We start from the raw sequence: 187147 nt of genomic DNA, 5'->3' as shown, positions 1-187147 counted from the left end.
TTGGAGGATTAGCTCAGCTGGGAGAGCATCTGCCTTACAAGCAGGAGGTCACAGGTTCGATCCCTGTATCCTCCATAACATATGGTCCGTTGGTCTAGTTGGTTCAGGACGCCTGCCTGTCACGCAGGAGATCACGAGTTCGAGTCTCGTACGGACCGTTTGTTGTGGGTAACCCTTGCAACATTAATTAAATAGTTTTATTATTATAAATGTCATAAAAGACAATGGCTCGGTAGCTCAGTTGGTAGAGCAACGGATTGAAGCTCCGTGTGTCGGCAGTTCGATTCTGTCCCGCGCCATTATATGGAAGGATAGCAAAGTCTGGCTAAACGCGGCGGACCGTAAATCCGCTCCTTCGGGTTCGGTGGTTCAAATCCACTTCCTTCCATTTTATTTATAGGGATATCGTACAACGGTAGTATACCGGTCTCCAAAACCGTTGATGTGGGTTCAATTCCTACTATCCCTGTTTATGATGTTATGGCGGTAGTGGTGAAGTGGTTAACACATCGGTTTGTGGTACCGACACGCGTGGGTTCGATTCCCACCTACCGCCCTTTTGATTGCTTGGTTCCAGTAGGGAAGGGCAGTTGTTAAGGCTTAGTGCCTTTATGGCGGTATAGCCAAGTGGTAAGGCAGAGGTCTGCAAAACCTTCATCACCGGTTCAAATCCGGTTACCGCCTTTGTTTTACTGCTTTAGCAATCATTAGCATGCCGGAGTGGCGGAACTGGCAGACGCGCTGGACTCAAAATCCAGTGATCATTGCGATCGTGTGGGTTCGAACCCCACCTCCGGTATAACATAGTTATATAGCTTATCTTAGCAAATCAAGAACGTTGTCATTGCAACGTTCTTTTTTTATACTCTGGTCTTACTGTGGATAGTTTATCTAATTTTTAAGTGGGCCACACCATTTAAATACGTGTTAGAAATAAAATGGCTAAAATAAAAAGCCATCGTAAAATGACTTTTTATCTTATTGTGTTTTACTGGTTAATTTGACCTAAGTTATTTTTATTAATGGCATACTTAGCTTGTTCAGGGGTGTATCCCTCAGCTTCAGAAGTTAGTTGGTCGTAAACTTGTTGAGCTGACAAATGTTGTTCTTTCGAATAGTTTTTTGCTGATTTAACCGCGTTTTCTTGATAATCTTTATCACTGAATTTATTAACGGCTGATTGAGCCGCCTCTGGTTTAAATTTGTTTCCAGATTGTGATGTTAGTTGAGTGTATAAACGCTTCTTAGACATTGGAACAGATTCCATATAGCTTTTAGCGGTGTTGTAAGCATTATCACTTTCAGTATTTGCGCTATTAGTTGTTGAAATAGCAGACGCCGTTTTAGACGAACTCTCTAGTTTTACTTTTTGAGAAGTTTGACCGCTAGATGTGGCTGAACTGTTTTTCTTTTTGTCACTGTTACTTCCAGCAACAAAGATTACCACAAGTATGATGATTGCAATTATGACCCAAACCCAGAATCGTTTATACCATTTCTTTTTTTGTTTTCCTTTTGCCATAACAAACTCCTTATATTAGCTTTTAACGTCAATCGGTTTTGGACGTATTTTATAATCATACTGATTATTTATTATTCAATGACACCTGAAACACTACCTATTTAGTATATCAAAGTAGCATAAATAAAAAAAACATCAACTTAATCTTTAGTTGCTGACACATAATTATTGATGATAAAGTAGTTTGGTCAAAATAGTTGGCGTTCCTTATTGCACCGTATACTTTGCGAAGATTGAGAGAGGTCAGGTAATTAAGCTTTCTTCTTGCTAAGTAACACTGATATGACATATACTAATGATGCAGGGATGAGTCCGGGTACATTAAGGTTCTGTTGATCCTTCATTGTTGTTAATTTATTAACTGCCCGGACTTAGACCTGTTTTTTGATGGCCAAGTTAATTATGATAATTGATGCATTAAGATGAAATAGGGATCACCAAATGGTGATCCCTATTTTCGTTTATTTCGAAGTTTTATCTTTAATTTTCTCAATTTTAATTTTTGTTTCTTAAGCTTTAACTTTTGTTTTTTTAATCGTAACTTTTCACGCTTAAGTCTTGCTTCACGTCTCCCAAGCACATTGATCAACCCCTTAATTGAACTAGTACATATGATACACTCTTCTTTTTTTATAATCCAATCATCATTCCCATAGCTAATTTAACTTTTAAATCACTTTAAGAATTACTATAATTGGTTCAATGTGAATTTTCGTTATTATTTAATTCAAGGGAGGAAAAAATGGAAAACGAAAATAAGTATGAAGTTCATCCCATTCCAATGAACGAGCGTAACATGAGCTATTGGGATATGTTTGCTAACTGGTTTGGAGCAAACGCTAATAATGGAACTTGGTTTATTGGAGGCATTATTGCCGCTTGTGGTTTATGGGGTGGGTTTAGTGCTTTGGTGGTTGCCTCAATTATTTCGTACCTTTTTCTAAGTTTAATTGGATATGAGGGGTATAAAACGGGGTTATCGACGACAACTTTGAGTCGGGCAACATTTGGAATCAGGGGAAGCATGATCCCATCAGTTGTCAATTTAGTGATGTTTATGGGTTGGACCGCGGTTAATACTTTTATTGCGGCAACTTCATTATCCTATATTTTTAATTCATTCTTTGGTTGGCCAATTTTTGGGAAGCCTGGTGGTACGTTCGGTTTAGTTGTCGGGATTCTGGTTATGAGTATTTTACATATTCTTAGTGTTATATCAGGACAACGATCCATTAGAATTATTGAAAGAGTTGGAATTATTCTGGTTATTGTCTTTGTAATATGGGAAGTCTTGGTAGTGTTTAGAGATGTTTCGTTTACCCAACTTGCTCATTATATGGTTCCCAAAAAGGATCGGATGCCATTTGGAGCAGCAATTGATAGTCTGGCTGCGTTTAACTTGGCATGGGTTACCAGTGGGGCTGACTTTACTAGATTTACTAATAAAAAGCGCGTTTCAACAAGTGCACCATTTTGGGGAGCATTACTAGGAGCAGTCAGTTTTGCATCCATCGGATTATGCACTACCATCAGTATTGCCATTACATCTGGAGTTTATGATCCCAATAATTCTGATCCAAGTACGGTGGCCAATAAATTGGGTCTAGGAATGATTGCAATGATCGTGATTGTCTTAACCAGTATGACCGCTAATGCCGTTAATTTACAGGCCGCTGGATCAGCGTTAACGAATATGTATCATAAATTGACATTAAAACAGTCGTTGTTGATTGTCACCGTGGTGGCTATGATTTTAACTTTTATCCCACTTTTAAGTGGAAGCTTTCTTTCTGCTTTTACGGCCTTCCTTGATTATATTGGGATGTTTTTAGGTCCAATCATCTCCATCATGCTGGTGGATTATTTTCTTCTTAATGATCGTGACTACCAGTTGAAATCGTTTGGCGATCCGAAAGGAGAGTTTTGGTATAGCCATGGGGTGAACTGGGTTGCGTTTGCACTCTGGATTTTGGGAATTTTGCTATACTTAATGTTGAAAAATGTTGCAATTGTTAAAAATACCATCGGAGCGACTTTTATTGTAATGGCAATTATTGCTGTTCTATACTATGTTATCGGTCGTGTGTTAGAAAGACGGGACAAATAAAATGATTATTAAACAGGGATATATTGAGAATTCGACACAAAAACAAGACATTTTAGTTAAAGATGGGAAAATTAAAGCGATTGGTGATCACATTGATGATCCTAAAGAAGAGGTGATTGATGCGAATGGTAAATTGATTATCCCACCATTTGTTGATTCACATGTCCATCTAGATTCAACTCTGACAGCCGGTGAACCCCGGTTTAATGAAAGTGGAACACTATTTGAAGGTATTTCAATTTGGTCTGAGCGAAAACAAAGTTTATCTGAAAAAGACGTTAAGGAGCGCGCCATTAAAACGCTCAAGAATCAAGCTGAACATGGAATTCAGTTCGTGAGAAGTCACGTTGATACTACTGATCCCAATCTTACTGCTCTTAAAGCACTTCTTGATGTAAGAGAACGGGTATCTAGTTTTATTGACCTTCAGTTGGTTGCTTTTCCACAGGAGGGGATCCTATCATTTCCACATGGCAAAGATTTACTAACAGAAGCTGTCAAAATGGGAGTTGACGCTGTGGGTGGAATTCCTCATTACGAATTTAATCAATATTATGGGCGTGATTCACTAAAGTTTTTGATGAACTTAGCTGAAAAATATGGCAAACTTGTTGACGTTCACTGCGATGAAATTGATGATCCCAATTCCAGAAATTTGGAAGTTCTAGCTACTTTGGCGTATGAATCGGGACTAAGTGATCGGGTTACTGCTAGTCATACAACGGCACTTGGATCATATAACGATGCATATGCCGATAAGTTGATGAGAATTCTTAAGATGGCAAAGATTAACATGGTAGCCAATCCACTGGTTAATATGCATCTGGGTGGTCGATTTGATACTTACCCTAAACGACGTGGTCTAACGAGAGTTAAGGAACTTTTAAAGCATGGAATCAACGTCTCGTTTGGAGAAGACGACGTCAAAGATCCATGGTATCCAATGGGAAACGGGAACATGTTGGATGCGCTTTATGTTGGTATTTTAGCGAGTCAACTGATGGGATACCATCAGATTATGGATTCGTATAAACTGGTCACTACCAATGCCGCTAAAACCCTACATGTTACTGATCATTATGGAATTGAGAAGGGAAAACCTGCTAGTTTCTTAATCTTTGATACGGATAATTTTTATAATGAAATTAACGAAAGAAGAACGCTTTTGTACTCAATCAGAAACGGGAAAGTTTTGGTTAAAAAGCAACCAGAAGAAGTTCAAACTCATTTTGATTAGGTTTTAGTCAGAGTACTTCACTTTCATTCCTCTTGTGATATGATGAACGTAAAGATTACACTGAGGAGGCAATTATAATGGCAGAAGAAGCTAATACCGAGATCCCTAAAACTATGAATGCTTGGGAAATTGTTAAACCCGGACCGATTAACGGAAGTAAATCTCCCTTAAAATATGTTAAAAAAGAGGTTCCAACACCAGGTGATGGTGAAGTTTTGGTTAAGGTGCTAACGTGTGGAGTTTGTCACACGGATCTACATGTTACCGAGGGTGATTTACCGGTCCATAAAAAGGATTTAACCCCTGGGCACGAAATTATTGGTAAAGTAGTTAAAAATGGACCCCATACTCGTCGATTTAAAATTGGCGATCGAATTGGAATCCCGTGGTTACGGAAAACATGTGGTGTATGTAAGTATTGTCGTTCTGGTAGAGAGAATCTATGCCCATATTCTAAATATACGGGATGGGATCATGACGGTGGTTATGAGGAATATACAACCGTTCCTGAGGGGTTTGCTTATCGAATTCCAGAGAGGTTTAACTCACTTCAAGCAGCTCCACTGCTTTGTGCTGGAATCATTGGATATCGTGCTTTTGAACGTGCTAACATCCCAGCTGGTGGTACGCTTGGAATTTATGGGTTTGGTGGTTCGGCTCACATCACCGCGCAATTAGCGATTGATCAGGGAATTGACGTACACGTCTTTACTCGAGGTGAAGATGCCAAGCAATTTGCCTTATCACTTGGGGCAAAATCAGTAAATAACACTTATGATATGTCGCCCGTTCCTCTCGATTCATCGATTATTTTTGCACCAGTTGGTGAGGCTGTTCCTAATGCGTTGAAAAGTTTAGCTTCTGGAGGGACTTTAGCATTAGCCGGAATTCATATGACTGATATTCCTCAGATGAGTTACGAAGATCATATTTTTCACGAAAAGAACTTAACGAGCGTTGAAAGTAATACGAGAAGTGATGGCGAAGAGTTTTTGACCTTAGCTGATCGGCTACACATTGAACCTGACGTTACTGAGTTTCCACTTTCAAAGGCGGATGAAGCATTGAAAAGGGTCGCAAAAGGTGATTTGAAAGGTGCGTGCGTTTTAAACGTCGGGTTAGAGAGTGATTAGTTTCTAAATAAAATGAAAGAGATTTACAAACGATAAACCTTTTCGTTTGGAAATTTTATTGACAAACAATCATATAAAATATATCATTTTAACTAAATAAATCTTTAAGTGTGTCCAGTGAGGCAACAAGATTTCGAATTTTAAAGTGATACTGTGAAACTTTATTTAATCGAAGACTGTTGTCCACTTGGACAGCAGTTCTTTTATTAAAGAAGGGGAGTCAGTATAAATGTCTCAGAAAAAGGACTATGTATTAGGAATTCATGATCGTCCATCACCGTTAAAGTGGGTCGGACTTTCCTTACAACACATGTTTTCAATGTTTGGTAGTACAGTAATTGTTCCATTGTTGGTTGGTTTAAGCCCAAGTATTGCGCTCTTTGCATCTGGAATTGGGACCTTACTCCATGTTCTAATTACTAAGGGGAAAATACCAGCATATATGGGCTCAAGTTTTGCCTTTGTGACTCCCATGATGGCGTTAATGAAAACGACCGGAATTTCAGGAGTTTCACAAGGAGTAGTTGCTGTTGGTTTAGTTTATGTGGTGGTTGCCACGATCATTTCATTTATTGGATCTGATTGGATTGATAAGATTCTACCACCAGTGGTAGTGGGACCAATCGTAATGGTAATTGGACTATCACTTGCTGGGAGCGCTGCTCAAAATGCGATGATGGATCATGGAAAATATAGTTTGGTTTTCTTTAGCATCGCGATGGCCACCTTGTTTTTAGCAATTTTTTTCAACGTTAAATTAAAGGGATTCTTGGGATTAATTCCGATTTTATTGGCAATTGTCTGCGGGTATTTAATTTCAATGGCGTGTGGATTAGTTGATATTCATGCAATTGCCACTGCCCCATGGTTTAAAATGCCTCCGTTTCACATCATTGGTACCGAGCGAGGCTTCAAGTTTGACTGGAATGCCATCTTGATTATGGCTCCCATTGCATTTGTTACGATGACCGAACACATGGGCCATTTGATGGTATTGGGCGAAATGACCCACAAGGATTTCTTCAAAAACCCGGGCTTAAATCGCACGCTTGCTGGGGATGGAGCTGCTTCGCTTGCAGCAGGAATTCTTGGGGGACCAGCGGTAACTAGTTATGGTGAGAATATTGGAGTCATGGCAATTACCAAAGTTTACAGTGTTTGGGTCATAATCGGAGCAGCTATTTTTGCCATGATCTTTGCGTTCGTGAATAAGTTAAATGTTCTAATCATGCAAATGCCGCTTCCAGTTATTGGTGGAATTAGTTTTCTCTTGTTTGGGACAATTGCTGCTAATGGTGCCAAGGTAATGATTGATAATAAATTGGATATGGATAAGAAGCGTAATTTGATGATTGCTTCGGTTATTTTGGTAATTGGAATTGGTAATGCATACATTCAAATTGGAAGTTTCCAGTTTACTGGAGTGGCTTTAGCAACTGTGATTGGAATCGTGTTGAACCTTCTCCTACCAAAAGATGAACATGATGATCCAGATCTTGAAGATCAATCTATTGACCCAGTAAAGAAATAGTAATATCATAATTTTATGTTAAAGAACACGAGAGGAGAAACTGACTATGTGTAAACCATGTTGTTGTAAAAAGGATTTGACAAAATCTGACAACATTTTTGGTATGCACTCAAAGGCTTCTCTATAAATGATATTAATTTATTATAATTATGAGAGGACTGGTGGATCCAGTCCTCTTTTTTGTGTTCTTTTGTGATTATTTAGGAGGTAGCATCATGAAAAAGTTACTTGTCTGTTTAAATTTTTAGAGTAAAATAAACATAGCGAGTTAGTTAATTTTGCACAATATATTTTAATGAATGGGGATTTTAATTATGAAGAAAAGATGGCCTTTACTTTTACTAACAGGAGTGGCCGCATTGGCTCTTACCGTTACCGCATGTGGGAAACAATCTGAGACTAAAAAGCCTGGGACTTTGACGGTTGGTATGGAAGGAACTTACGCTCCATATTCTTATAAGGATAAGAACGGTAAGTTAACCGGATTTGAAGTTGATTTGGCTAATGATGTTGCTAAAAAGATGGGGATGAAGGTTCAATACAAGTTAACTGGATGGGATTCATTAATTCAGGGACTCAATTCTAATTCTTATGATGTTATTTTTAACAATATGGCTATTAATCCATCTAGAAAAAAGCAGTATCGGTTTGCCACTCCATACATTTATTCAAAGGCAATCATGATTACTAAGAAAGACTCACCAATTAAAAATGCTCAAGACTTGAAGGGTAAGAAAGTTGCTGAAGGCACTGGGACCGATAACTGGAATAACGCCGAAAAGTTGCATGCTAAACCAGTTACTTCACCAGATTTTAATACTTCAATGCAAATGATTGATCAAGGTCGTGTTGTTGGTGCTTTAAATGCTCAGCCAGCATGGCAAAGTTGGTATGCAAGCCATAAAGATACTGACCTTCAAGCTAAACTAGTTCCAACTGATGTTATTCCTCAAAGTCAAATTGCTCCAATGATGAACAAGAAATCTGCTAAGTTAAATAAACAAATGGACAAAGCAATTAATGAACTTCGAAAAGATGGTACCTTGAAACGACTATCAATGAAGTACTTTGGAGAGAATATTACCGATAAATAATATTAGTTAGGAGCTTAAAGAATTATGTGGGACATTATCATTTCATCATTACCGAGTCTCTTAGAGGCAATGATTAAATACACCATTCCACTAACAATTATTTCATTCTTTTTTGGTTTAATTCTTGCGATTGTTACCGCACTGATAAAGTTTCTTAAACCACATGGGAATGCATTTGTTAGAGTTATATGGGGCATTTTTAGAGCCATTGCAGACGTATACGTGTGGGCTTTTCGTTCCACTCCATTGTTGGTTCAGTTGTTCATTATTTATTTTGGTTTACCGAACCTGCAAAATTTCATTCCCGGTTTTAATTTTGAAATTCCGGCCTTTACGGCAGCAATAATTGGTTTTTCGTTAAATACCGGTGCTTATGCTTCTGAAACAATTCGGTCAGCTCTGATGTCGGTTCCCCAAGATCAATGGGATGCTGCATATACTCTGGGTTTTAGCACCACTCAAACCCTGTGGTACATTGTTTTACCACAAGCAGCACGAATCGTACTTCCTCCACTATCTAACGAATTTATTGGATTAGTTAAGGATACCTCTCTTGCAAGTACGATTACCATCACAGAGATGTTTCAGGTTAGTCAACAAATTGCGGCGCACAACTATCAGCCACTACTTATGTACACAGAAGTAGCCGCTCTTTACGCTATTTTGTGCAGTATTTTAACGATCCTTCAACACTATCTCGAAAAGCGTTCTTCAAGATACTTAAAGGGGGATGAAGGCTAATGATTAAGATTGAAGACATTGTAAAAAAATATGATGGGAAAACCGTTCTGGATAAAATTAGTACGGAATTTCCTGAGGGAAAAACGACCGTAATTGTTGGTCCTTCTGGTTCTGGGAAGTCAACCTTACTACGTTCACTGGACTTGTTGGTTCATCCCGATTCAGGCGTAATTAGTTTTCCTAATTTTTCGTTAAACTACGCGGATAAGATTACCAGTAAACAGAGTAAGGAATTACGAGCACAGACTAGCATGGTCTTTCAAAATTGGAATCTTTTTCCTAATTTACGGGTGATTGATAACATTACGGCTGCACCAATCCACGTTCATAAGGTTGCGAAAAAAGATGCGGTAGCCCAAGCAGAAAAACTATTGAAACGGGTTGGGCTTGAAAAATATGCTAATTTCTATCCCGATGAATTATCTGGTGGGATGCAACAACGAATCTCGATCTGTCGGGCATTGGCAGTCAAACCTAAGTACATTTTACTAGATGAACCTACCAGTGCGCTTGATCCAGAGTTAGAGACGCAAGTTTTAGAAATGCTGGAAGAGCTAGCTGATCAGGGACAATCAATGATTATGATTACTCACAACATTAAGTTTGCTAAATTATCTGCTGATAAAATGTTATTCATTGAAAATGGTGAGAAGATTTTTGATGGATCAAAGGACGAATTTTTTAATAACCCATCTCCAAGAATCAAAGAATTTTTAGATGCAATTTCTTTACAGTAAATAAAAATGAGGACTTCATATTTTGAAGTCCTCATTTTTATATGAAAGCTGCTAATCCAATAATTATAAATGAAAGTAAACAATTTTCTGGGGTTTCTTTTTCGCTGAAGATTTGAATTCCGTATGAGATTAATACTAAAGCAATTAAAATCGCACATTTTAGTAAGGAAAAATTTGCTAGCAGAAGCGCTGCAAAGATTAAAATGAAGATAAAGTTTAATTTAGTTTCAAGTCGATGATTAAAGAACGGAACAAAAAACAAACAGTACAAGCAAAATAGAATTCCAACGTTTACGAGGACACTTGATTCCAGGTATTGGTTATCAAGGTAACAAAAAGAAATGACCGGAGCAATTGAATTTAGAAAGGAAAAACAAACTAGTCCATAGTAATTCTCGAGTTTAAATTTTGGCATCATTACAATGATATTGGTGATTCCAAGGATGATAAACAGGATGATTAATAAGATGGGAAACAAGGTGACAATCGCTAATAACACTGGGATGACGTTGAGAAATAAATTGATCCGTGGATCATAACGAATGATGAAAAGTAGAAGGGATGCCGACCAAAGAAACTCTGATAGGATCAGCACGACCAGTCTGGTATTCCAGTGAACTGATAGTAAGTCGACTTGCGAAGCAAAGAGCCATATTAGTGTATTTAAGATGATGAATATTGTAAGAACTAAGGCATGTACGGTAGTTTGATTCTTTTCAATAAAAATTTTCATAATATTGTCCTTTTTGTATTAATAAACCCATGTTAATCAATTATGTAAATTTGTTCAATGTAGATTTTGTGTGCTTTTTAATTACTTGCGAATATGTTATTATTATAAAGTTATGAGCAGATTCCCGATAGGATTCACGAAGAGTGAAGTTGCCTTGTAACCACAAACAATAGGGGGAATAAGAATGTCAGAAAAGCGTTTATTTACTTCTGAATCAGTTTCGGAAGGTCATCCGGATAAAGTTGCCGATCAAATTAGTGATGCAATCCTGGATGCAATTTTAAAAAAAGATCCAGATGCACGAGTTGCCTGTGAAACCTCAGTTACTACAGGACTTGTGTTAGTATTTGGTGAAATCTCAACTAGTGCTTATGTTAACATTCAAAAAGTTGTTAGAGATACGATTCGTGAAATTGGTTATAATGATCCTAAATATGGTTTTGATGCAGATAGTGTTGCTGTGTTAGTTTCACTTGATGAACAGTCACCAGATATTGCACAGGGAGTTGATGAGTCGGTTGAGACTCGCGGCGGAGACGTCGACCCACTTGATAAGATTGGTGCTGGAGACCAGGGAATTATGTTTGGTTATGCAGACAGTGAGACTCCTGAATTAATGCCACTTCCAATCTCATTGAGTCATCATTTAATGCAGAAGCTTTCTAAGCTTCGTAAAAATGATTCTATTCCTTATCTTAGGCCGGATGCCAAAGCGGAAGTAACGGTTGAATACGATCAAAATGATGATCCTAAGCGTGTTGATACCGTGGTTTTAAGTACCCAACATGATCCTGATGTTACTCAAGAACAGATTCGAAAAGATGTCATCGAAAAGGTCATCAAAACGACGATTCCATCTAAGTATCTTGATGAGAACACTAAGTATTTAATTAATCCAACCGGAAAGTTTGTGGTTGGTGGACCCGTTGGCGATGCCGGTTTGACTGGAAGAAAAATCATTGTTGATACATATGGTGGGGCAGCTCATCATGGTGGTGGTGCTTTTTCTGGGAAAGATGCGACTAAGGTTGATCGTTCCGCAAGTTACGCAGCGCGGTATATCGCTAAAAACATTGTTGCGGCAGGACTTGCAAAAAAGATTGAAATTCAGTTAGCATATGCCATTGGGGTTGCTGAACCAGTTTCAATTTCAGTTAATACGTTTGGAACTTCAAAAGTTTCAGACGATAAGTTAGTTGCTGCCATTAGAAAAGTATTCGACTTACGACCGGCTGGAATTATTAAGATGCTTGATTTAAAGCGGCCAATTTATAAACAAACGGCTGCTTATGGTCACTTTGGAAGAACGGATGTCGATCTTCCGTGGGAACACACCGATAAGGTAAAAGAGTTACAAAGTTATTTTAAATAGGATTTAAATGACGACCTTCAATGGTCGTTTTTTATTGTATCAAACAGAAAGATGATGAAATATGAAGGGTAAAACAAACGTTAAAGTTGTGACAATTGCATTATTTGTTGCCACATTTATGAGCGCAGTTGAAGGAACCATTGTTTCGACGGCAATGCCCACGATTGTCGGTGATCTTCATGGGGTATCGTTGATGAACTGGGTTTTCTCAATTTTTCTTTTGACAAACTCAATTGCCACTCCAATTTATGGTAAGTTAGCCGATCAATTAGGCCGCAAATCGGTTTTTATATTTGGTTTGGTGGTCTTTGTCATTGGTTCCATGTTATCAGGAATGTCCAATAGTATGGGAACATTGATTTTGTGGCGAGCAGTTCAAGGAATCGGTGCAGGAGTGATTATGCCAGTATCTTTTACCATTATTGCTGACATGTATTCTTTTGAAAAACGAGCTCAAATGGTTGGTTTAAATGGATCAGCGTGGGGAATCGCCTCGGTGGTTGCACCGTTACTAGGTGGATTTTTGGTTGACAATCTTTCTTGGCACTGGGTTTTCTTCATTAATGTTCCTATTGGAATTCTGACAATTATTTTGATTGCATTATTTTTACACGAACCAAAACGTAAGATTGAAAGTAAGATGGATTTACCTGGTGTCGTCTTAATTGCAGTCCTTTTGTTTTCGGTTATGTACATGTTCCAAGTCTTAAGTGAATCTCCAATCAATTGGATAATGGTGGTTGGATGTTTAGTGGTTGCAATCATTAGTGGATTTTTATTCTATCGGCAAGAGAAAAAAGCAACTGATCCACTAATTCCAATTCAGATGTTTAAAAGTCGAACGTTTGTCACCCAGAACTTAATTGCGGCTCTTATTAGTGGTTTTATTTTCGGATATGAGGTTTATTTGCCAGATTGGACCCAGGGAATTTTAGGATTAAAGGCCACAATGGCTGGATTTGCGATCACACCTAGTTCCGTTCTATGGCTGGTTGGTTCTTTTATTTCGGGGAAAATGATTCTGAAATATCGGCCACAACAGATTATGAACTTTAGTTTGGCATTTGTTTTGCTAGGAGCAATTTGTATGGTCCTGCTTCCGATTACTACGCCATTTTGGGTTTTCTTTGTTCTTTCAGCCGTTTTAGGAACTGGCTTTGGAATTACCATTACTACTTCCACCGTTACGGTTCAAAACGAGGTTTCACCAGAACACGTTGGGGTGGCTTCTTCATTCAATACCCTGAGTCGGACCCTCGGTCAAACAATTATGATTTCCATCTTTGGAATTGTGATGAACACCTCGATGGCAAAAGGGGTTAGTGAACATCCAGGGACTAACTTAAAAATGATGAATACACTGATTAATCCCCAGACGGCGGTTAATTTATCTAAGCAGGTTTTGCCCGTGCTGCATGAGATTCTTTACAGTGCCATTCATCATATCTTTATTTTGGCTTTATTACTAGTAATTTTATCTTATGGGGTGAACTGGTTCGACCATAAGAATATGCAAAAGAAAACGAACTAACATTACTTAGTTCGTTTTTGAATTGCCACTAGGATTGGTGGATCATTGATTTGATTGATAAATTGGTATTTTAAAACGTTGTACCTGTGTTGATTGAGACCCCTAGCAAATTTTAAAACCTGTTTCTTTTCTTCTTTCCCGCCAGCGTGACCATAGTACAGTACTAAAATGATGATTCCGTTAGGAGTTAAACATCTAAGAATATCGTTAACGGCTTTAATGGTGGTTTTGGGTTTGGTTATGATTTTTTTGTCACCAGTGGGAAGGTATCCTAAGTTGAAAATTGCGGCCGCAATTGGACTGTTCTGAATGTATTTCTTAACGTTTTCATGCCCATCAAGAATAACTTGACATTGTTTTTGCTCACCGTATTTCGTTAGGCGTTGTTTGGTGGCTAAAGCGGCATTCGGTTGAATATCGAAGCTAAAAACATGGCCGTTTTTACCAACAAGTTGAGCTAAATAAAGGGTGTCGTGGCCTAGTCCGGCCGTTCCATCGATTACGGTTTCACCTGGTTTAACAATTTGTTTTAGTAGAGTATGGCTAAAATTTAATGCTGATTGTAGTTTCATTTGAAACACCTCACTAATTATTATATCAGTTGTTTGTGGTTAACTTGTTTTTTTGGATAAAATTTGGTAGAGTTTATTTAATCATATAATATATCATTTAGGTGAAGTATTAGATTGTTTTATTTTTCAGAAACCAAGTGGGTGATGCAAACTTGGAAATAGAATGATTGAACTTATCATCGAAGTTTTAACCGAATTAAAAGTTAAACGTTTTTCCGCGTTATGGAATCAAGGGTCTCTTATGAGAAATTTAGGTGGTACCGCGGAACCTCGTCCTATAGAATTGTTTTTCTATAGGCTTTTTTTATGGTGATTTTTAACGAACTAATAAGGAGTGAATTTGATGGCTTACGATCATTCAAAAATTGAAAAGAAATGGCAAAAGTATTGGGATGATCACCAAACTTTTAAAACCAGTGATAAACAAGAGAGAGATAAATACTATGTCCTAGACATGTTTCCTTATCCGTCGGGTCAAGGGCTTCATGTCGGACATCCAGAAGGCTACACTGCTACTGACATTATGGCGCGTTTTAAGCGAATGCAGGGCAAAAATGTCCTTCATCCAATTGGATGGGATGCTTTTGGGCTGCCAGCGGAACAATATGCCTTAAAAACCGGTCACAACCCACGTGATTTTACGAAGAAAAACATTGACAATTTTAGACGTCAGATTAAATCACTTGGATTTTCCTATGATTGGGATCGTGAAGTCAATACTTCGGATCCTAATTACTATAAATGGACTCAATGGATTTTTGAACAGTTGTACAAAATGGGATTAGCCTATGAAGATGAGGTTGAGGTTAATTGGGCTCCTGATTTCATGGGTGGAACCGTTGTTTCAAACGAAGAGGTTGTTAATGGAAAAACTGAACGTGGCGGTTATGACGTTTACAGAAAACCTATGAAACAATGGGTTTTAAAAATCACCGCCTACGCTGACCGTTTGTTAGATGATCTTGACGATTTAGACTGGCCTGAAAGCATTAAACAAATGCAACGAAATTGGATTGGTCGTTCCGTTGGGGCTAGTATCTCATTTGATGTAAATGAAGAAGACGAAAAGATCGAAGTCTTTACTACTCGTCCGGATACTATTTATGGGGTCTCTTACCTGGTACTTTCACCAGAGAGTCCGATTGTAGATAAGATTATGACACCAGAACAAAAGACCGATGTTGAAAGCTACCGAGCTAAAATTGCCTCTAAATCAGATCTTGAAAGAACTGATTTAAACAAAGATAAATCGGGAGTATTTACCGGAGCTTACGCAATTAATCCAGTTAACCAGAAAAGAATTCCAATTTGGATTGGTGATTACGTTCTGCCAAGTTATGGAACCGGAGCAGTCATGGCCGTTCCCGCTCATGATCAACGAGATTTTGATTTTGCTAAGAAGTTTGATCTGCCTATCATTCCAGTGATTGAGGGTGGAGACGTTGATGAAGCACCTTACACAGGCGATGGGGTTCACATTAATTCTGGTTTTCTAGACGGGTTGAATAAAAAACAAGCTATCAATAAAATTGTCGAATGGTTAAAAGATCATCATGCTGGTAATAAAAAGGTTAATTATCGATTACGTGATTGGATCTTTAGTCGTCAACGTTACTGGGGTGAGCCTATTCCAGTAATTCACTGGGATGATGGCACAACTTCCTTAGTCCCAGAGGACAAGTTACCATTGCGGCTTCCTAAAGCGGCTGACATTCAACCATCTGGAACCGGTGAGAGTCCGTTAGCCAATCTTACTGACTGGGTGAACGTGACAGATAAAAACGGTCGTCATGGTAAGCGCGAGACTAATACGATGCCACAGTGGGCCGGTAGTTCATGGTATTACTTAAGATACGTTGATCCTCATAATGATAAAATGATTGCTGATCCGGAAAAATTGAAGTACTGGCTTCCAATTGATTTGTACGTCGGTGGTGCTGAACACGCCGTTCTCCATTTGTTGTATGCGCGTTTTTGGCATAAGGTGCTCTATGATTTAGGGGTAGTGCCGACAAAAGAACCGTTCCAAAAACTAGTTAATCAAGGTATGATTCTTGGTACTAATCATGAAAAAATGTCAAAGTCCAAGGGAAATGTAGTTAATCCCGATGATATTGTTAAACAGTACGGTGCTGATACGCTGCGCCTGTATGAGATGTTTATGGGACCACTTTCTGAATCTAAACCGTGGAATACAGATGGAATTGTTGGTGCTAATCGTTGGATTAAACGAGTTTGGCGCTTATATATGAATGATGACAATACGATAAGTAAGGCGATCGTTGATGACAATGATGGTAGTCTTGATAAAATTTATAACCAAACCGTTAAAAAGGTGACTGATGACTTTGAAAACATGCGTTTTAACGTTGCCATTTCTCAAATGATGGTTTTCATCAATGAAGCATATAAAGCACAAAAGTTACCTAAAAAGTACGCGGAAGGATTCATTAAACTTCTTTCACCAATTACTCCACATGTTGCTGAAGAATTGTGGCAACAGTTAGGTCATGATCATTCCATTGAACTTTCCAAATGGCCCGAAGCTGATGAAAGTAAATTAAAAGAAGACCAAGTTGAACTGGTGGTTCAGGTTAATGGAAAAGTGAGAGGTCACATTAAAGTTGACGTGGATGCTGGGAAGGATGAGTCTGAAAAAGTTGCTTTAGATGATGAAAATGTTAAATCATTCCTTGATGGAAAGACTGTTAGAAAGGTAATCGTCGTTCCAAAGAAAATTGTTAATATTGTTGCAAATTAAGCTTGAATAAATTTGAAATTATTTTTCGAAATGGTTAAAATTTATATTTGTAACGTGAAAGTAGGGGAAATTTGTGAACAACGATTTCGAACAAGATGAATTAGAAAAAGAAGAAATTGAAGATAGTGAAAGATCACAAGGTAAGATGGTTAAAGGATCAGCCTGGATGACCATTGGAAGCATCCTCTCACGAATTCTTGGTGCCATTTACATCATTCCTTGGCGATTGATTTTTGGAGCGTCATTGTTTCCGCTTGCCAACACGTTGTATACCATGGGTTACAACATTTATAGTGAGTTTTTGACAATTGCCATTGCAGGAATTCCGTCGGCGGTTGCAAAAGAAGTGGCCCATTATAATGCGTTAAATGAGTATGGGGTAAGTGCGCGACTTTATAAGAAAGGAATTACCCTTTCGGTTATTACCGGAGTCGTTTGTGCACTTTTAATCTATTTTTTTGCTCCAATCTTAGCTGGTAGTGGGGGTAAAAATGCGGTTCCAGTGATTCGTTCGTTAGCATGGGCTGTCCTAATTATTCCTGCGATGAGTTTAACTCGTGGATATTTTCAAGGTTTCCAACAGATGGCTCCTTCAGCGATGTCACAGTTTGTTGAACAATTAGCGCGTGTCATTTATATGTTGGCTTCGGCCTTTTTCATTATGATTGTGATCCATGGAAGTTGGGTAACCGCCGTTACCCAGTCAACTTTTGCCGCCTTCATCGGTGCTATTTTTGGTTTCTTAGCACTAGGATGGTATTACTGGCGACGACGTGATCATTTTCAGGGGCTCATTGCTTCAAGTGATAACGCTATTAACGTTAAGACTAACGATCTTTATAAAGAAATTATTAGTCAAGCGGTTCCGTTTATCATTCTTGGTTCCGGCATTACCATTTTTCAGTTGATTGACCAATATTCTTTTTTCAGTATTATGCGTTGGGCAACTAATTATACTAATACTAATTTACAGTATATTTATGCTATTTTTGCGGCTAATGCGAATAAGTTAATTATGATTGTGGTTTCGTTAGCTTCTGCCTTAGCAATTACCGTAGTTCCGTTGCTTTCTGAAGCCCGAACCAAGGGTGACATTCATTCGATTAGTAAGCAACTTAGTAATGCGTTAATTTTATTTGAATTTGTCATGCTTCCTGCAGCTTTAGGGATGGCTGCCATTGCTGGTCCGATCAACCGAACCTTTTATGGAACCGCCAATATGGATCTAGGAGCAGACATTTTAACCTTTTCTGCCATCATTTCAATTAGTCTAGGCTTGTTTACGGTGGTTACCGCATTAATGCAAGGAATCTCTGAAAATAGACGAGCAGTTAAATACTTTGTGGTTGGAATTGTAATTAAGTTAGTTGCGCAAGTTCCTTTAGTTTACTTCTTTGGGGCTTTCGGAGCCTTAATGGCAACCGCGGTTGGATTTACAGTAGCTAACTATCTGATTGTGCACTCCTTAAGACATGAGTTTGGATTGGAAATGAGTAGTATTAAATCTAATTCTGTTAAAATTTTAGCGTTTGCTTTGATCACATACTTTGTGGCGTTAATTGTAGTTTATGGAGCTAACTTCTTGTTTGGGATGGTAGTCAATTACAATAGTTCGCTAATCAGTTTGTTTGTTTCGATTCTGGCTACGTTAGCTGGTGGATTTGTGTACCTATTCTTGGTGTTGAAAAGTCGGGTAGCTGATAAGGTCTTAGGAAATAAGATGCAAAGTGTGAGAAAGTTTTTACACATTCGATAAAAAAAGAAGATCCAGTCAGGATCTTCTTTTTTTATAAATTAAATTCATGCTTCGTGTTCATGCATGAAGCGTGGAAGCTGTTTTGAGATTTGATGAGGGAGAACTACATACTGAGTGGCAGCTAGTTCATCGGCAATTGCACTGTGGGAATAAACAGCCGCTAAAACAGCATCAACTTCATCGTCAAATTGGGCAACAAATCCACCGATAATTCCGGCAAGAGTATCACCCATTCCCCCAGTTGCTTGAGCAGGCGTTCCAGTTGTATTTTGGTATACTTCATTTGGGGTATAAACCTGAGTACGATCAGATTTAAGAACGACAATCCCACCAATTTTGTCGCGGGCTTCTCGGTTACGTGCTTCAGTTTGATCGGCCATTTTAATTCCGGATAAACGTTGCCACTCCATTTGATGCGGGGTAAAAATTAATTTGGCTTGTGGTAATTTTAACCCACGTTCAGCGATCATCGTGATGGCCGAACCATCAATTAAGAGGATTTGATCGGGGGTGACATTATCAAATACGGTTTCCATAATTTCACAACTATGATCATCGGTCCCAAGCCCAGAGCCAATGGTAATGACTTTCATGGCTTTAATGAGTTGAACCATTTGATCTGTGTCGTTATAATCAGCAAACATTGCTTCGGGTAGCCAAGAGTGGAGCGCACTTTGATTCGTTGGATCCGTGATAGTAGTTGTGAGTCCAGCGCCAGAGTAAACTGCTCCAAGCGAACTCATTATGATTGCACCACCAAAGTTTTCGTTTCCACCAACCAAAGCAATTTTACCGTAAGTTCCTTTGAAACTATTTTTGGGTCGAATGCGAATGGTTTTAGTTAGAATTGATTTATCAATTTTCTTCATTTTGTTCACCTCGGTTGCATTATATCATGCGTTGGTTGAATGTTGTCCAAATGAGTTGTTACTTTCTTGATTATGTTAGAATAAGGAATAACTAAGTAGGAGGATATAACATGGCAATTGACTGGAAAGATAAAGCGCAAAATTACAAAGATGATTACTTAAATGACTTAAAAAAATTGATTTCAATTGATAGTTCAAGGGATTTGGAGCACGCAACGGACGAATATCCATTGGGACCAGGTCCAGCTCATGCATTACAACAGTTTCTCTCTTTTGGTGATCGTGATGGGTTCACCACGAAAAACATTGATAACGTAGTGGGATACATTGAGTATGGTTCAGGCGATGAAACCATGGCAATTTTGTCACACGCTGATGAGATGCCTGGTGGCGCAGGCTGGGATTCCAATCCATTCGAACTAAAGCTTGAGGGTAACAATGCAATTGGTCGGGGAGTTTCTGATGACAAAGGACCAGGACTTGCGGCCTATTATGGATTAAGAATGCTTAAAGATGCAGGGATTCAACCGAAGGTCAAAATTCGCTTGATAATTGGAACTGACGAAGAGTGTGACTGGACTGGAATGAAACGCTATTTTGAGGTTGAGCCAGATCCTTCATTTGGATTTTCGCCAGATGCAGAATTTCCCTTGATCAATGGGGAAAAGGGTAATGTGACTCTGGAAACGCATTTTGCTTCCAATAAAAGCGATGGTGAAAACACCCTGATGCGTTTTAATGCCGGATTGCGTGAAAATATGGTACCACGTGATGCGGAAGCTGACGTTGTTGCTGCGGATGTCTCCAGGATGGCCGATGAATTTGAAAAATATTTAGATAAGGTTCCCGTAACTGGAAGTTATGAAATCGAAGGGAACGATATTAAAATCAGTGTAGTCGGGAAAGCAGCACATGGAATGGAACCTAAGAACGGTATCAATGCTGGAACTTATTTAGCTGACTTTTTGGTTGATTATAGTTTTGATACTAGTGGTGCTAATATCCTGAACTTCATCGACGAAAAACTACATGATGATTCTCGTGCTCATAAATTGGGTCTTAATTTTACTGATGATGTGATGGGAGAACTAACCATGAACGTCGGTCTAATGAATTTTGATCATGAAAATGGCGGGATGGTCAACACTAACTTTAGGTATCCAAAGGGGATTACGACTGATAAAATTTTAGCTAAAGTTCAAGATGCCGCTGATCGTTTTAACGGATCAACCAAACAAATTTCGCAAATGGTGCCCCACTTTGTTGATGCAGACGATCCCATTGTAAAAACCTTGATGGGTGTTTATCGCGATCAAACTGATCAGGATGACGCTCAACCAGAAGTTGTTGGTGGTGGAACGTATGCGCGAATGATGAAACGTGGGGTTGCATTTGGAGCACTTTTCCCAGGAACAGAGGATACGATGCACCAAGCTAACGAATACACACCTGTGAATGATTTGATCTTGGCAATGTCGATTTACGGTCAGTCAATTTATGAATTGTCTAAGTAGGTACAAAAAAACTTTGAACATCATGTTCAAAGTTTTTTTATCTAATCGTTTTTAATTTTTCATCAATTTTTTCCAATACCTTAGAGACGTTTTGGGGATCTTCTAGATCGTATTTTTGAAGATTGATTTTCATCTTAGGACTGACGTTGTATTCGTCATACCATTTTTGGTAAGCTTTCCACATTTTGTAATAATATTCTTCTAGTCCTGGATCGTTGTCCCATTGTTCATAATCACGACCACGCTTTTTGATTCGATATAAAATGGTGTCGAAATCGCTGTAGGCATAGACTAAAAGGTCGGGACTTGTTTTTGGAAGCTCTTTAAGTTCATCCATCATATTATCAAGTAGCTTTAAATAAACTTCTAATTCAACGTCAGAAATATTTCCCTCAGCATTATTTTCTTTGGTGAAAAGAGCGTCTTCGTAAATAGATCGATCCAACACGTTGTTGTCTTGTTTTAACGCCCTTTTAATCATCGAAAAGCGTTTGTTTAAAAAGTATATTTGAAGTAAGAAACCATACTGTTTTGGATCTTTATAATAAAGTGGCAAAACAGGATTGTCTCCCACTGGCTCGTAGAAGGGCTCTGTTCCATAATGTGCGGCAATTTTTCCCGTTAAGGTTGTCTTACCGACACCAATCATTCCAGCTGTAATAATCACCATGCTTAGCTCCTCTTTTAGTTTAATAACGTCTTTTAGTATATCATTTCGAATCAGTTAGGTTAACGATGGATTTGAACACTAATTTTCCTTCTTTGTTTCAGACCTTATTATTATGGTATTCTATGTTAGTGGAAAAATTTGGAGATGAATTGGATTAATGAAGTGGGAAATGAGTTTAATTAAATTTTTGAAAAGAGCCGTTGTATTTATTGGACTAATTTTTTTGATTTTTGCGGTTCAAGTACCAGTTCAAATGATTGGAATTCACGATTATCATGGATTCAAGGCTTTTCTTTATGGAACCTCTTACATTGTTATTTTTCTTGTCGTAATTAGTTTAGCGCTGTGGGCCTATCGGAGTGTGTACAGACAACGAAGTCATCGACTTACTGGACATGATTTAAAGATTATTTTACTGTCAATCTTTAGCTTTTTTGTTATTGAGATTGTGCTTCAAGTTTTAAATAAATTGATTTTTAACCAACTGGGAACAAAGAATAATAATGCCATTTTAAGTCTTTTTCAAAGTAACATGACGGTGTTAGTTTTGATGAGCTTTTCGGCAGTTTTTTTATCTCCAGTGTTAGAGGAATTGGTGTTTAGAGGATTTTTTATTAATGCCTTTTTTAATCAAAATGCATTTTGGCTGCCAATTGTTTTTAGTGGATTACTTTTTTCTTGTGGTCATATGAGTTCGAACGTGATTAGTTTTATGATTTATGCTATTTTAGGAATGATTTTAGCGTATGTATACAAGAAAACAGGGAAGATTGAAGTTTCGATTGGGGTCCACTTTTTAAACAACCTAATTGCAACCGGATTTATGCTAATGGCAGTCTTATAGTGGTGGAGTGAAAAATGGACGTAGTTGAATTTAATTATTTTAATCAATTAAAGAATCAATTAGTGGCGGCCGATGAAGAGTTGGAACAGCTTAAAAAGCAGTATTTACACTGGATCATGAATCTTGATCAACTCAAAAATGATTATGACGTGGACACAATTGATGAATTAGTTAGTGTTTTAAACGATGGGGATGACGATCAAAAGTCAGCGGACTTAAAAAATGCCCTACTCAATAATGATAAGGATTATTTGTTGAATGGGATGAAAGAGTTGAATAATACTGACTTTCAGAAGTGTAACGTAATTAATCAACGAATTCATAATTTAACCCAAAAATTACGTGAAGTTGAAATATTTTATAAGAATGTCGTTATTCCGATAGTTAACGAGATGAAGAAGAGTAAAATAATAGATGTTATTGGCGTTTCAAGTTCTAGAAATAGTAGTGATGTGGTTTTAAACTTTAGATTTTTATCAAGTTTTGCCGAGTTCCAAAGAGATTTTCATAAAGAGATGTATGTTGATACTATTATAAAGGGTCATCTTAAGGATAAAAGCGTGATAACAATGATGATTACTCAAGATAATTATCCAAACGAATACGATATGACCCTGATGAAAGATATGGAGGAAGATTAACTAATGGTAGATCGAGGAGACTATAAATATCCTGACACTCAGTCGTATAATTTTGTGCTTAAGCGACTGAATGAACATGGAGTAACGATTAAAGATATTGCACAGATTGCAATTGACTTACAGAAAAAATATTCAAATGTTCCTGATTTAGACTATGTTTGTGGAATTGTTAATGATATTTTGCATAAAAGAGAAGTATTGAACAATGCGATGGTAGGGCTTGAACTAGATCGTTTAGCACAAGCTGGCGAGTTAGAAGAGCCACTTGAAAGCATTGTCTCCCATGATTTGGGGGTGTTTGGCGTTGACGAAACGTTAGCACTTGGAATTGCTTCAATCTACGGTACGATTGGAGTTACTAATTATGGTGAAATTGATACCAATAAAAATGGAATTGTAAAAGAGCTCGATACAAACGGTCAGATCGTCAATACTTTTATTGATGATATTGTTGGAGCCATTGCTGGTGCTACAGCCGCTAAAATTGCACATGATAATGCTTAAAAAAAGATCCTCACAAAAGTGAGGACCTTTTTTTAGTTCGACTTCTTTACTGCTTTGATGCATTTTGAATCAAACCTGAATTCGTCGTGAATACTGGTGGATTCACCGACATCGTGTCTAACGACTTTTAACCAATCGTCTTGGTTATCGCCTAAGCCAGTTGGGTTGACAAACGTAACTTCAACTAAATCGCCAACTTCATAGGGAAGATCTTTATCGTATTCCACTAAATTATAAGTTTCGTAAGCTTTTGTTTTCATATTAATTCCTCCATTAGTTAATTATATCAAATTATATTTTAATCGCTAAAATTATGCCGTGAATTGTTGTCAATAAAGCGTCTAATTGGTTCTATTATATAATAATAATTATTATATTATGAGACAAAAGTAAATTAATAATTAGGGTGAATGCTGATTTCAAGGTACTACAATTATGCTTTGTGAAATTTAAGACTCTATTGTCGTTGTTTTTAATAAAGTTTATAATCTAAATTGTGAAGTAAGCAGTAAGAGATTCATAATGAAATATTGAATGTTGGGATTAAAAATAACTAGACAATTTGTGAAGGCTAATGTAGGAGATAGCGTTCACTTGGTGTTTGAAGTGTGAGAAGCTTTTAACATTGTAATTAGTACTGTCATAAATGATAAGTTGGTGGAAGATAGACTTTATTGAGTACGTGAAAAATCATTTAATGATACCCTATGTCTTGTTATAAGATTCGAAATTAAAACAACTATGCGAATTTATTCGTATTTCAATATGATGAATACTCTGAAATACCATTTAGGTCATGCTACTTCGTAGTATGACCTTTTTTGATGGGAAAGGAGGTGAGTCATAATGAAGGAGTTTAAACTAGTAGTTCCAAGTACAGATCGAAGCGTTCAGCTTAGTGGTAGAACTATTTACTATTACAGTATTGGAAATAAAAACAATTACTCCGTTGTTTTTCCATATGATGCCGAATATTTGAACTTACCGAACGGAAAAATGGTTTTTCGCTCGATTACAGACGATTATTTTGGCAAGGCCACAGATGGTAGTTCTTACCACGCTACTATTCGTCTAAACGACTAGTTATTGTAGAGCCAGAAGCTAATACTTCTGGTTCTTACATAGACTCCAATGATTTTTATTGGCATGGTGATAGTTTAATCAATGTTTTTGTGGATAGATTATAACTATATAAATCCAATGATATAGATTTATAGAAACTAGAAGAGGGAATAATAACGCACATTATTATTCTCTTTTTACATAATTAGTGTCATTATCATAGTATCTTTTTCACATGATAAAGCATAAATGTTGACATGACGGCATTTGTGGCCTACCTTAGAAGTGTAAGGAAATATAAGAGAGTGGGATGATCTAATGAAAAAGGTAATTAAGGGAGCCTTAGTCGCGGGTGTGACTGTCGGTTTGTTTTTTGGCTTTCAGATGACTAGTTCAGCAAATCACACTGAAACTACATATACAGCAGCAATGGATACTAAGAAAATGACCTCACAAGCTAAGCCTAGAACTTCTAAGTTAAGATATGATCGTGGTACGTGGGGACAGGTTAATTGGAATTATAACGAGACTAATCGAACTTTAACGTTAAGCGGTAAAGATAAAACCTTGGGGACCTATGCATATTCACAACTTGGGGATTTACGTCAGGCTCTAAATGACGCCCAGGTTATTAATATTCAAGATAAGATGTATGCCCCATCAAATTCGGATTATCTTTTTTCTCAATCGGCAGATGATGATCCACTCCACCAAGGCAATCAAGGATTAAAGAACCTGCAGACTATTAATGGTCTCGATAAATTGGATACATCAAACGTATCCGGCATGGATTATATGTTTAATGGTGATACCGCACTAAAAAGTATCGATGTCACTCACTTTGACACCTCAAATGTTAATCGTATGAGACTGATGTTTGGTGCCGATATTAATCTTAAAGACATTGATGTCAGTCATTTCGACACTTCTAAAGTTGTTGATATGAGTTCGATGTTTGTTTATGACTATGCTGTTAAAAATATTGACGGTTTAACGAGTTTTAGGATTAATCCTAGTAATCGTAGTTTGAGCAATATGTTTCAGGATGACTATCAGTTACAAAACTTAGATTTGACTAGCTTCGATACTCGGGCTGCCTCTAAAGGTAGATATAATGGATTGTCCGCTTTCATGAAGGGTGATAATCAACTTCACCAAATTAAGCTCGGTGATAAGACAATCTTAAAGGCGCCTGATGGACCTGGTGCAGGTCCAATTATTCCAGAGCCAGTTGTTGGGACTCAATTCGTATTTGATGGGAAAAATTACACTGTTAAGTCACCCAATTGGATGAACACTGATAATAACAATCAATTACAAAGTAATTTGGATCTTTCTAACGGACAAGCACATCCTGGTGATTGGATTTGGGCAAGTGACTATAACGTTCCTTCGATTTCTATAACCGAACAAGTTAATTTTGTAAACAAGAGGGGGCAATACGTAAACGCAACTTCAGTTACCGGCATCCCAGGCGAGAAGCAAACTATTGCATCACCAGTTGGATATCGATTTGAGGACAATAATAGCTCTACGATTACCATCGGGAGTAAGAATAAAACGGTAAATGTTGTTGTTGTGCGAAATAGATAGGTCATAAAGCGGTCTACTTTTATAAGTGTTGCCACGCAAATTAGTGGTACTTACTTTTACAAGTAGCCAAATAGTTTCAAATATTTTTGAAGGGGATAATGTGTATGATTACGATTGCATCTACTACTGATAACAATATGGCGATACCACTGGCAGTCAACTATTCGTCAATATTGAACCATAATAAGAATTCAAGTTTCACGTTTTACGTTGTTAATGATCACTTAAGTTCCAACAGTGCTGATTTATTGAAGGCCCTAGAAAAAGTCTACGACAACTGTAAAGCAGTTAACTTTTTACAGCCCAACACTGCTGCATATAAGGATGCTAATGTAAAATCTCCCGACAGTGCAATTAAAGAAAACACTTACTATCGAATTGAGATTCCCGAAGAAGTTCATGAACCTAAAATCCTTTATTTGGATGCTGATATGGTATGTGTGGGTGATATTTCTGATCTTTTTAATACCGATCTTGATGGCAACATTGTCGGTGCTGTTGAGGATTCTGGTTACGTTGACCGGTTAAAAAAGATGCACGTTAGTGATGCACCGGGTCAGTATTTCAATGCCGGATTGTTATTAATTGATACGAAAGCTTGGAATGATAATGACACTTCTGAGAAAGTTAGAAAATTAGCAGTTGATAAGCCTGAGATGTTGAAATATCAGGACCAAGATGCGTTGAACGCTATTTTTAATGGTCACTGGAAGAAACTTGACCCTAAATATAATTTGCAGAGTCATTTAGTTAAGGGTGAAAGTGGTTTAAATCCCATCCCTGAACGTCGTGCGGCTGAAGCAGATGCGCTTAAACATCCTGTGATTATTCACTACACTAATTTTGATAAGCCATGGATCGTTAAAAATAATCATCTTCATCCGTTACGTAACTATTATTATCAGGCTAAGAATCAGTTGATTTATGATCTTGGCGATTATATTAGATAAAATTAGAAGAGAGTGGACGAGTGGTCTGCTCTTTTTGTATACATAATTTAATTACTGTTAATGAAAAAAGACGATATCAATAAACTTGATAACGTCTTGTTAGTAACGAATGCCCGAGATGAGATTCGAACTCATACTCAGTAAACTGAACAGCGACCTGAACGCTGCGCGTCTGCCAATTCCGCCACTCGGGCAATTACTACCATCTAATCATACAATAAAAATGTCGTAAAATAAACACCCAATTTTGTGGTATCCTTGTATTTGTTATTTAATTGTGTAAAATATAAGATAGTACAAGAGTTTTTAGAAAGAAGAGATTATAATGGTTGAACCACGTAAGATTGAGAGCCAGTTGTGCTTTGGAATCTATAATACAAGCAAAAAATTTAGTCGGTACTACCAGATCGTTTTATCTCCATTCAATTTAACTTATCCACAGTACATTACCATGCTGGTGTTATGGGAACATGCACCAATGACCGTTCGGGAACTTGGATCCTACTTAGATTTAGATAGTGGGACTTTGACCCCATTATTGAAACGGCTTGAAAAGCAAGGATGGGTTACAAGAACACGTAGTCATAAAGATGAACGAGTTGTCATCGTTGACACCACGGAATTTGCTAAGGAACATCGTGATAAAGTATATGAACACGTTAATCAATGTTTTTCTGTTTTGGATATGAGCCAGGAAGATATTGAAAAATGCTTAAAAATGGTGAATGCGGTCGGTGACCGATTAGATAACGTTAGTGAACAAAAACTAAAAGATGTTAAGTAAGAAAAAGACATTCTGTGTGGACTGGAATTAATCTAGTTTACGCAGAATGTTTTTTATTATATTAATTTATGCTTCCTTTTATCGGTTTTGAGTTAGTCATTATTGCTTTATTTTGGTAGAATTGTCTAAGAGTAAATTAAGAATAAAATCAAAGTCCGAATGATCTATTTGGATTTCCATTACAAAAATTAATGGGATGGAGCTGAATTTTTTTGTCACTAAGTATTCAAGAAATTAAAAATATTCTTCGTGAACATGATTTATTAAAGTCAATCAACCAGACTAATGATAGTGACTTTGACTACGTTAGTTATGATTCACGGGACATAAAACCGAAAACCTTATTTTTTGGAAAGGGGAACTTTAAGCCTGAGTTTGTTACGTTGGCTAAAAATGCCGGAGCAACGGGAATTGTGTGTGAAAATCACTTATCCGAGAGTAAGGCCATGAATGAGATTTTAGTCACTAATATTCAAAAAGCAATGTCGCTGATCGCTGCCGCGTTTTTCAATTATCCTCAAGATGATTTGTTCATTATTGCTTTTACCGGAACCAAGGGGAAAACGACCTCTTCCTATTTCACTCGGGATGCAATTAAGAGGGCAAGTGGGAATAAAACTGCTTTATTTTCAACTATTAATACTGTGGTTGGCAATGAACCAAATCAAACATTTAAGTCACACCTTACTACTCCGGAATCACTTGATATTTTTAAGAATATGAGAGCCGCCGTCGATAACGGGATGAAATATCTCATTATGGAAGTATCGTCTCAGGCATACCTTAAAAATCGGGTTTTCGGATTAAAGTATAACGTAGGTAATTTTTTAAACATTTCTCCCGATCACATTGGGGAAAACGAGCATCCGACTTTTGCAAACTACTTGCACTGTAAAGAACAACTCTTGGTTAATTCAAATAAGTGTATTTTGAATGCCGATTCAGACCACCTGATTGATATTTATTATGCTGCCAAAACCACAACTGATCCCCAAAATATTTATTTGTTTGGTAAAAAAGGGACGACCCCACAACTTGAAGTCGACCTTGATTTTACGTACGAGCCAGTTTCAGATAGCTTGACTGATAACGATATTCAATTAAGTTCTATTTCTGATAAAGCTAAAAAGTTAGGCTTAGACGGAAATTATCGCATTGGTATTCCAGGGGATTACAATGAATCAAATGCAACCGCCTCTATCATATCAGCTGGACTTACTGGTTTTAAACGTGGTGATATGTTAGATGGTCTGGCAAGCGCAAAAATTCCGGGAAGAATGGAAATCTTTAAGTCTAAAAATCATGGGAACGTTCACGTGGATTACGCCCATAATTATGCTAGTATGAATGCATTACTAGGATTTTTAAAACGACAAGACCCCAGTGGAAAAGTTATTGTAGTGGTTGGTAGCCCAGGCAATAAGGGAATCGACCGTAGAGAGGGATTTGGCAAAGCGTTGACTCAGAATGCCGATGTAGCGTTTTTAACTACTGACGACCCCGCTTATGAGGATCCCATGAAGATTGCAAAGGAAATTGATAGTCATATCGATCATGATAAGGTTGACGTTCATTTCGAAATGGACCGTGAAAAAGCCATTAAAAAGGCCATTAATTTTGGCAAACGTGGAGATATCATTGTAGTAGCGGGTAAAGGACGCGATCCTTATCAAAAGATTAATGGTGTTGATACACCTTATCCAACCGATTCGGTTATCGTTGAAGATTACTTGGAGGATTTAAATAGTAATGACAAATGAGAAAGTTCCAGATTTCACTCCGATCTTACTTGGAAGTGACTTTAATGTGTACGGAATGGCGCGTTCTTTCTACGAGTTGTATGGTAAGCGTGTCAAGGCTTATGCCCAGGAACGATTAGCCCCCACAAGATTTACCAAAATTGTGGATCTGACGTTTATTCCCGGCTTTAGTGAAGATCCAGTATGGTTTGAAGAGATGAAAAAGTTAAAAAAGAAGTACGCCAACCACAAAGAACCAGTCATTTTAATTGGATGTGGGGATGGTTATGCTGAATTAATTTCTAAACATAAGAAAGATTTAGAAGATGTCTTTGTCTGTCCATACGTTGATTATTCGTTAATAAAACAACTTAATAGTAAAGAAAATTTTTATAAAATGTGTGATAAGTATGGAATGCCATATCCTGGCACCAAGATTATTTCCAAAAGCAATTTTGAAGATAATGATTTCGATCAACCATTTGATTATCCAATTGCACTTAAACCCACCAATAGTGTGGAATGGTTGGATATCCGTTTTGAGGGAAGAAAGAAAGCTTTTACCATTAAAAGTGATGCCGAGTATCGTGACGTTGTTTCAAAAATTTATAATAATGGCTATACTTCAGACTTGATCGTCCAAGATTTCATCCCAGGTGACGACAGCAACATGCGGGTCTTAAATGCTTATGTTGACAAGAATCATCACGTTAAGATGATGTGTTTAGGCCATCCACTTTTAGAAGATCCGGCACCGTCTGCAATTGGTAACTACGTCACGATTATTCCTGACTTTGATCAGCGAATTTATGATCAGATTCAACAGTTTTTAGAGTCGATTGAATTTACTGGGTATGCTAATTTTGACATGAAGTATGATGTTAGAGACGATACGTACAAGTTGTTTGAAATCAATTTGAGACAGGGACGCAGTAGTTTCTTTGTCACCTTAAATGGGTATAACCTTGCTCAATGGGTGGTTCGTGATTACGTTCAAGATGACCTAGCGGACCAAAAGACAGTGTATGCCAATCAAGATCCTAAGAAATATTATTTGTGGTTAGGGGTTCCCAATCGTGTTTTTCGTAAGTATGCCAAAGATAATGAAGATAAAAAGAAGGCAGAAGAGCTGATCAAAAAAGGTCAGTGGGGAACGACTTTTTGGTATAAAAAAGATGAAAACTTCATGCGTTGGCTACTTATGAAATGGATGGAGCATAATTACGCAAAAAACTTCAAAAAATATTTTCATATGAATAAGGAATAAGATAATGAAAAAGTTTTTCACAATTATTGGTGGGATGGGGACCCAAGCGACTGAGAGCTATGTTCATTTACTAAATCAACGGACCCCAGCTCACTGTGATCAAGATTATTTAAATTATATATTAGTTAATCACGCGACGGTTCCGGATCGGACGGATTATATTACTGATCCAGAAAATAATCCGAGCCCACTAGTTCCACTTGAAGAAGATATTAAACAGCAGAGCAAACTGGGACCAGAATTTTTTGCGTTACCATGTAATACTGCCCATTATTTTTATGATCAGTTACAGAGTATGACGGATGTTCCAATTTTGCATATGCCTAGGCTAGCGGTAGCCGCAATTGCTAAGAAGTTTCCACACGCTAAAAGAGTGGGGCTAATTGCCACTAAGGGAACTCTGAAAGACAAGGTATATGATAAAGAAATTACTAAAGCTGGATATGAAGTTGTACACCCGACCGCTGAAATTGCGGACGAGACGATGGATCTAATTTATAAGGGTGTTAAGGAGCAAGATTATGTCGATCCAAAATTATATCATCATATTTTAAATCAAATGGTTAATGAATTGGATAGCGATGTAGTGATTTTAGGTTGTACTGAGATTTCGGTAGCAGAAGAACGAGCTGGTAATCACGACTACCCTGTGATTGATGCGCAAGCGGAGCTAGTTGATGAATCAATTCGATTAGCTGAAAAAATGCAAAAAAATAAATCATCCAAGTAATTGGATGATTTTTTAGTAGTATTTATTGAATGAAAAACAAAAGCCCAATTGAGATTAAAATTGAAATCAGTGTCAATAAAATTACGTAGGGTTTTAAATTACCTTGGATTTTTCTCTGGTAACAAATATCAATGAAAGAAATCGCGACGATTGTCATTATAAAACTTAAAGAGACCAAATATCGATGCTCGTTAAAGTGATTCAGGGTAAAAACCACTTCACTAATCAACAAAAGAATGTAAAAGGCGCGCGTATAGATGACACCCTTAATAATCTTTTTGTCTTGTTTACGCGTGATTCCGATTGTTAGTGAGATTAATAAAAGAATCCATAGTAATGTGATTATGTAGATTAACATGATGGTTAGCCTCCAATCAAATTTTATCATACGGCTCTGTAGAAGTCTTGATGACAAGGGTTATAATTCATGATATAATTATACACGTATTGCGGGTGTAGTTTAGTGGTAAAATTTAAGCTTCCCAAGCTTACGTCGCGGGTTCGATTCCCGTCACCCGCTTTGGGAAGCTACCAACGATGAGAGTGTAGTACCAATTATAATTTCAAAGCAAATCTAAGTTGATGTGAGTTAGATAAATTGTGATTGGGAAGGCGTCCTTTCTAGGTATACAAATTTAATAATGAGTGGGTATTTCCAAATAGAGTGGTACCGCGGGTAATCTCGTCTCTTGCATTGATTTAATTAATGTAAGAGGCTTTTTATTTATGAGGAGGATATTATGGATTACAGACAACAAGTTGCAGACGTAGTTGCTGATGCAACTAACAACCAAATTTCAACAAGTGATATTTACGGAAAAATTGAGAAACCAAAAACTTCAAATAACGGGGATTTAGCATTTCCAACTTTTATTTTAGCTAAGGAGTTACATAAAGCTCCCCAACAGATCGCAAAGGATATCGTCAATAATGTTGATGGAAGTCAGTTTGATAAGGTCGTTGCCGTTGGTCCTTACGTTAACTTCTTCCTAGATAAGGGAAAGGTTAGTAAGCAAGTCATGTCAGAGGTTTTGACGGATAAAGAGCACTATGGTGATAATTACGATGGCAAGGATCAGACCGTGACCATTGATATGTCTTCTCCAAATATTGCTAAGCCAATGTCAATGGGACACCTTCGTTCTACTGTGATTGGAAATTCCATTTCCGAAATTTTAAGAAAAAATGGATATAAAACAATTAAAGATAATCATTTAGGTGATTGGGGAACCCAATTTGGTAAGTTAATTACGGCTTACTTAAAGTGGGGAAATGAAGAGGACGTAAAGCGTCATCCAATTCATTACTTAGTTCAGTATTACGTTAAATTTCATAAGGAAGATCAGAAAAATCCTGAGTTAGACGAAGAGGCACGAGAATGGTTTAAAAAACTCGAAGATGGTGATCCAGAAGCTACCAAACTATGGAAGTGGTTTAGAGACGTGTCGTTAGAGGCTTTTAATAATACCTATAAAAAATTGGGCGTTAAGTTTGATACCTATAATGGTGAGTCATTTTACAATGACAAAATGGATGAAGTGGTTGACATCCTAAAAAAGGATGGCTTACTTCAAGAATCACAAGGGGCTCAAGTGGTCGATTTAAGTAACGCTAACCTAAATCCAGCGCTGATCTTAAAGAGTGATGGGGCTTCTCTTTACATTACCCGAGATATTGCAACGGCATTATATCGTGAACGGACGTATCATCCGGTCATGAATCTCTACGTGGTAGGATCTGAACAAACTAATTATTTCCATCAACTAAAAGCTGTTTTAAAAAAGATGGGCATAAAGAATGCGGATGGTGTTCATCATATCCCGTTTGGCTTAATTACGGTTAATGGTAAAAAGCTTTCAACTAGACGTGGGAATATTATCTTATTAAACAAAGTTTTAGATGATTCAATCACCATGGCAAAACAACAAATTGCTGAGAAGAATCCTGATTTACCGAATAAAGATGAAGTGGCTACGCAAGTTGGGGTTGGTGCCATTATCTTTGGTGATCTTAAGAGTGAGCGAATCAGTAGCATTGATTTCGTACTTAAAGACCAATTAAAATTTGAAGGGGAGACTGGACCGTACGTTCAATATGCCCATGCTCGTGCTGAGAGTATTTTGCGGAAGTCGGGTAAAAAAGAATTTGATGAATCAGCAAATGAATTGACTGATGCAGGTGCTTTTGAAGTCATTAAGTTACTTCAGGCCTTTCCAGAAGTTGTAAAACAAGCTCGAAATGAATTTGAGCCTTCCGATATTGCTAAGTATTCGCTAAGACTAGCTAAGTCATTCAATAAATATTATGCTCATTCTAAGATTTTAGCGGACGATGATGAGCAAGACGCCCGTCTCGACCTTGTCAAAAGTGTTGCGATTGTATTAAAAGAGTCGTTAAGATTGTTGGGAATTAAAGCGCCCGATCAAATGTAGAATAAAGTGGATGTCAGCTGACATCCACTTTATCTTTTAAAATCCATTAATGTCCATGTGTTACAATAGCATTTAATGATAAAGGGAGATTTGGACTTTTATGGATAACAACAGCAAAAGTAAGTCAATATTTAAAAGAATTTGGGGATACTTCAGAAAATTCTGGCGTAGATTTCAAATTACAAAATGGATTATTGTAGTTGTTTTATTCGTTATCTTGGTTTTAAGTAGTTATTTGACGATTGTGGCAAAGACTTCGCACGTTCGTGATCTTCAGTCTAATTTATCAAAATCGACTGTGATTTATGATTCACGTCACCAAGAAGCTGGCAAATTGTACGCACAAAAAGGTACTTACGTTCAGATGAATAAGATTTCAAAAAATATTCCTAATGCCATCCTTTCGACGGAAGATCGTAATTTCTATAAGGAACACGGTTATTCGGTTAGTGGTTACGGGAGAGCCATTTTGCTTGCGATTAAGAATAAGGTACTGGGTCGTGACTACATTAGTGGTGGAGGAAGTACGATTTCGCAGCAGTTAGCCAAGAATACTTTTCTTTCCCAGCAACAAACTTTGACCAGAAAACTTAAAGAATTATTCATTTCAATTGAGATTGAGAACGTTTATTCAAAGAACCAAATTTTGACGATGTACATGAACAACGCTTACTTTGGTAATGGTGTGTATGGAGTCGAAGATGCATCTAAGCGATACTTTGGGCAGTCTGCTGAAGATTTACCGGTCCAGGATGCAGCTGTGTTAGCAGGAATGCTATCGAATCCTAGTAATAACCCGATTGATCATCCAGAAGCGGCGCGTCAAAGGAGAAACGTGGTTCTTGATTTAATGGCAAAGAATCATAAAATCACTAATTCAGAAGCGAAAAAATACCAGGCGATGCCGTTGAACACTAAAAATTCCTATCGTTCTACTAACGGGTATAAGTATCCATACTATTTTGACGCTGTTATTAATGAAGCCATTTCGAAATATGGATTAACTGAATCTGACATCATGAATCATGGGTATAAAATTTATACGAATCTAAATCAGCAACAGCAACAAAGCTTTCAGACTGATTTTAAAAATCCTAATTTGTTTCCTAATGATGCGTCGGATGGGACCAAGGTCCAAGCTGCATCAGTTGCTTTGAATCCAAAAAATGGTGGGGTTCAAGCGGTTGTTGGTGGACGTGGTAAGACGGTTTTCCGTGGTTATAATCGTGCGACCGATATTAAACGTCAGCCTGGTTCGACGATGAAACCACTTGCGGTCTATACGCCAGCTCTTGAAAACGGGTATTATTATGATTCTGAACTTGAAAACCAGAAGAAATCGTATGGATCAAACCACTATACTCCGCATAATTACAATGATGTTTATACAGGAAAAGTTCCGATGTACCAAGCTCTGGCACAGAGTATGAACGCGCCTGCAGTTTGGTTATTAAATAAGATCGGAGTGAACAAGGGATACGATTCGGTTAAAAAGTTCAACTTACCGGTCACGGATAAGGATAAAAATCTAGCATTGGCACTTGGAGGCTTGTCCAACGGAGTTTCCCCACAACAGATGGCTGGTGCATATACTGCTTTTGCTAATAAGGGAAAGATTTCACAGCCGTTCTATATTACTAAGATCGTCGATTCGACCGGAAAGACGGTTGTTGATAATGAGCATCCAAGTTCAAAACAAATCATGTCTCCTTCAACGGCGCGACAGATGACAAGTATGATGCTTGGTGTCTTTGATAATGGAACTGGTGTTGACGCTAAACCGAACGGGTATCAAGTTGCCGGAAAAACTGGAAGTACTGAAGCCGATAATACTCCAGATTCCGATGCTACCAAAGACAAATGGATCATCGGATACACTCCTAACGTTGTGGTAGCAACTTGGGAAGGCTTTGACAATACCAACTCTACGCATCATTTAGAGAACCTGACTGGAACCGATGTTGGTCCTTTGTACAAGACACAAATGCAACAAATTCTTCCGTACACCAAGGGGACCCAGTTTGGTGTCCAAGACGCACAAACGGTGGCACGCGATGGTGATGAGGATAATGGTACCCAGAATTCTAAACTATTTAAGGGTATTACTAACGATACTGGTAAAGTCGTTAAGGGAATCGTTAAAGAAGGTGCCAGTGGAATTAAAAAGGGCGCCTCAGAAGTTATTAGCGGTGCGAAAGCTTTACTAGGACGATAGCTTCACGTATGTTAAAATGTACACTGTAACAATATTTAAGGAGGGAAAGAATTATGGCAGAAAATGATGTAATGAAAGACGCACAAACTTTACAGGATGCACTAGTAAAGACTGATGAATTTAAAGAACTCCAAGCCACATATGATGAGTTAAAGAAGGACAAGGATGCTTTTAAAACATTTAAGGACTTTCAAACTAATCAGAATGAATTAAGACAAAAGCAAATGGCTGGTCAACAAATTTCGCAAGATGACATGAAAAAAGCTCAAGATCTTGCCAATAAGATGAACAGTCTTGATATCATCAAAAAATTGATGGGTAAAGAAAAAGCAATGGGCAAAGTCATTGATGATGCTAATATGTTAATTACTAAGCCTTTACGTGATATGTATGAAGCTTAATTGATCGTTAATCGGAGCGCCCATTGGTGCTCCGATTTTTTTTGTATGGGAGAAATTATAATGAAGTTTATTCATGCGGCAGATTTACATTTGGATAGTCCATTTTTAGGTATCAGAGAAGATGATACCACGCCGAGTAAGCTGTGGGACATTTTGCACCAGGCTCCGTTTGATTCTTTAAAGAAGATTATTGATGATGCCATTTTAGATGATGTTGATTTTGTTTTGCTAGTGGGAGATTTATTTGACAGTAGTCACCAAAGTGTCAAAGCCATTAGTTTTTTGATTAAACAGCTAGAACGATTGGATGAACATGATATTCCTGTACTTCTTTCGTTTGGTAATCATGATTATCAAAGTGAGGGTGCTAAAAATTTCAATTTTCCGGCTAATGTTTACGTATTTCCTAAAGAAGTGACGACTCATATATTGACCCTTAAGGAAGGAAGAACAGTTGCTGTTACCGGTTTTAGTTATGCTACTAGGAATATTTCAGACGATATCATCTCTAGATTTCCAGAACGTTCAAACGCGGACTACCAAATTGGGATGGTTCACGGTGCTATTAAGGGTGGCAACGATTCACAGTATGCACCATTTACCATTAACGAAATGGAAAATTTGGGATATGATTATTGGGCATTAGGTCATATTCATAAACGTCAGCAGTTAAGTCATCATCCCTTAATTGAATATCCGGGGAATATCCAGGGTCGTCATAAAAATGAAATGGGTGAAAAGGGATACTTATTAGTCAGTGATGAAACTAATGGAGACTTAAACGTTCAGTTTGAGCCCTCCTGTCCGCTAATTTGGTCAAGTCTTTCAATGAATTTACGAGGGACTGACTCAGAAGAAGCGGTCGTTAATCAAATTATGGAGAAAATTGAGTCGAGTGATTTTTCCAAACTTAATTTGTTGAGTATGAAATTAAATATGAGCGAAGAAGCCAATTTTTCGTCAGAAGAATTGCTCGACCGAGTTAAGGAAAAATTACAATATGATTTTGAACGATTTAATGCTTGGGTTTATGAAATTGACGTTGTTGATAATTCTGGGATGAAATTTAATGATCTAGATCAGAAATTCTGGGATGACACTAAGCATGAAGTTTATAATGAAGAAAATCTTAAAAGTTTGGCGAAGAAACTTTTTAAGCACTCTTACATTCGTGACAACTTTTTAAGTGATGAAGCCATCTCTAAATTACTTGATGAAAGTATGAATTTAATTACTAGTAAAACGAAAGGGAACGTGAAGGATGAGGATTAAAAAAGTTGAAGTATTCGGCTTTGGAAAACTTCATAATTTAACACTGAACTTTAATGAGTTTCAGGTTATTTATGGAAGAAACGAGGCTGGAAAAACAACCCTCTTAAATTTCATTAAAGATGTTTTATTTGGCTTTCGGGACAGTCGGAGTAAGCGAGACTTCACTCCCAAAGATGACTATAAAATGGGTGGTCGTTTAACGGTTGAACAAAATGGAACTACCTACCTTGTTCAAAGAAATGAGGGTAAAAATGGTGGGGTATTAACCGTTTTTGATCAAAATAAAAATGAATTGCCTGCTGGGATTTTGGATAAAATTTTAGGTCCGATCAATCGCGAATCATATGATAATCTGTTTTATTTTGGCAATGTTGATTTAAACGATATTTCGAGATTAAATCGTGAAGAGTTGTCAAAACGAATTCAGCGTGTTGGGGTCGTAGGGATTGATAACTGGATTGAATTAGAGGACGAGAATCAGGAAAATGGTGGTAAGATCTATAAGCCGACTGGTAAAAAGCCTGAGTTAAACCGACTTTTAGTTGATCGAGAAAGATTAAACGCGAAAGTACATGAAGCCAGTAATGAATATCCTAAGTACCATGAATTGACCATTCAAGCTAAAAAGGAACAAGAAAAAAAGACTTATAATCGCAATAAAAGAAATGAACTTTCTGAGCGATTAAATCAGGTTAATCAAGATTTAGCAAACTGGGATAAATATGCTCAATTAAGACAATTACAAGACGATAAATTAGAGGTTAAGCACGGATTTTCTGAGCATGATTTTGAAACATTTCAAGATATTCAAAATAAGATGGCCAATATTCAATCAGATGTTAAGAATGATAAACAAAACATTATTGATTTTAAGAATACACATCAGGAATCCAATGCTGATTTGAAATTTTACAATGATAATGCTGATTTAATTCGTAATTTATATTTAGAACTTGACGGTCAAATCCAACAGGTCAGACGGATTGAACAGCTTGATCACGATATCAAAACATATCAGACTCGTTTGGCTAATGATGAATTTGATGCCGGTGGAAGTGAAAGTATTCCGTTTAATGATGATGAGATTGACAAAATATCGACTTTAACAGATGAGTATCAAAATGTAAAAGCACAAATAAATTATCAGGTTCATGCGATGCCCACAAAAGAGAGCGGAGATAATTCGTTATCATTAATTGCTGATGCGGTAGGTTTAATAATTATTGGAATTGGAATTTTTATGGGTGGAGTAACGCTTCCTATTTTGGTGGTCATTGGGTTATTGTGTATTGGTTTTGGCATTTATCGTTATGTGCAAAAGTCAAACCAACCAGTTAAAGAGGAGAATGATACTGACCATTTAAAGCGAAAATTGACTCAGATTGAGCAAGAGTTGGGTCAAATGGGAAACGAGCATCACATCCAGAATATTCCATTTAACCAATGGACAAGTACTTTACAAAACTCCATTAAACGACGTGACTTAGATCGTGATAATTTACAGAATTTCATTGGAAACCAAAAGACAATGAATGAGAAAGTTGAGAGTTACCTTGATCGTTGGAATTTTGCTTCTAGTAAAATTGGCTTAAGTGATTCCGATAATGAGATGGTAGCATTAAGTAAAATTAAGCAGTTCATCTCAAATGTAAATGATCAAAAGCGAAGTGCAGAACAGGTCAATCATGAGTTAAGTAGTTTAACTTCAATGTTTGATCGCCATTCTGAGCAATCGAAAGAAGCACGTGATCGGCTTGATCGTTTCTTAAGGGAACGAAACGTTGCAAGTAGTGGTGATTTTAAAAAATTATATGATGAGCAGCGGATCACCACGGATAAAAACAAGCGTAAAATGGAGTTAGAAAACTCACTTGATCAAACAATTGTTGAAAGATTACAAAAATACGATAATGTTAATCAGGTAAAAAGCGTGATTAATGACCTTCAGAAACAAATTGGTCAGTTGGACGCAGATTTTTCCGATCAATCTGATCGGTTGGCGCAACTTAACGTGCAAATTAATAACATGGAAAAAGATGGGACGCTTGATTCATTAACCCAGGAATTGGCCAGCATGGATACTAAAGTTAACGAATTAGTTCAAAAGTGGTTGGTTTACCAGTTAACTAATCAGTGGATTGAAAAAGTACTAGATGCCGCTAGTAGTGGAAGAATTCCTAAAGTTAGAAAAGATGCAGCTAAATTCTTTGAAACACTAACGGACGGTCATTATAGTAAAATTGATTATAATAAGAGAAGTATTACGGTTGTTAACTCTGATGGGGTTAAGTTTAAGGTTGAGGAACTTTCAAAAGGAACCATGCAGCAGCTATACTTATCGTTGGTTTTTGCGTTAACATTGGCGTTTAGTGATGAATATCCGATGCCAATTATGATTGATGATGGTTTTGCTGATTTTGATCACTTTAGAACCGATAAGGCAATTGAATTGATGAAAGCTTTGGCTAAAAGCACACAGGTGATTTATTTTACGGCTGATGATCGAATTAAACACGATGTAAGTGGCGACCATTTAATTGAATTAAAATAGTGGAGGTGGAGTCAAATGAGCAAAAAATTGAAAGAATATCAAATGGATGAAGAAATTGATGCGTTTGTATTGGTTAAGTCAGCTGATACTAGGATTGCTAAGAACGGGAAACAATTCATTTCGTTTGTTTTTGAAGATAATTCTGGAGAGATCGGTGGAAAACTTTGGGGTGCCAGTAATGAGGATGTAAAGACTTTTAAAGCTGGTCAGGTCGTTCACATTAATGGTAAACGGGAAGCTTACCAGGGAAGTCCACAAATTAAGATTAATCATCTTCGACAGACAGAATCCGGTGAACCCAGTGATCCATCTAAGTTTATGCAACATGCTCAAATGACTCGTTCCGAGATGGAAGAATATATTGGTCAGACAATTTTCGAAATTATTAATCCAACGTGGAATCGAATTGTTCGAGTACTTCTTAAAAAGCACCAAGATGAGTTTTTTACTTTTCCGGCAGCTAAATCGAATCATCATGCTTATGCTGGTGGGCTCGCATTTCATACTATTTCGATTTTGAAGCTGGGAAAGGAAGTCGCTAAGCTCTATCCACAAGTTAATTCTTCACTTTTGTATGCAGGTGCCATTCTTCATGATTTAGGCAAAACAACCGAGTTGTCTGGACCCGTCTCGACTTCTTATACTAGTGAAGGCGATTTGTTAGGACATATCAGTATTATTGATGGTGAAATTGTTGAAGCTGCTGACCAACTAAAAATCGATCAGCATTCCGAGGATTTATTACTTCTAAGACATATGGTGCTCTCACATCATGGGATTAAGGAGTATGGTTCTCCAGTTACTCCTGAATTGTTGGAAGCACAGATTCTGCACGATTTAGATGAACTTGATGCTTCAATTAACATGATTACTGGGGCTTTGAATGATACAGAAGCGGGATCATTTAGTAAACGAATTTTTGGAATGGATCGAAATAAGTTTTATAAACCCGATAAAAAAGAAAATGGTCAGTAACTTTTAGGTTACTGACCATTTTCTTTTTGAACAATTGATTATTTCATTGGTTTTGGAGTTGATGTGTAATCAGCCAAGATGTTTTGTAAGTCTTTGTCTTGGATCTTTACATCTCCATCTTTAAGAACTTTTGAAACGACAGCGTGTAAGACATTACTATCGCTCATACGCTCAGTTGCTAACTGGTCTTTTAGTTCAGCTTTGTGGTCCTGATATTTACCCTTAGAAGGGTGGTTGACCATTTGGATTACTTGGTATCCAGCTTTAGTTTTGACAGGTTCTTTAGTGTATTCACCATTCTTAAGTTTAAAGGCAGCATTTTTGAAATTATTGTCAAGACTTGAGTCCATGTTATCGAATGGAGCCATCTTGCCGCCGTCTTTCTTGTTAGCGTCAGTTGAGTACTTCTTAGCTAATTCAGAGAATTTTTGACCGTTTTCTAAGCCAGAAATTACTTTTTCAGCGTCACCTTGATTTTTGGTGGTAATCTCATTAACGGTTACTTTAGGTTGATATTTCTTGAATTGGTTTTGTAAATCTTTGTCAGAAAAACTTGTGTTAGCAATTACAGCTTGCTTTAACAGAAGATTATCCTTGATTTGTTCTTTTAAACTTTTCTCAGTTAAACCTTGTTGACTGAGAAGGGTTTTAAATTGAGAACCATATTGTGATTTGTATTGGTTATATTGGTCATCAACCTGAGATGATTTGACTTTATCACCATATTCTTTGTTAAGAACTTTGTTCAAAATCATAGTTTGGAGAACTGTTTTACCCTGTGGGGTCTTCTTCATACTATTGTAATATTGACTTTCTGTAATTTTACCACCACTCGTGGTAGCAACCGTCTTACTACCACAGGCAACAAGTGAAACACTCAAAAGTAGCCCTGCAACTCCAACGAGCCATTTTTTCTTCATATATTAGCACATCCATTTCTTCAAAATATTGAAGTACTCAAGGCATTCAGTACTCCATTCATTTTTAATATAACATATATTTGATGCAAATTAATGTTTGGTCGAATAATTTAATTGAAATTAAATGTTATTTATTTCGTTAGATAAAAGATCAATTCTAGGCTTTAACTGAAATTGGGCTTCCTTCACGTCGCGATTAAGACCGTCCATTACCGGTCTTGCATCATTTAAAGCTTTCGTGAATTGGTTTAAATTTTTTTTAACTGAACTAGCTGAATGAAAAATGTTTTTAAGGTCGGCAGTGGTTACGTTATCTTTTGGATCAGACTTCTTTTTTAAAAGCAATAAACCAGTAAGCGAGACGCCAACTATTATTCCGGCACCAATTAAGCAAGCGGTCTTTTTTTTCATGAGTTAATCCTCCAATTGTTTGGTAATTGAATCAGCAACTTCTTGGTATTTAGTTTCATCATATTCTTTAGAATTATCAGAAAAGTTAATTGAAAAAGTATCATCTCTACTGTAACGGGGAATTAAGTGAAAGTGAGCATGCGGAACAGATTGATAGGCAATTTTCCCATTATCATTAACGATATTCATTCCTTTGATGTTCGGGTTAGAATTTTTGACTGCACGTGCAATTTCAGGCACTTTCGCAAATACTTTTCCCGCTGTAGCGGAGTCAAAATGAAAAATATCCTGAATATGTTTTTTAGGAATCACCAGAGTGTGACCAGGAGTTGTTTGGGAAATATCTAAGAATGCAAGAATTTCGTCATCTTCATAAACTTTATAACTAGGGATTTCGCCCTTAACAATTTTACAAAAAACGCAATTTGGATCGTAATCAGTCATATAAATCTCTCCCTTCAAGTTAATCCAATTATACACTAACATTACCTGCATAATAAGTGATACCAAGCAATTATGGTATACTGATTACAATAATGAAAAGAAATGAAGGGTAATTATGAGTTTGCAAGTAGAAGACTTGACTGGTGGCTATTCTAGTGTGCCAGTCTTAAAAAATGAGACTTTTGATGTTAATGATGGCGAATTAGTTTCCTTAATTGGTTTAAATGGTGCTGGTAAGTCAACTACCATTAATCATATTATTGGGCTCATGAAACCATTTACTGGAAGCATTAAAGTCAATGGTTTGCAGATTGGTCAAAACATTGAAAAATACAAACAACAAATTGCATATATTCCGGAAATGCCAGTATTATACAAAGAGTTAACTTTAAGGGAACACATTGATACTACTATCATGGCTTATAATTTGGATAAACAGGTAGCGTGGGAGAAAGCTAATCAGTTACTTAAGACTTTTCGGTTGGATAAACGACTTGATTGGTTTCCTGCCAACTTTTCTAAGGGAATGCGGCAGAAGGTGATGATTGTTTGTGCGTTCATTACTAATGCGTCGCTTTATGTAATTGATGAACCATTTTTAGGTCTTGATCCGCTTGCGGTCGATGATCTTTTGCAGTTGATTGAAGAAAAGAAGAGTAAGGGTGCCAGCATTTTAATGTCGACTCATGTGCTCGATACCGCAGAAAAGTATTGTGATCGTTTTGTGTTAATTAACAAAGGCGAGATTCAAACGGAAGGAACGATGGAACAGATTAGAAAAGAGTATCCAAATGATGGGAAGTCACTTTCAGATATTTATCTATCTTTAGCAAGGGATGATAAAAATGAATAAGATTTTCCAAAAAAGGTTAAGCAATCATTTAATCGAAATGACTAAGTACCTTAAATATGTTTTTAATGATTTTTTTGTGATTGCGATTATGTTCTTTGTTGGTGGCCTTGGTTATGCTTACTCTGGGTTTTTAAAGCAATTATCTGGCAATTTATGGTGGGAGCGACCAATTGCGATTTTGATTTTACTAGTTGTGCTTCAACTTGGTGGACTGGCAACTTTAATCAAGTCAGCTGATAAAGTTTTTATGGCTCCTAAGGAATACCAATTTGCTGGTTACTTTAGGGGAGCATTTCTTTATAGTTTGTTTATGGCGTTGCTGATTGATTTAGTAACGTGGTTCATACTGATGCCATTTTTAAGTGTTTCGATTGGCTGGACACTGTCAGAGTTAATCGGGTTGTTAGTTGTAATTTTGCTTTTGAAAACCGGTTGGATGTCATATCAAGTGATCAAACTTTATTTTCAGTTAAATCGACATGTAGTATTAGCCGTTGTAACTGAGTGGGTTATTCCACTTATCATTCTGGTATTAGCATTATACTTTAATGTTTTTGTAGCTGCACTTTTAGCATTAGTTGTGGCTGCGTTGTTAATGTATGTCGCTATTCTAACCAAAAATAAGATCTTAAACTGGAACTATGCAATTGAACATGAAGATTCTCGTATGAATCGGATTTATCACTTTTATAGTTTATTCACCGAAGTCCCCGAACTTTCAGGTCGAATTCACCGCAGAAAATACTTGGATCCAATTTTTAAGTTGTTAAAAAAAGATCAAGGTCACGTCTATTCGAATTTGTATCTTCGATCATTATTAAGAGACAGTGGACCGGGTTCACTATACTTTCGCTTAATAATTATTGCCGTTATTTTGGTATTGATTATTCCTAATCAAATTATTGTTTCGTTAATGACAATTATTTTTGTTTATTTAGTCGGATTTCAATTAATTCCATTTTATGAGCATTTTGAAAGTAATGTGTTTACCCATATTTATCCAGTTAGTCAGAATATCCAGCTGACGGATTTTCGACAGATCATTCAAATTTTACTTTTGTTTGAATGTTTTATCCTTCTGGTTGCAATGTTGATCGCACGGATATCGGTTCCTGTAATCTTAATAACGGTGGTAATTTGGATTGTTGAGGGATATATCTTAACGATTCCCTATTTAAATAAAAAAGTTAAACAAATTAGAAACTGAGGTTAAATGATGAGAGTTAGAAATAAACCGTGGGCAAATCAATTTATTTTAGATCATCCTGAATTAATTATTGATGATCCAGAAAAATATATGGGAAAGTGGGAAACGCGTTTTTCTAGAGACGCCCCAATTTATGTCGAAATTGGTTGTGGTAAAGGGAAATTTATTACTGAGATGGCAGAAAAAAATCCCAATATTAATTTTATTGGGATTGAAATTCAAAAGTCAGTAATTGCAATGGCACTAAAAAAAGTCGTAAATAGTCGTTTGGATAACGTTCAATTGATCCACACTGATGGCGGTTTAGTGAACACCATTTTTAAGAAGGGGGAGGTTTCAAAAATTTTCCTCAACTTTTCTGATCCTTGGCCAAAGAAACGACATACCAAACGGCGACTTACCTCGCCGCGTTTTCTTAAGAGTTATCAAGACGTGCTACCTGACCAAGCTAAACTGGAGTTTAAGACTGATAATCGTGGATTATTTGAGTATTCATTGGTTAGTTTGAATAATTTTGGGATGAAGTTTGAATCCGTTAATCTTGACTTGCATGATAGCGATGCTGCTAAAGATAATGTAGAAACTGAATATGAAGAAAAATTTAAAGAAAAGGGCCCAATCTATAAGATTGTAGCCCAATTTATTGATTAACTAATCGACTTTGTGTTTAAAAGTTGAATGTTATCGAGGTTATTTGTGGTCAAATCGAATGTAAATCCATATGATTTGATGTCATGGTTATCATCGTCTAAAATATTGATTCCGCCAATAAACTGGCCATCTTCGTTCTGATTAAAATCGATCCAGTAACCATACAACTCACTATTATCAAACTTTTTGCTTAGTGTATCGGACAAGTGACGTCTAACCCGATCTTGGTCGCGTTCTTGCTTGAATTTAATAAGTGAATACAACGAAACTCCCGCAATTACGGTTCCAGTAATAAAAGCTAGTTTGTGTTTTATGATAATAAAAAGCATCCCTTCGATTGAATTTGTTGAATTTATTATATAACATTTTTAATACGAGTGGGTTATAATATTAATGTTTAGGAGGGATACTGTGGAACAATTACCAGTGATGAATCTTAACGAATTAAAGCAAAAAATTAAGCAAGGAAAGTATATCCTTTTTTTCTCTGCCACATGGTGTCCAGATTGTGCGTTTATCAAGCCTGCTATGCCAGAAATTGTAAAAGATTTTCCAAACTATGACTTTATTGCAGTTGATCGGGATGAAAATATCGATTTAACTAAGGAAATGAACATTTTTGGAATCCCAAGCTTCGTTGCCTTTGATAATGGTATTGAGACCGGTCGTTTAGTTAATAAAGATCGAAAAACCAAGGAACAAGTAGAAGATTTTATTAAATCTCTTCCACAATAAATTCAGAGGTGAGTTAAATTTGATGATCGCAAGTTATAATCCAAGCCAAATGGATGATGTTTTAGTTGTCATTCTTGGAGAGGGATCGGAACCACAGAAAATATCAAAATCGAATGATATTGTTCAGATTAAAGATAAAAAAGGACACGTAGTTGGCTATAATTTTTTCAATGCCAGTGAGATTTTAAGGAACTTAAAATCAAAGAATGGAAGAGTCGATCTTTCAAGTGGTGATGTTGAAGTTTTAAATGATGCGTTGAAAGAGGCTGGGTTTAATACTTTCTTACCCACTAGTACCGAACCAAAGTTTGTGGTTGGCTACGTTGAAAAAATGGAAGATCATCCGAAGTCTGATCATCTTCACATAACTCAAACAAAAGTCCAGAATGGGAAAACACTGCAACTTGTTAGTGGGTCTCCCAATATGAGACCGGGAATCAAAGTTGTCGTAGCTGAAGTTGGAGCCATGATGCCAAATGGACAAATTATTTGGCCAGGAGAGCTTCGTGGTGTGAAGAGTGATGGAATGATTTGTTCTGGAAGAGAATTAGAGATTCCTAATGCACCGGATAAACCAGGAGCTTTAGTTTTACCCGATTCTTATGAAGTTGGGGAACCATTTGATTTTGATAAAGCAAAAAATCTTTTTGACGAATAGTTTCTATTCGTTTTTTTATACATAATTCTTTAAGGGTGATTAAATTGGAACATTATGATGGACCAGCATTTTATCGTAAATACTTTAATGGGAAAGTTCCCTTTAAGAGTAGCGATAAAAAAGTCAATGATTTTCATGGAACAACTAAAAAGTCAAATCAGGAAATTATCCGTAGTGACGATTCTAATATTAAACAATCAGCCTATCAGTCTCGTTATCAACCAAAGTATCAGAGCGGATTTCAGTTGCGATTTAAAGATGATAAAAAGCACTATGTTGAGTCCCGAAATTCCTTAGTGGAAAGAACCAAAGAATTCACTCCGCGTTCCCGTAACCAAAATAGCAATTTCTATTCCGTTCATCAGTCAGTCGGAAAACCATATCAAGATGCGGCCGTTGAATTGGAGAAGAATGATGATGATTTTGTTCTTTATCTAAATCCTAAAGATCCAACTGCTGTTCCGGATGATGATTTAGATTTATGGGAAAACGACGTTCAACCAATTGTTAAAGAAAATGTAAATAAGAATGAAAACATTGTGGATAACTCTGAGCCTGTGGATAACTCTGAAGATGATAAAGAATCTTCAGCCAGTAAACGTGAATTAGGTCACTCGCTCGCGGATATCTTTAAAGAGGAGAGTGGCTTAGCGGCTAATCTAGCTTTGTTTAGTGATGATAGAAAAGATAATGATGATCAAAACGCATCAGTCACGGTATCAAGTAATCCCCCTTTAAGTGAATCAAATCCACAAGATAAGTTAGATAAGTCAGAAGAATCTGATGAAGTGAGTGATAACGCGAAGACGTCTTCTCCAGTTGATAGTACTGATAAACGTCAAGATGAAGAGAAAGCACCTCTTCGACCAACTAACGAACTTTCTGATTCAAAAAATGAAACCACAATGAAGCATAGGCAATTGTCAGACACTTCAAGCAATCAGGAGGGTCAGACTAATTATCAATTTCCTCGTCGTGACCTACTTAATCCACCAATTTCGACTTCTGATGATGGTTTGAGTGACTGGATTGAAAAGCAAGTTCAAACACTTGATGATACATTAAAGGCGTTTGGAGTGCATGGTCATGTAGTCGATTGGACCGATGGACCGACCGTTACTCAGTTTCAGGTTAAGTTGGAACTTGGTGTTAAAGTAAGCAAAATCACTAATCTAACTGATGATTTAAAGATGGCCCTAGCAGCCAAAGATATTAGAATCGAGGCTCCAATTCCAGGTAAGTCGACGGTTGGAATCGAGATTCCTAATCCAAAGCCTAGACCAGTGATGCTTTCAGAGATTCTAGATTCAAATTCATTTGAATCTAGTCATTCACCGTTAGAAGTAGCATTGGGGATGAGTATTGGGGGTGCTTCTAAGACCGCCGATATTCAAAAAATGCCACATGCTTTGATTGCTGGTGCAACTGGATCTGGAAAGAGTGTGTTCATAAACAGTTTGCTTGTTTCATTGTTGTATCGAAATTCGCCCCGTGATTTAAGGATGATTTTAATTGATCCTAAGGCGGTTGAATTAGCGCCATATAATGGGATTCCACATTTGTTAACTCCAGTTGTTTCAGATCCAAAAGAGGCTTCGGCTGCTTTAAAATGGGTCACTGAGGAAATGGACAACCGTTATGAGCGATTAGCTGCTGCTGGGGTCAGAAATTTAACTCAGTATAATCAAGAAGCACATAAAAATGGTCGTGATGCGGATAAATTGCCACAAATCCTAGTTGTCATTGATGAACTTGCTGATTTGATGATGGTTGCATCAACTGAAGTCCAAGATTATATTGTTAGGATTACACAAAAGGCTCGGGCAGCTGGGATTCACTTGATTGTTGCTACTCAAAGACCGAGCGTTGATATTGTAACGGGGACCATTAAGAATAATATTCCAACGCGAATTGCCTTTATGGTGTCAAGCCAGATTGATTCCAGAACAATCATTGATCAAAGTGGAGCTGAGCGATTACTTGGTAAGGGTGATATGCTTTATCTGGGTAGTGGTGCCAGTCAGCCAGTGCGACTTCAGAGTGCTTTTGTTACTAACCAAGAAGTTGAGCGAGTTTGTGATCAAGTTCGAAGTCAGGAAACACCAAAGTACGAGTTTCAGCCCAAATCATTGCTTAAAAGTGCAGAACAAGCTCAACAACATGATGACTTGTGGAAGTCAGTTTTGAGTTATATCGCAGACGAAGATGGGATTTCAACTTCAAAATTGCAACGAGTGTTTTCCATTGGATACAATCGAGCTGCTAGTATTATTGATGATTTGGAGCAAAATAATTTTATTTCAGGTGAGCATGGCTCTAAACCGCGAGATGTTTATTTGACGAAAAATGAACTTGCTAAATTGAATATTTAAATTTTTAGATTTTCATTACTTTAATTGGTATTATTAAACCAGACAATAAAAAGGGGAATTCCAACTAAATGACTAACATAAATAAAGACACTACTTATTTTTTTGTAGGAATTAAAGGTACCGGAATGAGTGCAATGGCACTTATTCTCCATGATCGCGGTTGTAAGGTCATGGGTTCTGACATTGAAAAATATACCTTTACTCAGCAAGGATTAGAAAATGCTGGGATTAAGATTGAACCATTCAATCCTGATAACATTAAAAAGGGAATGACGATTATTAAAGGGAATTCTTTCCCTGATACGCATCCGGAGATTGAAAGAGCCGAAGAGTTAGGATTAAAAATTTATAGTTATCCTGATTTCTTGGAAGAATTAATTGAGGGGTACACGAGCATCGGAGTATGTGGTGCTCACGGAAAAACCAGTACCACTGGACTACTTTCTCACGTATTAGGCGGGATCGCACCAACTGATTATCTGATTGGTGATGGGTCTGGGAAGGGCACCACTGATGCGCGTTTCTTCGTCTATGAGGCCGACGAGTATCGCCGTCATTTTCTGGCAACTTATCCAGATTATGCCATTATGACCAACATTGATTTTGATCATCCAGATTACTATACCGGAATTGAGGACGTTTTTGACGCCTTTCAAACCTTTGCAAACCAGGTTAAAAAGGCAATTTTTGCTTGGGGCGATGATCAGAATTTACGGAAGTTAAAAGCTTCAGTTCCAATTTATTACTATGGAACTAGTGATGATGACGATTTTCAGGCGGTGGATATTAAGCGAACAACCGCTGGTTCAACTTTTCACGTTAAATATAACGGAAAGGACCTAGGGGAATTCAGTATTCCTTTGTATGGAGAACACAATGTTTTAAACTCATTAGCAGTAATTGCCGTTGCGTATTTTGAAGACGTTAATTTGGACGAAATCAGACGTGAACTTCAAACTTTCAAGGGGGTTAAGCGTCGTTTTTCTCAAGTTAAGGTGGGAGATATGACAATTATTGATGATTACGCACATCATCCGTCTGAGATTAAGGCCACTTTAGATGCCGCTAGACAGGAGTATCCTAATAAGGAGATCATTGCTGTTTTTCAGCCCCATACTTTTAGTCGAACGATTGCCTATCTCGATGATTTTGCTAAAACGTTAAGTAAGGCAGATAAGGTATACGTTACTAAAATTTATAGTTCTCCAAGAGAAAAGTCGGGACACGTTAAGAGCGAGGATTTGGTTAACAAAATTACCAAAGATGGTGGCTTAATTGAGGAAGAAAACATGTCTCCACTGTTGCAATATCACGATGCCGTGGTAATATTTATGGGTGCTGGAGATATTCAAAAGTACGAAAGAGCCTATGAGGAATTGTTAAGTCATTTAAGTAAGAAGGTTAATTAAAGGAGAATAAAAATGAATAATTTTGATGGAGAAAGTGGTCGTCGGGTAGTTGGCGATAATGCTGGACTCAACGCGTTTTTTACTAAAGTATACGGGATTATGGGAATTGCGGTTTTAATTTCTGCTATTTCTGCGTATTTAAGTAGTGTTTTTATGCCAAACATCAGTAGTGGAGCCTCAGGATTAGTAATTTTAATCGTTTGGTTCATAATTTCTTTTGTGATTTCAGGATTTGCACAAAGTAATCCGACGTTAAGCTTTATCGGTTTATTGGTTTTCTCGGTTTTAACAGGGCTCTCACTTAGTTACATTTTCATTGCCTTTAATCTTGGCACCATTGGAGCAGCGTTAGTATCCAGTGCTAGTATTTTCTTGGTAATGAGTGCGATTGGGTTCACTACTCACAGAGATTTAACCAAGTTAAGCACGCAGTTGTTCGCAGCACTAATTGCTTTAATTATTGCGATGGTAATTAACTTATTCTTGAGAAATCCATGGATTGAGCTATTTATTTCAGCCGTTGGGATCATTATTTTTACCGCATTGAGTGCTACTGATACACAAAACTTAAAGAAAATGTACATGCAGTACTCTGGTAACATTAATGTAAACGGACTTGCAATTTCTGGTGCACTTCAGTTGTACCTTGATTTTCTAAACCTATTTACATTTCTTCTTGAGGTCTTTGGTATTTTTGGAAACAATCGAGATTAATAAAAAAAACATGGTCGGATGGCCATGTTTTTTTCGCAATTGAACTGATTATAAGTGTTAAAATAATAGTAATTAATTCTAAAGGAGAATTTTATGGCAGACAAGAAATTATTACTAATTGACGGAAATTCTTTAACGTATAAAGCATTCTTTGCGTTATTTACTTCCTTGGAACGTTTTACCAATGAAGACGGATTGCACACCAGTGCGATCTATGGGTTTAATCGAATGCTAGATGACATTTTAAAGGATGTTCAACCAACGTCAGCTCTTGCCGCTTTTGATGCAGGTAAAACAACCTTTAGAACCAAAATGTACGAAGATTATAAAGCCGGGCGAGCAAAGATGCCTAACGAATTACGGGAACAATTTCCGTTTGTAATGGATCTGCTTCACGATCGGGGTATTAAAGCCTATGAATTAAAAGACTATGAAGCTGACGATATTATTGGAACGCTTTCAAAGAAAGCGGCTGATGAGGGATATCAGGTTACTATCATAACGGGAGACCGTGATCTTACTCAACTTTGTTCGGATAAAGTTACCGTTGCGATCTCAAAGAAGGGTGTGAGTGAAATTGAGAAATACACGCCAGACTTTGTAAAAGAGACAATGGGAATTACTCCTAGACAAATTATTGACGTAAAAGGTCTTCAGGGAGATAACTCAGATAACTATCCGGGTGTTGAAAAAGTTGGTCCAAAGACCGCGATCAAGTTAATTCAAAAATTTGATAGTATTGATAATCTTTATAATCATATCGATGAAGTTTCTGGTAAAAAACTGAAAGAGCATTTGATTAAGGACAAAGACCAGGCTTTTTTGTCTAAAAAATTGGCTACCATTGACAGGGATGCTCCTCTCACAATTTCATTATCGGATTTAAAGTATGATGGTCCCGATAATGATAAGTTAGTTGATTTTTATAAGAAAATGAACATGAAATCCTTCTTAAGAGAAATGGAAGGATCAGAGAATCAGTCAGCTGAGGAACTTCCGGATGTTAAATATACGATTTTAAATAAAGACAACTTAGCCGAGTTAGATCACTTGTCAAAAGATGTTGTCTTTAACATTGAAATGTTGGATGAGAATTACCATACTGCTCCATTTGCTGGCTTTGTTATTGGGGATAAGGATCATTGGTTTGTAAGTAAGGATATTGATCTTCTAGATGATCCGAAAATAAAAGGCATTTTAGAAAATCACGATATTAAAAAAAATGTTTTTGATGCTAAGGCGCAAATTGTGGCCGCCGATCGCGAACATATTCAGTTAAATAACGTTGATTTTGACATGTTATTAGCTTCGTATTTGCTGAATACCCTTGATAATAGTAATGATTTGGCTAAAGTGGCTAATCGGCACGGGTATTATGGAGTTAAACCGGATAGTGAAGTTTATGGAACTGGAAAGAAAAAACAGCTGCCAGAAGATGATGAAACTTTTTTTGCACACATTGTCAGGAAAGCATTGGCAATTAATGATTTAAAAGATAAAATGATTGATGATTTGAAGAAACACAATCAATTAGATTTGTACCGTAATATGGAAGTTCCATTATCTTATGTGCTAAGTGCAATGGAGATTGAAGGGATTACGGTGGACGTAGACACCCTCGAAGCATTGAAGAGTAAATTTACCGAACATTTATCAGAAATTGAACAGTCGATTTATCAAGAGGCTGGAGAAGAATTTAACATCGGGTCACCAAAGCAGTTAGGTGAAATCCTGTTTGATAAATTGAAATTACCAGTTGTGAAAAAGACAAAAACAGGGTATTCTACGTCAGTTGATGTGTTAGAAAAAATCGCGGGTCTGAATCCGATTGTCGATAATGTTCTGGCGTACAGACAATTGTCAAAACTTATTTCAACTTATATTGATGGAATCAAAAAGGACATTTATTCTCGTGATCATAAAGTTCATACCCGTTATCTGCAGACCTTAACTCAAACTGGAAGATTGTCTTCGGTTGATCCTAATCTTCAAAATATTCCAGTTCGAACTGAAGAAGGTCGTAAAATTCGTGAAGCATTTGTTCCTCGTCATAAGGGGTGGCAACTATTTTCATCGGATTATTCTCAAGTTGAATTACGTGTCTTAGCTGCTATTTCTGGAGATAAGAACATGCAGGAAGCTTTTAAAAATGGTGAAGATATTCATGCAGCGACGGCACGACGGATATTTGAACTTCCGAGCAACGAGGATGTTACTCCCGAGTTGAGAAGACAAGCGAAAGCTGTCAATTTTGGCATTGTTTATGGAATTAGTGCTTATGGACTTGCTAAAAACACTGGCATATCACGAAAACGAGCTCAAGCATTTATTGATAAATATTTCAAGGAATATCCAGGGGTCAAAAAATACACCGAAGATAGCGTTAAGTTCGCCGAAGATCATGGGTATGCCGAAACCATCATGAAACGTCGCCGCTACCTGCCAGATATTAATTCTAAGCAATTTCAAAAGCGTTCGTTTGCCGAAAGAACGGCAATGAACTCGCCCATTCAGGGGAGTGCTGCCGATATTGTTAAAGTTGCAATGATCAGAATGCAAAAAGAACTTAAGAAACGCGGTTTAAAGGCCACGATGTTACTGCAAATTCATGATGAACTAATCTTTGAAGCACCAAAAGAAGAGATTCCAACTTTAGAAAAACTAGTTCCAAGTGTTATGGATTCTGCAGTTGATCTGGATGTACCGCTAAAAGTTGAAAGTCATTACGGACCAAATTGGTATGATATAAAAAAATAATGGGGTGTAGGAATGCCTGAGTTACCTGAAGTTGAAACGATAAGAAGAGGGTTAACCAATCTTGTACAGGGTACAAAGATTGTTTCCGTGGATGCTTTGTATCCAAAAATGTTGAATTTGCCAGTAAAAGAATTTGAAGATTTGTTAGCTGGCAAAGATATTTTACAAATTGATCGGAGGGGGAAATACCTCTTAATCCGGCTAAGTGACGACTATACTTTAGTTTCTCACTTACGAATGGAAGGTAAATATGATGTGGTACCTGAGGGTACTGAGAATCAAAAACATACTTACGTTGTTTTTCATTTAAGTGATGGTCGGGAGCTTCGTTACAATGACACAAGAAAATTTGGAAAGATGAATTTAGTTAAGGATTCTCAGGTTTATGATTTGTCAGGATTGAATAAAATTGGACCAGAGCCAACTGAGAAGGATTTAACTTTTGATTATTTAAAGAAGCAACTGCATAAGTCTCACCGAAAAATCAAGGCATTTTTGTTAGATCAATCTAACATTGCTGGGATTGGGAATATTTATGCTGATGAAAGTTTGTGGTTGTCTAAGATTCATCCTGAACAGGCTACTAACTATTTAAGTGATCAGGAAATTGAAACTTTAAGGGAAAACATCATTAAAGAAATTCAGTTAGCCATCAAGGGTCATGGAACAACGGTGTTTACTTATAAAAATGCCTTTGGTGAAGAGGGTAGTTTTCAAAATCATCTTCATGTTTATGGTAAAAAGGGACAACCGTGTGAGCGTTGTGGAACTCCCATTGAAAAAATCAAGGTTGCACAACGAGGTACTAGTTTCTGTCCCCATTGTCAAAAAGTTCATGGTGATCTAAGTGAGTAAAGTTATTGGGTTAACCGGCGGAATTGCAACCGGTAAATCGGCTGCAAGTGATTATTTAGTTACTTTAGGCGTTCCTGCATTAGACTTAGATGCCATGACACATGAGTTAGAAAAGAATAATCATGAGTTAATTCATCAAATTAGTGAGCAGTTTGGCAGTTTGGTGATTAAAAGTAACGGGCAAATTGATCGAAACGTTTTGGGTGGGATGGTTTTTTCGAATCGTGACGGTATGAAAAAGTTAGTCCAAATTGTTAATCCATACCTTTTTCGTGAAGTTAATACTCGGCTAAACAAGTTACACGATCAACGTTTAGTGATTTTAAATGCCCCCACTCTTTTTGAAAATGGATTTCAAATTTTAACTGATGCTAATCTGATGATTACGTGTGATCCAGTTGTTCAATTACAGCGGTTAGTTAGAAGAAATGATATTTCACTGAGTCGTGCTAGTAAAATGATTGGAGCCCAATGGTCACAACCAATAAAGGCACAATTATCTGATTGGTGTATTGATAACTCTGGCACTTTCGATCAGTTGAAGTCGTTGGTCAAAAATTGGTATGATTTTGTAAGTGTTATGTAATTAGTGAAGGTGAAAAAATGCAATGTCCGCGATGTCATCATATCGGTTCAAAGGTTTTGGAAAGTCGTCGGGTCAAAGATGGTGAAAGTATTCGTCGAAGACGGGAATGTGAAGAGTGTGGATTTCGGTTTACGACATTTGAAGTGATTGAATCAAGCCCCTTGTTAGTTGTAAAAAAGAACGGTGATCGAGAAGAATTTAATCGTTCTAAGATTTTGCGTGGAATTGTCAGATCATCTGAAAAGCGTCCAGTTTCGATGGAACAAATGAACCATATTGTTGATAAGGTTGAAAAAATAGCTTATGACGCTGATGATGGTAGCCATGAAGTGGCTAGTCAAACCATTGGTGAGGGTGTTATGAAGGGACTAAAAGAAGTTGACGAAATTGCTTACATTCGGTTTGCAAGTGTTTACCGCCAATTTAAGGATATGTCAGTCTTTTATAATAAACTCAAAGAATTAATGGATGATGAAGACGAAAATAATGAGGATAAGAATAAAGAATGATCAACGGAATTAATCCTAAAACTGATTTTAAAGTTTATCGATCACAGCCCATTAGTGATGTTGAACGTCATTATGTCGATTTGTTGTACATGCCAGTTATTGGTAAAAATGCATATGCCTTATACAATTATTTATGGTTAATTGATGATGAGCAGCACGTTAATTTTGAATTAATGTCTAATCTTGGCATTGATGCCAAGGAACTGGATGACTCGCTCATGAAACTTGAAGGATCGGGCTTGCTTAAGACGTATGTTGATCATTCTTTTGAAATCGACTTGTATGAGTATCAACTTGTACTGCCACTTAATCCTGACCAATTCTTTAGTGATAGTCTTTTGAGTCTGTTATTACTTGAAATGGTTGGTGAAGATCGCTATTTGCAACTTTCAGATGAACTCTTACCAGAACATTTTGATTTTAGTGGGTTAGATGATCAAACACGTAATTTCCTGCAAGTATTTTCAGTTAATAATGAGAAAGTAAATGACCAACCAAGTGTAATTAAGGTAGTTCGAGACAAGACTAATGTAAAAGAAAATTTCTTTGATGATAAACTTTCAAATGATCAGTTTGACTTTAAGTTATTGATGAATATTTTGGATAAGTCCTTTGTCGAAAATGAAAGTGTTAAAAAGTATGAGACACTCTTTAGTAACACCAACCGATTATATGGAATTGGTGAACTTGAGATGGCACAATACATTGAGAAGGCCAGTAACTTGGTTAACAATCGGTTTGACCCAAAAAAGTTCAAGATATTAATTTCTAGGCGAAATCAAATAAACGCCCCAGCAAAAGATCATTCCAATCAAAGCCAAGCTCCTGAGATGAACGAATTACAGAGTAGTCTAACGTCTAAGGAACAACAATTGGCCCAAATTGCTGATTCGTCCGCTCCAGTAGAATTTCTTGATTCTTTAAAGAGTGAAAAGGGTGGTTTTACCACTTCCGCTGAAGAAAGGATTTTATCTGAACTTATTAATCGCAATACTTTGAGTAACGGAGTGATTAATATCCTTGTTTATCACATCTTGATTGACGAGGGAAAACCTACCATCAATAAAAATTTAATTGATACCATTGCAAATGATTGGGCACAAAGAAAAATTAATAGTGCATCGAAAGCGATTGACGATATTAAGCACCGTCAGGAACAGGTTACTGAAAGTAAAAACAAGCGACAAAGAAGATATCGAAGACGTACAAATGTCAAAGAAACATTGCCTGACTGGGCTAAGGAAAATAAAAGTCGGGGTAATGAAAAAATTTCGACTACTCAGCGAAAGCGAATTGCTGAGAAATTAAATTCATTAAATAAAAAGTCTGGGGATGAGTAATCATGAAGAATGTTAGTGATGAGATGAGCCAATTGATGAAAAAGAAAAATTTGAATCATAATTACCAACAGTTAATGAATTCGGTTTATTCTGATCCAGACGTTAAACAATTTTTGAGTGACAATGAGAGTGAATTAAGTGATGATGTTGTGAAACGGTCGGCATCAAAACTGTATGAGTTTGTCAATGAAAAGAAAAAGTTGGAAGAGGGAAACGCTAACTTTGCTAAGGGATACCAACCAACCTTGGTTTTAAGTGACCATTTGATTGACGTTTCGTACGAGCCCACGCAAGCGTTATTAAACAAGCAGAAGCGAGAACAATTTGCGTCACGCATTAAGTCCATTTCAATGCCCAAAGAAATTAAATCAGCAAATTTAAGTGACTATGAACAGACGGCTGAACGAGCTCAAGCTTTGGAAGGAGCACTTGATTTTATTGGGTCATACGAAAATAATCCTCAGCAGTTTCAGAAGGGTTTATACCTATACGGTCCCTTTGGCGTAGGTAAAACTTATTTACTTGGAGCAATTGCCAATCGTTTGGCCTCTGATGGTTATAGTTCGGTCTTGATTCATTTTCCAAGTTTTGCCGTTGAAATTAAAAATGCAATTGGAAACAATCAAGTCGGAGGTAAGCTGGATGAAATTAAAACTGCTCCAATTTTGATGATTGATGATATTGGAGCAGATTCAATGTCATCTTGGATCAGAGACGACATTCTTGGGGTTATTTTAGAGTACCGAATGCAAAATGAGCTTTCCACCTTTTTTAGTTCTAACTTTTCCATGGATCAATTGGAACAAGAGCATTTAAAGGTTAATGCTCAGGGAGATGTGGAACCACTTAAAGCTAAGCGACTGATGGAACGAATTAAGTTTTTATCGAAGCCCGTTGAACTTAATGGTACAAATCGCAGGAATAAATAAGGATTATTCTTGACATGTAACAGGTCGTTGTTTAGACTGTTAGTTGTTAAGGACATGAGTGATTACGAATTTCACAGAGAGGATAGGTTTTCTGGAAACTATCTGTTTGGAGTAACTTACTTACCACCTTTATTAAATGACATTAATAAATAGGTTTTAAACGAGATGTCCATGTAAATGGACGAATTTGGGTGGAACCGCGCTAATGGCGTCCCTAGTATTGATTTACTAGGGATTTTTTTATGAAAGGAATGAGTAAAATGGCTAAATTATCATTTGAGTTTCCAGATGGTAACAAGAAAGAATTTGATTCAGGCGTTACTGCGGCAGATATTGCCAAGTCAATTTCAGTTAGTCTAGCCAAAAAGGCAGTTGCGGCTAAGATTGATGGAAAAGTTGTTGATTTGATGCAACCACTAAAAAATGGTGGCAAGATTGACATTATTACTTCCGGTTCTGATGAGAGTCTTAAAATTCTACGACAAGGTGCTGCTCAGTTACTTGAAACGGCTGTCAAAGAGAAGTATCACGATATTCGCATTGGTGAGATTGCCGCTGATGAAGATGGTTTCTTTGTTGATACTGACAAGGAAGATCGTCAAGTTAGTTCAGATGAACTTGATGAATTAGCTGATAAAATGAAAAAGATCATCAAAAATAACGCTACCGTCGAAAGGGTTTATCTAAGTAAGGATGACGCTTTAAAAGAAGTTGATGGTGATCCTTATCAAGCACAACTAATTGCCAACATTGATTCTGATAATATTCTTTTTTACAGTATCGATGGCGTTAAAACGCTAGCTCAAGGGGTAGTAGCTCCAAGTCTAAAAGATCTAAAACATTTTAAGCTCTTGTCTGTTGCTGGTGCATATTGGGAAGGCAAATCATCAAATCCAATGCTTCAAAGAATTTATGGCACGGCCTTCTTTAAAGCTGATGACCTAGATGAAGATTTGAAGAAGCGTAAAGAGGCTAAAGAGCGTGACCATCGTGTTATTGGGAATAACCTCGACTTATTCTTTGTCGATCCAAAGGTTGGAGCTGGTCTTCCTTACTGGATGCCAAAAGGTGCAACGATTCGTCGTACAATTGAGCGTTATATCACTGATAAAGAGATTGCTCATGGTTACCAACATGTTTATACCCCAGTATTAGCCAATTTGGATTTGTATAAGCAATCTGGTCACTGGGATCACTATCGAGACGACATGTTTCCACCAATGAAGATGGATGATGACGAAATGTTGGAATTACGTCCAATGAACTGCCCATCTCATATTCAGATTTACAATCATCATATTCGTTCTTATAAAGAGCTTCCTCTGCGAATTGCTGAACTAGGAATGATGCATCGTTATGAAAAGTCTGGTGCACTTAGTGGTCTTCAACGAGTTCGTGAAATGACTTTAAATGATGGTCATACGTTTGTTGCTCCTGATCAAATTCAAGAAGAATTCAAAAAAATCTTGAATTTGATGATGGAAGTTTATCATGATTTTGACATTAATAACTATACGTTCAGATTAAGTTATCGTGATCCAAAGAATACGGAAAAGTATTTTGACGATGATGAGATGTGGAACAAAGCGCAAACGATGTTAAAGGGTGCCATGGATGACTTAGGTCTTGATTACGTTGAAGCCGAAGGTGAAGCCGCATTTTACGGTCCTAAGCTTGATGTTCAAACTAAGACGGCTCTGGGAAATGAAGAGACGTTATCTACCATTCAACTGGACTTTATGTTACCGGAACGATTTGATCTTCATTATGTCGGAGAAGATGGTAAGGAACACCGTCCCGTTATGATTCATCGTGGAATTGTTTCTACCATGGAAAGGTTCACCGCTTACTTGATTGAAATGTATAAAGGTGCTTTCCCAACGTGGCTTGCACCTGACCAGATTCAAATCATCCCGGTTAGTGATGAAAAACACGGTGACTATGCTCGTAAATTAAACGAAAAGTTTCGTGCACTAAACTTACGTTCCAATGTCGATGAGCGGGGCGAAAAGATGGGTTATTTGATTCGTGATGCTCAAACCAAGAAGATTCCATATACACTAGTTGTTGGTGATGATGAGATTAAGAATCATACGGTTTCTGTTCGTAAGTATGGTGAAGACGATAGTAAAGATATGTCAATTGATGACTTTATTTCAGAAGTTCTACATGATATTGCTACTTACTCACGTAACGATGAAGAAGAGTCCAAGCCAGTTGACAAAATTAAATAAAGTTGGTATTATTATGTAGTCAAAAGCAGAAGCTTCCCGCTTCTCGCCTGAGTGATTTTGATCGCTGGGCATTCTACGAATGAAAGTCCTAATGTTTTTAGGTGTAGCGGGTGCTCTGTAGCATCCGCTATTTTTCTGCTTAAAATTACCTGGAGGTGAATTACCATAGCAAGAGATAAGATGGTTAACGAGGGTATCCATGCTCGCGAATTGAGACTAATCGGTGCTAATGGAGATCAGTTAGGGATTAAATCTACTAGAGAAGCTTTGTCAATTGCTGAAGAAGCTAACTTGGATTTAGTTGTTGTTGCTCCTAAAGCAAAACCACCCGTAGCCAAGATTATTGATTACGGGAAATATCGTTTTGATCGCCAAAAGAAAGAGCGTGAAGCTCGAAAGCGTCAAAAAACTGTTAGTGTTAAAGAAATTAGGTTAAGTCCGACAATTGATAGTAATGACTTCAATACCAAGCTTAAAAACGCCAAGAAGTTTTTGACTAAGGGCGAACGTGTTCGAGTTTCTATTAGATTTAAGGGACGTGCTATTACCCATAAAAGTATTGGAAGAGACGTCTTAAACAAAATGGCGGAAGCTACTTCTGACGTTGCTGATGTTACTCAACGAGCAAAAATGGATGGCCGAAGTATGTTCTTAATGCTTGCACCAAGTAAGAATGAAAAGAAATAACTCATTTAATTGAGTTATGAATCGATGGGGAGGAATATAATATGCCAAAATTGAAATCAAATCGTGCTGCCGCAAAGCGTTTTAGAAAAACTGCTAATGGTGGTTTAAAGAGTGGTCATGCCTACACTAGTCACCGTTTTCACGGTAAAACTAAGAAGCAACGTAGACATTTACGTGGAACACGTATGATGGCTAAGTCAAACTTGAAGACTTACAAAGAATTACTACAAAAATAAGCGAATAATATAGTTTGTATAGGGGGATTTTAATATGCCACGAGTAAAAGGTGGAACTACCACACGTAATCGTCGTAAGCGTGTTCTTAAATTAGCTAAGGGATACCGCGGTGCTAAGCATCGTCTATTCAAAACTGCTAAAGATCAAGTAATGAAGTCACAGGAATATGCCTTTCGTGACCGTCGTGCCAACAAGGGTAATTTCAGAAAGATCTGGATTGCAAGAATTAACGCAGCCACTAGAAATAATGGATTGAGTTACAGTAAATTCATGCATGGTTTGAAACTTGCTAACATCGATATGAACAGAAAAATGTTAGCTGACTTAGCAGTTAACGATGCTGATGCCTTTTCTGCATTAGCGGAAAAAGCCAAAGCAGCATTAAAATAAGCCTAAAAAACTTTCACCGCTCTTGTTTGGTGGAAGTTTTTTTATCGGATTGGGATGCTCCCAATCTATACATAAATGATTTAAAATAGAAACATCAATTCTTATTTACAGAGAGGTCTATATGCTATCATTATTCAAACCGACTTGGATGGTTAACAATATTTATCAAATTTCCCCAGAAAAACTTGAAAGTTACGGGATTAATGTAATTCTGACCGATTTAGATAATACTCTAATTCCGTGGAATAATCCTGAGGGAACCGTTGAACTACACGATTGGCTCAAAAGAGTTCGTGATCATGGAATTAGGGTGATTGTGGTTTCAAACAATAATCGGGAAAGACTAGAGAAGGCTCTTACTAGTCTTGAGTTGCCATTTATTGCCCGGGCTTTAAAACCACTTACTTTTGGGATTTTAAGGGCCCTTAAAACGTATCGCTTAAAACGAAGCCAGGTAGTAATGGTGGGAGATCAAATTTTAACGGATATATGGGCCGCCAACAATACTAGAATCAGAAGTATTTTGGTAAAGCCATTGGTTACTTCAGATGCGTGGAATACACGGATTAATCGTTTCTTTGAAACGTTTGTATATGCACAATTGATGCGAAAGTACAGTGATTTAAAGTGGAAGGATGATATTGATTAATGGATAATGATGAAAATAATGAACCCTTATATTGCATTGGTTGTGGGGCACAAATTCAAGATACCGATCCGAAACAGGCTGGTTACACGCCTAAATCAGCAATCAAGAAGGGAATTGATTCAGGGAAATTATACTGCCAGCGTTGTTTTAAGCTTCGTCATTATAATCAAATTGAACCAATTAGCATCTCAAATGACGAGTTTGTAAGGTTGTTGAGCGAAATTAGCGACACTGATTCGTTAGTAGTGTACGTCGTGGATGTATTTGATGTAGATGGAAGTATGATTCCTGGGATTCAGCGCTTTGTTGGTAACAATCCGATTATTTTAGTTGGTAACAAATCAGACTTGTTGCCATCGTCGTTCAACCAGAACAAAGTTAAAGATTGGTTACGTCAAATGGCAAATAAGAATGGAATCAGACCCATTGATATTGAGTTAGTATCTGCCAAGACGAATCAATCAGTTGATGATCTGTTAAAAGCCATTTCCAAAAATCAGAAAGGCCGAGATGTCTATGTGGTTGGAGTAACTAACGTTGGCAAATCTACCTTAATTAATCAAATTATCCAACAAAGCACTGGTGAGAAGCAGGTTATTACTACCTCTAAGTTTCCTGGTACTACCCTCGATTTGATCAAAATACCGTTGGAAGAGGGGAAAGAATTGATCGATACACCTGGTGTTGTTCATGAAGATCAGATGGCTCACTATTTAAGTTCTAAAGACTTGAAGTATGTTTCACCGCAAAAGCGGATTAAACCCAGTACTTATCAGTTGGATCCGGGACAGACCTTATTCTTAGGTGCAATTGGTCGGTTTGATTTTATTTCGGGTGAGCGTCATGGCTTTACCGTTTATGCTGACAATAATCTGATGATCCATCGAACGAAATTAACAAATGCTGATGAATTTTTTGAGAAGCATGCCGGTGAGTTATTGACCCCACCGACCGGTAAAGACAACGTCGTTGAGCTAAAACGACATGAATTTAAAATTACTGACAGAAGTGATTTAGTGATTGAAGGACTTGGATGGATTACCGTCCCGAAAGGATCCACGGTTGCTGGATATGCTCCTAAGGGTGTGTCAGTGTTAGTTAGAAAAGCAATGTTTTAGGAGTATTTAATAATGAATTTAAAGGGAAAACAAAAACGATTTTTAAGAGCAAAAGCGAATCATATGCGTCCCATTTTCTCAGTTGGAAAGAATGGACTAGATGAGACTTGGATGAATGAAGTTAAAAATGCAGTTGATCACCGTGAATTAATTAAAATTAATCTTCAACAGTCTGCCGATGTGGATGTGAGGGACGTTAAACAATTCATTGAGAATAACTCGGATATTCAAGTTGTCCAAACGATTGGTAAGACACTTTTATTGTTTAAGGAATCGAGTAAGGACAATTATCGTAAATTATCGATTGAAGTGGCAAATTTGTAGGAGATTGATTGATGCGTAAGAAGGTTGGAATTTTAGGTGGGACTTTTAACCCCATTCACTATGGTCATTTAATTATGGCTGAACAGGCTTTAACCCAATTAAACCTCGATTTAGTTCTATTTATGCCTGATTATTTGCCACCACATGTTGATCACAAGTCCGCAATTGATGCTTCTGATCGGGTTAACATGATTAATTTAGCCATTAGGGATAACACTAATTTTAAAATTGAAATGATTGAAGTAAATCGCAAGGGGAAGAGTTATAGCTATGATACGATTAAGGAATTAACTAAAATTCATCCCGATGTTGATTATTACTTTATCATTGGTGGCGACATGGTCGAATATCTGCCAAAATGGTATCGAATTGATGATCTGATTAAAATGGTTAAATTTATTGGTGTTAATCGTCCGGGTAATTCTGAGTTTTCTAAGTACCCAGTAAGTTTTGTTGACTCACCTGAGATAGCTATTTCATCGTCTTTAATTAGATCACATCTTGAAAAAGGAGAAAGCGTCAGATACTTGTTGCCGGACACGGTGTTACGATACATTAAGGAGCATGACTTATATGAATAAAGAGAAACTTAATTATCAAAAATATTCTAAGTATGATCGTGATCAAATTGTTGCCAAACTAAAGACAACGTTAAAAGAGAAAAGGTTTCAACATTGCTTGCGAGTTGAAGAGACTGCCATTAACTTAGCACGAGAGTTTAAGGTGGACGAAACTCTAGCTGGACTTAGTGGCCTAGTTCATGATTATGCCAAACAACGGCCGGATTCGGAATTTATTGACATTATTAAGTCCCATCATTTGAATCCAGAACTACTTAATTATGGGAATGCTATTTGGCATGGTTACGTGGGTTATCTGATTGTGGAATCAGAACTTGGGATTCATGATAGTCGAATTCTAAACGCGATTAAATACCATACGATCGCATCGCCTGACATGGACAAGGTTGCACAGATTACTTATATGGCTGACTACATTGAACCGGCCCGTGATTTTGATGGAGTTGAGAAAGCTCGTAAGATTACTAATCAAAATTTATGGGATGGTGTTAAATATCAAACTAAAAGTACTATTTCATATTTGGCAAGCAATGGAAAGGCAATTTATCCCGGTGCGATTACAGCTTTTAATGTAATTGTTGCTGGTAAAAAGTAGGGGATTATATGGATAATAATAAGATTTTACAAAATATTGTTGAAACTGCTGATAGTAAACGCGCCCACGATATTGTGGTTTTAGACATTGAAGAATTGTCGTTGGTTGGTCGTTATTTTGTCATTATGGATGCTCCAAGTGTTCGCCAGGTGAAGGCAATCGCAAATGATATTATTGATCGATTGAGTGAGGAACACGTTGAAGTTTTACGGGTCGAGGGGCTAAATACAGGATCTTGGGTATTAATTGACCTCGGTGATATTATTATTCACGTCTTCAAGAGTGAACAACGATCCTTTTACAACTTAGAGAAGCTTTGGTCTGACGCCCCTGATCTTGATATAACTGATTGGGTCAGTGAAGACTGATATGATTTATTCTGAGTTTGCGTCATTTTATGATAAATTATTTGACAATAATCTATATCAAAAGTGGTTTGAGTTTGTAGCTGATAACGTTCCTAAAGAAAAGCATATTTTAGATTTAGCTTGTGGAACTGGTCGCCTTTTGGTTATTTTAAAAAAAGCAGGTTATGCTGTATCTGGAGCGGATTTATCGGATGATATGCTGGCAATCGCAAATGATCATTTAAATGAAAGCCATGTGTTTGACGTGGCGTTAATTAACGCCAATATGTTAGATTTGGATGGTTTACCAAGTTATGGTGCCATTACGTGTTTTGACGATTCGATTTGTTATTTAGAAAATATTGAGCAAGTTAAAACGATGTTTGCTCAGGTTAAAGAGCATCTTTCTAACAATCGTAAATTCTTATTTGATGTGATCACCCCTTATCAGACCGATGTTGTTTATCCTGGCTATATGTTTAACACCAACGATGGTGACCATGCTTTTATGTGGAATACCTTTGTTGGTGATTTTCCTCATTCAGTGGAACACGATCTATCCTTTTTTGATTACAATCGGGATATTAACGGTTTTGATGAATATAATGAAACCCATAAAGAACGAACCTATCCTTTGCTAGAATACACGCAGGCATTGAATGAAGTCGGATTTAATAACATTAAGGTGACGAGTAACTTTGGGAAAGATAAGGTTAAAGATGATACTACCCGTTGGTTCTTTGTATGTAGTGAGGAATAATCCGAATGAAAGCTGTTGGAATAATAACCGAATATGATCCTTTCCATAATGGTCATCTTTATCAATTACAGGAAGCTAAAAGACGAACTGAAGCGGATGTAACGGTAATATTTATGAGTGGTAATTGGACTCAGAGAGGTGAGCCCGCTATCTATGATAAATGGATCCGCACTCAGATGGCTTTAGATAATGGAGTTGATTTAGTAATTGAACTTCCAATATCGGATGCGGTTCAACCTGCCAGTATTTTTGCAGCTCGGTCGATGAAACTTGTAGAAGCTTTGGGCTGTTCTTACTTATCGTTTGGTAGTGAGCACAGTGACTGGGATTTTACGAAGTTGGCATCCGTTGATGTTCATTCGTCTGATAATTTTCATGATTATAATTTTTCCTATCCAAAATTATTTCAACGAACAATTAAAGAACAGAGTGGAATTGATTTAATTAAACCAAATGATACACTTGCGTATTGGTATGCAAAGGCCAATCAGAAGTTGGGTTCGCCTTTAAAGCTAGTTCCGGTTAAGCGGTACAGTAGTGAGCATAATAGTGGAGAGTTGAGTGGAAAAATTGCGAGTGGCAAAGCTATTCGCGCTTCAATTAAATCACATGATCGTCGTTACCAAAAGTTCATTCCCAATTCTTCTGTCGTCCTAGACAACGAAAAGCCGGTTTTCTGGTCAGACTTTTGGCCTTTTTTACGTTATGAATTGACTCAGAGTTCGATAGCTGATTTAAATCAAATTTATCAGATGACTGAAGGATTAGAGAATCGTCTAAAGCAAATGGCGGTCAAAGACACAACCTATCAGGCGTTTATTAAAGATGTTAAGACAAAACGTTATACCTACACTAGGATTCAAAGACTGTTGGTCTATACGTTATTTAAAATAAAGAAAACACAAATGACCAGTTATAATCCGGTTGTCCGAGTTTTGGGAATGAACAATATTGGGAGAAGTTATCTGAATCAAGTTAAAAAAGCAATCCCGTATCCGGTCGTTGATCGAATTGGAAAAGAAGAATTTAATAATACGTTAGAATTTGAATGCCGTTCTGGAATTCTTTATGGAATGATCAATGGTCGAATGCAAGATAAATTTACTTATCCCATTGTCATTTAGAAGACCGTGCTATCAAGGATAGGACCTTGACAATGAATTTTATGGTATGTATAATTAGTCGTGTTGCATTGGAGGTTAAATTATGAAGTGGTCATTTGAAAAACTACTAGGATATAAGAAAGAACCGTTTACAACCCATGAGACAGTGGATTTAAAAGACGATTTAATGAATCGATATCCGAAAAGTATTCTTGATGCCACTTCCTTTGACGTTGATGTATCTGCTACTCCTGACAACGGAGATGTGATTATAGATGCTCACGTCAAAGGTAGTGTAACAGTTCCTTCTTCACGATCGTTAACCCCAGTTAAGTTACCCATGGATTTTAACATTAGTGAGATTTATGTGTTAACTGAAACTGCGCTAAATCGATATGATAATGAAGAAGTAGTGTTAGTTGTTGGTGATGACTTGATGATTGATTTTGATAAAGCAGTTGCCGATAACATAATTGTCAATATTCCGATGCAAGTTCTTTCACCAGAAGAGCAGAAGGGCAAAGCAATGCCTGAAGGAAATGACTGGGAAGTTATTTCTGAAGATGATTTTAATCGACAGGTGGAAGAAGATAAAAATGTTGATCCACGTCTTGCAAAATTAAAGGATTTCAAACCTTCAGACGATGACAAGACTTAAAAATTCACTAGTGGAAATCAAATTAAGAGGAGGTTGTGAATAATGGCTGTACCAAAGAGAAAAACTTCTAAAGCAAGAAGAAACATGCGTCGTTCGCATGACAGTTTATCAGTTCCTGGCATGAGCCCATGTCCTAACTGTGGCGAACTACGTAAGTCACATTTTGTATGTCCTAACTGTGGTTACTATGACGGTAAAGAAGTAATTGCTAAAAAGGGTTAATTTAAATAAAGAACTTCAAAAACACCATGGGTTTTTGAAGTTCTTTTTTTGTACTAAAAAACCGACAATTTAATTGTCGGTTTTATTTACTCGTTATGATTATGATGCTGTTGTTTGCCAGCATTACGTTTTCGGTTGTTTTCGTGTTCGATCTCAGTCTCGGATTCTCCGGATTTAGAAACTGTATTTTTGGAGCTGGTTGTTGAACTTGGTTCGGCTCCCGTCTCAATCTCTTCTTCTAATTCCTTTGGAATGACAACTTTGGGAGGGTTCTTTTTGGCTTTTTCATTAATTTGTTTTCTGATTCGTGGACGGGACAAATTGATGATAAAGGTCTGAACGCAGGCAAATAATCCACCAATAAAGAAGTAAATTCCTAATCCAGCTGGTGATGAAAGGGTAACAAATAGAATCATGATCGGACTGATTAACATCATAATTGCCATTTGTTTTTTCTGTTCTTTAGGAATCCCAACGGTTGAAAGATATCCCTGAAGTGCATAAGCCAGAAACGAAAAGACGGCTAATAGGATGCTTGACTGGCCTAGTTTAATTCCCATAAAGACAGTATGAGAAACTTCAGGTGAGTAACGAATAGCTGCATACAGAGCAGCAAACACTGGCAACTGGATCAATAATGGCAAGCATCCAATCCCACCTGTCATACTGATTCCGTTGTCTTTATAGAGTTGCATCATCTGCTGATTTAAGGCAACCTGCTGTTCTTTAGTCGTTGCTTTTTTTAGAAGTTGTTGAATCTTGGTCATTTGTGGTTTAACCAAATTCATTTTTTCCTGTTGAATAGTAGATTTTTTCATCTGACTAATCATCATTGGTAAAAGCAAGGTTCTAACAATTACGGTAATCGCAATCAAGGCCCATCCATAGCCACCAACGTATTGTGCTAGCCAATCCATCACGTGTTGCCCGGGAATGGCTAAATAATGATAAACGAATCCAAAGGGACGTCCCTTTGAATCGGTTCTTACACATCCAGTTAAAAAAATGCCAACCATGGCAATAAAACTGAATAAACCTAGTTTCTTAATTTTTTTCATTTAGTTAACTCCTAACTTTTAAGTAACATGTTACATACTAACCTAATAAGAATATTTCAGCAATTTCAAGTTAGATTTTAATTGAAAATGAATTTGGAACTTTTGGAAGTTTAATTGACTGTGTTTTAATGTTTTTGATCTTAGCAAAACTATTAGGCGAAGTTTTAATTGAATGAATAAAATCGTCTAACTCCGATTTATTCCCATTTGCGATGATTAAAACGGTTCCGTTGGGCATGTTTTGGATATTTCCAGTAATAGAATACTGATCTGCGATTTTTTTAGTACTATATCGAAATCCAACGCCTTGGACAAGTCCTGAAACGATTATTTTGACTGACTGATTGTTTGACAAAATGATTCTCCTTAAAAGCGTTTACCGTAACTGTGATATTATAAGAACAACAATATCAATTCTAATTCATTTTAAGGGGAATATAAATGGAAAGAATTAATTCTAAACAAAACCAAACCATTAAAAATATTAAAAAATTACATACCGGTAAAGGAAGAAAAAAGAGTGGGGAGTATTTAATTGAAAGTTGGCATCTGGTATCCGAAGCAATGAATTATCTTAAAGCAGATCAGTTGGTAACCATCTTAGCCACCGAAGATCAATATTTGGCTCATGGAGATGATCTTTCTGGTAAAAATATCATTGTTATATCAGATGAAGTTGCTACTGAATTAAGTGATACTTCGACAACTCAAGGAATTTTTGCTGTATGTAAGATTGAAGAACCAAAGATTGATGTTGCTAAAGTTAGCGGAGCTTGGCTTCTGCTCGATAACGTTCAAGATCCCGGTAATATCGGAACGATGGTAAGGACAGCGGATGCCGCAGGCTTTTCGGGAGTGATTTTTGGTGACGGAACTTCTAGTGAATATAACGGGAAGGTTTTACGCGCTATGCAGGGAAGTCAGTTTCATCTTCCGATTATTAAAATGAATCTAGAACATGCCATTGAGATGTTTAAGAAGCTAAAAATTAAGGTATATGGGACAGAACTTAATCCCAGTGCCATTAACTATCGAGATGTTTCTTCTAAAAATGATTTCGCTTTAATTATGGGTAATGAGGGAAATGGAATGAGCCCTGACTTACTAAAATTAACTGATGATAATTTGTATATTCCCATTGAGGGGAAAGCTGAATCTTTAAATGTAGCAATTGCGGCTGCTGTTATCATGTTTCGAATCAAAAATTAAATTGTTTCTTAAAGTGAGTCCTTATTATTGAATGGAACTTATCTAATTGGGTAGAATTAAGCTAGAGACAGATTGGAGTAATGTAGTATGGAAACAGAATCGTGGAAAGATGACCCTGAATATGTTTCAATCATTTCTGATTTGTTAGAAAGTCCGCAAATTCAAAAATTAGGTGATTACACCCAACATCACCATTCGACTAGATTGAAGCATTCAATTGCGGTGTCTTATGAGAGTTATAAAATTGCTAAGAAAATGAATTTAGATTATCGAGCGGCTGCTCGTGGCGGATTATTGCATGATCTATTCTATTATGATTGGCGAACCACTAAGTTTGATTTAGGTTCACATGCATATATTCATCCCCGTGTTGCTCTAAGAAACGCCAAGAAGATCACTGATATCACTCCTAAGGAACAGGATATTATTCTAAAACATATGTGGGGATTGACCCTTGCAAGACCCAAATACATGGAAAGTGTGATCGTTTCACTTGTTGATGATTATTCGGCAGTTGATGAATTTTTCTCACCAATGAAGAAAAAAGTTAAGGGATTATTAAAAAGATAAGTTAGGAGGATATGAAGATGGATTTAACTGATAAAGAAATCATTCATTTGTGTCCTAAATTTCAAGTAGCTTTTCAAATTCTAGGGAAAAAATGGAACGGTTTAATCATTGAATCATTTTTGTTAGCTGGACCACTTCGATTTCGCGAATTAGCCAATAAGGTTGAGGAATGTAGTGATCGTGTACTGACCGAACGCTTAAAAGAGTTGGCTAAAGTGGGAATCGTAGAAAGACAATCTGATAAAAACTCTGGAGTCGTCTATTATCAGTTGACTTCTAAGGGTGAAGAACTTCGTCCAATTATGAAAGCGGTTCATGGATGGTCTGATAAGTGGTGTGATCCTGATCATGCTTGACCAGTGATAAAAATTGCTATAATATTTATTTAAATACAATGATAAAAGAAGTAGTAGACCGACGAACACAGAGAGTTCATGTTAGCTGAAATTGGACGTTACGGTTGAATTCGCTTTTTGATGTTAGCATTGAATATTAAAATGTTCGGTCGATGTCGTTATTCATCATTATAAGTGCACACTTTAGTGTGAATTTGGGTGGTAACGCGATGCTTCGTCCCTTTTTTGGGGATGGAGCTTTTTTTTATGGAATTGGAGGTTAGTATGGCTTTAAAAGAAGATTTAGAACAAATTAAATCTAGTGGGTTGCAGGATATTGAGGCTACTAGTGATAGTAAAGCTTTAAATGATTTGAAGGTGCAACTTTTAGGGAAAAAGGGCTCAATCACTAAGGCTCTTCATGGAATATCATCACTTCCAGTCGAAGAAAGACCAAAGATTGGTAGCTTGGCTAATAAAGTTAGAGACGAACTTTCAAAAAAGATCGACGCCAAAAGATTGGAATTAGATCAAGCCGCTTTAAACCAAAAGTTAAAGGATGAAAAGATTGACGTCACCCTTCCAGGTAACTCAGTTCCAAAGGGACATCCTCACGTTATTCAACAAATTATTGATGAGATTGATGATATTTTTATTGGAATGGGGTACCAGGTTCTTTCAGGTCCGGAAGTAGAAGAAGAAGTTTATAATTTTGAAATGATGAATCTTCCGAAAAATCATCCCGCGAGAGACATGCAGGATACTTTTTATATTACCAAGGATATTTTAATGAGAACTCATACTTCACCAATGCAGGCACGAGCACTTCAAAAACATGATTTTTCTAAAGGACCCTTAAAGATGGTTTCTCCGGGTGTAGTTTATAGACGTGATACCGATGATCCAACTCATTCTCACCAATTTCATCAGGTAGAGGGAATTGTGATTGATAAGCACATTACGATGGCTGATTTAAAGGGAACCCTTGAGGTAATGACACACAAATTGTTTGGGGATAAATTTAAAGTCCGTCTCAGACCAAGCTACTTTCCGTTTACTGAACCTTCAGTTGAAGCAGATATTACCTGTTTTAATTGTAATGGAAAGGGTTGCGATGTATGTAAGAATACTGGTTGGATTGAGGTCCTTGGTGCAGGAATGGTTCATCCTAACGTTTTAAAGATGGCTGGAGTTGATAGTAGTGTATATGGCGGATTTGCCTTTGGTGTTGGTCCCGACCGGTTTGCAATGTTGAAATACGGCGTGGACGATATTCGAGACTTTTATCTTAATGATCTACGATTCTTGTCACAGTTTGATTAAGGGAGGAAATAAATTTGCTGATATCTTATGAATGGTTGAAAGACTACGTTCAAATTAAGCTTTCTCCAAAAGAACTAGCTAATAAAATTGAAAAAACGTCAGTTGAAGTTGACTCCGTTTTTAAGCGGAGTGATGGATTAAAGAAAATCGTGGTTGGGAAAATCTTGTCCATTAAGGATCACCCCGATGCAGATCACCTTCACATTACGCAGGTTGATGTCGGGGAACAGGAACCGATTCAGATTGTTTGTGGTGCACCAAACGTTCAGGTAGGTAAGAAGGTTATTGTTGCTTTATCTGGAGCGCGAATTGCTAATAACGTTAAAATTAAGAAGTCCAAAATGCGTGGAGTTGAATCAAACGGTATGCTCTGTGCCTTAGATGAGATCGGGTTTGATAAGTCATTGGTTCCTGATGAATGGAAAGACGGAATCTATTTTTTACCGGATAATGCCCGGATTGGTGACGAGGTTTATAACTATTTGGGAATGAATGAATCGTTAATTGATTTGGACGTCACTCCTAATCGTGGAGACATGTTAAGTGTTCGTGGAACCGCTTATGATTTGGGTGCGGTATTTAATGAACCAGTTGACTTTATCGAACATGCTAGCGCTCCAACTGGAACACACGACAGCAAGGAATTTGTTTCAGCAAAGGCTGATACTAATTTAGCGCCAATTTATAAGCTTAAAGTTGTTAAGGGCGTAAACGTGAAACCTAGTCCACTTTGGCTTCAAATTAAATTATGGAATTCGGGCATTAAACCAATCAATAATGTCGTTGATATTACTAATTTTGTTATGACAAAGGTCGGACAGCCAATGCATGCCTATGATCTTGACAAATTAAAAACTAATAAAGTTGAGGTTAGAAATGCCAAAGATGGTGAGTCAATTACTACTCTAGATGGCAATGACCGTAAATTAACCAACACGGATGTTGTTGTTGCGGCTGACCAGCCAATTGCTTTAGCAGGATTAATGGGTGGAAAGAATTCGGAAGTTACTTCTGACACTAAGAATATTTTATTAGAGGCAGGAGTTTTTGATCCGGTTAAAACCAGAAAGATGGCACAAAAGCAACTTTTACACACGGATGCTTCACAACGTTTTGAACGAGGGATTGACCACGGAAATGTTGAGCAAGCACTTGAGTATGCTTCAGGAATGACCCAAGATCTAGCTCTTGGTCAATCTCAGCAGGGAGTTGTTAGCGGGAGCGATGTTGAAGTTAAGCCACAGGTGATTTCAATTTCAACTCCTCACATTAATCACGTTCTTGGAACTAATCTCAGTAACGAAGAAATCATTTCAATCTTTAAACGTTTAGGATTTTCAGTTGATGCATCTGGGAACGATCTAACGGTTACAGTTCCCACTAGATGTTGGGACATTAAAATTGATGCTGACCTAATTGAAGAGGTTGCCAGAATATATGGATATGACAGTATTCCGTCAACATTACCAATCACCCAAACGACTGAAGGTGGACTGACACCAAAGCAATTAATGATCCGAAGATCAAGGGAGACACTTGAGGGACTTGGATTAACACATGCTATGTCATACTCGTTAACTACAAAAGACAAAGCAAAGATGTTTATGTTAAATGGTAGTCATGAGACTAATTTGCAGTGGCCAATGACAGAAGATCATGCCGTTTTACGCATGAATTTAATTTCAGGATTATTGGATGATGTGGCATATAACCAGGCTCGAAACGTGCTTAATGTGCCACTTTATGAGCAGGGTCGTGTCTTTTATAAGCAAACTTCTGATCAGATAAGACCGGACGAAGTGGAACATATTGCTGGAGCCATTTCTGGATCGCTAGTTGCTTCAAGTTGGGACCAGAAAGCTAAGTCAGTTGATTTTTATCAAATTAAGGGAATTCTTGAAAAATACTTAGAGAGTCTTTCCCTAAAGGGTGACGTTACTTATGTTGCGACTGATAAAATTCTCGAAATGCATCCGGGTAGAACGGCGCTTGTTAAACTAGATGATCACATCATCGGTTTTGTCGGAGAAGTTCATCCAGAAGTCGCTAAGCAATTTAAGATTAAAGAAACCTATGTTTTTGAACTGGACCTTGATTATTTAAATGCAGCTCCTAAGTCTGGGCAACAATACCAAAAGGTTGGTCAGTACCCTGCCGTTCATCGAGATATTGCTATGTTAGTGGATCGTACCATTACTAATGAGGACATATATGATGTAATTATTAGAAGAGGTGGCGCCTACTTACAAAATGCTACCGTATTTGACGTATATCAGGGGCAAAATGTGCCTGAAGGCAAAAAATCAATTGCATATTCATTGACTTTTGAAGATCCTAACGCCACTTTGAAAGACGAGACTGTTGATAAAGCGGTCGATAAAATTCAAAAACGTTTGACCGATGAATTAAGCGCTGAGATTAGATAAAGGTGGATTCATAATGAGTGAGAGAAAAGGGCATTTGAGTGGCTTTATTTCAAAAATTAAAGCCAGTTCATTTGGGAAGAAAATTATTTATTCCGTAATTGCGATTATTGTGATTTTAGTAATTGCAATTGCGTTATTTGGACATCACTATTTTAAAACTTCACTTCAACCACTGGATCCGCATGATAATGAGGTGACTCAAGTTGACATTCCAAGAGGGGCTTCTACCAAAAAGATTGGGGCAATCTTACAAAAGTCAGAGGTAGTCAAAAGTGGGATGGTATTTAATTATTATGTAAAATCACATAACATTACTAATTTTAAGTCAGGATATTATCAATTAAAGCCGTCGATGTCCTTAGATACAATTGCTAGGAGTTTACAAAAGGGTGGAAGTTTTGAACCCGTTCAAAGTACTGATGGTAAAGTTACCGTTCCAGAAGGAGCCAACATCGATCAAATTGGGAATATTGTGGCTAAAAATACTGACTTTTCTAAGGCAGAGTTTATTTCCTTGATGAAAAATCGTAATTTCTTTGATGAAATGGCCAAGGATTATCCAGAATTACTTGGATCCGCTAAAGATGCCAAGGGGACCCGTTATCTTTTTGAAGGGTACCTTTATCCAGCGACATATCCCGTCCCTAAACATTCGTCGTTGAAGATGATGGTCAGTTTAATGCTCGCTAAAAGCAATCAAATGTATGGTCCATATTATCAAAGAATGAAAGATCAAAAGCTGACGGTTCAACAAACTTTAACGTTAGCTTCTTTGATTGAACGTGAAGGTGTAGGTCAAAATGATCGTAATAAAATGGCTGGTGTGTTAAGAAATCGCATTGATAAAAATATGCCACTTCAATCGGATGTAGCCGTTTTGTATGCACTTCACCGAAACTCAAAGACACTTTCAAAACGTGATTTAATGGTTAATTCCAAATATAATCTTTATGTTAATAAAGGATTTGGTCCTGGACCATTTGATAATCCCTCGATAAGCTCAGTTCAAGCCGTGCTATATCCAACTGATATGTCTAAAGGATATTTATATTTTTTGGCCGATCCGAAAACTAAAAAGATTTATTACGCTAAAACCCTAAAAGAACAACAAAATAACATTAAAACTCACATGGATCGATAGTGGAGGATTAAAATAGTGAAAAACAAAAAAAGACCCGTAATTATTGGAGTTACTGGAGGTTCTAGTAGTGGCAAAACTACGGTAAGTAGGTCAATTTTGAATCGCTTGCTGGGACATTCAATTGCAATCTTGCAGCAAGATTCTTACTATAAGGATCAATCCAATATGACAATGGATGAAAGAAGACAGGTTAACTACGATCATCCGTTAGCTTTTGACACTGATTTAATGGTTAAGCAATTGAAGCAGCTGTTAAACTATGAATCAATTGAGAAACCGGTCTATGATTATTCTAAATTCACCAGGAGTGGTGAAGCTGTCACTCAAGAACCACGCGATGTAATTATCGTTGAGGGGATTTTAATTCTTGATGATAAAAGACTCCGGGACTTGATGGATATTAAAGTTTATGTAGATACTGATGCTGATATTCGCGTCATTAGACGGATTGAGCGAGATACTAAAGAACGTGGTCGAACGCTTGATTCGGTAATTCAACAATATTTAGCAACCGTTCGCCCCATGCATCTCCAATTTGTTGAACCCACGAAACGATATGCTGATATAATTATTCCAGAGGGTGGCAAAAATCAAGTAGCAATTGACTTACTAGTTACTAAAATTCAGTCAATTTTAAATGACGTTGGTGACGATCCGATTAGTAATGCAATTGATACGACAATATAATTAAGTTGCCAAACTTTAATTTAAATGGTATTTTAATTTTGAATAAAATAGTGAGGTGTAAGAATGGCTGAAGATGAAATGTACCCGATGACTGAAGAGGGGAAAGAAAAGCTCGAAACTGAATTAAAAGATTTAAAGGTCAATCAAAGACCAAAGATTGTTGATCGAATTAAAGTCGCTAGAAGTTACGGCGATCTATCTGAAAACTCTGAATATGAGTCTGCCAAAAACGAACAAAGTATGTTAGAGAGCAGAATTGCTACGGTAGAGCATATGTTACAATATGCTCAAGTGGTTGATAAAGAAGAGACCGACGAAGATGAAGTGACCGTTGGGAAAGAAATTCAGTTTAAGGAGTTACCTGATGAAGAACCAGAGACATTTACAATTGTCGGAGCTGCTGAAGCTGACCCGATGAGTGGGAAAATCTCAAATGATTCTCCAATTGCACAGGCTTTGCTTGGCCATAAAGTAGGAGAAAATGTTGATATTGATATTCCTGCTGGTGTAATGCATGTCAAGATATTATCAGTTAAATAATAATTTTAATTTAAAATAGGACAATCGTCTCAAGTGACGATTGTCCTATTTATTATATCTTTTTTTAAACCAACTTCTAAAAATTAAGGTGATAAGTGTCAAAGCACTAATGATTATTCCTATATTTAAGAATGGTGGCCAATATGAAAGTTGAATGTGCTTCATTCCTTTTCCAGTTTTAAGTGCAATGAAGTAATGATCCCATTTCGTGATTGGATGTTTCTTTCCGTTTATTTTGGCACTCCAGCCCTTCGAGTACGGGATGCTTGAAGCAATTACTGAATTAGAACCGTTTGTTTTTATATCAGCCTTTACCGTTCGTGCGTTTGGACTGGATATTTTTTTGGTTCCTGATTGAAGTTTTCGATCGGTTTGCTTAAATAAAGAATTATTTAGCTGGTATAAAGTAAAGTTTTCTAACCAAAGTGATGACTTTTTCAAGCTGATTTTCACTTTAATCTTTTTGTTTTTTGCGTTATTGGCAATGTTAATGACCTTAATCGAATTAGATTCAGGATTAAGTGATAGTTGGTTACCGTCAACTGACAAATCACAGTTACTGTTATTTAACGCTGTTCCCATCGTCAAATAGTAAGAGTCGTTAGTTTTTGGCTTAAACGTGAGATCAAGCGAGGCTGGCTCTAAGACGTTGACTTTGTTGAAGATGGTGCCAGTAAGTTGATTGTGTTTGGTAACGTTATTGTATTTAACGTGATCGAAGTTACTGCTCGAAAAGAGGTGACTTTGGACATGGTTGTTGCCCGTTAGATTTGACCATAACTGTGCTTGGTATTGGATGGGATCTGGACTAGCAGCATTTTTGTGGATTGATTGGCTACTGGCTCTAAACATCATTGGCAACGCATACTGGTTTTCGTATATTGAGAATCCCTCAGATGATCCCATGTTTTTGTATGAGTTTTGGTCATATCGTTCTGGGAACTCTCTAATACCTGGAACGTCAACTGAAGCAGTGTAGGGACGAGCTAGATGGTATTTCATTGAAAGCAGGGCATCTGAAACCATGGTCCCACTGGAATATTCAATTACACCATCGCCATTTGGCTGGCCAATCTTTCCAATTAGATCAGACATTTTAGGATTCATGACGGATGAAAATAGGGAAGCACCATAAAAATTAAAGTTAAATGGGTCGTTTTTAGTTCGGGAAAAGTCCTTGCTGATTCGATATGGGCCATCTAAAGAATGACGTTTCAGGTAAGTTGTGACATGATCTAATTTGTTTACGTAACCACGGTATTCTGAATTACTTAAGTATGAGATGTTGTTTAAAGAGAGAATGAGATTAATGGTAATGCCAAAGACAATTAGTGAAAAAATACCAGCATTAAACCATTTCTCTTTTCTAAAGTTGGTTAATAAAACGATGATGGCGGCTAAAATCATAAGTCCTTCAATCACAATTGTGAACCATTTGAGGTAGTTATATTGAGGCATTCTAATGGTGGTATAAGCGACCATTAGTGCAAGCAATAAAATTATGAGCCACGTTCTAATTTGCTTAAAACTAATTGCCTGAATGTGCGATAAGTTAACTAAAGCGACCATGATGAACCAAAAACATATTACAAACGAAAAACGATAGGGGTACCAGATTGGAAACTGAAATGCGTGCCAAAATAAGTCGAGTGGCTGAAAACACGTTGATAACAGTAAAAAGATGGTCATTACCAAAGTTAAAACTCGAGTTCTTTTGGGAAAGGTTTTATTAACAAAAAAGAACAAAAATAGTACTAAAATCGTTTCTGAAATAAAAAGGTTTGGTAAGCCCTTGGGCATTTGGTCAAAATTAAAAGCACCAGGAGCAAATTTAGTTACTAAGTCAAGCATTGGATATTCAAATTTAAAGTTTAATTTATCAGAAAATCCCTGTCCTTTGGAGTTAATTAGTGAGTAGATAGTAGGCAGAAGAATAAAAGCAGCTAATCCCACCGAAATTAATCCATTTACGACTAGTCGCAAAAAGCCAACAAACATATCTTTGGTATTTGAAACATGGACGGCTAAATAGTAGATAGTTAGCGCAACGATAAAAATTGTGATCATGTATGCCATGTAGTAGTTGATGATCAACATAGCTGTGTATGACGTAATGAATAGTAACTTTTGGTCGTTTTTTAAGAGTTTAACTAAGCCAAGCACGATTAAAGGAAGTAAAATCATGGCATCAAGCCAAATGATATTTAGATTATTGGCAACCATCCAACCGTTTAACGCATATGCAGTTGCAAATGATGACAGTATGAGTGAAGAATTCGTAAGGTGAAGTTCGCGAACTAGAATGGCAAAGGTTAAACCAGATAGGCCAATCTTTAAAAGCAGCAGGATGAGAACTCCTGATGGTAGGGATGCGTTATTAAAAAAGAGTAAGATGAGGTTCAACGGGCTCATTAGATAGTAAGCCCAAGTCCCGATCATTTCATTCCCTAATCCGTTAGAAAATGAATAAAGAATTGATGACGGATGGTGCAAGAGAGCTCTTCTAAAATATGCAAAAAAATCAACGTACTGTTGTCCTAAATCAACCGTTAGAATCGTATTATTTCCGAAGGGTGCCATATTGCGATATGCTGCGTATAATGCCATAATAACTAGTGGTATAAAAAAGCTTAGGATTAATGCAAAGTTTTTAGATAGGCTCTTTTTTATTTTTTGGTTAAGCATTTAATTACCTCATTAATTTATAAAGCAATGAATTATAATAAGACTAGGTTTGCCGTTTTTCTAATAAATAGAGTATCATATATAAATTAAGAAAAACGCTATAAATGATGAATTCGAGTTATTAATTAGTTAAGGAGCGTTAGCATCGTGAGAAACTTTTTTGATCGGTTATTCAGAAGAAGGAGTCGGGACTCAAGTCGACGAAACGGTAATTCTAAAATTCCATTTCGACTGAATTTTATCTTCGCAATTGTTGGAATATTATTTGCCGTTTTAGTATTTCGATTAGCATACATGCAGATTTTTCAAGGATCAGTTTATAAATCTGATGTTAATCAGAGCGACAATTCAGTTAAGTATGGTAATGTTCCGCGTGGGATGATCTATGACTCAACTGGAAAGGTTTTAGTTGGTAATAAAACCCATCGTGCCATCACCTATACTAAGGGACTAAGCGTAATGCCCCAGGAAATTTATAATGATGCGAATAAGCTTGGGAGTTACATCACTATTCCAACCAAAGGTCTTACTAAAAAACAAGTTGGTGAGTACTATTTGGCTGATAAGACTAACCTGGAAAACGCTACTAAAGAAGTTCCTAATGGAACAAAGTTAGCCCCACAAGCAGCCTACAATAAAGCCCTCGATATGATCCAGGATGGAAAAATTGTGAAGGTTACTCCTCAAATGAAGAACGCTGCTGCCATTTTTACGGAAATGAGTGGAGCTTATCAATTATCAACTACTAACATTAAAACCGATGGTGTAAGTAACAAAGAAATTGCTGAAGTTGGTGAACATGCTTCTGAAATGCCTGGAGTTCAGGTTGGAACAAGTTGGTCTCGTGATTACCCATCTGGAAATGAAATTCAAAGTATTGTTGGAAATGTTTCATCCAGTAAAACTGGTTTACCTTCTGATCGGGTTAATGAACTTTTAGCGGAAGGGTATTCAAGAAATGATTCAGTTGGACAAAGTAATTTGGAACAACAATATGAGCCTATTCTACGTGGTTCTAAGTCCCAGACCGAAGTTAAAGTTGGTGGGGATAACAAGATTGTTAAGGAAGTTAAGAAGTATCCAGGTCAACGAGGCCAGAATCTTCAGTTGTCCATTAACTCTAAATTTCAAAATAAACTCCAAGATTTAGTTAAGGGTGCAGAGTCTGGTGGCGTTGGTGATTCAACGGGAGCTTACGCCGTTGTTATGAACCCAAAGACTGGTGCGGTAATTGGAATGGCTGGTGTTAACCGTGATCCTAAGACTGGTAAAGTGACACCAAACGAGTTAGGCACCATCAACAGTGCCATTGTCATGGGATCGGTTGTTAAGGGTGCAATGGTTTCAGGCGCCTTGATGGATAAGGTTATTACACCGAATAACAGTACAATGGAAGATATGCCAATTGATATTGGTGGAGCTAAGAAGAGTTCCTGGTTTAACAAAAATGGTGAGGCCAATATGCCGGTTAACGCCCAGGGTGCTCTAGAGGTTTCTTCTAACTCTTACATGATGCAACTTGCCATGAAAGAAGGCGGCTTCAGGTATAAGGCTGGTGGATCACTCAATATGAGTCCTAACATTTTTAACATTGAACGAAATTACTTCAATCAATTTGGCTTAGGTGTTAAGACTGGGATTGATCTACCGGGTGAAACCGCTGGAATTCAAGGGCCATCAACGTTTGCTAATATTGGTAAATCTTTGGATGAATCATTTGGTAACTATGACTCGTACACTACGATTCAATTAGCCCAATATATGTCCACGATTGCTAATGGCGGATACCGTTTGAAGCCACATGTAGTTCAAAATGTAAGATCAACCAATACCAAGAATGGACAACTTGGAGCCATTCAAAATACGACCATGCCAACGGTGTTAAATGAGATTCCAATGACACAACAAGAACGAAACGTTGTCACGCAGGGATTGTATCAGGTGGTTCATGGTACCAATAAATATAAAACCGGTGGAGATTTATCAAGCTTATCTCCCGAAGTGTCTGCTAAGACCGGTACTGCTCAAACATTCTACAATGGTAAGCCAACTGTTACGTTGAGTTTGGCATCTTATGCACCATCAAAAGATCCACAGGTCGTGGTTGCTTTGGCCATTCCTAATCTTCCTGTTAATGCAGAAAGTAATAACTTGAATCTTGCTAAACAAATTTATCAAGCATACTGGGATGATGTTCAAAATAAGCCATAAAGTGCTGTTAAGTAAAATTACTTAACATTATTTAAATGAGACTGGATATATAGTGCTAAAGATGTTAATATTATGATTGTTGAATTAGTTATAAAAAACGAATATGTTTGGAGGTATTTGACATGCGTGTTCATATCACTTTGGAATGTACTGAATGCCACGAACGCAATTACTTATCAACTAAGAGTCGTAGAAATAATCCCGATCGCTTAGAATTAGAAAAGTATTGCCCACGTGATAGAAAAGTTACTTTACATCGCGAAACAAAATAAGATTTTGGGTTTTTACCCAAAATCTTTTTTATTATAAAATTAACGGGTTATGTAAATGAATAAAAATGAAGTTAGAGAATTAATTTTAAAAAGAATGAAGGATGCTAAACCATTTGATCAATTTTTTTATGGGTTGTATGGAGCGCTTTTTGACCTTCAAGAATGGCAGAACGCCAAGGTGGTCGCCACAACCATGAATACTGTCATCGAGATTCCCACAGCTCCGATTATTTTTGCGGCTTTAAGCGAGGGGAAAAAAGTGGTGGTTCCTCGGACACTTCCTAAACACCAAATGGAGTTTATTGAGATTAGTCACAATTTAACATTTCAAAAGACTAAGTTTGGGATTTGGGAGCCCGCCGATGGAAAGCGGGTCTCCGGTGATTCGATTGATTTGATGGTGGTTCCAGGAGTTGCCTTTAATCCTGATAGCAATCAGAGAATTGGTTATGGGGCGGGATTTTATGATCGTTATTTATCTCGATTTGATGGTTATAAGGTTTCATTGGCCCAAAAAGTCCAAATCGTTTCTGAGTTAGATTGGAAACCGGATCCGTTTGATGTTAGATTAGATCGGATTATTTTTTAGAGGGTTTATAATGATCAAACAAAAACTTAAAAAAGTCAATAATTATCCCTGGGTAACGTATGTACTACTGTTCATAATGATAGTTGTGTATTTGATGATGACTATAAGTGGTGGTTCAGAGAACACCGTTAATCTACTGAAATTTGGTGCGCAATATAACCCCTTAGTAAAAGATGGTCAGTGGTGGCGCCTAATTACTCCCATTTTTGTTCATATTGGTTTTCAACATATCTTAATTAATGGGATCACCTTATATTATTTGGGAAAATTAATTGAACCGATCGTTGGTCATTTAAGATATTTCGTCATTTTTATGGTCGCAGGATTTTGCGGGAATTTAATGAGTTTTGCGTTTGGAAGTGGGATTTCGGCAGGATCCAGTACCGCTATTTTTGGATTATTTGGGGCCTTTTTAATGATTGCTTTTCAATATCGTGGTGATGCATTTGTCAGAAGTACTGCAAAGACGTTTATTCTTTTTGTGGTAATTAATCTTGTATTTGATATTTTTACGCCTGGGATTGATATTTTTGGTCATATTGGCGGATTCATTGGTGGTTACCTGATTAGTTTTGTTGTAGGATTAAAGCACAATATCAATTTAAATAAAATTATGAGATTATTTTATGCAACCGCTTTAATTATTGGTATAATAATAATGTACTATTTAGGTTCTGTTCGTTGACACGTTGTACATAGTTAATTTAGGATGATGATTAAAATGACAACTCTATATGATGTTCAACAACTGTTAAAAAAATTTGGAATATATGTATATGTCGGCAAACGACTCTGGGATATTGAAGTAATGGCCTTAGAACTTGACCATCTTCATGATGCTCATGTAGTTAGTGATCGAGAGTTTACATCCGCAAAACTAGTATTAACACGTGAACACAGGATTGAAGAGAAAAACTTAAAATCTAAAAATGAGACGGGAGGTCTATAGAATGGCAAAGAATTTGATTGGAATTGACTTAGGTGGTACCACTACTAAAATGGCTTTTTTGGACGAAAATGGTGAGGTTCTTGATAAGTGGAGAGTGCTTACTGATACAAGCGACAAGGGTGCTCACATCGTTGAGAACATTGTTAAGTCAATCAACAAACATATCGAGGATTCTGACAAAACCATTAATGATTTTGTTGGAATTGGAATGGGAACACCAGGAACTGTAAACCGTGAGAAGGGGACAGTTTCTGAAGCTTTTAACCTTAACTGGAAAGATGAACAACCAGTTCGAGAATTGATTCAGAATGGGGTTGGATTACCATTTCAATTAGACAATGATGCCAATGTGGCTTCCTTAGGTGAGTACTGGAAGGGTGCAGGTAGTACTGAAGATGACGTGGTTTTTGTTACGCTAGGAACTGGTGTCGGTGGCGGAGTGATTGCCAACGGTAAACTCCTTCACGGGGTCAATGGTGGGGCCGGTGAAGTTGGACACATTGCTGTTCAACCAAATGGTTACCTTTGTACCTGTGGAAAGAAAGGTTGTTTAGAGCAGTACGCTTCAGCAACTGGAATCGTTCACGTTGCTAAGGATATGTCTAAAGATTTTAAGGGACATTCACGTCTAAAGGATCTTGAAAATACTGATGAAAAAATCACTTCAAAAATGGTTTTTTATCTGGCAGATAATGGCGATATCTTTGCTAACCAGGTTGTGGATAAGATTTGTTTTTACCTTGGACTAGCCTTATCCGATATTGGAAATACTTTGAACCCAGCAAGTATCATTATTGGTGGTGGAGTTTCGAATGCTGGAAACACTTTGCTTCAACCAACTACTAGATATTTCCAGGAAAATGCGTTTCCATCAATTAGAGATTCAACTAAAATTAAATTAGCTCAGTTGGGTAATGATGCTGGGGTAATTGGTGCAGCTTCGTTAGCATTACAATTTAGATAAAAGTATTGGAGAGATTTTAATTGAGTAGTGTGATAGTTTCAGTTCTTTATTTTTTGATCACTCTAGGAGTGGTTCTGTTAATTTGGTGGTTATACCATGAATTTACTATTTTAATGGCCAAACGTTATTGTAAGTTTTTAAATGAAGATGAATTTCAAAGTGGAATTCGTAAATCGCAAGTGATTGACTTACGTGAGAGTAAAGCTTTTAATGATGGTCACATTCTTGGTGCAAGAAACATGCCATATTCAACTTTTCGAAGTTTTTATCAGGAACTGAGACCGGATCTACCAGTTTATTTGTACGATCAGAATAAAACTTTGAGTATGAAAGCTGCCAAGTTCCTTCACAAAAAGGGTTTTAAGAATATTTCAATTCTTAACGAAGGTTACCAGCGATGGGATGGCAAAATTAAAAAGGGTTAAATAAAAAGAGAACTCGATTGAGTTCTCTTTTTATTATTAATAATTAACTTAAATGAGCTGAATGACTTTTTCTGTTTGCTCTTTTACGGTTTTCATTAATTTTGGACTCTTGTTCCTCCATTGGTTGAACCACCGTTTTTTTGAATGAAAGCCAAACTCCTGCAGCGACTCCAATACATGCTGCAACTCCCGTAGTAAATCCTTGTGTAAATTTACTCATAGTCATTGCCTCCTTTTTTATTATCTACTTGTCTATTATGCGTTATTTGCGCTAATATATCCAGTATAGAACATCATTAATTAGGTGAATTTATGAACAAATTATTAGCGATTGTCGGTCCAACAGCAGTTGGAAAAACCGACTTATCAATTAAAATTGCAAAACAGTTTAATGGGGAAATTATTTCTGGCGACTCAATGCAGGTTTACCGTCATTTGGATATTGGTACTGCTAAGATTTCTCGAATGGAGCAGCAGGGGATTCCTCATTATTTAATAAACATCATTGATGTTAACGAACAATATTCAGTGGCTGATTTTGTTAAGTCGGCGCGAAAATTGATCGATGAGATTACAAATCGTGGTCATCTTCCAATCATCGTTGGCGGGACAGGCTTTTATCTTAATTCACTATTAAAGGGGTTAAATTTAGGAAGCAAGCATGACCCGGCGGTTAGGGAAAAACTTACTCAAGAGCTTAATGATCTCGGTCAGCTCAAGATGTGGGATAAATTAAACCAAGTTGATTCCGTAACAGCATCGAAAACCCCTCCTGAAAATACCCGACGGATTCTTCGAGCTTTAGAAGTCTACTTGGTTAGTGGGAAGCCAATTTCCAAGCAGAATAATCAGGGACAGCAGTATGATGAATTGATTGTGGGACTTAATACGCGTCGTGATGTCCTATACCAGCGGATTAATCAACGAGTAGACAAGATGATGGAGGACGGGTTAATTAAAGAAAATAAGTGGCTTTTTGAAAATGGTGGGAGTAAAATTCCTGCTAGTAAGGGAATTGGGTATCGAGAATTCATCCCTTATTTCAATGGTAACGAAAGTTTGGATCGAGTAGTAGAAGATGTTAAGCAAGACTCAAGACACTACGCTAAGAGACAACTAACGTGGTTTAGAAACAAGATGGACGTTACTTGGTATGATTTAGTTCAACATCCCGAAGAAATTACTCAAATTGAACAGCAAATTAAGGAGTGGCAAAACAATAATGGATATTAACAAAATGGTTTCGGACACAATCAACTTATATCGGCAGTTAGATGCTAAGAATCAAACAATTTGGAAACCCGGAACTCATGTTTCAAGTTCTTATGTTTCTTTAGACATTCACTTTTCTGAATTGGCTAAAAATTCTGGGATGCTTAAAACGGACATCACTAGTTCTGAGAATAATCGTGACAACCAGCTCGAAAGTTACATTAGGACTTTCAGGGATTTTTTGCTAATTGCTAACCTACAAAGTTGGGTGGATGTGATTACTGTGGATGATGAGATGTTAAATAAATTATTAGGAATGAAAAAGACTGACGACCTTAATTCTTTGTATTTGTCGATGCTGAATATGTTACTAAAGAGTTATTATGAAAAAAGCAAGATTGGATATAAGCACGCTTGGACTTTATTCTTAAAGTTCGGCATTGTTGATTTAGGCTTTAGTCCAGATACAATCACCGATAAATTTAATAATCTACTGCAAGATGATTTAAAGCTGGTTTTAAATGATCATTAAATCAAGCAATGTACTAAAAACCATTGACTTATAGTTCGATATTCAATATAATTATTCTTGTTGTTTGAGTTTATGTCGCAGTAGCTCAGCTGGATAGAGCAACGGTCTTCTAAACCGTAGGTCGAGCGTTCGAATCGCTCCTGCGACATCTCGAAAAAAGGGCACACGCTTAATATCTGGCGTGTCCTTTTTTATTTGACTTATAACATTAATTTTTATATACTTATGATGTTGTAATTGTGGACTTCCACAGCTACAACCGCTCAGTTTGAGTTTTAAAGCCCAGTGGGCACTTAATACTGGCGAGTCTAAGCAAATTATAAGGAGGTGCACTACATGTACGCAATTATTGAAACAGGTGGCAAGCAATACAAAGTTTCTGAAGGTGAAGCCATCTTTGTTGAAAAACTTGATGCTAACGAAGGTGACAAGGTTACTTTTGATGATGTTGTCTTTGTTAGTGGCAAAACCCCTAAGGTTGGTTCACCATTAGTTGATGGTGCTTCAGTCGAAGGAAAAGTTGATAAGCAAGGTAAGGGTAAGAAGATCCGTATCTTTAGATACAAACCTAAAAAGGGTGCTCAATCAAAGAAGGGTCATAGACAACCTTATACTAAGGTTACTATCAACAAGATTAACGCTTAAGCCGTATGATTAAAGCTACATTTGATTTAAATCATAATTTAATAGCTGGATTTAAAGTGACTGGTCACGCTGATTCTGGGGAGTATGGACATGATATCGTCTGTGCAGCAGTATCAGCGTTAGCAATTTCTTCTGTGAATGGTTTAATTACCGTTTGTGACATTGATCCATATGTAGAACAGGATGAGAAAAATGGAGGATATCTCCAAGTTAAGATTCCTAGTGAACATTTGAATGATGTTAAGGTCCAAACGTTACTTGAAAGCTTTATGAATGGACTTATGGATATTTCAAAACAGTATTCGAATTACGTTGAAGTAAAATAACACTTTTAATTTGGAGGTGTAAACGCATGTTAAAAATGAATCTACAATTTTTCTCTCACCATAAAACCGGTGGTTCATCATCTAACGGCCGTGACTCAGCTGGACGTCGTTTAGGGACTAAAGCTGCTGATGGTTCATCAGTAACAACTGGTACAATCTTATACCGTCAACGTGGAACTCATATTTACCCAGGTAAGAACGTTAAACGTGGTGGAGATGACACATTATTTGCTTTAGTTGATGGAATTGTTCGTTTCGAACGTTTAGGTCGTGACAAACGTCAAGTTTCTGTTTACCCTGAAGCAGAAGTAGCAACTAAGTAAATCCAAAGAGGCCTAGCGTTAACGCAGGGGTCTCTTTTTTTATCAATATCGTAACTTGCTTTTACGTGATCGATATTGATATGATAGGAACATAAATATGTGGGAGGCATGAAAATGTCAATTTCAATTGTAAAAGTAAAAAATGGTATGACCATTCAAGCTGACAATAACATCTGGAAGATTGTTAGTTTTCAACACGTAAAGCCCGGTAAGGGTGGAGCATTTGTTCGTACTAAGTTAAAGAATTTAAGAACGGGAGCCGTTCAGGAAAAGACTTTCAGAGCTAGTGCTAAAGTTGAGAAAGCTAACATTGAAACCAAAAAGATGCAATACCTCTATGATGATGGTAGTGGCCTTGTCTTTATGGACATGGATAATTATGAACAACTAACGATTCCAAGAGAGCAAGTTAAAGAAGAAATGAACTACTTACAAGAGAATATGGAAGTTCAAGTTATTCAGTATGGCGGTGAAACTCTGGGAGTTGAAGTGCCAAAGACGGTCACACTTGAAGTAGCAGATACTGAACCTGGAATTAAGGGTGATACTGCTTCCGGTGGATCTAAACCTGCTACTATGACCACTGGTTTAACGCTTCAAGTTCCATTCTTTGTAAATAAGGGTGATAAGTTAGTGATCAATACTGATGACGGTACTTACATTTCTCGGGCATAATGGTCAGAAAGATCTGATTGTTTAGCCAATTGGGGGTTATATTATGGCAGCAGACGAAAGTTTCATTACACTCGACAATAAGAAATCAGACCTAGGTTCGATTAAAATTGCACCTCGTGTGATTGAGGTCATTGCTGGAATTGCGGCCGTGCAAGTTGAAGGTGTTAACCGGATGCGTGGTAGTTTTTCTTCCAGTGTTAACGAATTATTTGGAAGAAAAGAGCGCGGTAAGGGTATCAGATTAGCAATTGAAAATGGCAAATTGAATGTTGATATTTTTGTATACCTAAATTACGGGGTTTCGGTTCCTAAAGTTGCTTTAGAGATCCAAAACCAAGTAAAACAACAGTTGTTGTTTATGACTGACCTTCGTATCGGTTCCGTAAATGTTCACGTTGAAGGAATGATTCCTCCAAAGAGTACTGGTAAAGTTGATACTGATAAATTATTCGATAATGAGGATAAAAAGTGAAAATAAGTCGACATCAAATTAGAGAGTTAGCTTTTCAAACCCTATTTGCGATGGAAAGTAATGATGCTGTTGAACCAAGTGAATTTTTTGATTATCTTACAAATGAAGATGTAAAGGCACCAGAATATTACTTGGAAATTGTTAATGGGGTAAGAGAGCATAAAAGTGAACTTGATAAGATCATCACGGATCACTTAGCGAATAAATGGTCGATTGATCGAATTAGTAAAGCTGACCTGATTATCTTAAGAATTGCGCTGTATGAAATTAAGTATGAAGAAGCCACGCCAAATAAGGTTGCCATTAATGAGGCTTTAGAATTAGCTAAAAAGTTTTGTGATGATAAGTCACGAAACTTTATTAATGGCGTTTTAGATAGTGCGATTGAAAAATAAGAACCCGTGATGGGTTCTTATTTTTTTACATTTAGCTAGAACAAAAATAATATGCTAGAATTGTACTAATAATAATGTATCGGGAGATGTTTTCGTGGTTAGCATAATTGATGGCAGAAAGGTTGCAAAAGACCTGAACTTAAAAACAAAAAAGCGAGTTTTTCAACTAAAACAAGCTGGAATTACTCCAGGATTAGCAGTAGTAATCGTTGGAAATGACCAGGCAAGTCAAAGATATGTTCGAAGCAAAGAAAAAAAGGCAACCGAGTTAGGCATCTATTCCGTTAAGAAAGCTTTACCTGAATCAACCACGCAAGACGAATTGATCCAAATTGTGAGAAGTTTGAATGAGAACCCTAGAATCAATGGAATCTTAGTTCAATCGCCACTTCCTGATCATATTGACGAAGACAAAGTGATTGAGGCAATTGATCCTACAAAAGATGTGGATGGTTTTCATCCCGTTAATGTCGGCAAGTTGTTTCTTAATCTTAAAGAGAATTACCCGGTTGCATGTACCCCAAAGGGCATTATGACTTTACTATCGGAGTACCATATTGACTTAGATGGTAAAAACGTTGTGATTGTTGGCCGTAGTTCAATTGTTGGAAAGCCAATGTTAGCGTTGATGCTTAACGCGAATGCAACTGTGATTGACGTTCATAGTCACACTGACGATGTTTCAAAGTATACGAAGCAAGCGGATGTAGTTATTTCAGCGGTCGGCAAGTATGCCATATTAAATGATGATGATTTTAAACCAGGTGCCGTTGTCATTGATGTTGGCCAAAATATGGATGAGAATGGTAAATTGGCTGGCGACGTCGAATACAAGTCAAAAAGTGACAATATCGAATATATCACTCCGGTGCCGGGAGGCGTTGGACCAATGACAATCGCAACCTTGATGCAACAAACGGTTGATATGTGTGAATGGAGCAAAAAGAGTGGCAAGTAAATATTTGACTGTATCGGCTTTGACACAGTATATTAAAAAGAAATTTGATGTTGATCCATACCTAGGACGAGTTTATCTTACCGGTGAAATTTCCAATTTTCGTTTGCGACCAACTCATCAATATTTTAGTTTAAAGGATGATAACTCAAAAATTAACGTTACCATGTTTAAATCGGCCTTCTCTAAGATTAAATTCATGCCAGAGGAGGGAATGAAAGTCCTTGTTACTGGACACGTTTCCGTGTATGAAAAAACGGGAATGTATCAGTTTTATATTGACCACATGGAACCGGATGGAGTGGGTCAACTTTATGAAGCTTACGAACAGTTAAAAAATAAACTAGCCAAAGAGGGCTTGTTTGAAGGAATTCATAAAAAACCGCTTCCGATGTATCCCAAGAAAATTGCCGTAGTCACCTCTCAAAGTGGTGCAGTCATTAAGGACATCATTACGACCGTTAGACGGAGATTCCCGATTGCTCAAATTGTCCTGTTTCCAGCGGCTGTTCAAGGTGAGAATGCAGCGAGTGAGATTGCTCATCAAATTAATCGAGTCAACGAAATTGGCGGCTTCGATACTCTCATTATTGGTCGTGGTGGTGGTTCTATTGAGGATTTATGGCCCTTTAATGAAGAAATTGTCGCAAGAGCTATTTATAATAGTGAGATTCCGGTGATTTCATCAGTTGGACATGAAACTGATACAACGATTGCTGATTTAGTTTCTGACAAACGAGCAGCAACTCCGACGGCAGCTGCTGAGTTGGCGGTTCCTGTGCTTAGTGATGTAATTCTTGATTTAAAGACTAAACAGACTAGGATTTATAACGCCATGGATAACATTCTGGGCCGTTCGAGGTCACAATACGATAAAGTGATGAATTCTTACGTTTTTAACCAGCCCGAACGTCTTTATGAATCCTATGTCCAGCAATTAGATACTTTAAATACCAAGCTGGGTACTAACATGAAAGATTTACTAAATCATTATCATAATCAACTTCAAGCTTATTTAGAACAACTAAAATTAAATTCACCGGTTCATAGCATCAATGCGAACCAAAAACAGGTTAATTATTATCTTGAATCGATGAAGAAGTCCGTTCAAGGAATTTTGGAAACAAAACGGAATCAGTTAAATTCAAACGTCAGTGCACTCGACCATCTAAGCCCACTACGTTTAATGAGTTCTGGGTATGGGATGGTTACAAACGATCATGATAAATTAGTTAAGTCAGCTAAGGATTTAAAAAAGGATGAACACATTCGGATTCAGTTCAGTGATGGAAGTGCTAGTGCAACCGTTGATCATGTTGGACTTAAAGGAGACAATAAATAATGGCAGATAAAAAACCAACTTTTGAAGAAAATATGGATAAATTAGAAGGAATCGTTAATCAACTTGAACAGGGAGACGTACCTTTAGAAAAAGCTCTTTCAGAATTTAAAGATGGAGTTCAGTTAAGTAACGAAATGCAAAAGACACTTTCAAATGCACAAAAAACGCTTACTAAAATGATGGATGACAGTGATAATGAAGTCCCGTTTGATCGTGATCAGCAAAGTGGAGACAGTGATGACACCCAATAAACAAATTCTCTCAGAATTTAAAACTGAATATATTCCGAGAATCGATCAAATGTTAGAAACAAACATTGATAAGTCGAGTTCGGTGAAATTAATTGTCGATGCCATGAAATATTCCTTGATGGCTGGTGGAAAACGGTTACGGCCGTTACTGACGTTAGCCACCCTAAAAACTTTAAATTATAAAATTGATGACACCACCATTAAAACCAGCTCTGCGGTTGAATTAGTTCATACCTATTCCTTAATTCATGATGATCTACCCGCCATGGATAATGATGATTATCGTCGTGGTCAACTCTCCAATCATAAAAAATTTGGCGCTGATATTGCAACCCTAGCTGGGGACGGATTGCTGACGTTAGCGTTTAACTGGATTGCTAGAGCTGATTTGTCAGCCGTAAAAAGAGTTCAATTGATTCAGTTATTATCCCACGCTGCTGGTCCAGACGGAATGGTAGCTGGTCAAACTGTAGATGTCAGTTCAGATAACCAACATTTGAATCTGGATGAATTAATGCATTTACATAGAAACAAGACCGGTGAACTGTTTCATTATTGTGTTATGGCTGGGGCGACCATTGCTGATGCTGATCAAGCAAGTCAGAAATGTTTGTCTGAGTTTGCTTGGAATTTTGGACTAGCTTTTCAAATTTTTGATGATATTAAAGATGCTCCCGACCGTGAAAATCAGGATGATGTTGATAAAAATACGTATGTAAATTTGTTAGGAATTAGTGGAGCAATTCAGAAATTAAACGAGACTATTAATAAAAGTCAAGAGGCGCTGAGTAAGTTACCGGATGAATTTTCACCCGATTTGTTAGATTCATTTTTATCTTATTTTGTGATGAAAAAGTGAGGTTGTAATGGCAAAGGATAAAGAACGGGTTGATGTATTACTTGTCAAGCAGGGATTGTTTGATACACGCGAAAAGGCAAAAAGAGCCGTTATGGCTGGCGAAGTACTCGGAAAAAATGAACAACGCATGGATAAACCAGGTGTGAAGATTCCAGTTGAGACCAAGTTACATTTAAAAGGAAATGCGCTTCCCTTTGTCAGTCGGGGTGGATTAAAATTAGCAAAAGCACTCAAAAGTTTTAACATTAGTGTTCGTGATAAAATCGTTTTGGACATCGGATCCTCCACCGGTGGATTTACGGATGTAATGTTACAAAATGGAGCTAAATTGAGTTACGCCTTAGATGTTGGGACAAATCAATTAGTTTGGAAGCTTAGAAACGACCCTCGTGTTGTTGTAATGGAGAATACTAATTTTCGGTACAGTAAACCAGAGGATTTTACCCTTGGTGAGCCCAGTTTTGCTTCGATTGACGTTTCTTTTATTTCACTTAAATTGATTTTAAAACCACTAAAAGCAATTTTAGCGGAACATGGTGAAGTCGTGGCTTTGATTAAGCCGCAGTTTGAGGCTGGTCGTGGAAACGTTGGTAAGCATGGCATTGTAAGGGACAAAAACGTGCATAAACAGGTGATTAATAACGTCATTCAGTTTGCGACTGAGGCTGGCTTTTCTGTTTTAGGACTTGATTTTTCTCCCATCAAGGGTGGCGAGGGAAATATTGAATTCTTGATTCATCTAAAATCATCTGATGATCCTGAAGTAGAAAATGATGTTTCGGTTGAAGGTGCTATGGATCGGGCTTACAAAAGTTTAAATAATTAAGAAGGTGAGAAGTTGTTACAGGAGATTTCAATCAAAGACTTTGCGATTATCGATCAATTGGAAGTTAATTTTTACACGGGGATGACAGTCCTGTCAGGAGAAACTGGTGCCGGAAAGTCGATTATTATTGATGCCGTTGGTCTACTTGCTGGTGGTAGGGGATCGTCTCACTTTATTAGAAAGGGTGCTAATAAATCAATTTTACAGGGAATGTTTGCCATTCCTAAGGATGGTCTTACTGCTCATGTTTTGGATAAATTTGGGATCGAACATGATGATGATACGGTAATTTTACAGCGTGAATTATATCGTAACGGTCGCAACGTATGTCGCATCAATGGTATGTTGGTGAATACAAATACGCTAAAAAAAGTTGGCGAAACTTTGGTTGATATTTATGGGCAAAATGAACATCAAGCGCTGATGCAACCTGATAAGCACATTGGTTTACTTGATGAATTTGCTGGCGACAGCCTCAAACCTACGCTTAAGCTTTATCAGGAACAGTATAAAAAATACCTTAAATTAAAGAAAGAATTAAATCATAAAAATAAAAATGAAAAAGAATGGGCTCAACGCATTGATATGCTTAAGTACCAGGTAAATGAAATTGAAACGGCTGATTTAACGGATGGCGAAGAGGAAGATCTGATAGCCGAAAGGGATCGTTTAAATAATTTTCAGGCCATTAGCGATAGTCTAGGAAGAAGTTTTAATGATATTAATGGTGACGAAAGTATTAGCCCAATTGATATGATCGGGGATGCCATGAACGCTCTTGAAGATTTAGAACGGTTAGATGATGAGTTCAAGTCAATTTCTGAGAATGTTAAAAATGCCTATTATACGTTGCAAGATGCTGCTGGAGAGATTAGTAATCAGATGGATAATTTGGAGTTTGACCCTGATCGATTGAACGAAGTTGAACAACGCCTAAATACTATTTTTGAGTTAAAACGAAAATACGGTGATTCGATTAAACAGATTTTAAAGTATTACGATAAAATCTCTGGCGAATTAACCGATATGGAGACGGATGAAAAGAGTGGCAATAATTTAGAAGAACGCTTCAATGCTTCCGTCAAAGAATTAAATAAACTTGGGAAAAAATTAAGTGACATTAGACATCAGCAAGCTGAAAAGTTAACGGCTGAAATTCATCAACAATTAGCTGATTTGTACATGGATAAAACGCAGTTCGAAGTTCGTTTTTCTAATTTACCTAAAGATACTTTTAATCGAAATGGAATTGAAGAAGTTGAGTTTTACATCCGAACAAATCCAGGTGAGGACATGGCACCCTTATCCAAAATTGCCTCAGGTGGTGAACTGTCTCGAATTATGTTAGCTCTTAAAACGATCTTTTCCCGCGTCCAAGGAGTAACTTCAATCGTGTTTGACGAGGTAGATACTGGGGTTTCGGGAAGAGTGGCTCAAGCAATTGCCGATAAAATTAGTGCAATTGGTAAGAAGTCACAGGTTTTGTGTATTACCCACCTACCACAGGTGGCGGCCATGGCTGATAATCATGATTTCATCTCGAAGCATGTTGATTCTAATAATCGAACGGAGACTTCGGTTCAGCCCTTATCAGGTGAGCAACGTGTTAAAGAACTTGCTAGAATGTTAGCAGGAACCACAGTTACTAAGTTAACCATGGAACATGCCTCTGAACTTTTAAACTTGGCCAACCAACAAAAGAGACAAAAAATGAAATAAGCTTCATTTTATCTCTTGTTGATTAATTGATTTATAAATTGCATAATATATATAAAGAAGTTACGAAAAAGGAGCGGTTTAAGTGAGTGAAAGAGGAATGTTAATTGTTCTTTCTGGTCCAAGTGGAGTGGGAAAGGGAACGGTTAGAAAAGCCCTTTTCAATGAGCCTGATGTCGATTTTAAGTATTCAATCTCAATGACTACCAGAAAGCCCCGTGAGGGAGAGGTTAACGGGGTTGATTATTACTTTGTTTCAAAAACGCAATTTGAACAGAATATTAAAAATGGCAAAATGCTTGAGTATGCTAAGTATGTTGACAATTACTATGGCACCCCGTTACAATACGTTAACGAGACATTAGATTCAGGAAGAGATGTTTTTCTGGAAATTGAAGTTAATGGTGCCATGCAGGTTCGTGCTAACTGCCCAGACGGAGTTTTTATTTTCCTGACTCCACCTGACATTGATTCACTTAGGGATCGTTTGGTTGGTCGTGGGACTGATGATATTGAAGTTATCAACAAACGGATCGAAAAAGCTTCTAAGGAAATCCGAATGATGCAAAACTATGATTATGCAGTTGTGAATGATAAGGTTTCGAATGCGGTAGACCGAATTAAAACAATTGTTAAAAGCGAGCGTTTAAAGGTAAAGCGCGTTATGCCAAATTATCTTAATAAATTAGGAGATGAAATTTAATGTTTATTTATCCACCACTTGAAGATTTGTTGCAACACGTTGATTCAAGATATTCACTCGTTATGTTAGCTAGCAAAAGAGCTGAAGAACTTGATCAAGGTGCGAAGCCATTGCTTCCCCATTATAAGTCAGTAAAATCAGTTGGAATGGCGTTGGAAGAAATTGCTGCCGGCGTGTTAACCATTGCTCCAAAAAGTAAGTAAGAAAGGACTTTTGTGATGAATCTCATCACAGGGTCTTTTTTTATTAAATGAATAATAAGGGATGTGTAGTATAATTAATAAGAAATACTTTGGAGGGTATAATTTTGTTAAACGGGAAGCGAATTGTCTTATTTGTATCTGGTAGCGTTGCTGCTTATAAGGCAGTTTATTTATTGAGACTTTTAAAAAAGAATGGTGCTAGTGTCAAAGTAGTAATGACATCGTTTGCCAAACGATTTGTTTCGAAATTAACTTTTCAAGTTTTATCGAAAAATGACGTCTATGATGATCAAAGTTATTTTGATGATTCAACTACGATTAATCATATTGGGCTAGCTAAATGGGCCGATTTAGCGATTGTTGCCCCAGCTACGGCTGATTTTATTTCTAAAACAGCGAATGGGATTGCAGATGATTTTGCAAGTACGACTATGTTAGCCATGGACTGCCCTAAGTATTTTGCGCCAGCAATGAATGACGTCATGTTAAAAAATCCAGCTACCCAAAGAAATATTCAAAGATTAAAAGATGATGGTATCGAATTTATTGAGCCACAAGTTGGTCCACTAGCCGAAGGATATTCAGCCCTAGGTCGACTTGCTGAACCAGAAGAAATTTATCAGTTTGTGGTTAGTCGATTAAGTGATCATGATAACCAACCTCTTTCTGGTGTTAATGTATTAGTAACTGCTGGTGGAACTAGAGAACCAATTGATCCGGTTAGATACTTATCAAATAATTCATCAGGAAAGATGGGATATGCAATTGCTGAGGTTGCTAAAAAGATGGGAGCCAATGTGACACTTGTAAGTGCCAACAGTCAGTGCCAGATTCCAGATGGTGTGAAAGTTATCAAAGTTAGTTCTGCTGATCAACTGGAACACCAGGTGCAACGCTTATTTTCAGATAATCAGGTTTTGATTATGGCTGCTGCGGTTAGTGATTTTAAACCTGCTCATGCGGAAAAACAAAAAATCAAGAAGGATCAAGACCATGATTCTTTAGATCTTCATCTAATTAAGAACGATGATATTGTTGCAAAAGTGGCAAAACAGAAGGGGCCTAATCAGTTGGTAGTTGGTTTTGCGGCCGAGACCAATGATCCCCTAAAAAATGCTAATCAAAAGTTAAAGAAAAAGAAATTAGACCTAGTGGTATTAAATGATGTTTCCAATTCATTAATTGGTTTTAATAGTGACGATAATCAGGTTTCAATCATCTCAAAAGATGGTTTGGTCAAAAAGACAGGAGTGGAATCTAAATTAAAAGTTGCTAGTGAAGTGTTAAATGTCGTTGTTGACCTTTTATAGTTAATCTGTAATATACAAGAATGGAAAGAAGGGGTAATTTGAAAATTGCAAAAGTGATTGTTGATGTTCCGACCATGCAAACAAATGTACCCTATTCATACTTAATTCCTACTGGATTAGAAGATCAACTGAAACGAGGCATGAGGGTCATTGTTCCATTTGGGAATGGAAATAGAAAAGTTGAAGGTTTTGTCGTTGATATTACAGATGAGAAACCGGACCAGATTAATCAACTCAAAAAGATTGATAGTACCATGGATTTAAGTCCAGTGTTGAACGACGAAATGATTGAACTTTCTAAGTGGTTGGCTGATACAACTTATTCTTTTCGAATTAGTTGTCTTTTGACCATGCTGCCTAATGCGATGAAAGCAAGATATACAACCTACGTAAAAGCAACTGGAAATCTTGCCGATCAAGAGCTTAATGATAAGTTTAAAGACCAGAGTATGGTTCCGTTTGACACGGAGCATTTTAATAGTACTGAGATGGGGAAACTTGCTAAGTTACGTAAGAACAATGAAATCCAAGTGATTTACAAAGTTCAAAATGAAGCCAAAAAGAAAACGGAAACGGCCATTTTAAATCAATTAAGTGATTTTGGTCAGGCAAAAAAACAACTTCGTAAGAATGCCACTTCTCAATTAAACTTACTTTCTGTCTTAGAGCACCATACTGATCAACCAATTATTCAGACCCACCTCGTTAATGATCTTAAAATATCTAATTCGGCGATTAACAGTTTTGAAAAGAAGAATTGGATAAAAAAAGTTCAGGTTGAGAAATATCGTGACCCATACAAACATGATATTAAAATTGATCAACCAAAAAAGTTGACAATTGATCAAGCACATGCTGTCCGTGAAATTGATCGTTCCATTGAAGCTCATCAAAATGAGACCTACCTACTTGAAGGAGTAACTGGATCAGGTAAGACTGAGGTTTATCTTCAATCCATCCAAAAGGCTCTAGATTTAGGTGAGACGGCGTTAATGTTAGTTCCGGAGATTTCTTTAACTCCCCAGATGGTTAATCGAGTTAAAAATCGGTTTGGTAATCAAGTCGCTGTGATTCATAGTGGTCTGTCAACTGGAGAAAAGTATGATGAGTGGCGTAGAATAAATAATGGAAGTGCAAAGGTGGTAGTAGGAGCAAGATCAGCAGTTTTTGCTCCTCTTTCTGATATTGGGATTATTATTCTTGATGAGGAACACGATACAAGTTACAAGCAGGATGATAATCCACGTTATCACACGCGGGATGTTGCCATTTGGCGTGGCAATTATCATCATTGCCCGGTCATACTTGGGAGTGCAACGCCTTCTCTAGAGTCAAGGGCGCGAGCGGGAAAGGGAGTTTATAAATTTCTACGGCTTCCCGATCGTATTAATCGGAGGCGTTTACCAGAAGTTTTAGTTGTTGATATGACTAAAGAAGAAGAGACTCATGACGGAATCTTTTCGCACCAATTACTCAGTGCGATTAGGCAAAGAATTGAGAAGCACGAGCAAGTAGTGTTAATGCTTAATCGTCGTGGATTCTCGTCTTTTCTGATGTGTCGTGATTGTGGCTACGTTTTAAAATGTCCCAACTGTGATATTTCTTTGACACTTCACATGGATTCTCATACGATGAAGTGTCATTATTGCGGGTTTGAGGAACCAATCCCTAAGTATTGTCCCAACTGTCACAGTAAAAATATTCGTTACTTTGGTACTGGAACTGAAAAGGTAGAGCGACAATTACATGAACTCATTTCAAAAGCACGGGTGATCAGGATGGATGTTGATACAACCCGAAAAAAAGGTTCTCATGAGAAGTTACTTCGTGAATTTGGTGAACATCGTGCTGATGTTTTACTAGGAACGCAGATGATTGCTAAGGGACTGGATTTTCCGAATGTAACTTTGGTGGGGGTATTAAATGCTGATACCGGGTTGGATTTACCTGATTTTCGGTCCAGTGAACGAACGTTTGATTTGTTAACTCAAGTTTCTGGGCGAGCTGGACGAGCTGATAAGGACGGAGAGGTCATTATTCAGACCTATAATCCCGATAATTATGTGATTCAATTAGCTAAAGACCAGGATTATGAAGCATTTTATCAAAAAGAAATGCAATTAAGACATTTAGCTGATTATTCTCCGTACTTCTTTACCATTAAAGTGTCAATTAGTTCACTAAATGAGAGACAGGCGGCTAATGAATCGTATGAGGTTGCTAATTATCTTAAAAAGTCGCTTAATCAAGCCACCATTATTTTGGGGCCAACGCCTAGGCCGATTGCTCGAATGAAAAAACGTTATTATTTCCAAATCATTATTAAGTACAAACGTGACTTAAAGCTCAATGAAAGCTTAAAGCATGTTTTACAAGTATCACAAAAAGAAGTCAGAAAGGGTTTACGGATCGGAATTGATCCAGAACCAGTCAGTTTTATGTAGGTGAATTATTATGAAATCAATTGTATTTATGGGAACTCCTGAATTTAGTGTTCCAATCCTAAAAGCTTTAAATCAGAATTACAAAGTGTTGGCAGTAGTAACCCAGCCAGATCGACCGGTGGGACGAAAACATCAAATTGAAGAATCGCCGGTTAAAAAAGCTAGTCAAGATTTGGGGTTACCGGTATTACAACCACAAAAATTAGGTGGAAGTCCCGAAATGGAAGAAATTATTCAAATGAAGCCAGATTTTATTATTACTGCTGCATTTGGCCAATTTTTGCCGACTAAATTGCTTGAAGCAGCGCAAATTGCGGATATCAATGTTCATGGATCTTTACTGCCGAAATATCGTGGTGGGGCTCCGGTTCAATATGCCATTATGAATGGAGATAAAGAAACCGGAATTTCGATCATGTACATGGTCAAAAAGATGGATGCTGGTGACGTTTTAGCTCAACAATCTGTGAAGATTGAAAACACCGATGATACTGATAGTATGTTTAAAAAGTTGAGTTTAGTGGGACGTGACCTTCTCTTAAAGACTTTAAAAGAAGTTATTAATGGAACTGCACATCCCCAAGCACAGGATGAAAAACAAGTTGTGTTTTCGCCAAACATTAAGCGAGAACAAGAAGAGTTAGATTTTACCCAACCTGCTCGTTTGGTTGATGCAAAAGTCAGAGCGTTAAGACCTGATCCAACTGCATTTATAATGGTGAATGGGAAACCAAATAAGATTTGGAAAACAACGGTTATTGATGAGCAGACTGATTTAGATCCTGGTAAGGTGGTTAGTAAAGATAAACACCATTTAAAAATTGCTGCTGGGAACGGGACGGTTTTAGGAATTGAAGAAATTCAACCGTCTGGGAAGCCAAAAAAGTCAATTACCGAATATTTGAACGGTAACCAGAAATTAGAAATTGGAGATCAGTTTATTGACAGAAAATAACTCAAGTAATCCACGATACTTAGCCGTAAAAACACTAGAGCGTGTTCATGGCGGTGCGTATTCTAATCTTCAAATCAACAATGTGATTGATTCTAGCACGATGAGTCCCAAAGATATTTCCCTGTATACTAACATTGTTTATGGTGTGATTCAGCATCGGCTGACGTTAGCTTATTATGTTGACCATTTAGTAAAAAGGTCTGACAAACTTGATGGTTGGGTCAAAGAATTACTGTATACGGCAATTTATCAAATGCAGTATTTAGACAAAATACCAGATCGTGCGATTTTTGATGAATCAATTAAGATTGCCAAAAAGCGTGGGCATGATGGCATTAGACGACTTGTTACCGGAGTTCTTCATCACATCCAACGAAATGGATTACTACCAATTGATGAAACTAAAGACACTGCTACCTATGACTCGATCTTTTATAGTGTTCCGCTGTGGATTGTAAAACAACTTAATGAGCAGCTTGGTATGAATAAGACGGTTGATATACTTAAAAGTATTAATCAGCCAGCTAAGCAATCAGTCCGGGTAAACCATCGTAAGATTTCTGATGATGATTTAAAGGAAAAATTTGTTCATGAGGGATACGAGGTTAATAGTAGTGAGGTAGCTGATCATGCGCTTATCTTATCTGGTAAAAATGCTAGTAGTAGTCCGTTGTTTAAAGAGGGTTTGTTTACGATTCAGGACGAAAGTGCCATGTTGCCGGTTCAATCTATGAACATTAAAAATGATGACTATGTGCTAGATGCTTGTGCGGCTCCCGGTGGTAAAACCACGCAAATTGCTGAATATTTGACTACTGGTAAGGTTGAAGCTTTAGATCTTCATCGTAAAAAATTAACCAAGATTGAGCAAAATGCGTCCCGAATGGGTGTGAAAGATAATATTGAAGTTCATGCCATTGACGCTCGTAATGTTTCTAAATTGTTTGGTGAAAGTACTTTTGATAAAATCCTGGTTGATGCTCCCTGTTCGGGACTTGGTTTGATGAGGCGTAAACCAGAGATTCGATACGATAAGACACTTGATGACGTTTTACATCTTGTAAAGATTCAAACTGAAATTTTGAATGCTGCGGCACCAACACTTAAAGTGGGTGGACAGTTGGTATTTAGTACATGTACCATCATGAATCAAGAGAATAGTGAGAATGTCAGCAGGTTTTTAGATCAGCACCAAAACTTTAAACCGGTTTGGGTCAAGACAAGAAAAAACCTAAAGCCAAATCGTGATACAGATGCTTTAAAAATTTATCCAGATGACTATGATTCTGATGGCTTCTTTATTGCGGGCTTTCAGAGGATTCAATAGGAGATTAATGTGAGAAAAGGCAAGATTTATCAATCCTTGAGTGGGTTCTATGATGTTGAGTCCGATGAAAAAATGTACCGGACGAGAGCACGAGGGAACTTTAGGAAAAGAAATATTAAGCCCATCGTTGGCGACCTGGTAGAGTTTGATGAAACTAATGTGAACGAGGGCTACATTTTAAGGGTTTTACCACGCTTTAATCAATTAGTCAGACCACCAGTTGCTAATACTGATCAGGCAATTGTAGTTAATTCAGCCATTGAACCTGCTTTTTCTTTCTCACTATTAGATAAGCAACTGGTGGCTCTCGAAAAGCAGAAGATTATTCCGATTATTTATCTTAGTAAAACTGACTTGTTAACGTCAAAAGCGCAGGTTGATTTTTTTAAAACGGTTGCGGCTGATTATAGAAAAATTGGTTATGAAGTTGTGTTGCCTGATAAAAAAGATGATGTAAAGGCAGTGAGCGATGTTTCGAAGTTACTTCCTCACAAACAATCAATCGTAATGGGTCAGACGGGGTCCGGCAAATCGACGCTGCTTAACGAAATTGACCCTAAGTTAAAGCTTAAAACTGGAGTCGTATCTAAGTCTTTAAGCCGAGGGAAGCATACTACTAGGAAGGTGTCTTTACTAACGGTAAATGGCGGCTTGATTGCTGACACGCCGGGCTTCTCTTCTTTTGATACTTTGGAAATTAAGTCAAATGAATTAAAAAATTATTTTCCGGAATTTGTACGTGCTTCAGCCAACTGTAAGTTTCGTGAATGTCTGCATGTTAATGAACCTGGTTGTGCCGTGAAAGCCGGGGTTGAAAGTGGTACAATTCTATCGAGCAGGTATGATGATTATCTGCAAGAATATCATTTATTAAAAGCACAAAAACCAATGTATAATAAGAAAAGAGGAAATTAAACATGATTAAAGTTGCTCCTTCAATTTTAAGTGCGGATTACGTAAACCTACAAAAAGACATTGAAAAAGTCGATAAGGGTGGTGCCGAATTACTACATATCGATGTTATGGATGGGATGTTTGTTCCGGCGATTGCCTATGGTCCAGGCTGGGTCAAAGAGATTCGTCCCATTACTGGATTAACACTTGACTGTCATTTAATGATTGAGAATCCTGAAAGATATATTGATACTTTTGCTGATGCTAACGCAGATATTATTGGGGTTCATGTTGAATCAACTCCTCATATTCATCGTGCCCTTCAAATGATTAAAGATAAAAATGTTAGAGCTGAAGTCGTAATTAACCCGGGAACCCCAGTGGAGATGATTAAGCCAGTCTTGTACATGGTTGATCAAGTTCTTGTTATGACTGTTAATCCCGGATTTGGTGGTCAAAAGTTTATTCCTGAAACGATTAGTAAGGTTAGAAAATTAAATAAATTACGTGAGGAAAATGATTCATATTCCTATGACATTGAAATTGATGGTGGAGTTAACAATAAGACGGTAGTTGACGCCTATAAAGCTGGTGCAAACGTCGCCGTAGCCGGTTCATATGTTTTTGATGCAGAAGATCCTGCCGCTCGTATCCAGGCCCTTAAGGATGCTACTAATTTTTAATTATGAATAAAGTAAATGTCGTTGTTGGTGGACCAATTGAGTTATGGCCAGCTAACTTAAAGACTAAAAAAATAAAGGGTCCTTTCATTGGGGTTGATCGAGGAAGCCTACGGTTAATCGAATTGGGCATTATTCCTGAATACGCTGTTGGTGACTTCGATTCGGTTTCAGATTCGGAATTTAAAATAATATTACAAAATGCTAAGCACGTTATTCGGGTTGATCCGGTAAAGGATGAGACTGATACTGAATTGGGTATCAGGACCGCTGGCAAATATTTTCCTAAGAATGAGATCGATATTTATGGCTTTTCGGGCGGGCGTCTTGATCACTTGCTGACCAATTTTTTGATGGTCTTAAAGCCAAATATTAAACCCTATCTTTCAAAGCTGAGACTCATTGATAGTCAAAATGTAATCCGATATTTTCTAAGTGGGTCGCATCATATTAAGAAAATCACTGGAATGAAATATTTAGACTTTTGTCCGCTGTTGCCAATGCATTTAACGCTCAGTGATGAAAGATATCAATTAAATCATCATTGGGTGGGGTATCCAACTTCTTATTCAAGTAATGAATTTATTGGAGATAGTGCTTCATTTGCTTTTGATGAGGGAGTATTGATGGTGATTCAAAGCCGAGACTAAAAAAGCAGTACAACCACTGAATGGTTGTACTGCTTTTTTAATTAATTAATTAAAATAATACTGATTATACTCTAGTAATCTTACCAGATTTTAAAGTTCTGGCACTAACCCAAACACGTTTGGGTTTACCATCAACTAAGATGCGTACCTTTTGTAAGTTTGGCTTCCAACTTCTTCTTGATGAGTTTAAAGCGTGAGAACGACGGTTACCAAAATGAGTTCTCTTACCATTAATTTGATCCTTAGCCATAATATCCCTCCTTACTCTGGAATTCTTTTATATTCAATAGTCCACTTAAATAATCTACCATAATACCGTCATAAATGCAAAGTTTCTTTCAAGTAAATGTCCTTGACACCATGATTCATATTTTTGTTTTATAATGGGGTGTGGTAACATTAGATATCGTTATGAGCTCGAAAAGATAAGGGGATGCAAACGATGGCTGTAAAGTTAAACACTCAATATGGATCAATTGATATTGATAATGATGTAATTGCTACAGTAGTCGGCGGTGCCGCAACCGATAATTATGGAGTTGTTGGCATGGCTAGCAAAAACCAATTTAAAGATAATATGAATGAAATTCTTCGAAAGGATAGTTACTCAAAGGGAGTAGTTGTCAGAGAAGTTAACAAGAAAGTTCAAGTTGATGTCAACGTTATTGTGAGTTATGGAACCAAGATCTCTGAAGTTTCTCGTAATGTTCAGTCAAAAGTTAAATATAATTTGGAAACAATGCTAGGGATTAATGCAGATTCAGTAAACGTAATTGTTCAGGGCGTTAAGGTTATTAACGACTAGTGGTTTGAGTATAAGGAGGATTTGATAATAGTGTCATTAACTAAGATTACTACTAAAGAGTTCGACCAAATGGTTCAAGCTGCCGCGGTCGTTCTTAATAATAATACGGATTTTATTAATTCGTTAAATGTTTTCCCAGTTCCAGACGGAGACACTGGAACGAACATGAGTTTGTCATTATCAAGTGGAGAAAGTTACATCGATAAGTCAAATGATGATACGATTGGCGGTAAGGCTTCTGCACTTGCTAAGGGGCTATTAATGGGAGCTCGAGGTAACTCTGGTGTCATTATGTCTCAGATTTTCCGTGGTTTTGCAAAAAACGTTGAAGGTAAAAAGGATCTTGATGCTAAAGAATTTGCAGATGCTATTATCGCTGGAGCTAAAACTGCTTATAGTTCGGTCATGAAGCCCACTGAAGGGACGATTTTAACTGTAGTCAGACTAGCTGCTAAAGCTGGTGAAAGTACTGCTTCAAATACTGACGATGTTGTAAAGGTAATGGACTCAATTCTTGATGCTTCTGAGAAAGCTCTTAAAAAAACCCCAGATCTTCTCCCAGTATTAAAGCAGGTGGGTGTGGTAGATTCTGGTGGACAAGGATTGGTATTTGTTTTTCAAGCTTTTGATGATGTTTTAAATGGTCGAAAGATTGAAGATAAAGGCGAACATCAACCTAATTCTGAAGAAATGAACGAAATGATTGATGTTGAGCACCATAAGAGTGCTCAGGGTAAATTAAACCCAGCAGACATTGTTTATGGGTATTGTACCCAAATTATGGTTCGAATTGGGAGGGGAAAGCAGGTTACCCAGAAATTCGACTACGATACTTTTTATAACTATCTGGCCAAATTAGGGGACTCACTTTTGGTCATTAATGATGATGAAGTGGTTCGAGTTCACGTTCACACGGAGCATCCTGGCAAGGTCTTGTCGTGGGGACAACAATTTGGTGACTTAGCAACCGTTAAAGTTGATAACATGCGTTTGCAACAAGAATCAATCATGGAAAGCGATGAAAAAGCTCAAAAGACCGATGATTTAAAGGAAGAAAAAGAGCATAAAAAGCCGCGTGACTTAGCAATTATTGCGGTGGTTGCGGGTGCAGGCTTAGAGAAGCTCTTTAAGAGCTTAGGAGTAACTAACATTATTAGTGGCGGGCAAACGATGAACCCTAGTACGCAAGATATTGTTGATGCTGTTAATAACAGCAATGCTAAAAAAGCGATCGTTCTCCCTAACAATAAGAATATTTTTCTCTCGGCGGAGCAAGCCCAGGAAATTACAGACATTCCAATGGAAGTTGTCCACACCAAGACCATCCCACAAGGATTAACAGCAATGTTCTCGTTTGATCCTGATAGTACTTTTAAAGAAAATCAGACCCAGATGGACAACTCTTTAGATACCGTTAAGAGTGGCCAAGTGACGACCGCCGTTCGTGATACAAAGATTAATGGAATGGACATTAAAAAGGGTAGTTACATGGGGATTATTGATGGAGACATTCAGGTCCTTGGTTCTTCTTTGGATGATGCAGCTATTAAGATGCTGAAAAAAATGTTAGATGTTGATAGCGAAAACGTTACGATTATCTTTGGAAAAGACGCTGATCAGGATGATGCTGATAAAGTTTCGAATGCTGCTTTATCAGTGGACGATGAATTAGAAGTTGAGACTCATGAGGGTGATCAACCAGTTTATCCGTTGATTATTTCCGTTGAATAGGTAATATTATATAGATAGATACTTAATAAGACTGCTAGTCCCTGTGGATTAACAGTCTTTTTAGGAGGTGAATTTGATGAGTGGGTTAGATGACCATGTGGAAACGCTTAGAGGAGTCGGTCCCAAAAAAGTTGAAGCTCTAAATGATTTGGGGATTGTGACCATTTATGATTTACTGACATACTTTCCATTTCGTTATGAAGATTTTCGAACTAAAGATCTTTCTGAAATTTCTGATCAGCAGGTGGTCACTCTGAAAGGTAAGGTTGCTATCAATCCTACGGTTAATTTTTTTGGAAGACGTAGAAGTCGTTTAACTATTAAGTTACTAGTTGGTAATGATGTGATTCCGGTGTCCTTTTTTAATCAGCCGTGGCTAAAGAAACAGGTTGAAGCCGGGGATGAAATTTTAATTTACGGAAAGTTTGATGCAAATAAAAAATCAATATCCGGAATTAAAATTTTGAAATCTGGTGATGGCGAAAAATTTGGTTCAATTTATCCCGCTAACCATAAGATTACCCAGAATACCATTCGCCAATTGGTAACCGAAGCCTATGATCAGTACCAAGATCAAATTGAAGATTTCATTCCCAATTGGGTTTTAAAAAAGTATAAATTAGAAAATTTAAAAAGTGTCATTTCTAACATGCACTTTCCAAAAAATCAAAGAGCAGCAGCACTTGCACGTAGAACTGCAAAGTTTGATGAATTTTTCTTGTTTCAAATGCGAATGCAAACTTTAAAACACCAGAAAAATCAAGCCCCTAATTCTTCGCTAACCATTAATCGTGCTAAATTACAGACGTTTATGAGTTCCCTTCCATACGAATTAACCTTGGCACAAAAAAAGGTTATTTCAGAAATTTTATCTGATCTAAAGCGTCCATATCAGATGAATCGGCTTTTACAGGGTGATGTCGGGAGCGGAAAAACGGTTGTGGCTGCTATTGCAATTTATGCTGCAGTTCTTTCGGGAAAGCAAGCTGTAATAATGGCTCCCACTGAAATTTTAGCCGAGCAACATGCGGACGGACTTGCTGAACTTTTTAAGGATACTAGTGTTAACATCGGACTATTGACTGGTGATACCTCTAGAGCGGCACGAAATGAACTTTTACCCCGTATTAAAAGTGGCGAGATTAACTTGGTGGTGGGTACTCATGCGTTGTTTCAAAAAGAGGTTAAATACCATAATCTAGGATTAGCCGTCATTGATGAGCAGCATCGTTTTGGAGTCAACCAAAGAAAAGCCATGCGAGAAAAGGGTAAATCAACGAACGTGTTATCGATGACTGCTACCCCCATTCCACGAACTTTATCGATAACGGCGTATGGTGAGATGGATGTCTCGGTCATCGATGAGTTACCAGGTGGGAGAAAGCCAATTAAAACGGCTTGGATTAAGAATCAACAGGTTGATGCAATGCTTAATTTTGTCAAAAAGCGTTTAAATAATGGGGAACAAGTTTACGTGGTAGTCCCACTTATCGGTGAATCTGAAGCAGTGGATATGAGAAACGTGACTGATACATACCAAAACTTTCAGCACGAACTTGGAGGTAAATACACGGTTGGCTTGCTCCATGGTCAAATGAATGATGAAGACAAAAATAAAGTAATGGATGCTTTTAAAACTAATAAGGTACAAGTTCTAGTTTCTACCACCGTAATTGAAGTCGGAGTTGACGTTTCCAACGCAAGTACTATTGTGATTTATGATGCTGACCACTTTGGGTTGGCTCAACTTCATCAACTTCGGGGTCGTGTGGGGCGAGGAGACCAGCAAGCTTATTGTATTTTAATTGCTGACCCTAAAAATGAGACTGGTAGAAAACGAATGAATGTGATGTGTTCGTCAACTGATGGTTTCTTTATTTCACAAAAAGATTTAGAATTAAGAGGTCCTGGGGACATTCTCGGTAAAAATCAGTCTGGGATGCCAACTTTTAAAGTTGGAGATCCCATTTCTGACATTAATATTTTGAGCACAGCGCAGACTGTTGCAAAAGAAATTGTTGATGATGTTAACTGGGAACAAGAACCACAAAATCGAAAGTTAGTAAAAAGACTTAAATCTTTAAATCAAGATGTTAAGTTTGATTAAGGAGCTTTGCTTATAATGATAAAAATTGCTGTTGATGCAATGGGTGGCGATAACGCACCTGATGAAATTGTCAGAGGGATTGAGCTTGCTCGTGATGAAATGGATCACGTGGAGTTTCAACTCTTTGGTGATTCTGATAAAATCAATTCCTTGTTAAATAACAAAGAAAATATCAAAGTGATTCAATCGGATGAAGTTATTAAAATGGAAGATGAACCCGTTAAAGCGGTAAAAGAAAAAAAGGGGTCAAGTCTGGTCATGGCTGCTCGAGCTGTTAAAGTTGGAACAGCTGATGCGTTTTATTCCTGTGGGAATACTGGTGCCATTCTAGTTGCCGGTTTATTGATAATTGGTCGAATCAAAGGAATTGATCGTCCGGGACTGGTCACTACTTTGCCAGTAATTGATAACGATACTGGTTTCACATTAATTGATTGTGGAGCAAATGCTGATGCTAAGGTTGTTAATGTTTATCAGTATGCGCTACTAGGTAAATATTATGCTGAAAGAGTGTTAAAGATTAAAAATCCACGGGTTGGGTTGATCAATAATGGCACTGAGTCTGACAAGGGAAATAAGATTCATCAAAAAATGTATCGCGCTTTAAGAAAAAATGATGACATTAATTTTATTGGTAACATTGAATCACGAGGATTGCTGGATGGTGTTACCGATGTAGCGGTAACCGATGGCTTTACTGGCAATGCAGTTTTAAAGAGTATTGAGGGAACTGCACTGTCAATGATTAATATGCTAAAAGACGGTATTGTAAATGGCGGAGTTAAGTCCAAAGTGGGCGCTTTATTACTCAAGGATACTTTAAGAAAGATTGCCCACAAGATGGATTACACTAAGTACGGTGGTGCCGTTTTACTTGGATTAAAAGCCCCGGTGGTTAAGAGCCATGGTAGTAGCCAGGCTAAGACAGTTAGAAATACGATTGTTCAAATTCAGCAAATTATTAATTCTAATTTTGTTGATTCAGTGAAAGATTATTTTTCTAATCATACTGATGAAATGGATAGTATTAAAAATAGTGAGCAGTAGGAGGGATCACTGATGGATAGAGAAACAGTATTTAAAAAAGTAGCAGAAATCACCTCAAGTCGTTTTAAGGTTCCGGTTGATAAGGTAACGAATGACTTAAACTTTACTAATGATTTAGGCGCTGATTTTATTGATATGGCGGGCTTTATCGTTGAATTAGAGGATGAATTTGGTGATGTTTTCACCAGTGAAAATACTGAGAATATCAGTGATGTCGGCGATCTAGTAAATGTAATTATGCGAGATATTGATCCAAAAACGAAAAAACACATTGCAAAGAAATAGATGATTCGTTGTTATGACGGGTCATTTTTTATTATGCAATTATCGTAATTTAGGCATTAATGATATAATTAAAAGAAAAAATGTTACCTTTGGAGGAAATAGAATTGCAAAAGCAGTTTGATGACTTGTTAAAAGACAAGTTTAATATTAAGTTTAACGATGAAGCACTTTTAGATGAAGCAATGACTCAAGCATCATACGTAAACGAGCATCCCGGTCAAGGATTAAAATTTTATGAACGTCTGGAGTTTTTGGGGGATGCCGTCTATCAATTGGTGGTTTCAGACTACATCTTTAGACGTTTTCCTGAATTACCACAAGGTCGACTTACTAGATTAAGGGCTGCGATGGTTAATGAGCATAGCTTTAGCCGTTTTGCCCGTGAATGTCATTTTGACAAGTATATCCGACTCGGTAAGGGTGAAGAAAAGGCTAATGCTAGACAACGTGACTCACTTCTATGTGATATTTTTGAATCATTTATTGGAGCCGTGTATCTTGACCAAGGAATGGAAACGGTTAAGCATTTTTGTCAGATTGTGATCTTTCCCAAACTTGATGAGGGTTGGTTTGACGAATTCTTTGATCATAAAACTGAATTACAGGAAGTCGTTCAAGAAAATGGCCCAGTTGATTTAGATTACGAATTAGTTAGTGAAGATGGTCCTGATAATGACCGTAAGTTTAAAGTCGCGGTAAAAGTTAACGGAAAAAAAATGGGAGTCGGTTTAGGCCACTCCAAGAAGGATGCTGAACAGAAAGCGGCAAAGAAAGCACTCAATGAACTGGGAGTAAGCACAAGTATTAAGTAAATGAGGCATTAAGGTGAAGTTAAAATCAATTGAGATTGCAGGATTTAAATCTTTTGCAGACAAAACCACAATTGACTTTCATGATGGGCTTACTGGAATTGTTGGTCCAAATGGTAGCGGAAAAAGTAATGTCATCGAGGCGATTCGTTGGGTTTTAGGTGAGCAGTCTGCCAAAACTCTACGTGGTAAAAAAATGTTAGACGTCATTTTCTCTGGGTCCAAAGGGCGCAGAGCTCTTAGTCGTGCCGAGGTAAGCATTTATTTTGATAATTCTGATCATTTTTTAGATTCGAATTACACCGAAATAAAAATCACACGTAAAGTTTATCGAAATGGCGATAGTTCTTATTCAATCAATGATAAAGATTGCCGATTGAAGGATATTAATAATCTTTTTATGGATACTGGATTGGGTGAAGGTTCTCTTTCCATTATTTCGCAAGGGAATGTTGACGAAATTCTTAATGATGATGCTGAAAAAAGGCGATCAATTATTGAGACAGCTGCTGGAGTTTACCGATATAAAAAACAAAAGGTGGAAACTGAACAAAAGTTAGCTGATACTCAAGGAAATTTGGATCGAATCTCAGATATTATTAACGAATTGGACAAACAAATCGGGCCCCTAAAGGACCAAAGTGATGCTGCTTCGCTCTATTTAGATAAGAAAAAGTATCTTGATCAATTAAAGTATTCTAAATTAGTGATTAAGATTAAAAATCATGAAGACGCAAAATTGAATCTGGAAAATGAACTAAAAAAGCAAGACACTACTTTTACTAATTTAAAAATAAAAGTTAAGGAAGTTAAAGAACGCAAACGTGGGTTAACGAATAAGATTAAAAGCTTAAGTCAAAAGCGTGAACAACTTCAAAGTCAACTTTTAAGTGACACTAAATCACTCGAATCAGCTCATAGTGATCAGCAGTTATCTCAGCAACGACGTGAATTTAAGCAACAAAAGATTAAAGACTTGGAAAGTAAAGTAAGTGATTTAAAAAAGCAACTTGAAAACGTCAAAGATAATATTACTGACAACCAAGGTCAAATTAGTAAAAAGCAGGCTCTCATTTCCAACTATTCTCATAAGATGAAGCAGCTTGAAACGGCTCCTATTCAACAAAATTTATTGGAAAAGCAAACAGAACTTGAAAATACAAGAAATGATTACATAGATTTGATGCAGTCATTAGCCAATGCCAAGAATAATTTAAAGTTAACGCAAAAATTATCCCAGCGTAGTGATAGTGAGGTAAAAGAGAAGTACCAGCGGATTAATGCAATTGAGGATCAAAGCAACCTTTTAAAGCAAGAAATTACTTCAGAAGAGACCGAATTATCGAAACTTCAAGACGATCAAAAGCAAATGGTGGATGATTTAAAGCAAGTTGATAAGAGGTTGTCAGATTCAAGTGATAAAGAAAAAGAATTAAAGGCCAGCTGGTATGCTGCATTGCGTGTTTTTCAGGAGACTAAAACGGAACGAGACAGCATTAAGTCAATCTTGGGAAATCATAATTCGCTTTATCGCGGAACGCGAAACTTATTAAAAAACAAAGCAAATTTAGTCGGAATTAAAGGAACGGTGAGTGATTTTATTGAAGTTCCTGATCGTTATGTGCTAGCCATTGAGACAGCACTAGGAAGCCAGGTTCAGCAGGTTATCACCGAGAACGTTAAAGACGCTAGAGAAGCAATTCACTATTTAAGTGAGAAGAAACTGGGAAGAGTTACGTTCTTACCTATGAATGCCGTTAATGAACGTTATTTATCCTCTAATGTGTTAAATGAAGTAAAATCGATTTCTGGCTTTGTTGGAATTGCTTCGGACCTAGTCAAAATGCCATCTAATATGACACGAGTTAAGAATCACCTGTTGGGTGGTACGATAATTGCGATTGATTTAAAAAGTGCTACAAAGATCAGTAAGACAATTGGTCATAAGGCTAAAGTGGTAACTTTAGATGGAGATGTCGTTAATGCTGGAGGTGCAATCACTGGTGGTTCTAATAAAAACCAGTCGACTGGCTTATTAAGTCAAAAAGAAAAATTGGTCCACTTAAATCAGCAAGTTGAAGAAATGGGTCAGAAGATGAACGCTGATGAGGAGACTATCAAAGAATTCCAAAATCAACACAAAATAGCTCAAGATAAGCACGATAAACTTCGCCAAAAATTAAATGAATTAAAAGGAGAAATTCAAGCCAAGCAAAAAAGCATTAGTATGAATCAAAGTAGTTTAAAGGAGTCTCAAAGAAGTGCTGATGCAATTCGATTACAATTAAAAAACACAACCGGTGATGATGACGTAAATGAGGTTGCTCTCTCTCATAAGATTAGTGATTTAAAGATGCAAATTAAGCAAAATCAGTCCAAGAATACCTCAGTTAAAAGTCAGATTGAAAAACTTACGCGAGATATTAACGAAAATAATATCAAATCATCTGAAATTAAAGAAAAGTTGATTCGCTTAAAAGAACAAAATAGTCAACTCAAGTCCAGTGAGAAAAGTCTTTTAAAACAAAGGTTGAATTTTGAAACTCAATTAAAAAGTTTAGTCAATAGTATAAACGGACTTAAGCAATCAATTAATCAAGAAGTGGTGGCAGTAAAAACTAATATTCCCGAACTAGAACAACAAATCCAAAGTGTTAAGCGGGATGTCAACGACCTTAATTCAAAAATTGATAAGTTTAACCAAGATGATCAAAAATATGATCAGCAAGTTTCCGATCTTCAGGATCGTTTAATTTCTCAAACAGAAATAGTTCAAAAGCTAGAATCAAATTTAAAAACAGCTGTAGATAACCTGGATTCTGAGCATTATCAACGCGATAACATGATTAAAGGAACTAGCTCAATGAAGAAGTTGGAACTTGAATTACCCGAAATTGATTCATTGATTAAATCAATCCAATCTGAAATTGATGAGTTGGGTCCGATTAACGTTAATTCAATTGATGCCTATGCAGAAGTAAAGGATCGTTACGAATTTATGAATCATCAACTTGATGATTTAATTGAAGCTAAGGGACAATTGATTGGGATAATGAACGAAATGGATCAAACGGTAAAAGTTAAATTTAGCGAAACTTATGATAAAATTGCAACTGCGTTTAGTCATATTTTTCGCAATATTTTTGGTGGTGGGGAAGCCAAGCTAAAAATGGATGACCCACATCATTTACTTACAACTGGGATTGATATCCTAGTAAAACCGCCCGGAAAGAAATACCGTAATCTTAATTTACTTTCTGGTGGTGAAAAAGCTCTAACGGCTTTGGCACTGCTTTTTTCGGTTCTTGAGGTAAAACCAGTTCCGTTTGTAATATTGGATGAAGCTGAATCTGCTCTTGACCCTGCCAATGTCGATCGTTTTGCGCGTTATATGCAGAGTTTAAAGAATAATACACAATTTATTGTAATTACTCACAGAAAGGAAACAATGGTCTACGCTGATCATCTTTATGGAGTTACGATGCAAGATTCAGGTGTGTCTAAGGTTGTTTCGGTCAACTTGGATGAATTTAAAAAGCTAGGAGAATGATTATGGGTTTATTTGATATTTTTAAAAGTAAGAAGAAGGAATCTGACGACAAAGAGAACGAGACCAAGCAGTCTAAAAGAGAAAATGAGAAAGAAAAAGACGCTGACAGTGGCGAAACTTCGGATCAAGGAAACCATACTCAACAATCTAAAGAAAATGAAGATATTCAGGAAAATGATGGGTCAAACGAGAGTGAAACCGAAGTAGCTGGTGAGTCTAAAGAACCAGAAGAACAAACGCAAACATCAAAAGATGGTGTTCAAAAAACTGATGATAACAAGTCAGTTGAAGAAAGCCAGTCTGTGGCTGATACAGATCATTCTTCTAATAAAAAGGAGGATGTCAAAGAGTCTACTGATGATGTAACTAAGCAGCCTGAATCAACTGAAAAAGCATACGAACATGGTTTGGCAAAGTCACGGTCTTCGTTTGGACAAAAATTAAATGCGCTATTTGCTAATTTTCGCTCAGTTGATGATGATTTTTTTGATGATTTAGAAGATACGCTGGTCGAATCTGATGTTGGATTTGAAACCGCAATTCAACTAACTGATGAACTAAAAAATGAAGTTAAATTAAAAAATGCCAAGAAACCAAAAGAAGTTCAAAATCTAATCGTCCAAAAGATGATCGATTTGTATGATGCACCAAGTGATGAAGATAGTTCAATTAAATTATCTCAAACTGGCCCAACCGTGATTTTATTTGTTGGTGTCAATGGAGTTGGAAAAACGACGACCATTGGTAAGATGGCTAATAATTTTAAAAAGCAAAATAAAAAGGTGCTTTTAGCTGCTGCTGATACATTTAGAGCGGGCGCCATTGAACAGTTGGATGAATGGGCCAAACGTGATGGTGTTGATATTGTTAAAAAGTCCGCTGGTAGTGATCCAGCTTCGGTTGTTTTTGAAGCAGTAGATAAAGCCAAAAAAGAAAATTATGATGTTTTATTTGTTGATACAGCCGGAAGATTGCAAAACAAAGTTAATTTAATGAATGAACTTGCTAAGATTGATAAGGTCATTAAGCGTGAAATCCCAGACGCACCTCAAGAAGTGTTGCTGGTGATTGATGCAACTACTGGTCAAAATGCTTTAAATCAAGCCAAAATGTTCAATCAGATCACTGACATTACGGGAATTGTTTTAACAAAGCTTGATGGAACTGCCAAGGGTGGAATTGTAATTGCAATCAAAAATAAGCTTAATATTCCGGTAAAGTTCGTTGGACTGGGAGAAACGGTTAATGATTTGCGTAAATTTGATTCTAAGAGCTTTATTGACGGGTTATTTAAAGGATTAATTCAAGACAATTAGTGGTGATGCAAGATGGACATTAAAAAGAATAATCGGATAAATGCTTTGTATGATTTTTATGGTGAATTACTCACTAAGAAACAGGCAGAGTACATTCAAGAATACTATGCAGATGATTTTTCGTTAGGTGAGATTTCAGAAAATTTCAATATTAGTCGCCAAGCGGTTTATGATAACATTAAAAGAACTGAGCAAATTCTCGAAGATTACGAAGGAAAAATGCATCTATATCAATTATTTGTATTACGCAATCAGCAAACCGATGAGATTAGAGATTACGTTAAAAAGCACTATCCAAATGATGAACACTTAAATGCGTTGGTGAATCATTTAGAGATTACGGAAGAAAATTAGGGGTGAAAAGATGGCTTTCGAAGGTTTAACCGATCGATTACAAAAAGCTTTTAAAAACTTAAGAGGAAAAGGCAAGGTTAGCGAATCTGATTTACGTGAAACGATGCGTGAAATTAGATTGGCATTACTAGAAGCGGACGTTAACTTTAAGGTGGTTCGTCAGTTTGTAAAGAAGGTTCAGGAAAAAACTAAGGGAGCTGACGTCCTTGAAGGACTAAATCCAGCCCAACAAATTGTTAAGATCGTTAACGATGAACTGACTAACATGATGGGGGAATCCGCCACTCCACTAGTTAAATCAGACAAGATTCCTACCATCATTATGATGGTAGGACTTCAAGGAGCAGGTAAAACTACTTCAGCTGGTAAATTAGCTAAAAGGCTTAAATCTGAAGATAATGCGCGTCCATTAATGATTGCTGCCGATGTTTATCGTCCAGCCGCAATTGAACAGTTAGAAAAGGTTGGCGAACAGGTTGATGTTCCAGTATTTCAGGAGGGAACGGACGTTGACCCAGTACAAATTGTTCAAGATGGTTTAAAGGAAGCTAGCAAGAATAATAACGATTATGTGTTAATTGATACGGCCGGTCGGCTTCAAATTGACGAAAACCTGATGGATGAATTAAAGAATATTAAACAGGTGGCCAATCCAAATGATATTCTTTTAGTTGTTGATGCTATGACAGGTCAAAATGCCGTTGATACGGCGGTCGGATTTAACGATGCTTTAGATATTACCGGTGTTATTCTAACAAAGTTAGACGGAGACACTCGTGGTGGAGCTGCTTTGTCAATCAGGGCTGTGACTGACAAACCAATTATGTTTGTTGGTCAAGGTGAAAAATTAGATGATTTGGACGTATTTCACCCAGATCGAATGGCTTCTCGAATTTTGGGAATGGGAGACATGCTCTCATTCATCGAAAAGACTCAGAAAGAGTATGATGAAAATCAAGCTAAGGAATTAACCGAAAAAATCAAGGAAAATTCTTTTGATTTTGATGATTTTGTTGATCAATTAGAACAAATTCAAAAGATGGGTCCAATTCAAGATTTAGTTAAAATGATTCCAGGAATGGCCAATAATCCGGCATTAAAGAATTTAAACGTTAATCCAAAAGATTTAGACCACATTAAAGCGATTATCTATTCAATGACTGATGAGGAACGTTCCAACCCCGATGTTTTAAATCCCTCTAGAAGGCGCCGAATTGCTCGTGGATCGGCTCAACCGATTCAACAAGTCAACCGACTCATTAAACAATTTGATCAAATGAAGAAAATGATGAACAAAGTGTCTAACGGAAATATGTCGGGGTTGTCAAACATGATGGATTCTGCTGGGATGGGCGGAGGAATGACTGGTAAATTGTCGAACCTCGCCATGAAGCGGATGAGTCGCAAGATCAAAAAGGATAAAAAGAAGCGACGAAAAAATAAAAAAAGACATTAATTTCAGACTGTAAAGAAAAAGACCTTTACATCACTAATATTTATTGGTAATATTAGTAACTGTTAAGAAAACTATTAGGAGGTGTATTTATGTCATTAAAAATTAGATTAAGAAGAATGGGTTCAAAGAAGCGTCCATTTTACCGTATCGTGGTTGCTGACTCACGTAGTCCTCGTGACGGTCGTTTTATCGAAAATGTTGGTACTTACAATCCATTAACTGAACCTGATCAAGTAACTTTAAAAGAAGAATCAATCATGGACTGGTTGGAAAAAGGTGCTAAACCTTCTGATACTGTTCGTAATATTTTGTCAGATGCAGGTATTATGAAACAATTACATGATGCCAAATTAGCAGCTAAGAAATAAGTGATCGATTATGGTTAATTTTGATAACTTAATTAAAACAATCGTTAAGCCATTAGTTAAATATCCTGATGATATTAGTATTAGTCATCAGGATACTGATCAATTTAGCGAATATATATTGTCTACCAATCCTAATGACGTTGGACGCATTATTGGAAAAAAGGGTCGAGTTGCTCAGACTATTCGAACCATAATTTATAGTGTTCATGTTAATGATGGAAAACGAATTAAACTCGTTATTGATGATGGCAAAGATTAGCTCTTAGATAAAACTCGTTTTTATTTAAGAGTTTTTTTATAGAAATAGGTGAACTATGGATTACTTAGAAATTGGGAAATTAGTAAATACTCAGGGAATTAAAGGTGAAGTACGAATAAAGCCTACTACTGATTTTATTAATCAACGCTTTAAAGTTGGTAATCTTGTTTATGTATTCCCCAAAGACGGAAGAATGGAAGAATTGAAGATTGACGGGGTTAGAAGTCATAAGGGATTTATTCTGTTACATTTTTCTGGTCGCGATTCCATAAATGACGTTGAATATCTTAAGCCCGCTATCCTAAAAATTACGTCGGAGCAAAGAAAAGATACTGACTTACAACCAGGCGAATATTTCTATCAACAAATTATTGGCATGGATGTTATCGATAAAGATGATAATAAAATTGGTGTAATAAAAGATATTATGGATATGCCTGCCAATGATGTTTGGGTTGTGAGACGTAAGAATAAAGATGATTTGTTACTTCCAAAAATTGATTCGGTCGTAAAAAAAGTGGATATTCCTAATCATAAAGTAGTCGTTGAGTTGATGGAGGGAATGTAGTTACGATGAAGATCGATATATTGAGCCTTTTCCCGAATATTTTAAAGGGCCCTTTGAGTGAATCCATTATCGGTAAAGCAATTGAAAAAGGAATCATAAATATTGATATTACTAATTTTCGTGATTTTTCGACTAATAAACATCATAACGTGGATGATACTCCGTTTGGTGGAGGAGCTGGGATGTTACTTAAGCCTCAACCAATGCTTGATGCTTTTGCTCACGTTCAAAAAGTTTCTGAGAGCCAGGGGTATTCATCTGGCAGGGTCATTTTAACCGATCCGGCAGGGAAAAGATTTGATGAAAACGATGCTGCAAATCTTGCCAAAGAGGACCATTTAACCTTTTTGTGTGGTCACTATGAGGGGTTTGATGAACGAATTAAATCCGTAGTAACTGACGAATTTTCAATTGGTGATTTTGTCCTGACGGGTGGTGAATTACCTGCGTTAGTAATGATTGATGCGACCGTTCGACTCATTAAGGGTGTCCTTGGTAATCAAGAGTCAGCTCCAGGAGATTCTTTTTCAAGTGGATTACTTGAATATCCTCAATACACGCGACCAGCCGATTTTAGAGGACTAAAGGTCCCTCCCGTTTTAACTAGTGGTGACCATCAAAAGATTGATGATTGGCGAAAAAAGGAATCTCTTCGAAAAACGTATCTGAGACGACCCGATCTGATTAATTACAGCAAACTGTCAAAAAGGCAAAAGGAACTGCTTTCAGACGTAAAAATTAAAGAAGAAGATCAGTAAGTATTGAGTTTTAAGACTAATATGTTATAATTTTAAGTAGTCTTTTATGGCTAAATAAAACGGTATTCCGCTGTCGAGAAGATAAGAATGCTAGTTAGGAGAAATGATTATGCGTCAAAATAAATTGATTGATAAGATCAATAGTGATCAACTTCGTTCAGATATTCCTGAATTTCGTGTCGGTGATACCGTTACAGTTTCCGTAAAGGTTGTTGAAGGTAGTAACGAACGTATTCAGAAGTTTACTGGTGTTGTAATTAAACGTCACGGTTCAGGCATTCAAGCTACTTACACAGTAAGAAGAATTGCCAGTGGAGTTGGGGTTGAGAGAATCTTCCCATTACATTCACCACGAATTGCTAAGATTGATGTTGTTAGACGTGGTTCAGTTCGTCGTGCTAAGTTGTATTACTTACGTGATCGTTCTGGTAAGGCTGCTCGTATTAAAGAAGCAAGTCGTAAGCATTAATTTTATGTAAAAAAAAGAGTTCGCATTGCGAACTCTTTTTTTATTGGTCATCAACTTCTTTAGCAGTTTTAGTACCTCTTCGACTGTTGTATTCATACATTAACCAACCAACCAGTGCAAAAGCCAATGGCCCTACAATGGTCCAGAAGGCCGTGGTGTAATCGTGAGTCAGGATTGGTTGAATAGCAGTAAAACCAATTCCTAACACTAGGACAACCAAGATAATGGTTACCATGATGTTAGTAGCAATTCGATTCTTATAAAAGACAAAGGGACGAGGAACATTCTTTAGTTTCTTGAAGAATGGGAAAGCTCCAACTAAGAATAAGTATGGGAAAGTTGTCGAAATATTAGCCATGTCAGTTAAAATTAAGTAAAATTGTTGAGCATTATTTCCGCTGAAAGAAATGACAAAGATAACGGCAACAACGACAAATGCTTGGATCCACATTGCAAACCCTGGCATACCATGTTTGTTTAATTTAACTACTTTTTTAGGCCATAAATCTGGATTGGATCCCTCAATAAATGATTTGATTGGGGAATATATCAGAACAAAGAAAGAACCTAAGTATGGAATAAACATCCCTAAACCGGCTACTCGGGCCATGAAGCGACCAAATTCCATTGCTGATCCGGCAGAAAAGCCAAGGGTTTTAGCGAAAACATAACCTAGGTTATTCATTAAAACGTAAGTGATGTTACCCAGGTTGACCGAACCCTTTCCGACGACTTCATGCCAGTTAGCTGTAATACCAACCAAAAAAATGGATCCAGAATAGATGACTGCCATGATGATTGCGGCAATGATGACCCCACGAGGAAAAGTCTTCGTAGGATTTTTGACCTTATCAACAACTCCACCAATTGACTCCATTCCTCCATACGCAAAAATCGCATAAACAACAAATGACATGATTGCGATTGGGGTGACAAATAATGGATTAGGGGATTGAATGAAACTTTTAGCGCCATTGACTGGTTCAGCAAGTTGGCCCTTATTTAAGACCCAAACAATTACTGATAAGATAGCAAAGATCAGTGGCAAAGCAATTGATAACACTCCCCCGATGTTTGCAATCTTAGCAATTGAATCAAAACCATGAGTCGCACACAAAGTAATAATTAAAATCCAGGCAATCCCGAGGATTCCAATTGTTTGCATTGGGGTAAAAATTCCAAACAAATGCCATGTTTGGGTTTTATCCGTTCCAAAAATAATGTTAGAAAATGGAATCCAGACCTTAGAAGAAGTCGAGATCATCCAAATGATCCATGATGATAACCAGATAAAGGTTCCAATGAAGGCTAGGCGTTCACCAATTGACTCTTTAAGCCAGGAATAAATTCCACCTTTAGCACTACTGAAAGTTGAACCATATTCGGCAAACATTAATGAAACTGGCAAGAAAAATACTAGTGCTCCAAATATGTACCAGATAATACTGGCGTAGCCCATTTGATCATAGGCGACGGTCGTATTACCAAAGCCAAATATCGCAGTGAGTATCATTAAAACTAAAGACATTAAGCCTAATTTACTTTGCTTTTTCCCTTTAGACATGAAGTCACTCTCCTTGATTAAATTTAATGGAAATACTAATAAAGTATACTCTCTTTTTTTATAGATTTAAATCTTGGTGATAGTTGAGAGGAGAGAAGTCCGTTGAGTTAGTAATCAAGTATTGCCCAAGGTTCTTAAAGCTACGCAAAGCGAGCTTACTTGCCTTAGAACTGGCTTCATTAGCAAGCTGAGTTAGTTCAGTTGAATCCAAGCCGTCGGACTCTTGTTCTACCTGTTGTAAAATTTGTTCGTATTGTTCGATTAAATTTTGTTGCACGTTTTTAAGTTTGTCACCGAATTCAAGGTAGTGTGGGTCAACTAAGATTCCAACTAGCTTGAAGATCCAGTAAGCCGATTTAGGATCAAAATTCATCTTGACATGGTACTTATATGCTTCAGGAGTATCGGAAATTCCCTCAAGAAATGGGACGTAAGTACTCTGTGCTGCTACACCCATAGCAAGCCAGTGAATTCCACCAATTTCAATTGGTAGATTAGGTTTGATTTGGAGCACGTGTGATTCTTGGGTTTTTGCCAAACTAACGGGACGAAATCGAGTTCGATCAGCTTCTGTGCCTGCACCAATTGGATCGAACTGAGTTCCTTGATAGTGTGAACTGAGCAACTTTTGGGCATCGAGCGCCGATATTAATTCTTCACTTTTCCTTGTAAATGGGAGGTTTTGAGAAGTGGGATCCTGCTTAATTTCTGGGTTAAACATTTTTTGCCCGTACCAAACCCGAGGGGTGTTGTAGTAAGTGTCAGATAGGTCGTGGGTTCCAAAAATGTGTCTAAAGTTAAAACCAGAACGGTCCGGATTTAAGTTGTGTTTTGATACAAAGTCCCTGATTTCTGGTGACCACATGAAGTGATTACTATCTTGAAAATTAACTTCTTCAATGGCCATTTGATTAGCAACGATGGCATACCCATCGTCAGGAATCCTTTCAGCGATCCATTGGTGTCCCGAACCAATTTCTAAGTACCAAACTTCTTCTTTATCAGACATAAGGACTCCATTGTTTTCACTGGCCCCATATTTTTCAACAATGTTACCAAGACGTTTGACGGCTTCTTTTGCGGAATGGACATAAGGCAAGACGACGGTTACCATGGCTTCTTCGCCGATTCCATTTTTTACAAGGGGATCATAACCTAGAACACGTGGGTTAGCGTACGTACTTTCAGTTGCGCTCATAGCAACCCCATATTCGTTAATGCCATCCTCTTCAAATAAACCATCTTGGTCTGTCCATTCAGGAGTAGCAGTGTATTTCCCTCGCGTCTTGGGTAGTGGCATCTTGAAGCCGTTGTCAGTTGATTTGAATTCTTGATTATCCTTATATTCTTTATGTTCATGGACAACAAATCGTTTTGGCCATGATGCTTTAGCATCTTCATTGCGACCAATTAAAGTGCTGCCATCAACCGTGGCATCTTTTCCAACTAAAATGCTGGTACATGCAGAATATTCATTAAAACTTGTCATTTAGATTGCCTCCTATTAAATCACATGTAAGTATTCTACCATATTGCCTTGGTTATGGTATAATTTGACGTTTGGTATGCTAAATTACTTAGAGTATAATTATGGTATGTCATTAATTTGGAAAAACGAGGAGCAGTATGAGTAACGAGCAGTACATAATGTCAATTGATGAGGGAACTACCTCAGCGCGCGCAATTTTGTTTAATCATGACGGCCAGATTGTGGGAAAAGCACAACGGGAGTTTAAACAATATTTTCCTAATCCAGGATGGGTGGAACAAGATCCGGTTGAAATCTGGAATGCAGTTGAAGCAGTGATTTCTGAAGTATTGATTAACTCTGAAGTCCCTCCCTATAAAGTTCGAAGTATCGGGATTACTAATCAACGTGAGACGACTATAATTTGGGATAAACGAAGTGGAAAACCCATCTACAATGCTGTGGTGTGGCAATCAAAACAGACCAGTGAAATTGCTGATCAGTTGATAACTGACGGTTACGCTGATTTAATTCACCAGAAGACGGGACTGATTGTTGATTCTTATTTTGCTGGTACAAAAATTAGGTGGATTTTAGATCATGTAAAGGGATCTCAGAAACGAGCGGAGAATGGGGATTTGTTATTTGGAACCGTTGATTCATGGTTATTATGGAATCTGACCGGCGGAACCGTTCATGCTACTGACTATACTAATGCTAGTAGGACAATGTTATATAATATTAACGACTTGAAGTGGGATGATGATCTGTTAAAGCTCTTCAATATTCCTAAGAAAATGTTACCTAAGGTGAAACCATCGTCACATCTCTTTGGATATACGAAAGGATATTCATTTTTAGGGGTACAGATTCCAATTGCCGGAATTGCCGGTGACCAACAAGCATCATTATTTGGACAATTAGCGTTACAACCCGGAATGACAAAGAATACTTATGGAACGGGTGCCTTTATTATGATGAATACTGGAAAAATGCCAAAGTTTTCTAGTAATGGATTGTTGACCACGATTGCCTATGGGTTGAATGGCGAAGTCAAATACGCTTTAGAAGGTAGTATTTTTGTGGCTGGATCGGCAATTCAATGGTTAAAGGATGAGATGGGTTTAATTTCATCGGCTAAAGCGTCTGAGCAAATGGCTTATGACGCCAAAACGAGTGACGGAGTTTTCGTGGTGCCAGCGTTTACTGGACTAGGTGCGCCATATTGGGATCAGGAAATCCGCGGATCAATTTTTGGCTTGACTTCATCAACGACGCGTAATCAATTAGTTCGTGCGACCATTGAATCATTGGGATTTCAAACCAAGGACGTTCTTGATACGATGGTAGAAGAGACTAAGATTCCGGTTAAGTCACTAGTAGTAGATGGTGGAGCTGCTAAAAATGATTACTTAATGCAATTTCAAGCCGACATTTTAAATGATCAAATTGAACGGTCATTAATTTCGGAGACCACGGCACAGGGAGCAGCTTATCTGGCTGGTTTGGCAGTTGGATTTTGGAAGGATATTGATGAGATTAAAAGAAGTAAGCGTGTTGGTACTTTTTTTGAATCACATATGAGTGGCGATGAAAGAAAAAAATTATACGAGGGATGGAAGATGGCGGTGAGAGCTGCCAAGCAATTTGAATAATAAGGACTATCAGTATGAAATTACCTGAAGATTTTAAAAGTAAATATCATGATCTATTAAAAGATGATTATCAAAGTTTTATTGATTCTTTTGATGAAGATTCTTACAATGCCTTTCGAACCAATCCACTCAAAACTAAAGCTGAGGTTCATTTGGATATGGCAAATCCAATTTCCTATACCCAAAATGGTTATTATGGGAAAGTGAGCGGGAAAACCGTCGAGCATCAGAGTGGTTACATTTACAGTCAGGAACCATCCGCCATGTACGTAGCAGAGGTGGTTGATCCTAGTGTGGGAGACAAAGTATTAGACTTGTGTGCCGCCCCAGGAGGAAAGTCGACTCATTTGGCGGGCATGATGAAAAACAAGGGCTTGCTTGTGTCAAATGAAATTGACAGGAGCCGAGCCAAGGTTCTAGTTGAAAATCTTGAACGGTTTGGTGTGTGGGATCCGTTAATTTTGAATGAAGATCCGCATACCCTGTCCAAGCATTTTCCAAGGTATTTTGATAAGATCTTGATTGACGCACCATGTTCGGGTGAGGGAATGTTTAGAAAAAATCATGACGCAACAAAATACTGGTCAATTGATTATCCGAAAGAGTGTGCTGTGCGGCAAAAAGACATTGTAAGAGAAGCCGTTAAGATGTTAAAGCCAGGTGGACAACTAGTTTATTCAACATGTACCTTTTCACCAGAAGAAGACGAACAGATAATTGCCTGGATCTTAGCTAATTATGATTTTCGGACTCTTCCGATTAAGAAATATGATGGAATGATCGACGGAAAGCCGGAATGGGCGGATGGAAACGAAGAGTTAACTAAAACGGTTCGCTTATTTCCCAACTTATTTAAAGGTGATGGGCATTTTATTGCCAAGTTGCAGAGTACAGATGTTGGAAAATCCAAAAAGATTAAGCATCAAAGAAGTAACGTCTCAAGTAGTATAAAAAAAGAGTGGAAAGAGTTCTGTAACCTTAATTTTAAGGGTGACTTTTTGACAAAGGATCTTCTAGAATTTGGTAGTGCCCTTTATTCATTTAATCCAGCCATCCCCGATTTAGATGGCTTGAAAGTGATGCGACCCGGAACGCCACTTGGAACGATTAAAAAGAATCGAATCGAACCTTCGTATGCATTGGCATTGGCAATTAATCCTAATGATGTAAAGAACGTCGTTAAAATTACTGATCAACAGTGGCAGAGTTATGTCCATGGTGACACCATTACCGTGGATCCCAACTTAAAGAAGGGATGGTACTTAATTCAATGTCGGGGAATGAGTGTTGGATTTGGTAAAGTTGTGAACGGGACGTTAAAAAACTTTTTTCCTAAGGGATTAAGGTTTAAACCATGAGAAAAGACAAAGACCTTCGTTTTCTAAACGAAGGTCTTTTTTATTTGCGTTGATTTAAGTAATTTTGTAGTTCTGGACCAATTACTGATTCACATTGACGCAGTTCATTAATATTGTGTGCACCCAGTGCGGTGAAAATGGACTTAATTCCAATAATCCAATCGTTAATCATTTTCACGGTTTCATCTTCACCGTCATCAATTAGTTTCACCAAAATCTGACTTGCAATTCCAACGGCGTCGGCTCCCAAATACAGTGATTTGACGATTTCCATGGGATTAGTGATACCACCAGTCGCTACGATGTTCATGTAAGGAACTTTTTGAGCTTCAAAGAGTGATTGTACCGTGGTAATCCCCCAGTTTTTAAAATAATTCATTTCTTTTTGATGACGACGGAAGTTCTCAATTTGAGCAAAGTTCGTCCCGCCACGACCACCAATATTTACGGATCGAATCCCGAGGTTAAAAAGAGTTTGAATGGAATTAGAACTCATTCCAAAGCCAACTTCCTTGATAATTACTGGAACATTCATGTTTTGTGCGATATTTGCAATATTGGATAACCAATTAAAGGAGTCTGATCCCTCAGGCATCACAAGTTCTTGAACCGCATTAACGTGGATTTCTAAAGCATCAGCTTGAAGAATATCAATTGCTCGTTGTGCTTCCTTAAGGGTTACGTCGGCTCCGACGTTAGCGAAAATAAGACCGTCCGGATTTTGACTTCTGATAATTGAAAATGTATCGATTAATTCTGGATGCTTGATTGCTACACTTTCTGATCCCGAAGCCATTGCGATTCCGCATCGTTTGGAGATAGCGGCTAGATGATAATTTAGTTTTTTGGTGTATTCACTGCCACCAGTCATTGCTTCGATGTAGAAGGGAATCTTTAATGAAATTGATCCTAATTTGGTTGAGATATCTGCATCTTGAAGGGTCATTTCAGGAAAAGTGACTGGCATAAAATGGACTTGATCAAATCCTGCTTCTGATTCCGTGTGGTGAAATTTTTTAGCAAGTGAGACGTGTTCATCCTTTCGATGTGACTGTTGGTTAGTCATTGGTTTCTCCTAATTCGTGTGAATATTAAGGTCTAGTAACTTGATTCCGTGTCGATTCCAATCGTTAACAAGATCATCGATGTCACTGTCTTTATTGATAATGACGATTCCACAATCTCCGCCACCAGCTCCCGAAGTTTTGGCTGCTCCACCAAAATGATCGGCAATGTCAATTAATTCTTTTAGCTTGGGTGTCTCAATTTCAACGTTAGCAAATTCACCGAGTTTTAAAAGGAGTTTGCGGTTATTTTCAATGTTTTTTTGGATCATTTCTAGATTAGAACTTTTAAAGCCATTAACAATATTTAAGACACACTCCTGACTAAAGTGAAGAAAGTCTTGATAAAGTTCAGAATTTCTGGCTTTTTTTAATTCCACCCGATCAACTAGATTGGAAGTTGAGGCAGGGGAACCAGACCATCCAATTAATAGTTGGAGATTATCGGGAGCTGTTAATGGCATAATCTTTAAATTAGGCCACTTTAAGTCTAATAATTCTACTAAGTCGACGTCTTTACGGGCGTTGGCTAACCACTGGCGGTCAAATGAATGGTAAGCAATCCAACCACCGAATACACTAGCAGCTACATCGCCTAACGAACCATTTCCTTGAACTTCAAAATGAGCAATTGCGGCTAACTTGAAGAGTTGCATCGTCGAAAGGTCAATATCGTAAAATTCGCATAAGGCTTTAACGGTTGCAACCGTGACGGCAGCTGAGGAACCTAATCCGTATTTACGTCCGTCGGCACTATCGAGTTCACTATTTACGATGATATCGTATGTTTTTAAACTTTTATCGAGAGTTTCAACGTATTCTTCAGTTACTTTAATTGCTGAAATGATGTACTGAAAAGGATTATCACGATTATCAAAGACCATGCGATGGCCTAATCTCTTCCAATGTAGCATATTTTCATCGTACTGTTTTGAATAGATGCTCCCAAAATCGGAACTTGCTTTAATGCCGACCCTAACGAAGCGGTCACATGCAGCGATGATAGCAGGATAGCCGGTCTCAACTACTGCATATTCACCAGCTACGTACAATTTACCCGGTGCTTTTGCGGAAATCATGTAATTAATTACTCCCTTAATTTAAATATTCGATTCCAGGACCTGGAGTGGTAGCAACCACGTTTGATGATCCAAAAGTGCTTTTAAAGCGATTTACAACTTGGTTTAAATTATCATGTTGGACTAACACTTTTACATTTGGACCAGCGTCAATTGTAAAGTAACAACTGATGCCATTGTTTCTTAATTCGTGAACAATTTGAATTGCTTTAAGTGTATCTCCATTAAAATATGTAAAAGCTGGATCGGAACTGAACGTGAGAGCATGCATTTTCATGGCATTTTCCTCAGCAGTGTGGCCCATTAAGTCGAAGTCATGAGTACGAATTGCTTTTCTCATCGTGGTCATGTCATGACTAGTAACTTTTTTCCATGCTTGATAGTAAGGGGAAGTGGACTTAGAAATTTTCATGCCTTCTCTACTAGAAATCTTTTTTTCGTTTCGATTAGTAATAACAGCTACTAGGTTAACGTCCCAATCAATGTCTTCTTCAATCGGAATGGCGAAGGAAGTTTCGTCACTATGACCCTTTTCCCATTTGACGAAACCGCCAAAAATAGAGCGCGTTGCTGAACCTGATCCTCGTCTAGCGAGCCTGGAAAGATCTTTTTTAGAAAGATTCATTCCAATGGCCTTACTAGAAGCAGCAGCTAGAGCAGCAAAGCCTGAAGCAGATGAAGCAAGCCCAGCGGCAGTGGGGATGTTGTTATTGGTCTTAACGTGGGCGTAAACGTTAGCGTTGGCTTTTTTTCGGACGATGTCAAGAAAACTAACAATCCTTTTTCCTTCCGAATCGGTCATTAGATGATTGTTAAAGATGATTTGATCAGAATTTAAAGATGGGTCAAAGCAAACCTCAGTATCGGTATAGAAATCATTCAAAGTTAAAGACAGGCTACTATCTTCTGGAATAATGAGTTGACTATTGGCCTTTCCCCAGTATTTGATTAGTGCAATATTAGTATGAGCACGAGCCTTCTGGGTTCCATAGATATTAGTATTGTCGGACATAATAAATCTCCTTACTTCATTTCATTTAGTGATTGAACCCAAACTCCTTGTGCTCCATTTTGTTTAAGGGTTGTCTTGATTTTTTGTGTGGTGATTTTAGAGTCTGACAGGGCAATAATGCATCCACCAAGTCCACTTCCAGTTAGTTTAGCACCGAGGGCACCGGCTTGATTAGCGGCATTTACCAAGGTATTAATTTCCGTTGAACTAACTCCTAATTTTGAAAGATCATTTTGGGCCAGATTCATTAATCGGCCAGTTTGTTTGAGTTGATTAGATGTCAGAGAATGTTTAGCTGCTTCAGCTAAATCTCCAAGGTCGTTAATTAAATCATTCGTATTTTGAAAGTTACTGTCCATTTCATCTCTTACCATTGAAACCGCTGTGGAAGTATTACTTGAAATGCCAGTATCAGCAATGATGAGAGTTCCTGTGCTTGAAACGGGGAAATCATAAAACTGACCCTTTTCAAATAAGATGGGATTAGGTGCGCTGACGGTTTTAGCGTCAATTCCACTTGGATTACCATGAGTTATCTTTTCCTCTACATCGGTAAATTTCTTAAGCTGGTTGGCGTTTAATTGATGATTAAAGAAATGAAAAAAGGCTCTGGTAACTGCACTAGCGGTTGCAGCGGATGAACCCATCCCTCTCCCCAAAGGAATTGCACTATCGATTTTGATATCAATTGGGATGTTATCGGGATTTAATGATTGGTTAAGACGATTAATAAGTGTCTGTAATCCATTCATTGAAGAGGGTAAAGCATTTATTGGTCCATGGTAGTATTTACTGAATAATTGATTGTTACCATTGGGACTAATGGTCGTTTTCACTTTAATTTGTGGCACAGGAAAAACAATCGCAGGCTTTTGGTAGACGGCGCTGTGCTCACCTAAAAAAATTATTTTTGCATGACTCAACCCGGTTGCAGTCGTGTTCATATTTCAATCGCTCACTTTCCAAACATACCTATTTTATCATAATTTAGAACATGACCAATATATTTTAGAATACTTTACTAATGATTAAATATTGGTTTATATAAAAATTAAGATAAATGTAGTAATATTGTAGTGAAGTTAGTTTTAAAGGTAGGTGAGACAGGTGCCGAGGAATACAAAATATGCAGTCGTTGACATGGAGACAACTGGAACGGATGTCTCTAATGGTGACCAAATTATTCAATTTAGTTGTACTTTTGTTCAAGGTGGTCAAGTGGTCGATTCCTACTCCACATATGTTAATAATGGTGAGGCGATTCCCAAAGATATCACTCACTTAACTGGCATTAACGCTCAGACGATTAAAGGTGCACCAACGTTTGATCAAGTTGCTCCCCATATTTATAAAATACTGAGTGGTACTGTCTTTGTTGCCCATAACGTTAATTTTGATTTTCCGTTTTTAAATGCTGAATTAGAAAGAGTGGGTTATCCCGAGCTAGATATTAAAGCCATTGATACGGTCACATTGAGTCAAATCTTCTTTCCGGAATTGACGGGATATCGATTAAAGGACTTAAGTCATCATTTTGGGATTTCACACACCCATCCGCATTCCTCTAAAAGTGATGCTGATGCGACTGCTCACTTACTGTTAACAATCATGAAGAAGATTGAGAAATTACCCTTAGTGACAATTCAGTCTATTCTTAAGGTTCATCCTGATCTTCCTAGAGATACGGTTCAATTTATTGAAGCTCGCGAAAAGATTAAAAGAAAACATTTGCGTGATCTGGATTCACAGTATGTAGTTGTAAACGGAGTTGCCCTAAAAAATCAGACGTCATCTTATTCAATCTCAGAACACAATTTGACAAAGTATCCGAAGACTAAGAAACAGAAAGAACGTCAATTTATGGGGAAGTTAGATTGGCGAAGTTCACAAAGCAAAATGATGAACTTAATTTATAATAATTATCATGATAAAGAAAAACCCACCTATAATTTACTGATTGAAGCGCCAACTGGAAGTGGAAAGACCCTTGGCTATCTGGTTCCGATGGCTTATTTGGTTAATGAAGGTGAACAGCTAGTGGTCAGCACTTCTACCAACGGACTTCAGGAGCAGTTGTATTCTACAATTAAAAATCAACTGGAACCGTTACTTAACACGAGTTTTGATGTTGCCATGTTAAAGGGCGTCAATCATTATATTAATCTGGAACGGTTTAGCAAAACACTTCAGTTTCACGATAAGTCTAAACAGTCACAATTCATGAAAGCACGAATCTTGGTCTGGCTCACTGAAACAAGCACGGGTGATCTTGACGAATTAAATCTTCCCAATGAAGTTCCCTTTATTGATCAAATTAATTATCAAAATTCTCATGTGGAGACGGATAAGAAGAACTCCTTTCTAGATGTTGACTTCTTACTTGCTCAATTGAAGCGGGTGGAACGTGCTGATATTGTTATCGTTAACCATAATTATCTTTTTGAGAATAGTCGTCAATTAAGTAGTTACATGACTTCAAAGCCGTACTTAGTGGTTGACGAAGCTCATAAGCTTGCTGACGTTGCGTTTGCATCGCAAGAAAAAGTTGTCAAATTCAATACTTTAAAGAAAAATATTGGAAGAGTTAAAAATGATTTATTTCAAACCCACGGGTTAAATTTAAATGAAATCTTTTCTGACGATATTGATGAGTTAAATCGACTTAATGGGTTAGATTCCCAGCTAGATGCTATTTTTGATACGAATCAGTTGATTTTACAGGATTTTAGGGTTAAATTCATGAAGCCCGTTACCACCCGGCGTTCTGAGTCTTCGATTAGTGCGAAAGAACTACTTCAATTTGTGAAAGCCCATCAGGGTCAAATAAACCATTTGACTCATATTAACGTAAAATTAGAAAAATTTATAAATGCTTTCAAAAAGTTAGTTAAGAAGGAAAAGAATCGTTGGACTATTTCTGATCGAGCTTTGATTGAGAAGTTTGAACGTCATTTACTTACAATTACTGATTACATTGATAGTGTTAATGTGGATCAAGTTAAGCAAAGGGTTAGTGAGCGATCCTCTTTTTACTGGATCTATTATACAGAGGATCTAGATCCTAATCATGTCATTCTAATGACTGGCGATTTTGCTTCCAAAAATAAGTTAAAGGAAAATATCTATCATTATTTTAAGCCAGCAATTTTTACTGGTTCGACGTTGTTTACATCAAAAAAGTCACAGTATATTTTTGATCAGCTTGACTTAAGTCGGAGTGATACAAGAATGAAACGGTTAAAATCTTCTTTTGATTATTCCAAGCAAACTGAAATGATGATTTCTGAAACAACACCGATGCCGCCTAGTGTAGATAATGATGAATATATCTCTTATCTGGCTAACTCAATTTGGAAGTTGATCAACGCTAATGCAGTACCAACGCTAGTACTGTTTAACTCATTGGATATTTTGAAAAAAGTGTACGAAAAATTAGATCAGAACAATAATGGTAATTTTATGATACAAGCGGCTGGAATCTCTGGAAGTCAAGAAAAAATGATCAAACGGTTTGAGTCAACCAAGGATGCAGTTCCGGTAATCCTTGGAGCTAATGGTTATTTTGAGGGTGTTGATTTTCCGGATAATTTACTCAAGCAACTCATTATTACCCGGATACCGTTTGAATCTCCCAATAATCCGGTTGTTTCAAGTCGGGCTAAGTTTTTAAAGGAACAAAACAAGAACCCGTTTTATAATTTTGACTTACCAGAAGCTATTATCAAAACTAAGCAAGGTGTGGGAAGATTGATTAGAAGCTCAACTGATTATGGTATCATTAACTTCTTGGACAGTCGTTTGATCGACAAACGGTATGGTAAGCAAATCATCGACGCGCTTCCCTCTGATTTACCAATTAAAACGGGTTCGATCGCTAAGATTGTTAAAGATGGTCAAGATTTCTTTAATAAGAGGGATTAATTAATTATTAAACAAGGAAAGTTTGCTATAATGATGCATGTAAAAGCTAAATAAAAGAGGAATTTTCATGTACAGAGAACAATTAAAACGAAAAAGGACTCATCGGATTCGATGGATAATTGTTGCGGTGATCGTTCTAATCATTCTGGGTGTTATTATTTTCTTTCATGTTGCTAAAGCACCCCAATTACGCGCTCGTTCTCATGTCACTACGGTAGCAGAAAATAGTGCTGGATTTCATGATATTAATCATTTCTATTCATCTAATTTAAATAAGACATACTATTCAGTTGGTGGTTATAATAAACAGAATCAATATGCGTATGCCATCTTACCTAAGAACGGGAAAAGTATGCAGGTAGTTACTCAAAAGAGTGGGATTACACAACAGGAAGCAGAAAAGACGGCTCAAAAAATTGGGAAAGCCTCTAAGATTATTAACACCGGACTTGGAATTTATCAGGATCAGCCAGCCTGGGTGGTTTCCTATTTAAACCAGAATAATCGAATGAATTACGTCACGGTAAATTATAAGACGGGTAAGATTGTACAAACAATTAAGAATTTGTAAGGATGAAGTATTGAAGGAGGAATAAGATGAGTGAAAATTTAGAGCGCTATTTAGAAAGTGGTTCAATTAGCGTTTCTGGTTTTTTATTGCAGCATTTCTCTGAGTTGGGGATGAGCCCAACTGAATTAGTGGTCTTTTTGGAGTTAGTACTAGCTCGTTCTAAAGGGGATTTGTTTCCCAGTGCTACTGAGCTGTCGAAAGCAACTGGTTTAAAAGAAGACGATATTTATAATTTATTACATCAATTAGTTTCTAAAAAGATTATCAACATTTCTAGTACGAAGTCTGGGAAGGATGAATATAAGTTTGATCTTTTAAATCATAAAATGGAAAAGTTGCTTGATTCTACATCATTAGTAAACACTAATAATCATGCTCAAAAAGAGCGTAACAAACAAAGTAATGATATTAAGGAACGAAAAGGGTTATTTAAAAAAATTCAAGAAGAATTTGGACGACCATTATCTTCAATTGAGTTGGAAACGATCAATCAATGGCTTGAACAAGATCAGTACTCACCAAAGATTATTGAGTTAGCACTTAAAGAGGCGGTCCTAAGTCAAGTTTATAGTTTGAAGTATATGGATCGAATTCTTTTGAATTGGCAGCATCGTAACATTAAAACTGCTGCGCAAGTTCAAGAAGCCAATGAACAGCGACAGAGAAGTTTAAACAATGACCAACCAAGAAAGCCAAAACAAAATATTCCGATTTTTAAAATTAATCAATAATGCGTAGATAAAAAATATCTATGCATTTTTTTGACTAAGGTGATAAAATTTAAGTAAAAAGTTAAAAGTTACTTTAACTTAATCAAAAAAACAAAAAAAGACCCCAACCATAAAAATGGAAGGGCCTTAAATGAATATCCGATTTATTGATTTGAACTCGAAGCAGCTGAATTCTGACTGTTACTGTAAGCAGGTGGGTTCTGATTCTGACTATTATTATCTTGATTATTAGTAGTCTCAGTAGACGATTGGTCAGCCGGCTTGCTTGATTCAGATGGCTCTTCAACCTTAGAACTAGACCCAGATGACGTCTGACTTGAACTGGAATTATCGTCAGAAGATGAACTGTTGGAGTCTTTTGAACTTGATGAATTTGAAACAACTGAACGATTCTTGGATGCTTGTCCAGATTGACTAGCATTATTAGCTGAGACTGCGGTTCCCATGTGACCTTCGATATAGTATTCGTTTACGCCATCTCGTTTGGTTTCAATCACATTATCCGGCTTCTGCCAATCGATGTTAGGTTTATTAGCAGATGCCTGTGACATTACTTCTTTGTAGTAGGTTTGAGCAATTCGTGTTTGTGGCTCGGAAATATAGTTTCCGGGTTTAAATTGATGGTCATATCCGGTCCAAATAGAAAGTGAGAAATTCTTCGTGTACCCACTAAACCATGAATCCATTGATGATTGGTCAGGAACTTTTTTAATCCAATCATCTGGATACTGGGTAGTACCGGTTTTACCGGCTTGATAAAGTCCAGGAATCTTAGCAGCAGTTCCAGAACCGTTAGGGGAAGTCATGACGCCCTTGAGCATGTCATTTATCATAAATGCGGTATCTGGTGACATGGCTCGATGTCCTTTCGGGCTGTATTTCTTTTCAGCACCGTTAACATTGACTACTTTATTGATTAGATATGGCTTGTAATACGTTCCACCATTTGCAAATGCAGCATACGCAGCCGCTTCTTGCTCTGATGAAATATAGGCACCAATTCCGTTTTGTAGTTCAAGTGGTTTATTAAATGTCATTCCTAAACCAGCTAAAAAGTCTTGGGATCTTTGGATTCCAACCTGTTGAAGGGTTCTGATTGCAGGAATATTACGTGATTCAACAAGTGCTTTTCGCATCGTGATGGTTCCTTCATGCTTATTGTCAAAGTCTTGAAGTTCTTTATTTGTTCCAGGATACGTGAAAGGCGTGTCTTGAACCGCTTGATACGTTGGCCATTTCAAGTATTCGATCGCTGGTCCGTAGTCCATTAGCGGTTTCATCGTCGAACCACTAGAACGATCGGTTTGAACTGCACGGTTCAAACCAAATGCAATTTTTTGTTTTCTTGACCCCAGCATCGAAACCACTTTACCATTGTTGGAATTGACCATGGTAGCTCCGATCTGGAAATTATTATTAGGGAATTGAATGGGTGAGTTGGGATCGTTGGCTAGTTCATACATTTGTTTCTGGGTGTCCATATTCAAATTTGTATAAACCTTGTTTCCAGCATTTAATTTGTATCCCTTTTGGTCTAGTTCTTGAACAACTTGTTGGATATATGCATCAGCATACTTCTCATTTTTTGCGTATGGAGACGAATTTGAATTATGTTGTTTGACTAGACCATCTTGAATACTAGTCTTTTCAGCTTCATTAGCTTGCTCCCTGGAAATGACTTTATTGTTAGCCATCGCTTCTAGAACTTGATTTCTTCGTTCAGTTGCCAGCTTAGGATTGGTATAGGGATTGTATTGAACAGGAGCTTGGGGTAAACCAGCCAAAAAAGCCGTTTGTGGGAGATTAATTTTCTTTAATGGTTTATTGAAATAATAATCAGAAGCAGTTTGCATTCCGTAAGCATTATTACCCATGTAAACCTTGTTGATGTAAAACTCTAAAATTTGTTGTTTACTATAATCATGGTCGACTTTGACCGCTAACCAGGCTTCTTGAGCCTTGCGTTTTAGCGTTTGGTCCGATGCCTTAGTCGAAAAGACTGATAATTTGACTAATTGCTGGGTAAGGGTGCTTCCACCTTGTAAGCCGCCTTGGCCACGAAGATTTGAAAAGGCTGCTTCAACAATTCTAGCAGGATCAACTCCATGATCCTTATAAAAATGACGATCTTCAATTGAAATAATTGCATTTTTTAGGTTATCAGGAATCTGATCTTGTTTCACGTAGTCCCGATTTTGTGCACCTAAACGTGAAATTATCTTACCACTTGAATCATATATCGTCGTTGAATTATCACTAGAGAGGGTATTATAAGATATCTTTGGAGCACTGGCTGCATAATAAGTAAAAAGACCTGCTCCACAAATAAGTATGGCAACGATTACTGCCAAAATCCATAAAATGATTTTTTTCCAAAGCTTCATCTTTTTCTTTCGTGGTTGCTGATGGTGCTTAAACCCTTGTACTCTAGAAATATTTTCATCTGAATCAGCCATTAGACTTCTCCTTTACATATTGTTCTTATTATCGATAATTTGATCAACCGCATTGAGGTAGGGAATCAAGGGTTGAAGATGGTACTTAATTTGATACGCATTATCCAGAAGTTCTGTTTTTGAGATTGACTTTCTCCCGCCTTGATTTTGTCGGTCCCAATAATAGAATAGGTTTGGTCCTTCAAGCACAAAAAGTTCATTACTTTTAACAAATTTTATCATTGCAAAGGTGATTCCACCTAATTTGGTGCATTTTTTCATGTGTTCAATTTGATGTTTATGAAAGTTACTAAGAGGAAAAGAAGTGGTACTAGTAGTTTCTTTAGCATCAAAATCAATATATTTGCCCCGATAAATACCGTTATAGTCGGTTGTAGATGCATGTTGGAAATATGCTTCCCTAATAACAGCCGCACTACGTTTTGGGTAGTCAACGTTTACAATTTGAATTGGGGTAGGCTTTTTATGAACTACTGCAATGTCTTTTTCCAAATAATATTGATTGCTTTCATTTAATTCGGCTTCAAGGGACATTCCCCGGTCGCCGTACTTAATGGTAGATTTATTTTTTTTAATGATAAGTTTGTTTGACTTACTGGTACTTCGATAGGAATTACCGTTAGGATAATGGAAATTCATTGTATAACCTCAATCCAATTATTAAAGATGATCATGTTAACATATACGTAGTATATTATAGCAATTGTAGGTAACTTGGAGAAATAATTATTGAAAGGTGGATAGAAATGAGCCGTGTTTGGGTATCAGGATACCGAAGTTATGAATTAGGGATCTTTCAAAATGATGATCCTAAATTAAAAATTATTAAGCAAGCTTTATTTGATCAACTTTCACAGTTAATTGAAAATGGATGTGACTGGATTATCACCGGCGGACAGCTCGGAATTGAGCAATGGACGGTTGATGTTTCTAAAGAACTTCAAAAAAAGTATCCACATGAATTTCAATTAGCAGTAATGTTACCATTTAAAAAATTTGGGTCAAACTGGAATGAAGATAATCAAGCAAAATTAAATCGAGCGGTTTCGCAAGCTGATTTTTCAAGTTCAGTAAGTGACCATCCGTATGATTCACCTAAACAACTAAAAAATTATCAACGATTTATGCTCACGCATACGGACCAGTCGTTATTAGTGTATGATCCAGAAAATGAAGGTAAAACTAAGTATGACTATCAAGCTATTCAACAGTTTCAAAAAAATCATGCATATCCGATGCAATTGATTGATTTTGATCAGTTACAAGATCTTGCTGATGATTATCAAAGACAGTTAAATGATGACTTTTAGTTTTATTTCTGATAGAATAGAAGTATGCGGAAATGATTGGTGAGGTGTGCATTAATGGAAAATATTAATTTTACTCCAAAACAAATTCTACAAAAAGAATTTAAGCAAAAAATGCGGGGCTACGATCCTGCTGAAGTTGATACTTTCTTGGATAGTATCATTAAAGACTATGAGACTTTTCAACGTGAGATTGATCAGTTAGATCAGGAGAATCAGGATCTCAAGTTAAAAGTTGACGAATTATCTCGTCAAGTATCAATGGGATCGAGCACACAAAGTACTCAACGTCCTATCGAACGTTCAAGTGCTCCTCAACGGGCACCAGAAGAGACAACTGCTGAGCAGACTAAACCTGAGGAAGCACCAAAAAATACTTCCTCAAGTCAGCCAGCTCAAGGTCAGAATCCTACTGACATGGATATCTTAAAACGGTTATCCAGCTTAGAGCGTCGTGTATATGGCGAGGATTCAGATAAATCTAATAGGTTTTAAAGATTTGGTGCAGGTCCTGAGTAATCGCGGTCAACAATTGTTGGCTGAGGAAAGTCCACTCTCGCACAAGCTGAGATGCTTGTAGTGTTCGTGCTCGGTGAAAAAATAAGCCGAGGGATCATTGATTTGATTACGGCGAAAGAAAGAACTAAGGCAATTGCTATGCTCTAGTATTTCATAAAGTGCCACAGAAACGACTAATTTGAGAAATCAAATTATTGGAACGCAGTAAACCCCGCGAGCGGGAAACCCAAACTTTGGTAGGGGAGCTTCACACACGGAAATTGAACCAAGTGTGGGGGAAGAACAATTTGTTCTTGAGATAGATGATTACTACTTAACCACTTTTTCCTGAAGTTGTGGTTAAGCACAAAACATGGCTTATAGGGGCCTGCACCATTTTTCAGGTTGAGTGGGATCTTCCCACTCTTTTTTTATATAAAAGGGAATGAATACAATGAAAAAATTTAATTTAATGGCAACTTGTTCTGCTGGTTTAGAAGGCTTAGTAGGAGATGAGCTGCGGAAATTAGGATACGATCCAGAAGTCAAAAATGGAATGGTTCTTTTTACTGGAACGATTACTGACATTATTAAGACCAATTTATGGTTAAGAACTGCAGACCGAATTAAAATTATTGTGGGACGTTTTAAAGCAACAACTTTCGACGAGTTGTTTGAGAATACTAAGAAGTTGGATTGGGAAGACCTGATCCCGATGGACGGAAAGTTTCCAGTTGAGGGACGTTCACAAAAATCAGTTCTTCATAGTGTTCCAGACATTCAAGCCATTACTAAAAAAGCAATCGTTGAGAAGATAAGTAAATTTTATCATCGTCGCACCAGATTACCTGAATCAGGTGCACTCTATCCACTTGAAGTTCGGGTTAATAAAGACGAAGTTATGGATACATTAGACACTACCGGTCCCAGTTTGTTTAAACGCGGATACCGGGTCGCAAAGGGTGAAGCACCCCTAAAAGAAAACATGGCAGCTGCCCTAATTCTTTTAACAAATTGGCATCCAGAACAAATGCCATTTCTTGATCCAATGTGTGGGTCTGGAACCATCCCTATTGAAGCGGCTTTAATTGCTAGAAATATTGCCCCGGGTTATAATCGTGAGTTCGTATTCGAACACTGGGATTGGGTGGATCCAGAACTTGTAAAAAAAGTACGTGCCGATGCAGATTCAAAAGCTGATTATGACACTGAGTTTGATATCATGGCCTCTGATGTTAATGAACAAATGATTAATTATGCCAAAGTAAACGCTGAGGAAGCTGGTTTACTTCATGACATTCAGTTTAAACAAGTGGCCGTTCAAGATTTTCATACCGATAAACAAGACGGGGTTTTAGTTACCAATCCGCCATATGGTCAAAGAATGGGTGATACTAAAGAAGCAGCCCAGCTTTACCATGACATGGGGAAGGTATTTATTCCTATGAAAACTTGGTCTAAGTATTATTTAACCAGTGACTTAAATTTTGAAAAAGAATATGGTAAAAAAGCCACTAAACGACGTAAATTGTATAATGGACGAATCAGAACGGATTATTTCCAATACTGGGCTGAGCAAACTTTTAACAAGAAGGATAAGTAATTGAAAAAGAAAATCGCGATTATTGGTGGCGGCATAGTTGGTTCCACCCTTGCATATTACCTAAGTCAACTTCCAAATACTGATCAGCGAGATGTAACGATGTTTGACGATAGTTATGGGCAAGCAACCAAAGCAGCTTCAGGAATCATATCCCCCTGGTTATCGAAACGTAGAAATAAACAATGGTATAACCTAGCAAAGGCTGGAGCTAAATTGATTCCTAAAATTGCTGATCAAACCCAAATGAATTCAGCAACTTTTAATAGTAGTGGTACCATCATCACAAGAAAAGATAATAACGATTTAGATGAGCTCTATACTTTAGCTAAAAAAAGAGTTCAAACAACTCCTGAGATGGGTGACATCAAAAGGTTAGATAAAGAAGAAGTACAAAATAAGATCCCCATTCTTACGACTACTCATCCAGGAATTTTTGTTTCCGGAGGAAGTCGGATTAATGGGAATCTCTTCTGTAAGCATTTAGTTGCAATCGCCAAAAAACGAAATTTGACCATTTGTAAGGGCAGAGCAACACTCACTAGTGACCATACTATTAGTTTTAAAGATCAACTATTCAGATTCGATCAAATTATCATAGTTACCGGTGCTTGGGTAAAAGAAACCCTTGCTCCTCTTAGCATTAAAGTAAAAGTTAGACCTCAAAAGGGACAATTGGTAGAATTAAAAGTATCTGATATCCCAACTCATGAAAACATGCCAGTGATGATGCCAGAAGGAGAATATGACTTTATTCCGCTTGGACACGGAAAATTGATCATCGGAGCTACTCACGACGATGAAAAGGGCTTTGATTTAAAAGAGGAACCAAAGATTAATGATGAATTACTTAATTCAGCTAAAAAATTAATTCCCACCTTGAATTATTCTGATATTATTGGTAGTAGAGTGGGAACGAGAGCTTATACAGATGATTTTGCTCCCTTCTTTGGCGCAATCCCTAATCACAATAATTTATTGATTGGTAGTGGTCTTGGATCGTCAGGTCTAACTACCGGACCAATGATTGGAAAACTATTAGCGGATTATGTCGTCTCTGGTATTACTAAAGACTGGGATATGTACGAAAAGCCAATCCTTAACTACGTTAATTAACTAGAATGAAGAGCTTGAAATGCTAATTCATGGGCCCCTAAATTTTGAGTGTCAGGAATCCATTTAGTTAACACCATGGCAAACTGATCTTGTAATTTAACGATTTCATCAACATATTTTTGATAATGTTTGGCGTATTGTTTATTAAGGCTATCGCTTAAAATGGAACTATCAGTGTAGTATAAGACAGTAACATTTTGTGGGTCCCTGTTAATATGTTTTAAATGATCGCACAAATTTTCTAGCGCCATAATGCATGCTTTAAATTCGCCGATGTGATTGTTCTTTGCTGTGCATCGCTTTTTAACTTGAATTTGTTGTTTTCGATGAAGAATTAAAATTCCAATTCCACATTGACTGCTTTTAGGTTTAATAGCTGCATCAGAATATAATTTGTACATTAATAAATTACTCCATTCGTTTAATAAAGAGGTTTAAACTATGATAACTCAAAAAAGAAAGTTTTTGTATCAACCAAATATCACTACAAGTATCATTTGTTGGAGTTGGACTTTTATTGTTTTACTAATCGGAGTGATTATTTGGTTAGAAATAACCCATTTTCAAGAAATTACGTTGTGTTTCTTTATTGTGTTTATTCTACTGTCATGGATCCAAATTCACTTTAGAAAGCTAATCTTATCAAATAAAACCTTAATAGTGCGGAGTGTATTTCATCCTAAAGGAATTAAAATGAATATTCAGGATATTGTTAACATCCATTCCAAGAAGTTCCAATTATCCTTTAGTTACAAAAATAAGAACTATAATTTTATCCTTCCTAACAATTCGATTATTGAATTAAAAGAAGCCTTTAGTACCGAAGTAAAGAGATAGAAGGTATATGAATGAAAACTGATATTGAAATATCGCAGGAAAGTAAACTAGACCCGATTCAAGATATTACTAAGAAACTTTCGATTCCTGATGAAGAAGTAAACCCATATGGAAAATATATGGCAAAAGTGTCTGGTAACACCCGTGATCAACATACAAAGAAAAAGTTAATTTTAGTAACCGCGATTAATCCAACCCCAGCTGGAGAGGGAAAATCAACTGTATTAATTGGTCTTGGCGATGCACTAAATCAGCTAAAGAAAAAAGTTGCCATTGCTTTGCGGGAACCTTCTATGGGTCCTGTGATGGGAATGAAAGGTGGAGCAGCCGGAGGCGGATTTGCTCAAGTTGAACCAATGGTGAACATTAATCTTAATTTTACGGGGGATATTCATGCTTTAACTTCAGCTAATAATACTTTAGCGGCACTGATCGACAATTCGATTCAACAGGGAAATCCTCTACATTTAGATCCACGTAAAATTCAGTGGCACCGAGCGATGGATGTTAACGATCGTGAACTAAGAAATATGGTCATTGGACTAGGTGGATCTAAGTCCGGCGTTCCTAGAGAAGAGCATTTCGAAATCACGGCTGCAAGTGAATTAATGGCCATTTTGTGTCTATCAACTGATTTAAATGATTTAAAAAAACGTATTAAGAATATTTTAATTGGATACACTTATGATGATCAACCAGTTTTTGTTTCAGATCTAGGGGTGGAAAGTGCTTTAACAATTATTTTAATGGATGCGATTAATCCCAATTTAGTTCAGACGTTAGAACATACCCCAGCGTTTGTTCATGGAGGACCGTTTGCTAATTTAGCTATGGGGTGTAACAGTGTTCAAGCTACTAATGCGGCTCTTAAAGTTGCTGATTATACGTTAACTGAGGCAGGATTTGGTTCCGATCTAGGTGGTGAGAAATTTATGGATTTGGTATCACCACACTTAAACGCAGATCCGAGTGCAGTCGTTATAGTTGCATCAATTCGTGCTCTGAAATTTAATGGTGGGATTAGTAAAAAAAACTTAGCCACACCAAACGTGGAAGCATTAAAATCTGGAGTAAAGAACCTTGATCATCATATCAAAGCAATGAAATCTTTTAACAAGCCAATTATCGTTGCTATTAATCAGTTTAATGATGATGCTCCTGAAGAAATTAAGTGGTTAAGTGATCATTTAAGGGAACAAGACGTTGAATTTGGTATTAGCAAATCATTTCTTGAGGGTGGTAAGGGTTCAATTGACCTTGCTCGAAAATTAATCAAACTTGTTGATAATAATGCATCCATTAATCGAGTTTACAATGACGAGGACTCCTTGATTGATAAAATTAATAAAGTCGCTAAAAAGATTTATGGAGCAAAGGACGTCGTACTTTCTGGTAAAGCCATGAAACAATTAAAGGACATTGAAAGAAATGGATGGGATAAACTACCAATCTGTATTTCTAAAACTCAATATTCTTTATCAGATGACCCTAAAAAATTAGGTGATCCAAGTGGGTTCACTTTGTATATTACTGAATTATTACCGAAATTAGGAGCAGGATACATTGTGGCGATGGCTGGAAAAGTAATCACTATGCCGGGATTACCTAAGCATCCAGCCGCAGCAGAAATGGATATTGATAAAAATGAAAAAATCACCGGATTATTCTAAAAAACAAATCTTAGTATGGATATGTTTTGCACTAATGTTCTTGGTTCTTCTGATCTTTGATCAAATTTCAAAATGGTGGATTCGGATTAACGTTCCACTTGGAAAAGAAATTCCATTCATTCCTGGAGTCATATCACTGACTAATATCAATAACACAGGCGCTGCTTGGAGTTTTCTTGCTGGGAAATCTTTCATTTTTGAATTCATTGCCACTGGAGCTGTTTTGGTTTTTATGATATTTATTTACATCGAAAGATATCATATCGGATACTTGTTTGGTTTAACGTTGATGTTGGTTGGAACGGTTGGTAATTTGTTAGATCGGCTGTTTTTAGGAGCAGTTACCGATATGATTCAATTAGATTTTATGAACTTTCCAATTTTTAACGTAGCTGATTCTTGTGTAACGATTGGTGTGATTGTCCTGTTCTTAGTTATTTTATTAGCAAAACCTGAGAGTGAGAAAAATGCAAAATAGAGAATTTAGAGCTGGTAATGAAAACGAGCGACTTGATAAATTGGTTTCTGAGCACTATGAAGATTTAAGTCGTAGTCGTGCAAATGAATTAATCAAGGATCATTTAATTTTAGTTAATGGTGATGCTAAAAAGCCAAAATACAAATCCCAAGATAATGATCTCATTCAAATTTCTATCCCTGAGCCTAAACAAATGAATTTAGTGCCAGAGAACATTAAGTTGGATATTATTTATGAAGATGATCAGGTGATTGTGGTCAACAAACCACAGGGAATGGTAGTTCATCCCGCTCCCGGTCATCCTGACCATACTCTCGTTAATGCACTGTTGTATCATACAAAATTGTCTTCTATTAATGGGACAATCAGACCAGGAATTGTTCATCGAATCGATAAGGATACTTCTGGATTGTTAATGGTGGCTAAGACTGATATTGCTCATAAATCATTGTCCAAACAACTAAAGGAAAAAACTAATCGCAGAAAGTATTTAGCGCTGGTTCATGGTAATATTAATGAAGAACGTGGTACCATTGATGCTCCGATTGGCAGATCCTTTAAAGATCGCAAGAAACAGGCAGTAATTCCTAACGGAAGGAATGCCATCACTCATTTCCACGTTCTTGAACGGTTTGGTGGAAAATATACCTTAGTGGAATGTCAGTTAGAAACAGGAAGAACGCATCAAATTAGAGTCCATATGAAGTATATCGGCCATCCACTCGTTGGTGATCCACTTTATGGACCTAAAAATACCATTAAGGGGAACGGACAGTTTTTACACGCCGCTGAACTGGGATTTAAACATCCAGTTACACATGAAGAACTCGATTTTAAAGTTCCGGCACCACCAATTTTTCAAAAAACAATCGATCAATTAAGAAAACAGTATTCCGATATCAGTTAAGGAGTGATATTTATGGCAAAAGAGAAAGTTGTAGTTGATGGTATGGCCATGCAACGAGCTTTGACACGAATCACTTATGAAATTATTGAGAAGAATAAGGGTATCAACGATCTGGTTTTAGTTGGTATTAAGACTCGTGGAGTGTACCTGGCAAGAAGAATTGCTAAACGCTTGGAAAAACTTGAGAATGCTAAAATTCCGGTTGTGGAATTAGATACAACCAAATATCGTGATGACCTAAAGAACAAAAAGACAAAACCTAATCCAACCAATAATGATGGGGTAGACGTCGATAATAAAAATGTGATCCTAGTTGATGATGTACTATACACTGGCCGGACTGTGCGGGCAGCATTAGGGGCAATCAATGAAATGGGGCGACCAAAAAGAATTGGTTTAGCCGTATTAGTTGATCGTGGTCACCGTGAACTACCGATTCGAGCTGATTTTGTTGGGAAAAATATCCCTAGCTCAAAGGACGAAAAAGTTAATGTTTTGGTTTCAGAAATTGATGATCGTGATTCTGTCGAAATCGTTTCTAACAAGTAAGGGATCTTGATTATGACTAAAAGATATTTAATCCTAAATGATGGCACTTCATTTGTGGGAAAGTCAATTGGGGCTGAATCAACCGTTACGGGCGAGATCGTTATGAATACGAATCTTAATGGCTACCAAGAATCAATCACGGATCCTATTTATCACAATCAAATTGTGGCGTTCATGCAACCTTCAGTTGGTAATATCGGAATCAATCGAAAAAACTATGAGTCTATTTTAACATCAGCTAAGGGTGTGGTTGTCCATCACAGTGAGGATATTTCAACTAGTTACTTGAAAAATATATCTCTAGATACATTCCTTAAGCAACGTAATATTCCGGGGATAACGGCAATTGATACCCGTTATCTTTTGAAATACATCATGGAACACGATATTTCAAAAGCGAGTCTCGTTGATGTTAATGATGAACATGCATTTGATCAGTTAAATGCGGCCGTTTTAAGTAATCAGCAGATTCAACAGGTGGCTACACCTAAGCCTTATTTGGTCCCTGGAAATGGCAAAACCGTTGCAGTACTTGATTTTGGCTTAAAAGAGGGAATTATTCGTCAATTATCTCAAAGGGATTGCAATGTAATTGTGCTTCCTTTTGACACTTCATACCAGGAAATTATTGATCTTGACCCGGAAGGTATTATTTTATCAACGGGGCCTGGATCACCACATGAAATTGATGAAAGTGTTTTAAAGACGATTGCTAAGTTAGAGCAGGCACTTCCAGTTTTTGGTATGGGATTAGGCCACGAGTTGCTAGCTATGGCTAATGGAGCCAGTGTTTATCGAATGAAGCTTGGACACCATGGCAGTAATCATCCCATTCAAAAAATTATTACTAATCAAATTATTTATGCTAATCAGGCTCAAGATTATGCCGTAGATCCCAATTCTGTCGACACATCAAAATTAATTGTGACATACATAGACTTAATCAATGGAACAGTTCAAGGAATTAGGCACCGTGATTATCCAAGTTTCTCAGTCCAATTTTCTCCAGATGGGTCTAGTGGTCCAACTGACAGTATTGATTTGTTTGATGAATTTCTAGAAAGCATTACGGCTCATGGGAGATAACTTGATGAAAAACGAGTTCAAAAAAATATTAATAATTGGGGCAGGGCCGTCCGGGATTGGACAGGAATGTGAGCTAGACTCTGCCGCATTTCAAGCACTTCAAGTTTGGAAAAAACGTGGAATTACTACTTTTCTTTTAGACAATAATCCTTATTCTGTGATATTGCAGGAAATGAATCCAGATAATGTTTACATTAAGCCTGTTAATACTGAAAACGCTAAGCATGTCATTGAAACAGAAAAAATTGATGCTGTTACTTCAGTTTTTGGGGGTGTCGACGCTCTAAAGGTTATTCAACGACTAAACAAAAATGGAATCTTAAAAGAAAACAACGTTAAAATCATTGGATTGAATGAAGATAATATTGATTTATTTAATAATGAGAATCGATTGAATCAGAGGTTAAAGGAATATGGGATCCCCACCCCTGATTATTATATTGTTGATAACTTTGATGATTTAAGGAATGTAATTGATAAAATTTCATTCCCAATTTCTGTTAGACCATTAGATCCTAAAGTTCGACAACAACGTTTGATTTTTCAAAATATGAAACAAATAACTAACGAAGCTGATACCATCTTTGAGGAGTCAAAATCCGGCAAGTGCCTAATAGAGAGGGAAATTGTCGGTTACAAAGAGGTTGGAACGGTTTCACTGCGTGACACAATGGGAACCAAAATGATGATATCTTCTTTAGAAGATATGAACCCAGTCGGAGTGAACTCAAATGATTCGGTCGTTTTTACCCCAGCACAAACTTTAAATGATACTCAGATTCAAATGATGCGATCAATTTCGTTTCAAGTCATGGACGTTTTGGGAATCAAAGGAGTTTGTCATGTACAATTTGCTTTAAATACGGAAACAAATGACTGTTTTGTTTTAAAGGTTAATCCAAGTTTTAATATGAGTACGACCTTAGCAGCCAGATCAACTGGCTATCCAATTGCCATGGTTACCTCACAATTATTATTAAACCATCCAATTACAAAAATTAAATTGCCTACACGTTTTCATAAATTTACAACGGTGCTTCAACCAATCAGTGATCATATCACGGTAAAAATTCCCATTTGGCCGTTTGAGCAACTACCTGATGCTGATTCACAACTTGGAACTAAAACCAAGTCCATTGGATCAGTAATTGGGGTAGGTCGTAGTTGTGAAGCCGCTTTGTTAAAGGCCATTAGAAGTTCGCAATCAAGTCCAAAAGATGTTTTACCAAGTTATTCTGAACTTTCCGAAGATGAATTAATTTCACAGTTGATTCATCCAACTGATATTCAGCTTCCAATTTTATTTGAAGCCCTCTCACGTCATTATAGTATTGAAGATTTACAAGAATTGACCAAAATTGATCAATTTTTCTTTGTGATCATGGCAAATATTGATAAGAGTCGATCGTATATTTTTAAACATCAAAATGACGATAAAGCTTTCAGGTTAGCTCATGAAATGGGATTTGGTGATGGAATGTTGTCATCCATTTGCCATACCGATATCAATAAACTTCGTCAAAAAGATTCTTATAAAACATATAAAATGATCGAACCAACGGCTGGAGAATTTCCCGAAAAAATTAATTCCTTCTATGCTAGTTATGAAATTGACAACGAATCTAATCAAATCGGGAATAACACCGCACTAGTAATTGGAAAGGGCAGAAATAAAATTGGGCCCAATATTGCTTCTGATTTCTATACTAGTGAAATATTAATTCAACTTAAAAGGATTGGATTTGACACTGTAATTTTAAATAATAATCCTAATTCTGCTTCCCTAGCGCCAATGATGAGTGACAAGCAGTACATTGAGCCAATTCAACTGGGAGAAATTTTAGACGTCATTCAAACTGAGAAACCCCAATATGTCTTTCTGACGGGTAATCGTCACTTCCTAATTCGTGAACTTAGTAAGTATCATGATTTCAAGTTGGTGGTTTTACCACCAAATCAAAAAGATGCAGTTTGGTATGGATCTCACGTTGATTTTGCGTTTGATTTATTAGTAACGGAGAACAAAATAGTTCCAATTTCAACCGTGGGTTTTAAATCTGGTGATGGAAACGATGACGACATTAGTCTTCAAACAGATTATTATGTTCCTTATGGTAAAGATGTTTTGAATGTGGAAGGGCTAGTTGAACGAGCTAAGGTAGCAGTGAAAAACCAAAGTCTTCATGGGTTAGTTCAGGTTCTTTTTTACAGGTATCAAGACAAAATTAAGATTACTGGTGTGAGACCACTTCGAATTACTGAGACCGTTCTTTTAAATATGTCCACTGGAATTAACTGGATTGGCGTGTTGGTCAGGATGGCAACGGGACATTTGGATATTGATAAAATTGTAAATGCCGTCCCCAAAATTGACTCTTCAACACATTTTACAGTGATGCAGGCTTCATTCCCATTTAAGCAACTTGGAGTGTACGATTATCAAAAAGACCGATCACTTGAATCAGGAGCTAAATTATCAATTGGTCATACTATTAACGAAGCAACTAACAAATTATTGAAATAAAAAACAAGATACTAATTAGTATCTTGTTTTTTACTATTCGCTCTTAAATGTTTAACAATTTCTTCTGTTGGCGTAACGTACACTGTACTTTGACCACGATAGGTGACAAAACCAGGTTTTCCACCATTTGGTTTTTTTACGGCTTTTACTTTAACATAATCAACCGGTACATTAGCGGATGCTCTTGCCTTAGAAAAATAAGCAGCCAATTCAGAAGCTTGAAGTATTGTCCTTTCACTTGGGCTAAATGATTTAATTATTACGTGGGAGCCATGAATATTTTGGACATGAAGCCACATATCACGTTTATCCGCTGTTTTAAGGGTAAGTTGATCATTTTGTAAATTGTTTTTCCCAACCAAAATTATATCTCCATCATCTGAGATAAATTTTTCAGGCTTGCTGACCTTAGCTTTTCGACGCTTACCATTATTTTTATTGGGTTTTCTTATATATCCGCCCTCTTTTAATTCCGTTTTAATATCGTCCAAATCTTGTGGATCGGCAATTTCAATTTGTGATTCGATACTTTCAAAATAATTAATTTCGTCCTGACATTCGCGAATTTGCTTAATTACATATTCTTTTGCATTACGTTTCTTATCATATTTTTTAAAGTATTTCTGAGCATTCTCAGAAGCCGATAGGGAAGGGTCGAGTGCAATAACGATGTCGTTGTTATTGTCATAAAAATTGGGTAGTTTAATGCTCTTGGCACCGATTTTCACTTGATTCAAGTAGGTCATTAAGATTTCGCCCTTAACACGGTAGTCGTCTGCATGTTCAGATTCTTTTAGAGTCTTTTGTAGTTTTTTAAGTTTTTTTCGGTTCTTTTTGAGTTCGTTTTTGGTAATTCTGATTAATTGTGATCCTTGCTCTCGAACACGTTCGTGTTGAACCTTGGTTTGATAATATTCGTCTAGCATATCACTTAAAGTGTTAAATCGATGATTTGATTGAATTCCAATATACGGAAATGCTGAAAATTGGAGTTTTCCATTCATATCAGTTCCAATTGCCGGTTCAGGATTGTCAAAATGATCAAAAAATTTCCAGTACTTTTGTTTTAACGTTGATCCTGATACATGAAGGGCATTCCCAAGTGCGTATGCTGTATCCGTTCCAAGTCCCTGAAGATACTTACGTAATTCATCAGCAAACATGTCAATATTCGGAAAATTATGATCAAGCTTTTCAATTTCAGTTATTTCCTTTTCATTAACGTGAAACGGATCAACAAGATTTTGTTTTGGGGGTTGAATATATTTAGATCCTGGAAGAATGGTTCGGTATCGATTTTGAGCAGACGAAATTCTTCTAACTGAATCAATTATTGATGAATCTTTAGCTTGAACTAAAATGATGTTACTGTGACGTGCCATTACCTCAATGACAAGGACTAATTCCTCAATATCACCCAATTCATTCCTTGTATTAAAATGAATGTGAATAATCCGATCATTGTTTACTTGATGAATCTTGCTAATAAAGCTTCCACTCAGGTGTTTTCTTAGTGTCATGGCAAAATTAGTTGGAACTTTCGGATTTGTAAAAGGGACGTTTGTAATTTGAACTCGAGCGTATGAGGGATTTGCTGATAATAATAACTGATAATTATTATGATTAGAGCGAATGGTTAAAATAATTTCATTAGGGTAGGGTTCGTTTATTTTTGAAACACGTCCGTTTAATAATTTGCTATTTAATTCATGACTCATTGCATGTGTAAATGATCCGTCAAATGACATATATAACACTCCTTTTTGCTTCATTTTCCAGTATAACTTATATTCTTGAGTGGTAGCACATAAATATTAAATCCGTAATCTTGTATTAGGCAATTAATGGTATAATATTTTACGGAGGAATATCAATGAAAAATAGTTTAACTGCTCTTAGAGTTGTTGGAAAGATGCATCAACAACAGCTCCAAGCTCTTACCAAAAAATCAAATCTTACTATTTCAGAATGGCAATTATTGATTGCCATTAATGACGGCTATACAACCCAAGAGTCGCTTTCTAAGTCACTGAACTTAGATACATCAACTTTATCACGACAATTGAAACGACTAGTTGAAAAAGAAATGATTCAAAAGAAAGCCGTGGGACAAGATAAACGCCAGTTAATATACAGTATTACTGATAAAGGTGGGAATGCTTGTCGGCAAATTAGCAATGACTATGAAGATCTTTCCACACAAATTTTTAATCAGTGGACCGATGAAGAAAAGAATCTTTTAAAGATTCTGCTCAATCGATTAGAAACAAGTATGAAGAAAATCCGTAAATAGGTTAGGTGAAAGAAATGAAGACAGCGATTGTTACTGATAGTACATCGTATTTATCTAAAGAAGATATCAAAAAATATAATGTTCATATTATTCCAATCTCCGTAATCTTCAACGGTAAAAGTTACCGCGAAGGAATTGACATTACCAATAAAGAATTCTACCAAAAGCTTCAAGAATCACCCACGTTACCAACGACTTCACAACCTCCAATTGGGGCACTCATTGAGGAGTATAACAAGTTAGCAGAAGATGGTTACGATGCAGTAATTAGTATCCACTTGGCTTCAACAATTTCTGGCATGTATCAGGCAGTTTGTAACGTGGCAAAAATGATGGATAACATTAAAATTTGTCCCTTTAATTCCGGCATTACTGTTGATCCAATGGCAGCTTTAGTAAAATATGCAGCTAAATTGGCCCAAAGCAATGTTCCCTCGGAAGAAATTATCAAAAAACTTGATCTTTTGCGATCAACCATTGATGAATTGATTGTTGTCGATGATTTAGATAATTTAGTAAAGGGAGGACGGCTATCAAATGCAACTGCATTCGTGGGAGGACTATTAAATATAAAGCCTATTTTGACTTTTGATAATCAAACCGATGAGATTGTAGCATTTGATAAAGTTCGTTCTAAGAAAAAAGCACTTAAACGTGTTGAAGATTTATTTTCTGAAGCAGTATCAAAAGCTGATTATCCAATTGAAGTTGCTGTAATTGATGCTAATAATCCAAAGGAAGCCGATGTTTGGCAGAAATCCATTCAAGAGAAATATCCCAATATGAAAGTTACCCGCGGATCATTCGGTCCAGCAATTGGTACTCATTTAGGTAGCGGAGCTCTTGCACTAGGATGGATCAAAGATATTAATAAATAAAATATAATTGGAAATCAAAGAACACCATTTTTGGTGTTCTTTTTAATACATATTTATATAGGGAGCACTTGATTGTTTATTCTTTTATCTAGTTTACATAATATATATTATACGAAGTAGACTTCATATTTAAAAGAAGCACACCATACCTATTTTTGATCCTCAACATTTATGTAACTTTGAATTAATTTTGCGACCTCATCATTTGAATTAGAAATTATTCTATCAGGTTTTAAATTCATCTTGCTGAGTTTGTTGCTACCATCGTCCACCCAATTACTTTTGAAAGCGTTCGAGAGTAATTCTTGATCGTTATTATCATTCCCAAATGCAATGTAATTGCTATCAGTGATAGTCCTTAACGCACTGTATTTATTGATGTTTTGAGCAGTCAAATCAATATTGTTTTCTCCAGTATGTTTAACAACTGATAATGACGTGTTTTGTTCAATAAATGCCGCTATTTTATCAATTAAATAGTCATTTATGTCCAATAAGATGATTTTAACGGCTTTTTTGATTGATGAGATAGCTACATTTTCAGCTAAATGATTTGGGTCTAATTGGATAAATATTGGATTTGAAGCGTTTACTTTGGCACTATAATCCCAATTGCTATCAATTATGTAATTTAAATCGTATTTTTTAATAATATTTTTAGTAAATTGTATATCACAATTACTAATGGGTTTTATTGAATAAGTATGACAATTTTTTGATACAAGCGCCCCGTTTGCACCTATTAATGTAAAGTTTTTAAACGTTGGTACGATTGGAATTAAGTCTCGAATTGGTCGAGCTGAGGCAAAGATAATTTCATTATGTTTTGCTAGTTGCTTAATTGCATTTACAATTTCTGAATCTATTTCAACACCATTAAAGCTCAACGTTCCGTCAACATCAAATACATATAGCATGTTTATAATTACCTCTTAATTTCTTTTTGAATCACTTTTACATTGATATCTGTAAACGTAAAGTAACCAAATTCATTATTAGTTTTATAATTATTAAGGATAAATTTATAATTAAATCCATTTAATACTTCATACATTAATCTTATTGACTTCATAACTAAGGGCTCACCTAAACAACGGTGGATTCCTTTTCCAAAGGCTAAACTACCGTGATGTGCGCTTTGTGTATTACTTTGTTCCGAAATTACACACAAAACTCTATCACCTTTATGAATAGTAAAATCACCTATTTTATAATCATCAATTGCAATTCTTGATACATAAGTAAATGGTGCTATTACGGAAAATATGTTTTTTAAATCTGAACTAAACTTTGTGGTCATTCCTTGTGACCATAAATACATTACACTTTTCATGGCAGATTCAAATGGATCTTGTCCATCAATTAATACATTAATCATTAAACCAATTGAAACATCGTTGTCTTCCCACATTTTATGTAAAATACTATTTTTAGAAAAATCTTTGTTTGAAATGATATTTTGTAATTGTAAATTATATCTTTTTAAACTGTCATCTGCTTTTATAAAGTTAGATTTTGTTATTTTAGAATCATATAAAAAATTGGTTATAGGTCTCGATATATTAATTAAATCATTATAATCTGCTTCTGAAATGCCAAAAATCTTAGCCATTATCTCTCTACAAATATTATTTGCCATTGACACTAAATTAATTGTTTCTGATTTATATAATGAATTTATGTGTTTATATATTATTTGCTTAATAACATTATTATCTAATTTCTTTAAAGAATCATCGAGATAACTTTTAATTATATAACGTGAACTATTGTGTTTTTCATTATCGCAATATATTAACCAAGTATCATAAAAATTTTTTGCAATTTTTATTTCATTTAAGGATAAGTTACTGTTTTTTAGTTTAGTTTGTAAACTGTTTGCTGAAAAGTATGAATTTTTCAGTATGTCCTCCGAAAGATGATTATTAGTTATAATCCACCCTTGTTTGTTTTTGTCATAATAAATATTTTTGTGGAAATTAATTAATGAATCGCGATAAGTTCTAATATTAAACACTTTTATACATTCTTTCTTTTATTATAGATTATTTGAGCCTTATTAGTTAGTAAATATTAACTATTTACACACATGTTAGTTATAAAGTTCGTGAATACTAAACTGACACACTTTAAATACTACTATAAAATCAGTAAGTGTCAAATCAGCGTATGTTTATATTCCTTTACTAGTAAGCATTTAATTCTATATATTTTAACATAAAAATAATTCATCTTTATATTAAGAATTATTATTAATGTTCGTTAATTAATTGTATAATGATTTGTAAAAAAATAACAACAATAATAGTTGTTGTTATTTCGTCGATCAAATTTTAATTGGATTCAAAATTAATCTTGTTTAAATCGATCTAGTTTAAATGGTTCTAAATTATAAGAATTTGATTTTCCAAAAGCTTGATCACTTAATAGTTTACCAAGCACACTGGCAAATTTGAATCCGTGTCCACTTAATCCAGTTACAATTTGAATCTTATTCATGGATGGAATCCGATCAATAATAAAATCGCCGTCAGGAGAAAGATCATACGAACATGTCCCACCATGGTCGATACCCCCGGTCCCTGTCAAATGATGCTTTAGTAATGGATCGATTTCATGTAAATCTTCAGGGTAATCACCAAATTTACCCCTTTCTTTACGCGTACTTATCTTTTGCCCACCTTGGTGACGTCCAATTTTGATTGTACCGTCACTTCCAGGAAAACCGTAGTATTGAGCATCATTTTTAAGTTCTACCGTAAAAGCAGGAAACCTGTTGGCTTCATTTAAGCTAGCGTCATTAACATTAAACCACGCAAATACTTTTCTTGTTGGTGTGATTGGTAAATTGGGTAATAGTTGTTTTACCCACGTTCCTGCTGATAAAATGACATTTTTGGCATAAAAAGTATGATCTTGGGTTTTAATATCAACAATTCCGTTGTCTTGCTGATCAATCTTTCTAACAAAACTATCAAAGTTTTGGGTAACACCATTATTTTTAGCACCTTCGATATATGTTTTAATAATTTCCTCTGATTCTAAATACCCTGCACCTGGCTCTAAAACACCCTCATATTGATCGTCAAAATTCCAGTTATGCCATTGATCGTGAATCTCAGTTGAAGTATAAGGAACAATATCAATATCGTAGTCATTGGCAGACGCTTTGATATTATTCAAAAATGCTGAATCTTTTGGCCCGACGGTCAGAACGCCAGTTTTATGGAAAAGCCGTTTACCGCTCTGTTTCTGGAGTTTATCCCATAATCTTTGAGCTTCTAGTAGAAGCGGGATATACTTCTCTCCCTCGCCATAAGCATGCCGGATAATTCTAGTCTGCCCGTGATGTGATCCAAGTGTATGTGGTGGTTTAGCGATATCCAACTCTAAAATATTACTATTGTGTTGATTAGCGTAGTATCCTGCCGCCGAACCAACAGATCCTGTTCCAATGATTGCTAAATCAAAAATATTATCAGACATATTATGCCTCCGTTGTTTTATTATATTAAAAGAAAATACAAAAAAGCTCTTGAAACAAAAGTTTCAAGAGCTTGGACGAATAAACGCGGTACCACCGGGCTTTGATTGTCAGTTTTCTGCCAATCCTCATTAACATTACTAATTATATCTAGAATAAATTAAGCAGTGTATAGCGATTTAGTGGACGCCATCCAAATATGACTTGTAAATAACTTGTCTATATATGCTCCAAGACCATCTTCCTGAACGCCAATATGCAAGCATCTCAGCGTAGCTTGCTTTCTGTATCATGGCTAATTCAGTACTCATCTTTTCTCTGCATTTTCTTTAAGAAGTACAATATGCTCAATTAATATATTTGTCAACTAAAATTAGTAAATTATTATCGCAGATATATAATTAATTCAGATCCCCATCGGCAATTTTTTCGAGCATTGGTCTTGAAGGGATGAAAAACGTTTGACCAGTTAATAAGGTTGAGAACGTTAATAAGAAATCATCTTCATCAACCATCTGTTGAAGCATGCCTTTAATAACGTGCCAGTATCGTGAATACGCAATAAAGTAAGTTCCTGTATCATTATTAGCAGGATCAGAATAAGGAACATTCATCCTGACAATTTTTTGTTCAACTCCGTCAACGGATGTGTTTGAAGTTACATTATGGGCATTTTTAAATTTTTCTTCATCCGGTAATTCTAAGTCAGAAAATTTTTCTCTCCCAATGGCTTTATCTTGAGTAGTAGTATCTAGGTGATTCCAATAGTCCATGTTATGGTGCCACTTTTGTGCAAAAGCATATGAACCATTAATAAATTCGGGATCTTCATCACCAATAAGAGCGTATGGAGCAACATCTTCAACTTGTGGAACTTCAGTCCCATCAATGAAACCGATGATAGCCCTTCCCTCTAAATATCTAAAACCATGAGTTTCGTTCACTACTTTAGTAAAATCTCTTAAAAAGAGCATGAATTGAGTAGTAACTTCGTATACAACGGCTTCAGTATTAGCACGAATATGAAGAAAGATGTCTCCCTCAGATGATGGCATCGAATAGTTTGGACCTTTAACGCCAGTAAAATCTTCTAATTCTTTAGGTTTATTAGCCTTCGGAAACAAGTAGTCCCAAGCTTTGCTACTAAAGCCAATGGCAACTCGAAGGTTTGCTTTAGGTTCTCTAATTCTCATTGATCTAATAATAGATTGTGAACGATCAGCAAAATCTTGGATTCCTTCTTGAGCCGCCTTTTGATCTTTTCTAGTTAGCTCTAAAGTGGCAAATTCAACGTTTTCACCGGTATCTTTCCAAACGTCTTGCGATTTATTTGGTCTTATCTTTTCTTCAGTCATTATAATACCTCCCAGAATATACTCAGTATTAGTATGAGATTAGAATCACTTTATTACTAATCTCATACCACTTTTATTTTACTACATATAACCAGTCATTAAAAAAGAATGTCAAATTGGCATTCTTTTTGTTAATTTATTTACTTCTTCCAATGATCATCAATGAATTTTTTCCGTCCGCCACTTTCTTCGATGGCGTATCGAAGTGGATTCTTCTTGTAGAAGTCTTGATGATAGTCTTCAGCTGGATAAAACGGTTGAGCGTCTTCAATTTTCGTTACAATTGGTTCATCAAATTCGCCACTATTTTCTAATTCTTTCTTAGATTCTTCAGCAATTTTACGTTGTTCGGGACTATTCACGTAAATTACGGGACGATAAGAATCACCACGGTCCTGGAATTGCCCCATTGCATCAGTTGGGTCGGTTTGGTGCCAATAGATTTCAACTAACTTTTTATATGAAATGATGCTTGGATCAAAAGTAATTTTAACTGCTTCGGTGTGACCAGTAGTACCTGAAGCCACTTGCTCATAAGTCGGATTTGGGACATGACCACCTGTGTATCCAGATACAACGGAAATAATCCCTGGCATCTGATCAAATGGTTGAACCATGCACCAGAAACAACCACCAGCAAAAATTGCTGTTTCTTTTTTATCACTCATTAATAAAGACCTCTATTCAGTTATTTGTATTATTCAACAAACTTTTTGTATTTGCCATACCCTTCTTCGTCCATCTTATCATAAGGGATGAACTTAAGAGCGGCAGAATTAATACAGTAGCGTAAACCACCCTTATCTTGCGGTCCATCTGGAAAGACGTGTCCTAGATGAGACTTAGAGTCTGCACCACGAACTTCTTGTCTAATCATACCAAAAGAAGTATCAGTGTCACTCTTTAATTCGTCTTCACTAATTGGTTTAGTAAATGATGGCCAGCCACAACCAGCGTCATACTTATCAGCAGAACTAAATAATGGCTTACCATTTACAACATCAACATAGATTCCCTTTTTATAAAAATCATCATATTTTCCAGTAAATGCAGGTTCAGTTCCAGCATTTTGAGTTACGTTGTATTGCTCAGGTGTTAAGCGGTTTCTTAAATCATCTTTGTTATTATCAGCCATAATATAAACCTCCTATTTGTTTCTATATTTAATTTATATCTTATCCAATTAAATAGCAAACAATTTGTTTTAAACTAAAAAAACCACCATTGAGTGGATTTTTTTAATACTATTCTTTTTCTAATGCATCAGTTAATGGAGGAACAACTTGCTTCTTTCGAGAAACGACTCCAGGCAAGTTCATAATATCATCATCGTTGAACTTGTTATCAAAAGCTTTTTCAACAATGTTCTTAGGTTCACCGACAACAATTAATTCTGAATTACTGTCAAGGATGTTAGTTACAAGAACTAAGAATAGATCATAACCCTTATCCTTGGCTTCAGTTTCCATAGCTTTTTTAATATCATCGGCACGCTTAGTAATATCATCTAAATCAACAACATTAATTTGGTCGATCCTGACATTCTTACCACCTAATGTAAATGACTTAGCATCTCCGTCAATAAGCTGTTGATCAGTTTTGGCGTCAACGTTGGTCCCAGCCTTAAGCATTTTAACGCCATAATCTTCGTAATCATCAATTCCAGCAATATCAGCTAAAGCTTTGAGTGCATCACGATCGAAATCAGTAGTAGTTGGTGATTTTAACAATAAGGTGTCAGAGATAATGGCAGACAACATTAAACCAGCTAATTTCTTGGGAATTTTAATGCCCTCTTCTGAAAACATCTTAGTAATAATTGTGCTACAGCATCCATAAGGTGCAGCACGATAATACAAAGGTGCGGCAGTGTTAAAGCCGTTAATTCGGTGATGGTCAACAACATCAGTTACAGTTAATTGATCGATATCACTTACACTTTGTTGAGGTTCGTTGTGGTCGACTAACATGACTTTATCAACTTCTGGTTTTGCACGTTCAATCACACGTGGTGCCTTAGTATCAAAGTAATCAAGCACATACTTAGTTTCGGCATTTGGATTACCTAAAGCAACTGCTTCTACATCATACCCATCTTGTTTCTTCAAATATGCGAGTGCCATTGCAGCCACAATTGCATCCGTATCTGGTACCTTATGTCCAAAAACTAGTTCTTTACTCATGATTCTCTCTCCTCTTTTTCCATATTTCCAAGAGTCTCTGACGATCTCTAACTTCTATATTAATACTACTTAAGTATACATCTTTAGCCTGCTCATATTCTCCTACAAAACCACTAAATTCGTCAAATAATTTATTCAACCGTGGAATACCGTCTTTAGTATCACGATAGACGGCAACAGCTTGAAGAGAAAAATCAGGGATAATATCAGTATAATAAGTGTTCTTTTGAGCCATTTTAGTTCGGTCACGTGTCATCATAAAGGTCTTCGGTAGAATGGTATTTAACCCAGATGATAAAGCAAACTCTATAATTTGCACTGGTCTTGTAAAACATGCTTCCATTTTAGGCATTTCATAGCGCTTAGCACTGTAAATGTTCTTTAAAAATTGATTAAAGTAATAACCATTGGGGAAACCTACCATCGGTCCGTCAACTTTTTTGAGATTAATTTTACTTCCAATTTTACTTTTGTCATGGTGAACATAGCACAAAGTATCGTGAGTAATCGGTTTGATGACCATTCCTTTCCAATTATGCAATTTCTCATTTGGCAGGTACATAATGGCTAAATCGATTCTTCCACTTTCAAGATCAGAGATTAACGTTTGTTGAGTCAACATGTACATTTCAATTCGCAATTCTGGATTCTTCTCATAGAAATATAAGGCGAAATTTTCAAATATTTCGTCTTCAATTGCAGAAAGGATTCCAACTTTAATTGTTCCACGGATTGAGCTTGAATATGATTCAATTTCATCAGTAGCATTATCAAGGATTCCATATACTTCCTCGGTAGCATTTTTTAAAGTATAACCCGCATCGGTTAAATGAATTTGTTTACCAACAGAATAAAATAAGTTAGCGTGGAGCTTATTTTCTAATTTTTTAATTTGTTGGGATAGTGCAGGCTGTGTAATTCCTAAAATACCCGCAGCTTTTGTATAGTTTAGCGATTCAGATAATTGTAAGAAATATACCAAAGCCTTGGATGAAAATAATGATTCCCTCTTAGATTCTCTCAAAACTAATACCTCGCACTAACATTTATTATTATATTGTGTATATTATCACGAAATCACTATATTTACTATAGCAAATTATCAACTTGAGATTGTTTTAAAGTGTCATGGGCAATTAAAATTGGGGTTCCAATCATTTTCGTATTCATTACGGACGACCCGTTTGATAAACGACCTGACGTTCCATGGTCACCCAAGACTACTTCGTGTGAAGTTGCGTGATCAGTATAAATTTTAAGTGTTTCATCATTGGAATCAATTTTGATAAAATCAGCTAACCGGTTACTTTTGGTTTTAAATTCTTTTAAAACTTTAATTCCCTTTCGTGCGCGGCTAGTCACTGGAATGTCGCTTACTTTCATCTTTTTAAAGTTCCCATTTTGGAAAACAACTCCAATTTCAGATTCATCATTTACAAATTGCATGTTAACGACGTGATCATCAGCTAAACTAATTGCCTTCACTCCTGTGGTCCTTGGACCATTCAACGAAACTTCCTGCAAGTCGTATCTAAGGGCCATTCCTTTTTCTGTCATCAATAAGACACTACCAGGATCTTCAACCCGATTGTATGAGACATTGACTACTTTTGATAGCGGTCCCTTCAACTTTTCATACATTGCAGCGCGACTTTTATAGGTACGACTAGGAAGTAATTTACTAAATTCAGTACGTTTAATATGACCGGCACTAGTTGTAATTACAAATTCTCCATCTTGTTTACTTAGATCCGGGAAATCATAAACAGCAATGATTTTCTCATTAGCATCAAGGCCATTCATTCTAGAAATATGTTCTCCAGTGTCTTTCCATTTAACGTCTTCAACTTCGTAGACACGACGATAAATCATATTCCCCTTATCAGTGAACATAAACAGCGAATCACGAGTGTTTAACTCATTTAGGTAAACAGCATGGTCGTCGTCTTTTAATCCATTGTCGGTGATCTCAGATGCGTTAAAAGAACGAAGACTACTACGTTTTAGATAACCATCGTTACTTACCATTACCATTACATTTTCATCTGGAAGCGTAACCTCTTCACTAACTTCCAGATTCTGAATTTTGTCTTCAATTTTAGTACGACGTTCATTACGGTATCGCTTTGCGATGTCTCTAAGTTCGCTTCTTAAAACAGAATCAAGCTCATCGGGACTTGCTAAAATAGTTTCGTATTCCGCAATTTTGGCCGCCAGGTCAGCATTTTCCTTTTTTAACTCAGTAACATCTGTATTAGTCAATCGGTAAAGTTGTAAAGCAACAATTGCGTCTGATTGTTTTTCCGAAAAGTCATATTCCGAAATTAAATTATTTCTTGCATCTTGTTTATCTTTACTAGCACGAATGGTTTTAATCACTTGGTCCAAAATTGATAGTGCTTTAATCAGACCCAGCACAATGTGTTGACGGGCATTTGCTTTATCTAGATTAAACCGGGTTCTTTTGGATATAACACCTCGTTGATAATCCAAGTAAGCAACTAAGATTTCCTTTAAGGAAAGCCGTTTTGGCGCCATATTGCTGATAGCAACCACGTTGAAGTTATACGAAATTTGAAGATCGGTATTTTTAAATAAATAATTTAAAATACTGGTGCTATCGACATCTCGTTTCAATTCAATTGCAATCGTCAATCCTTCACGATCCGATTCGTCTCTTACTTCGGCAATTCCGTCAATTTTTTTGTTGATCCTAACTTCATCAATTTGTTTGACTAACTGAGCCTTATTAACTTCATAGGGAATTTCGGTTATCTTGATCATTTGTTTATTTCCACGTAATGATTCGATTGAGGTTTTAGAGCGGATCATAATGCGTCCCTTACCAGTTTCATAAGCCTGTTTGATTCCATCAAGGCCCTGAATGATACCACCAGTTGGAAAATCAGGTCCTTTAATGTACTTCATTAGATTGTCCAACGTGGCATTGGGATGCTTTTGCAAATAAATTAACGCATCGATCACTTCGCCGAGATTATGTGGTGGTATTTCAGTTGCATAACCTGCAGAAATACCAGTAGCTCCATTTACTAACAGATTAGGAAAGCGAGAAGGTAATACGACGGGTTCATACTCTGTATCATCAAAATTTAAAACCCAATCAACGGTATCTTTATCAATATCCCGTAACATTTCATCAGATATTTTACTTAACCGAGCCTCAGTGTATCGCATGGCTGCGGGAGGATCTCCATCCATCGAACCGTTATTTCCATGCATTTCAATTAATGGTTCACGTAGTTTCCAATCTTGACTCATACGGACCATAGCTTCATAAATTGAACTATCACCATGGGGATGAAAATTACCCATGACGTTACCAACCGATTTAGCCGCTTTTCTGAATCCTCTAGAAGAAGTGTTACCGTCCTTGTTCATTGCGTACAAAATTCTTCGTTGAACTGGTTTCAGACCATCACGAACATCTGGTAGTGCTCTTTCTTGAATAATGGATTTAGAGTAACGACTAAAACGTTCATCCATTACTTCTGAAAGAGTTAAATCTTTAATTTTAGATCTATGTGCCATTTTTTCACCTCCAAGCTAATTTTTTTCAGTATTATCTAAAATGCTTCCATCTTCTTCAAGATTGAATTGAACGTTATTTTCAATCCATCTTCTCCGTGGTTCCACCTTATTGCCCATTAAGGTTGACACCTGTCGCTCTGCATCAGCCGCATCGTCAATTCGAACCCGGATTAACGTTCGTTTAGCAGGATCCATCGTGGTTTCCCACAATTGATCTGCGTTCATCTCGCCCAGACCTTTAAAACGCTGTAATGAGTATCCCGACTTAAAATCTTTGATATCCTGGTCACGCTCTTCATTAGTCCAAGCATATTCTACTTTGGACCTTTTTCCTTTACCATGCTGGAGTTTATAAAGGGGTGGTAGCGCAATATAAACCTTACCAGCCTCAATCATTGGCCGCATGTATTTATAGAAGAAAGTCAAAAGTAGGATCTGAATGTGGGCACCATCATCATCAGCATCAGTCATGATAATGATTTTGTCATAATTTGATTCATCAATCTTAAAGTCAGTTCCAACTCCAGCTCCTACTGTATAAATAATCGTACTGATTTCCTCATTTTTCATGATGTCAGGAAGTTTAGCTCGTTCCGTATTTAACACTTTACCACGTAATGGCAAAATGGCTTGATGCTTCCGATCACGTCCTTGCTTAGCGGAGCCACCGGCTGAATCCCCTTCAACCAAAAATAATTCATTTTCACTGGTATTCTTAGACTGAGCTGGGGTTAGTTTCCCGGAAAGTAAACGTTCGTGTTTCTTTTTCTTTTTACCGTGTCTACTTTCTTCTCGAGCCTTTTTAGCGGCTTCACGAGCTGTACGCGCATTTGTGGCTTTCTTAATCAAAGTCTTAGCAAAATCACTATTTTCCATGAGATAGTAAAGTAGTTGTTCTGAAACAACACTATCAACAACTGATCTTGCAATGGGAGTTCCTAATTTTTCTTTGGTTTGTCCCTCAAATTGAAGCAGCTCTTCAGGTATCTTTAACGCGACAACGGCAGTTAAACCCTCACGAACATCGTTTCCTTCGAGGTTTTTGTCCTTCTCTTTTAGTAAATCAACCTTTCTAGCGTATTCATTAAAGGACTTAGTCCATGCACTTCTAAAGCCGGCTTCATGACTCCCACCGTCCTTAGTTCTCACATTATTAACAAACGAAAGCATGTTTTCGGTATATCCATCATTGTATTGGGCTGCAACTTCAACTTCGATGCCATCTTTTTTACCATCGAAATACATAACTTTTCCAAGGGTACTTTTACCCTCGTTTAAATAATCAACAAATTCTTTGATCCCATCTTTGAACTGAAACTCATCTTCACGAATCTTTCCGGGTCTTTCATCTTTAAGCGTTATTTTAACGCCCTTCAACAAAAAGGCAGACTCACGAAGCCGTTCTGCCAAGATATCATAATTATAAGTTGTAGTAGTAAAAATGTCCGGATCAGGTTTAAATGTGACAGTCGTTCCGGTATGTTTATTGGTTTTTCCAATTTTTTTCAAGGTTCCAACAGGATGCCCACCATTCTTAAAATCTTCTTGATAAAGAGTACCATTACGGACAATTTGGACCGTTAAATGAGTTGAAAGTGCATTAACAACACTTGATCCAACTCCGTGCAATCCACCGGAAGTTTTATATCCACCTTGGCCAAATTTCCCACCAGCATGAAGAACCGTTAAAATTACTTCAGGAGTTGGTTTTCCAGAAGAGTGCATTCCAGTTGGCATACCACGTCCATGATCAACGACTGTGATACTATCATCTTCGTGAATGGTAACATTGATTTCGTCACCATAGCCAGCTAATGCTTCATCGACCGCATTGTCAACAATTTCGTAAACTAAATGGTGCAATCCTTTTGAATCAGTAGAACCTATGTACATACCAGGTCGTTTTCTAACTGCTTCTAAACCATGTAAAACTTGAATTGAAGAGTCATCATACTCTTGCTTTTTTGCCTGTGTCATTAGGAAAGACTCCTTCTTTTAGTCATCGTTTTTAATAATAACCTATTTAAACTTGATTGCAAAGACGTTTTAAAGTCAGCTCGTTTTTCCAAACTAAATTTTAAAATCATCTTTTTAATGATAAAATAAACTTTTAGAACTTATATATTACATTAATAAAACGGAGGAAGATATGGTTAAATTTATTATTCTCCTAATCTTTGCCTACTTGTTGGGATCAATTCCTAACGGGATTTGGATTGGCAAAGTATTTTTTCATATCGACATTAGACGACACGGCTCCAAAAATATTGGCGCTACCAACACTTATCGCGTACTAGGATGGTTTGCTGGAACCATTGTGATGATTCTTGATATTGCTAAAGGTGCTATTGCTACTTGGTTACCAATGCAGTTTGGAATCCATTCTTGGTATCCGCTCATTTTTGGACTGGCAGCAATCTTAGGCCACACTTATTCAATTTTTGATCATTTTCGTGGTGGTAAGGCAGTTGCAACAAGTGCCGGTATGCTTTGGGCATATAATTTCGTTTTTTTCTGCATTGCAGCCGGAACTTGGATTATCTGTATCTTTGTTACTAGTATGGTAAGCCTTGCTAGTATGCTGGGCTTTACTATTATTGTTATCGCATCATTCTTTGAAAATGATCCAGCACTGACAATTCTGGCAATTTGTTTAACAATATTTACTTTTTACCGCCACCGAAACAACATCATCAAGATCATTCATGGAGATGAAAATCTCGTTCCATTTGGCCTTTATTACTGGTATTTAAAATACGTAAAGAAATCAATTCCTTCAAAAAAGCAGCATAAATAAGGGACACTCATTGAGTGTCCCTTATTTAATTTAAGCTTATTTATTTAGAAGAAAGTAATATCAAAATTAGCATTTAAGCTTTCGTCTGGATCAAGTTTACTTATATCAGCCTTATCTTTTAAAAATCCAGTACTGCCTTCCTCATCAGCAATTCCCCACCACGGTTCTAAGCACACGAAAGGAGCATTTTTAGGATAAGTTGACCAGATACCAATGTACTTACAGTCGTAAGCAGTCAAAGCGACCCCATGCTCGGTTACATCTGATTGGAGCATAACGGTAGTTTGCTCATTATCAGATACATCAAGCACCTTGGCATCATGAATAAATAGATCACGATTTAATTGTAGTGGATTGTTCAGAGTTTTTTCAATTGGATGTTTAATATTACTGTACCCATTCTGATCGATTCTAACAATTTTATAGTCATGCTTTGGAGCAACCGAGACCGAATAATCATCAAAGGTTTCTTTCTTAGGAAACAATGGAACATTGAATCCTGGATGAGCCCCTAATGAGAAATACATCGGATCTGGATTGATATTTTCTACCACCATTTCAACCGCAATGGTGTGTTCATCTAGCTCATAATGAATGGATAAATTAAAGTCAAAGGGATAAATCTTTCTAGTAGCCGCACTCGAATGCAACATAAAATTGACTTCGGTTTGGTTATGAGATTCGATCTCAAACTCACTATCTCTAGCAAAACCATGCTGATACATATGATAACTGTTTCCATCGTAAATATAATCATCGTCTTGAAGTCGACCAACGATTGGGAACAAGATCGGTGCATGACGCTTCCAGTACTTTTTATTAGCACTCCAAATATATTCGGTACCGCTTTGATCTTTAACCGAAACAATCTCAGCACCCTTTTGATTAATTCGAACCGTTAAGTAATCATTTTTTAGTGTAACTGGCAATTTAATCCCTCCCTTTCTTTATACATTATTTCACAAAATGCAGAAACTATAAAATATATCGTGCTATATTTTCATCAGCTGCAAGATTACCAACTTTGTCTTCAACGTATTGTTGGTTAATAGTAATGTCACCCATATGCATGTCTGGTCCTTCATATAGAATATCTTCAAGTAATTTTTCTAGAATTGTGTGAAGTCGTCTGGCACCAATATTATCAGTATCATGGTTAACCGAATATGCAATGTCAGCAATTTTTTCGATTGCTTCTTTAGTAAAAGTTACCTTAATATTATCCGTCCCAATTAATGCTACGTACTGTTTAATTAATGCATCACTCGGTTCAGTTAATATTTTAACAAAGTCATTTTTACTTAGATCATTCAATTCTACTCGAATTGGGAATCGACCCTGCAGTTCGGGAATTAAATCTGAAGGTTTACTATCAGCAAAAGCACCGGATCCAATGAACAAGATATGATTGGTATTTATAACCCCATACTTAGTATTTACATTTACCCCTTCGACGATTGGTAAAATGTCCCGTTGAACCCCTTCTCTTGACACTTCGCCACGAGTCTGTTTGTTTCCACCAGTTAATTTATCAATTTCATCTATAAAGATAATCCCGGTGTTTTCAGCTCGTTTAATTGCTGAGCCATTCACCTTGGCATCATCAATTAATGTTTCTGATTCTTGATTAATTAATGCTTCACGAGCTTCTTTTACCGGAAGAACTCTTTCAACTTGCTTCTTTGGTAACATACTCTCTAATCCCTGTAAGTTAATTCCCATTTGTTCCATTTTGCTGCTGTCAGCGTTTAGTGCAGTTGCTGGGTCATCAATGGAAATTTTAACTTCGTGATCTTCTAATTCGCCGTTTTCAATTTGATTTAAAATTTGATCAGCATCATTTTTAATTTTATTCTTTTCGTCATCATCCATGAAGGGATCTTTTTGAGTTAACCAAGATAGATCAATTGGCTTACCCTTCTTAAACGCCTTATTAAACTCTTTGACCGTATCTTCTAATTTTTTATCGTTATCAGCGATTGTTTTAGGATCATCGACATGGTTTTCTTCACGTGCAATGATTTCAGCCAAGTCCTTATTTGCTTTCTTCTCAGCTTCACGTCTAACATTTTTAAACTCAATTTTCTTCTCCATTTGAACTGAGCTCTCAACTAGGTCACGAACCATTGAATTAACATCTCCACCAACGTATCCAACTTCTGTAAACTTGGTTGCTTCTACTTTAACGAATGGAGCATCCACAATCTTAGCTAAACGACGTGCAATTTCCGTCTTTCCCACTCCAGTGGGACCAATCATTAATAAGTTTTTAGGAGTAATGTCTTCTTGCATCTGTGGATTTAACTGAAGACGACGGTAACGATTACGCAAAGCAATCGCCACGGACTTTTTAGCATTGTCTTGTCCAACAATATAATTATCTAATTGGGAAACAATTTCCTTTGGTGTCATTTGTTCTTCTTTTGTCATTAATTAATACCTCGTTTTATAGTTCTTCAGAAATTACGTTGTGATTAGTAAAAATATCAATGTCAGCGGCAATGTTAATGGCAGCTTTAGCAATTTCTTCAGCTGACATCTCTGGCGCTTTATGCTTCATTGCAGTGGCAGCTGCTAATGCAAAATTACCACCAGATCCAATTGCTAAAATATCATCGTCTGGTTCAATTACTTCTCCTGACCCAGATACTAAAAGCAAATTATCATGATCGGCAACAATTAGCATGGCCTCAAGTTTTTGTAACTGTTGATCACCGCGCCACTCTTGAGCCAGTTTCACTGACGCTCTTTTTAGGTTGCCGCTATATTCTTTCAACTTTTTCTCAAATTTTTCTTCTAGGTTAAACGCATCAGAAACACTTCCAGCAAAACCGACTCCAACCTTTCCATCAAAGATTCGACGGATTTTATGTGCGGTTCCCTTCATGATAACTTTTTCTCCCATAGTAACTTGACCGTCGCCAGCGAGAGCAACGTGACCATTATGTCTAATGGCACAAATTGTAGTAGCTTCAAATTTTACTGTCTTAATTAAATTCCCTTCAAAAGTTAGTTTGGATTATCTTCATCAGGACGCTTAAAAAACTTCTGGTAGTTCTTAAGGAGTCCTTCTTTAGTAACATGAGTATAAATTTGGGTGGTAGATAAATCAGAATGGCCAAGTAGTTCCTGAACAGTTCTAAGATCGGCCCCATTATTCAACATTTGGGTGGCAAATGTATGACGAAGCATATGAGGATGAATTGAACTATTAAGACCACTTCTTTTCATAATTCCATCTAAAATGTATTCAATACCACGACTTGAAAGTTGATCACCATGTTGATTGATAAATAAGTAAGAATGGTCTTTATGATATTTACGCATAATTGGCGTTCGACATTTCTCCATATATCTTAAAATAGCACTTTTAGCATACCTTCCAAATGGCAGATAACGTTCCTTGTTTCCCTTACCTAAAACAAGCATGATTCGATTATCAAAATCAATGTCGTTAATATCAAGATTGGAGCACTCACTGACTCTCATTCCCGTCCCGTATAGAACTTCAAGAATGGCACTGTCACGAGTAGCAATCTGTTTATCCTGATTACTTGCGGCCGTTTTAAAAAGAACGTCCAGTTCTTTTTGATAAAAAAATCTTGGTAAATGCTTATTATGCTTTTTAATGTGAACATATTCAAACGGATTGTCTGAAACGAGCTCATTGTTTAACAAAAAATTAAAAAAAGATCTTAATGAAGAAATTTTACGAGCAATTGTGCTGTTCTCATCTCCTCTATCATGCAAGTTACCTAAAAAAACTTCAACGTCAAAATTGTCGATATTTTTAAAACTTTTGGCATTTCCTGACGTCTGTAGAAATACATTAAATTCCTTAAGATCGTCTGCGTAGGCTTTAGCCGTGTCTTTTGAATATTGACGTTCGTTTACAATATATTTTACGAATAATTCGATTAGTTTTTTGTTTTGCATTTGTTTTTCCTAAGTTAATGTAACTTTTTACATTTTACCTTATAAATAAAACCGTTCCGAGGAACAGCTATTTTAATTATTTCTGAATGTCTTCTTTATAATCGCCGTTTGGACAAATCACTTGCATGCCACCACGAACCTTTTTTTCAACCAAGAAATGACCACACTTTGGACAATCTCGTCCAATTGGCTTATCCCATGAAACAAAGTCACATTCAGGATAACGTGAGCATCCGTAAAACAAACGATTCTTTTTTGTTTTACGTTCAATAACTTGGCCTTTCTTACACTTCGGACAAGTTACCCCAATTTCTTTGACAATTGCCTGGGTATTGCGGCAATCAGGAAAGCGTGAACAAGCGTAAAACTTGCCATACTTACCCATCTTTACAACCATTGGCGCACCACATATCTCACAGTTAAACCCGGCTAATTCATCCTTAATTTGAACATCTTCCATAAGCTGTTCCGCATGATCCACTTCTTTTGAAAATGGTTGATAGAAGTGATCTACAACTTCAACCCATTTTTCTTTAGCCTCTTCGATCTCATCCAATTTTCCTTCGACATCAGCAGTAAAATCAACGTTAACAATGTCAGGAAAGTACTCTTCAATAATCTTATTTACGATCTCGCCCAGTTCGGTTGGTTCAAACCGTTTTCCAACTAGTTTAACGTAATAACGTTTTTGAATCGTACCCAATGTTGGAGAATAGGTAGATGGACGTCCCACTCCATTCTCTTCTAAAGTTTTAATCAGATTGGCTTCAGTGTATCGAGCTGGTGGTTGTGTAAAGTGTTGGTCTGGATTATTTTTAGATAATTTAACGGTGTCACCACTATTTAAATCAGGCAAGATATTATCCTTCTCTTTCCCGTTCGAATAGACTTTCAAAAAACCCTCAAATTTCATTTTTGATCCGTTAGCACGATACGTTACACCATTTTGTTCAATGGTTACTGTTTCAGTATCCATAATTGCTGGAGTCATTTGACTAGCTACAAATCGTGACCAAATTAAATTGTAAAGTTTATATTGATCCTTAGTAAGATATTGTTTAATGCTTGCAGGAGTCCGATAAACGGACGTAGGTCGGACGGCTTCGTGCGCATCCTGAGCGCCTTCTGGCATTTTCCCCTTAATCGGTTTATTAGCAGAGTATTCTGCTCCGTACTTTTCATGAAGAAAGGTAGCTGCTTCATGCTTAGCAATTGATGAGATTCTCGTTGAATCAGTTCTCATATAGGTAATGAGACCTTGGCTACCTTCTTTGCCAATATTAATTCCTTCATAAAGTTGCTGAGCAGCCATCATTGTTCGTCCAGTCTTAAAATTTAATTTCCGGTTAGCGTCTTGTTGAAGAGTACTAGTTGTGAATGGTGCATTCGGTTGTCTCCGCCGTTCTTTTTTAGTGACTTTTGTAATATCAAAATCAGCTTTTGGATCAATTTGTTTTAAAACTTTTTGTACATCATCATTATTCGCAAGCTTCGTCTTCTTGCCATTGAGACCGTAAAAGCTGGCTTGAAACTTTGAACGGCCAGACTTAAATTCAGAATCGATTGTCCAGTATTCTTCGGGCTCAAATTTTCTAATCTGACGTTCTCGATCAATCACTAACCACAATGCTACTGACTGCACCCGTCCGGCACTTAAGCCCTTTTTTACTTTTTTCCAAAGCAGTGGAGAAATTGAATATCCTACTAATCGATCCAAAACCCGACGTGCTTGTTGAGCATCCACGAGATTCATATCAATCGTTCTTGGATGTTTAAAAGCATCCTTAACGGTATCCTTGGTAATTTCGTTAAAGACCACGCGATTTTGATCATTAACGTCAAGATTCAACACGTGGGAAACATGCCAGGCAATTGCCTCACCCTCACGATCAGGGTCAGATGCTAAATAAATCATCTTCGACTTCTTAGCCTCCGACTTTAGCATTTTAATTACGTCGCCTTTCCCCCTAATTGAAATGTAGTCAGGTTTAAAATCGTCTTCAATATCCACACCCATCCTACTCTTAGGGAGATCACGAACGTGTCCTTTACTTGCTACGACCTTATAAGTACTTCCTAGATACTTTTGAATCGTCTTTGCCTTAGCTGGCGATTCTACAATCACTAACTTTTTCTTTCTTGAACTTGCTTTACGTTTTTTTGTTTTAGTTGTTTTCTTTGTCTTTGCTACAGAAGTTGTGGCCATTAAAATTATCCTCGTTATTTTTTTCTTCATTAATACATGATAATTTCCGTTTAAATTTCTTCCATATCATATTGCAGTTTTAAAGACCTGTCAAACTAAAGAATCCTCTAAAACATCATTATCACTCAAACATGGACGTGCTCCAGAAGCAATTAGTTGATTACAGCCCTTAGAAAGTGGAGAAGTAATATTGCCTGGTATGGCAAGGACATCCCGATTTTCGGATAACGCCAAACTAGCAGTAATTAAGCTTCCTGACCTTTGCTTTGCCTCAACAACAATTAATTTTTCGCAAAGACCGGCAATGATGCGATTTCGTTCCACAAAATGATATTTCAAAGGCCTGCTTCCTAATGGATACTCACTGACAACTAGGTTGGTTCTCATCAAATTATCCTGAAGCTGCGTACATTCAGCGGGATAAAAACGGTCCAGACCTGTCCCAATCACCGCAATTGTACGGCCATCATGTGCTAAAGCGCACTGATGACTTAAACAATCAACTCCCTTAGCCAAACCAGACACAATCGTAAACTTTTTAAGTACCGGACGTGTGATAATATCCTTAATTGCTGCGATTGAATAACTTGTACACTGTCGTGCTCCTACCACAGAAATCGAACGTGTTGTAAGTAACGACACGTCACCCACATAAAAGAGCACAATTGGCGCGCAATAAATATCAGCAAGTTGTTCAGGATACTCATGATCAAGAATGGTTATCCAGTGACACTTTTGGTTCAAACGAAAAGATCGCTCTAACTCACTACTTAAAAATGAATCCTTAAACTTCGTTGTCTGCAAATGATGACGTTTTAATAGATTGATTAATTCACCTTCAACCTCAGATAAAGACATGTTTTCAACTGAAGTACCCTTAACCCACCGTGCAAGAATTGCTTCTCCTTTAATCCCAATCCCACGACATAACTTGATTCTAAGCAATAATTTCCGTTTATCCATTTTCTACCTCCTGGTTTGTCTATGGATAAATACGTAAATTAATGATTGATTGTTTTTAATACTGGTGAAAAAGTCTTGCGATGAATTGGAGTCGGCCCAAGTTTATTTAAAGCCCGTAAATGTTCTTTTGTCCCATAACCTGCATTTCGTTCAAATCCATATCCAGGATACTTACGAGCGTATTCATTCATTAAGTCGTCTCGAAAAACCTTAGCAAGAATACTAGCAGCAGAGACACTAACTGATTTTGAGTCTCCTTTAATCAACCTTGTCTGCGGGATATCATCATCAATTGTCATGGCGTCCACAATAATATGACCTGGTTGTAGATCTAACTTACCAATTACGTTTTTCATGGCAATTCTGGTTGCTTCATAAATATTAACTTGATCAATCATCTGACTAGAAACCGCAAAACAGTTGTAAGCAATCGCCTCTTTCTTGATTTTTGGAACTAGGTCTCGTCTTTTTTCATCACTTAATTTTTTGGAATCATTGACGTCAATCAGATCAAAGTCAACTGGTAAAATTGCCGCACCAGCGACTACTGGACCAGCAAGCGGCCCTCTACCCACTTCATCAACGCCAGCAATATACTTCACCCCGCGTTGCCATATTTCTTTTTCATATTTAAATCTGGTTAAAAAGTCACGTTTTTTCTCGGCCTGGGTATTAATTCGCTTCAACGTTCTCTTAATAATTCTTTGAACTCCAATTCGTGGATCATCCCCAAAGCGGACAAAAAGCGGATCACTAACATCATCAACGTTAGCAAACCGCTCAGAAATTTCTCTAATCGTCATTACCGTGCTCATTTCTTTCCACCAGTTCAAGGGAATCTAACGTAAAACGTCCTAGTTTCCCTTTTTGAACGTCATTAATAATCCTGACACTGGCCCGATCGTAATCGTCTTTCATTCCAACTTTTTCAGTAATTTTAAGTAATAAATCAACGTCACTTAAGTTTAAATCGGACGGACTCAAATGATAACGTTTCAAAATCTCGTTGCTATGGTGATTACGAAAAAAATGAAGCGCAAATAAAGCAATATCATCAGGATGATAAATACTCTCCTTAATTGCTCCAGTTAACGCTAATTTATCAGCAATCTCCTGATTTTGAAACTTTGGCCACAATATTCCGGGAGTATCTAATAATTCCATCGTTTTACTGGAGGTTAACCATTGTTGACCCTTAGTTACTCCCGGACGATTGCCAACCGCTGCTGATCTCTTGCTAACTAACTGGTTCAACAAAGTTGACTTGCCAACGTTTGGAACCCCAACGCAGACAGCCTTAATAATATCTTTTTTTAGTCCTTTTGCTTGCGATTGTTCTAACTTATCCCTTAAAACTTTCCGAGCAGCAGTCTCAATCTTACTTCTTACTCCACGTGACTTTGAATCGATTGAGACAGCCGATAATCCCGTACTATTAAAGTAATCTAACCATTCTTTAGTCATCTTTGGATCAGCTAAATCAGATTTAGTTAAAATAAATAAACGTGGCTTACTACCTGCTACTCGCTTAATCTCTGGATTAATCGATGAATACGGAATCCTTGCATCAACCAATTCAAAAATAATATCAACAACATGGACATTTTCCTCAAACTGACGAATAGCTTTCGCCATGTGTCCAGGAAACCATTGTATATTACTTCCCATTTACTGCTCCTTTATCGTTAATCGAGGTAGGCAAGATATTCTTTCCATGCATCATCAAAAATTGTCATGGATGGTAAATAACCAGCATTTTCCTCCAAGTACTTAGAAAGTTTTTCAAAATTATCCTCTTGCTTTGGAAACAATTGATCAAAGAACGCATTATTAGCAAACTCCGCAATCGGATCGGAACTCCCTGGATGTCTTCTAGTCATTAAAAATTCATAAAAACTTTTTCTCAATTTCTTACCTCTTATTTCTTACGCTTAAATATCTCAAAAGTATGCGGATAAACATTATGTTCATCAACTTTTCCGGAAATCTTCTTTTCTAATTCAAATTGAGAATAATCAATATCAATCATTTTAACATCCCCATCAAAATCATGATTGATACTAGTACGATATAGATAATCAACAAACGGCAACAAATCTTTAAATACGGACGTTCCACCAACCACAAAAATCATTTCATTAGGGTATCTTTTTGCATAATTCAAAAATTCATCAATTGTTTTAAAGGTCACAACTCCACTAGGAAAATCACTCTGCGGGCGGTGAGTCAAAACCAAATTTTTGCGTCTTGGTAATGGTCTTTTAAAACTATCATACGTGGTTCTACCAGCTAGAATTTGATGATCGATCGTATTACGTTTAAAAAATTGCATGTCATCCGGCAGGTGCCAAGGTAATTTACCATCTTTTCCAATGACATGTCCATTTGACTCTGCCCAAATATAAGCTAACATAATAATCTCCTATACTGCCACTGACGCTTTAATTGGCTTGTCGTGGTGATAATCAACCACTTTAATATCATCCATATCATAATCAAAAATACTTTCCTTATCGGGGTTTAGCCATAGATGAGGAGCTGGATGTGGCTTTCTCGTTAACTGCTCTTTTACTTGATCAATGTGATTACTGTAAATATGAGCATCACCCAACGTATGGACAAAGTCTCCAGGAACTAATCCGACCTCTTTGGCAATTAAACTAGTAAGTAAAGCATAACTTGCAATATTAAATGGAACTCCTAAAAAAATATCACCACTACGCTGATACAGTTGACAACTTAACTTGCCATCGTTTACGTAAAACTGAAACATTACATGACAAGGTGGAAGAGCCATACTAGGAATATCTTCTGGATTCCAAGCACTCACAATCATTCTTCTGGAATCAGGATTAGTTTTAATGGTATTAATAACATTTTTAATCTGGTCAATCGCCTTACCATTGCTCGTTTTCCAGTTACGCCATTGACTCCCATAAACCAGGCCTAGATCGCCATATTTTTTAGCAAACTCATCGTCATTTAAAACCCGCTCACAAAATATTTTCTTCTGCTTTTGGTATTCTTCATTAAATTCGGGATCACTTTGTGAGCGCAAACCAAAATTAGTCATATCGGGTCCATGATATTCGTAAGAATTAATCCATTTTTCAAACGCCCATTCGTCCCAAATATGATTATTATGTTTAAGTAAATAACGAATGTTAGTATCACCCCGCAAAAACCAGAGTAATTCTGACTTAATCAACCGAAAAGGAACTGCCTTAGTGGTTAAAAGCGGAAAGCCATCCTGTAAGTTAAAACGCATTTGATACCCAAACGTACTAATCGTTCCGGTACCAGTTCGATCTGACTTTTTATGACCATTCTCTAAAACGTAACGTTCTAGATTTAAATATGCATCCTCTAGCATTTTAATCTCTCCCTTTTTTAATAAAAACAACTACTCATCAACGTACTGGCTCAAATATTCCCATCGGTTCATCAATTGATCCGATTTCTGGTTTAATTCATCAAGATTTCGTTGTAACTCTGCTAACTTATCGTAATCCGAACTATTTTCTTGCATCTGTTTTTTTACATCTTTAGTCTGGCGATCTAAAGAATTAATCTTACCATCGATCTTATCCCACTCAATTCTTTCAGCATACGTTAACTTGGTTTTCGATTTCGTGCTTTTTTTCTTGGAAGTACTATCTTTAGATTCATCTAATCGACTATTAGTTTGGTTCTTACTATCATGATGAACATGTTTCTTTTGCATTTTCATTTTTTGTAGATAATCAGTAAATTGACCAGTATAACGCTCAATCTTAGCATTCCCATCAAAAATCAATAATCGATCAGCTACTTTATCAAGAAAGTAACGATCATGAGATACTGTAATCGTTGTCCCATTAAAATGCTTGATGTAGTCCTCTAGAACCGTTAAGGTCCCAATATCGAGATTGTTAGTTGGCTCATCAAGAAGCAGCACGTTTGGTTGCTCCATCAATAACTTCAATAAGTAAAGGCGCCTTTTTTCTCCGCCTGAAAGCTTACGGATCAAAGTTCCGTGCATAAATTTGGGAAAAAGGAACTGTTCTAATAGATTGGTAACGCTGACCTTATTTCCATCCTTATCAACCACATTTTCACCGATATCAGTTAAATAACTAATAACACGTTTATCTTCCGGGATTTTCTCCATTTTTTGTGTATAATATGCCATTTTGACGGTTTCACCAATATCAATGGTGCCGGACTGAAGTGGAAGCTTTCCAGCAATTGCATTTAAAAAGCTTGACTTTCCAGCGCCATTTTCACCACTAATTCCGATTCGTTCACCGTTCTGAATTAACATGCTGAAATCTCTTAGAATTGGCTTGTGAGCAATTGTTAAATTAGCGTGTTTAATGTCAATCACTTTTTTACCAAGCCGTTTTTGCCCCATTGTAATATCAACATCTTCATCAGTTGGATTTCCCTGATCAACATCAGCTTTTAAATCGTTAAATCGATTAATTCGGGCTTGTTGCTTAGTGGAACGAGCTTTAGCGCCTTTTTTCATCCACTTTAACTCTTGTTTGTAAAGTCGTTGCTGCTTATGAGAGGCAGCTTCTTGCTCTTCATCAAGTTCAGCCTTCCTCTGAACATAATCTTGATAATTACCGGGATACTTGTAAAGTTTACCAAATGATAATTCCCATATTTGGTTAGCAATTTGATTCAAAAAATAACGATCATGGGTAACAAATACTAAAGCTCCCTTGTATTTACCCAAAAACCGTTCCAACCAGTCAATCGAATCAAAATCCAAGTGATTGGTAGGTTCATCTAATAAAAGTAAATCAGGTGACTGAATTAAAACCTGAGCTAATCCAACTCGTTTCTGCTGGCCACCTGACATGCTTCCCACTTTTTGATCTAAATCGGTAATTTTCAGTTGATTAAGGATGTTTTTAACGTCCACTTCCGCCGTCCAGGCATCCTCTTCATTCATTTTTGCTTCTGCACTCTCAAACTTTTTTTCAAAATCTGAATTTTCAGGATGTTTAGAGTAGTTTTTAAGTGCGTGTTCATAGGATCTGATAATTTTAAAAATCTTTTGATCACCAGCAAAAACAGCGTCAATAACGGTTAGGTTGCCATCTAAATCTGGAACTTGCTTCAGGTATCCAATTGTGTATGACTTGGAAGTGGTAATTGTCCCATTGACATCATGATCAATTCCGGAAATAGTGTTTAGGAGGGAAGATTTCCCACTTCCATTCGTTCCAATTAATCCAATTCGATCATGTTCATTAATAATAAAGTCAAGATTTTTAAATAAAGTCTTTTCACCATACGTCTTCGTTAAGTTTTCTGCTTTTAATGTTTGCACAATATCTGCTCCAATTATTTTTTACTCATTATTTATTTGCTTTGATGCAGAAAGTAGTGAATCTGAATCATTTTTAATTTGACCACTTACAACTAAACGTTCCAGTTGATTAAGAACATTCCCTAATAATGGACCTGGCTTAAAACCTCTATCAATCAACATTTTACCGTTAATTTTTAGTTCACTTTTACTTTTAATCGGAAGTCGATCATATTCATTTTCTACTTGGCTAATATTGACTACTTTACCTAAGGTCATGGCTACTTGACATGCGTTATCAAGATTGATGAGACCAACTTTATATGACGTTACTGGATCTAAAGCATCACTCACAATCTTGTAAGTTGCTTTAACCGTTAGTTTAACGTTCTCAGTTAACCTATTTGATCCCTTCCAACTCTTCATCAGATGTCCAATCTGTTCACTATTTAATTCGCACTGACATGCAATTAAGGACCAAACCTGAACTTCGTTATTAATGTATTCTGAAATGGGATGTGACCCTAACCTAGCTATTTCAGAAACATAATCACCCAAAACGGGAACATACTGAATTAAATTTGTTTGAATCATCTGTTTAAGGCCCCTTCCAGGAGCCATCCCTAGCATCATCTTTACAAATTCCACGTTAATTCGTTCCACAGCAATCTTTTTTAATAGGTAACTATGTTTACTAATCGCGTTAAAAGTGTTCTTTTCAATTGCAAAATCCAGTTTACTAGCAAAGCGAACAGCACGCATCATTCGTAAAGCATCCTCATTAAAACGTTGCTCTGGATCCCCAACGGCCTTAATTAAATGATTCCTTAAATCAGTTAACCCACCAAACAAGTCAATGATTTCACCATTTTCTTTCATGGCAAGCGCATTGATAGTAAAATCACGACGCTTTAAATCATCTTCAAGTGATCGAACAAAAGTAACTTGATCGGGACGTCGATAATCTTGGTATCCTGATTCAGTCCGAAATGTCGTGATTTCATAAGATCGACCATCGTGCACCACCGTGACGGTTCCGTGTTCAATCCCAGTATCAATTGTCTTCTTAAAAATGGTTTTAATTTCTTCAGGATATGCACTACTTGCGATATCAACGTCATGAATTGGTGCATGCAAAATAGTATCACGGACTGATCCGCCAACAAAATAAGCTTGAAAACCCGCTTCTTCAATTGTCTGAAGAACCCTTCTAGCATCATCAAATTCACTTGGTAAGTTATCTATTTTCATGATTCACACACCTTCACTAATTTCATTCTACCAAAATTATCATCTAAAAGTTAGGCTTGTGTCTGGTTCTTGTGTTATGATTAAGTTAAAGTAACTTATTACAGGAGATGAATCATGAATAACAATTATCCATATCAAGATCATTTTGAACGTTATCTAAGAAAAAAAGAACTCTCAAATGTAACCATTCGAGAGTATTCCAAAACCTTATCGGATCTTTTTAATTATTTATCTAATTTCAACGTGGGATACCAAACGGATCATCGAGTTAGTCAAATCTTTGATCGGGACATCGAGCAATATCTAGATATGATCATTTCTAAGCGAAATAACGGAAACAATACCTATAACAAAGTTTTATCTCAGATCAACGTCTACTTTAAATTCTTATTTAACAACCACCTTAATACCCATCTTCCTACAATTAACATTAAAAGTAAGGAAAAAAACGAACATAATTCATACATTACCAAGTGGATCTATTCTTTACCAACTCTCCTCGAAGATCCTGAGGTTCACTACTACACTAGAATGACACTGTTACTTATCAGTAAGGGATATCAATCTTCAGAGTTTCTCTTACCTGGCTTTTATCGTGAATTAAACCACATTGACTTTTCACCTGAAGAAAAATCCTTTTTATCTAATTTTAAAAAATTTGTTACCCCGCTTCAAATTCGTCATCATTCAAAGGACCTCTTTTTAAAGCAAAGAATCGCTCCAGACTGCCATATTACATCTGCAGGTCTTCACAAATACTTAAAGCCAGATAGTGAATACCTAGCAATAAATCTCAATCCCAAATCACTATACCAAGCATTCGTCATTAACTATCTCAATCAACATCCAAATGATAGTGACAAAACTCTCGCACAAGATTTAAGAATGGATCCAGCGTCACTAATCTATTATCAAAAATTAGCACAAAAATAAGGATCAGAGTATCAAACCCAACTCTGATCCTTATTTTTGTTACTCGTAATCTTCTAAATCTTCAAGCATGTATGCCATTTCATCATCAGTTGGAACAAGTTTCACATAATGTTTTAGCAGTTTAATGGTTTCCTTAATTTGACCATTCTCTCTGAACAATAAAATCGCCTCATGTAAGAAATCAGGATTATCATCAAAGTACGGAAGAGCTCGCTCATAGTACTTTTGAGCATCATCATACTTTTCAAGATGAGCATAAGACACCGCCAAATTCCAGTAAATTTGTGGATCGGTTTCTTCTTCTTTTACGTATGGGCTTAAAAAATCAACATTTTTTTGATATTCGCCCTGCTTAACGTACAAATTAGATAACTTAATAATTAATTCCATGTTATCCGGATCAACCTGATGTCCCTTATTAAGATACTTCAGGGCTAGATCTTCTTTTGAAAGTTTAGCAGCAACGTCTGCAGCTTTAATGTACATATTGACATTATACTGATCAACGCTCATACCTTCCTGATAAACCTTTAAAGCATTTTCAGGTTCATTCATTTGAATGTATGCTTCCCCTAAGTAAGGATACAGTGAGGCATACTGAGGATCCTCTTCTCGCAACTGCTCGAACATCTCAATCGCCTTAGCGTAGTCCTTTAACTGTAAGTAAGTAAAGCCCGTTTCAAATTTGACGTCTGGCGTCATATCAATGGGCTTAATCTGTTCAAGGTATCCAATAGCCTGCTCAAAATGACCTGCATTAGCATATGCCACCCCTAACCTTTCAACCAAGTTGACTGAAGAAATATTCAAAACACCTTGTTTAATTATTCCCAAGTATATAGGAATGGCTTTATCAAATTGTCCGGTAGAGAAATATAATTCAGCCAGGGCAAATTTAATTACATTTTCGTCCGGATCAATTTTTTCAGCTTCAAGTAACTTTTGTTCACTAACGTTATACATTTCCTGAGTTTGATAAAGATCAGCTTCAACCATCAAAGCATTAACATAATTTGGGGAATCAGGTTTAATCTCACTTAAATAATTAAGCGCTTTATCAATCTTGCCTTCAGAAATCAAAATATCTGCAATACTTGTTCTTAACTCGTCTTCCTCAGGATATTTTTTTAAAAGATCTTTATATATATCAATCGATTCGTTTAAAAAGCCTAATGAATAAAGTTCTTCTGCTAACGAATAAAGCATATCATCACTGTCATTTACCTTGGCTTTTTTGATGTCATCGTTAAATTGACTCATATCACCCTTTTTTAGGGCGTCTAAGGCTTGCTCTGAATAAGTCATTACACATGTCCTCCTACTAATAAAAAAACCAGCACGCATAAGCGCACTGGTTAAACTATTAAATAAAACTATTTAACAGCTTCCTTTAAAGCCTTACCAGGTTTAAAGGCAGGTACTTTACTTGCAGGGATTTGAATTTCTGCACCAGTTTGGGGGTTACGTCCCTTACGAGCGGCACGATTACGTACTTCGAAATTACCAAAACCGATCAATTGTACCTTTTCACCGTGAGTCAACTTGTCTTGGATTGAGTCAAAAACTGCATCCAAAGCTGCGGTGGCATCTTTCTTAGTTAAACCAGTTGCCTTTGCGACATCATTAACTAATTCTGCTTTGTTGGCCATGTGTATTCACCTCCTGAATAGATGTTTTTTATGTAAAAAACACCCAATAAGTTAAAGATTAAGCCAGGGGAAATGATGTACGACTACATCATTTCTAGTCTTAATTTAGCATAAGAATGGTGTCATTGCAACAAATAATGGAAGTATAATTAACATTTACTAAAAAAATTTTAATATAATTATGATTAGAAAGTTGTTACCATTAGTCATTACTTTCGACGCCTTGCTATCAAGTGAATCGGTGTCCCAGCAAAGTCAAAATTTTTTCTAATTTGATTTTCCAAATAACGTTTGTACGAAAAATGAAGCAGTTCTGGATCATTTACAAACAAGACAATCGTTGGCGGTCCAACAGCAACCTGGGTAGCATAGTAAATCCGAAGTCGCTTCCCATTTCTGGTAGGCGTTGGAGTAATGGCGATTGAATCCATGATAACATCATTTAAGGTTGATGACTGGATTCGACGTTGATGGTTTTCATTAACTCGTTTAATCAAAGATGGTAACTGACTAACATGTTGCTTGGTCGTTGCGGAAACAAAAATAATGGGTGCGTAAGCCAAATACTGAAATTGCTCACGAATATCAGCTTCAAATTGTTGTTGCGAGTGATTATCTTTTTTTAAAGCGTCCCATTTATTAACGACAATGATGACACCTTTTCCAGCCTCGTGCGCATATCCAGCAACCCGCTTGTCTTGCTCTCTAATGCCCTCTTCTGCATTAAGAACCATTAATGTGACATCACTTCCATCAATTGCTCTCATAGCCCGCATGACGCTGTATTTCTCGGTCTTTTCATAAACCTTGCCACGTTTCCGAATTCCTGCGGTATCAACAATGGTGTATTCTTGACCATCATTTTCAAACTTAGTGTCAATCGCATCGCGAGTGGTACCAGCTACATTTGATACGATTACACGATTCTCTCCTAAAATAGCATTGACAAGTGATGACTTACCAACATTTGGTCGGCCAATCACACTAAATTTAATACTATCATCGTCAGCTTCGTTAGTATTTTCTGGGAAATTCTTAACAACAGCATCTAATAAATCACCCAAACCAAGTCCGTGAGAGCCAGAAATAGGATATGGGTCACCAAACCCCAAAGCATAGAAATCATAAATATCTGCCCGACTTTCGGGATTGTCAATTTTATTAACCGCCAATACAACTGGTGTGTCAGATCGATACAATAATTGGGCCACTCGTTCATCAGCGTCAGTCATTCCCTGCTTACCATTTACCATAAATATAATCACATCAGCTTCATCAATCGCAATTTCTGCTTGATCAGTGATTTGCTTAATAAATGGTTCATCAGCAACTTCAATTCCACCAGTGTCGATCAAATTAAAATTGTGACCAAGCCAACTCCCATGAGCATAAATACGATCTCGGGTCACGCCAGGGGTATCTTCAACGATTGAAATTCGTTCACCCGCAATTCGATTAAAAATTGTTGATTTACCAACGTTTGGTCTTCCAACAATCGCTACAGTAGGTTTTGCCATTTTATATCACCTCTTATTTTTGAGAATAAAAAAAATCCTTCATAAACATGAAGGATAATTTTCTAATTACTCATTGTCATCATCATTTAATTCATTTCCAACAATGTCACCTAACGTAAAACCATTCTCTTCTTCAGGAGCATTATTAGTTGAATTATCACTCACATTTTTCTTTGGAGTTTTTTGATCATCTCTAGGGTCTTTTTCGAGAGCTTTCATTGACAATGCTAATCGATGTTCTTCAGGTTGAACGTCAAGGACTTTAACTTTAACGTCTTCACCAGACTTCAAAACATCACTCGGCTTGTCAATATGCTTGTGTGAAATTTGTGAAATGTGAACTAATCCTTCAACACCAGGGAAAACTTCAACAAAAGCACCAAAATCAACTAAGCGCTTAACTTTTCCATCAAGGACACTTCCCTTAGGAGCTTTTTCTTCAATGTCACTCCAAGGACCTGGTTGAGTTTGTTTAATTGATAATGAAATACGATTACGATCAGGGTCAACTGAAAGAACTTTAACTTTAACTTCTTCGCCAACCTTCAAAACATCACTTGGTTTGTTAACATGTTCATAAGAAATTTCTGAAACGTGAACAAGTCCATCAATTCCACCAAGATCGACAAAGGCACCAAAGTTAGTCAAGCGAGCAACTTTCCCTTCAACAACATCTCCGGGCTTTAATGTACTCATAATTCTGTCACGAGCTTCGCTACGTTCAGCCTCCGCAATGGCTCTATGTGATAAAATCAAACGATTTTCTTCAGGGACAACTTCGATAATCTTAACTTCGAGTTCTTGACCTTTAAATTGATTTAAGTCATCAACAAAGTGATCAGTAATCATGGAAGCTGGAATAAATCCTCGAACTCCGTCAGCATTTACCACTAAACCACCTTTTACCGCACGAGTAACAGTAACTTTGATGGTGTCACCCTTATCAGCTTTTTCCTTGATGTCATCCCAAACCTTGAGAGCCTCAAGTCTTCTGATTGAAAGAAGGTAACTTCCACCTTCCTTATCATCACCAATTCGAGATACAACAACAACCTTAACTTTGTCTCCAACCTTGTAGTTTGAAGTTGGGTTATCTTCCCTTTGTGCGGAAATTTCTTTCCTTGGAATAACCCCTTCAACACCAGCGCCTTCGATTCCCACGACTAATTGCTGGTCATCATCAATGGCCAAAATTTCACCATTAACAACATCGCCAACGTTCACCTGCTTAATATTATCGAGAGCGGCTAATAAATCTTTGTTTGCATTAGTATCGTTTTCACTCATCAAACATTTCCTCCTTGCAACAACTCTAACTGCTATTTTATCTTAGTTGGAAATAAA

Annotated in this window: 182 protein-coding genes, 11 tRNA genes, 1 other RNA gene, 1 riboswitch and 4 other annotated features; of the genes, 140 read left to right on the top strand and 54 right to left on the bottom strand. The window is 36.9% G+C overall.

What is annotated here, in order from left to right; translation table 11 throughout:
- Positions 1-2: 2 nt before the first annotated feature.
- From AC6UDD_RS03945 to AC6UDD_RS03910, 8 genes are all read left to right on the top strand, one after another.
- Positions 3-75, top strand: a tRNA-Val gene (locus tag AC6UDD_RS03945).
- 8 nt (positions 76-83) lie between these two features.
- A tRNA-Asp gene (locus AC6UDD_RS03940) sits at positions 84-158 on the top strand.
- Positions 159-226: 68 nt separating this feature from the next.
- Positions 227-299 (top strand) — tRNA-Phe (locus AC6UDD_RS03935).
- A 6-nt stretch (positions 300-305) separates the two neighbouring features.
- Positions 306-388, top strand: a tRNA-Tyr gene (locus AC6UDD_RS03930).
- A 10-nt stretch (positions 389-398) separates the two neighbouring features.
- A tRNA-Trp gene (locus AC6UDD_RS03925) sits at positions 399-469 on the top strand.
- A 14-nt stretch (positions 470-483) separates the two neighbouring features.
- Positions 484-556: transfer RNA gene (locus AC6UDD_RS03920), tRNA-His, on the top strand.
- 57 nt (positions 557-613) lie between these two features.
- Positions 614-684: transfer RNA gene (locus AC6UDD_RS03915), tRNA-Cys, on the top strand.
- A gap of 30 nt (positions 685-714) precedes the next feature.
- Positions 715-799, top strand: a tRNA-Leu gene (locus tag AC6UDD_RS03910).
- Between the two features lie 189 nt (positions 800-988).
- Here the strand turns inward: AC6UDD_RS03910 and AC6UDD_RS03905 are convergent.
- Positions 989-1522, bottom strand: a complete 534-nt coding sequence (locus AC6UDD_RS03905) for an Ltp family lipoprotein (RefSeq protein WP_500718895.1) — start codon at positions 1520-1522, stop codon at positions 989-991.
- Between the two features lie 742 nt (positions 1523-2264).
- Between AC6UDD_RS03905 and AC6UDD_RS03900 the strand changes: the two genes are divergently transcribed.
- The 7 genes from AC6UDD_RS03900 (at position 2265) to AC6UDD_RS03870 (ending at position 10102) form a co-directional block, all read left to right on the top strand.
- Positions 2265-3629, top strand: a complete 1365-nt coding sequence (locus AC6UDD_RS03900) for a purine-cytosine permease family protein (RefSeq protein WP_500718893.1) — start codon at positions 2265-2267, stop codon at positions 3627-3629.
- Position 3630: 1 nt separating this feature from the next.
- Entirely contained in the window at positions 3631-4866 is a 1236-nt protein-coding gene (codA, locus tag AC6UDD_RS03895; protein WP_500718891.1) for a cytosine deaminase, read from the top strand.
- A 77-nt stretch (positions 4867-4943) separates the two neighbouring features.
- Complete coding sequence (locus AC6UDD_RS03890; RefSeq protein ID WP_500718889.1) at positions 4944-5999, top strand: zinc-dependent alcohol dehydrogenase family protein; 1056 nt, start codon at positions 4944-4946, stop codon at positions 5997-5999.
- 229 nt (positions 6000-6228) lie between these two features.
- On the top strand, positions 6229-7530 hold the full coding sequence (locus AC6UDD_RS03885; RefSeq protein ID WP_500718886.1) for a uracil-xanthine permease family protein: 1302 nt from the start codon (positions 6229-6231) through the stop codon (positions 7528-7530).
- Between the two features lie 314 nt (positions 7531-7844).
- On the top strand, positions 7845-8624 hold the full coding sequence (locus AC6UDD_RS03880) for a transporter substrate-binding domain-containing protein (RefSeq protein WP_500718884.1): 780 nt from the start codon (positions 7845-7847) through the stop codon (positions 8622-8624).
- 24 nt (positions 8625-8648) lie between these two features.
- A complete protein-coding gene (locus AC6UDD_RS03875; RefSeq protein ID WP_500718882.1) occupies positions 8649-9365 on the top strand; it encodes an amino acid ABC transporter permease in 717 nt (238 codons plus the stop codon).
- The gene (locus AC6UDD_RS03870) at positions 9365-10102 is read left to right on the top strand and encodes an amino acid ABC transporter ATP-binding protein (protein ID WP_500718879.1); all 738 of its coding nucleotides are present in this window, start codon (positions 9365-9367) and stop codon (positions 10100-10102) included. Before AC6UDD_RS03875 ends, AC6UDD_RS03870 begins: the two co-directional genes overlap by 1 nt.
- A gap of 37 nt (positions 10103-10139) precedes the next feature.
- Here the strand turns inward: AC6UDD_RS03870 and AC6UDD_RS03865 are convergent, their stop codons facing one another.
- On the bottom strand, positions 10140-10835 hold the full coding sequence (locus AC6UDD_RS03865) for a hypothetical protein (RefSeq protein WP_500718877.1): 696 nt from the start codon (positions 10833-10835) through the stop codon (positions 10140-10142).
- Positions 10836-10940: 105 nt separating this feature from the next.
- Positions 10941-11022, top strand: a riboswitch (SMK box riboswitch).
- Between AC6UDD_RS03865 and metK the strand changes: the two genes are divergently transcribed.
- A complete protein-coding gene (gene metK / locus AC6UDD_RS03860; protein WP_500706639.1) occupies positions 11020-12207 on the top strand; it encodes a methionine adenosyltransferase in 1188 nt (395 codons plus the stop codon). It overlaps the preceding riboswitch by 3 nt.
- A gap of 61 nt (positions 12208-12268) precedes the next feature.
- Complete coding sequence (locus AC6UDD_RS03855; protein WP_500718875.1) at positions 12269-13738, top strand: MDR family MFS transporter; 1470 nt, start codon at positions 12269-12271, stop codon at positions 13736-13738.
- A 2-nt stretch (positions 13739-13740) separates the two neighbouring features.
- Here the strand turns inward: AC6UDD_RS03855 and mnmM are convergent, their stop codons facing one another.
- Positions 13741-14310, bottom strand: coding sequence for a tRNA 5-(aminomethyl)-2-thiouridylate-methyltransferase MnmM (gene mnmM, locus AC6UDD_RS03850; RefSeq protein ID WP_500718873.1), 570 nt, complete (start codon positions 14308-14310; stop codon positions 13741-13743).
- A gap of 87 nt (positions 14311-14397) precedes the next feature.
- Positions 14398-14591: a binding site (T-box leader), on the top strand.
- A 62-nt stretch (positions 14592-14653) separates the two neighbouring features.
- Here mnmM and leuS point away from each other — a divergent pair.
- Positions 14654-17071 (top strand): leucine--tRNA ligase, encoded by a 2418-nt coding sequence (leuS, locus tag AC6UDD_RS03845; protein WP_500718871.1) that lies wholly within the window; start codon positions 14654-14656, stop codon positions 17069-17071.
- Between the two features lie 73 nt (positions 17072-17144).
- Positions 17145-18827, top strand: a complete 1683-nt coding sequence (locus AC6UDD_RS03840; RefSeq protein ID WP_500693626.1) for a putative polysaccharide biosynthesis protein — start codon at positions 17145-17147, stop codon at positions 18825-18827.
- Between the two features lie 44 nt (positions 18828-18871).
- Here the strand turns inward: AC6UDD_RS03840 and AC6UDD_RS03835 are convergent, their stop codons facing one another.
- Entirely contained in the window at positions 18872-19696 is an 825-nt protein-coding gene (locus AC6UDD_RS03835; RefSeq protein ID WP_500718869.1) for an NAD(P)H-hydrate dehydratase, read from the bottom strand.
- 110 nt (positions 19697-19806) lie between these two features.
- On the opposite strand from AC6UDD_RS03835, the gene pepV reads away from it, so the two are divergent.
- Positions 19807-21210, top strand: a complete 1404-nt coding sequence (gene pepV / locus AC6UDD_RS03830; RefSeq protein WP_500718866.1) for a dipeptidase PepV — start codon at positions 19807-19809, stop codon at positions 21208-21210.
- A 37-nt stretch (positions 21211-21247) separates the two neighbouring features.
- Here pepV and AC6UDD_RS03825 read toward each other — a convergent pair whose 3' ends face one another.
- Positions 21248-21880, bottom strand: a complete 633-nt coding sequence (locus AC6UDD_RS03825; RefSeq protein WP_500718864.1) for a deoxynucleoside kinase — start codon at positions 21878-21880, stop codon at positions 21248-21250.
- 157 nt (positions 21881-22037) lie between these two features.
- Between AC6UDD_RS03825 and AC6UDD_RS03820 the strand changes: the two genes are divergently transcribed.
- Genes AC6UDD_RS03820 through AC6UDD_RS03810 form a run of 3 tightly spaced genes read left to right on the top strand, consistent with a single transcriptional unit; the run spans position 22038 to position 23869 of the window.
- On the top strand, positions 22038-22724 hold the full coding sequence (locus AC6UDD_RS03820; RefSeq protein WP_500699543.1) for a CPBP family glutamic-type intramembrane protease: 687 nt from the start codon (positions 22038-22040) through the stop codon (positions 22722-22724).
- Between the two features lie 14 nt (positions 22725-22738).
- A complete protein-coding gene (locus tag AC6UDD_RS03815; RefSeq protein ID WP_500718861.1) occupies positions 22739-23365 on the top strand; it encodes a hypothetical protein in 627 nt (208 codons plus the stop codon).
- Between the two features lie 3 nt (positions 23366-23368).
- On the top strand, positions 23369-23869 hold the full coding sequence (locus tag AC6UDD_RS03810; RefSeq protein WP_500718860.1) for a phosphatidylglycerophosphatase A family protein: 501 nt from the start codon (positions 23369-23371) through the stop codon (positions 23867-23869).
- A 32-nt stretch (positions 23870-23901) separates the two neighbouring features.
- On the opposite strand, the gene AC6UDD_RS03805 is transcribed toward AC6UDD_RS03810, so the two are convergent.
- A complete protein-coding gene (locus AC6UDD_RS03805; protein WP_500718858.1) occupies positions 23902-24129 on the bottom strand; it encodes an SH3 domain-containing protein in 228 nt (75 codons plus the stop codon).
- A gap of 586 nt (positions 24130-24715) precedes the next feature.
- On the opposite strand from AC6UDD_RS03805, the gene AC6UDD_RS03800 reads away from it, so the two are divergent.
- The 3 genes from AC6UDD_RS03800 to AC6UDD_RS03790 all read left to right on the top strand — a co-directional run bounded on the left by AC6UDD_RS03800 (position 24716) and on the right by AC6UDD_RS03790 (position 27474).
- Entirely contained in the window at positions 24716-24952 is a 237-nt protein-coding gene (locus tag AC6UDD_RS03800; protein ID WP_500718855.1) for a hypothetical protein, read from the top strand.
- A 297-nt stretch (positions 24953-25249) separates the two neighbouring features.
- The gene (locus AC6UDD_RS03795; protein ID WP_500718853.1) at positions 25250-26524 is read left to right on the top strand and encodes a BspA family leucine-rich repeat surface protein; all 1275 of its coding nucleotides are present in this window, start codon (positions 25250-25252) and stop codon (positions 26522-26524) included.
- Positions 26525-26628: 104 nt separating this feature from the next.
- Positions 26629-27474 (top strand): glycosyltransferase family 8 protein, encoded by an 846-nt coding sequence (locus tag AC6UDD_RS03790; protein ID WP_500718851.1) that lies wholly within the window; start codon positions 26629-26631, stop codon positions 27472-27474.
- 110 nt (positions 27475-27584) lie between these two features.
- Here AC6UDD_RS03790 and AC6UDD_RS03785 read toward each other — a convergent pair.
- A tRNA-Leu gene (locus tag AC6UDD_RS03785) sits at positions 27585-27668 on the bottom strand.
- Positions 27669-27799: 131 nt separating this feature from the next.
- Between AC6UDD_RS03785 and AC6UDD_RS03780 the strand changes: the two genes are divergently transcribed.
- From AC6UDD_RS03780 to AC6UDD_RS03765, 4 genes are all read left to right on the top strand, one after another.
- Entirely contained in the window at positions 27800-28258 is a 459-nt protein-coding gene (locus AC6UDD_RS03780; RefSeq protein WP_500718849.1) for a MarR family winged helix-turn-helix transcriptional regulator, read from the top strand.
- A 212-nt stretch (positions 28259-28470) separates the two neighbouring features.
- Positions 28471-30018, top strand: coding sequence for a UDP-N-acetylmuramoyl-L-alanyl-D-glutamate--2,6-diaminopimelate ligase (locus tag AC6UDD_RS03775; protein ID WP_500718847.1), 1548 nt, complete (start codon positions 28471-28473; stop codon positions 30016-30018).
- Positions 30008-31264 (top strand): carboxylate--amine ligase, encoded by a 1257-nt coding sequence (locus AC6UDD_RS03770; protein WP_500718844.1) that lies wholly within the window; start codon positions 30008-30010, stop codon positions 31262-31264. The genes AC6UDD_RS03775 and AC6UDD_RS03770 overlap by 11 nt, the downstream gene beginning before the upstream one ends.
- A 4-nt stretch (positions 31265-31268) precedes the next feature.
- Positions 31269-31994 (top strand): aspartate/glutamate racemase family protein, encoded by a 726-nt coding sequence (locus AC6UDD_RS03765; RefSeq protein WP_500706614.1) that lies wholly within the window; start codon positions 31269-31271, stop codon positions 31992-31994.
- Positions 31995-32016: 22 nt separating this feature from the next.
- Here the strand turns inward: AC6UDD_RS03765 and AC6UDD_RS03760 are convergent, their stop codons facing one another.
- Positions 32017-32352 carry a DUF1516 family protein gene (locus tag AC6UDD_RS03760; RefSeq protein ID WP_500718841.1) on the bottom strand — a complete coding sequence of 112 codons (336 nt, stop codon included), beginning with the start codon at positions 32350-32352 and terminating at the stop codon, positions 32017-32019.
- 91 nt (positions 32353-32443) lie between these two features.
- Here AC6UDD_RS03760 and AC6UDD_RS03755 point away from each other — a divergent pair.
- The 7 genes from AC6UDD_RS03755 to AC6UDD_RS03725 all read left to right on the top strand — a co-directional run bounded on the left by AC6UDD_RS03755 (position 32444) and on the right by AC6UDD_RS03725 (position 41840).
- A tRNA-Gly gene (locus tag AC6UDD_RS03755) sits at positions 32444-32514 on the top strand.
- A gap of 220 nt (positions 32515-32734) precedes the next feature.
- Entirely contained in the window at positions 32735-34426 is a 1692-nt protein-coding gene (argS, locus tag AC6UDD_RS03750) for an arginine--tRNA ligase (RefSeq protein WP_500718839.1), read from the top strand.
- Between the two features lie 100 nt (positions 34427-34526).
- Entirely contained in the window at positions 34527-36641 is a 2115-nt protein-coding gene (locus tag AC6UDD_RS03745; RefSeq protein WP_500718836.1) for a transglycosylase domain-containing protein, read from the top strand.
- A 53-nt stretch (positions 36642-36694) separates the two neighbouring features.
- Complete coding sequence (locus tag AC6UDD_RS03740) at positions 36695-37042, top strand: YlbF family regulator (RefSeq protein WP_500693643.1); 348 nt, start codon at positions 36695-36697, stop codon at positions 37040-37042.
- A gap of 60 nt (positions 37043-37102) precedes the next feature.
- Positions 37103-38314, top strand: a complete 1212-nt coding sequence (locus AC6UDD_RS03735) for a metallophosphoesterase family protein (protein WP_500718834.1) — start codon at positions 37103-37105, stop codon at positions 38312-38314.
- Positions 38304-40865 carry an AAA family ATPase gene (locus tag AC6UDD_RS03730; RefSeq protein ID WP_500718832.1) on the top strand — a complete coding sequence of 854 codons (2562 nt, stop codon included), beginning with the start codon at positions 38304-38306 and terminating at the stop codon, positions 40863-40865. Before AC6UDD_RS03735 ends, AC6UDD_RS03730 begins: the two co-directional genes overlap by 11 nt.
- Before the next feature lie 15 nt (positions 40866-40880).
- Positions 40881-41840, top strand: coding sequence for a 3'-5' exoribonuclease YhaM family protein (locus AC6UDD_RS03725; protein ID WP_500707904.1), 960 nt, complete (start codon positions 40881-40883; stop codon positions 41838-41840).
- A gap of 38 nt (positions 41841-41878) precedes the next feature.
- Here AC6UDD_RS03725 and AC6UDD_RS03720 read toward each other — a convergent pair whose 3' ends face one another.
- The 3 genes from AC6UDD_RS03720 to AC6UDD_RS03710 form a co-directional block, all read right to left on the bottom strand.
- Positions 41879-42760, bottom strand: a complete 882-nt coding sequence (locus AC6UDD_RS03720; protein WP_500718830.1) for a peptidylprolyl isomerase — start codon at positions 42758-42760, stop codon at positions 41879-41881.
- 120 nt (positions 42761-42880) lie between these two features.
- Positions 42881-43171, bottom strand: a complete 291-nt coding sequence (locus tag AC6UDD_RS03715; RefSeq protein WP_500718827.1) for a hypothetical protein — start codon at positions 43169-43171, stop codon at positions 42881-42883.
- Positions 43172-43174: 3 nt separating this feature from the next.
- A complete protein-coding gene (locus AC6UDD_RS03710) occupies positions 43175-43615 on the bottom strand; it encodes an HIT family protein (protein WP_500718825.1) in 441 nt (146 codons plus the stop codon).
- Positions 43616-43730: 115 nt separating this feature from the next.
- Between AC6UDD_RS03710 and AC6UDD_RS03705 the strand changes: the two genes are divergently transcribed.
- From AC6UDD_RS03705 to trmB, 3 genes are read left to right on the top strand one after another with little or no spacing between them, the layout of a single operon-like run.
- Entirely contained in the window at positions 43731-44468 is a 738-nt protein-coding gene (locus tag AC6UDD_RS03705) for an ABC transporter ATP-binding protein (protein WP_500718823.1), read from the top strand.
- Positions 44461-45675, top strand: a complete 1215-nt coding sequence (locus tag AC6UDD_RS03700) for an ABC transporter permease (protein ID WP_500718821.1) — start codon at positions 44461-44463, stop codon at positions 45673-45675. The genes AC6UDD_RS03705 and AC6UDD_RS03700 overlap by 8 nt, the downstream gene beginning before the upstream one ends.
- Positions 45676-45684: 9 nt before the next feature.
- Positions 45685-46326, top strand: a complete 642-nt coding sequence (gene trmB / locus AC6UDD_RS03695) for a tRNA (guanosine(46)-N7)-methyltransferase TrmB (protein ID WP_500718818.1) — start codon at positions 45685-45687, stop codon at positions 46324-46326.
- On the opposite strand, the gene AC6UDD_RS03690 is transcribed toward trmB, so the two are convergent.
- Positions 46323-46655, bottom strand: coding sequence for a hypothetical protein (locus AC6UDD_RS03690; RefSeq protein WP_500718816.1), 333 nt, complete (start codon positions 46653-46655; stop codon positions 46323-46325). The genes trmB and AC6UDD_RS03690 overlap by 4 nt on opposite strands.
- Positions 46656-46737: 82 nt before the next feature.
- On the opposite strand from AC6UDD_RS03690, the gene AC6UDD_RS03685 reads away from it, so the two are divergent.
- The 25 genes from AC6UDD_RS03685 (at position 46738) to rpmF (ending at position 69095) form a co-directional block, all read left to right on the top strand.
- Positions 46738-47061, top strand: coding sequence for a thioredoxin family protein (locus AC6UDD_RS03685; protein WP_500718814.1), 324 nt, complete (start codon positions 46738-46740; stop codon positions 47059-47061).
- A gap of 19 nt (positions 47062-47080) precedes the next feature.
- Positions 47081-47719 carry a YtpR family tRNA-binding protein gene (ytpR, locus tag AC6UDD_RS03680; RefSeq protein ID WP_500718812.1) on the top strand — a complete coding sequence of 213 codons (639 nt, stop codon included), beginning with the start codon at positions 47081-47083 and terminating at the stop codon, positions 47717-47719.
- A 44-nt stretch (positions 47720-47763) separates the two neighbouring features.
- Positions 47764-50091, top strand: coding sequence for a DNA translocase FtsK (locus tag AC6UDD_RS03675; protein ID WP_500718810.1), 2328 nt, complete (start codon positions 47764-47766; stop codon positions 50089-50091).
- 77 nt (positions 50092-50168) lie between these two features.
- Positions 50169-51500: a UDP-N-acetylmuramate--L-alanine ligase gene (gene murC / locus AC6UDD_RS03670; protein WP_500718909.1), complete on the top strand. Its 1332-nt coding sequence runs from the start codon at positions 50169-50171 to the stop codon at positions 51498-51500.
- A 12-nt stretch (positions 51501-51512) separates the two neighbouring features.
- A complete protein-coding gene (locus AC6UDD_RS03665; RefSeq protein WP_500693657.1) occupies positions 51513-52214 on the top strand; it encodes a Bax inhibitor-1/YccA family protein in 702 nt (233 codons plus the stop codon).
- 93 nt (positions 52215-52307) lie between these two features.
- Entirely contained in the window at positions 52308-54971 is a 2664-nt protein-coding gene (polA, locus tag AC6UDD_RS03660; RefSeq protein WP_500718808.1) for a DNA polymerase I, read from the top strand.
- 12 nt (positions 54972-54983) lie between these two features.
- Positions 54984-55826 (top strand): DNA-formamidopyrimidine glycosylase, encoded by an 843-nt coding sequence (gene mutM / locus AC6UDD_RS03655; RefSeq protein WP_500718806.1) that lies wholly within the window; start codon positions 54984-54986, stop codon positions 55824-55826.
- Positions 55819-56412 carry a dephospho-CoA kinase gene (coaE, locus tag AC6UDD_RS03650; RefSeq protein WP_500718804.1) on the top strand — a complete coding sequence of 198 codons (594 nt, stop codon included), beginning with the start codon at positions 55819-55821 and terminating at the stop codon, positions 56410-56412. The genes mutM and coaE overlap by 8 nt, the downstream gene beginning before the upstream one ends.
- 17 nt (positions 56413-56429) lie before the next feature.
- Positions 56430-56921 (top strand): transcriptional regulator NrdR, encoded by a 492-nt coding sequence (gene nrdR / locus AC6UDD_RS03645; RefSeq protein ID WP_500693661.1) that lies wholly within the window; start codon positions 56430-56432, stop codon positions 56919-56921.
- Positions 56918-58261 (top strand): DnaD domain protein, encoded by a 1344-nt coding sequence (locus tag AC6UDD_RS03640; RefSeq protein ID WP_500718802.1) that lies wholly within the window; start codon positions 56918-56920, stop codon positions 58259-58261. The genes nrdR and AC6UDD_RS03640 overlap by 4 nt, the downstream gene beginning before the upstream one ends.
- Positions 58262-58263: 2 nt before the next feature.
- Complete coding sequence (gene dnaI, locus AC6UDD_RS03635; RefSeq protein WP_500718800.1) at positions 58264-59190, top strand: primosomal protein DnaI; 927 nt, start codon at positions 58264-58266, stop codon at positions 59188-59190.
- Positions 59191-59450: 260 nt separating this feature from the next.
- On the top strand, positions 59451-61424 hold the full coding sequence (thrS, locus tag AC6UDD_RS03630) for a threonine--tRNA ligase (RefSeq protein WP_500718798.1): 1974 nt from the start codon (positions 59451-59453) through the stop codon (positions 61422-61424).
- Between the two features lie 17 nt (positions 61425-61441).
- Positions 61442-61566, top strand: a sequence feature (ribosomal protein L20 leader region).
- Between the two features lie 38 nt (positions 61567-61604).
- Positions 61605-62111, top strand: a complete 507-nt coding sequence (infC, locus tag AC6UDD_RS03625) for a translation initiation factor IF-3 (protein WP_500707892.1) — start codon at positions 61605-61607, stop codon at positions 62109-62111.
- A 41-nt stretch (positions 62112-62152) separates the two neighbouring features.
- Positions 62153-62347: a 50S ribosomal protein L35 gene (gene rpmI / locus AC6UDD_RS03620; protein ID WP_010021583.1), complete on the top strand. Its 195-nt coding sequence runs from the start codon at positions 62153-62155 to the stop codon at positions 62345-62347.
- Positions 62348-62381: 34 nt separating this feature from the next.
- Complete coding sequence (rplT, locus tag AC6UDD_RS03615; RefSeq protein WP_010021582.1) at positions 62382-62738, top strand: 50S ribosomal protein L20; 357 nt, start codon at positions 62382-62384, stop codon at positions 62736-62738.
- Between the two features lie 103 nt (positions 62739-62841).
- Positions 62842-63387 (top strand): YqeG family HAD IIIA-type phosphatase, encoded by a 546-nt coding sequence (locus tag AC6UDD_RS03610; RefSeq protein ID WP_500693958.1) that lies wholly within the window; start codon positions 62842-62844, stop codon positions 63385-63387.
- On the top strand, positions 63387-64505 hold the full coding sequence (yqeH, locus tag AC6UDD_RS03605) for a ribosome biogenesis GTPase YqeH (protein WP_500718796.1): 1119 nt from the start codon (positions 63387-63389) through the stop codon (positions 64503-64505). Before AC6UDD_RS03610 ends, yqeH begins: the two co-directional genes overlap by 1 nt.
- Positions 64506-64517: 12 nt before the next feature.
- Positions 64518-64829, top strand: a complete 312-nt coding sequence (yhbY, locus tag AC6UDD_RS03600) for a ribosome assembly RNA-binding protein YhbY (protein ID WP_500718794.1) — start codon at positions 64518-64520, stop codon at positions 64827-64829.
- 11 nt (positions 64830-64840) lie between these two features.
- Positions 64841-65410, top strand: coding sequence for a nicotinate-nucleotide adenylyltransferase (locus AC6UDD_RS03595; protein WP_500718792.1), 570 nt, complete (start codon positions 64841-64843; stop codon positions 65408-65410).
- On the top strand, positions 65403-66005 hold the full coding sequence (gene yqeK, locus AC6UDD_RS03590; RefSeq protein ID WP_500718790.1) for a bis(5'-nucleosyl)-tetraphosphatase (symmetrical) YqeK: 603 nt from the start codon (positions 65403-65405) through the stop codon (positions 66003-66005). The genes AC6UDD_RS03595 and yqeK overlap by 8 nt, the downstream gene beginning before the upstream one ends.
- 8 nt (positions 66006-66013) lie before the next feature.
- Positions 66014-66373 (top strand): ribosome silencing factor, encoded by a 360-nt coding sequence (gene rsfS / locus AC6UDD_RS03585; RefSeq protein ID WP_500693669.1) that lies wholly within the window; start codon positions 66014-66016, stop codon positions 66371-66373.
- A gap of 1 nt (position 66374) precedes the next feature.
- Complete coding sequence (locus AC6UDD_RS03580) at positions 66375-67112, top strand: class I SAM-dependent DNA methyltransferase (protein ID WP_500718788.1); 738 nt, start codon at positions 66375-66377, stop codon at positions 67110-67112.
- A 5-nt stretch (positions 67113-67117) separates the two neighbouring features.
- Positions 67118-68236 carry a nucleotidyltransferase gene (locus AC6UDD_RS03575; protein WP_500718786.1) on the top strand — a complete coding sequence of 373 codons (1119 nt, stop codon included), beginning with the start codon at positions 67118-67120 and terminating at the stop codon, positions 68234-68236.
- Between the two features lie 82 nt (positions 68237-68318).
- Positions 68319-68873, top strand: a complete 555-nt coding sequence (locus AC6UDD_RS03570) for a YceD family protein (protein WP_500718784.1) — start codon at positions 68319-68321, stop codon at positions 68871-68873.
- Positions 68874-68915: 42 nt separating this feature from the next.
- Complete coding sequence (rpmF, locus tag AC6UDD_RS03565) at positions 68916-69095, top strand: 50S ribosomal protein L32 (protein WP_500718782.1); 180 nt, start codon at positions 68916-68918, stop codon at positions 69093-69095.
- Positions 69096-69181: 86 nt separating this feature from the next.
- Here rpmF and yidC read toward each other — a convergent pair whose 3' ends face one another.
- A complete protein-coding gene (gene yidC / locus AC6UDD_RS03560; RefSeq protein ID WP_500718780.1) occupies positions 69182-70153 on the bottom strand; it encodes a membrane protein insertase YidC in 972 nt (323 codons plus the stop codon).
- Positions 70154-70223: 70 nt separating this feature from the next.
- Positions 70224-70508 (bottom strand): acylphosphatase, encoded by a 285-nt coding sequence (locus tag AC6UDD_RS03555; RefSeq protein ID WP_500718778.1) that lies wholly within the window; start codon positions 70506-70508, stop codon positions 70224-70226.
- Positions 70509-70594: 86 nt separating this feature from the next.
- Here AC6UDD_RS03555 and AC6UDD_RS03550 point away from each other — a divergent pair, with 86 nt between their 5' ends.
- The 8 genes from AC6UDD_RS03550 (at position 70595) to greA (ending at position 78384) form a co-directional block, all read left to right on the top strand.
- Positions 70595-71362, top strand: a complete 768-nt coding sequence (locus tag AC6UDD_RS03550) for a TrmH family RNA methyltransferase (protein WP_500718776.1) — start codon at positions 70595-70597, stop codon at positions 71360-71362.
- An 87-nt stretch (positions 71363-71449) separates the two neighbouring features.
- A complete protein-coding gene (locus tag AC6UDD_RS03545; protein WP_500693675.1) occupies positions 71450-71932 on the top strand; it encodes an HDIG domain-containing metalloprotein in 483 nt (160 codons plus the stop codon).
- A gap of 17 nt (positions 71933-71949) precedes the next feature.
- A complete protein-coding gene (locus tag AC6UDD_RS03540; protein ID WP_500718774.1) occupies positions 71950-72288 on the top strand; it encodes a winged helix-turn-helix transcriptional regulator in 339 nt (112 codons plus the stop codon).
- A 29-nt stretch (positions 72289-72317) separates the two neighbouring features.
- Positions 72318-72513, top strand: a binding site (T-box leader).
- Between the two features lie 39 nt (positions 72514-72552).
- Positions 72553-73590: a phenylalanine--tRNA ligase subunit alpha gene (pheS, locus tag AC6UDD_RS03535; protein WP_500718772.1), complete on the top strand. Its 1038-nt coding sequence runs from the start codon at positions 72553-72555 to the stop codon at positions 73588-73590.
- A gap of 14 nt (positions 73591-73604) precedes the next feature.
- Positions 73605-76016: a phenylalanine--tRNA ligase subunit beta gene (gene pheT / locus AC6UDD_RS03530; protein WP_500718769.1), complete on the top strand. Its 2412-nt coding sequence runs from the start codon at positions 73605-73607 to the stop codon at positions 76014-76016.
- Between the two features lie 13 nt (positions 76017-76029).
- Positions 76030-77157: an endolytic transglycosylase MltG gene (gene mltG, locus AC6UDD_RS03525; RefSeq protein WP_500718766.1), complete on the top strand. Its 1128-nt coding sequence runs from the start codon at positions 76030-76032 to the stop codon at positions 77155-77157.
- A gap of 12 nt (positions 77158-77169) precedes the next feature.
- Positions 77170-77844 carry a uridine kinase gene (gene udk / locus AC6UDD_RS03520; RefSeq protein ID WP_500718907.1) on the top strand — a complete coding sequence of 225 codons (675 nt, stop codon included), beginning with the start codon at positions 77170-77172 and terminating at the stop codon, positions 77842-77844.
- A 63-nt stretch (positions 77845-77907) separates the two neighbouring features.
- The gene (gene greA, locus AC6UDD_RS03515) at positions 77908-78384 is read left to right on the top strand and encodes a transcription elongation factor GreA (RefSeq protein WP_500693680.1); all 477 of its coding nucleotides are present in this window, start codon (positions 77908-77910) and stop codon (positions 78382-78384) included.
- A gap of 45 nt (positions 78385-78429) precedes the next feature.
- Here greA and AC6UDD_RS03510 read toward each other — a convergent pair whose 3' ends face one another.
- Positions 78430-81069, bottom strand: a complete 2640-nt coding sequence (locus AC6UDD_RS03510; protein WP_500718763.1) for a YfhO family protein — start codon at positions 81067-81069, stop codon at positions 78430-78432.
- A 147-nt stretch (positions 81070-81216) separates the two neighbouring features.
- Here AC6UDD_RS03510 and AC6UDD_RS03505 point away from each other — a divergent pair, with 147 nt between their 5' ends.
- The 7 genes from AC6UDD_RS03505 (at position 81217) to AC6UDD_RS03475 (ending at position 86479) form a co-directional block, all read left to right on the top strand.
- Complete coding sequence (locus AC6UDD_RS03505; protein ID WP_500718761.1) at positions 81217-83280, top strand: peptidoglycan D,D-transpeptidase FtsI family protein; 2064 nt, start codon at positions 81217-81219, stop codon at positions 83278-83280.
- Positions 83281-83402: 122 nt separating this feature from the next.
- Complete coding sequence (rpmG, locus tag AC6UDD_RS03500; protein ID WP_500693683.1) at positions 83403-83552, top strand: 50S ribosomal protein L33; 150 nt, start codon at positions 83403-83405, stop codon at positions 83550-83552.
- A 55-nt stretch (positions 83553-83607) separates the two neighbouring features.
- On the top strand, positions 83608-84141 hold the full coding sequence (locus AC6UDD_RS03495) for a 5-formyltetrahydrofolate cyclo-ligase (RefSeq protein WP_500718759.1): 534 nt from the start codon (positions 83608-83610) through the stop codon (positions 84139-84141).
- 10 nt (positions 84142-84151) lie between these two features.
- A complete protein-coding gene (locus AC6UDD_RS03490) occupies positions 84152-84826 on the top strand; it encodes a rhomboid family intramembrane serine protease (protein ID WP_500718756.1) in 675 nt (224 codons plus the stop codon).
- 36 nt (positions 84827-84862) lie between these two features.
- A complete protein-coding gene (locus tag AC6UDD_RS03485) occupies positions 84863-85090 on the top strand; it encodes a YqgQ family protein (RefSeq protein ID WP_010021549.1) in 228 nt (75 codons plus the stop codon).
- 1 nt (position 85091) lies between these two features.
- Positions 85092-86054 carry an ROK family glucokinase gene (locus AC6UDD_RS03480; RefSeq protein WP_500718754.1) on the top strand — a complete coding sequence of 321 codons (963 nt, stop codon included), beginning with the start codon at positions 85092-85094 and terminating at the stop codon, positions 86052-86054.
- Between the two features lie 20 nt (positions 86055-86074).
- A complete protein-coding gene (locus AC6UDD_RS03475; RefSeq protein WP_500718752.1) occupies positions 86075-86479 on the top strand; it encodes a rhodanese-like domain-containing protein in 405 nt (134 codons plus the stop codon).
- A gap of 43 nt (positions 86480-86522) precedes the next feature.
- Here AC6UDD_RS03475 and AC6UDD_RS03470 read toward each other — a convergent pair whose 3' ends face one another.
- On the bottom strand, positions 86523-86699 hold the full coding sequence (locus AC6UDD_RS03470) for a DUF3042 family protein (protein ID WP_500718750.1): 177 nt from the start codon (positions 86697-86699) through the stop codon (positions 86523-86525).
- A gap of 92 nt (positions 86700-86791) precedes the next feature.
- On the opposite strand from AC6UDD_RS03470, the gene miaA reads away from it, so the two are divergent.
- From miaA to AC6UDD_RS03350, 24 genes are all read left to right on the top strand, one after another.
- Positions 86792-87712, top strand: a complete 921-nt coding sequence (gene miaA, locus AC6UDD_RS03465; protein WP_500718747.1) for a tRNA (adenosine(37)-N6)-dimethylallyltransferase MiaA — start codon at positions 86792-86794, stop codon at positions 87710-87712.
- Positions 87702-88223 (top strand): hypothetical protein, encoded by a 522-nt coding sequence (locus AC6UDD_RS03460; protein ID WP_500718744.1) that lies wholly within the window; start codon positions 87702-87704, stop codon positions 88221-88223. The genes miaA and AC6UDD_RS03460 overlap by 11 nt, the downstream gene beginning before the upstream one ends.
- A 74-nt stretch (positions 88224-88297) precedes the next feature.
- Positions 88298-88371: transfer RNA gene (locus tag AC6UDD_RS03455), tRNA-Arg, on the top strand.
- Between the two features lie 99 nt (positions 88372-88470).
- Positions 88471-88543: a sequence feature (ribosomal protein L21 leader region), on the top strand.
- A gap of 16 nt (positions 88544-88559) precedes the next feature.
- Positions 88560-88868: a 50S ribosomal protein L21 gene (rplU, locus tag AC6UDD_RS03450; RefSeq protein ID WP_500693691.1), complete on the top strand. Its 309-nt coding sequence runs from the start codon at positions 88560-88562 to the stop codon at positions 88866-88868.
- Between the two features lie 5 nt (positions 88869-88873).
- Entirely contained in the window at positions 88874-89194 is a 321-nt protein-coding gene (locus AC6UDD_RS03445) for a ribosomal-processing cysteine protease Prp (protein WP_500718742.1), read from the top strand.
- A gap of 26 nt (positions 89195-89220) precedes the next feature.
- Positions 89221-89517, top strand: coding sequence for a 50S ribosomal protein L27 (rpmA, locus tag AC6UDD_RS03440; protein ID WP_010021538.1), 297 nt, complete (start codon positions 89221-89223; stop codon positions 89515-89517).
- Between the two features lie 114 nt (positions 89518-89631).
- Positions 89632-90192 carry an elongation factor P gene (efp, locus tag AC6UDD_RS03435; protein ID WP_039143941.1) on the top strand — a complete coding sequence of 187 codons (561 nt, stop codon included), beginning with the start codon at positions 89632-89634 and terminating at the stop codon, positions 90190-90192.
- Positions 90193-90235: 43 nt separating this feature from the next.
- The gene (locus tag AC6UDD_RS03430; protein WP_500693693.1) at positions 90236-90664 is read left to right on the top strand and encodes an Asp23/Gls24 family envelope stress response protein; all 429 of its coding nucleotides are present in this window, start codon (positions 90236-90238) and stop codon (positions 90662-90664) included.
- Entirely contained in the window at positions 90661-91059 is a 399-nt protein-coding gene (gene nusB / locus AC6UDD_RS03425; RefSeq protein WP_500699511.1) for a transcription antitermination factor NusB, read from the top strand. The genes AC6UDD_RS03430 and nusB overlap by 4 nt, the downstream gene beginning before the upstream one ends.
- A gap of 94 nt (positions 91060-91153) precedes the next feature.
- The gene (locus AC6UDD_RS03420) at positions 91154-92017 is read left to right on the top strand and encodes a bifunctional 5,10-methylenetetrahydrofolate dehydrogenase/5,10-methenyltetrahydrofolate cyclohydrolase (protein WP_500718740.1); all 864 of its coding nucleotides are present in this window, start codon (positions 91154-91156) and stop codon (positions 92015-92017) included.
- Complete coding sequence (gene xseA, locus AC6UDD_RS03415) at positions 92007-93356, top strand: exodeoxyribonuclease VII large subunit (RefSeq protein ID WP_500718738.1); 1350 nt, start codon at positions 92007-92009, stop codon at positions 93354-93356. The genes AC6UDD_RS03420 and xseA overlap by 11 nt, the downstream gene beginning before the upstream one ends.
- Positions 93356-93607, top strand: a complete 252-nt coding sequence (locus AC6UDD_RS03410; RefSeq protein ID WP_500718736.1) for an exodeoxyribonuclease VII small subunit — start codon at positions 93356-93358, stop codon at positions 93605-93607. The genes xseA and AC6UDD_RS03410 overlap by 1 nt, the downstream gene beginning before the upstream one ends.
- Entirely contained in the window at positions 93594-94466 is an 873-nt protein-coding gene (locus AC6UDD_RS03405) for a polyprenyl synthetase family protein (protein WP_500718734.1), read from the top strand. The genes AC6UDD_RS03410 and AC6UDD_RS03405 overlap by 14 nt, the downstream gene beginning before the upstream one ends.
- A 7-nt stretch (positions 94467-94473) precedes the next feature.
- A complete protein-coding gene (locus AC6UDD_RS03400; RefSeq protein ID WP_500718732.1) occupies positions 94474-95292 on the top strand; it encodes a TlyA family RNA methyltransferase in 819 nt (272 codons plus the stop codon).
- A gap of 12 nt (positions 95293-95304) precedes the next feature.
- Positions 95305-97011 (top strand): DNA repair protein RecN, encoded by a 1707-nt coding sequence (gene recN, locus AC6UDD_RS03395; RefSeq protein ID WP_500718730.1) that lies wholly within the window; start codon positions 95305-95307, stop codon positions 97009-97011.
- 82 nt (positions 97012-97093) lie between these two features.
- On the top strand, positions 97094-97711 hold the full coding sequence (gmk, locus tag AC6UDD_RS03390) for a guanylate kinase (RefSeq protein WP_500718728.1): 618 nt from the start codon (positions 97094-97096) through the stop codon (positions 97709-97711).
- Complete coding sequence (gene rpoZ / locus AC6UDD_RS03385; protein ID WP_500695688.1) at positions 97711-97914, top strand: DNA-directed RNA polymerase subunit omega; 204 nt, start codon at positions 97711-97713, stop codon at positions 97912-97914. The genes gmk and rpoZ overlap by 1 nt, the downstream gene beginning before the upstream one ends.
- 104 nt (positions 97915-98018) lie before the next feature.
- Positions 98019-99224 carry a bifunctional phosphopantothenoylcysteine decarboxylase/phosphopantothenate--cysteine ligase CoaBC gene (gene coaBC / locus AC6UDD_RS03380; protein WP_500718726.1) on the top strand — a complete coding sequence of 402 codons (1206 nt, stop codon included), beginning with the start codon at positions 98019-98021 and terminating at the stop codon, positions 99222-99224.
- Positions 99225-99244: 20 nt separating this feature from the next.
- Positions 99245-101668, top strand: coding sequence for a primosomal protein N' (gene priA / locus AC6UDD_RS03375; protein WP_500718724.1), 2424 nt, complete (start codon positions 99245-99247; stop codon positions 101666-101668).
- A 10-nt stretch (positions 101669-101678) separates the two neighbouring features.
- On the top strand, positions 101679-102623 hold the full coding sequence (gene fmt / locus AC6UDD_RS03370) for a methionyl-tRNA formyltransferase (RefSeq protein ID WP_500718722.1): 945 nt from the start codon (positions 101679-101681) through the stop codon (positions 102621-102623).
- Entirely contained in the window at positions 102610-103950 is a 1341-nt protein-coding gene (gene rsmB / locus AC6UDD_RS03365; protein ID WP_500718720.1) for a 16S rRNA (cytosine(967)-C(5))-methyltransferase RsmB, read from the top strand. Before fmt ends, rsmB begins: the two co-directional genes overlap by 14 nt.
- Before the next feature lie 9 nt (positions 103951-103959).
- Positions 103960-104865 (top strand): ribosome small subunit-dependent GTPase A, encoded by a 906-nt coding sequence (rsgA, locus tag AC6UDD_RS03360; RefSeq protein ID WP_500718718.1) that lies wholly within the window; start codon positions 103960-103962, stop codon positions 104863-104865.
- A 2-nt stretch (positions 104866-104867) separates the two neighbouring features.
- The gene (gene rpe / locus AC6UDD_RS03355; RefSeq protein ID WP_500718715.1) at positions 104868-105527 is read left to right on the top strand and encodes a ribulose-phosphate 3-epimerase; all 660 of its coding nucleotides are present in this window, start codon (positions 104868-104870) and stop codon (positions 105525-105527) included.
- Positions 105528-105529: 2 nt separating this feature from the next.
- The gene (locus AC6UDD_RS03350; RefSeq protein WP_500718713.1) at positions 105530-106174 is read left to right on the top strand and encodes a thiamine diphosphokinase; all 645 of its coding nucleotides are present in this window, start codon (positions 105530-105532) and stop codon (positions 106172-106174) included.
- 64 nt (positions 106175-106238) lie between these two features.
- On the opposite strand, the gene rpmB is transcribed toward AC6UDD_RS03350, so the two are convergent.
- The gene (gene rpmB, locus AC6UDD_RS03345; protein ID WP_500693710.1) at positions 106239-106424 is read right to left on the bottom strand and encodes a 50S ribosomal protein L28; all 186 of its coding nucleotides are present in this window, start codon (positions 106422-106424) and stop codon (positions 106239-106241) included.
- Between the two features lie 192 nt (positions 106425-106616).
- Here rpmB and AC6UDD_RS03340 point away from each other — a divergent pair, with 192 nt between their 5' ends.
- The 15 genes from AC6UDD_RS03340 to rplS all read left to right on the top strand — a co-directional run bounded on the left by AC6UDD_RS03340 (position 106617) and on the right by rplS (position 122056).
- Positions 106617-106979 carry an Asp23/Gls24 family envelope stress response protein gene (locus AC6UDD_RS03340; protein WP_500718711.1) on the top strand — a complete coding sequence of 121 codons (363 nt, stop codon included), beginning with the start codon at positions 106617-106619 and terminating at the stop codon, positions 106977-106979.
- A 30-nt stretch (positions 106980-107009) separates the two neighbouring features.
- Positions 107010-108710, top strand: a complete 1701-nt coding sequence (locus tag AC6UDD_RS03335; protein WP_500718708.1) for a DAK2 domain-containing protein — start codon at positions 107010-107012, stop codon at positions 108708-108710.
- Between the two features lie 76 nt (positions 108711-108786).
- Positions 108787-110817 carry an ATP-dependent DNA helicase RecG gene (gene recG / locus AC6UDD_RS03330; RefSeq protein ID WP_500718706.1) on the top strand — a complete coding sequence of 677 codons (2031 nt, stop codon included), beginning with the start codon at positions 108787-108789 and terminating at the stop codon, positions 110815-110817.
- 15 nt (positions 110818-110832) lie between these two features.
- Positions 110833-111864, top strand: coding sequence for a phosphate acyltransferase PlsX (gene plsX, locus AC6UDD_RS03325; RefSeq protein ID WP_500718704.1), 1032 nt, complete (start codon positions 110833-110835; stop codon positions 111862-111864).
- A 12-nt stretch (positions 111865-111876) separates the two neighbouring features.
- Positions 111877-112149 carry an acyl carrier protein gene (locus AC6UDD_RS03320; RefSeq protein WP_500693715.1) on the top strand — a complete coding sequence of 91 codons (273 nt, stop codon included), beginning with the start codon at positions 111877-111879 and terminating at the stop codon, positions 112147-112149.
- Between the two features lie 80 nt (positions 112150-112229).
- On the top strand, positions 112230-112961 hold the full coding sequence (rnc, locus tag AC6UDD_RS03315; protein ID WP_500718701.1) for a ribonuclease III: 732 nt from the start codon (positions 112230-112232) through the stop codon (positions 112959-112961).
- A gap of 13 nt (positions 112962-112974) precedes the next feature.
- Positions 112975-116508 carry a chromosome segregation protein SMC gene (smc, locus tag AC6UDD_RS03310; RefSeq protein WP_500718697.1) on the top strand — a complete coding sequence of 1178 codons (3534 nt, stop codon included), beginning with the start codon at positions 112975-112977 and terminating at the stop codon, positions 116506-116508.
- Between the two features lie 2 nt (positions 116509-116510).
- The gene (ftsY, locus tag AC6UDD_RS03305) at positions 116511-117824 is read left to right on the top strand and encodes a signal recognition particle-docking protein FtsY (RefSeq protein ID WP_500718693.1); all 1314 of its coding nucleotides are present in this window, start codon (positions 116511-116513) and stop codon (positions 117822-117824) included.
- 12 nt (positions 117825-117836) lie between these two features.
- On the top strand, positions 117837-118178 hold the full coding sequence (locus AC6UDD_RS03300) for a putative DNA-binding protein (RefSeq protein WP_500718690.1): 342 nt from the start codon (positions 117837-117839) through the stop codon (positions 118176-118178).
- Positions 118179-118188: 10 nt separating this feature from the next.
- Positions 118189-119634: a signal recognition particle protein gene (ffh, locus tag AC6UDD_RS03295; protein WP_500718688.1), complete on the top strand. Its 1446-nt coding sequence runs from the start codon at positions 118189-118191 to the stop codon at positions 119632-119634.
- A gap of 89 nt (positions 119635-119723) precedes the next feature.
- Complete coding sequence (gene rpsP / locus AC6UDD_RS03290) at positions 119724-120002, top strand: 30S ribosomal protein S16 (RefSeq protein WP_500693721.1); 279 nt, start codon at positions 119724-119726, stop codon at positions 120000-120002.
- Positions 120003-120012: 10 nt separating this feature from the next.
- The gene (locus AC6UDD_RS03285; protein ID WP_010021498.1) at positions 120013-120261 is read left to right on the top strand and encodes a KH domain-containing protein; all 249 of its coding nucleotides are present in this window, start codon (positions 120013-120015) and stop codon (positions 120259-120261) included.
- A gap of 55 nt (positions 120262-120316) precedes the next feature.
- The gene (rimM, locus tag AC6UDD_RS03280; RefSeq protein ID WP_500718685.1) at positions 120317-120829 is read left to right on the top strand and encodes a ribosome maturation factor RimM; all 513 of its coding nucleotides are present in this window, start codon (positions 120317-120319) and stop codon (positions 120827-120829) included.
- A 5-nt stretch (positions 120830-120834) separates the two neighbouring features.
- Positions 120835-121587, top strand: coding sequence for a tRNA (guanosine(37)-N1)-methyltransferase TrmD (gene trmD, locus AC6UDD_RS03275; protein ID WP_500718683.1), 753 nt, complete (start codon positions 120835-120837; stop codon positions 121585-121587).
- A 109-nt stretch (positions 121588-121696) separates the two neighbouring features.
- Positions 121697-122056 carry a 50S ribosomal protein L19 gene (gene rplS / locus AC6UDD_RS03270; protein WP_500695672.1) on the top strand — a complete coding sequence of 120 codons (360 nt, stop codon included), beginning with the start codon at positions 121697-121699 and terminating at the stop codon, positions 122054-122056.
- A 40-nt stretch (positions 122057-122096) separates the two neighbouring features.
- On the opposite strand, the gene yjeM is transcribed toward rplS, so the two are convergent.
- Both yjeM and AC6UDD_RS03260 read right to left on the bottom strand, forming a co-directional pair.
- A complete protein-coding gene (yjeM, locus tag AC6UDD_RS03265; RefSeq protein WP_500718681.1) occupies positions 122097-123620 on the bottom strand; it encodes a glutamate/gamma-aminobutyrate family transporter YjeM in 1524 nt (507 codons plus the stop codon).
- A 58-nt stretch (positions 123621-123678) separates the two neighbouring features.
- A complete protein-coding gene (locus AC6UDD_RS03260; protein WP_500718679.1) occupies positions 123679-125109 on the bottom strand; it encodes a C69 family dipeptidase in 1431 nt (476 codons plus the stop codon).
- 137 nt (positions 125110-125246) lie between these two features.
- On the opposite strand from AC6UDD_RS03260, the gene glpK reads away from it, so the two are divergent.
- Positions 125247-126743, top strand: coding sequence for a glycerol kinase GlpK (gene glpK, locus AC6UDD_RS03255; protein ID WP_500718677.1), 1497 nt, complete (start codon positions 125247-125249; stop codon positions 126741-126743).
- Positions 126744-126757: 14 nt separating this feature from the next.
- Positions 126758-128101, top strand: a complete 1344-nt coding sequence (locus tag AC6UDD_RS03250; RefSeq protein ID WP_500718675.1) for an RsmF rRNA methyltransferase first C-terminal domain-containing protein — start codon at positions 126758-126760, stop codon at positions 128099-128101.
- A gap of 40 nt (positions 128102-128141) precedes the next feature.
- On the opposite strand, the gene fni is transcribed toward AC6UDD_RS03250, so the two are convergent.
- Genes fni through mvk form a run of 4 tightly spaced genes read right to left on the bottom strand, consistent with a single transcriptional unit; the run spans position 128142 to position 132200 of the window.
- The gene (gene fni / locus AC6UDD_RS03245) at positions 128142-129167 is read right to left on the bottom strand and encodes a type 2 isopentenyl-diphosphate Delta-isomerase (RefSeq protein ID WP_500718673.1); all 1026 of its coding nucleotides are present in this window, start codon (positions 129165-129167) and stop codon (positions 128142-128144) included.
- A gap of 9 nt (positions 129168-129176) precedes the next feature.
- Positions 129177-130244: a phosphomevalonate kinase gene (locus AC6UDD_RS03240; protein WP_500718671.1), complete on the bottom strand. Its 1068-nt coding sequence runs from the start codon at positions 130242-130244 to the stop codon at positions 129177-129179.
- Positions 130245-130260: 16 nt separating this feature from the next.
- The gene (mvaD, locus tag AC6UDD_RS03235) at positions 130261-131256 is read right to left on the bottom strand and encodes a diphosphomevalonate decarboxylase (RefSeq protein ID WP_500718669.1); all 996 of its coding nucleotides are present in this window, start codon (positions 131254-131256) and stop codon (positions 130261-130263) included.
- 11 nt (positions 131257-131267) lie between these two features.
- Complete coding sequence (gene mvk, locus AC6UDD_RS03230) at positions 131268-132200, bottom strand: mevalonate kinase (RefSeq protein WP_500718667.1); 933 nt, start codon at positions 132198-132200, stop codon at positions 131268-131270.
- A gap of 163 nt (positions 132201-132363) precedes the next feature.
- Between mvk and AC6UDD_RS03225 the strand changes: the two genes are divergently transcribed.
- The 3 genes from AC6UDD_RS03225 to AC6UDD_RS03215 all read left to right on the top strand — a co-directional run bounded on the left by AC6UDD_RS03225 (position 132364) and on the right by AC6UDD_RS03215 (position 136479).
- Positions 132364-135177 (top strand): helicase C-terminal domain-containing protein, encoded by a 2814-nt coding sequence (locus AC6UDD_RS03225; RefSeq protein WP_500718665.1) that lies wholly within the window; start codon positions 132364-132366, stop codon positions 135175-135177.
- 67 nt (positions 135178-135244) lie between these two features.
- Positions 135245-135748 (top strand): cell wall elongation regulator TseB-like domain-containing protein, encoded by a 504-nt coding sequence (locus AC6UDD_RS03220; RefSeq protein ID WP_500696704.1) that lies wholly within the window; start codon positions 135245-135247, stop codon positions 135746-135748.
- Between the two features lie 26 nt (positions 135749-135774).
- Entirely contained in the window at positions 135775-136479 is a 705-nt protein-coding gene (locus AC6UDD_RS03215) for a DnaD domain-containing protein (RefSeq protein WP_500718664.1), read from the top strand.
- Positions 136480-136622: 143 nt separating this feature from the next.
- On the opposite strand, the gene AC6UDD_RS03210 is transcribed toward AC6UDD_RS03215, so the two are convergent.
- Entirely contained in the window at positions 136623-138935 is a 2313-nt protein-coding gene (locus tag AC6UDD_RS03210) for a PBP1A family penicillin-binding protein (RefSeq protein ID WP_500718662.1), read from the bottom strand.
- A 12-nt stretch (positions 138936-138947) separates the two neighbouring features.
- Positions 138948-139574, bottom strand: a complete 627-nt coding sequence (gene recU, locus AC6UDD_RS03205) for a Holliday junction resolvase RecU (protein WP_500718660.1) — start codon at positions 139572-139574, stop codon at positions 138948-138950.
- A 107-nt stretch (positions 139575-139681) separates the two neighbouring features.
- Between recU and AC6UDD_RS03200 the strand changes: the two genes are divergently transcribed.
- From AC6UDD_RS03200 to AC6UDD_RS03180, 5 genes are all read left to right on the top strand, one after another.
- A complete protein-coding gene (locus AC6UDD_RS03200) occupies positions 139682-140245 on the top strand; it encodes an SLOG family protein (RefSeq protein ID WP_500718658.1) in 564 nt (187 codons plus the stop codon).
- 54 nt (positions 140246-140299) lie between these two features.
- Positions 140300-140737 carry a cell division regulator GpsB gene (gpsB, locus tag AC6UDD_RS03195; RefSeq protein ID WP_500718656.1) on the top strand — a complete coding sequence of 146 codons (438 nt, stop codon included), beginning with the start codon at positions 140300-140302 and terminating at the stop codon, positions 140735-140737.
- Between the two features lie 12 nt (positions 140738-140749).
- Positions 140750-141126, top strand: an RNA gene (gene rnpB, locus AC6UDD_RS03190) — RNase P RNA component class B.
- 68 nt (positions 141127-141194) lie between these two features.
- The gene (locus tag AC6UDD_RS03185) at positions 141195-142343 is read left to right on the top strand and encodes a THUMP domain-containing class I SAM-dependent RNA methyltransferase (RefSeq protein ID WP_500718654.1); all 1149 of its coding nucleotides are present in this window, start codon (positions 141195-141197) and stop codon (positions 142341-142343) included.
- On the top strand, positions 142344-143456 hold the full coding sequence (locus AC6UDD_RS03180; RefSeq protein ID WP_500718652.1) for an NAD(P)/FAD-dependent oxidoreductase: 1113 nt from the start codon (positions 142344-142346) through the stop codon (positions 143454-143456).
- Here AC6UDD_RS03180 and AC6UDD_RS03175 read toward each other — a convergent pair.
- Positions 143453-143857: a reverse transcriptase-like protein gene (locus tag AC6UDD_RS03175; protein WP_500718649.1), complete on the bottom strand. Its 405-nt coding sequence runs from the start codon at positions 143855-143857 to the stop codon at positions 143453-143455. The genes AC6UDD_RS03180 and AC6UDD_RS03175 overlap by 4 nt on opposite strands.
- A gap of 40 nt (positions 143858-143897) precedes the next feature.
- On the opposite strand from AC6UDD_RS03175, the gene AC6UDD_RS03170 reads away from it, so the two are divergent.
- From AC6UDD_RS03170 to AC6UDD_RS03140, 7 genes are read left to right on the top strand one after another with little or no spacing between them, the layout of a single operon-like run.
- The gene (locus tag AC6UDD_RS03170) at positions 143898-144293 is read left to right on the top strand and encodes an EbsA family protein (protein WP_500718647.1); all 396 of its coding nucleotides are present in this window, start codon (positions 143898-143900) and stop codon (positions 144291-144293) included.
- Between the two features lie 11 nt (positions 144294-144304).
- Positions 144305-145963, top strand: coding sequence for a formate--tetrahydrofolate ligase (locus AC6UDD_RS03165; RefSeq protein ID WP_500718645.1), 1659 nt, complete (start codon positions 144305-144307; stop codon positions 145961-145963).
- A complete protein-coding gene (gene lspA / locus AC6UDD_RS03160; RefSeq protein WP_500718643.1) occupies positions 145938-146441 on the top strand; it encodes a signal peptidase II in 504 nt (167 codons plus the stop codon). The genes AC6UDD_RS03165 and lspA overlap by 26 nt, the downstream gene beginning before the upstream one ends.
- Complete coding sequence (locus AC6UDD_RS03155) at positions 146431-147348, top strand: RluA family pseudouridine synthase (protein ID WP_500718639.1); 918 nt, start codon at positions 146431-146433, stop codon at positions 147346-147348. Before lspA ends, AC6UDD_RS03155 begins: the two co-directional genes overlap by 11 nt.
- Positions 147349-147360: 12 nt before the next feature.
- On the top strand, positions 147361-147897 hold the full coding sequence (pyrR, locus tag AC6UDD_RS03150) for a bifunctional pyr operon transcriptional regulator/uracil phosphoribosyltransferase PyrR (RefSeq protein ID WP_500718637.1): 537 nt from the start codon (positions 147361-147363) through the stop codon (positions 147895-147897).
- A 12-nt stretch (positions 147898-147909) separates the two neighbouring features.
- Positions 147910-148983, top strand: a complete 1074-nt coding sequence (locus AC6UDD_RS03145; protein ID WP_500718635.1) for a carbamoyl phosphate synthase small subunit — start codon at positions 147910-147912, stop codon at positions 148981-148983.
- A 4-nt stretch (positions 148984-148987) separates the two neighbouring features.
- Positions 148988-151507, top strand: a complete 2520-nt coding sequence (locus AC6UDD_RS03140) for a carbamoyl phosphate synthase preATP-grasp domain-containing protein (RefSeq protein ID WP_500718633.1) — start codon at positions 148988-148990, stop codon at positions 151505-151507.
- Between the two features lie 11 nt (positions 151508-151518).
- On the opposite strand, the gene AC6UDD_RS03135 is transcribed toward AC6UDD_RS03140, so the two are convergent.
- Positions 151519-153255 (bottom strand): Rqc2 family fibronectin-binding protein, encoded by a 1737-nt coding sequence (locus tag AC6UDD_RS03135; protein WP_500718630.1) that lies wholly within the window; start codon positions 153253-153255, stop codon positions 151519-151521.
- Positions 153256-153380: 125 nt separating this feature from the next.
- Between AC6UDD_RS03135 and AC6UDD_RS03130 the strand changes: the two genes are divergently transcribed.
- Together AC6UDD_RS03130 and AC6UDD_RS03125 are read left to right on the top strand one after the other, a co-directional pair.
- Positions 153381-153800 (top strand): MarR family winged helix-turn-helix transcriptional regulator, encoded by a 420-nt coding sequence (locus tag AC6UDD_RS03130; RefSeq protein WP_500718628.1) that lies wholly within the window; start codon positions 153381-153383, stop codon positions 153798-153800.
- 14 nt (positions 153801-153814) lie between these two features.
- Positions 153815-154678 carry a DegV family protein gene (locus AC6UDD_RS03125; RefSeq protein ID WP_500718626.1) on the top strand — a complete coding sequence of 288 codons (864 nt, stop codon included), beginning with the start codon at positions 153815-153817 and terminating at the stop codon, positions 154676-154678.
- Positions 154679-154827: 149 nt separating this feature from the next.
- Here AC6UDD_RS03125 and AC6UDD_RS03120 read toward each other — a convergent pair whose 3' ends face one another.
- From AC6UDD_RS03120 to parE, 10 genes are all read right to left on the bottom strand, one after another.
- The gene (locus AC6UDD_RS03120; protein WP_500718624.1) at positions 154828-155595 is read right to left on the bottom strand and encodes an HAD-IIB family hydrolase; all 768 of its coding nucleotides are present in this window, start codon (positions 155593-155595) and stop codon (positions 154828-154830) included.
- 8 nt (positions 155596-155603) lie between these two features.
- The gene (locus tag AC6UDD_RS03115; protein ID WP_500718622.1) at positions 155604-156317 is read right to left on the bottom strand and encodes a hypothetical protein; all 714 of its coding nucleotides are present in this window, start codon (positions 156315-156317) and stop codon (positions 155604-155606) included.
- Between the two features lie 710 nt (positions 156318-157027).
- Positions 157028-158164 carry an N-methyl-L-tryptophan oxidase gene (gene solA / locus AC6UDD_RS03110; RefSeq protein ID WP_500718620.1) on the bottom strand — a complete coding sequence of 379 codons (1137 nt, stop codon included), beginning with the start codon at positions 158162-158164 and terminating at the stop codon, positions 157028-157030.
- Positions 158165-158563: 399 nt separating this feature from the next.
- Positions 158564-159517 carry a Dyp-type peroxidase gene (locus AC6UDD_RS03105; protein ID WP_500699471.1) on the bottom strand — a complete coding sequence of 318 codons (954 nt, stop codon included), beginning with the start codon at positions 159515-159517 and terminating at the stop codon, positions 158564-158566.
- A 140-nt stretch (positions 159518-159657) separates the two neighbouring features.
- The gene (gene msrA / locus AC6UDD_RS03100) at positions 159658-160185 is read right to left on the bottom strand and encodes a peptide-methionine (S)-S-oxide reductase MsrA (protein WP_500696684.1); all 528 of its coding nucleotides are present in this window, start codon (positions 160183-160185) and stop codon (positions 159658-159660) included.
- A 29-nt stretch (positions 160186-160214) separates the two neighbouring features.
- Positions 160215-160652: a peptide-methionine (R)-S-oxide reductase MsrB gene (msrB, locus tag AC6UDD_RS03095; RefSeq protein ID WP_500718618.1), complete on the bottom strand. Its 438-nt coding sequence runs from the start codon at positions 160650-160652 to the stop codon at positions 160215-160217.
- A gap of 109 nt (positions 160653-160761) precedes the next feature.
- Positions 160762-161700, bottom strand: coding sequence for a manganese-dependent inorganic pyrophosphatase (locus AC6UDD_RS03090; protein ID WP_500718616.1), 939 nt, complete (start codon positions 161698-161700; stop codon positions 160762-160764).
- Positions 161693-162724 (bottom strand): LysR family transcriptional regulator, encoded by a 1032-nt coding sequence (locus AC6UDD_RS03085; RefSeq protein WP_500718614.1) that lies wholly within the window; start codon positions 162722-162724, stop codon positions 161693-161695. The genes AC6UDD_RS03090 and AC6UDD_RS03085 overlap by 8 nt, the downstream gene beginning before the upstream one ends.
- Before the next feature lie 65 nt (positions 162725-162789).
- Positions 162790-165249 carry a DNA topoisomerase IV subunit A gene (gene parC, locus AC6UDD_RS03080; RefSeq protein ID WP_500718612.1) on the bottom strand — a complete coding sequence of 820 codons (2460 nt, stop codon included), beginning with the start codon at positions 165247-165249 and terminating at the stop codon, positions 162790-162792.
- Positions 165250-165264: 15 nt separating this feature from the next.
- Positions 165265-167226 (bottom strand): DNA topoisomerase IV subunit B, encoded by a 1962-nt coding sequence (gene parE / locus AC6UDD_RS03075; protein ID WP_500718610.1) that lies wholly within the window; start codon positions 167224-167226, stop codon positions 165265-165267.
- A gap of 172 nt (positions 167227-167398) precedes the next feature.
- Here parE and plsY point away from each other — a divergent pair, with 172 nt between their 5' ends.
- Complete coding sequence (plsY, locus tag AC6UDD_RS03070; protein ID WP_500718607.1) at positions 167399-168046, top strand: glycerol-3-phosphate 1-O-acyltransferase PlsY; 648 nt, start codon at positions 167399-167401, stop codon at positions 168044-168046.
- A gap of 44 nt (positions 168047-168090) precedes the next feature.
- On the opposite strand, the gene AC6UDD_RS03065 is transcribed toward plsY, so the two are convergent.
- The 13 genes from AC6UDD_RS03065 to AC6UDD_RS03005 all read right to left on the bottom strand — a co-directional run bounded on the left by AC6UDD_RS03065 (position 168091) and on the right by AC6UDD_RS03005 (position 181704).
- Complete coding sequence (locus AC6UDD_RS03065; protein ID WP_500718606.1) at positions 168091-168975, bottom strand: aldose 1-epimerase family protein; 885 nt, start codon at positions 168973-168975, stop codon at positions 168091-168093.
- A gap of 46 nt (positions 168976-169021) precedes the next feature.
- Positions 169022-170476 (bottom strand): ATP-dependent protease ATPase subunit HslU, encoded by a 1455-nt coding sequence (gene hslU, locus AC6UDD_RS03060; protein WP_500718604.1) that lies wholly within the window; start codon positions 170474-170476, stop codon positions 169022-169024.
- A 16-nt stretch (positions 170477-170492) separates the two neighbouring features.
- Positions 170493-171038, bottom strand: coding sequence for an HslVU peptidase proteolytic subunit (hslV, locus tag AC6UDD_RS03055; RefSeq protein ID WP_500718905.1), 546 nt, complete (start codon positions 171036-171038; stop codon positions 170493-170495).
- A gap of 17 nt (positions 171039-171055) precedes the next feature.
- On the bottom strand, positions 171056-171982 hold the full coding sequence (gene xerC, locus AC6UDD_RS03050) for a tyrosine recombinase XerC (RefSeq protein ID WP_500718602.1): 927 nt from the start codon (positions 171980-171982) through the stop codon (positions 171056-171058).
- Positions 171983-172058: 76 nt separating this feature from the next.
- Positions 172059-174188 (bottom strand): type I DNA topoisomerase, encoded by a 2130-nt coding sequence (gene topA / locus AC6UDD_RS03045; protein WP_500718600.1) that lies wholly within the window; start codon positions 174186-174188, stop codon positions 172059-172061.
- Positions 174189-174278: 90 nt separating this feature from the next.
- Positions 174279-175151: a DNA-processing protein DprA gene (gene dprA, locus AC6UDD_RS03040; RefSeq protein ID WP_500718598.1), complete on the bottom strand. Its 873-nt coding sequence runs from the start codon at positions 175149-175151 to the stop codon at positions 174279-174281.
- Positions 175152-175189: 38 nt separating this feature from the next.
- Entirely contained in the window at positions 175190-175954 is a 765-nt protein-coding gene (rnhB, locus tag AC6UDD_RS03035; RefSeq protein ID WP_500718596.1) for a ribonuclease HII, read from the bottom strand.
- Complete coding sequence (gene ylqF, locus AC6UDD_RS03030) at positions 175944-176819, bottom strand: ribosome biogenesis GTPase YlqF (RefSeq protein WP_500718594.1); 876 nt, start codon at positions 176817-176819, stop codon at positions 175944-175946. The genes rnhB and ylqF overlap by 11 nt, the downstream gene beginning before the upstream one ends.
- A gap of 17 nt (positions 176820-176836) precedes the next feature.
- Positions 176837-177058 carry a YozE family protein gene (locus AC6UDD_RS03025; protein WP_500718592.1) on the bottom strand — a complete coding sequence of 74 codons (222 nt, stop codon included), beginning with the start codon at positions 177056-177058 and terminating at the stop codon, positions 176837-176839.
- An 11-nt stretch (positions 177059-177069) separates the two neighbouring features.
- Positions 177070-177564 (bottom strand): dihydrofolate reductase, encoded by a 495-nt coding sequence (locus tag AC6UDD_RS03020; RefSeq protein ID WP_500718590.1) that lies wholly within the window; start codon positions 177562-177564, stop codon positions 177070-177072.
- Positions 177565-177573: 9 nt separating this feature from the next.
- Positions 177574-178524, bottom strand: a complete 951-nt coding sequence (locus AC6UDD_RS03015; protein ID WP_500718588.1) for a thymidylate synthase — start codon at positions 178522-178524, stop codon at positions 177574-177576.
- Positions 178525-178554: 30 nt separating this feature from the next.
- Entirely contained in the window at positions 178555-180474 is a 1920-nt protein-coding gene (locus AC6UDD_RS03010) for an ABC-F family ATP-binding cassette domain-containing protein (protein ID WP_500718586.1), read from the bottom strand.
- A 21-nt stretch (positions 180475-180495) separates the two neighbouring features.
- Positions 180496-181704, bottom strand: a complete 1209-nt coding sequence (locus tag AC6UDD_RS03005; RefSeq protein ID WP_500718583.1) for a CCA tRNA nucleotidyltransferase — start codon at positions 181702-181704, stop codon at positions 180496-180498.
- Positions 181705-181818: 114 nt separating this feature from the next.
- Here AC6UDD_RS03005 and AC6UDD_RS03000 point away from each other — a divergent pair, with 114 nt between their 5' ends.
- Entirely contained in the window at positions 181819-182637 is an 819-nt protein-coding gene (locus AC6UDD_RS03000; RefSeq protein ID WP_500718582.1) for a site-specific integrase, read from the top strand.
- 39 nt (positions 182638-182676) lie between these two features.
- Here AC6UDD_RS03000 and AC6UDD_RS02995 read toward each other — a convergent pair whose 3' ends face one another.
- The 4 genes from AC6UDD_RS02995 to rpsA form a co-directional block, all read right to left on the bottom strand.
- Positions 182677-183942 carry a tetratricopeptide repeat protein gene (locus AC6UDD_RS02995; protein ID WP_500718580.1) on the bottom strand — a complete coding sequence of 422 codons (1266 nt, stop codon included), beginning with the start codon at positions 183940-183942 and terminating at the stop codon, positions 182677-182679.
- A gap of 68 nt (positions 183943-184010) precedes the next feature.
- Entirely contained in the window at positions 184011-184286 is a 276-nt protein-coding gene (gene hbs / locus AC6UDD_RS02990; RefSeq protein WP_010021419.1) for a non-specific DNA-binding protein Hbs, read from the bottom strand.
- A 209-nt stretch (positions 184287-184495) separates the two neighbouring features.
- Entirely contained in the window at positions 184496-185803 is a 1308-nt protein-coding gene (gene der / locus AC6UDD_RS02985; protein WP_500718578.1) for a ribosome biogenesis GTPase Der, read from the bottom strand.
- A gap of 66 nt (positions 185804-185869) precedes the next feature.
- Positions 185870-187090, bottom strand: coding sequence for a 30S ribosomal protein S1 (gene rpsA, locus AC6UDD_RS02980; protein ID WP_500718576.1), 1221 nt, complete (start codon positions 187088-187090; stop codon positions 185870-185872).
- Between the last annotated feature and the right edge of the window lie 57 nt (positions 187091-187147).

It is taken from the genome of Fructilactobacillus sp. X2R1C3, assembly GCF_059901425.1.
Note: the sequence above shows the minus strand (reverse complement) of the source record. Positions and strands in the feature narration are given on the sequence as shown.

Bases quoted from the DNA above. Each gene is read 5' to 3' on its own strand.
- AC6UDD_RS03880 (WP_500718884.1), top strand. From the start codon at position 7,845: ATGAAGAAAAGATGGCCTTTACTTTTACTAACAGGAGTGGCCGCATTG.
- trmD (WP_500718683.1), top strand. From the start codon at position 120,835: ATGAAGATCGATATATTGAGCCTTTTCCCGAATATTTTAAAGGGCCCT.
- plsY (WP_500718607.1), top strand. From the start codon at position 167,399: ATGGTTAAATTTATTATTCTCCTAATCTTTGCCTACTTGTTGGGATCA.
- rimM (WP_500718685.1), top strand. From the start codon at position 120,317: ATGGATTACTTAGAAATTGGGAAATTAGTAAATACTCAGGGAATTAAA.
- rnc (WP_500718701.1), top strand. From the start codon at position 112,230: ATGTTACCTTTGGAGGAAATAGAATTGCAAAAGCAGTTTGATGACTTG.
- AC6UDD_RS03835 (WP_500718869.1), bottom strand. From the start codon at position 19,696: ATGAAGAAAATTGATAAATCAATTCTAACTAAAACCATTCGCATTCGA.
- AC6UDD_RS03135 (WP_500718630.1), bottom strand. From the start codon at position 153,255: ATGTCATTTGACGGATCATTTACACATGCAATGAGTCATGAATTAAAT.
- AC6UDD_RS03735 (WP_500718834.1), top strand. From the start codon at position 37,103: ATGAAGTTTATTCATGCGGCAGATTTACATTTGGATAGTCCATTTTTA.
- rpmB (WP_500693710.1), bottom strand. From the start codon at position 106,424: ATGGCTAAGGATCAAATTAATGGTAAGAGAACTCATTTTGGTAACCGT.
- ffh (WP_500718688.1), top strand. From the start codon at position 118,189: ATGGCTTTCGAAGGTTTAACCGATCGATTACAAAAAGCTTTTAAAAAC.
- AC6UDD_RS03140 (WP_500718633.1), top strand. From the start codon at position 148,988: ATGAAAAACGAGTTCAAAAAAATATTAATAATTGGGGCAGGGCCGTCC.
- pheS (WP_500718772.1), top strand. From the start codon at position 72,553: ATGGCTTTAAAAGAAGATTTAGAACAAATTAAATCTAGTGGGTTGCAG.
- AC6UDD_RS03015 (WP_500718588.1), bottom strand. From the start codon at position 178,524: ATGCTAGAGGATGCATATTTAAATCTAGAACGTTACGTTTTAGAGAAT.
- AC6UDD_RS03795 (WP_500718853.1), top strand. From the start codon at position 25,250: ATGAAAAAGGTAATTAAGGGAGCCTTAGTCGCGGGTGTGACTGTCGGT.
- efp (WP_039143941.1), top strand. From the start codon at position 89,632: ATGTCAATTTCAATTGTAAAAGTAAAAAATGGTATGACCATTCAAGCT.
- rpe (WP_500718715.1), top strand. From the start codon at position 104,868: ATGATTAAAGTTGCTCCTTCAATTTTAAGTGCGGATTACGTAAACCTA.
- yhbY (WP_500718794.1), top strand. From the start codon at position 64,518: ATGAATTTAAAGGGAAAACAAAAACGATTTTTAAGAGCAAAAGCGAAT.
- AC6UDD_RS03400 (WP_500718732.1), top strand. From the start codon at position 94,474: ATGGCAAAGGATAAAGAACGGGTTGATGTATTACTTGTCAAGCAGGGA.
- AC6UDD_RS03725 (WP_500707904.1), top strand. From the start codon at position 40,881: ATGAGCAAAAAATTGAAAGAATATCAAATGGATGAAGAAATTGATGCG.
- pepV (WP_500718866.1), top strand. From the start codon at position 19,807: ATGGCAATTGACTGGAAAGATAAAGCGCAAAATTACAAAGATGATTAC.
- rplT (WP_010021582.1), top strand. From the start codon at position 62,382: ATGCCACGAGTAAAAGGTGGAACTACCACACGTAATCGTCGTAAGCGT.
- nrdR (WP_500693661.1), top strand. From the start codon at position 56,430: ATGCAATGTCCGCGATGTCATCATATCGGTTCAAAGGTTTTGGAAAGT.
- polA (WP_500718808.1), top strand. From the start codon at position 52,308: ATGGCAGACAAGAAATTATTACTAATTGACGGAAATTCTTTAACGTAT.
- AC6UDD_RS03340 (WP_500718711.1), top strand. From the start codon at position 106,617: ATGGCTGTAAAGTTAAACACTCAATATGGATCAATTGATATTGATAAT.
- AC6UDD_RS03690 (WP_500718816.1), bottom strand. From the start codon at position 46,655: ATGCTTTTTATTATCATAAAACACAAACTAGCTTTTATTACTGGAACC.
- AC6UDD_RS03640 (WP_500718802.1), top strand. From the start codon at position 56,918: ATGATCAACGGAATTAATCCTAAAACTGATTTTAAAGTTTATCGATCA.
- AC6UDD_RS03410 (WP_500718736.1), top strand. From the start codon at position 93,356: ATGGCAGATAAAAAACCAACTTTTGAAGAAAATATGGATAAATTAGAA.
- gpsB (WP_500718656.1), top strand. From the start codon at position 140,300: ATGGAAAATATTAATTTTACTCCAAAACAAATTCTACAAAAAGAATTT.
- AC6UDD_RS03745 (WP_500718836.1), top strand. From the start codon at position 34,527: ATGGATAACAACAGCAAAAGTAAGTCAATATTTAAAAGAATTTGGGGA.
- AC6UDD_RS03170 (WP_500718647.1), top strand. From the start codon at position 143,898: ATGATAACTCAAAAAAGAAAGTTTTTGTATCAACCAAATATCACTACA.
- AC6UDD_RS03710 (WP_500718825.1), bottom strand. From the start codon at position 43,615: ATGACTGATTACGATCCAAATTGCGTTTTTTGTAAAATTGTTAAGGGC.
- AC6UDD_RS03780 (WP_500718849.1), top strand. From the start codon at position 27,800: ATGGTTGAACCACGTAAGATTGAGAGCCAGTTGTGCTTTGGAATCTAT.
- AC6UDD_RS03595 (WP_500718792.1), top strand. From the start codon at position 64,841: ATGCGTAAGAAGGTTGGAATTTTAGGTGGGACTTTTAACCCCATTCAC.
- AC6UDD_RS03220 (WP_500696704.1), top strand. From the start codon at position 135,245: ATGTACAGAGAACAATTAAAACGAAAAAGGACTCATCGGATTCGATGG.
- thrS (WP_500718798.1), top strand. From the start codon at position 59,451: ATGGCTAAATTATCATTTGAGTTTCCAGATGGTAACAAGAAAGAATTT.
- AC6UDD_RS03540 (WP_500718774.1), top strand. From the start codon at position 71,950: ATGGATTTAACTGATAAAGAAATCATTCATTTGTGTCCTAAATTTCAA.
- AC6UDD_RS03545 (WP_500693675.1), top strand. From the start codon at position 71,450: ATGGAAACAGAATCGTGGAAAGATGACCCTGAATATGTTTCAATCATT.
- AC6UDD_RS03890 (WP_500718889.1), top strand. From the start codon at position 4,944: ATGGCAGAAGAAGCTAATACCGAGATCCCTAAAACTATGAATGCTTGG.
- rpsA (WP_500718576.1), bottom strand. From the start codon at position 187,090: ATGAGTGAAAACGATACTAATGCAAACAAAGATTTATTAGCCGCTCTC.
- rpmG (WP_500693683.1), top strand. From the start codon at position 83,403: ATGCGTGTTCATATCACTTTGGAATGTACTGAATGCCACGAACGCAAT.
- AC6UDD_RS03905 (WP_500718895.1), bottom strand. From the start codon at position 1,522: ATGGCAAAAGGAAAACAAAAAAAGAAATGGTATAAACGATTCTGGGTT.
- AC6UDD_RS03765 (WP_500706614.1), top strand. From the start codon at position 31,269: ATGAAAAAGTTTTTCACAATTATTGGTGGGATGGGGACCCAAGCGACT.
- AC6UDD_RS03665 (WP_500693657.1), top strand. From the start codon at position 51,513: ATGAATAATTTTGATGGAGAAAGTGGTCGTCGGGTAGTTGGCGATAAT.
- priA (WP_500718724.1), top strand. From the start codon at position 99,245: ATGGAAAGAAGGGGTAATTTGAAAATTGCAAAAGTGATTGTTGATGTT.
- msrB (WP_500718618.1), bottom strand. From the start codon at position 160,652: ATGGCTGATAATAACAAAGATGATTTAAGAAACCGCTTAACACCTGAG.
- AC6UDD_RS03715 (WP_500718827.1), bottom strand. From the start codon at position 43,171: ATGAAAAAAAAGACCGCTTGCTTAATTGGTGCCGGAATAATAGTTGGC.
- AC6UDD_RS03480 (WP_500718754.1), top strand. From the start codon at position 85,092: ATGGCAAAGAATTTGATTGGAATTGACTTAGGTGGTACCACTACTAAA.
- AC6UDD_RS03460 (WP_500718744.1), top strand. From the start codon at position 87,702: ATGGATATTAACAAAATGGTTTCGGACACAATCAACTTATATCGGCAG.
- AC6UDD_RS03575 (WP_500718786.1), top strand. From the start codon at position 67,118: ATGAAAGCTGTTGGAATAATAACCGAATATGATCCTTTCCATAATGGT.
- AC6UDD_RS03175 (WP_500718649.1), bottom strand. From the start codon at position 143,857: ATGTACAAATTATATTCTGATGCAGCTATTAAACCTAAAAGCAGTCAA.
- AC6UDD_RS03115 (WP_500718622.1), bottom strand. From the start codon at position 156,317: ATGGCAAATAATATTTGTAGAGAGATAATGGCTAAGATTTTTGGCATT.
- solA (WP_500718620.1), bottom strand. From the start codon at position 158,164: ATGTCTGATAATATTTTTGATTTAGCAATCATTGGAACAGGATCTGTT.
- metK (WP_500706639.1), top strand. From the start codon at position 11,020: ATGTCAGAAAAGCGTTTATTTACTTCTGAATCAGTTTCGGAAGGTCAT.
- yqeH (WP_500718796.1), top strand. From the start codon at position 63,387: ATGGATAATGATGAAAATAATGAACCCTTATATTGCATTGGTTGTGGG.
- AC6UDD_RS03740 (WP_500693643.1), top strand. From the start codon at position 36,695: ATGGCAGAAAATGATGTAATGAAAGACGCACAAACTTTACAGGATGCA.
- rnhB (WP_500718596.1), bottom strand. From the start codon at position 175,954: ATGACGATTAGAGAAATTTCTGAGCGGTTTGCTAACGTTGATGATGTT.
- AC6UDD_RS03130 (WP_500718628.1), top strand. From the start codon at position 153,381: ATGAAAAATAGTTTAACTGCTCTTAGAGTTGTTGGAAAGATGCATCAA.
- AC6UDD_RS03865 (WP_500718877.1), bottom strand. From the start codon at position 10,835: ATGAAAATTTTTATTGAAAAGAATCAAACTACCGTACATGCCTTAGTT.
- AC6UDD_RS03580 (WP_500718788.1), top strand. From the start codon at position 66,375: ATGATTTATTCTGAGTTTGCGTCATTTTATGATAAATTATTTGACAAT.
- AC6UDD_RS03730 (WP_500718832.1), top strand. From the start codon at position 38,304: ATGAGGATTAAAAAAGTTGAAGTATTCGGCTTTGGAAAACTTCATAAT.
- mvk (WP_500718667.1), bottom strand. From the start codon at position 132,200: ATGAACACGACTGCAACCGGGTTGAGTCATGCAAAAATAATTTTTTTA.
- AC6UDD_RS03490 (WP_500718756.1), top strand. From the start codon at position 84,152: ATGATCAAACAAAAACTTAAAAAAGTCAATAATTATCCCTGGGTAACG.
- AC6UDD_RS03260 (WP_500718679.1), bottom strand. From the start codon at position 125,109: ATGACAAGTTTTAATGAATATTCTGCATGTACCAGCATTTTAGTTGGA.
- AC6UDD_RS03430 (WP_500693693.1), top strand. From the start codon at position 90,236: ATGGCAGCAGACGAAAGTTTCATTACACTCGACAATAAGAAATCAGAC.
- AC6UDD_RS03485 (WP_010021549.1), top strand. From the start codon at position 84,863: ATGACAACTCTATATGATGTTCAACAACTGTTAAAAAAATTTGGAATA.
- mutM (WP_500718806.1), top strand. From the start codon at position 54,984: ATGCCTGAGTTACCTGAAGTTGAAACGATAAGAAGAGGGTTAACCAAT.
- AC6UDD_RS03210 (WP_500718662.1), bottom strand. From the start codon at position 138,935: ATGGCTGATTCAGATGAAAATATTTCTAGAGTACAAGGGTTTAAGCAC.
- mnmM (WP_500718873.1), bottom strand. From the start codon at position 14,310: ATGAAACTACAATCAGCATTAAATTTTAGCCATACTCTACTAAAACAA.
- AC6UDD_RS03200 (WP_500718658.1), top strand. From the start codon at position 139,682: ATGAGCCGTGTTTGGGTATCAGGATACCGAAGTTATGAATTAGGGATC.
- AC6UDD_RS03125 (WP_500718626.1), top strand. From the start codon at position 153,815: ATGAAGACAGCGATTGTTACTGATAGTACATCGTATTTATCTAAAGAA.
- rplU (WP_500693691.1), top strand. From the start codon at position 88,560: ATGTACGCAATTATTGAAACAGGTGGCAAGCAATACAAAGTTTCTGAA.
- leuS (WP_500718871.1), top strand. From the start codon at position 14,654: ATGGCTTACGATCATTCAAAAATTGAAAAGAAATGGCAAAAGTATTGG.
- AC6UDD_RS03570 (WP_500718784.1), top strand. From the start codon at position 68,319: ATGAAGTGGTCATTTGAAAAACTACTAGGATATAAGAAAGAACCGTTT.
- AC6UDD_RS03020 (WP_500718590.1), bottom strand. From the start codon at position 177,564: ATGTTAGCTTATATTTGGGCAGAGTCAAATGGACATGTCATTGGAAAA.
- AC6UDD_RS03700 (WP_500718821.1), top strand. From the start codon at position 44,461: ATGAATAAGATTTTCCAAAAAAGGTTAAGCAATCATTTAATCGAAATG.
- AC6UDD_RS03825 (WP_500718864.1), bottom strand. From the start codon at position 21,880: ATGGTGATTATTACAGCTGGAATGATTGGTGTCGGTAAGACAACCTTA.
- AC6UDD_RS03810 (WP_500718860.1), top strand. From the start codon at position 23,369: ATGGTAGATCGAGGAGACTATAAATATCCTGACACTCAGTCGTATAAT.
- AC6UDD_RS03760 (WP_500718841.1), bottom strand. From the start codon at position 32,352: ATGTTAATCTACATAATCACATTACTATGGATTCTTTTATTAATCTCA.
- argS (WP_500718839.1), top strand. From the start codon at position 32,735: ATGGATTACAGACAACAAGTTGCAGACGTAGTTGCTGATGCAACTAAC.
- AC6UDD_RS03705 (WP_500718823.1), top strand. From the start codon at position 43,731: ATGAGTTTGCAAGTAGAAGACTTGACTGGTGGCTATTCTAGTGTGCCA.
- AC6UDD_RS03165 (WP_500718645.1), top strand. From the start codon at position 144,305: ATGAAAACTGATATTGAAATATCGCAGGAAAGTAAACTAGACCCGATT.
- AC6UDD_RS03875 (WP_500718882.1), top strand. From the start codon at position 8,649: ATGTGGGACATTATCATTTCATCATTACCGAGTCTCTTAGAGGCAATG.
- der (WP_500718578.1), bottom strand. From the start codon at position 185,803: ATGGCAAAACCTACTGTAGCGATTGTTGGAAGACCAAACGTTGGTAAA.
- AC6UDD_RS03885 (WP_500718886.1), top strand. From the start codon at position 6,229: ATGTCTCAGAAAAAGGACTATGTATTAGGAATTCATGATCGTCCATCA.
- AC6UDD_RS03855 (WP_500718875.1), top strand. From the start codon at position 12,269: ATGAAGGGTAAAACAAACGTTAAAGTTGTGACAATTGCATTATTTGTT.
- AC6UDD_RS03770 (WP_500718844.1), top strand. From the start codon at position 30,008: ATGACAAATGAGAAAGTTCCAGATTTCACTCCGATCTTACTTGGAAGT.
- AC6UDD_RS03120 (WP_500718624.1), bottom strand. From the start codon at position 155,595: ATGCTATATGTATTTGATGTTGACGGAACGTTGAGCTTTAATGGTGTT.
- greA (WP_500693680.1), top strand. From the start codon at position 77,908: ATGGCTGAAGATGAAATGTACCCGATGACTGAAGAGGGGAAAGAAAAG.
- AC6UDD_RS03285 (WP_010021498.1), top strand. From the start codon at position 120,013: ATGGTTAATTTTGATAACTTAATTAAAACAATCGTTAAGCCATTAGTT.
- xerC (WP_500718602.1), bottom strand. From the start codon at position 171,982: ATGCAAAACAAAAAACTAATCGAATTATTCGTAAAATATATTGTAAAC.
- glpK (WP_500718677.1), top strand. From the start codon at position 125,247: ATGAGTAACGAGCAGTACATAATGTCAATTGATGAGGGAACTACCTCA.
- AC6UDD_RS03790 (WP_500718851.1), top strand. From the start codon at position 26,629: ATGATTACGATTGCATCTACTACTGATAACAATATGGCGATACCACTG.
- AC6UDD_RS03145 (WP_500718635.1), top strand. From the start codon at position 147,910: ATGACTAAAAGATATTTAATCCTAAATGATGGCACTTCATTTGTGGGA.
- AC6UDD_RS03510 (WP_500718763.1), bottom strand. From the start codon at position 81,069: ATGCTTAACCAAAAAATAAAAAAGAGCCTATCTAAAAACTTTGCATTA.
- mltG (WP_500718766.1), top strand. From the start codon at position 76,030: ATGAGTGAGAGAAAAGGGCATTTGAGTGGCTTTATTTCAAAAATTAAA.
- AC6UDD_RS03800 (WP_500718855.1), top strand. From the start codon at position 24,716: ATGAAGGAGTTTAAACTAGTAGTTCCAAGTACAGATCGAAGCGTTCAG.
- miaA (WP_500718747.1), top strand. From the start codon at position 86,792: ATGAACAAATTATTAGCGATTGTCGGTCCAACAGCAGTTGGAAAAACC.
- fni (WP_500718673.1), bottom strand. From the start codon at position 129,167: ATGACTAACCAACAGTCACATCGAAAGGATGAACACGTCTCACTTGCT.
- mvaD (WP_500718669.1), bottom strand. From the start codon at position 131,256: ATGTCCGACAATACTAATATCTATGGAACCCAGAAGGCTCGTGCTCAT.
- AC6UDD_RS03320 (WP_500693715.1), top strand. From the start codon at position 111,877: ATGGATAGAGAAACAGTATTTAAAAAAGTAGCAGAAATCACCTCAAGT.
- AC6UDD_RS03445 (WP_500718742.1), top strand. From the start codon at position 88,874: ATGATTAAAGCTACATTTGATTTAAATCATAATTTAATAGCTGGATTT.
- AC6UDD_RS03900 (WP_500718893.1), top strand. From the start codon at position 2,265: ATGGAAAACGAAAATAAGTATGAAGTTCATCCCATTCCAATGAACGAG.
- lspA (WP_500718643.1), top strand. From the start codon at position 145,938: ATGAAAAAATCACCGGATTATTCTAAAAAACAAATCTTAGTATGGATA.
- AC6UDD_RS03090 (WP_500718616.1), bottom strand. From the start codon at position 161,700: ATGAGTAAAGAACTAGTTTTTGGACATAAGGTACCAGATACGGATGCA.
- AC6UDD_RS03005 (WP_500718583.1), bottom strand. From the start codon at position 181,704: ATGAAAATAGATAACTTACCAAGTGAATTTGATGATGCTAGAAGGGTT.
- dnaI (WP_500718800.1), top strand. From the start codon at position 58,264: ATGAAGAATGTTAGTGATGAGATGAGCCAATTGATGAAAAAGAAAAAT.
- rsfS (WP_500693669.1), top strand. From the start codon at position 66,014: ATGGATAATAATAAGATTTTACAAAATATTGTTGAAACTGCTGATAGT.
- fmt (WP_500718722.1), top strand. From the start codon at position 101,679: ATGAAATCAATTGTATTTATGGGAACTCCTGAATTTAGTGTTCCAATC.
- AC6UDD_RS03240 (WP_500718671.1), bottom strand. From the start codon at position 130,244: ATGATTTCCGCAAAAGCACCGGGTAAATTGTACGTAGCTGGTGAATAT.
- pyrR (WP_500718637.1), top strand. From the start codon at position 147,361: ATGGCAAAAGAGAAAGTTGTAGTTGATGGTATGGCCATGCAACGAGCT.
- AC6UDD_RS03155 (WP_500718639.1), top strand. From the start codon at position 146,431: ATGCAAAATAGAGAATTTAGAGCTGGTAATGAAAACGAGCGACTTGAT.
- topA (WP_500718600.1), bottom strand. From the start codon at position 174,188: ATGGCCACAACTTCTGTAGCAAAGACAAAGAAAACAACTAAAACAAAA.
- AC6UDD_RS03820 (WP_500699543.1), top strand. From the start codon at position 22,038: ATGAAGTGGGAAATGAGTTTAATTAAATTTTTGAAAAGAGCCGTTGTA.
- AC6UDD_RS03105 (WP_500699471.1), bottom strand. From the start codon at position 159,517: ATGACTGAAGAAAAGATAAGACCAAATAAATCGCAAGACGTTTGGAAA.
- recU (WP_500718660.1), bottom strand. From the start codon at position 139,574: ATGAATTTCCATTATCCTAACGGTAATTCCTATCGAAGTACCAGTAAG.
- infC (WP_500707892.1), top strand. From the start codon at position 61,605: ATGGTTAACGAGGGTATCCATGCTCGCGAATTGAGACTAATCGGTGCT.
- AC6UDD_RS03470 (WP_500718750.1), bottom strand. From the start codon at position 86,699: ATGAGTAAATTTACACAAGGATTTACTACGGGAGTTGCAGCATGTATT.
- trmB (WP_500718818.1), top strand. From the start codon at position 45,685: ATGAGAGTTAGAAATAAACCGTGGGCAAATCAATTTATTTTAGATCAT.
- hslU (WP_500718604.1), bottom strand. From the start codon at position 170,476: ATGACAAAAGAAGAACAAATGACACCAAAGGAAATTGTTTCCCAATTA.
- ylqF (WP_500718594.1), bottom strand. From the start codon at position 176,819: ATGGGAAGTAATATACAATGGTTTCCTGGACACATGGCGAAAGCTATT.
- AC6UDD_RS03185 (WP_500718654.1), top strand. From the start codon at position 141,195: ATGAAAAAATTTAATTTAATGGCAACTTGTTCTGCTGGTTTAGAAGGC.
- AC6UDD_RS03870 (WP_500718879.1), top strand. From the start codon at position 9,365: ATGATTAAGATTGAAGACATTGTAAAAAAATATGATGGGAAAACCGTT.
- AC6UDD_RS03250 (WP_500718675.1), top strand. From the start codon at position 126,758: ATGAAATTACCTGAAGATTTTAAAAGTAAATATCATGATCTATTAAAA.
- AC6UDD_RS03300 (WP_500718690.1), top strand. From the start codon at position 117,837: ATGGACATTAAAAAGAATAATCGGATAAATGCTTTGTATGATTTTTAT.
- AC6UDD_RS02995 (WP_500718580.1), bottom strand. From the start codon at position 183,942: ATGACTTATTCAGAGCAAGCCTTAGACGCCCTAAAAAAGGGTGATATG.
- AC6UDD_RS03805 (WP_500718858.1), bottom strand. From the start codon at position 24,129: ATGAAAACAAAAGCTTACGAAACTTATAATTTAGTGGAATACGATAAA.
- codA (WP_500718891.1), top strand. From the start codon at position 3,631: ATGATTATTAAACAGGGATATATTGAGAATTCGACACAAAAACAAGAC.
- AC6UDD_RS03215 (WP_500718664.1), top strand. From the start codon at position 135,775: ATGAGTGAAAATTTAGAGCGCTATTTAGAAAGTGGTTCAATTAGCGTT.
- ftsY (WP_500718693.1), top strand. From the start codon at position 116,511: ATGGGTTTATTTGATATTTTTAAAAGTAAGAAGAAGGAATCTGACGAC.
- AC6UDD_RS03550 (WP_500718776.1), top strand. From the start codon at position 70,595: ATGGAAAGAATTAATTCTAAACAAAACCAAACCATTAAAAATATTAAA.
- rpsP (WP_500693721.1), top strand. From the start codon at position 119,724: ATGTCATTAAAAATTAGATTAAGAAGAATGGGTTCAAAGAAGCGTCCA.
- yqeK (WP_500718790.1), top strand. From the start codon at position 65,403: ATGAATAAAGAGAAACTTAATTATCAAAAATATTCTAAGTATGATCGT.
- rpmI (WP_010021583.1), top strand. From the start codon at position 62,153: ATGCCAAAATTGAAATCAAATCGTGCTGCCGCAAAGCGTTTTAGAAAA.
- parC (WP_500718612.1), bottom strand. From the start codon at position 165,249: ATGGCACATAGATCTAAAATTAAAGATTTAACTCTTTCAGAAGTAATG.
- AC6UDD_RS03495 (WP_500718759.1), top strand. From the start codon at position 83,608: ATGAATAAAAATGAAGTTAGAGAATTAATTTTAAAAAGAATGAAGGAT.
- yjeM (WP_500718681.1), bottom strand. From the start codon at position 123,620: ATGTCTAAAGGGAAAAAGCAAAGTAAATTAGGCTTAATGTCTTTAGTT.
- AC6UDD_RS03815 (WP_500718861.1), top strand. From the start codon at position 22,739: ATGGACGTAGTTGAATTTAATTATTTTAATCAATTAAAGAATCAATTA.
- hbs (WP_010021419.1), bottom strand. From the start codon at position 184,286: ATGGCCAACAAAGCAGAATTAGTTAATGATGTCGCAAAGGCAACTGGT.
- AC6UDD_RS03720 (WP_500718830.1), bottom strand. From the start codon at position 42,760: ATGAAGAAAAAATGGCTCGTTGGAGTTGCAGGGCTACTTTTGAGTGTT.
- dprA (WP_500718598.1), bottom strand. From the start codon at position 175,151: ATGGATAAACGGAAATTATTGCTTAGAATCAAGTTATGTCGTGGGATT.
- rpmF (WP_500718782.1), top strand. From the start codon at position 68,916: ATGGCTGTACCAAAGAGAAAAACTTCTAAAGCAAGAAGAAACATGCGT.
- msrA (WP_500696684.1), bottom strand. From the start codon at position 160,185: ATGAGTGATAAAAAAGAAACAGCAATTTTTGCTGGTGGTTGTTTCTGG.
- AC6UDD_RS03350 (WP_500718713.1), top strand. From the start codon at position 105,530: ATGAATAAAGTAAATGTCGTTGTTGGTGGACCAATTGAGTTATGGCCA.
- recG (WP_500718706.1), top strand. From the start codon at position 108,787: ATGAGTGGGTTAGATGACCATGTGGAAACGCTTAGAGGAGTCGGTCCC.
- rplS (WP_500695672.1), top strand. From the start codon at position 121,697: ATGCGTCAAAATAAATTGATTGATAAGATCAATAGTGATCAACTTCGT.
- AC6UDD_RS03000 (WP_500718582.1), top strand. From the start codon at position 181,819: ATGAATAACAATTATCCATATCAAGATCATTTTGAACGTTATCTAAGA.
- plsX (WP_500718704.1), top strand. From the start codon at position 110,833: ATGATAAAAATTGCTGTTGATGCAATGGGTGGCGATAACGCACCTGAT.
- rpoZ (WP_500695688.1), top strand. From the start codon at position 97,711: ATGTTTATTTATCCACCACTTGAAGATTTGTTGCAACACGTTGATTCA.
- yidC (WP_500718780.1), bottom strand. From the start codon at position 70,153: ATGAAAAAAATTAAGAAACTAGGTTTATTCAGTTTTATTGCCATGGTT.
- rpmA (WP_010021538.1), top strand. From the start codon at position 89,221: ATGTTAAAAATGAATCTACAATTTTTCTCTCACCATAAAACCGGTGGT.
- parE (WP_500718610.1), bottom strand. From the start codon at position 167,226: ATGACACAGGCAAAAAAGCAAGAGTATGATGACTCTTCAATTCAAGTT.
- AC6UDD_RS03405 (WP_500718734.1), top strand. From the start codon at position 93,594: ATGACACCCAATAAACAAATTCTCTCAGAATTTAAAACTGAATATATT.